160 protein-coding genes, 1 tRNA gene and 1 pseudogene are annotated in these 183,330 nt (G+C 61.9%); 98 read left to right on the top strand and 64 right to left on the bottom strand.

The features are described 5' to 3' along the window. Together LAN70_06350 and LAN70_06345 are read left to right on the top strand one after the other, a co-directional pair. The coding region (locus LAN70_06350) for an electron transfer flavoprotein subunit beta (GenBank protein ID MBZ5510778.1) at positions 1–235 on the top strand (235 nt) is incomplete at its 5' end. A gap of 74 nt (positions 236–309) precedes the next feature. Then, positions 310–1,356, top strand: a complete 1,047-nt coding sequence (locus LAN70_06345) for an electron transfer flavoprotein subunit alpha (protein ID MBZ5510777.1) — start codon at positions 310–312, stop codon at positions 1,354–1,356. A 60-nt stretch (positions 1,357–1,416) separates the two neighbouring features. Here the strand turns inward: LAN70_06345 and LAN70_06340 are convergent, their stop codons facing one another. The 5 genes from LAN70_06340 to LAN70_06320 all read right to left on the bottom strand — a co-directional run bounded on the left by LAN70_06340 (position 1,417) and on the right by LAN70_06320 (position 8,906). Beyond that, the gene (locus LAN70_06340) at positions 1,417–3,093 is read right to left on the bottom strand and encodes a 30S ribosomal protein S1 (GenBank protein MBZ5510776.1); all 1,677 of its coding nucleotides are present in this window, start codon (positions 3,091–3,093) and stop codon (positions 1,417–1,419) included. A gap of 147 nt (positions 3,094–3,240) precedes the next feature. After that, a complete protein-coding gene (locus LAN70_06335) occupies positions 3,241–4,224 on the bottom strand; it encodes an NAD(P)-dependent alcohol dehydrogenase (protein ID MBZ5510775.1) in 984 nt (327 codons plus the stop codon). Positions 4,225–4,535: 311 nt separating this feature from the next. Continuing rightward, positions 4,536–6,992: an HD domain-containing protein gene (locus LAN70_06330; GenBank protein ID MBZ5510774.1), complete on the bottom strand. Its 2,457-nt coding sequence runs from the start codon at positions 6,990–6,992 to the stop codon at positions 4,536–4,538. A 24-nt stretch (positions 6,993–7,016) separates the two neighbouring features. Continuing rightward, on the bottom strand, positions 7,017–7,355 hold the full coding sequence (locus tag LAN70_06325) for a P-II family nitrogen regulator (protein MBZ5510773.1): 339 nt from the start codon (positions 7,353–7,355) through the stop codon (positions 7,017–7,019). A 102-nt stretch (positions 7,356–7,457) separates the two neighbouring features. Beyond that, the gene (locus LAN70_06320; GenBank protein ID MBZ5510772.1) at positions 7,458–8,906 is read right to left on the bottom strand and encodes an ammonium transporter; all 1,449 of its coding nucleotides are present in this window, start codon (positions 8,904–8,906) and stop codon (positions 7,458–7,460) included. Positions 8,907–9,437: 531 nt separating this feature from the next. Here LAN70_06320 and LAN70_06315 point away from each other — a divergent pair. The 3 genes from LAN70_06315 (at position 9,438) to LAN70_06305 (ending at position 11,067) form a co-directional block, all read left to right on the top strand. Then, positions 9,438–9,794 (top strand): STAS domain-containing protein, encoded by a 357-nt coding sequence (locus LAN70_06315; protein MBZ5510771.1) that lies wholly within the window; start codon positions 9,438–9,440, stop codon positions 9,792–9,794. A gap of 142 nt (positions 9,795–9,936) precedes the next feature. Continuing rightward, positions 9,937–10,224, top strand: a complete 288-nt coding sequence (locus LAN70_06310) for an arsenate reductase (glutaredoxin) (protein ID MBZ5510770.1) — start codon at positions 9,937–9,939, stop codon at positions 10,222–10,224. Positions 10,225–10,269: 45 nt separating this feature from the next. Further along, positions 10,270–11,067: an SDR family NAD(P)-dependent oxidoreductase gene (locus LAN70_06305; protein ID MBZ5510769.1), complete on the top strand. Its 798-nt coding sequence runs from the start codon at positions 10,270–10,272 to the stop codon at positions 11,065–11,067. A 123-nt stretch (positions 11,068–11,190) separates the two neighbouring features. Here LAN70_06305 and LAN70_06300 read toward each other — a convergent pair whose 3' ends face one another. Continuing rightward, on the bottom strand, positions 11,191–11,505 hold the full coding sequence (locus tag LAN70_06300) for a tetratricopeptide repeat protein (GenBank protein MBZ5510768.1): 315 nt from the start codon (positions 11,503–11,505) through the stop codon (positions 11,191–11,193). Positions 11,506–11,688: 183 nt separating this feature from the next. Between LAN70_06300 and LAN70_06295 the strand changes: the two genes are divergently transcribed. From LAN70_06295 to LAN70_06265, 7 genes are all read left to right on the top strand, one after another. After that, on the top strand, positions 11,689–12,180 hold the full coding sequence (locus LAN70_06295; protein MBZ5510767.1) for a hypothetical protein: 492 nt from the start codon (positions 11,689–11,691) through the stop codon (positions 12,178–12,180). Between the two features lie 22 nt (positions 12,181–12,202). After that, on the top strand, positions 12,203–12,703 hold the full coding sequence (locus tag LAN70_06290) for an acyl-CoA thioesterase (protein ID MBZ5510766.1): 501 nt from the start codon (positions 12,203–12,205) through the stop codon (positions 12,701–12,703). 288 nt (positions 12,704–12,991) lie between these two features. Beyond that, the gene (locus LAN70_06285; protein MBZ5510765.1) at positions 12,992–14,368 is read left to right on the top strand and encodes a cytochrome ubiquinol oxidase subunit I; all 1,377 of its coding nucleotides are present in this window, start codon (positions 12,992–12,994) and stop codon (positions 14,366–14,368) included. Further along, complete coding sequence (gene cydB / locus LAN70_06280; GenBank protein MBZ5510764.1) at positions 14,368–15,411, top strand: cytochrome d ubiquinol oxidase subunit II; 1,044 nt, start codon at positions 14,368–14,370, stop codon at positions 15,409–15,411. The genes LAN70_06285 and cydB overlap by 1 nt, the downstream gene beginning before the upstream one ends. A 241-nt stretch (positions 15,412–15,652) precedes the next feature. Continuing rightward, positions 15,653–17,338 (top strand): GMC family oxidoreductase, encoded by a 1,686-nt coding sequence (locus tag LAN70_06275; GenBank protein ID MBZ5510763.1) that lies wholly within the window; start codon positions 15,653–15,655, stop codon positions 17,336–17,338. Positions 17,339–17,490: 152 nt separating this feature from the next. Then, positions 17,491–20,160, top strand: a complete 2,670-nt coding sequence (adhE, locus tag LAN70_06270) for a bifunctional acetaldehyde-CoA/alcohol dehydrogenase (protein MBZ5510762.1) — start codon at positions 17,491–17,493, stop codon at positions 20,158–20,160. A gap of 267 nt (positions 20,161–20,427) precedes the next feature. After that, positions 20,428–22,014: a wax ester/triacylglycerol synthase family O-acyltransferase gene (locus tag LAN70_06265; GenBank protein MBZ5510761.1), complete on the top strand. Its 1,587-nt coding sequence runs from the start codon at positions 20,428–20,430 to the stop codon at positions 22,012–22,014. On the opposite strand, the gene LAN70_06260 is transcribed toward LAN70_06265, so the two are convergent. Further along, positions 22,011–22,508: a polyhydroxyalkanoate synthesis regulator DNA-binding domain-containing protein gene (locus tag LAN70_06260; GenBank protein MBZ5510760.1), complete on the bottom strand. Its 498-nt coding sequence runs from the start codon at positions 22,506–22,508 to the stop codon at positions 22,011–22,013. The genes LAN70_06265 and LAN70_06260 overlap by 4 nt on opposite strands. Positions 22,509–22,619: 111 nt before the next feature. Between LAN70_06260 and LAN70_06255 the strand changes: the two genes are divergently transcribed. Both LAN70_06255 and LAN70_06250 read left to right on the top strand, forming a co-directional pair. Continuing rightward, positions 22,620–23,549: a hypothetical protein gene (locus LAN70_06255; GenBank protein MBZ5510759.1), complete on the top strand. Its 930-nt coding sequence runs from the start codon at positions 22,620–22,622 to the stop codon at positions 23,547–23,549. Between the two features lie 193 nt (positions 23,550–23,742). Beyond that, the gene (locus tag LAN70_06250; GenBank protein ID MBZ5510758.1) at positions 23,743–24,618 is read left to right on the top strand and encodes an alpha/beta fold hydrolase; all 876 of its coding nucleotides are present in this window, start codon (positions 23,743–23,745) and stop codon (positions 24,616–24,618) included. Between the two features lies 1 nt (position 24,619). Here the strand turns inward: LAN70_06250 and LAN70_06245 are convergent, their stop codons facing one another. Then, on the bottom strand, positions 24,620–26,323 hold the full coding sequence (locus LAN70_06245; GenBank protein MBZ5510757.1) for a hypothetical protein: 1,704 nt from the start codon (positions 26,321–26,323) through the stop codon (positions 24,620–24,622). Between the two features lie 474 nt (positions 26,324–26,797). On the opposite strand from LAN70_06245, the gene LAN70_06240 reads away from it, so the two are divergent. Both LAN70_06240 and LAN70_06235 read left to right on the top strand, forming a co-directional pair. Continuing rightward, positions 26,798–28,381, top strand: coding sequence for a hypothetical protein (locus LAN70_06240; protein ID MBZ5510756.1), 1,584 nt, complete (start codon positions 26,798–26,800; stop codon positions 28,379–28,381). Between the two features lie 107 nt (positions 28,382–28,488). Then, the gene (locus tag LAN70_06235; GenBank protein ID MBZ5510755.1) at positions 28,489–29,082 is read left to right on the top strand and encodes a hypothetical protein; all 594 of its coding nucleotides are present in this window, start codon (positions 28,489–28,491) and stop codon (positions 29,080–29,082) included. A 23-nt stretch (positions 29,083–29,105) separates the two neighbouring features. Here LAN70_06235 and LAN70_06230 read toward each other — a convergent pair whose 3' ends face one another. From LAN70_06230 to thiM, 3 genes are read right to left on the bottom strand one after another with little or no spacing between them, the layout of a single operon-like run. Then, positions 29,106–29,444 (bottom strand): STAS domain-containing protein, encoded by a 339-nt coding sequence (locus LAN70_06230; protein ID MBZ5510754.1) that lies wholly within the window; start codon positions 29,442–29,444, stop codon positions 29,106–29,108. A 22-nt stretch (positions 29,445–29,466) separates the two neighbouring features. After that, positions 29,467–30,120, bottom strand: a complete 654-nt coding sequence (thiE, locus tag LAN70_06225) for a thiamine phosphate synthase (protein ID MBZ5510753.1) — start codon at positions 30,118–30,120, stop codon at positions 29,467–29,469. Beyond that, positions 30,117–30,926, bottom strand: coding sequence for a hydroxyethylthiazole kinase (gene thiM / locus LAN70_06220; protein MBZ5510752.1), 810 nt, complete (start codon positions 30,924–30,926; stop codon positions 30,117–30,119). The genes thiE (LAN70_06225) and thiM overlap by 4 nt, the downstream gene beginning before the upstream one ends. Positions 30,927–31,038: 112 nt before the next feature. Here thiM and tenA point away from each other — a divergent pair, with 112 nt between their 5' ends. From tenA to LAN70_06170, 10 genes are all read left to right on the top strand, one after another. Further along, positions 31,039–31,710 (top strand): thiaminase II, encoded by a 672-nt coding sequence (gene tenA / locus LAN70_06215; GenBank protein ID MBZ5510751.1) that lies wholly within the window; start codon positions 31,039–31,041, stop codon positions 31,708–31,710. 2 nt (positions 31,711–31,712) lie between these two features. Continuing rightward, positions 31,713–32,516: a bifunctional hydroxymethylpyrimidine kinase/phosphomethylpyrimidine kinase gene (gene thiD, locus LAN70_06210; GenBank protein ID MBZ5510750.1), complete on the top strand. Its 804-nt coding sequence runs from the start codon at positions 31,713–31,715 to the stop codon at positions 32,514–32,516. A 147-nt stretch (positions 32,517–32,663) separates the two neighbouring features. Then, complete coding sequence (locus LAN70_06205) at positions 32,664–34,268, top strand: ATP-binding protein (GenBank protein MBZ5510749.1); 1,605 nt, start codon at positions 32,664–32,666, stop codon at positions 34,266–34,268. A 128-nt stretch (positions 34,269–34,396) separates the two neighbouring features. After that, positions 34,397–35,101, top strand: a complete 705-nt coding sequence (locus LAN70_06200) for a FadR family transcriptional regulator (GenBank protein MBZ5510748.1) — start codon at positions 34,397–34,399, stop codon at positions 35,099–35,101. 18 nt (positions 35,102–35,119) lie between these two features. Beyond that, positions 35,120–36,295 (top strand): (4Fe-4S)-binding protein, encoded by a 1,176-nt coding sequence (locus LAN70_06195; protein MBZ5510747.1) that lies wholly within the window; start codon positions 35,120–35,122, stop codon positions 36,293–36,295. Between the two features lie 26 nt (positions 36,296–36,321). After that, entirely contained in the window at positions 36,322–37,539 is a 1,218-nt protein-coding gene (locus LAN70_06190) for a pyruvate ferredoxin oxidoreductase (GenBank protein MBZ5510746.1), read from the top strand. Between the two features lie 44 nt (positions 37,540–37,583). Further along, on the top strand, positions 37,584–38,594 hold the full coding sequence (locus LAN70_06185; protein MBZ5510745.1) for a pyruvate synthase: 1,011 nt from the start codon (positions 37,584–37,586) through the stop codon (positions 38,592–38,594). 89 nt (positions 38,595–38,683) lie between these two features. After that, entirely contained in the window at positions 38,684–40,048 is a 1,365-nt protein-coding gene (gene oxlT, locus LAN70_06180) for an oxalate/formate MFS antiporter (protein ID MBZ5510744.1), read from the top strand. 223 nt (positions 40,049–40,271) lie between these two features. Beyond that, positions 40,272–42,623, top strand: coding sequence for a malate synthase (locus LAN70_06175; protein MBZ5510743.1), 2,352 nt, complete (start codon positions 40,272–40,274; stop codon positions 42,621–42,623). Positions 42,624–42,932: 309 nt separating this feature from the next. Continuing rightward, on the top strand, positions 42,933–43,802 hold the full coding sequence (locus LAN70_06170) for a class I SAM-dependent methyltransferase (protein ID MBZ5510742.1): 870 nt from the start codon (positions 42,933–42,935) through the stop codon (positions 43,800–43,802). A 73-nt stretch (positions 43,803–43,875) separates the two neighbouring features. On the opposite strand, the gene LAN70_06165 is transcribed toward LAN70_06170, so the two are convergent. Further along, complete coding sequence (locus tag LAN70_06165) at positions 43,876–44,658, bottom strand: IclR family transcriptional regulator (GenBank protein ID MBZ5510741.1); 783 nt, start codon at positions 44,656–44,658, stop codon at positions 43,876–43,878. Between the two features lie 270 nt (positions 44,659–44,928). Here LAN70_06165 and aceA point away from each other — a divergent pair, with 270 nt between their 5' ends. Further along, positions 44,929–46,314: an isocitrate lyase gene (gene aceA, locus LAN70_06160; protein MBZ5510740.1), complete on the top strand. Its 1,386-nt coding sequence runs from the start codon at positions 44,929–44,931 to the stop codon at positions 46,312–46,314. Between the two features lie 153 nt (positions 46,315–46,467). Further along, the gene (locus tag LAN70_06155) at positions 46,468–46,800 is read left to right on the top strand and encodes an oxidative damage protection protein (GenBank protein MBZ5510739.1); all 333 of its coding nucleotides are present in this window, start codon (positions 46,468–46,470) and stop codon (positions 46,798–46,800) included. Between the two features lie 202 nt (positions 46,801–47,002). Here LAN70_06155 and LAN70_06150 read toward each other — a convergent pair whose 3' ends face one another. The 4 genes from LAN70_06150 to LAN70_06135 all read right to left on the bottom strand — a co-directional run bounded on the left by LAN70_06150 (position 47,003) and on the right by LAN70_06135 (position 50,488). Then, the gene (locus tag LAN70_06150) at positions 47,003–48,307 is read right to left on the bottom strand and encodes an ATP-grasp domain-containing protein (GenBank protein MBZ5510738.1); all 1,305 of its coding nucleotides are present in this window, start codon (positions 48,305–48,307) and stop codon (positions 47,003–47,005) included. A gap of 199 nt (positions 48,308–48,506) precedes the next feature. Further along, on the bottom strand, positions 48,507–48,878 hold the full coding sequence (locus LAN70_06145) for a hypothetical protein (protein ID MBZ5510737.1): 372 nt from the start codon (positions 48,876–48,878) through the stop codon (positions 48,507–48,509). Between the two features lie 49 nt (positions 48,879–48,927). Further along, the gene (locus tag LAN70_06140; GenBank protein MBZ5510736.1) at positions 48,928–49,167 is read right to left on the bottom strand and encodes an exodeoxyribonuclease VII small subunit; all 240 of its coding nucleotides are present in this window, start codon (positions 49,165–49,167) and stop codon (positions 48,928–48,930) included. 211 nt (positions 49,168–49,378) lie between these two features. Beyond that, a complete protein-coding gene (locus tag LAN70_06135) occupies positions 49,379–50,488 on the bottom strand; it encodes a transglutaminase-like domain-containing protein (GenBank protein MBZ5510735.1) in 1,110 nt (369 codons plus the stop codon). Positions 50,489–50,694: 206 nt separating this feature from the next. Between LAN70_06135 and LAN70_06130 the strand changes: the two genes are divergently transcribed. Continuing rightward, complete coding sequence (locus LAN70_06130; protein ID MBZ5510734.1) at positions 50,695–51,189, top strand: rhodanese-like domain-containing protein; 495 nt, start codon at positions 50,695–50,697, stop codon at positions 51,187–51,189. A 6-nt stretch (positions 51,190–51,195) separates the two neighbouring features. Continuing rightward, complete coding sequence (locus LAN70_06125) at positions 51,196–51,726, top strand: TlpA family protein disulfide reductase (GenBank protein MBZ5510733.1); 531 nt, start codon at positions 51,196–51,198, stop codon at positions 51,724–51,726. Between the two features lie 102 nt (positions 51,727–51,828). Here LAN70_06125 and LAN70_06120 read toward each other — a convergent pair whose 3' ends face one another. Then, the gene (locus tag LAN70_06120; protein MBZ5510732.1) at positions 51,829–53,697 is read right to left on the bottom strand and encodes a bifunctional homocysteine S-methyltransferase/methylenetetrahydrofolate reductase; all 1,869 of its coding nucleotides are present in this window, start codon (positions 53,695–53,697) and stop codon (positions 51,829–51,831) included. Between the two features lie 140 nt (positions 53,698–53,837). Between LAN70_06120 and LAN70_06115 the strand changes: the two genes are divergently transcribed. After that, a complete protein-coding gene (locus tag LAN70_06115; protein ID MBZ5510731.1) occupies positions 53,838–55,052 on the top strand; it encodes a hypothetical protein in 1,215 nt (404 codons plus the stop codon). Between the two features lie 273 nt (positions 55,053–55,325). Here LAN70_06115 and LAN70_06110 read toward each other — a convergent pair whose 3' ends face one another. After that, on the bottom strand, positions 55,326–57,794 hold the full coding sequence (locus LAN70_06110) for a penicillin acylase family protein (GenBank protein MBZ5510730.1): 2,469 nt from the start codon (positions 57,792–57,794) through the stop codon (positions 55,326–55,328). A gap of 25 nt (positions 57,795–57,819) precedes the next feature. Here LAN70_06110 and LAN70_06105 point away from each other — a divergent pair, with 25 nt between their 5' ends. Continuing rightward, positions 57,820–58,398: a transcriptional repressor gene (locus LAN70_06105; GenBank protein ID MBZ5510729.1), complete on the top strand. Its 579-nt coding sequence runs from the start codon at positions 57,820–57,822 to the stop codon at positions 58,396–58,398. A gap of 202 nt (positions 58,399–58,600) precedes the next feature. Then, entirely contained in the window at positions 58,601–59,026 is a 426-nt protein-coding gene (locus LAN70_06100; protein ID MBZ5510728.1) for a DUF4870 domain-containing protein, read from the top strand. An 18-nt stretch (positions 59,027–59,044) separates the two neighbouring features. Here the strand turns inward: LAN70_06100 and LAN70_06095 are convergent, their stop codons facing one another. The 3 genes from LAN70_06095 to LAN70_06085 all read right to left on the bottom strand — a co-directional run bounded on the left by LAN70_06095 (position 59,045) and on the right by LAN70_06085 (position 62,005). Beyond that, entirely contained in the window at positions 59,045–60,154 is a 1,110-nt protein-coding gene (locus LAN70_06095; GenBank protein ID MBZ5510727.1) for a PAS domain S-box protein, read from the bottom strand. A gap of 55 nt (positions 60,155–60,209) precedes the next feature. Continuing rightward, the gene (locus LAN70_06090; GenBank protein MBZ5510726.1) at positions 60,210–61,202 is read right to left on the bottom strand and encodes a phosphoesterase; all 993 of its coding nucleotides are present in this window, start codon (positions 61,200–61,202) and stop codon (positions 60,210–60,212) included. Between the two features lie 95 nt (positions 61,203–61,297). Beyond that, positions 61,298–62,005: an SOS response-associated peptidase gene (locus tag LAN70_06085; GenBank protein MBZ5510725.1), complete on the bottom strand. Its 708-nt coding sequence runs from the start codon at positions 62,003–62,005 to the stop codon at positions 61,298–61,300. A gap of 683 nt (positions 62,006–62,688) precedes the next feature. On the opposite strand from LAN70_06085, the gene LAN70_06080 reads away from it, so the two are divergent. From LAN70_06080 to LAN70_06070, 3 genes are all read left to right on the top strand, one after another. Continuing rightward, on the top strand, positions 62,689–63,174 hold the full coding sequence (locus tag LAN70_06080; protein MBZ5510724.1) for a hypothetical protein: 486 nt from the start codon (positions 62,689–62,691) through the stop codon (positions 63,172–63,174). Between the two features lie 242 nt (positions 63,175–63,416). Then, positions 63,417–63,611: a hypothetical protein gene (locus LAN70_06075; GenBank protein MBZ5510723.1), complete on the top strand. Its 195-nt coding sequence runs from the start codon at positions 63,417–63,419 to the stop codon at positions 63,609–63,611. Continuing rightward, positions 63,608–64,081: a hypothetical protein gene (locus tag LAN70_06070; GenBank protein MBZ5510722.1), complete on the top strand. Its 474-nt coding sequence runs from the start codon at positions 63,608–63,610 to the stop codon at positions 64,079–64,081. The genes LAN70_06075 and LAN70_06070 overlap by 4 nt, the downstream gene beginning before the upstream one ends. A 34-nt stretch (positions 64,082–64,115) precedes the next feature. Here the strand turns inward: LAN70_06070 and LAN70_06065 are convergent. The 3 genes from LAN70_06065 to LAN70_06055 form a co-directional block, all read right to left on the bottom strand. Then, positions 64,116–64,192: transfer RNA gene (locus LAN70_06065), tRNA-Arg, on the bottom strand. Between the two features lie 254 nt (positions 64,193–64,446). Then, positions 64,447–65,619 (bottom strand): N-acetylglucosamine-6-phosphate deacetylase, encoded by a 1,173-nt coding sequence (gene nagA / locus LAN70_06060; protein ID MBZ5510721.1) that lies wholly within the window; start codon positions 65,617–65,619, stop codon positions 64,447–64,449. Between the two features lie 492 nt (positions 65,620–66,111). Continuing rightward, positions 66,112–66,831 carry a PilZ domain-containing protein gene (locus LAN70_06055; protein MBZ5510720.1) on the bottom strand — a complete coding sequence of 240 codons (720 nt, stop codon included), beginning with the start codon at positions 66,829–66,831 and terminating at the stop codon, positions 66,112–66,114. A gap of 161 nt (positions 66,832–66,992) precedes the next feature. Here LAN70_06055 and LAN70_06050 point away from each other — a divergent pair, with 161 nt between their 5' ends. The 4 genes from LAN70_06050 (at position 66,993) to LAN70_06035 (ending at position 72,772) form a co-directional block, all read left to right on the top strand. Beyond that, positions 66,993–68,666, top strand: a complete 1,674-nt coding sequence (locus tag LAN70_06050; GenBank protein ID MBZ5510719.1) for a TldD/PmbA family protein — start codon at positions 66,993–66,995, stop codon at positions 68,664–68,666. Between the two features lie 23 nt (positions 68,667–68,689). After that, a complete protein-coding gene (locus LAN70_06045) occupies positions 68,690–70,465 on the top strand; it encodes a hypothetical protein (GenBank protein ID MBZ5510718.1) in 1,776 nt (591 codons plus the stop codon). A 93-nt stretch (positions 70,466–70,558) separates the two neighbouring features. Then, a complete protein-coding gene (locus LAN70_06040; protein MBZ5510717.1) occupies positions 70,559–71,320 on the top strand; it encodes a hypothetical protein in 762 nt (253 codons plus the stop codon). A gap of 882 nt (positions 71,321–72,202) precedes the next feature. Continuing rightward, on the top strand, positions 72,203–72,772 hold the full coding sequence (locus LAN70_06035; GenBank protein ID MBZ5510716.1) for a ribonuclease HI family protein: 570 nt from the start codon (positions 72,203–72,205) through the stop codon (positions 72,770–72,772). A 3-nt stretch (positions 72,773–72,775) separates the two neighbouring features. Here LAN70_06035 and LAN70_06030 read toward each other — a convergent pair whose 3' ends face one another. Next, complete coding sequence (locus LAN70_06030; protein ID MBZ5510715.1) at positions 72,776–74,248, bottom strand: tetratricopeptide repeat protein; 1,473 nt, start codon at positions 74,246–74,248, stop codon at positions 72,776–72,778. Between the two features lie 173 nt (positions 74,249–74,421). Between LAN70_06030 and LAN70_06025 the strand changes: the two genes are divergently transcribed. From LAN70_06025 to LAN70_06000, 6 genes are all read left to right on the top strand, one after another. Continuing rightward, positions 74,422–74,856, top strand: a complete 435-nt coding sequence (locus tag LAN70_06025) for a hypothetical protein (protein MBZ5510714.1) — start codon at positions 74,422–74,424, stop codon at positions 74,854–74,856. A 196-nt stretch (positions 74,857–75,052) separates the two neighbouring features. Then, complete coding sequence (locus tag LAN70_06020; GenBank protein ID MBZ5510713.1) at positions 75,053–76,024, top strand: glycosyltransferase family 2 protein; 972 nt, start codon at positions 75,053–75,055, stop codon at positions 76,022–76,024. 465 nt (positions 76,025–76,489) lie between these two features. Next, entirely contained in the window at positions 76,490–78,022 is a 1,533-nt protein-coding gene (locus tag LAN70_06015; GenBank protein MBZ5510712.1) for a hypothetical protein, read from the top strand. A gap of 258 nt (positions 78,023–78,280) precedes the next feature. Further along, positions 78,281–79,477 carry a pyridoxal phosphate-dependent aminotransferase gene (locus LAN70_06010; protein ID MBZ5510711.1) on the top strand — a complete coding sequence of 399 codons (1,197 nt, stop codon included), beginning with the start codon at positions 78,281–78,283 and terminating at the stop codon, positions 79,475–79,477. A 272-nt stretch (positions 79,478–79,749) separates the two neighbouring features. Further along, positions 79,750–81,819 carry a transketolase gene (locus tag LAN70_06005; protein MBZ5510710.1) on the top strand — a complete coding sequence of 690 codons (2,070 nt, stop codon included), beginning with the start codon at positions 79,750–79,752 and terminating at the stop codon, positions 81,817–81,819. A 356-nt stretch (positions 81,820–82,175) separates the two neighbouring features. Then, a complete protein-coding gene (locus LAN70_06000) occupies positions 82,176–83,102 on the top strand; it encodes a DMT family transporter (GenBank protein ID MBZ5510709.1) in 927 nt (308 codons plus the stop codon). 33 nt (positions 83,103–83,135) lie between these two features. Here the strand turns inward: LAN70_06000 and LAN70_05995 are convergent, their stop codons facing one another. Together LAN70_05995 and LAN70_05990 are read right to left on the bottom strand one after the other, a co-directional pair. Beyond that, a complete protein-coding gene (locus tag LAN70_05995) occupies positions 83,136–84,446 on the bottom strand; it encodes an FHA domain-containing protein (GenBank protein ID MBZ5510708.1) in 1,311 nt (436 codons plus the stop codon). 12 nt (positions 84,447–84,458) lie between these two features. After that, complete coding sequence (locus tag LAN70_05990) at positions 84,459–86,069, bottom strand: serine/threonine protein kinase (protein MBZ5510707.1); 1,611 nt, start codon at positions 86,067–86,069, stop codon at positions 84,459–84,461. A gap of 309 nt (positions 86,070–86,378) precedes the next feature. Between LAN70_05990 and LAN70_05985 the strand changes: the two genes are divergently transcribed. Both LAN70_05985 and LAN70_05980 read left to right on the top strand, forming a co-directional pair. Further along, the gene (locus tag LAN70_05985; protein ID MBZ5510706.1) at positions 86,379–87,980 is read left to right on the top strand and encodes a Do family serine endopeptidase; all 1,602 of its coding nucleotides are present in this window, start codon (positions 86,379–86,381) and stop codon (positions 87,978–87,980) included. Positions 87,981–88,355: 375 nt separating this feature from the next. Then, positions 88,356–88,739 carry a peptidoglycan-binding protein gene (locus tag LAN70_05980; GenBank protein MBZ5510705.1) on the top strand — a complete coding sequence of 128 codons (384 nt, stop codon included), beginning with the start codon at positions 88,356–88,358 and terminating at the stop codon, positions 88,737–88,739. A gap of 30 nt (positions 88,740–88,769) precedes the next feature. On the opposite strand, the gene LAN70_05975 is transcribed toward LAN70_05980, so the two are convergent. Next, complete coding sequence (locus tag LAN70_05975; GenBank protein ID MBZ5510704.1) at positions 88,770–89,495, bottom strand: exopolysaccharide biosynthesis protein; 726 nt, start codon at positions 89,493–89,495, stop codon at positions 88,770–88,772. A gap of 332 nt (positions 89,496–89,827) precedes the next feature. Between LAN70_05975 and LAN70_05970 the strand changes: the two genes are divergently transcribed. The 3 genes from LAN70_05970 to LAN70_05960 all read left to right on the top strand — a co-directional run bounded on the left by LAN70_05970 (position 89,828) and on the right by LAN70_05960 (position 95,637). Then, complete coding sequence (locus LAN70_05970; protein ID MBZ5510703.1) at positions 89,828–91,711, top strand: DUF4382 domain-containing protein; 1,884 nt, start codon at positions 89,828–89,830, stop codon at positions 91,709–91,711. Positions 91,712–91,857: 146 nt separating this feature from the next. Further along, positions 91,858–94,278, top strand: a complete 2,421-nt coding sequence (locus LAN70_05965; protein ID MBZ5510702.1) for a protein kinase — start codon at positions 91,858–91,860, stop codon at positions 94,276–94,278. A gap of 708 nt (positions 94,279–94,986) precedes the next feature. Then, positions 94,987–95,637, top strand: a complete 651-nt coding sequence (locus LAN70_05960) for an RES family NAD+ phosphorylase (GenBank protein ID MBZ5510701.1) — start codon at positions 94,987–94,989, stop codon at positions 95,635–95,637. 224 nt (positions 95,638–95,861) lie between these two features. Here LAN70_05960 and LAN70_05955 read toward each other — a convergent pair whose 3' ends face one another. Then, positions 95,862–97,076, bottom strand: coding sequence for an aminotransferase class I/II-fold pyridoxal phosphate-dependent enzyme (locus LAN70_05955; GenBank protein ID MBZ5510700.1), 1,215 nt, complete (start codon positions 97,074–97,076; stop codon positions 95,862–95,864). A 230-nt stretch (positions 97,077–97,306) separates the two neighbouring features. Here LAN70_05955 and LAN70_05950 point away from each other — a divergent pair, with 230 nt between their 5' ends. Together LAN70_05950 and LAN70_05945 are read left to right on the top strand one after the other, a co-directional pair. After that, the gene (locus tag LAN70_05950) at positions 97,307–98,263 is read left to right on the top strand and encodes a rubrerythrin (protein ID MBZ5510699.1); all 957 of its coding nucleotides are present in this window, start codon (positions 97,307–97,309) and stop codon (positions 98,261–98,263) included. A gap of 81 nt (positions 98,264–98,344) precedes the next feature. After that, positions 98,345–98,854: a DinB family protein gene (locus tag LAN70_05945; GenBank protein MBZ5510698.1), complete on the top strand. Its 510-nt coding sequence runs from the start codon at positions 98,345–98,347 to the stop codon at positions 98,852–98,854. 61 nt (positions 98,855–98,915) lie between these two features. On the opposite strand, the gene LAN70_05940 is transcribed toward LAN70_05945, so the two are convergent. Further along, positions 98,916–100,442, bottom strand: a complete 1,527-nt coding sequence (locus LAN70_05940; GenBank protein MBZ5510697.1) for an aldehyde dehydrogenase family protein — start codon at positions 100,440–100,442, stop codon at positions 98,916–98,918. A gap of 300 nt (positions 100,443–100,742) precedes the next feature. Here LAN70_05940 and LAN70_05935 point away from each other — a divergent pair, with 300 nt between their 5' ends. The 24 genes from LAN70_05935 (at position 100,743) to tsaE (ending at position 131,538) form a co-directional block, all read left to right on the top strand. Further along, positions 100,743–102,014, top strand: a complete 1,272-nt coding sequence (locus tag LAN70_05935) for a hypothetical protein (protein MBZ5510696.1) — start codon at positions 100,743–100,745, stop codon at positions 102,012–102,014. A gap of 254 nt (positions 102,015–102,268) precedes the next feature. Then, the gene (locus LAN70_05930) at positions 102,269–103,270 is read left to right on the top strand and encodes a rod shape-determining protein (protein MBZ5510695.1); all 1,002 of its coding nucleotides are present in this window, start codon (positions 102,269–102,271) and stop codon (positions 103,268–103,270) included. A gap of 188 nt (positions 103,271–103,458) precedes the next feature. Next, complete coding sequence (mreC, locus tag LAN70_05925; GenBank protein MBZ5510694.1) at positions 103,459–104,607, top strand: rod shape-determining protein MreC; 1,149 nt, start codon at positions 103,459–103,461, stop codon at positions 104,605–104,607. After that, entirely contained in the window at positions 104,607–105,125 is a 519-nt protein-coding gene (gene mreD, locus LAN70_05920; protein MBZ5510693.1) for a rod shape-determining protein MreD, read from the top strand. Before mreC ends, mreD begins: the two co-directional genes overlap by 1 nt. Before the next feature lie 187 nt (positions 105,126–105,312). Next, positions 105,313–107,283 carry a penicillin-binding protein 2 gene (mrdA, locus tag LAN70_05915; protein MBZ5510692.1) on the top strand — a complete coding sequence of 657 codons (1,971 nt, stop codon included), beginning with the start codon at positions 105,313–105,315 and terminating at the stop codon, positions 107,281–107,283. Positions 107,284–107,318: 35 nt separating this feature from the next. After that, positions 107,319–108,410 carry a rod shape-determining protein RodA gene (gene rodA / locus LAN70_05910; GenBank protein ID MBZ5510691.1) on the top strand — a complete coding sequence of 364 codons (1,092 nt, stop codon included), beginning with the start codon at positions 107,319–107,321 and terminating at the stop codon, positions 108,408–108,410. A 514-nt stretch (positions 108,411–108,924) separates the two neighbouring features. Then, entirely contained in the window at positions 108,925–111,873 is a 2,949-nt protein-coding gene (locus LAN70_05905; GenBank protein ID MBZ5510690.1) for an Rne/Rng family ribonuclease, read from the top strand. 387 nt (positions 111,874–112,260) lie between these two features. Next, the gene (locus LAN70_05900) at positions 112,261–113,967 is read left to right on the top strand and encodes a phospholipase (protein ID MBZ5510689.1); all 1,707 of its coding nucleotides are present in this window, start codon (positions 112,261–112,263) and stop codon (positions 113,965–113,967) included. A gap of 203 nt (positions 113,968–114,170) precedes the next feature. Then, the gene (locus tag LAN70_05895; protein ID MBZ5510688.1) at positions 114,171–114,443 is read left to right on the top strand and encodes a DUF4242 domain-containing protein; all 273 of its coding nucleotides are present in this window, start codon (positions 114,171–114,173) and stop codon (positions 114,441–114,443) included. Between the two features lie 534 nt (positions 114,444–114,977). Continuing rightward, positions 114,978–115,190, top strand: coding sequence for a helix-turn-helix domain-containing protein (locus LAN70_05890; protein MBZ5510687.1), 213 nt, complete (start codon positions 114,978–114,980; stop codon positions 115,188–115,190). Positions 115,191–115,201: 11 nt separating this feature from the next. After that, positions 115,202–116,260: a pilus assembly protein PilM gene (locus LAN70_05885; protein ID MBZ5510686.1), complete on the top strand. Its 1,059-nt coding sequence runs from the start codon at positions 115,202–115,204 to the stop codon at positions 116,258–116,260. Beyond that, on the top strand, positions 116,257–116,850 hold the full coding sequence (locus LAN70_05880) for a PilN domain-containing protein (protein ID MBZ5510685.1): 594 nt from the start codon (positions 116,257–116,259) through the stop codon (positions 116,848–116,850). Before LAN70_05885 ends, LAN70_05880 begins: the two co-directional genes overlap by 4 nt. A gap of 10 nt (positions 116,851–116,860) precedes the next feature. Beyond that, entirely contained in the window at positions 116,861–117,490 is a 630-nt protein-coding gene (locus LAN70_05875) for a type 4a pilus biogenesis protein PilO (protein ID MBZ5510684.1), read from the top strand. Positions 117,491–117,498: 8 nt separating this feature from the next. Further along, on the top strand, positions 117,499–118,116 hold the full coding sequence (locus LAN70_05870; protein MBZ5510683.1) for a hypothetical protein: 618 nt from the start codon (positions 117,499–117,501) through the stop codon (positions 118,114–118,116). 188 nt (positions 118,117–118,304) lie between these two features. After that, positions 118,305–120,701, top strand: coding sequence for a type IV pilus secretin PilQ (gene pilQ, locus LAN70_05865; protein ID MBZ5510682.1), 2,397 nt, complete (start codon positions 118,305–118,307; stop codon positions 120,699–120,701). 202 nt (positions 120,702–120,903) lie between these two features. Continuing rightward, complete coding sequence (locus LAN70_05860) at positions 120,904–121,980, top strand: Xaa-Pro peptidase family protein (GenBank protein ID MBZ5510681.1); 1,077 nt, start codon at positions 120,904–120,906, stop codon at positions 121,978–121,980. A gap of 28 nt (positions 121,981–122,008) precedes the next feature. After that, positions 122,009–122,518, top strand: a complete 510-nt coding sequence (gene accB, locus LAN70_05855) for an acetyl-CoA carboxylase biotin carboxyl carrier protein (protein MBZ5510680.1) — start codon at positions 122,009–122,011, stop codon at positions 122,516–122,518. 91 nt (positions 122,519–122,609) lie between these two features. Beyond that, positions 122,610–123,968 carry an acetyl-CoA carboxylase biotin carboxylase subunit gene (accC, locus tag LAN70_05850; GenBank protein MBZ5510679.1) on the top strand — a complete coding sequence of 453 codons (1,359 nt, stop codon included), beginning with the start codon at positions 122,610–122,612 and terminating at the stop codon, positions 123,966–123,968. Positions 123,969–123,984: 16 nt separating this feature from the next. Beyond that, positions 123,985–124,653: a thiamine phosphate synthase gene (thiE, locus tag LAN70_05845; GenBank protein MBZ5510678.1), complete on the top strand. Its 669-nt coding sequence runs from the start codon at positions 123,985–123,987 to the stop codon at positions 124,651–124,653. A gap of 321 nt (positions 124,654–124,974) precedes the next feature. After that, entirely contained in the window at positions 124,975–126,435 is a 1,461-nt protein-coding gene (locus tag LAN70_05840; protein MBZ5510677.1) for an amino acid permease, read from the top strand. A gap of 37 nt (positions 126,436–126,472) precedes the next feature. Next, complete coding sequence (locus tag LAN70_05835) at positions 126,473–128,035, top strand: amino acid permease (GenBank protein MBZ5510676.1); 1,563 nt, start codon at positions 126,473–126,475, stop codon at positions 128,033–128,035. A 190-nt stretch (positions 128,036–128,225) separates the two neighbouring features. Beyond that, positions 128,226–129,218, top strand: coding sequence for a potassium channel protein (locus tag LAN70_05830; GenBank protein ID MBZ5510675.1), 993 nt, complete (start codon positions 128,226–128,228; stop codon positions 129,216–129,218). A gap of 72 nt (positions 129,219–129,290) precedes the next feature. Beyond that, positions 129,291–130,937, top strand: a complete 1,647-nt coding sequence (locus tag LAN70_05825; protein ID MBZ5510674.1) for an NAD(P)H-hydrate dehydratase — start codon at positions 129,291–129,293, stop codon at positions 130,935–130,937. Between the two features lie 169 nt (positions 130,938–131,106). After that, positions 131,107–131,538, top strand: coding sequence for a tRNA (adenosine(37)-N6)-threonylcarbamoyltransferase complex ATPase subunit type 1 TsaE (gene tsaE / locus LAN70_05820; GenBank protein MBZ5510673.1), 432 nt, complete (start codon positions 131,107–131,109; stop codon positions 131,536–131,538). A gap of 82 nt (positions 131,539–131,620) precedes the next feature. Here tsaE and LAN70_05815 read toward each other — a convergent pair whose 3' ends face one another. Next, the gene (locus LAN70_05815) at positions 131,621–132,391 is read right to left on the bottom strand and encodes an enoyl-ACP reductase (protein ID MBZ5510672.1); all 771 of its coding nucleotides are present in this window, start codon (positions 132,389–132,391) and stop codon (positions 131,621–131,623) included. Between the two features lie 138 nt (positions 132,392–132,529). After that, the gene (locus LAN70_05810) at positions 132,530–133,786 is read right to left on the bottom strand and encodes an MFS transporter (GenBank protein MBZ5510671.1); all 1,257 of its coding nucleotides are present in this window, start codon (positions 133,784–133,786) and stop codon (positions 132,530–132,532) included. 244 nt (positions 133,787–134,030) lie between these two features. On the opposite strand from LAN70_05810, the gene secA reads away from it, so the two are divergent. Next, positions 134,031–136,949, top strand: a complete 2,919-nt coding sequence (secA, locus tag LAN70_05805; GenBank protein MBZ5510670.1) for a preprotein translocase subunit SecA — start codon at positions 134,031–134,033, stop codon at positions 136,947–136,949. 48 nt (positions 136,950–136,997) lie between these two features. Here the strand turns inward: secA and LAN70_05800 are convergent, their stop codons facing one another. Together LAN70_05800 and LAN70_05795 are read right to left on the bottom strand one after the other, a co-directional pair. Further along, a complete protein-coding gene (locus LAN70_05800; protein MBZ5510669.1) occupies positions 136,998–137,570 on the bottom strand; it encodes a hypothetical protein in 573 nt (190 codons plus the stop codon). Continuing rightward, positions 137,557–138,246 (bottom strand): helix-turn-helix domain-containing protein, encoded by a 690-nt coding sequence (locus tag LAN70_05795; protein ID MBZ5510668.1) that lies wholly within the window; start codon positions 138,244–138,246, stop codon positions 137,557–137,559. The genes LAN70_05800 and LAN70_05795 overlap by 14 nt, the downstream gene beginning before the upstream one ends. Positions 138,247–138,441: 195 nt before the next feature. On the opposite strand from LAN70_05795, the pseudogene LAN70_05790 reads away from it, so the two are divergent. Continuing rightward, positions 138,442–138,522, top strand: a pseudogene (locus LAN70_05790) (SEC-C domain-containing protein). Between the two features lie 235 nt (positions 138,523–138,757). On the opposite strand, the gene LAN70_05785 reads toward LAN70_05790, so the two are convergent. The 7 genes from LAN70_05785 to LAN70_05755 all read right to left on the bottom strand — a co-directional run bounded on the left by LAN70_05785 (position 138,758) and on the right by LAN70_05755 (position 142,560). After that, entirely contained in the window at positions 138,758–139,261 is a 504-nt protein-coding gene (locus tag LAN70_05785) for a type II toxin-antitoxin system VapC family toxin (protein MBZ5510667.1), read from the bottom strand. Positions 139,262–139,263: 2 nt separating this feature from the next. Further along, positions 139,264–139,620: a hypothetical protein gene (locus LAN70_05780; GenBank protein ID MBZ5510666.1), complete on the bottom strand. Its 357-nt coding sequence runs from the start codon at positions 139,618–139,620 to the stop codon at positions 139,264–139,266. Further along, complete coding sequence (locus LAN70_05775; protein MBZ5510665.1) at positions 139,617–140,282, bottom strand: hypothetical protein; 666 nt, start codon at positions 140,280–140,282, stop codon at positions 139,617–139,619. Before LAN70_05775 ends, LAN70_05780 begins: the two co-directional genes overlap by 4 nt. A 192-nt stretch (positions 140,283–140,474) precedes the next feature. Then, positions 140,475–140,801: a transcriptional regulator gene (locus LAN70_05770; GenBank protein ID MBZ5510664.1), complete on the bottom strand. Its 327-nt coding sequence runs from the start codon at positions 140,799–140,801 to the stop codon at positions 140,475–140,477. A gap of 230 nt (positions 140,802–141,031) precedes the next feature. Then, entirely contained in the window at positions 141,032–141,583 is a 552-nt protein-coding gene (locus LAN70_05765) for an SgcJ/EcaC family oxidoreductase (GenBank protein ID MBZ5510663.1), read from the bottom strand. Positions 141,584–141,826: 243 nt separating this feature from the next. Then, positions 141,827–142,249, bottom strand: a complete 423-nt coding sequence (locus tag LAN70_05760) for a type II toxin-antitoxin system VapC family toxin (GenBank protein ID MBZ5510662.1) — start codon at positions 142,247–142,249, stop codon at positions 141,827–141,829. Further along, positions 142,246–142,560, bottom strand: a complete 315-nt coding sequence (locus LAN70_05755) for a type II toxin-antitoxin system Phd/YefM family antitoxin (GenBank protein ID MBZ5510661.1) — start codon at positions 142,558–142,560, stop codon at positions 142,246–142,248. Before LAN70_05755 ends, LAN70_05760 begins: the two co-directional genes overlap by 4 nt. Before the next feature lie 532 nt (positions 142,561–143,092). Here LAN70_05755 and pilB point away from each other — a divergent pair. From pilB to LAN70_05725, 6 genes are all read left to right on the top strand, one after another. Continuing rightward, the gene (gene pilB, locus LAN70_05750) at positions 143,093–144,808 is read left to right on the top strand and encodes a type IV-A pilus assembly ATPase PilB (protein MBZ5510660.1); all 1,716 of its coding nucleotides are present in this window, start codon (positions 143,093–143,095) and stop codon (positions 144,806–144,808) included. A gap of 103 nt (positions 144,809–144,911) precedes the next feature. After that, positions 144,912–146,024, top strand: coding sequence for a type IV pilus twitching motility protein PilT (locus LAN70_05745; GenBank protein ID MBZ5510659.1), 1,113 nt, complete (start codon positions 144,912–144,914; stop codon positions 146,022–146,024). A gap of 72 nt (positions 146,025–146,096) precedes the next feature. Beyond that, positions 146,097–147,308 (top strand): type II secretion system F family protein, encoded by a 1,212-nt coding sequence (locus LAN70_05740; protein MBZ5510658.1) that lies wholly within the window; start codon positions 146,097–146,099, stop codon positions 147,306–147,308. Positions 147,309–147,464: 156 nt separating this feature from the next. Continuing rightward, positions 147,465–149,135 (top strand): hypothetical protein, encoded by a 1,671-nt coding sequence (locus LAN70_05735; protein MBZ5510657.1) that lies wholly within the window; start codon positions 147,465–147,467, stop codon positions 149,133–149,135. Continuing rightward, positions 149,128–150,510 carry a sigma-54 dependent transcriptional regulator gene (locus LAN70_05730; GenBank protein MBZ5510656.1) on the top strand — a complete coding sequence of 461 codons (1,383 nt, stop codon included), beginning with the start codon at positions 149,128–149,130 and terminating at the stop codon, positions 150,508–150,510. Before LAN70_05735 ends, LAN70_05730 begins: the two co-directional genes overlap by 8 nt. A gap of 56 nt (positions 150,511–150,566) precedes the next feature. Continuing rightward, the gene (locus tag LAN70_05725) at positions 150,567–150,938 is read left to right on the top strand and encodes a four helix bundle protein (protein ID MBZ5510655.1); all 372 of its coding nucleotides are present in this window, start codon (positions 150,567–150,569) and stop codon (positions 150,936–150,938) included. A 140-nt stretch (positions 150,939–151,078) separates the two neighbouring features. On the opposite strand, the gene LAN70_05720 is transcribed toward LAN70_05725, so the two are convergent. Beyond that, positions 151,079–151,432 carry a tetratricopeptide repeat protein gene (locus LAN70_05720; protein MBZ5510654.1) on the bottom strand — a complete coding sequence of 118 codons (354 nt, stop codon included), beginning with the start codon at positions 151,430–151,432 and terminating at the stop codon, positions 151,079–151,081. Between the two features lie 112 nt (positions 151,433–151,544). Here LAN70_05720 and LAN70_05715 point away from each other — a divergent pair, with 112 nt between their 5' ends. After that, positions 151,545–151,778: a hypothetical protein gene (locus LAN70_05715; GenBank protein MBZ5510653.1), complete on the top strand. Its 234-nt coding sequence runs from the start codon at positions 151,545–151,547 to the stop codon at positions 151,776–151,778. Between the two features lie 70 nt (positions 151,779–151,848). Here the strand turns inward: LAN70_05715 and LAN70_05710 are convergent, their stop codons facing one another. The 3 genes from LAN70_05710 to LAN70_05700 all read right to left on the bottom strand — a co-directional run bounded on the left by LAN70_05710 (position 151,849) and on the right by LAN70_05700 (position 155,262). Next, positions 151,849–152,676: an SAM-dependent chlorinase/fluorinase gene (locus LAN70_05710; protein ID MBZ5510652.1), complete on the bottom strand. Its 828-nt coding sequence runs from the start codon at positions 152,674–152,676 to the stop codon at positions 151,849–151,851. 174 nt (positions 152,677–152,850) lie between these two features. After that, positions 152,851–153,888, bottom strand: coding sequence for a DUF4097 domain-containing protein (locus LAN70_05705; protein ID MBZ5510651.1), 1,038 nt, complete (start codon positions 153,886–153,888; stop codon positions 152,851–152,853). A 165-nt stretch (positions 153,889–154,053) separates the two neighbouring features. Beyond that, a complete protein-coding gene (locus LAN70_05700) occupies positions 154,054–155,262 on the bottom strand; it encodes an efflux RND transporter periplasmic adaptor subunit (protein MBZ5510650.1) in 1,209 nt (402 codons plus the stop codon). A 75-nt stretch (positions 155,263–155,337) separates the two neighbouring features. Here LAN70_05700 and LAN70_05695 point away from each other — a divergent pair, with 75 nt between their 5' ends. From LAN70_05695 to LAN70_05680, 4 genes are all read left to right on the top strand, one after another. Further along, positions 155,338–155,589, top strand: coding sequence for a hypothetical protein (locus LAN70_05695; protein ID MBZ5510649.1), 252 nt, complete (start codon positions 155,338–155,340; stop codon positions 155,587–155,589). A gap of 11 nt (positions 155,590–155,600) precedes the next feature. Next, on the top strand, positions 155,601–156,965 hold the full coding sequence (locus tag LAN70_05690; protein MBZ5510648.1) for a hemolysin family protein: 1,365 nt from the start codon (positions 155,601–155,603) through the stop codon (positions 156,963–156,965). A 166-nt stretch (positions 156,966–157,131) separates the two neighbouring features. Beyond that, positions 157,132–158,049 (top strand): ABC transporter permease, encoded by a 918-nt coding sequence (locus LAN70_05685; GenBank protein MBZ5510647.1) that lies wholly within the window; start codon positions 157,132–157,134, stop codon positions 158,047–158,049. Positions 158,050–158,194: 145 nt separating this feature from the next. Continuing rightward, positions 158,195–159,226, top strand: a complete 1,032-nt coding sequence (locus LAN70_05680) for a right-handed parallel beta-helix repeat-containing protein (GenBank protein MBZ5510646.1) — start codon at positions 158,195–158,197, stop codon at positions 159,224–159,226. A gap of 57 nt (positions 159,227–159,283) precedes the next feature. Here LAN70_05680 and LAN70_05675 read toward each other — a convergent pair whose 3' ends face one another. Then, positions 159,284–160,057 carry a DUF4412 domain-containing protein gene (locus tag LAN70_05675; GenBank protein MBZ5510645.1) on the bottom strand — a complete coding sequence of 258 codons (774 nt, stop codon included), beginning with the start codon at positions 160,055–160,057 and terminating at the stop codon, positions 159,284–159,286. A 335-nt stretch (positions 160,058–160,392) separates the two neighbouring features. On the opposite strand from LAN70_05675, the gene LAN70_05670 reads away from it, so the two are divergent. Further along, positions 160,393–161,289, top strand: a complete 897-nt coding sequence (locus LAN70_05670; protein ID MBZ5510644.1) for an ABC transporter permease — start codon at positions 160,393–160,395, stop codon at positions 161,287–161,289. Positions 161,290–161,358: 69 nt separating this feature from the next. Here LAN70_05670 and LAN70_05665 read toward each other — a convergent pair whose 3' ends face one another. The 6 genes from LAN70_05665 to LAN70_05640 form a co-directional block, all read right to left on the bottom strand. Further along, positions 161,359–162,600 (bottom strand): DUF1501 domain-containing protein, encoded by a 1,242-nt coding sequence (locus tag LAN70_05665; GenBank protein ID MBZ5510643.1) that lies wholly within the window; start codon positions 162,598–162,600, stop codon positions 161,359–161,361. An 81-nt stretch (positions 162,601–162,681) separates the two neighbouring features. Continuing rightward, positions 162,682–164,730 (bottom strand): DUF1800 family protein, encoded by a 2,049-nt coding sequence (locus LAN70_05660; GenBank protein ID MBZ5510642.1) that lies wholly within the window; start codon positions 164,728–164,730, stop codon positions 162,682–162,684. 163 nt (positions 164,731–164,893) lie between these two features. After that, on the bottom strand, positions 164,894–165,799 hold the full coding sequence (locus LAN70_05655; protein MBZ5510641.1) for a hypothetical protein: 906 nt from the start codon (positions 165,797–165,799) through the stop codon (positions 164,894–164,896). 191 nt (positions 165,800–165,990) lie between these two features. After that, positions 165,991–167,244 (bottom strand): HD domain-containing protein, encoded by a 1,254-nt coding sequence (locus LAN70_05650; protein MBZ5510640.1) that lies wholly within the window; start codon positions 167,242–167,244, stop codon positions 165,991–165,993. A gap of 119 nt (positions 167,245–167,363) precedes the next feature. Then, positions 167,364–167,531, bottom strand: a complete 168-nt coding sequence (locus LAN70_05645) for a hypothetical protein (protein MBZ5510639.1) — start codon at positions 167,529–167,531, stop codon at positions 167,364–167,366. Positions 167,532–167,544: 13 nt separating this feature from the next. Then, positions 167,545–168,270 carry an HAD family hydrolase gene (locus LAN70_05640; protein MBZ5510638.1) on the bottom strand — a complete coding sequence of 242 codons (726 nt, stop codon included), beginning with the start codon at positions 168,268–168,270 and terminating at the stop codon, positions 167,545–167,547. 76 nt (positions 168,271–168,346) lie between these two features. Between LAN70_05640 and LAN70_05635 the strand changes: the two genes are divergently transcribed. Continuing rightward, on the top strand, positions 168,347–170,077 hold the full coding sequence (locus tag LAN70_05635; protein MBZ5510637.1) for a Zn-dependent hydrolase: 1,731 nt from the start codon (positions 168,347–168,349) through the stop codon (positions 170,075–170,077). Continuing rightward, entirely contained in the window at positions 170,077–170,424 is a 348-nt protein-coding gene (locus LAN70_05630; protein MBZ5510636.1) for a PilZ domain-containing protein, read from the top strand. Before LAN70_05635 ends, LAN70_05630 begins: the two co-directional genes overlap by 1 nt. 98 nt (positions 170,425–170,522) lie before the next feature. On the opposite strand, the gene LAN70_05625 is transcribed toward LAN70_05630, so the two are convergent. From LAN70_05625 to LAN70_05610, 4 genes are all read right to left on the bottom strand, one after another. Further along, entirely contained in the window at positions 170,523–171,374 is an 852-nt protein-coding gene (locus LAN70_05625) for an ABC transporter substrate-binding protein (protein ID MBZ5510635.1), read from the bottom strand. Positions 171,375–171,482: 108 nt separating this feature from the next. Beyond that, positions 171,483–172,040 carry a biotin transporter BioY gene (locus LAN70_05620; GenBank protein MBZ5510634.1) on the bottom strand — a complete coding sequence of 186 codons (558 nt, stop codon included), beginning with the start codon at positions 172,038–172,040 and terminating at the stop codon, positions 171,483–171,485. A gap of 36 nt (positions 172,041–172,076) precedes the next feature. Next, complete coding sequence (locus LAN70_05615) at positions 172,077–172,226, bottom strand: hypothetical protein (protein ID MBZ5510633.1); 150 nt, start codon at positions 172,224–172,226, stop codon at positions 172,077–172,079. A gap of 183 nt (positions 172,227–172,409) precedes the next feature. Beyond that, positions 172,410–173,759, bottom strand: a complete 1,350-nt coding sequence (locus LAN70_05610) for an aminopeptidase P N-terminal domain-containing protein (GenBank protein MBZ5510632.1) — start codon at positions 173,757–173,759, stop codon at positions 172,410–172,412. A 147-nt stretch (positions 173,760–173,906) separates the two neighbouring features. On the opposite strand from LAN70_05610, the gene LAN70_05605 reads away from it, so the two are divergent. Together LAN70_05605 and LAN70_05600 are read left to right on the top strand one after the other, a co-directional pair. Further along, positions 173,907–174,296: a type II toxin-antitoxin system RelE/ParE family toxin gene (locus LAN70_05605; protein MBZ5510631.1), complete on the top strand. Its 390-nt coding sequence runs from the start codon at positions 173,907–173,909 to the stop codon at positions 174,294–174,296. Between the two features lie 4 nt (positions 174,297–174,300). Then, complete coding sequence (locus tag LAN70_05600; protein MBZ5510630.1) at positions 174,301–174,630, top strand: helix-turn-helix domain-containing protein; 330 nt, start codon at positions 174,301–174,303, stop codon at positions 174,628–174,630. Between the two features lie 33 nt (positions 174,631–174,663). Here the strand turns inward: LAN70_05600 and LAN70_05595 are convergent, their stop codons facing one another. From LAN70_05595 to LAN70_05560, 8 genes are all read right to left on the bottom strand, one after another. Then, entirely contained in the window at positions 174,664–175,407 is a 744-nt protein-coding gene (locus LAN70_05595) for a hypothetical protein (GenBank protein ID MBZ5510629.1), read from the bottom strand. Positions 175,408–175,454: 47 nt separating this feature from the next. After that, positions 175,455–175,592 (bottom strand): hypothetical protein, encoded by a 138-nt coding sequence (locus tag LAN70_05590; GenBank protein ID MBZ5510628.1) that lies wholly within the window; start codon positions 175,590–175,592, stop codon positions 175,455–175,457. Further along, a complete protein-coding gene (locus LAN70_05585) occupies positions 175,585–176,100 on the bottom strand; it encodes a hypothetical protein (GenBank protein MBZ5510627.1) in 516 nt (171 codons plus the stop codon). The genes LAN70_05590 and LAN70_05585 overlap by 8 nt, the downstream gene beginning before the upstream one ends. A 208-nt stretch (positions 176,101–176,308) precedes the next feature. Beyond that, a complete protein-coding gene (locus LAN70_05580; protein ID MBZ5510626.1) occupies positions 176,309–177,928 on the bottom strand; it encodes a glycosyltransferase family 2 protein in 1,620 nt (539 codons plus the stop codon). A 146-nt stretch (positions 177,929–178,074) separates the two neighbouring features. After that, positions 178,075–178,278, bottom strand: a complete 204-nt coding sequence (locus LAN70_05575; GenBank protein ID MBZ5510625.1) for a hypothetical protein — start codon at positions 178,276–178,278, stop codon at positions 178,075–178,077. Between the two features lie 11 nt (positions 178,279–178,289). Continuing rightward, positions 178,290–179,333: a dehypoxanthine futalosine cyclase gene (gene mqnC, locus LAN70_05570; protein ID MBZ5510624.1), complete on the bottom strand. Its 1,044-nt coding sequence runs from the start codon at positions 179,331–179,333 to the stop codon at positions 178,290–178,292. 69 nt (positions 179,334–179,402) lie between these two features. After that, entirely contained in the window at positions 179,403–180,221 is an 819-nt protein-coding gene (locus LAN70_05565) for a Zn-dependent exopeptidase M28 (protein ID MBZ5510623.1), read from the bottom strand. A gap of 65 nt (positions 180,222–180,286) precedes the next feature. Then, positions 180,287–181,165: a menaquinone biosynthesis protein gene (locus LAN70_05560; protein MBZ5510622.1), complete on the bottom strand. Its 879-nt coding sequence runs from the start codon at positions 181,163–181,165 to the stop codon at positions 180,287–180,289. 137 nt (positions 181,166–181,302) lie between these two features. Between LAN70_05560 and dprA the strand changes: the two genes are divergently transcribed. The 3 genes from dprA to LAN70_05545 all read left to right on the top strand — a co-directional run. Continuing rightward, positions 181,303–182,460 (top strand): DNA-processing protein DprA, encoded by a 1,158-nt coding sequence (dprA, locus tag LAN70_05555; protein ID MBZ5510621.1) that lies wholly within the window; start codon positions 181,303–181,305, stop codon positions 182,458–182,460. Between the two features lie 120 nt (positions 182,461–182,580). Next, on the top strand, positions 182,581–182,946 hold the full coding sequence (locus LAN70_05550) for a four helix bundle protein (protein MBZ5510620.1): 366 nt from the start codon (positions 182,581–182,583) through the stop codon (positions 182,944–182,946). 103 nt (positions 182,947–183,049) lie between these two features. After that, the coding region (locus tag LAN70_05545) for a type I DNA topoisomerase (GenBank protein ID MBZ5510619.1) at positions 183,050–183,330 on the top strand (281 nt) is incomplete at its 3' end.

Raw genomic sequence — 183,330 nt, 5'->3', positions numbered from 1 at the left:
CGGCTGGGCCACCGGCAATCTGCCCGAGCCGCGCAACAACCCGCAGGTCGGCATGGCCAACATGCGCACCGTGATGCCCGCGCTGCAACGCGCCAAAGCCGCGCCCATCGCCAGTGACGGCCTGCGATACATCAGCGTGGCACTGCCCAAGCAGCAGCGCGAAACGCGTGTCGTAAAAGACATGTCTCCCGACGCCATCGCCGCCGAAATCGTCGAGTGGATCGGAAAGGAATAGGAACGTGTGGCACACGCGCCCTCGCGTGTGCTGAAGCTAAAGCTAAAACTGAAACTGAAACTGAAACTGAAACTATGGAAACCATTCTCTTTCTCGCCCACACCGACGACGCCAGCGCGCTCCCAAGAACCGCGCTCGAATCGCTGACCACCGCCATCGAACTCTCCGCCTCACTCGCCGCGCCGCTCAGCGTCGCGCTCCTCGGCGCTGATGTCCAGACTGCGGCAAGCTCCATCGCCGCCTGCGGCGCCACGCGTTTTCTCGGCGTCTCCGGCGCGGAGTTCGCGCAACCGCGTTATGCGACCGACGCCGCCGCTTGCGAGTCTCTCTGCCGCGCTGCCAATGCCACCATCGTCGTCGCCCCTGCGACCTTGCGCTTGGCGCGCGTTTTTCCCGGCGTGGCGCATCGGCTCAACGGCCGCGTGGACACACACATCACTGGCATCGCTATTGCCGAGTCCGCACCGGTCGTGACGCGCTGGTTCTACCGCCAGCGCATCGAAGCTTCGCTCCAGCGCACGGCGCGCCCGTGGCTGATGCTGGTCGAGAGCGGCTCGCGTCCCGCGTGGCAAGGCCAGGTCGCAATCGCCAACGTCGAAACCGTCCCGGTCACGCTTCCGCCGATTCGCACCGTCGTGACTGGCATCCGCGCGCCCCAGGCCGGCGAGCAGACCATCCGTCCGGATGCCAAGCTGCTGTTTGTCGCCGGTGCGGGCTGGACGAAGAAACAATCCGACGGCCAGGTGCACGCGGCCGAAGCCGAGCAGTTGATCCTCGGGTTCCTGCGTGAATCGCAGGCGTCGCTCGGCGGCAGCAAGTCGTTGGTGGAGCAGAGCGGCGAAAACCAGGCGACGCTGCTCTTTATGACCCACTTGAACCAGGTCGGACAGACGGGAGCAACGCCGCGCCATCCCAAGGGGCTCTCCACCTGCTGCCACGGCGAAGAGCCGCACGTGGTTGGCTGGCGCTTCATCACCGAGCGCCGGGCGATCAACCTCGACCCCAACTGCGGCTGGGCGCGCGGCAAGGCCGACGTGGTCTATGTCGCCGACGCCTTTGCCGTCATCAGCAAGGTGAATGCGCTGCTGGCAAAAAAATCCGCTGCCGTTGCCGGAGATTGATCAAGACTTGCTGCAATCGTGCTCGGCCGGTTGGAGCAACCACCGCAGAACCTTGGCCCATCAGGCCAATTCCAGTTGAATTTTCTTGGCGGCGGGGTCGAGCTTGGCGATGCGGAAGCTGCGAATCTGCCCGGCGCTGGCGGCTTCCGCTTTGGACGCAGCCTTACTCGGAGCCGAAGTGCCTTTCCAGCGCGCGTTCAGCATGGAAGTGAGCGAGGTCAGGTCCGGCTTGGCCTGATCTGAAACCTCTCCGCTCTCTGCTTCCGTTTGCTTCTCCGCCTGCGCGGCGACGGGGATGCGGCAAATGGCATGGATGCCTTCGCCGAGTTCGACGCGCGCGTCGGATCCGGAAATCTCCATGATGCGGCCGCTGACCAGGTCACCGGGCTTGTGCTCGGCGAGGTATTCGTCGAGGCCGGTGGGGACGAGTTGTTTCATGCCGAGCGAGATGCGGCGCTTGTCGCGATCGAATTCCAGCACCTGCGCGCGGACCGTCTGACCGACGCGCAGCACGTCGTGGGGATGGTCAATGCGTTTTTCGGCGCTGATGTTGCCGACGTGGATCATGCCCTCTACCCCTTCGGCAAGCTGCACAAAAGCGCCGAAGTTGGTGAGGTTGGTGACCGGGCCTTCGATCACCGACCCGACAGGATAATTCTGCGCCGCCAGCGCCCAGGGATCGCCCAGCGCCTGCTTCAGGCCGAGCGAGATACGACGGTCAGCAAGGTTGACGCCGAGGATGACGGCTTCCACGGATTCGCCCTGCTTGACCACGTCGCTGGCTTTCTTGATTCTTTTTGCCCACGACATTTCGGAGATGTGAATCAACCCCTCTACGCCGGGCTCCAGTTCCACGAAGGCGCCGAAATCCACGATGCGGGTGACGGTGCCGCGCACGCGCTCGCCGGCCTTGTATTTTTCCGCGGCGGAATCCCAGGGATGCGGCTGCAGCTGCTTGAGTCCGAGAGAAATGCGGCGCTTGCCGGGATCGATCTTCAGCACGCGCGCTTCGATCTGCTGGCCGACGGAGAGCACGTCGGCGGGCTTGTTGACACGGCTCCAGGCGAGGTCGCCAACGTGCAGCAAGGCGTCCACGCCGCCGATGTCCACGAAGGCGCCGTAATCGGTGAGGCTGCGGACCGTGCCGGTAATGAGATCGCCTTCCTTGAGTTCGGAGTAGCGGCGCTGGTTGGAAGCACGCGCTTCGTCTTGCAGGACGGCGCGGCGGTCCACCACCACATCTTCGTCGGTGACGTCGAGCTTGGTGATGCGGCAGTGGATCTGCTGGCCGACCAGTTTTTCCAACTCGGCGGCGTCGCGGGTGCCGCTGCGCGAGGCCGGCATGAAGGCGCGCACGCCGACATCCACGCTGACCCCGCCCTTACACACAGCAGTGACCGTGCCCATGATGGCCGCCTGCTCGGTGAAGGCCTGCTGCAGGGAAGACCAGTCGGTGGGACGCTCCACGCGCGAACGGGAAAGCTGGTAGTAGCCCTCGGGGTCGCGGCCGGTGACCGAGACCGGGAACTTGTCGCCGGGCTTGACGGTTTCAGCGGCATCCTGGAATGCGGCCAGCGGCAGAATGCCTTCGGTCTTGAATCCGATGTCGAGCAGTACCGAGTCACCGGTGACGGCAATCACGGTGCCTTCCAGTTGCCGGCGGCCCTCGGCGGGCTTGTGGGCGTGGGCCTGCTCGAACTGCGAGAGGACATCGTTGAAAGATTCTGGTTCGGACATCGTCACTACGATAGCACCGCGGAGGGATCTGGGGATTTACCGATTGGGTAATTCGCCGTTTGGAAGGCGGCGAGGCGATTGTTTCCGAGTTGCCCGTGACTCGACCGCGGCGAAGCGCAGCGGAGCAAAGTCGGGCGCAGCGCGTTGTCAGGTCTTGTTGTTATATTCCAAAGTTATTACTACTTTTCCTCGAGCGTGTCCTTCTGCCAGATACCGGATGGCCTCAGGGACCTCACTCAACCTGTAACGCCTGTCGATGACCGGTGTTACTTTTCCGGCCTCCATGAGCTCGCGCATGATGGTCAGGTCCTCTTTGCTCGATCTCGCCATCAACACGACGAACTTCTGGCTCACGAAAAGTGACAATACAGGCGCTGTGATCAAACGAGCCAGAAGACCGATCATCGACACGCCCAGTACTCCGGCCGCGATGTATATCCCCTTGGGATTTAAGACGCGCCTGCATGCCAACAACGAATGGTTCGCCACGAGGTCGAAAATCAGGTCGTAATGTTGCCCACTTTTGGTGAAATCCTCCTGGGTGTAATCAATGACCCAATCCGCGCCGATGGATCGGACCATGTCCACATTCCTCGTACTGCATACGCCGGTTACATCTGCGCCGAAGGACTTGGCGATCTGCACAGCGAGCGTACCCACGCCTCCCGCCGCACCGTTAATCAAGACCTTCTGCCCCGGCTGAATCCGTCCCTTGTGGCGAAGACCCTGCAATGCGGTGAATGCTGCCACAGGGACAGAAGCCGCCTGTTCAAACGTCACGTTATCGGGCTTCATGGCCAATTTCGACTCGGAAGTGCACGCATACTCGGCAAAGGCCCCACGGCACGAGCCGAACACCTCGTCGCCTGGCTTGAACTGCGTTACGTTTCTGCCCACCGCTTCAACCTGGCCGGCCACATCAACGCCGGGTCGTGTGATCTTCGGTTTGCGCAGGCCGATCATTAAGCGACCGATGTACGGCGTGCCTCTCATGAGGTGCCAGTCAAGTGGATTGACGGAGGCCGCCCGGACTTTTATCAAAACTTCATCGTCCCCAGCGGTCGGCTTTTCAATCTCTTCACACTTGAGAACATCGGGCGAACCGTAGTTGTAGTAGACGATTGCTTTCATATGGATGTTTCTGAGCGACGGCAGAACAGACCGTGAGGAGGGTTATTCCACCCGAATGGGGCGCGCTTCGTCATGGAGACACATACGAGAACCGGAGCCCGAGAGTTCCACTTTGCTTTGTAGGTGAAATTTCGACAAAGAGCTCTCGTGGCCAGTTGGCGCAAACAGGCCATTTCACTTGATGGGAGTTCAGGCCTACCCGCCCGGCAAACGGCCAAATCCTGGGTAGTCGCCAACCCGCCCACAATTGTGACGCGGGTCCACAAACGGGCTTGTGGAACGTTGAGATAGTCGGGGAGGGACTTTGGCAATCAGCCGAGTTCTTCGAGCAGTTGCGAGGCGAGGCGTTCCTGGTGGGCAGTGTCGAGCTTGCGGCCCTCGGAGGTGAGATAGAAAACGTCCACCGCCATGTGGCCCTGGGTATCAATCAGGGCGACCTCGATATTGCACTTCTCGGCGGCGAACAGGGAACTGACGTCGTAGAGCAGGCCGGGGCGGTCCTGGGCGATGAGTTCCAGCACCGTGCTGTGGGAAGAGCACTGGTCGTCAAAATCCACGCGCGGCTTGACCTTCAGGGCAGGGGCAGAAGGCCGCTCGCTCTTCAACCGGTTGTAAACCAGCTTGTCGAGGTTGGCCTCGCCGGAGAGGACTTCCTCCAGGTTGCGCTTGAAACGTTCGCGCTCAGGCGGATTCATCACCAGCGTGCCGAAGCGGTCGGAAAAATGAAAAGTGTCGAGGATGATGCCGGCGCTATGACCGAAGGCGTCGGCTTTTACAATGCTCATGCCCCACGCAAAAAGAAAACCGGCGATGGTGGCGAACAGTCCGGGCCGGTCGGCGGTGACGACGGTGAGCTCGAAGAGATCGCGATTGAGGTTGAGTGACAACTGGACGTCGCCGGTGCGGAGCTGCGCGGCAAGCTGAAAGTGGAAGGCGGCCTTCTCGGCGTAGGTGCGCAAGTAGCGCTGCGGTAGGCCGCTGAGAAATTCGCGGATTTGCTGCGCGCGGTCGGGAAAAATCGAGATGACTCGGGCCACGTCGGCATCGTCGGCGTGCACCGTCTCCTGCTCCACGCTGCGGTTGAGGTGGCGCACGGTGGCGATGTAAAGCTGCCACAGCATCTCGGCTTTCCAGGGGGTGAGGGCGGCCGGATTCACCGACTTGATGTCGGACCAGGTCAGCAGGCAGAGCATCTGGAGGCGCTCGGGAGTGCCGATTTTCTCGGCCAGACTGCGGATGGTTTCCGAGTCGAAGATGTCGCGGCGAAGCGCGGCCGACATCTCCAGATGACTGGCGATGAGGAAGAGCACGGTATCGCGCTCATGCGGATTCAGTCCGAGGCGGGCGAGGATGCCTTCGGCGATGCCCACGCTTGCCTTCACGTGCTGCTCCCCGGGGGCGCCCTTGCCGAGATCGTGCAGCAGAGTGGCGAGGTACAGCAGGTCGGCTTCCTTGACTTCACTGAGCATGTGGGCGAAACGGCCATCGCCATTGTCGCCGGCGGCGGGGAGGCGTTGCAGATTTTCGATGACCAGGAAGGTGTGCTCGTCCACGGTGTAACGGTGGTAGAAGTCGCGCAGGACCAGCGAGTCCACCAGCTTGAATTCCGGGAGTAGATGCGTCAGCAGGCCGAGCGAATGCATGGCTCGCAAGGTTTGCGCGGCATGCGGCGCCAGCAGGATCTCGCGCAAGGGCGCCCACAGCGCGGGGCCGCGCGGCATGCGCTCCGCCAGCGCGGGCAGCGCCTGCTCGGTGCGGCGCTCGGTGTCGGCGCTAAGGCGCAAGCCGTGGCGGGCGATGAAGGCGAAGAGGCGGAGCACCATGTCGGGTTCGGAGACGGCGCTGGCCTGCTGCAGGAAAACGCGCCCGCCGACTACGGAAAAGTCCTGGTTGGAAACCCGCGAGCGCCATTGCTGAAACTGCTGGAACAGCGAAGAGCGCGCGGGAGGGATGTCCTCCAGCACCTGCATCATGAAGCGATGAATGGCGCGAGCGTGCTGGAAGTAGGCCCGCATCCATGACGCCGGGTCGGCGGGAGCGCGGGTGGGCGAACCGATGCCGCGCGCCGCGGCCTGCTCCTGCGCGTCCCAGGTGAGCTTGTTGTCGTCGCGGCCGTGGCGGTAATGAAGAAAACAGCGCACCGCGTAGAGGATGTGCTGATCGCGCAGCCCCCCGGGGCACTCTTTCACGTTTGGTTCCAGATGAAAGATCGTGTTGCCGAACTTGTCTTGCCGTGTGCGGGCGAGTTCGGCAACGCCCTGCACCAGGGATTGCCACTCGCGGCGCACCAACCTGGGCAGCAGCTCGTCGTGGAGCTGGCGGAAGAGCGCGGCATCGCCGGCCAGGAAGCGTGAGTCGAGCAGGGAGAGCGCGCCTTCGATGTTGTTGGCGTCGAGCCGGTCACACTCGTTCGGGGTGCGCGTGGCCGGACTGACGCGCAGCCCGGCATCCCACAACTCGCGGCACAGGGCGCCGATCTTCTGCTTGACCTCGGCATCCGGCGGCTGGGCACAGAGAAAGAGCAGGTCAATATCGGAGTGAGGGAAAAGTTCGGCGCGCCCGAAACCCCCGATGGCGCCCAGGGCGAAGCCGGGAGCTTCGTCGCCGAACAGGTTGCGCCACAGGCCGACAACCATGTTGACGACGAGTTCGCTGCGCTGGCCGACGGCGACGCGCCCGTCGCCGGTGAGCTCGAAGGCGCGAGCGATGCGGGCGGACTCGCCGGCGTAATAGTTATCGAGCGCGCCGATCGGCGCCGCGGTGGACATGGGAAACCTCGTGGGCGGGTACGGTCATAAGGCGGTGACGCCCCGCTCTTCGTTGCGAATGCGAATAGCTTCGTCGACGCGGGAGAGAAAGATCTTGCCGTCGCCGATTTTTCCGGTGCGGGCGGCGGTGACGATGGCCTGCACGGCGCGGTCCACGAGCTCGTCATTGAGCACGATCTCGAGTTTGACCTTGGGGAGCAGGTCCACGGTGTATTCGCGGCCGCGGTAGAACTCGGTGTGGCCTTTCTGGCGGCCGTGGCCGCGGGCTTCGAGCACGGTCATGCCGTCCACCCCGATTTCCAGCAGCGCTTCCTTGACCTGGTCGAGGCGGGCCGGCTGAATGATGGCTTCGATTTTTGTCATAGCAGAGGTTCTCGGTTTTCGGGTTACGGTTGTCGGTTATCCGTTTGCGGTTGTGGGTTCACGGCGTTTGACCGAAAACCGAGAACCGAAAACCGATAACCCCTACGGCGCGGAGGCTTCCCAGTAATAGCCTTCTTCGCCGTGCTGCGTGAGATCCAGGCCCTGGGCTTCGTCTTCGGCGGAAACGCGCAGGCCGACGACCAGGTCCACCACTTTCAGAATCGCGAGCGTGCCGACCAGCGCGATGGTCCAGGCGATGGCGACTCCCACCAACTGGTTGCCCACCTGGCGCCAGTTGCCCTCCATCAATCCGACGGCGGTGGCATTGCCCTGCGCGTCGTGAAAGACGGGATTGACCAGGCGCGAAGCAAAAATTCCGGTGAGAATGGCGCCGATGGTGCCGCCGGCGCCGTGTACCCCGAAAGCGTCGAGCGAGTCGTCGTAGCCGAAAATGCTTTTGACCTTGGCCACCATGGCGTAGCAAACCACACCCGCAATCAGGCCGATGAGCAGCGCCGACAGGGGAGAAACGAAACCGGCGGCGGGAGTGATGGCAACCAGGCCCGCCACCGCCCCGGAAATCGCTCCCAGCGCGCTGGGCTTGCCGTTGCGAATCCATTCGGCGGCGCCCCATCCGAGCGCGGCGGCGGCGGCAGCAAAATGAGTGGCAACAAAAGCGCTGGTGGCCAGGCTGCCGGAGCTGAGCGCGCTGCCGGCGTTGAAGCCGAACCATCCCACCCACAGCAGGCAGGCGCCGATGAAGCTGAGCACGACGCTGTGCGGCGGCATCATCTCCCGCGGGTAACCGAGGCGGCGGCCGAGGTAGGTGGCGCAGACCAGCGCGGAGACGCCGGAGGTGACGTGCACCACCGTTCCGCCGGCGAAATCGAGCGTGGGAAAGCGGCCGCCCAGCGCCGCGTTCAGAATGCCTCCCTTACCCCACACCATGTGCGCCATCGGGCAGTACACCAACAGCGACCACAAAACCATGAACAGCGCCATGGCGCTGAACTTCATGCGTTCGGCAAAGGCGCCGGTGATCAATGCCGGAGTAATGATGGCGAACATTAACTGGTAAATCATGAAGGTCTGCTGCGGGATGGTGGCGGCGTAGTCCGCGTCAGGCTGCGCCCCGACGCCGTGCAGAAAAGCGCGGCTCAGGTTGCCGATGAAGGAACTGCCGGGCGCGAAGGCGAGGCTGTAGCCGACGATGGCCCAGAGCACGGTCACGATGGCCATCATGGCGAAGCTCTGCATCATGGTGCCCAGCACGTTCTTCTTGCGCACCAGGCCGCCATAGAAAAGAGCCAGGCCGGGGCCGGTCATCATCAGGACGAGGGCGGCGCACATCAGCATCCAGGCATTGTCGGCGGAGCCCTTGGCGTCGGCGACCTGCTGTTCCAGTTTGGCGATGCGGTCGGCGGAGACGTCGGCGGCTGCCAGGATAGTGGAAGTGCGGGCGGCGCGGAGAATCGGGGCAACCGCGAAGGCCGGGGCCGCCGTACCGAGTAGGAGAAGAACCAGAACTGCCTTGACGCATGCACGTCGCATCACGAACCACTCCTGTATAAGTGCGACCTCTCGTGGGCGGAGGAGCCATGCCAATGCAAATTGCCGACGAGAGCCGGGCGAGATGCTCCCACATTGGAGCCTAACCCGGTCCGAGCCGGTGGGTCGAATTCATAAAATGAATCGGACAGATAAATCGTTCTTATGGGAGGAACAAGTATTTCAGTTGGTCAGTTTTTCAGTAGGTCAGAGAATGTGGGAGCATCTCGCCCGGCTCTCGTCTGTGTGAGAACTCACTTTCGGGAAGCGCAGTGGTCCAAACGCACCCATAACCAGCCGCGGAGCGGCGGAATTCGTTCGCCCAGCGCGGCAGCGCTGGGGAAAGTGGAAAAGAATTATCGAGCGCCAGCGGCGCGGCACAGTTCTCACACAGACTCGCCAGTGCTGCGCTATGCTTGCGATGCCGAATGGCGAGGTGCGGTCGAGGCGGCGTTTGGGATTTGCAAAAATTGTTGCTTCTTGCTGATTCCTATCGCCGCCGGATAGTAGTAAGTTACTGCGATTGGGGGAACGATGTTGCTCAAGACCAGCAGCCGCATCTATGGCGATGCCTTGATTTTGGATTGCAACGGCAGGATCACGTTTGGGGAAGAAACTGCTCTCCTGCGACAGCAGGTTTACGACCTGTTGCAGCAGTCGCGCAACGTGGTTTTGAACCTCTCGAATGTCACGTTCATTGACAGCTCGGGGGTAGGAGAGCTGGTTCGCATGCTGACCACGGCGAGTCGCGATCAGAAGACGATCGTGCTGGCGGGCCTGACGGGGCGGGTGCGCGACGTGCTGCAAATCACCAAGTTGGCGACCGTGTTCGTCACTTATTCGACTGCGGTCGAGGCGGCGCAGGCGCTCAGCGGGGGAGAAGAGGAGTGATTCGTGATTGGTAATTGGTAATTTGCACCCACCACCAACTACCAATTGCCAACCACGAACAAGCATCCACGCCATGGCCCGCGAAAAAATCACGATCTACGAAAAACCCACCTGAAGCACCTGCCGCGAGGTCAAGAGGATCTTGACCGCGAAAGGCGTCGAGTTTGAGGCGGTGGACTACACCAGGCAGCCGCTCACCGCCGATGCGCTGCAGAAGTTGCTGCACAGCGCCGGCCTGAAGCCGACGGACGCGATGCGGACCAAGGAAGCGGCGTACAAGCAGTTCGTGGCCGGAAAAAATCTGAAGGACGATGAACTGGTCAGCCTGATGATCAAGCATCCGGAACTCATCCAGCGTCCGCTGGTGGTGCGCGGGAAGAAAGTTGTGCTGGCGCGGCCCGTGGAACGCCTTTCCGGCCTCGGTGTTTAGTTCACGCCGCTTGACTTCGCTTGCGCTACCCGATAGAAGCGAAGCATGCCTGCGCAGCTCAACGGAAAAGTTGCGGTCATCACTGGCGCGTCCATGGGAATCGGCGAGGCGCTGGCGAAGCTGTTCGTCGAAGAAGGAGCGTTGGTCGTTCTCACCGCGCGCGACCAGGCGCGCTTGGAGGCGGCGCGCGCCCGCATCGGCCACCCGGAGCAAACTCCGGTGCTCACCTGCGACGTGCGCAACCGCGAAGAGATTGACCGCGTGCTCTCCCTCACCCTGCACAATTTCGGGCGCGTGGACATCTGGGTCAACAACGCCGGCCATGGCATGAACGACTCGGTCGAGATGATGGACCGCGATGCCTACCGCCGGATGTTCGACACCAACCTGTTCGGCGCCATTGATGGCATGCAGGCAGTCATTCCGGCGATGAAGCGCCAGGGCGGCGGCGTCATCATTAATATTTCCAGCGTTGCCGGGCACATCCCGCTGCCGTTCGCAGCGGCCTACAGCGCCACCAAGTTTGCCATCAACGCCATCGGCAAGGCGGCGCGCGTGGAGTTGCAGGGAACCGGCGTGCACGTGCTGACTGTCTGCCCCGGATACATTGCGACCAACTTCGAGGTCAATAAAACCCTGGGCCGCGAGCCGCGCCGGTTGAATTCCGCGAACCAGAAAGGCGTCAGCGCCGAATTGGTGGCCCGCGATATCTTCAACGGTTACTTGAAGGGTAAGCGCGAAGTCTATACGCCCTGGTACTACTGGATGGTCGCCAAGCTCTACCAGCTCTTCCCGGCGCTGGTCGAGTGGGGAATGGGGCGGAGGCTGAAAGGCCGCCATTAGCGATTAGCCATTACGGGTTTTCGGTTGTCGGTTTACGGTTTTCGGTAATCGATCCAGATAAAAGGTAGGCTTCGGAGCTAAGGGCTAAAGGCTGGCTAAAAGCTAAGAGCTAAGAGCTAAAAGCTATTCGCTCGGCATCGTGTCCAGCATGCCCTGCATTTCCGAGGCAGCGTGCTGGTTGCCGCAGCGGCGCGCCGCCGCAATGCCATCCTCCAACATCTTGCGCGCCTCCTCGATCCGTCCCGCCGACATGAGCATCTGTCCCGCCATCTGGTAGGCAGGCACGTAATCCGGATTGTGCTGAAGGATGGTCTTGAACTCGGCGAGCGCGCCCGCGACGTCGCCCGCTTTCGAATACTCCATGGCCAGGCCGTAATGCGCGAAGGCGTCGGTGGGATTGGCGGCGAGCAGTTCCTTGAGCGCGGCGATGCGGTCCATAAAAAGTGGTCAGTGGCTGATGGCCAGTGGCCAGTGTAGCAAGTTTCAGTTTCGAGTTTCAGTTTCGGGTTTCCAGTTTGCAGCAACGTCTGACCAGGCAACGCTCGCGCAGCCGCAGCCACCGAGCCCTGAGAACTGACCACTGGCCACTGGCCACTGACCACTGAGTTACAATGCCGCTTCATGGCCTGCCCCTACTTCCTCCCGCAGAAGCGAATTGAGAATCCTCCCTGGCCGCATCCGGCGCGGCTGCCTCTGGGCGATGCATGGACCGGCCACTGCACCGCGCCCGGCCACGAGGGCGCCCGGCCCAGCGATGACGAACTGCGGGAGGGCTGCAATCTGGGATACGCGCGGGCGTGTCCGCGGCTGCCGCGCCAGCGGCCGTCCGACGCGGTGCGGTTTTCCCTGGCGCGCGACCGCGATCAAATTTTGAGCGTGCAGTTCGTCTGCGAGATCGCGCATGCGCCCGGCGAGCATGGCATGCTGGAATTCGATGCCGCCGCCGGCCGCTGGTCTTCCTCGCACGCCGACGCGCGCATCCAGAAGATGGCCGAGTGCTATGTGGACTCCTATCTGCACCGCTCAGGTGTGGCGGCTGGTCTTCAGTCTTCAGACGTTAGTCTTCAGGAAAACCTGACGACTGAAGACTGGCGACTGAAGACTGGCGATTGAAGACTCGCCAGAAAGGTCAGTGATGTCACAGGAACGAACGGCCCAGGAGAACCTGAAGCTGGAGCCGCGCCCGGTGCGCGAATCGCAATCGGAGATGACGGAAATCGTTCTGCCCAACGATGCCAACCCGCTCGGCTCGTTGCTCGGCGGCAGGCTGATGCACTGGATTGACCTGGCGGGAGCGATGGCGGCGCACCGCCATTCACGAAATTATGTCGTCACCGCCTCCATGGACCACGTGGATTTTCTCACTCCGGTGCGTGTCGGCGATTTCGTGATCCTGCAATCATCCGTCAATCGCGCGTTCCATTCTTCCATGGAAGTCGGCGTCAAGGTCCTGGTGGAGAACTACATCAAGGGAGCGCATTCGCAGGTCGCCTCGGCGCTGCTGACCTTTGTCGCCGTGGACCGCGACGGGCGCCACCTCCCCGTCCCGCCGGTCATTCCCGAAACCGAGGACGAAAAACGCCGCTACGAGGATGCTGGGCGCAGACGCGAAGTCCGCCAGCGAACGAAAAAATAGTTTCAGTTTCAGTTTCAGTTCTGAGACTGCTCTTGGCTGTGAATGACGGCGCGAATCCCGCTTGCTCGATCAGCTAAGAACCGACAACCGCAAACCGATAACCGGCAACCACCGAAAGTGAAACTGCAACTTCCTCCTCCCATGTGACTGCCATCACAGCCAAACTGGAAGCCGGTTGCGAGACTGTACTCGGATTATTACGTTCGCGGCATTGCTGTGGGGCTTCGTCGCTGAATTAATTCCGTTGGCCCGGCAGCCAAGCAGTTTCCAACAACATCGAGATCATTTATGGACAGCGCACTCATCATTCATCGCCTGCACTTCGCCTTCACCGTGACCTATCACTATCTGTTTCCGCAACTGACCATGGGCCTGGCGCCGCTGATCGTCGTCTTGCAGTCGCTGGCATTGTGGAAGAACGACGAGCGCTACCGCCGCGCGGCGCGCTTCTGGGCGAAGATTTTTGGTATCAACTTTGTGCTCGGCGTGGTTACCGGCATCCCCATGGAATTTCAGTTCGGCACCAACTGGGCGCACTTCTCGCAGTGGGCCGGTGGGGTCATCGGCCAGACGCTCGCCATGGAAGGCATGTTCGCCTTCTTTCTGGAATCCACGTTCCTGGGCCTGTTCCTTTACGGCGAGAAGCGGCTGGGTCCCAGGCTGCACTGGTTCAGCGGGTTCATGGTTTTTGCCGGATCGTGGCTGTCGGGCTACTTCATCGTCGCCACCGACGCCTGGATGCAGCATCCCACCGGCTATGTGCGCATGCCTAACGGCAGCGTGCAGCTCCAGAGTTTCTGGGCGCTGGTGCTGAATCCGTGGGCGGGCTGGCAGTACGCCCACAACATGAGCGGCGCCGTGATCACCGGCTCGTTCGTCATGGCCGCGGTCGGCGCCTTCTACCTGCTCAGCCACCAGCACAAAGATCAGGCGCAGATCTACATCCGCACTGGCGTGATTGCGGGCGTTATCTTCACCATCCTGCAAGTATTTCCCACCGGCGACGGCCAGGGGCGCATGGTCGCACGCCATCAGCCGGCGACGCTGGCGGGAATGGAAGCGCTGTTCACCACGCAGCCCGGCGCGCCGCTGGTCATCATCGGGCAACCTGACACCGTGCAGCAGAAAATCGACAACCCGCTGTTCGTGCCCAAGATGCTGAGCTTCCTCACCTATAAGCGCTGGAACGCCGAGGTGAAGGGCCTGGACGCATTTCCCAAGCGGGACCAGCCGGAGAACGTCGCGCTGCTCTACTACAGCTACCACATCATGGTGGGGCTGGGGACGATCTTCATCGCCGTCATGATCCTGTCGGCCGGGCTGCTGTGGCGCAAGAAACTGTTTGACGCGCGCTGGGCGCTGTGGATCCTGATGCTCAGCTTCCCCTTCCCCTACATCGCCAACACCGCCGGCTGGATGACCGCCGAAGTCGGCCGCCAGCCGTGGCTGGTGTACGGCTTGCTGCGCACGGCAGACGGCTACTCCACGATGGTCTCGGCGGGCAACGGGTTATTCACGCTGCTGGGCTTCATGGGCATGTACACCGTGCTCTCGTTCCTGTTCCTCTTCCTGATTTATCGCGAAATCGAGCGCGGGCCGGAGGAGGCCGCGCCGGCCAAACTAAAACCGCCGGTGTACGAACCTGAATTGGCGGAGGTGCGGTGATGGAAACGCTCTGGTTCGTGATTGTCGCCCTGATGCTGGTCGCATACGTGGTGCTCGACGGTTTCGATATCGGCGCCGGCATCATTCACCTCATCGCCGCCCGCACCGACGAGGAGCGCCGCACCATCCTGCGCGCCATCGGCCCGGTGTGGGACGGAAACGAAGTCTGGCTGCTGGCCGCCGGCGGCACTCTCTACTTCGCCTTTCCGCTGCTCTATGCCTCCAGTTTCAGCGGCTTTTATCTTCCGCTGATGATGGTGCTGTGGCTGCTCATGCTGCGCGCCATCGGCATCGAATTTCGCACTCACCTGGAAAGCCACGTTTGGCGCGGCTTCTTCGACGTGATCTTTTCCGTTTCCAGCATCCTGCTGGCAATTTTCTTCGGCGCGGCGCTGGGCAACGTGGTGCGCGGCGTGCCGCTGAACAGCGACGGCTACTTCTTCGAGCCGCTGTGGACGAACTGGCGCGTCGGGCCGCATCCGGGAATCCTGGATTGGTTCACCGTGATGGCGGGCGTGATGGCGCTGGCCACGCTGACCATGCATGGCGCGCTCTACATCGCGCACAAGACCTATGGCGCGGTCAACGAACGCGCCCGCCGCATTGCGCTGGCGACCTGGCCCGTGGTCCTGGCGCTTACTTTCATCAGCTTGATGCTCACCATCCGCGTGCATTTGGACGTGGTGGACAACTACAAGCGCTGGCCCATCGGCCTGGCGATCCCGTTGATCGTCTTCGCCAGCCTGGCGGGCGTGCTGTACTTCGCCACCGAGTACCGGGAGAAGGCGGCGTTCCTGTGCTCGTCCGCCTACGTTGCGGGAATGTTGGGCGGCGCCGCGTTCGGAATTTATCCCGACGTTCTGCCGGCGGCGATGAATCAGACCAACAGCCTGACCATCTACAACACCGCCGCCGCGCGCCATGGCCTATCCGTGGGCCTGGTGTGGTGGTCGATCGGCATCGTGATCGCGATCGGCTACTTCGTGTTCGTGTACCGGATGTTCAAAGGCAAGGTGACGCTGGAGGCGGGGGAAGGGCACTAGAGGAAACTTAACCGCGGATTCCCACGGATTCACGCGGATCAGAACAACAAGACATTCGATCCGTGAAGATCCGCGGCGATCCGCGGTTGCCGTCCCGCGGCGGCATTGGTCGATGCCGGCAGCAACTCGTCGCAGGCGGCCGTTAACTCGGTGCTCGACGAGCGCTTGATCGCTTGTTCCAGCCCGCTCGTGCAATAAGCTCCGGCGAACCGACGCCGGCCAGAGTATATTGCGGGCTGAGATGGCCGGCGGCAATCAGCAATTCGACTTCGACTTCATTGTGATCGGCTCCGGGTTCGGCGGCAGTGTGAGCGCGCACCGCTTGGTGGACAAGGGCTATCGCGTCGCGGTCATGGAGATGGGCCGGCGCTGGACCGCCGACGATTACCCGCGCACCAGTTGGTCGATTCACCGCTGGTTCTGGCGTCCGAAGCTGGCGCTGCGCGGGTTCTTCAACATGCGGTACTTCCGCCATGTCACCATCCTGCATGGCTGCGCCGTCGGTGGCGGCTCGATTACCTACGCTGCCACCTTGCTGCGCCCGCCGGACAAGATTTGGTCTTCGGGCTCATGGAACGGCCTGGCGGACTGGCAAAGCGAGATGCCGCGGCACTATGAAGCCGCGTCCACCATGCTCGGCGTCACCGAGAACAGGATTCTCGGTCCGGCGGATCATCTGCTGAAACAAGCGGCCGAAGCCGTGGGAGTTGGACAGAGTTTTTATCGCACCAGCGTCGCGATTTTCCAGGCGGCGGAAGGAGAGCAGGGCGGCACGACCTTTCCCGATCCCTACCTCGGGGGAGAAGGTCCGGAGCGGACTACCTGCCGCGCCTGCGGTGGCTGCATGATGGGCTGCCGCCACGGCGCGAAAAATTCCCTCGACATGAATTATCTCTATCTGGCGGAAAAGCACGGCGCGCGAGTTTTTCCGGAAACGCAAGTTGTGGACGTGAAACCGCTCGGCGGCGCCTCCGACGGCAGCGCCGGTTACGAGGTGCGTACCGAGAAGTCCACCGCGTGGATACGCCGCCGCCCGCAACGCTTCACCTGCCGCGGCGTGGTGTTCGCGGCATCGTCGCTCGGCACCATGGAGCTGATGTTTCACCTGAAGGAATGCGGCTCGTTGCCGGCGATCAGCGACAAGCTGGGCAAGCACGTGCGCACCAATTCCGAATCGCTGATCGGCGTGCGCGTTCCGGACTGCAAAGAAGATTTGTCGACGGGCGTGGCCATCGGGTCGGGGATTTACATTGACGAGCACACCCACATCGAAGCGGTGCGGTACCCCAGCGGCTCCGACACCATGAGCCTAATGTCCACCATCCTGACCGGCGGCCGCCCGGGACCGAGAAGGATTCTGCTGTGGCTGGCGAACATGGCGCGCGCGCTGCTGCGCCACCCCTTCAAAACTCTGCGCCTGTTTCGACCCTGGGGATGGGCGCGGGAGTCGGTGATTCTGCTCTGCATGCAGGCGCTGGATGGACACATCGAAATGCGCTGGAAGCGCCCGTGGTTCTGGCCGTTTCGCAAGTTTCTGGTCAGCCGCGGCGACAAGGTCCCGGCTTACATTCCCGCGGCCAACGATTTTGCGGAAAAGTTCGCGCGCCTCACCGGGGGCACGCCCATGAGCATGCTCCCGGAGATCCTGTTCAACGTTCCCGGAACGGCGCACTGCATCGGGGGTTGCGTGATTGCGGAGTCGCCCGAGCGCGGCGTGGTCGACCATCGCCACCGCGTCTTCGGATACAAGAACATGTACGTGTGCGATGGGTCGGTGGTGGCGACGAATCTCGGAGTCAATCCCAGCCTGACCATCACCGCCCTGGCGGAACGGGCGATGTCGTTCATCGTGCCCGCGGCGGAAACAACTTGGAATGACGCTGCCGAGTCAGCTCCCACCGGCGCCTCTCCTTCGGTGACCAGGTAACCCAGGCGATGTGACCCACGGCACACCCTGGCGCGCCCCTCTCATGTTCCAATTTGGCATCGGCCCAACACATTCGTCGTTCTAATTTGCTCCCGCGGCTCCGAGCCCGGGTAGCATGGCATGTTGGCTCGCCAAATGCGGGAGAAGGCACCATGACCACCCTTGCCCGTGCCCAAGATTTACTCCGCCCCCCTCGCCCGTTCGATGCCGACACAAGGAAAATCCCGGTTCTGGGCGAAGAAAGAATTGCCTGCCTGGAAGGGCTCGTCAGCCAGGCCAGGACCGCCGCCGCCGCCTTCAAGCAGTACACGCAAGAGGACGTAGACCGGATCGTCAAACCCATGGTGCTGGCCGGTCTGGAACACGCTCATGATCTGGCGCGGCTGGCGATTGAGGAAACCAGGCTGGGCGTGCTGGAAGACAAGTTCCTCAAGAACATGGTGGCCACCGAGTTTGTCTACAACTACGTCAAAGACAAGCGTACGGTGGGCGCCATTCGCGAGTTTCCGGAGCGCGGGCTGGTGGAAGTGGCCGAGCCCATCGGGGTCATCCTGTCCATGACACCGATCACCAACCCCACTTCGACGGTGCTCTTCAAGTGCATCATGGCGATCAAGACGCGGAACGCGGTCATCTTCAGCCCGCATCCGAACGCCTGGCGCTGTTGCTCCGACGCCGTCAGGATCATGTACGACGCCGCGCTGAAACACGGCGCGCCGGAAGGCGTCTTCACCTGCTTGGAATCCCACACTTTGCAGGACAACGACTACCTGATGCACCACAAGGATGTCGGACTGATTGACGCGACCGGCGGGCCGTCGGTGGTTAAGGCCGCCTACAGTTCGGGAAAACCAGCCTTGGGCGTTGGGCCGGGCAATACGCCGGTCTACCTGGAAAAATCCGCGGACCTGGACATGGCCGTGGTGGACATCATCACTTCCAAGACATTCGACAACGGAACCATCTGCGCCTCCGAGCAGACGGTGGTGATGGACGACGAAATTTATGACGTCGTGCTGAAGAAATTCGAGGAGTTGGGCGCGCACATCTGCAATCAGGCGGAGACGGAACTGCTGGGGCGCACCGTCATTGACCCCGAAACCGGATGCATGCAGCCGATGGCCGTCGGCCAGAGAGCCTCCGATATCGCGCGTCTGGTCGGCCTCAAGGTGAAGCCCAGGACCAAGCTCTTGATTGCGCCGATTACGGGTGTCGGTCGCGAGCATCCCCTCTCGGTGGAGAAATTGTTTCCCGTGCTCGCGGTCTATCGGGCGCATTCGGTGGAGGAGGCGCTCAAGGTGTGCGTGGCCGTGAACCACGCCGGCGGCCTCGGACATACGGCGGTAATTTTCTCCAAAAACGAGGACATCATCCGCCAGTTCGGCGAGGTGATCAATGCCGGGCGGATCATCGTCAATTCCCCGGGATCCATCGGAGCGCTGGGCGGCGTGTACAACGACATGGTGCCGACGTTTTCCTTCGGCTGCGGCACCGGCGGCGGCAACAGCACCATGGACAACGTCAATGTCTATCACTACCTCAACATCAAACGCGTGGCTCGGAGGACACCGGCGCACATGTGGCTCCGCATTCCCAATCAGATTTATTTCAACATGAACGCGGTGGAAAACCTGCGCCAGTTCGCGTCGCGCTCCACCATCATCGTCACCAACGCTGCGCTGGAGCAGATCGGGCACGTGGACGTTGTCCGTCGCCACCTGCCGCCCGGGACGCGCGTCCATGTCACGGTGATTCCCGATGCCGAGCCCGAGGTCAAGGTCATCACCCAAGGCGTCGCCGAGTTCAACCTGTACCAACCGGACCAGATCGTCGCGCTCGGCGGCGGGGCGGTGATTGACGCCGCCAAGATCATGAAGCTGAAGTATGAATCGCCACAGGCCGACCTGGAAGAGCTGGGCGCGCCGTTTCTCGACATCCGCAAGCGGGTGGTGCAGTACCCGACAGAAAAGATCAACCACACGCGCTTGATTGCCATTTCCACCACCAGCGGCACGGGCAGCGAAGTGACCCCGTTTGCCGTCCTGACCGACAAAGAACGCGGGCGCAAGGTCACCCTCGCCGACTACTCGCTGACTCCCGATGTTGCCATCGTGGACCCGCAGTTCGTGATGTCCATGCCCAAAGGCCTGACCGCGGACACAGGCATTGATTGCCTGACTCACGCGCTGGAAGCGGCGGTTTCCATTTATGCCTCACCCTATACCGACGCCAACGCGATGCAGGCCCTTCAACTGGCATTCAAGTACCTGCCGGTTTCCTATGAGCATCCGCGCGACGAAGAAGCGCGCACCATGATGCACAACGCCGCCTGCATTGCGGCGATCGCCTTCGCCAACGCGTCGGTGGGTGTGAACCATGCGCTGGCGCATGCTTTCGGCGCGCGCTTCCACGTCGCCCACGGCCGGGCCAATGCGCTGATGTTGCCGCATGTGATCGCGTTTAACGCATCGGTGCCCACTAAGTTCATGCCGTCGCCCAACCAGCGGGCCTATAGCGCTCACAAGAAATATGCGGCGATGGCGGACCTGCTCGGGTTGGGCGGAGAGACGGTGGAGGAAAAGGTCGCCCACCTCGTGCTGGCGATCGAACAGTTGCTCGACCGGCTGGCGTTTCCGCGTTCCATCGCGGAGTTGGGAATCTCGCAGGAGGAATTCGAGCGTGCGCTGCCCGACCTGGCCAGGATTGCGTTTGACGATCCTTCCTGGCGGTCGAACCCGCGCATGCCGCTGATGAGCGAATTGGTGGAGCTGTTGTGGAGCGCGTATCACGGGCGCGGCGCGGCCAAACCAACCGGCGCCTGAGATCGGTGTCCCACATCTGCCCGCCGTTGGCGGATGTGGGTGTTTTCGGTCGTGCAGGAAGGTGTCTGTGTCATAGCTCGATTTCGCGCGTTGCAGTGGTCCAAAAGCGAACCGAAACCAGCCGCGGAGCGGCGAAATTCGTTAGCCCAGCGCGGCAGCGGTGGGAAAAGTGGAACAGAACTCGTGAGCGCCAGCGGCGCGGTACGGCTATGACGCAGACACAGGACGGCACTGCGAGCAATGGCGGTCAGTTCTACGGAAGGCACCATGACGACAGATGCTCACGATCGTGAATCGCTCTCCCTTGGAGACTCTCTCTTCCTCTACCTGGAACGCGAGGGCATGCCGCTGAACGTGGCCTCGGTCAGCGTATTTGAGGGCGTGATTCCGTTCACCGCGTTTAGCCGATTCATCGCCTCCAAGTTGCCGATCGTGCCGCGCTACCGCCAACGGATCGCCGTGCCGCCGTTCAATATCGGGCTGCCGGCATGGGAAAACGATCCCCATTTCAACCTGCGCAATCACCTCCGGCAGGTGACGCTCAAGCGCGGCACCGACGCCGAGTTCAAGGCCGCCGCCGCCCACATCCTGAGCGCCAACATGGACCGCAGCCGCCCGCTCTGGGACCTTACGCTGGTGCGCGGCTTGCAAGGCAATCGCACCGGCTTCATCATCCGCATCCACCACTGCATGGCGGATGGCATCTCCGGCATTGGGCTGATGAACGCGCTCATGGACCAGAGTCCGGTTGCGCCGCGCCTGTCCAAGAGTCCGCCGCTTCCTGCGCTGCCGCCGTCGGCGCCGCCGGCGCTGCTCGATAGCTTCCTGGACGCATGCTTCTCCGGCGTGCAGCGGGTGCTGACGGCGCAATCGGAGCTGTTAAGCATCGCCGAGCGCCTCATCGCCAGCGCCGGAGCCAAGCCCGCGCCAGCGAATGGGGAGGCGCAGGGCGCGGATGTTTCCGATGCAGCCGTTCCGCTGATGGACCAGTTGAGCCGCCTGATCCCCGAGGTCGGGGCGCCGGCGGAGCGCCTGCCGTTCAACACCATCTGCCGCGGCCCGCAGAAGTTCTGTTGGACGGAAATTTCCATGGCCGAGTTCAAGGCGGTCAAGCAGGCATGCGGCGCTACTTTCAATGACGTCGCCCTGGCGGCCATGGTTTCCGCGGTGCGGCGCTATGCCGAACTGCACGGCGTGCGGGTCAAGGGACGCGCCCTGCGGATCGTGGTCCCGGTCAACGTGCGCGGCAACGACGACGCCAGCGAGCTGGGCAATCGCATCACCTTTCTGCCGGTCACGTTGCCGCTCGATATCAAGAGTCCGCGGAAGCTGCTGCTGGCCGTCCGCGAGCAGATGACGCTGCTGAAAAACGCGCGCCTGGCGGAGCTGGTCGGCGTTGCCGGTACTATGCTGGGCACGATTCCGAGCCCGCTGCAGGCGCTGCTCGGGCCGCTGATCAGCCAGTTGCCGATCAGCCTGTGCAATCTGATTTGCACCAACGTGCGCGGCCCGGCGGCGCCGCTCTACCTGCTCGGCCACCAGATGCTGGCCTGCTATCCCTACGTGCCGATCGGCGGGGAAATGGGCATGAACTGCGCCGTGCTCACCTACAACGGCACCGCGTTTTTCGGCTTTACCGGCGACGTGCACGCCATCCCGGACCTGGAGCAGTTCGAAAAGTTGCTGAACCAGAGCTTTGCGGAGTTGCGCAAGCGGTTGGCTGGTCCCGCGCCGCGGCAGAAACGCGCACCGGCGGGGAACCAAGTTGCCGCAGAAGCGCCAACGCCGCCTCCCGCCGAGGCCCCGCCGGTTCAGCCGCGAGCCGCCGCCACCCCAGTAGCCGCCGTCGCTTAACGCTTCGACTTGCGGCGGCGGGCGCGTGGCTTTGGTTTTTTCACGCGCGCTTCCAATTCCGCCACACGCCGGCGGAGTTCCTGTACGTCGCCCGCTTCACCGCGGTTGCCCTGCACCAGGCCGCTGACCGTCTCCAGCGGCGAGAGCGCGGCGGAGCGCACACTGGTAAATCCGGACTGCACCGCGTCCTGCAGTTTCGAATAAGCGTCGAAGGCCGACTTCACGAATTCGCGGCGCACCACATCGGAGGTCATGATCAGCTTCCGCAGCAGATCCAGCGGCAGGCCGGCGGGCTCGTCGCGCGCGTCCTCCAGAATGATCTGGGTCAGGGTGACGCGGGTCAGGTCCTGGCCCGTCTTGGCATCCACTACCTGGACGTCAGTCCCATTTCGGATCAGGGCCGCGATGTCCTCCAGGTTGACATAGCGGCTGGCGGAGGTGTCGTAGAGTCTGCGGTTTGCGTATTTCCTGATTACGACCTTGGCCGTTTTCACCTTTCCGCCTCCCCGGTGCACTGCAACAAATTCTACGGAATATATTGACACAATCCTGCGAAAAGACTAGCTTTTACTCAAATGCTGCAATGCAGCAAATCGGAGGCTATCATGCCAAGAGAGACCAAGCCCCGTCCCGCCGCCCATCCCCGGCCCTCGTCCGTACTTTCCTTGCTGACCGGATGGGTGCAACAGGGCGTGGAAAGCTTTTTTGCCACGCAGCGCGTGCTGGTGGATGTCGCCATGCGCCAGAACGCGGTTGCCATGAAGACCCTGCGGGAAGGAATGTCGGACCCGGAGAATTCGCCGGTGGCGATCCTGGCCGAGCTGGCTGTCGAAGGAACATCCAGCTTCGTGGAAGCGCAGAGAATCCTTCTCAACATGGCGCAGCAGGAGAGCGAGATCATCATGAACGGCGTCAAGGAGCGTGTCGCCGGGAACATGCCGATGACGGCGATGAGCGATCTGCTGCGGCGCAGTATCGGTACCTTCATCAAGATGCACGAGGACTTCCTGAAGATCACCAGCAAGCAGACCATCGGTTGGCTGGAAGACGTCAAAGTCGGAAAGGGATTCCAGGGCGCGCATCTGGTGGAGTTCGCCCGCGAAGGCATGGACAACTTCGTCCAGGCGCAGAAGAAGTTCCTCGACGTGGTTGCCCAGGAAACCGCCAAGGTGACGTCCGCGAAGCCGGAAGTCATGAAGCACGTGAAGCCGACGGAAATGTCGAAGCTCGCGCGGGAAGCCACCGATGCGTTCATCGAGGCGCAGAAGCGGCTGCTCGACGTTGTCGGCCAGCAGATGAACGTCAACCTGAAAGCGGCGACCAAGACGTTCAAGATGCTGGCGCCCTCGCGGCTTTTGCCCATCGCCAATCTGACGGGCGAAGGCGTCAAGAGCTTCGTCAATGCCGAGAAGTCGTTGATCGAGTCGATGATCAAGCCGCGCAACGGCGCCAAGGTGGTGAGCATGGGCGAGCGCCGCAAGCGGCCCGCCCGGCACAAGGCTGAAAAGGTCCAGGTGGCTCGTGTCGGCGCTTAGCCCGAGCCCTTAGAACGGGTGGATGCTTGCGCTCCTCGAGTGACGTGCCGTTGCCCGGCAGCGGCACGTCGTTTCGAAAAGCTTGCACATTTGCGGCTCGTGCGTTATATCTCGTCACGTGCGAACGTGGAATCGCGCATCCCCCATTCATAGCAACGTCCAGGATTGAACTGCGTCCATTCACCTGCCGTGCATGCTTAAGCTGTTCCGGCTTGCGGGCGCGGGCGCAGTTGTCGGTCGAGCGAAAACGGGTTACGTGACCAAGAGACTAGAAGTTACGCGACGCTGCGCCATCAAACCGGCGCCTCCGGCTCAGGTGCACAAGCATGTGGATGACGCCCATCTTCCCATTTGGAACGAGGCGCTCTTCGGAGCCGAACTCCTTCTCTTGCACGCCTCCCCCGTTTACTACGGCTTGGGAGTGCCGCATGGTGATGGCTCCGCCGTGGTGGTCATCCCCGGTTTTCTCGGCACCGACGTGTATGTTACCCACCTGAATTCCTGGCTGCGGCGCATCGGCTATCGCGCCCACTTTTCCGGCATCGGGATCAATGCCGATTGTCCCAACCTGTTGATCCAATACCGCGTGACCAAGACGATCGACCTGGCCAGGGCAGAGTCGGGCCGCAAGGTCCACTTGATCGGGCACAGCCTGGGTGGATTGATCGCCCGTTCGGTGGCGGCACAAAGGCCCAACGATATCGCGTCCGTTACCACTCTGGCCGCGCCCTTCCGCAAGTCGATTGTGCATCATTCGGTTTTCCACGCCGCCAAGGAAGTCCGCCGGAACATCCTGAGCGAGCACGGCCCGCGGGTGTCGGCCCATTGCTACACGTCGCGCTGCACCTGCGATTTCGTGAACTACCTGCGCTGCCGGCTGCCGAAATCCATCATCCAGACTTCCATCTACACCCGCCACGACGGCATTGTGGACTGGCGTTACTGCCGCAGCGGCCACCCCAATACTGATTTCGAAGTTTCCGGCACCCACATCGGGCTGGTCTTCAATCCTTCGGTTTACTCCATCATCGCCGAGCGGCTCGCCTGGATTGATTCGCAACACGCGTGATTCACGCCGGCGCGGCCGTGGCACCCGCCCGATCCGGCAGCAACCGGTCCAGCAGCGCTTGTTCGCAACGCACCCACATGCGGCTGCCGTAGAGCAGGGCACTGCACTGTAGCGTCAGCCAATCCATGGTCCGGAAGGGGGACCGGAAGGCGGCGGGATTGGCCAGCCATCGCTGCGCCAGATGCCGCACGATCGCGAACCCGGTCCCGCCGGTGGACCCGCCGATGTCCGCCACAATGCCATCCAGCGTGAACAGCACCTTCGACAGCATGATCAAAGGAGCAGGGAAGCGGATGCCCTGCACCGCCAGTTGTTCCAGCAGGCGCATGATGTCGGCGCCGCCGGGCAACCGCGTCGCCGGCATCTCCTCCAGGTAGCGAGCGACGGAACAGCGAATCATCCCCGCCTGCGGCGAGCGGCTGCGGATCGGGTGTTGGCTGAGTTCCCGCACCGCATTGGCCGCGCCCACCGGATCGCGCAAGGTCATCGTCAGGAACAGCAGCGCGAGATGGCGGCGCTGGCGATGCGTGAGTCGTTCGCGCAGCGCCCAATCGATGATGATCAGTTCTCCGCTTTCGCTGTTGTACAGCAGGTTGCCGGCATGGGGATCGGCGTGAAACACGGTCTGCTCGTCGGCCGCGAATAGAGGCGCCGCGACCAGTGCTTCCACCAACTGCTCGGCGATCCGGCGGCGCCGCCAATCCGGCAAGTGCGCAGCGGCGTTCGTCACCTTCGCGCCGAATTCTTCCGTCAGGGCGGTGATGGTGGATGTGCACAGCGGCTGCAAGACTCGGGGCACGCGCACACCCGGCATGGATTCATACTGCTTCCACGCTTCCAGCAGGGTTTTCTGCTCGCGCGGGAAATCCACTTCGTGCTGCAGCAGGCGCCGGACTTTGTTGAAGGTGTCAGGAATCACATGGCGGGGAAAGCCATACTCGCGGTGGCGTGTCCCGAACCATTGCGCCAGGTCATGGAGGAACTCCATGTCCTCGGCGAAGCAATCGGGAATATGCGGTTTCAAGACTTTGAAAACGCCGCGTTCCAGCTTGCCGGTTGCCGGGTCGCGCCAGGTAAAACGCACCACCGCGCTGACGCTGGCTTCCGACAGGATGCCGGGCCTGATTTGGACCTCGAACTCCGTCAGCCGCGCTCCCAATTCCCGGCGGATGAGGGTCGCCATGTCTTCCGGGCGGACGTCGCGAATCCCGTTCTCCAGCTTCGCCAGCGCGTTCCTCAACGCGGGACCCAAGTGCCGGTTGCGCGCAATCACCTGCCCCAGCTTTTGCAGCCCCGGCACTTTCGCGATCAGGCGCAGCAAGCGTGCTTCCGGCGTGCTTTTCGGCGGGAGTTCCAGTTGCTCCAGGAGTTTGGGGGCAAGCCGGCCGGCGGAGAGATGGGTCACCACGAACATCATGGCGTCGCGGACCGGCGCGCGCCAGGCGGCATAGGTCTCTGGAACCAGCGCCTCCACCGGCACGATGTCGTGGACGATCCATCGCGCCATGGCTTCGCGCAATTGCGGGCCTGCCGGGCTGCGCAGCGCGGATTCAATCAATCGGATCCGCTCGGCGCTGTCGGCCTCGGCCGGCAGGTATGCCGCGACCGCCGCGCGCAATTGCTCCGGCGTCATCCGGCGTAACTGATCTTCGATCAGCGACGAATTCACGAGCGACTCCGTGGCGTATCCACACCGCGCCGCCATGATCCTAATCCTTGCTCGCTGCGCGCGCAGTGACGGCGCGTCGCTGCGGAAACTTTCCACGCCTGACGTTCCAATTTGGTAAACGCGCGGGGATGAATCGCGAGTACGCAATCGATTTTGTGCCGGATTTCGGCGTTACGTCGCTTACAAAAATTTACGCTTCATGGCGGTTGACAGCGCTTGACAGAGTCTCGCGCCGGGCTTAAATTGCCGCTCGCGTTTTTTTTGTCACCTGCGGCAACCAGTGGGGGTTGGCGCAGGACTGGTTGTCTGCCGCGTTCGTCCATTCCAATAAAGTAAGCCGGCCCAAAGTCCCTACGGTCAACAGCTAGCTCAAAGGAGAGGGCAGCGATGCGACTTTCTTCGTTCCAACCATCCACCACCCAACCAACAACCGAGCGCAGCGCGATATGTCTTTCGCCTCTTGCGACTACCGGGCCAATACAACTTTTTCTCGAGAAAGGAAAATCCGTTATGACGCAGCAGCGCAGCAGGAGAAGTGTTACACGCCACCTCGCAGGGGCTATCGTGGCGCTCGGATTGTTTACTTTCAGCTTGGCCGCACTCGCGACTCAGCCGAACGACGCTTTTCCGGTCAGCTACAACATGCGGCGCATCGGACATGCTGATTTGCAGGGCCGCACGGCGTATCAGCCGACGCTCCACACCATCAACGGGCGCGTGTATCTCTTCGTCGGTCACTTCGGCGGCACCACCAAGGCCGGGTTGCCGAATGGCGGCACCACGATCGTTGACGTCACCGATCCGGACGAACCGCAGCAAGTGAACTTCATCCCGTCCAACGGGTCGCAGATGGTTCGCGTCTGTGACGGCGGTGTCATCGGTTCGGCTAGCTCCTATTACATGCTGCGCAATACCAGCAACACTCACGAGGTCTGGGACGTCACCAATCCCGCCAGCGCGACGCGGCTTTCCGTCATCCAGCAAAGTTCCACCGCCTTGTTCACCAACACCCACAAGAACTGGTGGGAGTGCGATACCGGGCTCGCGTTTATTGTTGCGGGTGCCGGCGCGGCATCCGCCAGCCCCGACGGCTGGACCACCAATCAGCACATCAAGATCTACGATCTCAGAGACCCCTCCAATCCCGTCTACATCCGCGATATCGGCTTGGTCGGCCAGAATCCCGGTTCGTCGGTCACGACCGCGACCTCCGGCGTTCACGGGCCGATCTCGATCAAGAACAATCCGATCACCGGCGAGGCGGTAAACCGGATTTACATCCCCTACGGCACGTCATCCAATGGCGTGTTCCAGATCGTCGACCGGCTGAAGGTTCTTCCTCCCACCTTTGGTGGCACCTGGAATGGATTACGGCCGACAAATCCGACCGACGACGATCTGCGTTCGCTCGTCGTTGGCTCGATGGATATGACGCCCAGCGAGGGTGCCCACACCTCGTTCCCCATCTTTGGCATGAAGTTGAAGCATTACCAGGGATTCACCAGCAGTTCGACTCGTGATTTGGTTGCGCTCATCTCGGAGGAAGTCGACAACCACTGCATAGGAGCGCCTCACTTCGGTTACCTGGTCGACGCAACCAGGGCGGTCGGAGCGGGGGGAGCCTCGGCGGGAGAAAATCACCCCATGGTGATCTCGACCATGCAGGTTCATGACGACTCGGCTCGCCCTGACTTCTGCACCCGCGGCACGCGCTTTGGCACGCACTCGACCAACGAGTCGTTCTACGCGCCGTACTACGGCAAACTGCTGTTCATCGCGTACTTTGATGGTGGTTTGCGGGTCTTTGATATCCGCAATCCGTATCGCCCGAAGAACGTGGCGTACTTCATTCCGAATGTCACGCCAAATACGATCCCAACGGCCGTGACCATCAATGGCGTACCCCAGAGTTTCTTGGACGTTTCCACCGACAATGCGGAGGTCGACGACCGGGGTCTGATCTATATCGTCGACCGCGTGGGCGGTGGAGCGGACATCTTGAAACTCACCGGCGACGCCCGCGACATCGTGGAAGGCGATGATGACGACGGCCACCACGACGGCCACCACGACGGTGGTGATCACGATCACTGATTGCGGTTAATGTTCGATGGGCGGAATCCTGCGGCAACGCATGGATTCCGCCCTTTTTCCCCGATACAATAGCAATTGGTGTGAAAATCGGGAGCAGAGCGCTCGCGGTGTTCGTTCTCTTGGCCTGCGCCAGTACGACGGCGGTGGCTCTGGCGCCGCGGGCTGTCTCGCATGACCCTCCCCGCAGCCACCAGGTGCGAAAGGCAAAGCCCAAGCCCGTTGCGGCTGTGCCCGCTCCGCCGCCGGCCGCACCGCTCCACGTTACCTATGAAGACGGTTTGCTATCCATCTCGGCCCAGAACGCGCCGCTGAGTGACATTCTGGCCCAGTTGCACCAGCGCACCGGCGCCACCATTGACGCTCCCGCCGATATGAACGAGCGCATTGTCGTGGAGCTTGGCCCCGGGCCCGCGGTGCAGGTGGTCGCCGCGCTGCTGGAGGCAACCCATTTCAATTACGTGATTGCCGGCGCCGCCAACAAGCCAGGCGCGGTGCAGAGCATTCAGTTGACGGTGAAACCTTCCTTGGATACGGAGGCCGTGGCGCCCGCTCCTGCGCCAGAGGGGGATCGCCCGTCGGCGCCGCAAGCCAGCACGAAGGCCAACCTCACCGGGGGCGACGAAGGGGTTTGGGACGATGTCGAAGTGCCCGCCGCCACGCCTGCTCCGCCGGCCGATACTGCCGCGCGTCCTCCGCAGTAGCGCCGCGTTCCTTGCGTCAATTCCTACGACTGCGCGCCCGCCGCAGAGTTTTCAAACATGTCGTGCAACTTCGTGATCTCGACCACGTCCTGAACGCGCTTGTTCGGGTTGATGAATTTCAGGTCGCCGCCGCCGCCCTTCGCCGATGCCCATACGCTGACAAATGCGCCGATGCCGGTGCTGTCCACCTGGAGCACATTGGCCAGGTCCACCCGGATCGGTTTGTGTTCGGCAAGCAAGCCGCGCACCGTCCTCGAGAATTGCGTCCAGGACTGCAGGTTCACTTTTCCGGTGCAATGCACAATGATTTTGTCGGGTTGGCGTTCGGTTTCCATCAGCAGTACTGGGCTTGCATTGGCCACGGCATCACCCCCGTCCAGCGAATCAGGATTTTACACTGCTGGGAATCATAAACAACGCGTCCCACGCGATTCTAAGTTCCGCGGTTGCAGCCGCGACATCGGCAGCTTCGGCGACCGCGGCGATCACCGCCGCCCCCGCCGCACCCGCTTCCACGATGCTCCTCAAGTTTCCAACATGGATGCCGCCAATGGCGACCACGGGCAGCTTCACGTCGCCGCAGATACGGGCCAGTTCGCCCAGGCCCAGGGGCGGCGCGGCGTCGGCTTTGCTGGCGGTGGAGAAGATGGGGCCGACTCCCAGGTAGTCGGCGCCGGCCTCGCAGGCGGCGAGAGCCTCGTCGTAGCAGGTGGCGGAAGCCCCGACAATCATGCCCCGCGGCAGCGAACGCCGGATGTCGCGCACCGCGGCATCGCCGCGGCCGACGTGCACACCGTCGGCGCCGATGGCAGCGGCGATTTCAACCCGGTCATTCACTATCAGCGGAACGCCGCTTTTTCGGGCGATGGACAGGAGGCGCGAGGCGGTGGCGGCAAACTCGGCGTCGGGCATCGTTTTGTCGCGGAACTGCAGGACGGTGGCGCCGCCGCGCACCACAGCTTCGGCAATCGCGAGGTGATCGCGGCCCAGGTGCGGCAGCGTCGTGGTGATGACGTACACCCGCAGATCCACCTTCATGCCGCGACCTCGATGCGCGCCCCCGCGCGCAGTGCCTCCGGGGTCAATTGCGCCAGGGCATCGTAAAGCCGGACGTGGAACGTGCCGGGGCCGGGCGACCCCTGGGCGGCGATTTCACCGGCCAGTCCGAAGGCGCTGAGCGCCGAAGCCGCCGCCAGCAGCCAATCTCCCTCGACCGCCGCATAGGCCGCCGTCACCGCCGTGGACATACAGCCCGTGCCGGTCACCCGGCTCATCAGCTCGTGGCCGTTCGAGACGCGTGCCACGCGGGTGCCGTCACTCACCATGTCGGTGCCTCCGGTAATGGCGGCGACGCAACCGAATTTGCGCGCGCAGGCGGCGGCGACCTCGGCGCGATCGCCCGCGGCGCCCACCGACTCAACTCCGCTGATGCTGGCCTGGTCTCCCGCCAGCGTGGCGACCTCCGCCAGGTTGCCGCGAACGATGGAAACGGAAAGCTGTTCCAGCAGGCGGAGCGCGCTCTCGGTGCGAAAGCGCGTCGCACCGGCGCCCACCGGGTCGAGCACGATGGGGATGCCGCGCAGATTCGCGCGCCGGCCCGCCAGCAGCATGGAATCCACCTGCTCCGCCCACAGTGTCCCCAGGTTGAGCACCAGCGCGTGCGCCGCGCCCGCCATTTCGTCCACCTCCTGGCGGGCATGCGCCATCACCGGCAATGCGCCGGCGCACAGCGTAATGTTGGCGGTTTCGTTCATCACCACCAGATTCGTGATTTGGTGGACCAGGGGCTTGTGGGAGCGCACCCTGGTCATGATGTCCGCAGCTCGGTTTGCGAGGTCGTTCATGGTTGTCATTGGGCGAGGACGATTGTAGTCCCGCACTGGAACCGTTCAACACGTCTGGGCTGCGCCCGCCGTTGCAGCCACATTTCCAGAGTGGTACAAGTCAGAGAAGGACATGGCGGAAAAACTTACCGAGCGCTTGCGCCGAACGGTCGCGCCCCTGTGGGACGCACAGCACCGGCATCCGTTCGTGCGCGGCATCGGCGAGGGCACGCTCGACCTGGAGCGTTTCAAGTTCTGGGTGCGCCAGGATTATGTTTTTCTGATCGAGTACGCGCGCGTGGTGGCGCTGGCGGCGGCGCGCAGTCCGGAGCTGAGAACGATCGCGAAATTCGCCACGCTGCTGAGCGAGACCGTCAACACCGAGATGCGCCTGCACCGTGCCTACGCCGCCGAGTTCGGCATCAGCACCACCGAACTCGAGCACGAGATTCCAGCGCCCTCCACGCGCGCCTACGCGGATTTCCTGCTGCGCGTTGCCTCCACCGGCGACTACGCCGAACTGGTCGCAGCCCTAGTGCCGTGCATGTGGGGCTTCAGCGAGATCGGATTGCGGCTGGCGAAGCTGCCCACGCCCGCCGACCAGCGCTACGCGAAGTGGATCGCGATGTACGCGTCGCCGGAGTTTGCCGAGCTGGCGCGCTGGTGTCGCGAGCTGCTCGACGAGGTGGCCGCCGGCTTGCCCGAGCGCCAATGGGCTCACTTGGAAGAGATTTTCCTGACCAGCAGCCGCTACGAGTGGCAGTTTTGGGAGATGGCATGGAAACAAGAGCGATGGCCCGTGTAAGCATCCCGCGCGTGTTGATCATTGCCGGTTCGGATTCCAGCGGCGGCGCCGGCATCCAGGCGGATCTGAAGACCGTGTCCGCGCTCGGCGCCTTCGGCATGACCGCCATCACCGCACTGACCGCGCAGAACACCACCGGCGTGCTCGGGATCGTGGAGGTTGCGCCGGAATTCGTTGCCTTGCAGATTGATGCCTGCGTCAACGACGTCGGCTGCGATGCGGTGAAAACCGGCATGCTGGCGAATGTGCCCATCATTGAGGCGGTGGCCGCCGGCATCGCGCGCCACAAGCTGCGCCGCGTGGTGGTGGATCCGGTGATGATCGCGAAGAGCGGGGCGCATTTGCTGAAGCCGGAAGCGGTGGCGGCGTTAAAGGCGAAAATGTTGCCGCTCGCGATGGTGGCCACGCCCAACCTCCATGAGGCGGGGGCGATCGTAGGGCGTCAGATTCACGACCTGGCCGGAATGAAGGAAGCGGCGCGCGCCATTCGCGACCTGGGGCCGGAGAACGTAGTGGTCAAGGGGGGGCACCTAGCGGGTGTCGCCGCCGACGTGCTCTATGACGGCAAGGAGTTCACCGAATTCCGCGCCGACCGCTTCCCCAGCAAGCACACCCACGGCACAGGCTGTATTTTCGCGTCGGCGATCGCGGCCAACCTGGCGCACGGGCGAGGCGTGCGCGAAAGCGTCGCCGCGGCGAAGGAGTTCATCACCTCCGCGATCCGCAACGGGCTGGCCATCGGCAAGGGCTGTGGCCCGGCCAATCCGATGGCGGGCATCACGCGCGACGCCACCGAGGTGCCCTGATGCAGCACGTCCACGCTGGAAGAATTGCCGGAATTTGGTATCTGCAATTCCGCAGTTCCCCAATTCCGCCATTGGCAGCCGCCTTGACACAGGGCCCAGAAGCACGCGTCACAGACAATCGCAGCGAAGTGCGATAGAGGGAGGTTCATGGCTCGAATCCCGCGATCTGAAGCCGCTGGGACGGCCGGCTCCGGCAACATCTTCTTTACCCGCGACCGCTACGAGCGCGCGCTGGAAGCGATCCGGGTCCGGTTGCGGCGCCGCGCCGTCGCCGATTATTCCTGGCTGCCCGACCTGGTGGAAGTCGGCGGATTCCACTACGAGTCGGGAGAGCGATTGTTCGAGCCATGGACGGCCTCGCTCAAGGCCCTTCTCGGCGACGCCATCCAGCCGCTGCTCCAGGAAACCTGGGGTTACATTGCGCGCGCGGCGGCCGAGAAATTTGCCGCCCTCGTCAACGGCGTGCTTTCGGAACGCGATCGCATTCGCATCGAGCAGGCCTACACGCGCCTCAAGTTCCCGGTGGCCAGCGTGAATCCGGACGGCATATCGGCCGGCACGGCGGGGGGAAGCTCCGACGCTTCAGTGCACCAGCACACCTGCTCGAAATGCGGCATGCCGTTCCGGCACGATGCGTGGGAATGTGAGCCGCCCAACGACACGTTCTGCAACCTGTGCGCGGAAGAAGTGATGGGCCCGATGCCGATCTTTGCCCAGCGCTGGTCCGCACGTGAGGATATTCAACCCGACGAACTCGCCGCCCGTGCTCGTGCCGGAGCGTCCCCTGACGAGACGGAGCACGAAACCACGCCGCCAACGCAACACAGCGCGCCGAAACCGGACGTCGTTCCCGATCCCACCCAGCGCGGCCTCGCCAAGGTGGCGGGCATGGACGATCTCAAGGCGCTGCTCTACGACGAAGTCGTCTCCGCGCTGCGCGAACCCGAAGACCTGCAAGCCTACGGCCTCACCATTCCCAACGGCATTCTCCTGTTCGGTCCGCCGGGCTGCGGCAAGACCTACATCGCGCGCCAGCTTGCCGAGGAACTCAACTTTTTCTTCAAGGAAGTCTTTCCCTCCGAGATCGGCAGCACTTTCATTCACGAGACCACCCTGAAGATCCGCGAAACCTTCGATACCGCCTCCGATCACGCTCCTGCCCTGCTGTTTGTCGACGAGTTCGAATCCATGGTGCCGGCGCGGCGCTCGCTGGGCGCCCATCAGCACCATACCTCGGAAGAAGTCAGCGAGTTTCTCAAGCAACTGGAATCGTGCGCGCAACGCCGCATCGTCCTGATCGCGGCCACCAACGAGCCGTGGAAGATCGACCCCGCCGTCATCCGCACCGGCCGTCTCGACAAGCTCATCTATGTGCCCGCGCCCGACGCCCCCGCGCGCGCCGCCATGTTGCGCTTCCATCTTTATGGCCGCCGGCAATGCGAGGGCATTGATGTCGTGGCGCTGGCCGATACCTTGCCCGGGTATTCCGCCAGCGATCTCAAGCTGCTGGTGGACGAAGCCGCGCGCCGCGCCCGCAAAGCCCGCCGGCCGATTTCCGAGGACGATCTGCGCCACGCCGCCCGCGAGCTGGTGCCCGCCTCGGTCACGCCCCGCGACGAATTGCGCTTTCTCGCCTTCGGACAGCGCGGCGTCAAGTTGTCCAGCTATAAGGTTGCCAACGACATTGCCTCCGCCTTGCGTACCGTCAGCGCCGCGGCCGCGCGGCGCCGCGTGCAACTGGTTATGGGCTGATTCCGCGCCCGTTTCGCTTCCCGTTTCCGTACTGGTCACAGTGCTAGGTGATGGCAGTCACTGCGCGATTTTCCGGCGTGCGTAGACTTTGCAAGTGGTCGGGTTATCAGACCACTTGCCTAAACCCTTTGGCCAGCACCCTCAAACCGCCCTTCGAGGTCCGCAAGGACAAGGTCTACGACCAGGTCGCGCGGAAGCTCGAACAGTTCATCCGCCAGGAACTGAAGCCCGGTGACAAGCTCCCTTCGGAAAGGGATCTGGCGCAATCGTGCAAAGTCAGCCGCAGTTCCATCCGGGATGCCATGCGCAGGTTGGAATTGATGGGGCTGGTGGAGCCGCGTCAGGGCGCCGGCACCATCGTTCGTGATGCATCCCCGGATGCGATGGTCAACCCCCTGTTCTCCGCCCTGATGAGCAAACGCAAGCACATTGTCGAGCTGCTCGAGGTCCGTACGATCATCGAGCCGCCCATCGCGGCGCGCGCCGCCCGGCACATCACCCCCGAACAGTTGGCTCGCATGGAAGAGATCCTGCGCCGCCACGGCGAGAAGGTGACGCGGGGCGAGCCGGCCATGGAAGAAGACTCGGAGTTCCATTACACCATCGCCATGGCGGCCAACAACTCCGTGTTGTTGCACGTGATCGACGTTTTGATGGATCTGCTCCGGGAAAGCCGGGAACGCAACATGCAGGTCGAAGGCCGTCCGCAAAAGTCCTTCGAGGGCCACCAACGCATTTTTACGGCACTGTCCCGGGGAGACGCCAAGGCGGCCGAAGCCGCCATGCGCCGGCACCTGGAAGCAGTCACGCAACTCGTACTCAAACAGCAATAAACGAATGGAGGTCGCCAGATGGGCCAGCTATTTGCGATCGAAATTATCTACCGTGGGGTCTTCCAAAAGACTCTGGCGAAGAACATCTGCCGTGGAATCGTCCTGGCCGCCCACAACGAGGGCAAACCAGGGCTTTCCTTTGGCCGTTACGGGGACAGCCCGGAGCGGAACGGCATTCCCGCCAAGAGCTTTGCCATCGTCGCCACCGACGATGAGACCCTGGAAAAGGGAATGGCTCAGTACGAGCCCAAACAAACCGACGTCACCGTTGTCCTGGACGACACGCTCTGCAAAGGGCTCGAGTCCTGGGGCTGGTACGGTGTGCAGACCGTGACCGAGCACCTGAAGCCGGGCGCGACCCTGATCGTCACCTCCCTGGAGCAGCCCACTACGCTGCTCAAGGCGCTCCACACCACCGATAACCCCTACAAGCTTGGCGTCGTCCGCGGCGTTACCAGCTTCTCCGGCATGTGGGTCTTCAAGGACGATCACACGGACGTTCGCATCCTGGGCGCCATCGCCAAGGCGCAGCCGGAACTGATGAAGTTCTCGTCGCTGGAGAAATTCATCAGCGAGAAGCTCAAGAACACGTTGAAGGTCACCTCGGCCCGCACCGCGTTCGACAAGTTCTCCACCGTTCAGGTCAAGCCGGGAACCGGCAGTAAGGAAAAATTGCAGCACTTCGATCTGATCGGTTCTTCCGCTATGCGCCTAGGCGTCTCCATCCCGGGCCAGGGGCAGGGTGGTCCCTATCCCGATCCGGTCACCCAGCAGGCGGGCGGCTTCCGGCCAGTCCGCAATGACAAGCTGAAGAAGGCGACCACCCGCACCCTGCGCCCGGTCGTCAACTTCGAGACCTGCACCAAGTGCACGTTGTGCTGGCTGAACTGCCCGGATGGGTCGTTCGATGTCACGCCCGACGGCACCTACGACGCGAACCTCGACGCATGCTGCGGTTGCGGCATTTGCGAAGCGGTTTGCCCGGTGCCCGACTGCATCCGCATGGTTCCGGAAACCGCGTTCGCCGATAGCGCCAGCCAGTGGGAAGCCTTCCGCAAGGACAAGGCCGCCTACAAAGCTTCGTTGCACAAGCTGGTGGCTGCTCCGCCGGCCCAGCGTACGCATGGTTACCGTTTCAAGGGACAGTACAAGGACCAGGCAGCCAAGGCCCTGGAAATCGCCCAGCAAAGCTAGCTCAGAAGGAGATTCGTATGGCAACAATGGCAGTGGCAGAACAAAAACAAGTCGAACAGGAAGCCCTGATTACGGGTTCCGAAGCCATGGCGATCGCCTGCAAGCTGGCTGACGTGGACGTAGTCACGGCTTATCCGATTCGCCCCTACGACACGGTCATGCAGTTCATCACCCAGCTCAACGCTGACGGCGAGATGGACTGCGAGTTCATCGTGGCGGAAGGCGAACACTCACAATTTGAAATCGTCAAACATGCCTCCATTTGCGGCGCCCGCGTTTTCTGCGGCAGCAGCGGTGTGGGCTGGATGTATGCCATGGAAGCCCTCACGGTCACCCCGGCGCTGCGCGTGCCGATGATCGCCATGGTGGGCAACCGCGCGCTGGATGACCCCGGCGCTTTCGGTACCGAACACAATGACGCTCTTGCCGTCCGCGACCTGGGTTGGCTTTTGACCTGGGTGGACAGCGGCCAGGAGTGCCTCGACACCACCCTCATCGCTTATCGCGTGGCCGAAGACAAGCGCATGATGGTGCCCTGCGCCATCAGTTGCGACGGCGCCTTCCTCACCCACTCGCAGTCGCTGATCAAGATTCCCTCGAGCGAGCAGGTCAAGAAGTTCCTGCCCCGCTACGATCGCGGCGATCTGCTCATGCACCCGGACAACATCATCTCCATCGCTCCTCAGGTCAACGAGGACTGGGTGATGGAAGTCCGCAAGCAGAACTACGCCGTCACCGAGCGCTCCATGGACGTCATTCGCGAAGCCTATACCGACTTCGAGAAGATCTTTGGCCGCAAGTACGGCAACCCGTTCTTCGAGGAATTCATGACCGAGGATGCGGACGTCGTTCTGCTCGGCATGGGCACCATGTCGATGCCGATGCACGTCGCCATCCGCGATCTGCGCAAGAAAGGCATCAAGGTCGGCTTTGTTCGCCTGCGCTGGTTCCGGCCCTTCCCGGCCGAGGAACTGGCCAAGTGCCTCAGCCGTTTCAAGGCCGTGGGCGTTGTCGATCGCGACTTCTCCTTCGGTTCGCCCTACCTGAGCGGCGTGGTCGCCACCGAAGTCAGGACCGCGCTGTATCCGGGCAAGGGACCCAAGCCGCCGGTGCTGGGCTTTATCTGCGGGCTGGGTGGTCGCGAGGTCACGTTGCAAGACGTCAAGACGATGACCGACAAGACGCTCGAGGCTGCGGCAGGCAAGACCGTACCGCTGACGCAATGGATCGGGCTGCGGGACTAGCACGTCGCTGACGTGTTCCTGGCGCCGGAAAGGATTAGGACAACATGGCTATCTTTGTAGACGAAAAACCGACCCAAAACCTGGAGGGCTTCAAGGGTGTCAAGAAAGTCCCCCACAACGAATATTACACATCCGGCCACCGCACCTGCCAAGGCTGCGAGTCGGCTCAGATGATGCGGCTGTTGGCCAAGGCCGCCGGCCCGAGGACCATCGTCCTGGGGAGCACCGGCTGCATGTACGTGGCCAACACCTCGTACTACACCACGCCCTGGGGCGTGCCCTGGATGCATACCCAACTGGGCAGCTCCGGCTCCGCCGTCCTGGGCGCCGCTGCTGCTTTCAAGGCGCAGATGCGCAAGGGCAAAATGAAGGATGAGCCCATCAACGTCATCGCCTTCTGCGGCGACGGTGGTGGTGCGGATATGGGCCTGGCCGCCATCTCGGCGACTCTGACCCATCCGGATTACAACCTCCTCATCCTCATGTACGACAACGAGTCGTACGCCAACACCGACATTCAGATTTCCGGCACTTCACCCTACGGCGCGAACACCTCGTTCAGCTTCCCGGGGAAGAAGCGGCGCATCATGAACCACCGCTGGAAAAAGAATGTCGCGCCCCTGTTGGCCATCGGGCATCCCACCTGCCGCTACGTAGCGACCATTTCCACGTCCTACGCGCTGCAGGCCATGAACATCGTCCGCCGCGCCCTCAGCATCGGTGGACCGACGTTCGTGCATTGCCTCAACCCGTGCCCCAAGGGATGGGATTTCGATCCCCTCCAGGCGCACGAACTCGGCGAGCTGGCCGTCAACACCGGCATCTGGCCCTTGTACGAGATCGAGAAAGGCGTCGTGAAGCTGTACGGCAAATCCAAACAGATTGCCGACGGCAAATTCAAGCGCCTCCCGGTCAGGGATTACCTGGAAAAGCAAGGCCGTTTCAACCACTTCATCGACGAAGACTACGAGTTCTTCCAGAGCAAAGTGGACGAGATGTGGACCAAGTGGCTTGTACCCGGAATCATTCCGCTCGGGAACGAGCTCACTCAGTAAGAATCAAGGGCCACCCGCTTCGGCGGGTGGCCTTGTCTTAAACGGGACCGTCGGGGACCGCGCAGTTAATGCCTTCGGAGGTGTACGGTATGGCCACTGCAGTGGCAACCACTCCCACCGAACCCCGCGTCGTCAATCGCTGGGTTCAATTGATCGCAGGCGTGGTCGCGATGATGGCTATCGCGAATCTTCAGTACGCCTGGACCTTGTTCACCAAACCTCTTACAACCAGTCTGAACGCAACCCTGGCCGCCGTCCAGGTGGCATTCGCAGCATTCATCATCGCCGAAACCTGGCTGGTACCCTTCGAAGGCTATCTCATCGATCGCCTCGGACCGCGCCGGGTCATCGCCATCGGCGGCATCCTGGTCGGCCTTGGGTGGATCGGCTCAGGGTATGCGCACAGCCTGCATCAGCTCTATTTCTGGTACGTGGCGGGCGGCGTCGGCGCCGGCGCCGTATACGGCGGAACCATCGGCAACTCGCTGAAGTGGTTCCCTGATCACCGCGGCCTCTGCGCTGGCTTCACCTCCGGCGCGTACGGCATCGGGACCGCGCTCACCGTGGCGCCGATCGCAGCCATGATTAAGAACTCCGGCTATCAGAAGACGTTCATCACCTGGGGCTTCATCCAGGGCGCCGTGGTCATTATCGCCGCCATGTTCATTGTTGCCCCGCCGAAGGGCTGGGTACCGAAGGGCTGGTCGGTCGCGGAGGCACTCGCCAAAGTCAAGGTGCGTACCTCCACCTACGACATGACCCACTGGCAAATGCTGAAAACCCCGGCGTTCTACGTGATCTACATCATGATGACGCTGGTCGCTTTCGGCGGCCTGGTGGTCACCGCCCAGATCGCTCCCATCGCACGGCATTACGGCGTTGACAAGGTCATCCTCTGGTGGGGCATGTCGGCGCTGGTGATCGCCATCGAAGTGGACCGCATCCTGAACGGCATCACCCGGCCGTTCTGGGGCTGGGTGTCCGACCACATTGGACGTGAGAACACCATGTTCATCGCGTTCATGTGCGAAGCGGCCGCAGTCTTCGCCCTGCTGCATACCATCAGCAGGCCGGTGTGGTTCATCCTGCTGTCGGGCTTGTGCTTCTTCGCCTGGGGCGAGATCTTCTCGCTCTTCCCCTCCATCACCGGTGACCTGTTCGGCAAGAAATGGGCCACAACCAACTATGGCATTGTCTACACGTCCAAAGGTCTGGCCTCCATCTTTGCCGGACCGGTGGCCGCGATGGCCAGTGTCAAGACCGGGTCGTGGATCCAGGTTTTCTACGCCATGGTCTGCTGCGACGTACTGGCAGCTTTGCTGGCGCTGTTCTGGCTGAAACCGGTCGCCAAAAAGACCTTCCTCAAAGGACAGGAGCTGCAACGTTTGGAGGAAGCTGACGCGGCAAGCGCAGCCGCTCGTGCAGGGAAAAAACCGTTAGGAGCGACGATCTAGAGTTCCTTGCATTGCAAACTTGGGGCACGCCGGCGGTCGCGCCGGCTGCCCTTTTTTTTCGACGACTGCTTCTTTTCGGATTCATGCTTCGCCGGCGGTGTGTTCCTGGCCCGCCATGAATTTTTTCCGTCTGCGCACTCCCGTGGCGCATCTGTACGATTGTTCTATTCTCCCCTGCGTGCCCCGCGCGCGATCCTAGGAAAATCTGAGGAGGTTCCAGTCCATGGTCCAACGGGACGTATTGCAAAATTTTCCTGACCTGTTCGGCAACAAGAAGGTGAACGGCCGCGACCTCAATGTCGAACAAACCATCGCCGCCCTCACCCGCGAACTGCGTCCCGACATCGCCGCCGTCCTCACCGCGCGCCGCCAGCTTCTCCAGTCCCCCGCGCCGGTGCGCCAGCGATATGCCTGGCCGAATTGGGATGACAAGTTCGACGATCCCGTTACCGGCAAGCCATGGACATTCCGCCAGATCGTGCAGGGCATGATTGACAATTTCCTCGGCCGCGACACCCCGTGGCGCTGGCGGCTGAACGATGAAACGCCCATCCCGGCGGACGCGCACCCGCTCACCAATCCCGGACTCGAACTCACCGGTCCGTGGTATCCGCTGGACATGGCCTTCAACGCCCTCAACAGCCCCGCGCCGGTGAACATGCCCGACTGGGAAGACGCCTCGCCGCCGCACTTCCGTCCCGACGGCTCGCCCAAGGACCAGCCCATCGGCGTCTACGCCGCCCTGCAGAACGCCCGGGAAATCCTTGAGGGCCGCTGGAACGACCGCCCCTACGAGGTCGAAAAGAAAGGCAAGAAGCGCAGCTACAAGATCTCCAGGCCACCGTCGCAGTGGCCGACGCGTTTCAACCGGCCTCCCGGCATGCACGTCCTTTGGGACCATATCGAGGTAGACGGCAGCCCCGCGCCCGGCATGATCGCCGTCACCGTCCTTTGGACCCTCAACAATTACGACGCCCTCAAGCGCGGCGGCGCCGGCGTGTACTTCTACATCCCGAAACTGCAGACGCCACGCGAAGCCTTCGTCCTGGAAAAACTCCTGTCGCGGATCGAAGGCCTGATCGGCGTTCCCGCCGGCGCCTTCAAAATCAAGGTCCTCTACGAAGAGGGAAATGCGGGCCGCATCCTGCCGGCGATCACCTGGGTCTTGCGCCGCCGCTTGCTCGGCACCAACGTCGGCCGCTGGGACTACCTGGGCAGCATCATCGAGATGTGGAAGGACGATCCCAACGGAGTCTTTCCCGACCCGCAGACCGTCGGCATGGCCTCGCCCACCATGATCGCCTACCAGCGCTACAACGCGCTCTTGATGCTCATGGCCGGCATGAAAAATGGCGAACTCACGCAGGCGGCGCCCATCGGCGGTATGGCCGCGGTCATGATCTATCAGGCCGGCGACCCCTACGGCCGCTCACGCTACAACCCGCTTGCGTTGCGCGCCATGGTCGTTGACAAGACGCGCGAGCGCCTGCTCGGGCTGATGTTTGTGCCCGATCAACCGCTATCGAACCCGCAGCCGACGTTGGACGAGATCATCGCCGGAAAAGTGAAGGGCAAACTCTACGACGCCTATCGCCAGAGCTGGGTCGCCAGCCCCGAGCCCGCGTATGTCGCCGCCGGCAATGAACCGCTTCGCGTTCCTGTCGCGCAGCTCGAGGCTCGGCTCAACGCGCCGCTGGAGACGACCGACGTGAAAGGAAAGCCCGTGCCTACGGTCGCCAGCGGCCTCAGCGATGCCGAGCGCTCGGTGCTGCAATCGCGGGGACTGATCGACGCGCAGCGCAAGATCACGCCCTTGGTCATCGCCAGGGAAGCGGTCGATACCCCGGAGAAAATTTTCACCCAGGAACTTTGGGACGACATGTACTGCGTGCCCCAGGGCGACGTCACCATCGAGCACATCCAGCACGCCTTCTACATGGCCGCCAACTATGGATTTCAAATCCTCAACGGCAACTTCGCCGCCGCCATTGACGATTACGAGCTCAAGCTGCGCTTCATGAACGACCTTGCCACCTATCGCATTGACGTGTCGTGGCTGTGGACGGTGGCGCATCGCCAGGCGGTCATCACCAGGGACGGGTATTTCAAGCGGCAGGCGCTCACCGAAGACGGCGTCGAACTGGCGGCCAATGCCGAGCCGGTGAAGGCGGGCACGCGCTTCACCCGCGAGATGTTCGACAAAGTCTGGAACTACCACAATGAGTGGACGGCGGAATTCTTCGCCGAACTCGACCGCCGCGGCGATCCCGGCCGCTTCGACCGTTCCAAGGCGCCCGTGATCATGGACCTGCTGAAGCGCCAGTTGCTGTCGCCGCGCTACATCCAGCACAGCGCCCGCGTGCTCTTCGAGCTGGGCAAGGCGAATGAGCAGGAGCGCGCGCAGATTCTCGACGCCCTCTTCGAGCTCTCGCGGGACGAGGTCGTCCGCCGCGTCCACGCCGGCAAGATGGACAAGATCGCCCTCCAAGCCCACGACTACATTTTTGATATTTTTCCCGCCGCCCAGGAGGTGCAGCGCCCGGTGGCTGCCTCGGGAGGCCAACGTTCCGCCTGAGGTGACTCGACAGTAGCTCGGTTGCCCACCCATGTCGCTCCCGGTGGAGCCTGCCCCGGGCGCAGTCGAGGGGGAGCGACAGGGCGGGGTTTTCCTCGCGTTTTTCCAGTTCCTGTGCGCCCGTCTGTTCCGTCCTGCAGGCCCCGGCGCCCTCGGCCGCGCCTACTTGAGCCGCACTTTCCTCGTCCCGGCCCCATGACAAGCGAACTTTTTTGACGTACCATAGCGGGCGCGCATCACGTGGGGTGAGCGCTCAACGATCCTCAGGTCCCCGACTTCTCCGCTCCGGCATTTACCGGGAGGTGCAGCATGTCCTCTCCTGTCCCGATTCCGCAGTTTGATCCCATCAAGTACAAGGGCACAACGCGTGAACAGTGGAACAACGCCGCCCAGGCATGGCACGACTGGACGCCCTGCCTGCAACAGTGGCTCGGTCCGGCGACCCAGATCATGCTGGACATGGCCGGCGTGCAACCAGGCAGCCGCGTGCTCGACATCGCCGCCGGCGCCGGCGATCAGACTCTCGAAACGGCGCGGCGCGTCGGCCCGCAGGGATTCGTCCTCGCTACCGATCTCTCGCCTACCATCCTTCAGTTCGCTGACTCCAATGCCAAGCGCCATGGTCTCGACAACGTCGCCACCCACGTCATGGATGGCGAGCATGTGGACGTCGAACCGGCGAGCTTTGACGCGGTCATTTCCCGTGTCGGGCTGATTTATTTTCCCGACCAGCAAGCCGCTCTGGCCGGCATGAAACATGCTCTGCGGCCCGGGGGGCATTTCGCTGCCATCGTTTACACCACGGCGGACCGCAATGCGTTCTTCTCCATCCCCGTGTCCATCGTTCGCCGGCGCGCCAATCTGCCGCCGCCCGCGCCCGGGCAGCCCGGCCCGTTCAGCCTCGGCTCCCCCGGCGTGCTGCGCGACGCCTTGCAACGTGCCGGCTTCCGCGATGTCGAGGAGGACGTGGTTCCCGCGCCGCTGCGGATGAAGTCCGCAGCCGAATGCCTGCGCTTCGAGAAGGAATCTTTTGGCGCATTGCACACCATGCTCGCCTCCCTCAGCGATGCCGAGAAGAATGCGGCATGGCAGGAAATCGAGGATGAACTTCGCAGGTTTGAAGGTGCCAACGGTTTTGTCGGCCCCTGCGAACTGCTGGTCGTCTCTGGAGCCAGGTAAGCGCTTGTGGCGCGGGCGCCTAAGCCTGCCCTCAGCGAAGTCGAGGGCCCGCGACTCCTGGAGTGCCGAGAGTTTATTTTCTTGCCGCGCGATATCCCAGTTGGGTGGAGATCCGCCGCGCCGTTTCCTTCACCAGGTCAATGATCCGCGGCAGGGTTTCGCGGTTCACCTGCTGCGTCGTTCCGGTGATGTTCAGCGCCGCCTCCACCTGGCCCGCGGCGTTGAAGACAGGCGCGGCCACGCAGCGCACTCCGGGGCTGTTTTCCTCGTCGTCGAAGGCATAGCCGCGCTCGCGTACCGTCTCCAGTTCGCGCAGGAAGCGCGTCGGGTTGGTGATCGTCGTCGGGGTGCGCTTCTTCATCCCGCGGTCGCGCAGGATCGCCTGCACTTGCGCCTCGGGCAGGTGCGACACCAGCACCTTGCCGACGCTGGTGGAGTAAACCTCCATGCGCCGTCCCACCCAGGTGTCCATCTTGACGAACCCGGGCGATTCCACCCGCTCGACGTAAACGCCCTGCGTGCCGTCCAGGATCGCCAGGTGGGAGGTGATGTGCACGTGCTCCACCAGGCTGCGCATCATGGGCAGCGCCACCTCGCGCACGTCCACGGCGCTGAGCGCGCCGCGTCCCAGGTTCAGCACCTTCAGCCCCAGCCGGTATTTGCCGTCGTCGCCGTTGCGGCGCAGGTAGCCGTGCTTCTCCAGCGTGCGCAGGATGTAGCTGGCGGAGCTTTTGGGGATGTCCAGCTTGCGGCTGATCTCGGCGTTGTTCATGCCGGAGGAGCGCGCCGCCACCGCTTCCAGGATGGCGATGGTGCGGTCAACCGCGGTGGACGGAGATTCTGTGGTTCCGGGCATCGTAAGGGTGCGCTACCGCTGATTTTTGCAACACTCATCGTACCGCAGGTCGAACCATTGTTCAACAGGTTGAACGGTTACCTTGGGCACACCATCGAAAACTTGCGTGTACACGATCATGAATTTATGTTCAGCATATTGAACAGCTAAATTGACGCCCCGGGGCGATCACCGCTACTCTTTGTACACCATCTTGAACGGTGTTCGTAATGCTGAACACCGGAACAACCCCAGGCTCCGGGCTCCCAACCAACGCTAAGGAGAACCATCATGTCGGTGAACGGCCAATCGAAGGAAAAGAACATCTGGACCGATAGCCCCCGCTGGAAGGGCATCAGCCGCCCCTATTCCATGGACGACGTCGAGCGCCTCCGCGGCAGCATCCGCATCGAGTACACCCTCGCCCGCTTGGGCGCGGAGCGCCTGTGGGACCTGCTGCACAGCGACACCTACGTCCCCGCGCTGGGCGCGGTCACCGGCAACCAGGCAGTGCAGATGGTGAAGGCGGGCCTCAAGGCCATCTACGTCAGCGGCTGGCAGGTCGCCGCCGACGCCAACGACGCCGGCCAGACCTATCCCGACCAGAGCCTCTACCCGGCCGACAGCGTTCCCAACCTCTGCCGCAAAATCAACAACGCGCTGCTGCGTGCCGACCAGATTGACCACTCCGAAGGCAAGAACGGCACTCATTGGTTCGCCCCGCTGATTGCCGACGCGGAAGCCGGCTTCGGCGGCCCGCTCAACGCCTACGAACTGATGAAGGCGATGATCGAGGGCGGCGCCGCCTGCGTCCACTTCGAGGACCAGCTCTCTTCCGCCAAAAAGTGCGGCCACCTCGGCGGCAAAGTCCTAATCCCGACGCAAGAAGCAATCCAGAAGCTGATTGCCGCGCGCCTGGCGGCTGACGTCATGGGCGTACCTACGCTGCTGCTGTCGCGCACGGATGCGAATTCGGCCAAGCTGATTACCAGCGACATCGATCCCGTGGACCGCGCTTTCATCCACAAAGAGCGCACCAATGAAGGCTTCTTCCGCGTACAAGGCGGGCTCGATTACGCCATCGCGCGCAGCCTCGCTTACGCGCCCTACGTGGACATGATCTGGTGCGAGACCTCCGAGCCCAACATCGAAGAGGCGCAGCGCTTCGCCGAGGGCGTGCACGCCAAATTCCCGGGCAAAATTCTCGCCTACAACTGCTCGCCGTCCTTCAACTGGAAGAAGAAGTTGAACGACGCCGATATCGCCCGCTTCCAGCCGGCGCTGGCCGAGATGGGCTACAAGTTCCAGTTCGTCACCCTCGCCGGTTTCCACTCGCTCAACCTCAGCATGTTCGAACTGGCGCGCGGTTATCGCGACAAGGGCATGACCGCTTACTCGCGCCTCCAGGAAAAGGAATTCAGCCGCGAGTTCGAATACGGCTACCAGGCGGTGAAGCACCAGAAGTTCGTCGGTACCGGCTACTTCGACGCCGTCAACGAAGTCATCACCCAGGGCATCACCTCCACCGGGGCGCTGGAAGGCTCCACCGAGGCGGAGCAGTTCCAGTTGAAGCCGACGCCCACCGTGATTCAAATCGGTCACGATCCGGCGTGCCAGCCCATCCTGGGCGACTGTCCCGCGGTCGAGCCCACGCGCGAACGCATGGCCGGCGACTAACCTCATCGGGTGATCGGGCGATCTGGTGATCTGAAATTCACCATTGACCCGTCACCCGATCACCCGATCTTCAGATCACCCGATCACCAGATCATCCGATCACCCGATATCCGCGCCATGCGCTAAAATCGTATTGCATTCCAAGGAGCGCACATGAGCTGCGGTAATCCCTTCGCCGGCGGACCGGCACCCCAGGAAGCTGATCCCAACGCGCGCAAGGTTATGTGCGTCAAGTTTCAGAAAGAAATGCCGGGGCTCGACGAGCCGCCGTTCGACAGCCCGCTCGGCCAGCGCATCTACGAAAACGTCTCCGCCGAGGCGTGGAAGCTCTGGGGCGAGTACTGCAAGATGGTTCTCAACGAGTATCGCTTGAATCCCGCCAACCGACAGGACCAGGAGCTGATCCTGAAGCACATGGAAGAATATTTCTTCGGCGAGAGCTCCGCTTTCCCGCCGGGCTACGTGCCACCCAGAAGCAAGGGGTAGTCTTCAGTCGTCAGTCTTCCGTCGTCAGCCTTCCGGAAGAAGCGAAACAAGGATGGAGCGCGCTCGCCCGCGAGCGCGTTTTGTTTTCTGTCGCGCGCTCTTCCCGTTTCGGGAACGCGCTCGTTAAATTTTCCCGTCGCCCCTGTCTTTTTCCACAGAAAACCGTGCCAATCCACAGATGTTCTACGTAGAACATTTTCCTCTACACGACCGGAATAGCCTTTGAAATCATGAACTTAAGCCGCGCGTGCGATTCCCGCAGCGCGTTTTCAACCACTTGCGGGTCTGCGCCACGCGCGAAGATGAAGCCCAGGTAGCTGGCGCCCTCCGGCAGCGGCACCAGCTTCTGGCGGAGCTTGGCCGTGATCTCTACGCGCTCGACGCCCGCGACCTGCTGCGCCTCCTCGACGTTTTCGACGCCTTCGTAAAAGCCCTCGTGCGGGATGGGGATCATCATCACGCCTGAGGCGCAGCTCTCGCGCGCCACCTTGTCCACCGGCTCGCCCAGCGCGTGCCGCAGGAGCAGCTCTTCCAGCGAGAGCAACCGGCCGCCGGCCTCCCACCCCGTCGCGCGCAAAACCGGCGCGCGTCGGGGACCCCGGTGAAAGCGGAGCGCGCCGGCGCACAAGCCGCCGATGGGCCGGGCCGCGACCTCCAGCATCCACGGGCCGTCGTGGTTCACGCGAAGCTCGCCGTGAATGGGACCGTCGCTCAGCCCGAGCGCGCTGACCGCCTGCTGCGTGCAGGCGGCGATCGCCTGCTGCGCCGCATCGTCGAGGCGCGAGGGGGTGACGTAAATCGTCTCTTCGAAGAAGGGGCCGTCGAGCGGATCAGGCTTGTCGAATATGGCGAGCACGCGCAGGCGGCCGCGGGTCACCAGGCCCTCCACTGCGACCTCGCGCCCGGGAATGAAGCTCTCCACCTGGATCCATCCGGCGCTCTCGTCGCGCATGATCTTCACATCTTTCTGCGACAGCAGCGCGGCGATGCGCTTGAAGGCGGCGATGAATTCCTTTTCGTTGTCGGCGCGGATGACGCCGCGGCTGGCGGACAGTCCAAGCGGCTTCAGCACGCAGGGATAGGGCACGGCGCGGGCGGCTGGCCCGGGAGCGGAGGCGGCCTTGAAGCGCGTGTACCAGGGCACGCGCATGCCCGCCTGCTGGTAGCGCTCGCGGGCGAGGAACTTATTGCGGCAGAGCTCAACCGCTTCCGGCGAATGAAAGCGCAACCCCAGGTCGCGGGCGACGAGCGCGGCGGTCGCGGTGGGCGCGTCACCGATGGCGGCGACGCCGTGGATGGGCTGGTGCAGGGCGTATTCGCGGATTTTTCCGGCGGACTCGCGCGGTTTCTGAAAGCGGACGGAGATGGCGCCGTCGCCCCAGGGATCGTCCATGGCGTGACAGGTATCGGAGGCGAGCACGAGGGGAATCTCCATGCGCTCGGCGGCGGCGCGGAATTGTTGCGCCTGGTAGCCGGTCGTGGTGGAGAGGAGGAGAAGGCGTTTCATGCGGACAGATTGATTGTAGCGGGTCGCGCCGGTTGTCGGTCGTCGGTGATCGGTCATCGGTTATCAAAACCATTGCCGATTGTCGATTGTCGATTGTCGATTTGGCAAAGCTTGTGGCTTTCGGTATGACAAGCGCAAAAAACCCGCTTGCGGAAGCGGGTCGAAAGTTGTCGGTTTTGTGCGTGCGCGTGCGGCGGAGCTAGGCGGCGTTGGCGCGCGCCTGCTTCACGTAACGGTCTACCGCCTGAACAATGGCGGCGATATCGGCGTTCTGGCAGCAATCAATGGCGCCGGCGGCGAGGGCGGAGGCCCACATCTCGTCGTCCGGGATGCGATGCGTGCATACGATGCTGGTATGGTCGAATTCGCGGGCGAGTTGCTTAACATCTGCGACGGAGGCCAGTTCCAGGTCGAGGATGGCGAGTTGAGCGCGGTGTTTGGGAATCGCGGTGCGGACTTCATCGAGCGAACGCACCACGGAAACGTTCCGGAAATAAGCGTTCAACGAAGCGGCGAGCTGCGACGCGGCCTGGGTATCACGGTTGGCGATGACCACGCTGAGAGACTGCATGTAGGGTCCCTTTCGAATCGGAAACTGCGGCGAACCGCAGGTGGGGAAGCTATGGTTTGGCCTCGGCGCGTTCCGCCGAGGTCTCGAAAGGTTCAGCTTGGAGTCTGCCGTTCTGCTTGAGGAGGATTTCGACCTTGCCCTCGGCCGCCTCCAGTTCCTGACGGCAGGAATTGGAGAGCTTGACACCCTCTTCGAAGAGCTTGATCGCCTGTTCCAGGGGCACGTTCCCCTTTTCCAGTTCATCCACGATTTTTTCCAGCCTTTGCAGGCACTCTTCGAACTTCGGCAAGGTAACTCCTCAACCACAAAGTTTAATGCAATTGCCGACTCGGAGAGCGGATTTTTTGGGACGTGCAGGTGGGCGCAATTGACCGAAATTGGTGCTGTACTTTAGTGCATGGTTTCTTGTGCAAGGGACCTTGACACACTCCCGGTCGAGAGCATGGCCGTTGTTGCTGGCTTGCTCAAGCCGGGAGTTGGTAGGTTGGTGTCCGTCTCCGTCAGCCGTTCGCAGGCGAAATCTCCCGCGTGATGATTTCGTACTTGAAGCTGTCCGGGTCGAGGCTGTCGAGCCGGCCGTCGGCGGTTTCCGCCTGCGGATACATGAGGAAGCCAACCGGCGCACCGCTCGATCCGGGCAGAGCGACATCGTGGGAGAAGTTGTACGCCATCCAGTTCATCTCCCAGGACCCGAAGAGCCGCGCGCGCGCCTTCTTCACCATGTCGTCGTCCAGCGGACGATTTCCCGGCGGTTCCTCGAGCACGACCTTGCGCACGTCGGCGGGATCGACCGGCACCCAGCCGTAGCCGCCGAGGTAGACCTCGGCACGGCAGTGCTGCGCTTTCGTCACCTTCTCCGACGCGGCCCCGAGGCTCTTGTATCCCAATTCCGACTTGGCGACGCGGATGCCGTACACGTCGCGCGCCGGAAGGCCCACCGCGCGGGCGAGGCCAACGTAGAGCGCGTTGAGATCGGCGCACTTGCCGCCCAGGTCGCGGGACTCCAGCATGAAGCGGATGTCACCCAGGCCGCAGCCACGTGTTTTGGGATTCCGGAAGGTGTTGTCGACGATCCACTCGTAGATGGCGCGCGCCTTCTCGACATCCGTTTTGGCGCCGCCGGTGATCTGCATGGCTGTCGCTTTCACGATGCCGTCGGTCGGGATGAGCTTGGTCGGCTGCAGGAAGTACTGCAACTCCGCGCGGTCCGCTTTCGGCGGGTGGCCGGGCGCGGAGAGATCGACCGCATAGTTCCTGAGCGCAATCCGGCTGGTGAGTGTCAGGACTGGTTTCACGCCGGCGGGAAACGTGGCCGCGACGATGCCCAGCGCCTCCGCTTTGCTCTCGACCATCTTCGCGGCGCCGCCTTCGGCGCTGAACTGATTCGAGAACGTCTTCTGGAAAGGGGTATTCCTGATGAGCGCTGCCGGCAGCCAAACGCGCGTGGCTCCGGAAGGCTTCAGAACTTCCACGCGCGTCGTCACTTCAAACGTGCGCCAACTTTCGGACGTGGAGGATGGTGCGAGCTCGGCAAACAGGCGGCCCGCCTTGGGGAGCGCGAGACTTGCGCACACAATGCCGGTAGATCGCAAAAAATCACGACGCTTCATAGCCTTGCTCCTTCGGCCAGGATGTTTTCCTGCGCGTTTTTCGAGGGTGGAATTGGGGACTGAAACGACCGACGGGCGTTTTAGGCGAGGCGGGTTCAAGTAAAGCCGCGGAGCTGTCCCCACATGGCGCCGTATAGGATGCATGCCCGCCGCGCAGGTTTCAAGCGTTTTTTCGGGCCATCGTGGTGGTCGTATAATAGGCCCCTATGAAACGCACCAACGATCAGCAGCGCATCTACCATGCTTGGATACTGATTGCTGTGTTCGTAACCGTGGTTGCCGCCGCCCAGAGTGGGGGCTATGCACCGGCCGCTTCGGAGTTGCGGCCCGGAAGCGCGGAGTTGATTCAGCCGCAGGAGTTGCTGAAGGCGCTCCAGTCCGCTGCGGCGAAGCCCACCGTGCTCTACGTCGGTCCGCATTTCCTGTACGCGCAAGCCCACATTCGAACTGCCGAGTTCATCGGAGCGGCATCGGATCCGAAGTCGCTCGATAACCTGCGGAAGCGCGTGGCAGCTCTGCCCAGGAATTCGCGGATCGTTCTCTACTGCGGATGTTGCCCGTGGGAGCACTGTCCCAATATTCGACCGGCGTATAAAGAACTCAAGCAGACCGGATTCACCGGCGTGAAGGTGCTGTATCTCGCGAACAGCTTCGGAACCGACTGGGCGGACAAGGGCTATCCCGTCGAGAAAGGCCAGTAGCGGGCGATGAGGAGAATCGCGGTCGTCATTGCCGCCATCGGACTGGCCGTTGCCGTGTATTACGGCACCCACAATCGCACCGCAAAACCGACGCGCGAGCCGGACACGAGATCATCCGCGTCGCCGGCCCCGGCGCTTATCTTGGTTGACCTCAGCGGCAACAAGATCGACACGCAGAGCTACGCGGGCAAGGTGGTGCTCATCAATTTCTGGGCGGCCTGGTGTACACCGTGCGCGGAGGAGGTTCCACAACTGGTAGCCTTGCAGGACAAGTACCGTGACCAGGGCTTTCAGGTGATTGGCATCTCCATGGAAGATAGTGACAGCACCCTGCGCGACTTCTACCGAAAATACAAGATGAATTACCCGGTGGCCGCCGGCAGCGCGAAAATTGCGGAGTCCTACGGCGGCATTCTCGGATTGCCGACCACGTTTCTGATCGGCCGCGATGGCCGCATTCGCGCAAAGTATCCTGGCCTGGCCGATTTCGCCAAGCTGGAGCAGGAGATCGTTGTCCTGTTGCGGACGAATCAGTAGCCGGCTGTGCTTAAGGGTTAACGGTCGTCGGTTATCGGTTGTCGGTTCTTGAACATCGCACCTGAGAACCGGCAACCGAGAACTGAAAACCGACGACCTGCTTCACGCGCCGGCAGTGTCGCCGGACTTGGTTCCCAAGGCTTCCAGGACGTCCACCGCGGCGGCGTAGCGGCCGAGCGGGGCGCTGATCTGCACCCCCTCGACCATCTGGCGGACGGCAATCAGCATCTCGCGGGCGATGGCGACGCCTTCGGCACGGCCGGCCTCGGCGGTGGTCGTGCGGGCCATACGCTGCATGATGTCGGCGGGCACGGCGACGCCGAGTTCGCTCTGCATGAATTCGGCATTGCGCACGCTGACCAGCGGCCAGATGCCGGCGAAGACGGGAATGCGGCAATGCTCGATCTTGCGCAGAAATTGCTCCAGCAGCGCGAGGTCGAACACGGGTTGGGTGACGGCGTACTCGGCGCCGGCCTCGACCTTGTATTCGAAGCGGCGGATTTCCTCGTCAATGTTGGGCACGCCGGGATTGGCGCCGACCCCGATGACGAACGCGGTGGCCGCACCGATGGGATTGCCGCCGAGGTCGTGGCCTCGATTCAGATTGGCGACGATGTTGACCAGCCCGATGGCATCCACGTCGAAGACGGCGGTGGCGTCGGGATAGTTGCCCATCTTCGGAGGATCGCCGGTGATGCAGATGAGGTTGCGAATGTTCAGGGCTTCGGCGCCGAGCAGGTCGGATTGGATGCCGAGGACATTGCGGTCGCGGCAGGTGTAGTGCAGGACAGGCTCGATGCCGACCTGCTGCTGCATTAGCGTGGCCAGCGCCTGGTTGCTCATGCGGGCGGAGGCGCGCGGGCTGTCGGGGATGTTGATGGCGTCAATGCCCACGGATTTCAAGAATCTCGCCGCTTCGATTTCCTTGACCGGCTGGGTGCCGCGCGGAGGAAGGATTTCGATGAGGGTGGCGAATTCGCGGCGCGCGATCTTGCCGCCGAGGCGAGTGCGTTCGGCCAGCGGGAGCGTAGGGGCGACCGGCGCCTCGGTCTTTTTCTTCACCAGGGTGGGTGAGGCGGCGCTCTTGGCGGCATCGGCGCGCACGAACGACTTCATGAACTTGATGTGCTCGGGCGTGGTGCCGCAACAGCCGCCGATCAGGCGCACGCCGGCGGCCACGTATTGCGGAACGTAATTCGCCATGTACTCGGGCGAGCAGAGATAAATATTGCGTCCCTCGACGGCGCGGGGCATGCCGGCGTTGGGTTGCGCCGAGAGCGGGATGCCGTCGGTGACCTGGTGCACGCGCTCGATGGCGCTGAGCATGGCGCCGGGCCCGACACTGCAATTGCAGCCGATGACGTCGGCGCCCCAGTCGGCGAGCTTGGCACCGAAGGTCTCGGGGGTGGCGCCGTCGAGGCAGTTGCCGTCTTCATCGATGGTGACCTGGGCGACGACGGGAAGGTCGGGATTGACGTCGCGCGCCGCCCGGATCGCCTGGCGAATCTCGTCGAGATAGCCGAAGGTCTCGAGGATGATGAGGTCAATTCCGCCTTCGACCAGCGCGGCGATCTGCTCCAGAAAAGCGGCGTGGGCTTCGTCGAGCGAAGTCTTGCCCAGGGGCTCGATGCGCACGCCGAGCGGGCCGACGGAGCCGGCCACCAGGCCGCTGAACGCCTTGGCGGCTTCGCGGGCGAGCTTGGCGCCGGCGACATTGATGGCCTGGGTTTTTTCCGCGCAGCCGTGGCGCGCGAGCCGGAACGAGTTGGCGCCGAAGGTGTTGGTTTCGACGATCTCCGCCCCCGCCTGGTAGTAATCGTGATGGATCTCGCGGATCAGGTCGGGCATGGCGAGATTGAGCTCGTCATAACAGCGGTTGATGAAGATGCCCTTGGAGTAGAGCAGCGTGCCCATGGCTCCGTCGCAGAGCATGGGGCGTTGCTTGAGGCGCGCTAGCAGATCTATGGACATGGGAAACAAGCTACCCGGTATCTCAGCAATGTACTACGAAGAGCGCCATGCGGAAAGCGCCCCGCTAGGGGCGCGCCCCTTTGTTATAATTAGCAATTCCAGGAAGTCCAATCCAAGGCAGTTGGGCGGAGTCCGAGCGTTTGAAGCGAGCGATCAACCTGGGTTTGTGCGCGGCGGCCATCGCCTTGCTGCTGTCGTGCGGCAACTACAACAATCCCTCCACCGCCAGCACCGGCACCACCAGCGGGATCAAGAAACGCGCCTTCGTCAGCAACAATTTCCAGAACCAGGTTGACATCGTCAACGCGGCGAATGACACCGTCAACACCATCCTGACGACCCTCCCGAACGGGACAACGCAAACCACGCTGGCGAACACGATCAACACCGGGACCGGGCCGGCGCAGATGGTGCTGACCGCGGACAAGAAACTAACGCTGGTGTTCGACCAGGGGTCCAACACCCTCGCCGTGATCGTCAATGCGACGGAGGCGAGCGCCGGGCAGATTCCGCTGCCGGATTTTACCGAAAGCTTCGTGGTGGCGCCCGACAGCGCGACCGTGTACGTAGCCGTGCCCAACGCGCCGCTGGCCGGGCAGACGTCGGGCGCGGTGGAGGTGTTGAGCGCCACCAACGGGACGCTGTCGAACACGATTCCGGTGCCCCGCGCGCGGCGCGTGGTACTGAGCCATAACGGAAACAAGCTGCTGGTCTTCGCGGACGCCACCGACCAGATGTGGGTGGTGGATACGACGGCGAAAACGGCCACGGCGGTGACCGGCTTCGACCGGCCGGTGTCGGGCGTGTTCAGCAGCGACGACAGCAAGGCTTACATCCTGAATTGCGGCCCGGAATGCGGCGGCACGGCGGCGAAAGTGACCGTGCTCGACCTGGCGACGAACACTCCGGGAGCCAGCGTCGCGGTGTCGGCGGCGACGGTGGGACTGCTCGACAGCTCCGGGAACTTGTACGTGGCGGGAACGGCAGCAGGCGGCGGCAAGCTGGACGTGGTGAACGCGAGCAGCCTGGCGGTGAGCAAGTCGGGCGTGGCGATCAGCGATGGGACGCATACCATCATGAAGCTGGGCGCCAACAGCAAGCTGTTTGTCGCCTCGCGGACGTGCAGCAACGCCATCCAGGGGTGCCTCTCGATTTTCGATACCGCGGCGGGATCGGCGGTGCTCTCGGCGGCGGGTGGCGGTGACGTAACCGGAATCGAGCCGGTGGCGGCACGCAACGTCGTGTACGTGATCGAGGGAGGAGAACTGATTATCTACGACACCACCACGAGCAAGCCGCAAAGCACGCAGATTGATGTTGTCGGGAAAGCGCTGGATGTGCGGGTGGTGGATTAGCTTTTAGCTGTTAGCTATTAGCTTTTAGCGGGAGCAGCTTGGGCGCGCACCTCGGTTTCAAACATTGGCATTTTTCTTCTGTCGCCCGCTGAAGCGGGCTTGACCCCCTTCATTTGAGTCTCTACCCACGGCTTACGCCCTTCGACTTCGCTCAGGGCGGGCTACATTCTGTCGCACGCTTCGCGTGCTGGGTGCTTACCACTGAGAGCGGACAGCCGACAGCGGACAGCCGAAAGCTTAAAGCCTGAAGCCTGAAGCCTGAAGCCTTCCTCCCTACCTCGGTTCCAATTTCAATTCATGAGCCCGCGCCTTCCGGACGGCCTCCGGCGAGAAGGGAAGCGCGAAGGTTGCGCCCTGATACCACGCCTGCCACTGATCCATGTAATGCGGGCTGAGGACATTGCCGGACTGGCCGGTGACGATGTTCAGGGTTGAAGCATTGAGATCCGCAAAGTCCACCGTGAGGCGCTCCGAAGGGCCGAATCCCACTCCTACCTGCTTAACGGTGTTGCCGTCACCGGACTGCGGCTGGAGGCCTGGGCCGGTCCAGCGGTTGAGCAGCGGCACGCGCCCGAAGATGGGATGTTGCAGGTAAACCGGATGTGCCTGGCCCCAATGCCAGGAGGCGAGATCGCGCGGCGCGTTCTTGGCGGTTACCGCCTGCTCGACGGCGGCGGTTAATAGATCGTCCCACGATCTATAGTCTTTCGGCAGCCAGCGCTGCGGCCGCTGCGTCACCAGGTTTTCCAGCCAGACAATCGAGTTCATCCAGGTGTACTGGCGCCAGCCGGTGGCGACTTTGCTGTTAGGGTCGGCGGGGCCGAGCAGCGGTTCCAGCAGCAGGCGCTGAAGCTGGCGGCGGGCGGCGACGGCGACGGTGGGCGCCACGGAATCGATGGTGATGCGGCCATCCCAGTTGCGCATCAGGAGGGCAGCCTGGCGCGCGCGCGGCGAGGCGCTGGCGCTGTGATCAATGGCGGAAACAAAGCGCCCGGCGAAGAAGCGGTCAATATCGGAGTAGATATCGGTTTGCAGCGCGAGCATGTCTGGCGCGGAAAATTTCTTGCCCGATTCAAGAACCTGGTAGATGCGCTCCGCGCGATGCGGCGGCATCCACTCGGAACTGATCAGATACGGATAGCCATTCGGCGTGGCGCGGCCATTGGCGGTGCCGATGATTCCTGACGCGGGATCGAAGACGCTGGGCATCTTGTCGAATGGCAGGTAGCCGGTCCATTCAAAGGCGTCCACGTTGCCGGGCACGGGGCGGGTGCCGTCGCCGGCGGCGCGCAGCGGAATCCAGCCCGTGGCCTGGTATCCGATGTGGCCGTCGACGTCGGCGTAAACGACGTTCTGGCCGGGACCGCCGAAATGCGAAGCGGCGCGGCGAAACTGATCCCAGTTCTGCGCCTCGTCAACTTCGCGGATGCACTGCAAGGTGCCGGTCAGGAGTTGGGGATCCCAGAGCGTCCATTGGAGCGCGAGCGGCCGGGTCTCGCCGGGGATGAGGCTGGTAATGATGGGGCCGTGACGCGTGATGGTGACATCCACAGCGACGTCGGGCTTGCCTTTGACGTGGATGAGTTCGCGGCGGTACTGGGGAAGTCGCCAGCCGTCGGGAGTCTGATACTCGGCGCGCGCATTGAAGGTCTCGATGTAGAGGTCGGTGACGGCGGGGCCGAGGTTGGTGAAGCCCCAGGCGATGCGGCGGTTGTGCCCGACCAAAACCAGCGGTAGGCCGGGCGCGGTCACGCCGGCGACGTCGAGCTCAGGGTTGGTGAGGTGCACCTCATACCAGACGTCCGGGATGTGGTGCTGGAGGTGCATATCGTTCGACAAAAGCGGCTTGCCGGAGACGGTGTGGGCGCCGGAGACGACCCAGTTGTTGGAGCCGGGGGAAAAATCGTCGACGGCTGACGGTCGATGGTCGATGGCAAAGGGGTCGATGGCTGACAGTTGATGGTCGATGGCAGGCACATCGCTGACACCTCGTGATTGGAGGTTTGATTGGCCGTCGACCGTCGACTGTCGACTATCGACCGCGCCTGGTGGATGGTCGCGCCACGATGTATTGGGAAACAGGTCGGCGGCGAGGTCGGGCGGGATGCGGGCGAGGATGCGCTCGCGCGCCAGCATGTCGTCCATGAGAAAAAGGTTGAGCATCTCGTTGAACATGCAGGCGATGAGGAATGTGTCCTCGGGCGACCAGGGGCGGGGCACGTAGCCGAGGACGCGGAACTCGACGGGCAGGGACTGGCGATGCGAATCGAGATAGGCGTTGACGCCGCGGGCGTAGGCGTCGAGCAGGCGGCGGTCGGTGTCCGACATGGTAGCGGCGGCGCGCTGCGCCACCTGCCGCATGCCGAGCGTGCGCTGGTAGCGGTCGCTCTTGACGTAGTCGGGGCCGAGGACCTCGGAGAGTTCGCCGGCGATATAGCGGCGGGTCATGTCCATCTGCCAAAGGCGGTCCTGGGCGGTGACGTACCCCTGCCCGACCAGGAGGTCTTCCATGTTCGCGGCCGTGATGTGCGGAACTCCGTGGGCATCGCGGATGACGGTGGCGGGTGCGGTGATCGCGACGCGCACGCTGCCGTCGAGTTGTGGCAGGGAAGCCCACGCGGCCGAATAGAACCAGCACGAGGCGGCGGCCGCCGCCATCAGAAGCAGAACCAGCACCACGGCGAGGCCGCGAAGAATCAGGCGCGCGCGCCGGCGTGGAGCAGCGAGAACAGGCGTGGCCATGGCGTCCGATTTTAGCAGCGCGGGTATGAAGGCTGCAGGCTACAGGCTTCGGGCTTCGGGCTTCAGGAAAGCGGTGATATCCTCATCACACAAGGCTACGGGTGTGCCCACACTGCAAAAACGCGTCGATGATCATGCCACGATTTCGCGGGAGAATATCCGCGCAGCGGAAAGCATTTTTCACAATCATCTGAAACGCGTCGGGCTGAAGCACACCGAGCAGCGGGACACCATTCTGCGCGCGTTCCTGGAAACGCACGAGCACCTTTCCACCGACGAACTGCACCGCGTGGTCAAGAAAGAAGACCCGCGCATCGGATTCACTACCGTGTACCGGACGTTGAAGCTGCTGGCCGAATGCGGGCTGGCGAGCGAGGTCGCGTTTCACGACGGCATCACGCGTTACGAACACCAGTACAACCGGCGCAATCACCACCACATGGTGTGCACGGAGTGCGGCGGGTCGGTGGAGTTCTTTTCGCCCGAGGTGGGCAAGCTGGAGCAGGAGATCGGGCGGAAACATCACTACCTGACGACGCGGCATACCTTCCAGATCTACGGGGTGTGCGAGCAGTGCCGGCGCAAGCGCGGGCGCGCGCTTTAGTTCCAAACCCGCGCTGCCGGCCTTGTCCACAGGCTTTCAGGTTGGCATGGCGTTGCGCGGGGGGCAGCGTTCTGATACTGTGCCCGCGTTCATAAAAGCGGCGCGGGGAGCGGCTTTTCGCGCCGTACGGCGGGTTCCACCATCCAGCACGAGAATTGCCCGGGAGGCGATTGACATGGCGCGATTCTGTTCCAGCTGTGGCATGCAACTACCCGATAACGCGAACCACTGCACCGGTTGCGGCAAGCCGGCACAATCGGCCGGCGGAGGCGCCGCGGGCGCTCCCACGCAATCCGGTGCTGGCGGGCTCACCGACAACGTGGCCGGGTTGCTGGCATACGTCACCATCATTCCCGCCATCATTTTCCTGGTCATCGAGCCGTATAACCGGAACCGGTTCATCCGGTTTCATGCGTTTCAATCGATCTTCTTCTTCGTCGCGGTGATAATCGTGTCCGTTGTGATGCCTTTTATCGCCGTGATTCCTTTCTTCGGCGTGTTGCTGTGGGCGCTCGTGTGCCTGGCCGAACTCATTCTCTGGCTGCTCTTGCTGTTTAAAGCCTACAGCGGAGAGATGTGGAAGCTGCCGGTGGTGGGCGACATCGCGGAGAAGCAAGCCAACGCGTAATGCCGCGGCGCGCGGCGGTCACGCAACCGAGGATTCCAGTTCCTGGTTCGCCGTGCGGCTGGGAAGAAAAATCATGAACACGGTGCCGGAGCGGCCCGGGCTGGTATAGCTGCGGACGCGGATGGAGCCGCCGTGTCTCATGACGATGTCGCGGGCGATCCATAATCCCAAGCCGGTGCCGCTGGACCCCTTGGTGGTAAAAAACGGGTCGAAGATCCGGGCGCGGGCGGCGGCGGGAATGCCGGTTCCATGGTCGGCAATGGCGAGGCGGAAACCATGATGGCCGGCGGCGGTCAGGGTGACCCGCAGTTTGCCGCCGTTGGGCAGCGCGTCGAGGGCGTTGCCGATGAGGTTGGCGATCACCTGCCGGATTTCGCCGGCCCGGGCCACGATGCGGCCATCGGCACGGTAGCGCTTTTCCACGCTGACCTGCCGCGTCCGAATCTGCCCGGAGTGCACCAGCAAAACATTGTCGAGGATGTCGCGCAAGCTGGTCTCGGCCGGCTGGGCGACGGAGCGCGAGTAGCGCAGCGTGGCATTGGTGATGTCGGAGATGCACTTCACCTCGGCTTCACCCTCCTGGATCAGCACGCGCGCGGTCTCGGACTGCGGCTCCTGTTGCAGCAGATAAAAGACGTTGGTGAGGACCTCGAGCGGATTGTTGATTTCGTGAGCGACGGTGGCGGCGAGCCGCCCCAGAGTGGCCAGCCGCTCGGCACTGCGGCTGTGCTCCTGGCGGCGCTTCTCCTCGGTGAGATCGCGGTTGATTTCGAAGGTGCCGGTCAGGTGACCGGAAGCATCGGTGCGGGGAGTCCAGCGGCTGGCAACTTCGACCGTGCGGCCGTCCTTGTTGGTGTGAACCAACTCGCCACGCCATTCCCCGGCCGCGCGGACGGTAGCCAGAATCTCCGGCAAAGGAGCGGGGAATTCGGTTCGCAGAAGCTGATGACCGTTGTGGCCGAGAGCTTCCTCGCGCGTCCAGCCATAGAGCCGCTCGGCGCCGCGGTTCCAGAATTGAACGTTGCCGTTGAGGTCCATCACCAGGATGGCATCGTTGGCGAGGTCGAGAATGGAGGCGTACTCCCGCGCTTCGTCATCAGACCAGGCGGGGCGGGCGCGGAAAGGCATGCGCTACAGGATAATCCCGTTGCGGGCGGGCGGCAATGTTGTAGCGCTTAACCGACTAGGTGCTCGGTTGCGACGAGGATTGGGCGGCGCGATAGCTGGCGCGTAACTCCTCCACGATCTCGCGGGCGGCCTTGCGGGCGACCTCGAACTTGTCAGGCTCGAACGAAATCGCGCCCACGCGCGCGTGTCCGCCGCCGCCGTAACGCTCGCAGATCTTGGCCAGGTTCACCACGGTATCGGCGCGCGCCCAGGGATTGGAGCCGACCGCGACCTTGGTGCGGAAGCTGCTCTTGCTCAGCCCCACGCTGTAGGTGCAGGCGGGATGCAGGTAGTAGGGGATGAACTTGTTGTAGCCCTCCAGGTCCTGGTCGGTGACGTCGAAGAAGACCGTGCCATCCTTGCACTCGGCGCGCTCGCGCAGCAGGCGGATGGATTCCTGGTGGCGCTTCAGCAGGGGCGGCAGCAGGCCGGTGACGAAGGGCTGGCGCAGGATTTCCTCCAGCGGCATGGAGGCCAGCAGGGGAATCAGCCGTGGAATGAAGTTCGGGTCCTGGTTGGATTCGATCACCATGGTCAGCTTCATCGCCGGCTGCTGCATTTCGACCGCGGTCTGGGCGTCGGCATAGGAAGCGCCGTCAATCGTGTCGGCCCACTCAATGACCTCCGCCACCGGCGCCGGATCGAAGCCGAAGCGCGTCTCGGCGATGGTGGCGATGAACTTGGTGCACGACTTGAACCCGGGATCGTAGAATTTCTTGGTGCTGGTGTCGGCCTCGTAGTGGGCGGCGTCCTCGGGGGTGAGGAAGGCGCTGAGGTGATGATCGAACCACCAGGTGATCTTGGGCGAGGTGGAGTACTTGAAATCCACGATGGCGTTTTCGTCGCCGTCGAAGTGGCGCTCGTCGAACAGCGCGCCGGCACGGTGCACCAGGCCGCTGTAGTGGAACTGCACGTCCTCGCGGATACGCTCCCGGTAGAAGCGGCTGAACAACGCGGCCGAGCAGGCGCCGTCGAAACACTTGTCGTGGTAAAAGACCCGCACTCTCACTAAAGCCCCTTCCGCCGAAAACGGCACACCCAAAAGCGTATAGGAATCTCATCTTGGCGGGGTAATGTCAAGGCGGTGGCGCGATTCCACTCGGGCTAAGAACGCAAAGCCAAAGTGTGCTGGCCGCCGGGGATGTCGAGCGGCTCGGCGCATTGCGGGTCATCGTTCTTCACCGTGTTCACCCGCGTGCTGACCGCGTACGCCTTCATCAGCGCCGCGCCATAGGGCTTCAGCATGTCGGAAATTTCCTTGGTGTCCTTGAAACCGGGATCGAGCCAGAGGTCGTAATTGTCCGGCGGCAAGATGACCGGCATGCGATCGTGCACGGCGGCGGCCAGCTCGTTGGCCGAGGTGGTCAGGATGGAACAGGTCTCCAGAGTGTTGCCGTCGGGATCTTTCCAGCGGTCCCAGAGGCCGGCAAAAGCGAAGATGGATTCATCGCGCAGGGTGAAGCAATAAGGCTGTTTCGCCTTGGGCAATTTTTTCCATTCATAAAAGCCGTCGGCGGGGATGAGGCAGCGGCGGAGCTTGAGGGCGTCGCGGAAGGCAGGCTTGGTGGCGGCGGTCTCGGAGCGCGCGTTGATCATCTTGTAGCCGATGGAGGCGTCTTTCGCCCAGAAGGGAATCAGGCCCCAGCGCATCAGCGCCAGCTCGCGAATCGGCCTGGTGGCGTTCTGCCGGACGGTGGGAATGCGATCCGTGGGCGCGATGTTGTAGCGCGGCGACCAGTCCAGATCAACCTCGGCGCCGAAGTACTCCTTCAGTGCCTCACGCCCTTTGCCCAACCGGAATCGCCCGCACATACCTCATGATTGTAAAGCACGGCAGGTGGGCGGAGGCGCGGGGCGAGTTCGACGATTGTGGGGGAATCTGGAGGGGCCGGGCGGATTCGAACCGGCGCTGCGGTTTTCGCTTTTACTTTCGTGGCCATTTTGCTGCCCCTCCTTGGGCTGACCGAAGTCTGGGGGAGCAGGCGCGGAACGAAGCAACCTCGCGAAAGTTACGGGAGTAGCCGCCGAAAAATCGCGCGACGTTGGCCTGAGCGCGGGTGCTGGCAATGCGGCAGGCGTGCAGATCGTGGCAAACGGCGGCAAGTATTGAAAATGCTGCATTGTTGAGACACAATGGCCGCAGCAAATCCGCAAAGCATGGCACGGCACTACTACCGGACGAATGTTCCGCTCCCCATCATGATTTTGTGGTGGGTATTTCTAGGAATCTGCGTGCTGATTTACGGCGCGTATGATTCGTGCGTGCGCGGTCCAACACGGCAAGCGCAAGCGCAGTGGGAGAGAGACCATTTCACAGGATGGCGATTGCAGGAAACGTACGACACCGAGCACGGAATGTTCGACGACAGGCTAAGAAATGAAAGGTGTACGACCAAAGGCTATCCCGGTTATCCGGCATGTCCCCCGCAGCAGTATTACGCAGATGGCAAGCCACAACCAGCAGCGCTGGTACCAGCCGAAAGAAGCCGTAAACCTTGATTGATGCGATAGCGAGATTCCTTTCAGTACCCGGAGTGCGAGGCTGCCTAACAGGAATCGGCATATTCGGCCTGCTGTACTTGGCCGCATGGCGGCTCATCAAAGCACTGCCGAATGGTTATACTTTTGAACCACAGGGCCGACCCGGAAGCTTTGAACCGATTCTGGCTCGATACAGCAAACTAGCAGAACTCATCATTGGTCTAGCAACCAGCTCGATTGTGCTGCTGGCCGGTTCGTCCGTTTTCCGTTCCGCTGGAAAGCTGCCGAAAGCCTACGGCTCGCCGCTCGTACTGCTGGCCGTTAGCGTAATTTGGGGTGTCGTGTGGCTTGCATGGACGAACTATCACTACGAGTCATGGCAGCATCAGGAAACGTACTCACACCACAGATACCGGCTTAGTGTCGCCTTTGGATTTTCTGGCCTCCTGTGTTTCGCAGTCGGTTACGTATGGCTCGGATTCGCCTTAGTTGGTGACTAAATTTGTGCGCCGGGGCGGGGCTAGAATACGTGCATGGAATCGCGTGACCGTGTGACCACTGTTTCGTGCCCGCACTGCAAAGAATATGCTGTTCGCGTGCGCATCCGTCTTGGCGGCCCGCGTCAAGCAGAGCCACCACAATCCGTTCGCTGCCCAAAGTGCGGGCGGAATTTCGATGTGCCCGGCGAGATTGTTGACGGGTCTTAATATGGAATCCACGAAGAAAGCCAAGAACACTTGCCGTGGTGCTGTTTGTTGTTGCGCTGGCGTTGTGGGGCGCGACGATTAGCCACGATACGCTTGGTTTCGTTCCGCTGAATGGTGCGCAGGCCGTGGGGTACGATTTCTGGACGGCGCTGATGTGGCTGCTATTCATTTATGCGGCGCGCCGGTTGTATCTCGCATTTCGCAAGAAAAAGAAGGCGGTAGAGCAATGACAAAGCAGCCCGCCAAGAAGCGCTTCGCTGTCGGCGCTAAAGTGCGTGTAATAACGCCGGGAGTTAACGGGGTTGTTATCCAAGTAGATGATGAACCCCGCGCGATGGGGGAATACTGGCACAGAATAAAAACGGAACGCGGGGAACGCAGAGACCCCGGCTCGAATCTCGAACTTATTCCAAAGCCGATTGGTGGCGAAGCGGCCCCAACCAACACGGTCACGAAGAGCCAACTGGTAGAGTATTTCCGTAATTTGGAAAAAGCGTTAGACGAACACAAGCAGAAAGGCACGCCCAGCGGCGACCCGGTTTACCAGAAAATCTATGAGCAGCTAACCGGCGACCTTGCAGCAATTGGCATTGGACAAGACCAGATTGAAGCCTTAGCGGCACAGTGCGGGCATGGCAGCACTTTGGCCCGACTGGATAAGCTGCGCAAGAAACCAATTGGATTTTCCAGCGGCGAATAAGCTCCAGCGCGGCGCTGGCCGGTAAGTGAAACGCTGGAGGGGCCGGGCGGATTCGAACCGCCGACCTAGAGTTTAGGAAACTCTTGCTCTATCCAACTGAGCTACGGCCCCAGCAGAATCAGGTTAGCACGTAGCCAGCCGAGCGGAAAACCGCGGGGTCAATCGGGAACGAGATCGGGCTTTCAGCTTGTTCGCTCTGTCGCCCGCTGAAGCGGGCTTGACCTTCCTTTGATCCCTCCCCACGGCTTACCAGGCTGCGGAAAAAAAGGAGAAAAGCAGCTCCCTCGCGGACTAAAGTCCGCTCGGGATGACACAAGTAAAGGACTTCTGCGGCACGACTAAAGTCGTGCCCTGATACACGCCTGTCAGGCCACCGCCACGCCGGCTACGAAGGTATGCATCGGTTGCCCATCGGGCGTCAAGACAACAATGTCGGCGTCGGCGCCTTCCACGAGCTGTCCCTTGCGTCCCGCGAAACCGGCGACTCGCGCGGGATTCAGCGTGGCCATCCGGACCGCATGCCGCAATTCGCAGCCGGTGAATTGCATGGCGTTTCGCACCGCGCGATCGAGCGTGAGCACGCTACCCGCCAGGCGCCCGTCGTGTTCGGCGCGCTCGCCGCGCACTTCGAACTCGAATCCGCCGAGACGATAACGGCCATCGCCCATGCCGGTGGCGCTGAGGGCGTCGGTAATCAGCACGGCGCGTTCGACGCCCTTGGCGCGCAGGAACAGGCGCACGACATCGGGATGGACGTGAATTCCGTCGGCAATGATGTCGGCGGTGAGCCGGTCGTCCGCCAGCACCGCGCCCAGGATGCCCGGCTCGCGATGGTCTAAGGCGCGCATGGCGTTGAAGGTGTGGGTGGCGTGGCGTGCGCCTGCGGCAATCGCCGCTGCGACCGGGGCGAGCAAACTGTCGCTGTGGCCCAGGCTGACGCACACCCCGCGACGCGCCGCCTCGCCGATCAGGTACTCCGCCTTGGGCAATTCCGGCGCAACCGTCATCAGCGAAACTTTTCCCCGCGCCGCCTGCCACAACCGGTCGAACACTTCCAGAGACGGCGCCAGCAGATGTTCGGTGGGGTGCACGCCGCGCTTGGCATGGCTGAGGAATGGGCCCTCCAGGTGGATACCGAGCGGCTGGGCGCGCAGGCTGCCGTTTCGCTTGCGGGCGGAGGTGGTTTCGATCGCCGCCGCCAGCCTGTCCAGGGCAACGTAGGTATCGTCCAGCGGCGCCGTCACCGTCGTCGGGAAATAGGCAGTCACGCCGTGCTTGACCAGGAAACGCTCGATCTCCTCGAGCGCGGCGGCATTGGCGGCCATGACGTCATGTCCGGCGCCTCCGTGAATGTGGATGTCAATGAACCCGGGCGCCAGGATTGCGCCCGGGAAATCGCGCACCTGCGCGCCGGCGGGAATCTCTGAGTGGTCGCGCGCAGTGACCTGCGCGATGACTCCATCCTCGATGACCAGCACCGGGCGGGAGATCTGCTCCAGCGGTGTCAGCAGCGCCGATGCGGTTAAGACCGTTCTCACAAGCCAGGGTGTCCTCGGAGCATCTTATATGCGTATGCGGCGGGAATGGAAACCGAAGCCGCGGAGCAGCGGATCTGAATTCACCACGGAGGCACGGAGACACGGAGGAATGAAGGACTCAAGATCAAGAAGTCAGAATACGCAGGAACACGGCACCGAGGCGGTGCACCGCGTTGTTCGACAGAAGCTGCCTTGCACCGCTGGTGTCGAAATCACTGCGTCGGGAATTTGGCGCGGCGCCGGCCGTTGGTGCCGCCGCCGATGATGACGACGATGGCTGTCAGGAATATGGCGAAAAAGACGGCCAGGCTGAGCGTCATGGCGAAATTGTTGGACATCGCTCCGACCTCCTGTGCCCAGTGCCAGCCGCGGTACTTTGCCCGGCACGAGCGAAAGTAATTTTTTAACGGCCACAGTCGCCGCAAGCGGATCGGGTTGAACGGTTGTGGCAGTGGCGCTTCCATTCTTGTTCGCATGGCCCGTGTACTGCCGTTACGCGGAGGCGGCGTCGCACTTGAGGCGGACGCGCCATTTGCCCGCTTCGCGCTGGCCGGCGACGGCCAGGACGTACCCTTTGGTGATGCGGTGAGCAAAAGTGATCCGCAACGTCGCGCCGGGTTCCACGATGTTCTGCAGCAGCGCCGTACCCTCCTGCGGGCGAGTGAACACCAACTCCACTTTTTCGGCGAACGGCAGACGGATGGCCGAGAGGCCCGCGATCATAGCCGGGATACGGCCGATTTCGGCCGGCGGTGTGAGCGCCGGCTGCTCCTCGACGGCAAGCTGGCCGGCAGCCTGAGGCTGTCCGGCAGCCGGGGTCGAGGCCTCGGCCACGGGAGCGGGCGCCTCTTTTTTGTCTGCGCTGCGCGACCCCCCGTCTTTGCTGGGGAAATACACGCCCCAGAAGTTGCCGAGAGCTTCGTCAAATTCGATGCCGTAGTGCGAGGCGGAGCGTTTGTCGAGCCACACCACCCGCGCCGCTTGCGGGTTCTGGCCGTGGTGTATGGCGACTTGCAAGCGCTCGCCCTGGGCCAATCTTGCGGGCGTGCTGGTGACGCGGATGCGCGCACCATGCTTGCTTACCGAGGTGGTTTCAGCGTGGAGAACACGGTCGTCGCCGCTCACGACAGAAATCAGGATCTTCAGTTGAACGCGTGCGCTGCGCCGTTTGAACGCCCTGGAGAGGGCGTTGGGGATCGGTGCGGATTGCATCCTTGGATGATCGCCTGTACGCCTCGGCATCACAAGTAACCAACGACCAGCGATTTTCGTCATGCGGAAATGGCAGCAAAGTGCAGATGTTGTGATGTAAGTTACCGCAAGTACTGGGCGCTTCCGTTATATAGTGCACCCACCCAATACTTGAGGTGTCCTTGCGCACGCGCATTGCGGTCTTCCTTCTGCTGCTATGGTCCGGGGTTGCCTGCGGCCAGTCCGACGCGCTCCTCAGCACGATGAAACAGGAGCTGAACCGCTCCTTCGAGGCGCTGAAGAAGACTGCGACGCCGCCCTACTTCATCTCGTACCAGCTCACCGATAATCGCGCGATCTCGGTCCAATCGTCGTTCGGCGCGCTGACTGCCAGCAGCGATGCCCGCACACGCTTGCTGGATATTGACCTGCGGGTCGGGGATTACAAGCTCGACAACACGCATTCCGGCGGCGAAGGTTTCGACCCCCGGACCGGCTCCCAGGCGGCGGTCAGTATTCCGATAGAGGATGACGCGCAAGCGGTGAAAGTCGCCCTGTGGCTGGAAACCGATCGGCATTACAAATCCGCGGTGCAGCGGCTGGAGGCGATCAAAACCAACGCCCAGACCCGGCCGCCCAAGGAAGACCGTTCGCCCGATTTCTCGACGGCACCGCCGGAGAGCTCCCTGGAAGCGCTGGCGCCTTTCTCCTTCGACCAGCGAGCGTGGGAGGCGAAGGTTCGCAAGTACGGTCGTGTCTTCCGCCAAGATCCCAATATTTTGAGCGCGCATGTCAACGCCAGCGGGGAGATCGAAACCCGCCGCTACGTCAATACCGACGGCAGTGAACTCCGCATCTCCATGCCGTTATACCGGCTCGATATTTCCGCAACCATCAAGGCTACCGACGGAGAAATCCTGCCGCTGCACCGGCAGTTCATGTCATTCACGCCCGAAGGCATGCCGGGCGAGGAAGCCGTCATGCAAGCGGTGTCCGAGATGGTGGCGGGTCTGGTTGCACTGCGCAATGCTCCGGTGGGAGATGCGTATACCGGGCCGGCCATCCTTTCCGGCCGCGCCAGCGCCGTGTTTTTTCACGAGGTCTTCGGGCACCGCATCGAGGGCGACCGGCTCAAGGGGGACGACGATGCCCAGACATTCAAGAAAAAGCTGAACCAGCAGATCTTGCCGAAATTCCTGTCCGTGTATTCGGATCCCACGCTCAACCACTACCACGGCGCAGACCTGGTCGGTTATTACTCGTACGATGACGAGGGCGTCAAGGCGCGGCGCGTGCAAGTGGTGCAGAACGGCGTGTTCAGGAGCTTCTTGACTTCGCGCTCGCCGATGGCAGGATTCGAACACTCCAACGGCCATGGCCGCCGCCAGCAGGGCTACCCGACGATGTCGCGGCAATCGAACCTGGTGGTGGAAGCTTCGCAGTCGGTTTCGCGTTCCGCGCTGAAAAAGTTGCTCATCGAGCGCGTCAAGGCCGCCAAGAAGCCCTATGGACTCCTGTTTGACGATATCGAGGGGGGCTTCACCTTTACCGGGCGGAACGTGCCGAACGCGTTCAGCGTAATGCCGACGGTGGTTTACCGGGTGTATCCCGACGGACGCGAGGAGAGGGTTCGGGGGCTCAACCTGGTGGGCACGCCCCTGATCGCATTCAGCAAAATCAGCGCCGCCGATGACGCGCCCGACGTCTTTAATGGCGTGTGCGGCGCCGAATCGGGATGGGTGCCGGTGTCGGCCGTAGCGCCGGGCTTGCTGGTGGACCAAATCGAGGTCCAGCGCAAGCCGAAAGCGCAGGATCGTGATCCGATTCTGCCCGCGCCCAACGCGGAAGCCAAGTAAGTCATGACTCGGGGAGGACGCGCGTGAAATTGTCTGCCTGCCGCTGGTTGCTGGTGCTGATCGCCCTGCTGCCATCCGCTTTCGCCCAGGAAGACGTCGTCATGAAGGCCATGGGCGACGAACTGGACCGTTCCGTCGCCAAGCTGAGCCTGCCCAGCCTCGACAAACCTTACTTCATCGCCTATCGCGTCGACGACGCGAATGATGTAGCCATCTCGGCGACGCTGGGTGCGCTGACGGGGAGTGTGAGCAACCGTTCCCGGGTGCTGACCCTGGAGGTGCGGGTCGGCAGTTACGCGCTGGACAACACGAATTTTCTGACCGCGAGTTCCATGCAGTTTGGCGGAGGCCGCCTGTTAAGCCGCCAGATCCTCCCGCTGGACGACGATTACGACCAGATTCGCCGCTCCATATGGCTGGCGACCGACCGCGCTTATAAGGCCGCGGCCGAGGAACTGGCGCGCAAGCGGTCCGTGCTCGAACAGCGCAGAAGCAGCGCCATGTTGCCCGATTTCACGCAGCAGCCCGCGGTGACGCTTCGCGAAAATCCCGTTCCGATCTCCGTGAACACCGCGGACCTGGAGAAGTTGGCGCGCGATCTATCGGCTGTGTTTCGCGATTCACCCGATATCCTGGGCTCGTCCGCCGCCATTTCCGTGCGCAATGTCTTCACCCGCTATGTCAACAGCGAGAAGACCTCGTTCACGCGCGCGGAACCGTTTGTCAGCGTGACCGTGAAAGCCGAAGGAAAGTTTGCCGACGGCCTGCCGCTCCAGGATTCCTACGAAACTTATGCCCGCAGCCCGGAGGCGCTGAACGCCGCCGAACTGACCAGGAACGCGCGCGCCATGGCGGCCCGCATGAAGGAGGCTCGCTCCGCCGCCATCCTGGACCGCTACACCGGACCGGTGTTGTTTGAAGGGGAAGCGGCGTGCCAGGTGGTCGCGGATGTGTTCGCGCCGGGCCTGGCCGCCGGCCGCTTCCCGATCTTCGATCAGCCGCAGATGGAATCGGGTATGCAGCAGTTCTTCGCACAGTTCGGCGGCGTGGACCTCGCCGACCGTATCGGGGGACGTGTGGTTCCGGATTCCATCGACGTTGTCGACAGCCCTTCGCTGGAATCCTTCCGCGGAATTCCCCTGCTCGGCTCGCGCCGCATTGACGACGAAGGCGTACCCAGCCGCGAGGTCAAACTGGTGGAGGGAGGAATTCTCAAGACGTTGCTGGTCACCCGCGATCCTACGGCTGACTTCAAGGCCAGCACCGGCAGCCGCCGTGGACTGGGCGCCATGCCCAGCAACCTCTTTTTTTCCGCGCGCAAGGGAATCAAGGAACAGGAGCTGCGGAGCCAACTCCTGAAATTGGCCAAGCAGCGGGGCAGCGAGTATGGCATTGTCGTCCGCCGCTTGCCCATTGCCGGTCTTCACCCCCTGATTCGCCTGGTCGCTAACATGGGAATGCCTGGAACGGGCTTAAGTTCCGGCATTGATATCGTCATGCTGTATCAAGATGGCCATGAAGAGCGGATTCGCAGCGTGGAGCTTCCCCAGGTGAACATTCCGGCTTTCAAGGACATCATTGCCGCCGGCGACACCCCCACGGTGTACAACGGCCCCTTCATTCCGCTGCTGAATTCGATTTTTTCCGGCATGGGGAGTAGCGGGCTGGATCCGCAGTCGTACCAGGTGGTTTCGTACATTGCGCCGTCACTGCTGTTTGAGGAACTGACGCTGAAGAAAATCAGCGCGCCGGCGCCCAACGCGCCGGTTGCCTCGTCCCCGGTACTGGCAGGCAAATAGGGCCGGCGGCGCCGGGCCGGCGCAGCCGAATTTTTCATGGTCCCGTAATCTGCCGTTCATCACCGTTTCACACCCCCGGGATTGAATGGCGGCATGGAAACCGCGGAAAAAGCGTCATCAGCCACTCCAATTTATGTCGAGCTGCTCCAACTGACGCTGACCGCCTGCGAGCTGGCGCGGCAATCGGCGGCTGCCACCGCCGACGCGCTGGCCAGCAAATCGCCGGAGGCGTTGGCCGAGATTGCCGACTGCGAGCGCAAGCTCGACCTCATTGACCGCGAGCTCGACGAGCGCGTCGCCTATGCGGTCACCCTGGTGGAAGCCGCCGACGCCCGCGAGCTGCTGGTTTGCATGAAGTTTCTGATCGACCTGGAGCGCATCGGAGACCTGCTGTGTTCGGCCGCCTCCTGCGTCCAGGTGCTGGACCATACGGTGGACATGGCCGACATCAAGGACCTGATCGAGATGGCGACCGCGCTGGAAGCGATGCTGCGGGACGCGCACGATGGACTGGCGCGGCGCAATGTGGAGATTGCCGTCGGCATCGTTCGCGCCGACGCCGAAATCGACCGCCGCCGCAACCTGCTCCTCTTCCGCATCCTCAATGGCCTGACCTCGGCGACGCGCAACGCCGTGCACGTGCTGTTCATCGCCAATGCGCTGGAACGCTCCGGCGATCACGCCGTCAACCTCGGCGAGGAAATCTGCCACATGGTGACCGGGCACAGCATCCGGCACGTCCGGCGGGAAACCGACAAGTCGTACGAGCAGCGTTATCTCGACTGGTTGCGGGGCCACGAGGGCAGCGTGAATCCGGCTGCGGTGGGGCAGGAGGGAAGTACGAGGGAAAATTAAAAGGGCCGTGACATTGGTTATGGTCTAGCCGCCGACTCCTGCGAGGGAGTTGACAACGTGGACGCATGTACCGTCACAGCCCCTAGTGCAATCGCTGCTTTCGCAGTGCCGAACCCCAACGGAACCTCGCAGAACCGTCGGTTTTTTCGGGTCCGGCCGCTCAACGAGTTGCCTCGCCTTGCGGATCACCCAGTCTACTTTGGACTGGCGACCGATGATTGACGCCAACCCTTTCGACCGTCGACGTGTTGGAGATTAGCAGGTTCGAAATTAGAGTCAATGCCCGTTTCTGGTGCAATTGTGGAAAAGCCTGCGGAAAAGGGGCGGAAAACGTGGATTAAATTCAAACTTTCGATTTTTTTCGTAAATGATGGCTGCGGCGCAGCTTCGGCGACCAGGCTACGACCGGGGCGGATCCTGTGACAGCAACTCGGCATCATGTTTGGGGAGGACTGCAGCCGTCGCTAGAGAGTCTGTGTAGTAAGTGCGCCGCGCCGCTGGCGCTCTGCGGAGAGAAACCAGGCGGCAAAAATTAAAAGGGCCGTGACATTGGTTATGGTCTAGCCGCCGACTCCTGCGAGGGAGTCAACAACGTGGACGCATGTACCGTCACAGCCCCTAGTGCAATCGCTGCTTTCGCAGTGCCGAACCCCAACGGAACCTCGCAGAACCGTCGGTTTTTTCGGGTCCGGCCGCTGAACGAGTCGCCTCGCCTCGCGGATCACCCAGTCTACTTTGGACTGGCGACCGATGATTGACGCCAACCCTTTCGACCGTCGACGCGCGGAATACTACTCCGGGAATTGCAATTGTCAACGCTCATGATTGGTGCAATCAGAATTTTTGTAGAGGTCATTCACAGATTTGTAATGTGCACAAAAAATGGGCGTTGACGATGATCAAAATCACAAGCAGCGGTTATCCACAGATTTTTCCACAAAACGCGCTAAATCGCGCGGTTTTCAACAGATGCACCAAATGAATGTCTTGACCGAGAAAACCTCGATAGTTCATTGTGTCTCAAACAGGGCAGGGATGTCAGATCTGGTCGCTTATGTCGACGGCGGTTCGCACGGGAATCCGGGGCCGGCAGGTATTGGCATCGTGCTGGAGACCCCCGGGGGCGCAACCATCAGAGTTTCCAAGTGGATAGGCCACCAGGACAACAACGTGGCCGAATATGCCGCGGTGCTGGAGGCGCTGCAACTGGCCGTCGCCCGCAAAGCCAAGCGGCTGCAAGTTTATTGTGATTCGGAAGTGGTCGTTCGGCAAATGAACGGTGAGTATGCCTGCCGCAGCCCCCGCCTGTACTCCCTGAACTGGACCTGCCGGAAGCTTGCCCGGGCGATGGAATTCACCATCAGCCACATCCCGCGTGAGGCGAATCTGGAGGCCAACCACCTTGCCAATGCCGCCGTGCGCTGTCGCGGAGAGGCGTTCGGCTTCGTGTAGCGCTCAATGCGCCGCTTCCGCAGAGCGGAATGCCGGAACCACCATCGCAGTTTCCACGGTGGGCAGATTGAAATGGGCGAGTGCGGCCCGTTGCGCCGCGGCCATTTGCTTGTCGGCGGTAAGCTCGTAAGCCTTCACCAGCAATGCCAGCGAGCATGCGTCCTTGAAGTCCTCGCGCAGGTAGGGAATCGCCTGCAAGGGCTTGCTCTCGGCCATGAGCTGGGCTCCGAGCGCCGCGTTTAAGGCGCGCTGAACGATTTCGCTGGGACCGTGGTCGGCAATGGTTCGGAGCTGCTGCATGGCGTGCTCGGCGGTGTTTTTGTCGCCGGCGTGCAGGGCGCGCGTAACGCGCCAGCGCAGGATACGCGCCGTCTCATCCTGATGGTCGGACCTGGAAACGCTGGCGTGTTCGTTCAAAGCTGCGGCCGCGCGCTCGAGATGCTTCAGCGCCACGCTGTCGTCCTCCTGGTACATGGCCATCATGCGATACGCCTGCGCTTCGGCGAAGCCGAGATCGTGCACGTGGGCCCACTGAGCCGCGCTCTCAAACGCCTGGTCGGCAGCGCGGTAGTCTTTCTCCCACACATAGGTGATCGGGTATTGCAGCCGGCAGAGAATCCGGTCTTCCGACATCTCCGCATGCTGGTTGCAACGCCGGTATTCGGCGCGGGCGCGCTCTTCATCGCCCTTGAGCGCGTAGGTATCGGCGAGTCCCATGATGGAGAAGCCGGGCGCGATCTTCAGCGCTGCCTGGTAGTGTCCCACGGCGGCATCGAACTGGCCTGCCTGGCGCAGGATCTCGGCATACGAATCCTGGGCATTGGGTTCATTGGGCAGCACCTCGGCATAGTGCTCCATCGTCTGGATCGCTTTGGCGAAGTCGCCCATGCCGGCGTAGGCGTAGGCCGCCGAATTCAAGGCCGGCGGGTAATCGGGGTCGACCGCCAGGGCTCGGTTCAACAATTCCGCGGCGCGATCGTAGCTGTAGCGCCCCATGAGCCAGTTTCCGGCCAGCGACAGCAGTTGCTTGTCGAACGGATAGCGGGCGATCAGGTCGTTCATGGCGGCGATTCCGGACAAGAAATTTCCTTCACGGATGCCGGTGATCCAACGCACGAACAGGCGCTCGCCGTAGCTGCCCCTGCGGACCGCTGTATTGGCCCGCTGCAGCGCGGCCCTGGCCTCTTTCGGGTGCTGCGAGCGGAAGGCGATCATCAGGTGGGCCAACGCGAAGTTGGGGTCCAGTTTCACCGCTGCCCGCCACTGGCCGAGAGCGCGGTCCAGGTGGAAATTCATGGAGTCGGTCATCGCCTGCTGGTACAGGGCGCGGGCCTGGGCGGAGGTGGTGGTGACCGGCAGCATGGCAGTCGTGCCGGCCTGCGGGCGCGCGGCCGGCCGTGAGAAGTGTGCGGGCGCGTTCTGCGCAACTCCCGCCGGCGACAGGCATAGAAATGCGATCAGCAATGAGCGTTGCATCGGCTGTGATGTAGCGCGGATTTCACTGGAATGCAATCCGTTGCCGCAGCTTTCTGCAGCAACGTACCCGCGAAGGTACGTGTTGGCGATTGCGTTCCACACCGGTTCTGCGCTTAAATCGCGGCGCAGGAGGGAGGGGAATTATCCTGCCACGGGTTTGTATTCTTCGTTGGTTGGCAGTCGGCGTGTTGCTGCTGGGCGCCTCCCTCGCTTGCGCCGCGCGCGACCTGGCGGTGATCGTCAACAAGTCCAGCCAGGTCAGGAGCCTGACCTCCGCCGAACTCGGCAAGCTGGCGAACGCGTCGTTGGCGACGTGGCCGGGCGGCGGCAAGGTGACCCTGATCCTTCGCGATCCCGGCGCGCCCGCGATGAAGATTGCGATGGAAAAATTCTTCGGCACGACAGCGGAAAGAATCAAGGCGGTGATGGCCGCCAACCCCGGGTACTTCGTGGTCGTGGATTCCGACGCCGAGGTCATCCGCATGGTCGAGAGCCTGTCCGGAGCGGTCGGGCTGATTGATATTTATTCCATCACCAGCAGCGTCAACGTGGTCAAGGTCAATGGCAAGCTGCCGCTGGAAGCCGGCTATGCGCTGCACGGAAATTAGTTGTCGGTTCTCGGTTCGCGGTTTGCGGTTTTCGGTGTGCAGTAATCGGTAACCGAGATATTGGTCTGCTTACCAACCGTACTCACATCCGACAACCCGTATCCAGAACTGACAACCGATAACCGACAACCGATGACCGACAACCGAAAACCGAGAACCTGACGACTCTTAGCCCGCAGACCGTTATAATCGTCCCGTGCTGAAGTACTCCATCGTCATCCCCCTGCACAACGAGCAGGAAAACGTCACCGAACTCTATGACCGCCTGAAAGCGGTGATGGAAGCGCAGCCGGACCCGTTCGAGCTGGTGTTCGTGGACGACGGCAGCACCGACCGCACCTTTCACCTGCTGCGGGAAATCCAGGCCGTGGACAGCCGCGTGGTGGTGATCAAGCTGCGGCGCAATTTCGGGCAGACGCCCGCGCTGGCGGCCGGCTTCGATCATGCCGGCGGCGAATACGTCATCGCCATGGATGGCGACCTGCAGCACGACCCCGCCGACATCCCGCTCTTTCTGGAAAAGCTGGCCGAGGGCTACGACATCGTCAGCGGCTGGCGCAAGCAGCGCATTGACAACCTGTGGCTGCGCCGCATCCCTTCACGCTGTGCCAATTGGCTGATGGCCAAGCTCAGCGGGGTGGACATTCACGACTTCGGCACCACCTTCAAAGCCTATCGTCGCGATCTGCTTGCGCAGGTGCCGCTGTACGGCGAACTGCACCGCTTCATTCCCGCGCTGGCGTCGTGGCATGGCGCCACCATCTGCGAGATTCCGATCAAGAACACGGTGCGCGAGCGCGGCGAGTCCCACTACGGGCTGGGCCGCACCTTCCGCGTCTTTTTCGACCTGATCACCATCCGCTTCCTGTTGCGCTACCTGTCGCGCCCGCTGCATTTTTTCGGCACCATCGGCATGCTCAGCAACCTGGCCGGTCTTGCCATCGCAGCATTCCTTTTGCTCGACAAGCTGCTGACCGGCGACCACATCATGGCGACGCACGGTCCGCTGATGATCTTCGGCGCCGTGCTCATCATCGCCGGCGTGCAGATGCTGGCGCTCGGTCTGCTCGGCGAATTACAGGTCCACCACTATCACGGCTCGCAGGCCGCGCCCTATTCCGTGGACCGCGTCTTCCGCGCCAGCGACCAATCCGCGGTCACGGAGTAAGAGTTGTGGCGCACAGCCTCCCCGGAGAGAAGTCGATGGGGACGGCACGATTGCATAGGGAGTAGGCCCGCGTAACTTGTGATAAGGCGATTTCACGACAGTTATCCAAACAAAGCCCATAGCAAAGCCGCCCACGTCGCACATCACGCTTAGGCCTCCGCGCCGAAGTGGATTGAGGAAGCCCAAAATGGCACGGCATCGCTCCGCTTTTCGTTCGGAAATGCAGTTCTGGCCTTGCGAAATCGCTCACGAGAATTAAACATCGGGCTATTCAGGGCTAAACAAAGGAAATTCCAAGGTAATTCGCTTCGCCTCCTCGAAGAGTAGTTCCCACCGGCGGGACGCATCACCCCCTGAGGCGAAGGGCCCAATCTCGTCAGACCCAAGCGCGGGAGAGCCGGAGGCAAACATATGACGCCTCCAATCGGCCTCGCGGTCCTAACCCAGATCAAGAGGAGAAATACCATGAAACGTATCGCAATTGTTGCAATTGTCCTGGGCATGTTAGTGCTGGCGGTACCGAGTGTCATGGCCAATGGTGACAACGGTCCCACCGTCGTGCTCGGAGCGGACAACCCCCTTATCGATGTTCCCGCTGTTCAATCCGCCGTGAACCAGGGCGGGAAGGTCATACTGAGGGGGACATTCGACTTCGGAGTCGATGCCGGAAACCACATCATCGTTCCCGGAAGACCCGATCCCGATCAGGACGTGAAGGGCAAGAGCACAGTGTTTATCTACCAGAAGGACGTCACGATCATAGGGGAGACTGGTAAGCATGGAGACCTGCTCACGGTCGTCAAGAATGGCATGCCGCCTTTCTGGATTGGCTGGGACGGCGAGACTTACCGAAATCCGCCGTCTGGCACAGAGAACGTGGATTTCGGCAGTGAGACATTCCCACAGGATAGCCAAGGGAGAATCTCCTATCGCGACACCGGCCCCGAGATTGGATACTTAGGACACCGAACCAGATACGCTCGCGCTTTCCAAAACGTAAGCGCTACGATCAAGAACATCTACTTCGATTCCCCTAAGCACTACGGCGTAAAGGCCACTGCCGGACGCGACGTCATTCTCGTAGGCAATGTCTTCAGCAAGGTTCAGTTCGGTGGTCTCGTTCACCTTAACAATCCCTTCGGGCCCGGGACTGGGACTGCCGGCGCCACGCACATTGCGGCCGGTTTTTTGGGGATCAGTCTGTACTATGCCCCATTCGTGTATCCGGCGATCACCGGCAAGATCGATGCTGAGCAGAACTTGGTTGACGACGTGGGCACCGACCCTACCGTTAATACGCATTTCGGCGAATGTTTCGGGCTGGGAGCGCTCTTCACAAACGCCGCCGTCACGATTCAGCAGAACGAGATACGGAATATTGGCAGGCAGATGAATGGCTTGGGTCCAATTGTCTTTGCGTCCTCCATCGTGCTAGTTGACAACTATACGGCGTCGCCCCTCGTGGCCCAGAACATCGTCTACAACAGCTCGTTCATCGGGATTTGGGATCTTGCCGCGCTGCCTCCCCCGCCTCCCGGTCCTCCCCTGTCTCCCGGTCCAACGATCGAGGGAAACACCGTGAGCGACTGCGCTCTTACGGGCATCTGGTCCGACAGTTCCATTCTCGCTTCTATTGTCGGGCCGAGGGAGGGTGGCCTCATCGACAAGAACTCGATCTCCCAGGATAGCCTGCTAGGCAGTGGCCAGTCCTGCATTAAGGCAGATTTCTTGAGCGCGTGCTCGATCACCAAGAACTCGTTCTCAGGCACTTTCAGTGGGGGCTTGGTCCAACTCGGGAGTTCCAACAATTGCACGCTGCTCATGAACAAGGATCAGAGAAAGTCTATTCCGTCGGGTTCCCCGACATACATTCTGGATAGGTACTCTCCCGACAGTCCGTACTCTTCCGGCAACCTGATCAAGGGATCGTCCGGGACCGCCGTCGACAACGGCACCAACAACACAATCTCCCTCCCGCCCCGGGGTGGGATGCAGTGACGGCGCTAAGACGTGGGCCGAACTAGTTCGGCCCGCAGCCTCTCTGCACAGGTTTTCGGGTACATGGAGGATTTGTCGCTTTTCGACAGAACAGGACGTAACTGTTGATAACAGCGCTTCACACAAGTTACCTTTTTGCCGTCGACCATCGACCGTCAGCCCCGTGATGCCCATCACTGCACCCCCGCCCGCTTCGGCGGAACATTACGGGTTTCCACGAATGCCGCCGAAGGGGGCTATATAATGGCTACTCCCGTTATGGAAAAAACCGCTCGTGTCACTCCTGCACTGCGTCTGGCCCAGCGGATGTCGCGGCTGGGCACCGAGACCGCCTTCGAAGTGCTGGTCCGGGCGCGTGCCCTGGAAGCGCAGGGCAAAAGCATTATTCACTTGGAAATCGGCGAACCCGATTTCGACACGCCCGCCAACATCATCGAAGCCGGCAGCAACGCCCTGCACAAGGGCTGGACGCACTACGGCCCGTCGCCGGGCCTGCCCGAACTCCGCCAGACGATCGCCGATTACGTCTCGCGTACCCGCAACGTCAAGGTGGCGCCGGAAGAGGTGGTCGTCGTTCCCGGCGGCAAGCCGATCATGTTCTACGCCATCACCGCGCTGGCCGAGGAAGGCGACGAGGTCATCTACCCCAATCCCGGCTTCCCGATCTACGAGTCCATGATCAACTTCGTGGGCGCCAAGGCGGTGCCCATTCAGTTGCGCGAAGAACTGGATTTCCGCCTCGACGTCAAGGAACTGGCCTCGAAGATCACCATCAACACGCGGCTCATCATCCTCAATTCGCCGCACAATCCCACCGGCGGCGTGCTGACCAAACAAGACGTGCTCGAAATCGCCGCCGCCATCGGCGACCGCGACATCATGGTGCTCTCCGACGAGATCTACAGCCGCCTGCTGTTCGAAGGCGAGCCCTTCTCCATCATGTCGGTGGACGGTTTCAAGGACCGCACCATCCTGCTCGACGGCTTCTCCAAGACCTACGCCATGACCGGCTGGCGCATGGGCTATGGCGTCATGCGCGCCGATCTCGCCACCCACCTGGCGCGCCTGCAAACCAACGCCGTCTCCTGCACCGCCAGTTTCACGCAGCAGGCCGGAGTCGAGGCGCTCAAGGGCGACCAGACAGCGGTGACCAAAATGTGCGCCGAGTTCAAGCGCCGCCGCGACTACATGGTCGAGCGCCTGAACCGCATCCAGGGCTTTTCCTGCCGCCTGCCCAAGGGCGCGTTCTACGTTTTCCCCAACGTCACCAAGACCGGCTGGCCGTCGAAGAAGCTCGCCGACGCGCTGCTGGAGCAGGCAGGCGTTGCCGGGCTCAGCGGCACTTCGTTCGGCGCCTTCGGCGAAGGCTATGTCCGTTTCAGCGTCGCCAATTCCATGGAGAACATCCAGAAGGCGCTGGACCGGATCGAGGAGTGGACGAAGAAGAATTTGTAATTTGCAATTTGTAATTTGCAATTTTGAGGGCCGCTCCTGCGGCCCTTTCCATTTTGTCTGGTATTCCATGCCGTCACAAGCAGGCCAGTAGTCTTCAATTGCAAATTACAAATTACAAATTACAAATCACAAATCACTAACCCCAAACCGGTGCACACGTCACTTGCCCCTGTGACTACTCTCACTGACCCCTGCGTCTCCAGGCTCTACTCTCGCCAGTTAACAGTCCGAGGGCACTCGTGCGTTCAGGTGCCTTACCGGGGGGAGCTTCCATGGCAATCACGGATTCCAAGACCGGCGCGGTGGTGCGCGATTACTCCATTGAACAACTGAAGGAAGCCGCCAACCTGATGCGCGGCTACGACCTGGCCGTGCTGTGCGCCGCCGCCAGCGGCCATGCCGGTGGGACGCTCTCCATCATGGACATTGCCGCCGCGCTCTACCTCAAGGTCGCCAATCTGGATCCGAAAAACGCCGAATGGCCCGACCGCGACCGCATCATCTTCTCCACCGGGCACAAGGCGCCCAGCCTGTATCTCGGCTTGGCGTTCGCGGGCTTTTACCCGCCCGAGGAAGTGGTCACGCTGCGCAAGCTCTACTCTCCCTACCAGGGCCATCCGCACTGGCTGAAGCTGCCGGGCGTGGAAGCCTCCACCGGTTCGCTGGGGCAGGGCCTCAGCATCGCCGTCGGCATCGCGCTCGCCGGACGCCTGAACAACAAGACCTACACCACGTTTTGCCTCATGGGCGACGGCGAACAGCAGGAGGGCCAGATCTGGGAAGCCGCCATGGAAGCCGGCCACTACAAGCTGGATAACCTGGTCGGCATCGTGGACTGCAACCGGCTGCAGATTGACGGCCGCGTCTCCGACGTCATGAACATCGATCCCATTGAGGAAAAATACCGCAGCTTCGGATGGGACGTGATTCGCATTGACGGCCACGACATGGACCAGGTGGTGTGTGCGCTGCGGCAAGCCAAGGCGCGCATCGGCACGGGCAAGCCGCTGGCCATCATCGCCGACACCATCAAGGGAAAGGGTGTCAGCTTCTGCGAAAACGTTGCCGGATGGCACGGCAAGGCCCCCAACCTGGAAGAGACCAGGAAAGCCCTCGCCGAACTCGGACTGAGCGAACAAATTCCGCTCGACGCGCTGCTGGCGAAAGCCAAGGCGTACCAGGCCACGGTTGATTCCAAGCTCTTCGACAAGATGCCGCGCTTCAAGCGCGATTACTGGTGGAACGGTTCGGTGGACATGCAGGCGAAGATGAGACCCACGCGCATGGGCTTCGGCGAGTCGCTGGCCAAGAACGGCGCCGACGAGCGCGTGGTTGCCCTCGGCCTCGACATTTCCGGTTCCATCACCATCAGCGAGTTCTACAACGGCAAGCCGGAGCGCAAGCCGCGCTGGCTGAGCATGGGCATCGCCGAACAGTCCGCCACGGCGGTGGCGGCGGGACTGGCGCGGGAAGGGAAGCTGCCGGTGTTTGGCACTTATGCGACCTTCGCTGCGGCGCGCAACCTCGACCAGATTCGCACTTCCATCTGCTACGGCAATTTCAACGTCTTGATCGCAGGCGCGCACGGCGGCGTTTCCGTCGGTCCCGACGGCGCGACCCACCAGGCGCTGGAAGATCTATTCGCCATCTGCGGCCTGCCCAACATGGTTGCCGTGGTGCCCTGCGACAGCGTCGAGACCCGCAAGGCCACCGACTACCTGCTGATGCAGCACGTCGGCCCCAAGTACATCCGCTTCGCGCGCGAGGCTACGCCGGTGGTCACCCGGGAAGACACGCCCTTCGTTTTCGGCAAGGCCAACGTGATTCGCTTGCGGCGCGAGTCGAAGGAATTTATCGACGCCTTCGATACCGTGCTGGCCTCGCAGTACCGCGATGAAGAGGAAGACCTTTCCATCATTGCCTGCGGCCCGATGGTGCCGGAAGCCATGCGCGCCGCTTATATCCTCAAAACGGATTTCGGCTACGAAACGCGCGTCATCAATCTGCACACCATGAAGCCGGTGGACGAGGCAGCCATCATCCGCGCCGCCAAGGAGACCGGCATCGTCATCACCGCCGAAGAACACCAGATCGGCGCGCTGGCGTGGCGCGTCAGCGGCGCGATTACCGCCAGCCCCGAACTCTATGGCCGGCCGATTATCACCGGAGCGATTGGGGTCCAGGACCGCTTCGGCGACTCCGGCGCGCCCTGGGAGCTGATTAAGGAATTTGAGGTCTCGGCCGAGCACATCGCGCAGAAGGCCGCCGAGCTGATGAAGATCAAGCAACAAAGAATCTCGGCGCGCATGGATATCGGGGTGCTGACCGGCAGCCGCAACTAGAACTGCTTGAAGCGAAAAGACAAGGCAAAAGAAATTGCCGACGAGCTTCGCGCGTGGCCGCGCTGGAAGGCTATTTTGGCCGCTGGGGACGCGCACCTAAATCCTTGACCACCGCCTTGCGGAACCCGGCCACTCGCTTGTTCTTCTTCTCTTCTGACCAGCCCTCGGATTGCATGTGGTCTTCCAAGAGAGTTGCGATTTTGCGGGCTGCTTCCGTCCGCGAAATCCGCTGTTTCTGAGGGGCAGCGCCCATACCGGACAATCCTCGTTTCTTGGTGACCCGCTGCACATATTAAACACGATTTCGCGAATGAAAGCGCTCCTTTTTCTGTTGCACCCACTGTTAAGCTAGCTGCGTGTCGCGATCCCTGAAGGCGCACATCCTGCTGGTGCTGGTCACGCTGGTGTGGGGGGTGACGTTCGTCCAGATCAAGGATGCGCTGCGGGATATCTCGCCGCTGCTGTTCAACGCAGTGCGGATCACCTTCGCGTCGGCGGCGCTGGCGCTGTTTTACCGGCGTGAGTTACGGACGCTGAGCCGCAGCGCGCTGTACGCCGGCGTGCTGGTCGGAATCCCGCTGTGGCTGGGATTCTCCTTCCAGACGACCGGGCTGCGGCTGACTACGCCGTCGAAATCAGCCTTCCTGACCGGGTTCTCGGTCATCCTGGTTCCCGTATTTCTGGCCATCGGCTGGCGGAAGAAAGTGAACGCCTGGACGGTTGCGGGAGTCTTCATCGCGTTTGTCGGACTGTACTGGATGACCGTCCCGGCGGGAAACGGGAGCGGGCTGAATCTGGAGAGCATCAACCGCGGCGACCTGCTGACCCTGGGCTGCGCGGTGATGTTTGCCTTTCAGATCATCCTCATGGGACGCGCCATGCAGAAGCACCGCTTTGAAGGTGTCGCGACGGTGGAGGCGATCACCTGCGCGGTGCTGATGTTCATGAGCGTTCCGGTGCTGGAGCACGCGCACGCGGTGTGGTCGTCACGGGTAATCTGGGCAATCCTGGTGACCGGCCTGCTGGGAACGGGTGCGGCGTTCACCATCCAGGCATGGGCGCAGCAATTCACGCCGCCAACCCACACCGCGCTGATCTTCCTTTTGGAGCCGGTGTTTGCGTGGATGACGTCGTACATCGTGCTCCACGAGCGGCTGGGGAGGAGAGCAGGAATGGGAGCGCTGCTGATCCTGGGCGGCATCGTGGTATCGGAATTGAAGGGCAGCCAGGCGGAGTTGCAGGCCGAAGTGGGCGACGCGGAAACGGCGAAGTCGGAGATCTAATCAACTCCGTTGAAGCAGACTGGCCCGCGGGTGTCAGCCCACGCGGACGGATTTGGCGGCGCCTTCTTCGCGCGAGACCCTCAGGCGCTGGCCGCCGATGGAGAGGACGGCGCCGGCGGGAATAGGAGTTTTTCCGCGCGCCATCACGAAGGTGCCGTTGGTGGAGCCGACGTCTTCGATGAAGAAGTCTTCGCCGCGGTGGTAGACCTTGGCGTGCGAGCGGCTCATGGCGGTGTCGGTGGGGAAGGTGTAGGTGGCCTTGGTGCGGCCCCAGGTGGTTTGCTGTTCGCGAATCGGGTAGCGCTTGCCGTCGGGATTCAGGGAAACGAACTCCGCCACCGCGCCGTGCAGCATGGCGGTGAGTTCGCCTAGTCCGGTGCCGGTGCGCGAGGCTTCGGCGAGCGCGGCTTCGTCCACGTGGAACTCCAGCACCTGGGCGCCGAAGCTGACCACATCGCCGTGCTGCAGACGGTAGGTGCCGACCAGGCTGAAGAAGGAGTCGGCGTCCGCCACCGGCTCCAGAAAGAGCTGTCCTGATTCCACGAGCAGGCGGGCGTGCACCGGCTGCATGTATTCGTCGTTGGGGAAAGTGATCTCGCCCAGGGTGCGGCCGATGACCGCCCTCTGGGAAATATCGAACTCGCGGCCCGCCCGGCCGTCGCTACGAAGCTGCACCAGTTTGTACTTGATCTGCGGCGCGACCACGGCGGCCACCACCATGCTGTGCGAACTGACAACGCCGGCATCAGCCTGCTCGCGCCAGACAACTTCGAACAGGTCGCTAACTTCGGCTTTGCCCTTGAGGGAAAACTTTCCCGCATGGCGGAAGCGAAACCGCCCGCTCGGCGCCACCGCCTGGTGCAGCGTGTCGGAGATGAGAATCTGCTCCGGGCTGGCGGCGCCCTCGACCCGCGAGGCCACATTGACCACGTCGCCGAAAACATCGTTGGATTTAACGAAGCCCAGGCCGTAGTTGATTCCGATGCGCACCGTGACGCGGTGCGTTTCGGGTCGGGGCGAATTGTCGGCGGTGATGGCTTCCTGCATTTCGATACTGGCGGCGACGGCTTCGCAGTGGTCCTCGAAGGAGGCCATGACGGCGTCGCCGATGGTCTTGATGACGCGCCCGCCATGGCGCTCGACGCACTTGGACAGCAGGTTGTTGCACTGGAAGACCATGAGCAGCCCGGCGGAGTCGCCGAACTTTTCAAAGTAGGCGGTGGAGCCCTTGATGTCGGTGAACAGGACGGTGATGTTGCGGCGGAGCTTTTCCAGCTCGGCAGCACGGTCAAGTTGTTGGGCGTCGAGGTTCAAGATGCGGGTGACGCCGTCGTTTGGGCTCATTGCCTTCCTGCGCTACCGGTTCAGGAATTTTTCCAGGGCCTCGACATCGCGGTCGGCCAAGCCCGTGTACCGCTTGGCGCGTTCGACGTCGCCGGCGCCGATCGCGTCCTGCGCCTTGGCGAGGTTCACTTTCATGCTCGCCAGGTGAGAGGCGACATCCCCGCGCAGACCGACCCCCATTGCCTCCTGCTGCCGCTGAATACCCTCGACGCTGCTGCTGACCGAGGCGGCGCGGGCGGTGAGTTGATCAATCTCGTGCTCGATGCGATCCAGTTCCGCGGCCTTCGCTCTTGCCGCGGCTGCCGCTTCCGCCGCCGCTTGGGCATCTGCCGCCGACAACCGGTCACCTTTCTTCGCCGCCTCTTTTTTCGCGCCCTTGCTGGGCTCAGGCGGCAGGACGACCTCGGCTGGTTTGGTCTCCTCCGTCTTCGGCGCGACAACCTGCTGCTGCTTCGTGTCGTCGGCGGCGGAAGCTTTTTTGCCCCGGGGAATGTAGAGCCCGGCGGCAACCAGCACCACCAGCACGACAACCGCGCCCAGGCTGATCAACAGCCCACGATTGCTCGCCGGTTGCGCCGGCGCGGGCGGAGGTGGAGCAGCTACCGTAGACTGCGCCGGCTTGCTGGCGGTAGCGGCAGTGACAGCGGAGGAAGCAGTCGGCGCCGCAGGCGCCGCGACGGGCACGGGCGTCTGCGTCCTGGGCCGCGTGATCGGGCCGGTGCGCACGTGCGGCAGGGGAGTACGCGAGCCGGCGGCGGTGGCGTCCTGCGAGCCCTGCACCAGAGTCTTGGACTCCTGCAGATCGCGGAGCACGATCTTCACCGCGTTGCGGAAAGCGTCCGCCGACTGGAAGCGCTCCGCGGGAGACTTGGCGATCGAGGTCAGAATGATCTGGTTCAGGCCGGCGGGCATTTCGGGCTGCAATTCCACCGGCGGCGTCGGCGCCTGGTTAATGTGTGCGGCCATCAGGGAAAAACTGCTGTCGCCGTGGAAGGGGCGCTCGCCCGTCACCATCTCGTAGAGCGAGATGCCGAGTGAGTACAGGTCGGAACGATCGTCGGTGCGCTCGCCCTTCACCTGCTCCGGAGACATGTAATTCATGGAGCCGAGCGTGGAGCCAGGCGCGGTAAGCAGCGTGGGCTCGTTCTCGGCGCGGGCGATGCCGAAATCCATGAGCTTCACGGTGCCGTCCGGCGTCAACATCATGTTGGCCGGCTTGATGTCGCGATGGATCACGTGCTGCTGGTGCGCGTAACTGAGCGCGTCCAGGATCTGGTCAATGTAGGTGAGCGCGTCGGGGACCGGGATTGGTCCCCCGGCCAGACGCGCGGAGATTGCCTGGCCCTCGACAAACTCCATGATCATGACCAGTTGATTGTCAATGGTGAGGGCGGTGTGCAGCCGGGCGATGTGGGGATGATTGAGCGCCGCCAGCACCTTGATCTCGCGGAGAAAGCGCGCCGCCACCTCTTCCTGGCCGCCGATTTCGGGCAGCAGGACCTTCATCGCCTCCACCCGGTCGGTGATCACGTTGCGGACCTGGTAGACGCGGCCCATTCCGCCCGCGCCCAAGACTTTCAGGATTTCATAATCGCCAAGACGCTGGGGAGTATCGCTGGTCATCTTGCACTCCTGCTGGTGCTCTGAGAAGCTGACGAACGAGTGGAGCGAACGCCGCTGACGCGGACAATAACCCCTGGGGAAGTGGAGAAATTATGAGGTCAAGCCCGCCGGGGGTCAAGGGCTGATAGGCTGCGATTTGGGCGGCGACGTAACGACGAAGCCGCAACCCCGGCAAATGTTTTCATGATTTATAGCAACGAATTGATTAAGAGCGCGTCTAAACTGATTGAGAGTTCATTGAGCCTCGCTTGCAATAACCTTCCCTCTCGTGTATCGAATGGGTTGTACAGCCGGAGGAAATAAGAAGATATGAATCTGCGCGCCAGCGCTTTTCGGGAACGATTCAAAGCGCACCGCTGGGCATCGACCTTCGTGGTCTTGCTGACCTTGGCGGTGGGCATCCTGATCGGAACGGTGATCTCGTTTGGTGTGAAGGGGCAGGACAAGGCCGGCTTTTCGTCCGACGCCACGCCCCTGACCATCCCTTCACCCAAGCAGTTGTCCAACCAGTTCAGCCAGATCGCGAAGCAATTGGAGCCCGCGGTCGTCAACATCAATACCGAATCCACGGTGCAGAACCCGCACCGCAGGCGGACGCCAACCCCGAATACGCCCCAAGGCCAGGGGCCGGGGCAGGGGCCGGGCGATGAAGATAATCCGTTCCAGGATTTCTTCGACCGCTTCTTCGGCCAGGGGCAGGGACCGGGCGGTCCGGTCCGGCAACGGTCGCTGGGATCGGGCATCGTCGTCGACCCCAAGGGTTACATCGTCACCAACCGCCACGTCGTCGAAAAAGCCGACCGCATTCGCGTGAAATTTCAGGACGATCCGCAAGGCTCCCCTGGACATGACGCCAAGGTTGTCGGCACCGACCAGGAAACCGACCTGGCGGTCATCAAAGTGGAGATGAACAAGCCGCTGCCCTACGCCAAGATTGGGAATTCCGACAGCATGCAGGTGGGCGACTGGGTGCTGGCCATCGGCAGCCCCTTTGGGCTGAATGCGACGGTGACCGCCGGCATCGTTTCGTATGTCGGCCGCAACATTGTTCCCGGGCGGCAGTTCCAGTCGTTTATCCAGACCGACGCGGCGATCAATCCCGGCAACTCGGGCGGACCGCTGGTCAACATGGATGGACAGGTCATTGGCATCAATACCGCCATCATCACCGGCGGTGAAGGCTACGAGGGCGTGGGGTTCGCGCTGCCGTCGAACACGGTGGCGCGGGTGTACAACCAGCTCATCGGGCCGGAGCACCGGGTTACGCGCGGCTCCATCGGCGTGGAGTTTGCCGCCGAGGCGAACCCGGCCGTGGCGCGCGTCTACGGCGTCAAGTCGGGCGTCACCATCGCCAACGTAGTCTCCGGCAGTCCGGCGGACCAGGCCGGACTAAAAGTCGGCGATACGATCGTCTCGGTGGACGGGAAAACGGTAAAGAACGGCGACGAGCTGGTAAGCGATATTTCCAGCCGGAAGCCGTCCAGCACGGCGAAGATCGGGTACGTCCGCAACGGCAAGGACGGGACCACCACCGTGACCATCGCCAACCGGGCCAAGCTCTTCGCCAGCCGGTTGGGCGAGGAAGAAGAAGGCAGTGAAGAGACCGCGCCGGCGCCCAGCAAGTTGGGGCTTTCGGTGCAAAACGTCACCCGCGAAATCGCCGAACGGCTGTCAATTCCACCGGGTAAGGGAGTCATCGTCACCGACGTCAAGGCGGGATCCTTTGCCGACGACGTGGGGCTGGGCCGCGGCGACGTGATTCTGGAAATTAACAAGGAAGCGGTGAACAGCGACGACGACTTCCGCAAGATTTCGCAGAACCTGAAGAGCGGACAGGATGTCGTGTTCCTGGTGCGCCAGGGCCGGGGACGGAACCAGGGAACCATTTTCCTGGGCGGGACGCTGCCGTAAGAATGGGCCTTGCGAATTAGGCGTTAAGCTTTAAGCCGATTTTTTCGGTCGCCGGTTTTAAGTCGCAGAAAAGGGGCAGCCGCCAGTGGCTGCCCCACTTTTTTGGCCTGTATTCGCACCCGGAACGGGTGGGCCACGAGTGTGCAGGCTTTCGTGCGGCCTTGGCTGGCTTGTCTCTTAGGCTGTTCTGAATCAATCACTTACAACCAGGCAGCCCAAGTGCTGCGGAAACATTCCAGGTACATGGCCGTCGGTGCCTGGGCCTCGGCGGCGGTTTGTGCTTGAATGACGGTGACTTCGGCGCATACAATTCCCGGCTCCGGCCGAGATTCGAGAGGTGATGTTGTGAGCAGCAACCGGAACTGTCTTCTTAGTATGTTTCTGTGCCTGTTGATGTTGACAGGCATGGCATGCGCGAAGACACCACCCAAATCGAAGAAGCATGCCACCACCGCCAAGTCGGGCAAGGTGCGCAAGCGCGGGCAGAAGGCCATGGACACGGCGCGCGTGCGCGAGATCCAGGCGGCTCTGATCCGGGAGAAATTTCTGGACGGGCGGCCCAACGGCGTCTGGGACCAGCGTTCCAAGGACGCCATGCAGAAGTTCCAGGGCGCGAATGGATGGCAGACCAAGATGGTGCCCGATTCGCGCGCGCTCATCAAGCTGGGTTTGGGGCCGGACCACGCCGATCTGATCAATCCGGAGACGGCGGCCACGGCGTTCATGCCCGGCGGCGGTGGCGGTTCAGCGCAAAGATAATTCCCCCCTCCCCTATCCCCTTAGCGCCAATCAGATTCTCGGAAAATAAGCCAGAGGCTGTCCCGTGACCACGGCGCGTGGGTTGCCGTCGGTGAGCGCCTGGGCGACGGCGGCGCCGTAACTGCGCTTGATGGCGTCGCGGGCGGCGGACAGGATCGGCGGCCGGCCTTCAATGCTGTGGGCGTCGGTGGCCAGGATGTGGACGGCCTCGCGCTGGAACAGCCATTGCGCGGTTTTCTTCGGCCTTTCACCCCAACCCCCGGTAATGGCCGATGCCGTCACCTGCACCGCGCATCCCAGGTGCGCCCAGTGGAGCACGCGCTCCGGCGTGCGCTGCAGCAGCGGGTTGCGCTCGGGATGGGTAATGATGGGCACCAGGCCGCGGAGCAGCAGATGTTCCAGTTCGTCGTTAATCGAGGGCGGTATGGAGAAGTCGCTGAATTCCACCAGCAGGTAAGGGGTGTCCTCGATGGTGTAGCGGTGCGGATTCTTGGCGAGGCTCTCCAGGTTCTCGTAGGAAAGATGGAAATCGCAACCCAGGCTGAGCTTGGGCTTGCCGCCGGTGCGCTGGCGCAATTCGTTGAGCACGCCGCGCAGCCACTCACGGTCGTAGGAATACTCGCCGTTGGCATGAGGGGTGGCGACCATGTGCTCGATGCCGTCCTGCGCCGCCATTTGACACATGTGCTCGGCCATCTCCCAGGATTGGGCGCCGTCGTCAACTTCGGGAAGAATGTGACTGTGGATGTCAACCATGGCGTGAGGAGCATTAAAACAGATTGAGCGCGCAAGCGACAAACGGGTCGTTGGCCGTTGGGACGGGGTTGCTGACTGGGCCGAAGAATTTTCCTGGCTGAGTTTCAAATTGGGAAGCGACGGAACGGCGGCAAACCCGCATCCGTCCTAAGGAAATACCGTCGAAGGGCCCGGCCAGCGTCTAAGGTAATCAGCACCGGAACTGCCTCCGCCCGCATAACCAGCAACTCTGGAATGCGAACCGTGTTCTTGGACAAAGACGCAACTGCCGCACTCGCGGCGCAGGGTTCGGAGGAGCAACGAATATGAGGCGGAAGTTTTTTTTCCTGCACATGGCAGGACTCGCACTGATTCTCGGCCTGCTGCTCGGGTGCAGCGGCTCGACAACCACGATCAAAGCGACAACCGGCAATCCGCAGGTAACGACCGGCATGGTGGACGTGATCCTGAGCGATGACTCGACCGAGGACTGGGCCACCATCGGCGTAAAAGTCTTGAGCATTTCGCTGACGCCGCAGGGTGGCGGTGCGCCGGTCGTGGTGTTCACCGCGCCCAACCCGGTTCCGGTGATCAACCTGGTGCAACTCGACCAACTGGGAGAACTGATCGGCAACGCGCAAATTCCAGCCGGCACCTACACCAGCGCCACCATCACCATCAGCGCCAATCCCGGCGACGTGATGTTGACCGCGGCCGCCGATCCGGAGGCGGGATTTGCGGGCGCCGCGGGCGCGACCGTTCCTTCCAGCCAAGTCCAGATTCAGGGGACAACCGGCGCGGCCGGCAGCCTGACCACGACGGTCAGCGTGAACCTGGTTTCGCCGCTGGTGGTGACTGCCGGAGGGAGCAATCAGCTCGATCTGGAATTCGACCTCTCGCATCCCGCGTTTATCGTGGACCACACGCCGGCTGGCGCCGGCTCGACCTTCTGGGCGGTCAACTTTAAAGGCCCGGTGCGCCATCATCCCATCGCCAACATCGCGTCCTTCCTGCTGCGTGACACCTACGGCATGGTGACGGCAGTGGCGGCCAACAACACTTCCATCACCATTACGCGGGTATTTGCCGTCAGGCCGGTAGCCGTTCCCGAGACCGCGATTACCAGCTCGTTTTCGCGCACCATCCTGGCCGACGCGGTCAACGGCACCATCTTTTACGACGTAGACGCGAAATCGCGCAGCGTGATCAAGGACTTTTCCTCCGTGGCCGGCAGCCTGACCGGCAAGTACGTGCGGATCGCCGCGCGCTACCAGGTGGACGGCTCGCTGGTGGCGGTGCGCGTGTGGGCGAGCACGACCTTCAACAGCCTGTGGGTGAGCCCGGAAGGTCACGTGCTGCGCGTCAACAAGACGACCAACGTGATCACGGTGGAAAATGAGGCTGGCGTGGGCGTACCGCTAACGGTGGACAGCAATACCCAATTCTTCTTCCGCGCGCCGTCGAGCGCCACCGCGGATGCCACGCCCATCGCGACCGGCACCAGCTTCGTCGCCAACGGCAACATCGTGCGCGGATTCAAAGTCCACGTGAGCGTGGTGGATCCGCTGGCGGTCCCGCTGGTGGCGCAGTCGGTGGACATCGAGCTGGCCAAGTACGGCGGGACCATCTCCTCCGCCAACTCAACCAGCTTTATGTATACCGGCAAGTTCAACACGCTTGCCGACAACTACACCTTTACCGAGGCCTACGCGAGCAACTTCAAGTGGTGGTACTTCACCTTCCCCACGCAGGCCACCACCGGCGCGACGACTTTCGTGGCGACGGTCGGAGGCGCAGCAAACTTCGGCGGGACGGTGGGCACGCTGCCGGTCTGGGGAACCAGCGGAAACACCTGGGGTGATTCCGCCAATCCCACTGGCTGGGCTGCGGTTTGGACGATTCTGCAACCCACACCGGTGCCGCGCGGAACGGTTTCGACGGCATGGGCGGCGAACAGCACTGGCGGAACCTTCGCCATGACGGTCCCCGGCGGAACCAATGCCGTGACCGTGAGCCTGTCCAGCGTCTCGGGATCGGCCACCCTGGTCTACCAGGTGGACCGCACGAACAACGTCATCACCGTGAGCCCGGTGGATCTGACCACCCCAGCAGGCCAGGCGACGATCGCCAGCAATCTGGTGGTGGGAACACCGGTGAAGGCCGCAGGCGTGCCGCAGTCCGACGGCAGCATCAAGGCGTACGTGCTGTTCTACTACACGGGGTTGATGCCGAAGTAAGCTGCGATCAAAGGACAGAAAATCCCCACCCTGTCGCTCCAAACCCGGGAGCGACAAGGGTGGGGCCATTTGACGGTGAGATCGCGCCGCGCTTGCGCCCGGACAGGCGAACAACTTAGTATCCGGTCAACTGGGGTGCAGCCCTGTTGATCGACACTACCGTTACCCACTATCGAATTGTCGCCAAACTCGGCGGCGGCGGCATGGGCGTGGTCTACGACGCCGAGGACCTGAAACTGCCGCGCCACGTCGCCTTGAAATTCCTGCCCGAGGACATGGCCAAGGATGCCTCGGCGCTGGAGCGTTTCCGGCGGGAGGCGTTTGCGGCCTCGGCGCTGAATCATCCCAACATCTGCACCATTTACGAGATTGACGAGGCCGAAGGCCGCCCGTTCATCGTCATGGAGTATCTGGACGGCGCCACACTGAAGCACCTCATCAACGCCGGCAAGCCGATGGCCATCGAACAGGTGCTGGAGCTGGGAATCCAGATCGCCGACGCACTGGACGCGGCACACGCGCAGGGCATCATCCATCGCGACATCAAGCCGGCCAACATTTTGGTCACCAAGCGCGGACACGCCAAGGTGCTCGACTTCGGACTGGCCAAGGTGACCGGAACGCAGCGCCAATCCATCCTGGCGTCGGCGGGCGCCACCGCGACGGCGGCGCTGGCCGTATCCGAGGAGCACCTGACCAGCCCGGGCACGGCGATGGGCACCGCCGCCTACATGTCACCCGAGCAGGCACTGGGGAAAGAACTGGACCCGCGCACCGACCTGTTCTCCTTTGGCGCAGTGTTGTACGAGATGCTGACCGGCACGCTGCCGTTTCGCGGCGACACCAGCGCGGCGGTGTTCGACGCGATCCTCAACAAAGCGCCGACTTCGCCGGTGCGCCTCAACCCGGAAGTTTCGCCCAAGCTGGAAGACCTGATCAACAAGGCGCTGGAGAAAGACCCGCGCTTGCGTTACCAGACCGCGTCTGACCTGCGGGCGGATCTGCAGCGGCTGAAGCGCGACACCGATTCGGGGCGCAGTGCGGTCATGGCGGCCGCGACGCTTGAGGAGCAGGGCAAACCGCCGTCGGGCAGCAGCACGGTCGCCATGCCGGCGGCAACAAGTTCGAAGAAGTATTGGATCCCAGCGGTGGCTACCGTCCTGGTGGTCGCCGCGGCCGTGGCGGCATTTCTGTGGCGTGGATCGTCGGCGAAGAGTATCGGCTCGATGGCGGTGCTGCCGTTCGTCAATGCCACCTCGGACCCGAACAACGAATTCCTCAGCGACGGGCTGGCCGAGGACCTGATCAGCACGCTTTCACAGTTGCCCAACATGAAGGTGATGGCTCGCGCCACCGTGTTTCGCTTCAAGGGCAAGGAGGACGATCCGGCGAACGTTGGGAAATTGCTGAAGGTGGATGCCGTGCTGACCGGGCGGATCACGAAACGCGGCGACAACCTCAGCATTGCGACCGATCTGGTCAACACCGCCGATGGAACGGAGATCTGGGGAGCTCAGTACACCCGCAAGCCGACGGATATTTCCAGCTTGCAGGATGAGATCACGCGCGACGTCGCGGCCCGCCTGCGCTCCAAGCTGACCGGCGACCAGCAGAAACAGATCGCGCGCGGTACAACGGCGAACTCGGAGGCGTACCAGCTTTACCTCAAGGGCCGCTATTACTGGAACAAGCGCGGCGCCGACAACATTAATAAAAGCATTGATCTTTTCACACAGGCGATTGCGAACGATCCTTCCTACGCTCTTGCCTATGCGGGACTGGCCGATGCCTACTCGGTCTCTCCTCCGTATACAGGAATGGCGGCGGAACAGGCCAATGCGTTGGCGATGCCGGCCGCGCGTAAGGCGATCGAACTGGATCCACAACTCGCCGAAGCGCATGGTGCATTGGCAGCCGGGCTGGTCAGCGAATACAAGTGGGCCGAGGCGGAAAAAGAATTTCTTCGCGCCCTGGAACTCGCGCCCAATAATGCGCATTTCCACTACTTTCACGCTTTCCTCTACCTGCTGCCGATGGGACAAACCGACGCTGCCCTGGGTGAGTTCCGCACCGCTTTGCTGCTGGACCCGCTTTCTCCCATCATCAACGCGAATTACGCGTACACGTTGTATGCAGCGCACCACTATGACGAGGCGCAGCAACAGTTTCGGAAGGCGCTCGAAATCGATCCCAATTTCCGTCCCTCACACGGAAAATTCGCCTATCTTTACGCCGCCATAGGCAAATGGGCCGAGGCCGTGCAGCAATACCGCGCCTGGGCGGGCGACATGAACTTGCCGGACGCGAGTCCGACCGCGAAGGGGTATTCGGAACTGGTGCAGGCCTATTCGGCGCAGTTGAATCAGCGAGGTCATGCTCCGGAAATGTATCGGGCTTTAGCTTTCGCAGCGGAGGGAGATCGCGAACGTGCCATCGCGTGGATGCAGAAAGCAGTTGCGACTCACGACAGTGAATTTCCCTACACGGTCAGAGATCCGCTGTTCGATTTTGTGCGTTCCGATGCGCGCTACGTCGAGCTGATGGGCGGAGTCGGGTTGCCACCGTAAGACGGTCGATGGCCGGTGGCACAAGTCAGGCCGACGATGAACCCACATCTGCCAAAAGCGGGCAGATGTGGGGCACCGACCCCGCCCTTCGCCAAACCCTGCCTAGATGTTGGTCAAAGACTAGCTTATCGTATTATCAGTCGTTTACAAGACATAAGACTGTGGCTTGTTAGCATCACGCACTATTTCAGTGGTAATATGGCGTTATTTAGTAGCGTTTAATTAACAAATTTCTTGCATTTGGTACGTTGTTTGAAGTACCATCAACCATGTCCGGAGGAGAGGAGGCGACCTTGGTGACATCTGCAGTCCCGACACGTACGCTCCCGCGCCCAGATCTAGAAGCGCACAGAGAATCTCTTTCTAAGTCTTTCCCGGAATTGGTCTCGTGGCTTGCCGGCGCAATCGGTCGCAAACTGACGGCTTACGTTGCTAACGTCAAGGACGTGCGAACCGTGGATCGATGGACAAAAGGCATTGGCACGCCGTATGGCGATGCGGAACCGCGTCTCCGGTTTACGTTTCAGGTTGTACGCACTCTCACGGAATATGATTCACCCCAAGTCGTTCAGGCCTGGCTTATGGGAGTGAACCCGGAACTCGGGGATCGCGTTCCGGTTCGTCTGCTTCGCGAGGGCGACTTAAACATCATTGCTCCGGAGGTACTCGGAGCAGTGCGTGCCTTCATAGCAGGGGGTTAGACTACAAGTGCTTGAAAGTCGGAGATCCCCCAGGGAACTTTTCCGAGTCGGCCGCAAACCGGACCCATGGCAGCCACCGGACTGGTCTCGGGCAAACCCGGACGGAACATTCGGAAATCGTTTTGATGATCCCCAAGGGAGTTACCGCGTTCTTTATGCATCCAGCCAAAGAATATCCTGCTTTGTCGAGACGCTTGCGCGGTTCCGTCCGGATCTAACGCTTCTTGCTGAGCTCGAACAAATTGATGGAGAAGATGATTTCTTCCCCATGGGGAAGGTACCACGCGACTGGTGTGACCGGCGGTTGCTCGGGGTAGCGTCCGCAGATGGGGACTACGCCGACATATATGCGAGCGGATGGATAGCGCTTTTGCGAACAAAGCTGGCTGATGAATGCTTGCGTCTGGGCTTAGCAGATCTTGATGCTGGTGTCCTACAGGTTGCGCCGCGGCGGATTACTCAACTCGCTTCACGACAGGCTTTTGAACGCAGCTATCCGGGCATTTACTACCGCTCTCGATATGGCCATGATTTAGACAATTGGGCCATCTTCGAGCCTTTTCCAATCATCTTTGTTTCTTCCGCAGCCATCGCCAGCGGTGATGCGGATCTCACAGAGGCTCTCAAGATTCTAAGAGTGGAACTGAGCGGAACCTGATATTTTCAAGGGTGCAAACGCCGACAGCTCCAAGGAGCACGTCGGTGATGGTACCGACATCTGCTCTTGCGCCGCCCTTCTCAGGCGGTAAATCTCCGTGTACCAAGAAACGATTCCGAACAGGGCGCATTGGACACCAAAACTCGCAAGCGGGATCCAATCGATCACTTTGCGAGCAGATCTGGGGCACAGTCGAGATTCTTTTCGTCCAAGACTACTTCAGATTATTTGTAGTGTTCGCGCAGGTAATCCGCCATCCCGGCGTAAGCTTTCGCCAGTGTCTGCTCGTCGGGTAGGAAGACGATGCGGAAGTGCTTCGTGCCGGGCTTCTGGCCGAAGCCGCTGCCATGCACGACCAGCACCTGCTTCTCCGTCAGCACGCCTTTGACGAAATCGAGATCGTCGCCGGGAATATCGAGCTTGGGAAACGCATAGAACGTGCCCTTGGGCGAGACGCAGCTTACGCGCGGCGTGGAGTTCGCCCACTGCACGGTGAGGTCGCGGCGGCGGCGCAGCTTGTCGTTCATTTCCTTCAAATGATCCTGCGGGCCTTCCAGCGCCGGCTTGATGGCGTACTGCATCGGCGCGTTGCAGCAAAGACGGGCGCGCAACAGCTTGTGGACGCCTTCGATGTAGGGCTTGAGCGCGTCTTTTGGGCCGCTGCAAATCGCCCAGCCGATGCGCCATCCGGGCGCGAGGTACGGCTTCGACAGTCCGCTGAAGGTGATGACGGGAACGTCGGGCGCCAGCGACGCCAGCGAGATGTGCTCGACGCCATCGTCGAGGATGAGCTTGTCGTAAATCTCGTCGGCGAAGATGACCAGGTTGCGCCGGCGCGCCAGTTCGCAGATCGCTTCCAGTGTCTGGCGTGAGTACACCGCGCCGGTCGGGTTGTTGGGATTGATCACGACAATGCCGCGCGTCATGGGCGTGATCCTGCTCGCCATCTCCTCGACGTTCGGCTCCCAATTTTTCTCCTCGTCGAGGTAGTAGGCGTTGATCGGACTCTCGATCTTGGCCAGCACCGCGGAGTAGAGCGGATATTCGGGCGCGGGCGTGAGCACGTCTTCGCCGGGATTGCACAGCGAGGTGAGGCAGAGCTCGACGCCTTCGCTGACCCCCGCCGTAACAAAGATGCTCTGCACGTTGCGGATGCCGCGGCGCTCGGCCTCGCCGGCGATGGCCCGGATGGCTTCGTCCACGCCGAGCGAGGGCGCGTAGCCGTTATGGCCGTCGCGCATGGCCTTATGCGTGGCCTCGATCATGTGCGGCGGCGTCGCGAAATCGAACTTCAGCGGGTCGCCGATGTTGAGCGGCAGGATCTTCTTGCCGGTCTTGGCCACTTCGTCGGCCAGAACGGCGAGGTCGCGGATGGCGTAGCGGACGTTCTCCAGCCGCAGCGCGGCCAGGATTTCGCGGGCTTGCGTAGTGGTGGGCATGGCGGTTTTCCGGCTTTGATTGTAGCCGAAGGGCGGTCGTTGGTCGTTGGCGGTTTGCCGCAGGCGGTTCGATGGGTCAGGAACAGCCCCACCCTGTCTCGCGAAACCCGCGCGAGACAAGGGTGGGGCAACCACCCAGTGATCGGAACTCACGAGCTCCTGTGACGGGCATGTGTTTGCGTCCGGCAGCGTATCGCGTACACTCTTCCGGATTTTCGCGGAGCGCACGCATGCGAAGCTTCGACAGTCTGGACGAGAAAGAAATTCTCGCGCTGGCCATTTCGCTCGAGGAAGAAGATGAACGCATTTATGCCGATTTTGCCGAGGGATTGCGGGAGAATTTCGCCGCTTCGGCGGCCATCTTCGACGGCATGCGGCAGGAAGAGGCGGGACACCGCCGCCGGCTGATCGAGCTGTTCCGGGAAAAATTCGGCGACCACATTCCGCTCATCCGCCGGCAGGACGTGAAGGGCTTCGTCAACCGGCGTCCGGTCTGGCTGGTGCGCCCGCTGGGGCTGGACAAGGTGCGCAACCAGGCGGAAGCGATGGAGGTCGAGACCCGCCAGTTCTACCTGCGCTCGGCGGCGCGTACCCGGGATGCGCGCATCCGGCAATTGCTCGACGATCTGGCGGAAGAAGAGCTCTCGCACGAACACCGCGCCGTAGAACTGGAGCGCGCCCAGCTCACCGTCGACACGCGCCACAAGGAAGAAGAGGCGCGCCGGCGTTTGTTCGTGCTGCAGATCGTGCAGCCCGGGCTGGCGGGCCTGATGGACGGATCGGTGTCAACCCTGGCGCCGGTGTTTGCCGCCGCCTTTGCCACCAAGAGCACGCACGACGCGTTTGCCGTCGGACTGGCAGCCTCCATCGGCGCCGGCATCAGCATGGGGTTCGCCGAAGCGCTGTCGGATGATGGCAGCCTGACCGGCCGGGGCCATCCCTGGTTGCGCGGCCTGGTCTGCGGATTGATGACCGCGCTGGGCGGGATCGGGCACACCCTGCCGTTCCTGATCCCTTCCTTCCACGCGGCGTTCATCGCCGCCACGGTGGTGGTGATTGTAGAGCTGGGGACGATCACCTGGGTGCGGCACCGCTACATGGAGAGTCAGTGGTTTTCGGCGGCGCTGCAGGTGGCCATGGGAGGCGCGCTGGTGTTTGCCGCGGGCGTGTTGATTGGGAGCAGTTAGTCCCGAGTTGCGAGTCCTGAGTTGCGAGTTGTATCCATGACTAGGGTAGAGACATCTCATACTTGGTCACAGGAGGCCGAAATGGCGATCTCGCATTCGTTGCTGCCGGAATTTGATATGGAGATGGCGAGCACGCGCAAGACGCTGGAGCGCGTGCCCGACGAAAAGTTCGAGTTCAAGCCGCACCCGAAATCCGGATCCATGGGATGGCTGGCGGGTCATTTGGCCAACCTGCCGCTGTGGGCGGTGATGACCTTGAAGGACGATGCGCTGGACATCGCGCCCGCCGGTGGTCAGCCGTTTCAGTTGCCGGCGCCGAAGAACAAGCAAGAGGTGCTGGCGCTTTTCGATCAGCACGTGGCCGACGCGCGCAAGGGAATTGCCACCGCCAGCGACGAGCAGTTAATGAGGCCGTGGTCGCTGCTGAGGACCGGGAAGACCATCATGACCATGCCCAAGATCGCGGTGCTGCGCTCGTTCGTGCTGAACCACATGATTCATCACCGCGCGCAGATGGGCGTGTATTTGCGGCTCAACGATATCCCGGTGCCGTCCATCTACGGCCCGAGCGCGGATGAGGGAAGCTTCTGAGAAGTTTCAGTTTCAGTTTCAGTTTCGGTTAGGCTGAAACTGAAACTGAAACTCGAAACTCTTACTCCGGCCTATCGATCTGCGCGCGCTGCAGCCGGTCGGAGTAGTCCACGTAAATCGATTTCCACTCGGTGTAGAACTCGATGGCGCCCAAGCCGCCTTCGCGGTGCCCGTTGCCGGTGGCCTTGGTGCCGCCGAAGGGCAGATGAACTTCCGCGCCGATGGTCGGGGCATTGATGTAGGTGATGCCGGCAAACAGGTCGCGCATGGCCTGGAAGGCGCGGTTCACGTCCCGGGTGTAGATGGCGCTGGAGAGCCCGTACTCGACGCCATTGGCGATCTCGATGGCGTCTTCGCAATTGTCGCAGGGAATAATCGAGACCACCGGACCGAAGATTTCTTCCTGCGCAATGCGCATCTTGGGATCGACGTCGCCGAACACCGTGGGCTCGAGGAACCAGCCGTACTTATAAATGCCGCTGTCGAGGCGATGACCGCCGCAGAGCAGCCTGGCGCCTTCCGACTTGCCGATCTCGATGTAACTGAGGTCGGTTTCCAGTTGCGCCTTGTTCACCGCCGGTCCCATGTCCACGGTTTCATCGAGGCCGTTGCCGACCTTGAGCTGTTGCGCGCGTTCCACGAAGCGGCTGACGAACTCGCCGTACACGCCCTTCTGCACGATGATGCGGCTGGTCGCCGTGCAGCGCTGGCCGGTGGTGCCAAAGCCGCCCCAGAGGCCGCCTTCCAGGGCGAGATCGAGATTGGCGTCGTCCAGCACGATCATCGGGTTCTTGCCGCCGAGTTCCAGCGAGCAGCGCTTGAAGCTGCGGGCACAGGATTGGCCGACGATGCGGCCGACATCGCTGGAGCCGGTGAGGGAGACGGCGCGAATTTCGGGATGCTCGGTGAGCGGGCCGCCGATCTTGGAGCCGAAGCCGCTGACGATGTTGACCACGCCATGGGGCACGCCGGCGTCCACCAGCGTCTGCACGAAGTTGAAGACGGAGAGCGGCGTGTCCTGGGCCGGCTTGATAATGCAGGTATTGCCGGCAACCAGGGCCGGGAAGAGCTTCCACGACGGGATCGCCATGGGGAAGTTCCAGGGAGTGATCATGGCGCACACGCCGACCGGATGGCGCGCCGCCATGGCGAACTTGTTGGGCAATTCGGAGGGCACGGTAGCGCCGAACATGCGGCGGCCTTCGCCCGCCATGTAGAAGCCGGTGTCAATCGCCTCCTGCACGTCGCCGCGGGTTTCCTTGATGACCTTGCCCATCTCCCGGGTCATGTCGCGGGCGTAGTCTTCCTTGCGCTCGGTGAGCATCTGGGAGGCGCGGTAGAGGATCTCGGCGCGGCGGGGAGCGGGAACAAGCCGCCACTTTTTGAACGCCTGACTGGCGGCGTCCACGGCGGCGTCCACGTCGGCCTTGCCGGACTTCTGAAATACGCCGACCACGTCGCGGGTGTCGGCGGGATTGATGTCCTCGAAGGTCTCGCCGGTCGAGGCTTCCACCCACTCGCCGGCAATGAAGTTCTTGTAGATTCTGGATTTCGAAACCTTGCTGATCGCGTCAACCTCGGTGGCCATGGCGCAGCGCCTCCAGCGGAATAGGTGCAAACCGATCATCGTATCCGGGGTGCGCAGGGCACGCAAGTGCGCCCCGCCCACCAGAACCGGTGACAAAAGAGAGCGTGATGGTCCCACGATCTGCCCGCCCCGGGCCGGTCTGGGGCGCCTCGATCAGGGTGTATCCCGGAGGCTGGGACAGGTTAATTCTGGAGTTATTCACCTATTTGCGACGGTTGGCGCTTGTGGTACTCTCGCCGCCTTGTGCAAAGTTTTACACTTTAGTCATACAATTCTGTGTCCTGTTATCGTTCTTAACTCGTGCCACAAAAACACAGACCGGGCATCCAGATCTCGTGGACCACAGTCACCTACCGCAGCGTGCTGCTGGCGATCCTGGGCGTCGTGATCGTGGTTTCCTTCGTCCTCTCCATCCTCTTCCCTGAGCAAACCAAGAGTTTTGCGGAGAAGTCCGGCGTCGCGATCACCGACTGGCTGGGAAAGAAAGGCGGCCAGCCGACCGGAAAAATGGGGCAGCAGTCCGCGAGTTTCACCGCCATTGACGGCACGGTACGGGTGAAGAAGTCGAACAGCAACACGTGGATCAACGCCGACTTCAACGTTCCCCTGGAAAAGGGAGACGTGGTGCAGACCAGCAACGAAGGCATCGCCAAGGTCGTCTTCGCCGACAACACGAATTACACCATCAAGCAGGATTCCCTGATCGTCATCCAGGAGAACTCCACCAACATCGGGCAGCCGACGCAGGTGGCGGTGGAGTTGACGACGGGCACGGTGGACCTGTCCACCTCGTCGTACGCGCAGGGCTCGAAGAGCCAGGTGATTTTGGCCGGGGCAACGGCCTCGATCGCGGCCGACAGTTCGGCGCTGGTGCGCAACGATCCGCGCGCCGACCAGCATCAGGTGCTGCTGAAGAAAGGTTCCGCCCAGGTGGCGCGCGGCGCGGAAGTGGTGAAGCTGGGCGAGTACGAGAGCGTGAGCTTCCAGGCAGCTTCGAGAACCATGACCAAGCTGAAGGAACTGGCGCCGCCGACGCTGATCGCGCCCGCCAACGTGGCCCCGATCTTCGTGAACCTGCAGAGCGGAAGCGTGGTGGACTTCAGCTGGTCGCCGGTCGCCGACGCGCTGCTCTACCACATGCGCATCTCGCGCAACCCGTACTTCTCATCCACCGTGTTCGACAAGAAGGTGCCGGTTCCGCAAATGAAGGTGCCGGGCCTGGCGGAAGGCGCCTACTACTGGACGGTGCAATCGGTGGATGCGGGCGGCCAGGAATCGGTGGAGAGCGAAAAGAACCGCTTTACCGTGATCGCCAAAGGGGCCGACACCGCCGAGATCGCACTGGAGCTTTCGCCGTTCGTGCAGCACGGGCACGTGATCGAGGTGAAAGGCAAGACCGCGCGCAATGCGCGGGTGATGGTGAATGGCACGGAAGTGCCCGGCGTTCGCGACGACGGCACGTTTTTCTTCTTCACTGCCCCCCTGCCCAACGGGGAGAACATCATCACGGTCACGGCGCAAGACGCCAAGGGCGGCGTGAAGACCAAGCAGCAGAAAATCGTGATTCAGTAAACGCCGGGCGCTCGCCGCCGCCCGCGTTGCTGCCGGCCGGCTTTCCCGGGGCCGGGTCGGGAGGCATACAGAGAATCACTGGAGGAGTGCGACTTTAGTTCCACCGAAGCTGTGGCACATCGAATAAAATCAGGTTAGACGGCCAGGAAAATTTCGGACAGGCAAGAGACGCTCACAGGTTAGAGAGACGAAGTATGTCACAAAACGGTTTCCATCCCACCACCCGCTTCCACAACCTTCGGTCGCTGTTCAGCATGTTTTCCAGCGACCTCGCCATCGACCTGGGCACGGCGAACACGCTGGTGTACGCGCGCGGCAAAGGCATCGTGGTCAACGAGCCGTCGATCGTGGCGATCAACAAGAACACCGGGGAAGTGGAGGCAGTGGGCAAGGAAGCCAAGGAGATGCTGGGCCGAACGCCGGGCAACATCGTGGCCATCAAGCCGATGAAGGATGGCGTGATCGCGGACTTCAAAGTCACCGAGAAGATGCTGAACTACTTCATCCAGAAAGCGCACAACCGCAAGATGCTGGTGCATCCGCGGATCGTGATCGGGGTGCCCAGCGAGATCACGCAGGTGGAAAAGCGCGCCGTGATGGATTCGGCGTATCGCGCCAAGGCCAGCGAGGTCCACCTGGTGGAGCAGGCGATGGTGGCGGCCATCGGCGCCGGCTTGCCGATCACCGAACCGAGCGGCAACATGATCGTGGACATCGGCGGCGGCACCACCGACATTGCCGTGATTTCCCTCAGCGGCATCGTGTACTCGCGCTCGGTGCGCATGGCCGGCAACCAGATGGACGAAGCGGTCATGAACTTCCTGAAGCGCAAGTACAACCTGCTGATCGGGGAGCGCACCGCGGAGCAGATCAAGATCGAGATCGGCAGCGCCTATCCGCTGGACAAGCCGCTGACCATGGAAATCAAGGGCCGGAACCTGATTGAGGGCGTGCCCAAAACCATTACGGTGGACGACAGCGAGGTCCGCGAGGCGCTGAGCGAGTGCGTCGCGACCATCATGAACGCCATCCGCGTGGCGCTGGAGCGCACCCCGCCCGAGTTGAGCGCCGATATCAGCGATCGCGGCATCGTGCTGACCGGCGGCGGCGCGCTGCTGAAGAACCTGGACAAGCGCATCCGCGAAGAAACCGGGCTGCCGGTTTCCATTGCCGACGATCCGCTGTGCAGCGTAGTGCTGGGCACGGGGAAGATGCTCAGCGACTTCAAGCTGCTGAGGAAGATCTCTTTGGAGTAGGTTTAGCCACAGAGGACACAGAGGAAAACGAAGCAAAGAAGCTCTGCCGCAGATTTGCGCAGATGAACGCAGATGGAAGCGTAGCTGCTTGTGTTCTTTGGCGTGAGATCGAAGCGCGAGACCTGATGGCCGACAGCCGATCGCCGACGGCCACTGACTACTGGCCACTGGCCACTGGGCACTGAGAAGTGGAAAACATCATCAACCGCCACCGCAACCTGACCATCCTGGCGGCGGTGTTGTTTGCGCAGATCCTCGGGCTGGCGGTGCAGGTCAAACGAGGCACCGACCAAGGCACATCGCGGCTGATCCGCATTTGGGCCGTTTCGGCCATTACCCCGATTGAAAAAGGCGTGGGGCACACCAGCCGGTGGTTTGCCGACACCTGGCACAACTACCTCTACCTGCGCGGCGTGCGCGCCCAGAACCGGGCACTGCGCGAGGAAATCGAGCACATGCGGCTGGAGCAGGTGCGCACGGCGGAAGATGCCGCGCAGGCGCGCCGCCTGCAATCGCTGCTCGGGTTCAAGGAGGAATTCATCTCGCAGACCATGCCGGCGCAGGTGATCAGCACCACCGGCAGCGAGTTTTCGCGCGGCGTCTTTATCGACAAAGGATCGCGCGACGGGATCAAGGCGGACATGCCGGTGATCACGCCCGATGGCATCGTGGGCAAAGTCTATCGCGTCTATCCGACTTCGTCGCTGGTGCTGGAGATCAACGATTCGTCCAGCGGCGCGGGCGTGATTATGGAGAAGTCGCGGCTGCAGGGAATTTTGAAAGGCTCGCCGACCGGCCAGACCTTCGTGGCCAACATCATGGCCGACGAAAAGATCGAGCCCGGCGAGCGCATCCTGACCAGCGGAGGCGATCGCGTCTATCCCAAGGGCATGGCGGTGGGCACGGTGTCGCGGGTGAATCCGGCGGGAACCTTCCTCAACGTGGAAGTGAGACCCTCGGCGCAACTGAACCGTCTGGAAGAGGTCCTGGTCATTACCAAAATCGTGGAGAAGGCGCCGGAGGTGAACGACGCGAGCGCGCCCGTCCGGGCGATTGACATCCTGGCGCAGCGGCTGCCTTCGGTGCCGCCGCCGAAACCGGTGGATGCGAAAAAACCGGATGCGACGAAGCCATCGGCAACGGCGCAGGCCAAACCGACGACAGGGACGAATCCGAACCAGGAAGCGGCGGCGCCAGCGCCCGTTCCGCCCGAGACGGCGGGACAACCGTCCACCGCAGCCAAGCCGGCGCCTTCCGCCGAGAAGAATGAAGCCAGCGCCAAGGCGGTGGTGGAAGCAGCCAAGCCGGAAACCACAGTAAAGGACACACCCCGCTAGTGCCTGCCCAGAGTGCTTCCCGAGAACAGATTGAGGTTTACCGCTTCCCGGTGGCGGCGGCGGTGGGGGTGCCGCTGGCGGCGCTGCTGCTGCAACGCTTTCTGCCGCTGCATGTTCCCGCGGCGGCAATCTTCGACCTGCCGTTGCTGGTCACGATTTATTTCGGAGTCGCGCGGCGCAACCAAATCAGCGGGCTGCTGACCGGCGGGGTGATCGGGCTGGTGCAGGACAGCCTCACGCATCAGCCGCTCGGGCTGTACGGCATCGCGAAAACGGTGGTGGGCTACGCCGCCTCGTCGCTGGGAGTGAAACTGGATGTGGACAACCCCGGTTCGCGGCTGCTGATGCTGTTTGGCTTTTACCTGCTGCACCAGATCATGTATCTGGCGGTGGCGCGCGGCTTGGCGGGCGAGATGCTGACTTGGCGCTGGGGACACGAGGCGATCGCAGCGCTGGCGAATGCGCTGCTCGGCCTGGTGCTGTACACCGCGCTGGACCGGCTGCGGCAACGAACGTAACGCAGTTTCGAGTTTCAGTTTCAGAAACTGAAGCGCTGAGTGAGATTGAAACTCGGAACTGATTTTCAGGGTATTGTCATGTCCTTGCATTTCGCTTGGTCACAGGACAAACATAGATCGTTCGCTGGGCTCAGGATGACAGGACGGGCCGCCTGAAACTGAAACTGAAACTCGAAACTGACTGATTATGCCGTTAGGGCGCGACGAAAAAGTACCGCAACTCCGGCTCACCGCCGTGCAATACGGCATTCTCGGCATTTTTCTGATCCTGGTGTTCGGGCTGTGGCGGCTGCAGGTGGTGGGCAGCGATTATTATTCGCAGCTCGCGGAAAAAAACCGCATCCGCAATGTTCCCATCCTGGCGCCGCGCGGCAAGATCCTGGACCGCGAAGGGCGCATCATCGTGGACAACTACCCGTCGTTTTCCGCGCTGCTGCTGCGGGATGCCAGCAAGAATGTCCTGAACGACGTCAACATCATCGCGGCCGGGCTGCACATGGACCCCGACGAGGTTCGCGACCGGGTGAAGAAGTTCGCGTTCACGCCGCAATACCAGCCCATCTTCCTCAAGGACGACATCACGCCCGACGAGCTGGCGTTTATCGAGTCGCACCGCAACGAGCTGCCGGAGCTGGAGACGATCATGGCGCACCGGCGGCTGTACCCGAAGGGCGGGTTCATGGCGCACCTGATCGGGTACGTGGGCGAGGTGAGCGAGGACATGCTCAACTCGCCGCAGTGGGAGTTCTACAGCCCCGGCGACGTGGTGGGGAAGTCGGGCGTCGAATTGTCGTACAACGACATATTGATGGGCAAGAACGGTTTCCGCCGGGCGCTGGTGAACAGCCGCGGCAAGGAAGTCGGCCGCTTGGACGAGACGCCGGCGGTGCCCGGCAAGCAGCTCAAGCTGACGGTTGACATTGACCTGCAAATCGCCGCCGAGGAGGCGCTGGGCGACAAGAACGGCGCCATTGTAGCCATGGACCCGCGCAACGGGGAGATCTTGGCGATGGTCAGCCGCCCGGTGTTCGATCCCAACGCGTTTGCGGTGCGCATCAAGAAAGCGGACTGGAACCGGCTGGTGACCGACGACGATCATCCCCTGCTGAACAAGGCCATTCAGGCGCAGCTCGCGCCCGGTTCGACGTTCAAGATCATCATGGCGACCGCGGGCATGCAGGAGGGCGTTGCGCAGACGTTGCAGGTGAATTGCACCGGTGGCGGGACCTTCTACGGCCGCTACTTCAAGTGCTGGATCGCGGCGCAGCACCGCACCCATGGGGTGGTGGGCATCTACAAGGCGATTTACCAGTCCTGCGACACCTTCTTTTATACGCTCGCGGAAAAGCTGGGCATCGACCGCATCGCAAAATACGCCACCGCGTTCGGCTTCGGCCAGAAAACGGGGATTGACCTGCCCAACGAAGTGGCGGGCGTAATGCCGTCGGAAGAGTGGAAGATCAAGAACTTCAAGCAGAAATGGTATGTGGGCGAAACGATTTCGGTGGGCATCGGGCAGGGGGCGGTGGCGGCCACTCCGATGCAACTGGCGCGCGCCATCGGGGCCATCACCAGCGGTGGCGTGTTGCGCCGGCCGCACACCGTGTTCCCGGATGAAATGCCGGCGCAACTCAAGCCGGCAGCCTTTCGGGAAAGCACCACGGTCCCGATCGATCCCGCCAACTGGGAGTTGATTACCGACGCCATGGCGCTGGTCCCCACCGGCGAGGGAACCGCGGGCAGCGCGCACCTGGAGGGCATCGACTTCGCGGGCAAGACGGGCAGCGCCCAGACCATGAGCAATGCGCTGGCGCAGCGGCTGGGCCATAGCCACTCGATGAAGGACAATGCGTGGTTCGTGGGGGTGACGCCGCGCCGCAATCCCGAATTGGTGGTGGCGGTGCTGTTTGAAGGCGGTGAGCACGGCCAGTTCGCAGCCCGCATGGCGGCGCAGGTGGTGAAGGCGTACGTGATGAAGCAGCGCAGCAAAGAAACCAAGATGGCGGCGGCGCCGGACCCTGGGCCGCAGAACGTTGAGCTGGCCGGGTTCTGGGGCATTCCCGACCCTGACGGCGATGGCGGCGATGGCATGCAAGGAGCGCGGATCCGGATTGACCTGGATGCGCGCAAGGCTCCGATCGCTGCCGCGGTGCACTAACTGAAACCGAAACTGAAAGTGAAACTGAAACTGTTTTGAAGCGCTACATTTCATTCCGCGATTTTGACTGGATCCTACTTGGGTTCGTGCTGGCAATTTGCGCCGCCGGGGTGCTGGAGATCTACAGTGCGACGGTGGGCACCAAGTTCGCCGGCGCGCACATCCGCCAGGTGTATTGGGTGCTGGGCGGGTGTTTTGTCATGTTCGTTGTCAGCCGCGTCAATTACCACGTGCTGATCGACCAAGTGCCCTGGATGTACGTGGTGTCGGTGGTGTCGCTGATGTCGGTGCTGGTGTTCGGGCAGAAGTACCTGGGGGCGCGCCGCTGGATCAAGATCGGCGGCGGCATCCATTTTCAGCCGTCGGAGTGGGTGAAGCTGATCCTGATCCTGGCAGTCGCCAAGTATTTCGCCGACGCTCGGCAGCGGGAATTGACGGTGGGTGACATCATCAAGGCCGGCATGCTGGTGGGCATCCCCATGCTGCTGGTGCTGGCGCAACCGGACCTGGGGACGGCGCTCACCTATATGCCGATCGCCCTGATGGGGCTGTTCCTGGGCGGGCTGCGATTCAAGCACGCCATGGTCATCCTGCTGCTCGGAGCGATGATGGCGCCGGTCGCATGGCACGTGCTAAAGCCCTACCAGCGCGACCGGCTCACCAGCTTCCTGCAGCCGGAAGCGGACTATCACGGGTCCGGATACCAGGTAATCCAATCGCTGATAGCGGTCGGCTCCGGGGGCATTTGGGGCAAAGGGACGGGTCATGGGACGCAAATCCAGGGGTCGTTTCTGCCGGTGCCGCAGACCGACTTCATCTTTGCGGCCTACGCCGAAGAACACGGATTTATCGGTGCGCTGGCCATCCTGCTGCTATACTTTGTGGTGCTGATGCGATTGGTCCAGAATGCCCAAACGGCGCCGGACCGGTCGGGTACTTTTGTGGTGATGGGTGTGGTCGCGGTCGTGACCTTCCACATCCTGGTTAACGTCGGCATGGTGGTCGGATTTATGCCGGTCACCGGAATACCGTTGCCGCTGATGAGTTATGGCGGCTCCTCCGTCTTGTTTACATTCCTGGCGCTCGGCATCGTGATGAACATACGCATGCGCCGGTTCGTGAACTGAGCGGAAAGCAGGAAAGGCGCGTTTCGCGGCATCCCTGGGATGCGGGAACGCGAACAGATTTGAAATACGATCGCCCCCTCGAAACGGGGGCTCGCACCGGCCGCATGAGGGGCCGGTACAGGATTGAGCTAAGCAGGGGTCCCGTCCAGCCGCCATCCGGGCAGCGACCACGCGCCGGAGCAGCCGCGGGAACCCTGAACCAGCGCCACGGGGCGGGTAACGGCCCCCCTTCGGACGCCCTGCGGTACGGATCGAGGGCAGCGCAGTCCGGAAGAGCGGTCACAGACCCCGTGTTGGTGCGCGCCACAGGTGCAAAAAGATTCCGAGTTCTGCACAACGAATCCAGCTCACGTGCGGTTGCGGTGAGCGCCGTAGGGAAGAAACCAGTTCCGCGTCCCGGAAGGGCGCGCAGGACCGTGGACTGCCCGAAAGCTGCATCCTGAAGCTCCATCCCTAGTTTGCCCCTCACTGGTTCGCCCGGTGCTGTTTCCGCGCAAGCGGAACCGGAGCAAGCATGTCGAAAGAACTCTTTGTCTCCCTCACGCCGCACGAGACCAAAGTCGCGGTGAGCGAGGAAGACCAACTCACTGAAATCTATTTCGAGCGGGAAAACGAATACACGTTGGCCGGCTCCATCTACAAAGGCCGGGTTACACGCGTGCTTCCCGGCATGCAGTCCGCATTTGTGGAAATCGGCCTGGAGCGCGACGCCTTCCTCTACGTCTCCGATTTCTTCGAAATGGAAGGCGAGCAGGACGAGTTCGAGCCGGTCAAGGTCGGCGGAGCGCGTCCCGAATTCCGTCAGCCCGACCGCGAAGACCAGCAGGTGCAGCCGCACCTGATCGAACCGGAAGCGGCGCCGCAGCCGCGCGCAACCTCGCCGATTGTTTTTGAAGGTCCGGAAGAACCGCCTGCCGGCGGCGCAGCCGAGGAGGCGGGCCCGGCCGGCGAACGAGAAGACAGCGCCGGTTTCCGCGGACGGGGCGGACGCCGGCGCCGCGGACGCCGTGGGCGCGCTTTCCCGGAATCGAAGTTCGCGCGTGGCGAGCAGGATGAACAGCCGCGCGAGAGCAATCGCGACGAGTCCTACGGTTCGCCGCCGGGCTATCAGCCGATGGTGCTGCCGGGCGAATCCATTTCCAAGTTCTCCCAGGGCGCGCAGGCGCAGCCTCCGCAAGTGCTGCCGGGTGAATCCATTTCCAGGTTTTCGCCGTCGCAGCCGCCGCCGGAAGAGCCGCCGCGAGCGCCGGAACGGGCGGAACGCGAGCGGCGTCCGGAGCGCGGTTTTGATCGCGGCCGCGGACGGGACCGCGACCGGGGCGCGCAGTCGTACGGTCCGCCGCCGGGATTTCAGCCCATCGTCCTGCCGGGTGAGTCCATCTCCAAGTACTCGCGGATGAAGCCATCACCGGTGGCGCCCCCGGCCGCGGCAGAACCCGTCGAGTCCGCTTCCGGGGAATCCTCCGGAGCGCTGGACCTGGCGGCTGCGTCCGACTTGGGCAGCAAGTCCGGGCAGTACGAACCGCCGCGCGCCGAGGCGCATGCAGCCACCGAACCACCGGTGATCGAGGCGCCGTCGTTGCCGCAGGCGCACGCGGAAACGCCGGTCACCGAGGCCGCCGGGGAGCGGGCCGAACCCAGCGAAGACGAGCAGCGCTTCGAGAGCATGAATGTCGCCGCGGTATTTGGCGGCGTGGAAGCAACCAAGGACGAAACGCCGCGCGAAGATTCTCCCTCCGTGGACCTAGGCAAAGTCGAAGCTGCCCACGACGAGGAGCATCATCGGTACGGCGACGCGCGCGCGGAGCTCGCCACGCCCTCGCAAACCGTCGAGCACGAAGAAATCGAGGAAGAAGAGGCGGACCTGCCCGTGGCCGCCGAACACCTGGAGGACGCCGACGATTTCGAGGAACTGGAAGAAGAGACTCTGGAGGCGCACCCGGCGCACGCCGAACGCAACGGCGATCTGGCCGCAATCGGGGAAGAGCTGACCGAAGCGGTGGAGCAATCGGAGGCGATCGAGGAGTACGACGAAGACGAGGAGAACGGCGAGGAAGTCGAATACGAGGCGGCCGAAGGCGGCGAAGGCGTGGAAGGCGGCGAAAGCCAGGAAGACACCGCCGCGCGAGCCGAACTGCGGGCGCCCGCCGGGACCGCAGGGTATCAGCAACGGACGCAGCGCCCGCCCTACGAGCGGCGCGGGCGGGGACGCCGTGGGGGCCGCCGCAGCATGCGCCAGGCGCGGCCGATGCAGCGCCAGCAGGTGATGATCTCCGACATGCTCAAGGAAGGGCAGGAGATCGTCGTCCAGATCGCCAAGGAACCGATTGGCAAGAAGGGCGCGCGCATCACCAGCCACATCGCGCTGCCCGGACGTTTCCTGGTGTACATGCCGACGGTGAATCACATCGGCGTATCGCGCAAGATTTCTTCCGACGACGAGCGCCAGCGGCTGAAGCGCATCGTGATGGACGAGCGCGACGTCCCCGGCCACGGCGGGTTCATCGTGCGCACGGCGGCGGAGAATGTCGCCGAAGACGAGCTGCGCGCCGACATCCGCTTCCTGAAGAATCTGTGGAACGAGATCAAGACCCGGGCCGACGAAAGCAAGGCGCCGGCGCTGATCTATCACGACCTGAACCTGGTGGAACGCACCCTGCGTGACCAGCTCACCGAGGACTTCACCCACGTGTGGGTGGACAACGAGCAGGAATACGAGCGCGTGCTGCGCTTCGTCAACCGTTTCCAGCCCAACCTGGTGCGCCGCGTCCGCCTGTACACCAAGGAGACGCCGCTGTTCGAGCAGTTCGGCCTCCACGAGGAAATCAACAAGGCGCTGAAGTCCAAGGTGTGGCTGAAGAGCGGCGGCTACATCGTTATCAACCAGACCGAGGCGCTGGTGGCGATTGACGTGAACACCGGCAAGTACGTCGGCAAGACCTCGCGCCTGGAAGACACCATCGTGAAGACCAACGTGGATGCCATCAAGGAAATCGTGCGCCAGATTCGGCTGCGCGACCTGGGCGGCATCATCATCATCGATTTCATCGACATGGATGAGCGCAGGAACCGTCAGAAGGTGATGCAGGCGCTGGAGGAAGCCCTCCGGGGCGACCGCGCGCCCTCCAAGGTTCTCCAGTTTAACGACTTCGGGCTGGTGGCCATCACCCGCAAGCGGGTGAAACATTCGCTGGAACGGACCCTGGGAACTCCCTGTCCGTATTGCACCGGAACCGGGCTGGTGAAGTCGGTGGAGACCGTCTGCAACGAGATCTATATCGAGATGAAGAAGTTGCGGCGGCAATTGGAAGGCTCCGAGATCCTGCTGCGCGTGAACCCCGAAGTGGCCAAGGAGTTGAAGGCGAACAATGCGCGCTGGCTGAACGATCTGGAGGAGCTATCCGGCAAGAGCATTATCATCAAGCCGGATGCCAGCCTGCACCAAGAGCAGTTCGATATGTAGCTTTCAGCTATCAGCTTTCAGCGATCAGCTTTCAGCAAGAGCGCGCTCGAAACCGGGCGCGCTTTTGCTGTTGCTAGGTCAGTTTCCGGATTGGCGACAACCCCCCAAGCCCCCTTTCGCTTCCCAGAAGCCGGTTCTGAATAGCAACCCGCACATATCCGTGATGGACGGCCACACGTCAGGCGGTCTCTCCACTATCCGAGCGTGCTTATCGGAAGGGACATTCAGCGATGGGGAGATAGGACTATCCTGTCTGATCGATCGGGATGAAACAGGAAACAATTGGATATAGACGAACTGGTTCGATAGAATGGCGTTGCCGACTACCCTACCTACGACGGTGGGTTGGGCTTCCACTTTACTCACTTATGAAGCTCGGGAGCTAACATGGCCGATGAATTCCAGGTCAAAGGTCAAAATGCGGCTGCGCTATTCACACTGACAATTCATCGTGGCGATGGTATGTCCCTGGTCGCGATGAATTGGAAAACCGGAAAGCCACCCGCCAACCTAGTCGGCTTCGCAATCGAATACAAGGAGCCCGGCGGTGACAAGTTTTTCGCCCTTAAGAACCGCCTGAGTTTCCCGAGTGCAGACAGCGGGGTTGAGCCGAACCGGCTCTCGACCTTGCGGTCCCCGATTCAGAAATTCCGCTGGGTGCATTTTCCCCGCAATGCCAACCTCCCCGGCGAGTTCACTTACAGGGTTACTCCGGTCTTCATGAACGACCAGGACGAACTCAGCTACGGTGAGGCGCAAGAGGCCAAGATAGAACTGCGCCGGGAAACATATCCTGGGCAGCTCAACGTCGCTTACACACGCGGATTCGTCTCGTCCCAGGCTTTCGTCGACCGGTACAAGTCGGTCTCCCAGCTGCTTCCAGCAAAGGCGCAAGACGGCCTGAAGTTCGTCCCCAAACATCCCCAGGCTACCGAGGCCCTTGAGTGGATGGGATTCGAAGCGCGGGAAGCGATCCTGGAGGTGCTCGACAAGGCCATCACTGACACCCAGGCCCAGGTACGCGTTGTGGCTTACGACTTGAATGTACCCGAAGTAGTTACAAGGCTGGAGAAACTCGGTTCGCGGCTCAAAGTTATCATCGACGATTCGGGCGACCATGGTAAGACGGGCTCAGCCGAGAACGATGCGGCGAAGCGCCTCATAGACTCAGCCGGCTCGCAAAACGTAAAACGGCAGCACATGGGAGACCTCCAACACAACAAGTTTATTGCGGTGGACAGTCCGAACGTGCAACTGGCGGTGTGCGGCTCAACCAATTTCTCCTGGAGGGCATTCTTTGTCCAGAACAACAATGCCGTGGTGCTGCAGGGCAGCAACGCGGTCAAGCCGTTTCTCACTGCGTTCGACAACTACTGGAACAACAACACTGTGGCCGGCTTTGCCGACACCGCCTCCGTGGATTGGACCACTCTCGGACTGAATGGGATTGATGCGAATGTGGCGTTTTCGCCACACTCGCAGTCGAACGCACTCCTGCAGTCGGTCGCTAATGACGTCCAAGACTCAACCACTTCCTCGTTGTTTTATTCGCTAGCGTTTCTCTATCAGACCCCGGGAGTTATTAAAGACGCGATCGTCAAGGTTACGAAAAACAAACAGCTCTTCGTTTATGGTATTTCCGACAGAGAGGTCGGGGGCATCGTCCTGCAGAAGCCCGACGGCAACCTCGCCCCCGTCTTTCCCGCGGCACTCTCGAAAAACCTTCCCGAACCCTTTAAGTCCGAACCGAGCGGAGGCGGCGGCATCCGCATGCACCACAAGTTCATGGTGATCGATTTCGACAAGCCGACCGCTCGCGTCTATCTCGGCTCTTACAACTTCTCAGTACCGGCCGACGTTAAGAACGGAGAGAACCTTCTGCTCATTCGCGATCGCCGGATCGCGGTTTCCTATCTCGTCGAGGCACTGAGCATGTTCGACCACTATCATTTTAGGGTGGCCCAGCAAGAAGCGAAAAAGGCCAAGAAAAAGCTGCAGCTCGCCAAGCCTCCCCGTAAGCCGAAGGAGAAGGCTTGGTGGGCAGAGTACTACACCGATGCGCGAAAGATCCGCGATCGTGAACTCTTTGCGTAAGGTCACGAAAGAGCTGCTCAAAATGGATTCATCCCGTATGACGGGCTACTCGGAAGTAAGCCACACGAAGGTAACCTGCGATACTTGGAATGGATGCCCGACAGATAACTGTTGAGTGGAACGAGCTTCTTAATCTTGTTGCGTGATTTGACCAGCGGCTCTGCTTCGCCCTAATATCCAAGCCGCAGGAGGGGTGAGCATCCATGCCCAAATACGTCATCGAGCGAGAGATACCCGGGGCCGGCAAGCTGACCCGGGACCAGCTGCATGCCATTTCGCAGAAGTCCTGCGGGGTGCTGCGCAACCTGGGGCCGCAGATCCAATGGGTGGAGAGTTTCGTCACCCCCGACAAGATCTACTGCGTCTATATTGCGCCCGACGAGAATGCCATCCGCGAGCACGCCCGCCAGGGCGGATTTCCTGCCAACCGCATCTCCGAGGTCAAGACCATGATCGATCCGACCACCTCCGAATAAGCGACCACGAGCCGGGGTGTTGGGCGCGCTTCCGGGGGGAATCGGCTGTCGGCTCCCGGGTAAAACCGGCCGCCGCCGAGGACCGACAGCCGATAGCCGCAGGAACCACTATGTCATGCACGGAGGCGGCTACCGCCGGGGCTACTACTCTGGTAACCGGTCGGGCGCCTTTTTCGTACCCTTTGCATTAACACCACCATATGTTGGGTCTATAGGCGAGTATGGCCACAGCATCTGGGCCTTTCCTTTCCGGGAACTGTCCCGGATTTTCCGGCAAACAGGGAAAATAACGGGTCAAAACCAAAGTACATCTTGACACTCACCCGCATAACACTGATATAACGTGCAGCGCTCAAGATTTTCCCCCGAGATAGCCGAGGATATTCCTCGACCCGTTCGGATCACTGCCGCCGCCGGTGCGCATCGGCAGTGGGGTCCTGGTTTGGCGTATTTGCCCGGCGGGGCAGGCGCAACCGAGAGGCTGTCACATCAGTGGAAAGGGCTTAGCGTTTTATGGCCGATTCGCGTGAAGTCATGAATATCCGCCAGGCCTCCCAGTACCTGGGCGTGAGTCCCGACACGCTCTACAAGTACGTCTATGAGGAAAAGATTCCGGCGTTTAAACTGGGCAACCGCTGGCGGTTCAAGAAGTCGAAACTGGACCAGTGGATGGAAGAGAAGAGCACGATGCGGGAGACCCGGGAAAAGAAGAAGCCCAAGGCTGCGCGCATCGCGGCAGGGCAATAGGGGCGGACGCAATGTTTGGATTGGGTGGCAGCAAAACGATCATCGGGCTCGACATCGGCTCCAGCTGCATCAAGGCGGTCGAGCTTAAGCGGTCCCGTGCCGGGATCGAGGTTGCTCATCTCGGAGTCGAGCCGCTGGCCTCCGACGTGGTGGTGGATTCCATGATCATGGATTCGCCCTCCGTTTCCAGCGCCATTACCAAGCTGTTCACCGAGAACGGCATCAAGGTGCGCGCGGTGGCGACCAGCGTCAGCGGTCACTCCGTGATCGTGAAGCCGATCTCGATTCCGACGCGCTCGGAAAGCGAACTGGAAAGCGACATCAAGACCGAGGCAGCCCAGCACATTCCCTTCGACATTGACGTGGTCAACATTGACTACCAGGTGCTGTCGGAGGACCTCAGCGGCCCGCAGATGGACATCATCCTGGTGGCGGTGAAGAAGGACAAGATCCTGAACTACACCAACGTCCTGAACATGGCGGGCAAAACCCCGGCGGTGGTGGACATTGACGCGTTCGCGCTGCAGAACTGCTATGAGTACAACTACGAGCCCGCGCCGGGCACCACGGTGGCGCTGCTCAACATCGGCGCCAGCGTGATGAACATCAACATCGTCAAGGGCAGCAAGCCGCTGTTCACCCGCGACGTCAGCGTGGGCGGGCACCAGTACACCGATTCGCTGCAAAAAGAGCTCGACCTCAGCTTCGACGATGCCGAGTCGCTCAAGCTGGGGCAGAAGGTGGGCACGGTCAGCGAAGACGCCAAGCTTCCCATCCTCCAGCAGGTGACCGAGATCATCGTGCTGGAAATCCAGAAAACTTTCGATTTCTTCCGCGCCACCGCCGCCGGCGAGCATATCGAGCGCATTTACCTGGCCGGCGGTTCGTCCAAGGTGACGGGGCTGATGGAGGCGCTCCGCCAGGAGTTTTCGCTCCCGGTGGAGGTCCTCAATCCGTTCGCCCGCATCAACTACGCGGAGGGCACGCCCGCCGCCGAGTTGATCGGTCAGAATGCGGGACAACTCGCGGTTGCCGTGGGGTTGGCCCTGAGGAGTTTTGACGACCTATGATCCGCATAAACCTGCTGGGCGTCTCCCATCCGAAGAAGGGCAAGCGCGCTGCCATCACCACCGCCGGGGTGGAAGGCGGCGGCCCCAACATGCTGGTGGTGCTGCTGATCATCGTGGCGATCGCCGCCGGCGGGAATTATTACTACTACTGGATGCTGCAGCGCGACGCCGCCAGCCTCAAGGTCAAGATGGAAGAGGCGAGGCGCGAAAACCAGCGTCTCTCCGACATCAAGGCCAAGTACATCGAGCTGGAGAGGCAGAAGGAATTCTACGAGCACCGGGTCAACATCATTCACCAGCTCCAGGCCAACCAGTCCGGTCCCGCCACCCTGCTGACCACGATCAGCGACACCGTTAACAAGTCCGACGCCGTGTGGCTCAACAGCATGAAAGACGACGGGAGCAATATCAACCTGGACGGCGTGGCCCTGAGCGTGGACGCGGTGGCGCAGTTCATGCTGAACCTGAAGGCGACCGGCTACTTCAAGAACGTCGAGATCAAGGAGTCGTTCCAGGATGACGTGGTCAAGGATGTGACCGCGTTCACCTTCACCCTGGTCTGCGAAAAGCAGCCTCAACAGAAGAGTTAGGGCGGCGGATATGGCGAAATTTTCGGAGTTATCGTCGGGTGTTCAGTTGGCCGCGGTGGTGGGCCTGGCCGTGGTGCTCAGCGGTGCGGCGTATTGGTTCGTCTACAAAGACATGGACAACAGCAACCGCGCGCTCCAAGCCCAGCTCAAGGCCAAGCAGGATGAGAACGCGGCCCTGCGTCCGTATGCCGACCGGAAAGCCGACATGGAGCGCAAGCTCGCGACTCTCAAGGACCAACTGGAGCAAATGAAGCGCATTGTTCCGGACGAAAAGGAAGCGCCGCAGTTCATGGAGATGTTGCAGGCGGAGGCGCGCAAGGCCGGGATCGAGGTGCGCCGCTACGCGGCGAAGGCGACCGCGCAGCGTGAGTTTTTCTCCGAAGTTCCCTTCGATATCGAGCTGGATGGTTCGTACTTCTCGCTGCTTCGTTTCTTCGAAAGCGTAGCGCATCTGGACCGCATCATTAACGTCTCCGGGCTGAAGATGGCTACCCTGCGCAAGGCCAGCGAGGCCGGGGTGAAGAAGCAGTACCAGTACGCGCCGACCGAGACGGTGGCGGTGACCTGCGTTGCGACCACTTTCTTCAGCCGTGAAATCTCGCCCGGGACGGCCGCACCGGCCCCGGCCAAGAAGAAGTAGAGGAAGCCATGAAGGCTAGGACGATTGCTCTGTTGTGGGTAATGGCGAGCGGCATGGCCCTGGCGCAAACGGCGCCGCCGAGCCAGAAGGTCGCGCCCAGTTCCAAGCCGGCTGCCGCCAAGCCTGCCAAGACGCAGGCAAAGCCGGCGGCGGCTCCAGCCAGGCCGGCGGCGGCTCCGATGAAGCCCGCGGCGGCTTCGCCCATGGCGCGCAAGCCCGCGAAGGCCCCAGCCAAGGCCAAGGCCAAAGCGGCGGCAGGCGCGGTGAAGAAGGCGGCGACGCCAACCACCACCGCCAAAGCGGCGCCCGCCAAACGCGATCCCTTCATCAGCCCGATCCGGGAGCAGGGCGCAGCCGGGCCCGCTTGCTCCACGGGCAAGAAGTGTCTGGCGATCAACACCATCGTGCTGCGCGGGATCGTCAAGTCGCAGGCCGGCATGATCGCCGTCGTCGAAAGTTCGGTGCGCAGGATCAGCTACTTCCTGCGGGAGAACGATCCCGTGTTCAACGGCTACGTGGTCAAAATCACCGGCGACACGGTGGTCTTCCGCGAGAACGTGATGGACCGCCTGGGCAAGCAGAGCACGCATGACGTTGTGATGAAGGTAGTTGCGCCCGTGGTGTAGCGCGGGCGAAGAAACGGTTTCGGTATGGCGCAGTCGCCGTACCTGAGTTCGGCCGAACCCTGGGAGCAGGAACCGCCATGGTTCACGCCGCAGCCAGTTGCGGCGGTGGCGAAGGGCGGGGGCTAACCTTGAAGCGGCGCGAGCGCCGCACACGCATCAGGCATGTCCTGCGCGTGGGGAGAATCGTGATGAGGCTGAAGCAACTGCTGAGTGTTCTCTTCCTGGTGCTCATTCTGAGCATGATGGCGGCCGCCGCCGGTCCGCAACTGACCAGCGTCCATGTGACGGGCCAGGCGCAGACGTCCACCATTGTCCTCCACGCGAGCGGTGCGTTCACCCACACCGAGTATCGTCCGGTGGACAACATGCTGCTGGTCGACCTCTCGGGTGTGGCGCCCGGGGCTCTGAAGCAGACGAGCAAACCCGTGAACCTGCCGGGCGTCGTTTCCTACCGCGTGCTGGGATACTCCAGCAATGGCGGCGCCGAGGTCACGCGCGTCGAGATTACGCTGCAGTCGGGTTCGGTGGTGAACGTCTCGGAGATCGCGGGCGGGCTCCGGGTGCAAGTGGCGGCCGGCGCCGGCGCCGCGGCATCGCAGCCCCGGCTTGTTCCCGCCGCGTTGAAGACGCCGGAGCCGGCCAAGGCCGCGCCGACGGCGCACCCTGCCGGGCATCCGGTGCTGGTGCGCAACGTGGCCGTTGTGCGCGGACGAGGCGGCATGCAGGTGGAAATTTCCGCCAGCGGTCCGATCACCCCGAAGCTGATGAAACTCACCGGCCCCGACCGCCTCGTGGTGGACCTGCCGAACGCGATTCCCGCAGGCCATCCGCGCCCGATCATGTCCAACGGCGGCGATATCAAGTCGGTGCGCATGGGACGCTTCCAACTGGACCCGCCGGTCACGCGCGTGGTCGTCGACCTGGCAGCCGCGCGTGATGGCGAGATCGTCACTGCCGGCAACAAACTGGTTCTCAAGCTGCGTGCCGAGCGCGCGGCCGCAGCGCCCAGCGCACCGCCCGCGGTGGAGATGCCGAAGCCGGTGGCGGCGGCCGTGGTACCGGCTGCCGTGAAGACGCCGGAACCGCCGAAGCCGCAGGTCGCTGCCGACATCGTGGCGGTGGAGCCGAAATTCGTAACCCGGCCGGCCGAGCCTGCGCCGGACCCGAAAGCCGTCGCCGTGAGCGCCGCGCAGGTGATGGCGAAGAGCGCGCCGGCGCGCTCCGATCCCAGCCTGTTGCCCGTTCCCAGCGCTTCGCTGGGTGCACCCGCCGCCAACCTGGCGGCGCAACAGCAGCAGCAGATGCAGCGCGCCGCGCAAACGCCCGCCCCCGCCGGGCAGCGCTATACCGGCGAGCCCATCTCGGTCAATCTGAAGGATGTTGACCTGAAAGATTTCTTCCGCCTGGTGCACGAGATCAGCGGCCTCAATATCGTGCTGGATCCCAACGTCAAGGGCAGCCTGACGCTGGTGCTGGATGACGTACCGTGGGACCAGGCGCTCGACATCGTTCTGCAGAACAACGGACTCGACCGCCGGCTCGAAGGCAACGTGCTGCGCATCGCAACCCGCGAAACCTTTACCCACGAAGCCGAAGCGCGACGCGCCCAGGCCGAAGCGCTGGCCCTGGCCGTGGACAAGGTCCAGGTCACACACTTCCTCAGCTATGCTCAAGCTGTCAACGTCATGCCGATCGTAAAGAAGTTCCTGTCGCAGCGCGGCGATGTGATTGCCGATCCGCGCACCAATGCCCTGATCATCACCGACATTCCGAGCACGCTTCCTGAAATCCAACGCCTGCTCGGACAACTGGACCGCAAGACCCAGGAAGTCGAAATCGAAGCGCGGGTGGTTTCCGCCACGCGCAACTTCGCGCGCGACATCGGCGTGCAGCTCGGGTTTGGCTGGGGCAACACCCCAACTGCTGTCGGCGGTGCGGGTGTGGTCGGGACCAGCCCGCTGTTGGTCGGCATTGCCAATCCGACGTATTTCACCACTGCCAACGCCATTCCGCTGTTCTCAAACCTGGGAGCAGTCGGAGCGACCTCGGGGATCAGCTTCTCCAATGCGACCCAGAACTACCGCGTGGACGCGATCCTCACCATGGCCGAAAGCCGCGGCCTGCTGAAGATCCTGTCGCGGCCGCGCGTGGTGACCCAGAACAACATTGGGGCGACGGTCAAGCAGGGTGTCAAGCTCCCGGTGGTGACCGCCGCGCAATTGGGCGGCCCTCCCACCACCACCTACATCGACGCCGAACTGCGTTTGCAGGTGACGCCGCAGATTACGGTGGAGAACACCATCTTCCTGAACGTGGACGTGGAGAATACCGCGCCTGACTTCAGCCGCCAGGTCTCCGGCAACCCGACCCTGCTGACGCAGCAGGCCACCACCCAGGTGCTGGTCACCGACGGCGGCACCGTGGTCATTGGCGGCGTCATCCAGACCACCAACTCGGTCTCGGTGTTCCAGGTTCCGCTGCTGGGCGACATTCCGATCCTGGGCAACCTGTTCAAGCGCCGCAGCGTTTCCACGACGACGCAGGAGTTGATCTTCTTCATCACTCCCAAGATCGTGCAGACATAGTCGGCAACCAATCACCTAACCAAAAGCCCCCGGCAGGTTCGGGGGCTTTGCTTTTGTGGTGGACGGCTGTCGGTTTTCGGTTCTCGGTGCGGCTTGCCAGCGAGCAACCGCCTTCAACCGATAACCGACAACCGATAACCGACAACCGATAACCGACAACCGATAACCGACAACCGACAACCACTCTGTTACTCTTCTCGCGATGGATTACGCGCGCCGGCAATCCGCCATGCAAGCCCAAGTCGAGAAGCTCCACCTCGATGCGCTGCTGGTGACGCATCTCCCCAACATCCGCTACCTGTGCGGGTTTACCGGCAGCGCGGGAGTGCTGTCGCTGGGCCTGGGGCGGGCGGCATTTTTCACCGACGGGCGCTACACCGCGCAGGCGCGCGAGCAAGTTGCCGGCGCGCGCGTGGTCATTTGCCATGGATCGCCGCTGCTGGCGGCGGCGCAGTTTGCCCGGAAGAGCAGGCTGCGGAGCATGGGCATTGAAGCCGCGCACATGACCGTCGCGTCCCGCGCTGCGCTCCACCGCGCCCTCGGCGGCCAAGCTCGGCTGCGCGACGTCGGGCCGGTGGTGGAAGAGCTGCGGATGATCAAGGACGCCGGCGAGATCGCGCTGATTCGGGAGGCGGTCAACCTCGGCGCCAGGCTGCTGGACGCCGCGCTGCCGGTGATTCGAACTGGCGTCACGGAAGCGGAGGTGGCGGCGGAATTGGAGTATGCCGCGCGGCGCGCTGGAGCAGAAGCCATGTCGTTCGAAACCATCGTGGCCGCCGGGCCGCGCTCGGCCATGCCGCACGGCGTCGCCTCGGCCGCTCTCATCCCGCGACGCGGGTTCGTCATCCTCGACTTCGGTGTTATACTCCACGGTTATTGTTCGGACATGACCCGCACTGTGCACGTCGGCAAGATTTCCGCCGGCGACCGCAGCATGTACAACGCAGTGCGTGAGGCGCAGCAAGCGGCGGTGGATGCGGTGCGCGCCGGAGCCGCCTGCGGCCAGGTGGACCGCGCCGCCCGTAACGCGCTGCGTCGCGCCGGGGTGGCGCGGTATTTCACGCATTCCACCGGCCACGGCGTGGGCTTGGAGATCCATGAACCGCCGCGGCTTGGCCGAGGCCAGGCGGAACTGCTTCGCCCCGGCATGGTGGTCACCGTCGAGCCCGGTGTTTACCTTCCCGGCCGAGGCGGCGTTCGCATCGAGGACATGCTCCTGGTCACCGGCGGTGCTTGCGAGGTTCTCACGCCGGCCCCGAAAGACTTGATCGAGCTGTGAAGCCGGGACCCCGATAACTCGACACCCCATGAATCAAAAGGAACTCAAGGAACTCATCGAATTCCTCATCGAGAAGGACATCGCTGAGTTTGAACTCGAGCGTGGCGACGTCAAGGTGCGCATCAAACGCGCCGGCGCCGATTCCCCGGCGGCGGCCGAGCCGCGCTATTTCGCGGTTCCGCAGGCGCCTCCCGCCCCGGCGTTCACGCCGCCTGCCGTCGCGGTCGCGCACCCCGCTCCGGCTTCGCCCACGGCTGCTCCTCCGGCAGGGACCGTGGAAAGCGAGGAAGAAGCCGGGCTGCACGTCATCCGCTCGCCCATCGTGGGCACATTCTACGAGGCGCCGTCGCCGGGCGCGCCGCCCTTCGTCAAGGTGGGCGACAACGTCGGCGTCGGCCAGGTCCTGTGCATTATCGAAGCCATGAAGCTGATGAACGAGATCGAATCCGACTACGCCGGCGAGCTGGTGAAGACCTACGTCACCAACGCGCAGCCGGTGGAGTACGGCCAGCCGCTGTTTGCTATCCGGACGAAATGACCGTCTGTCGGTCCATCGGTCCATCGGTCTGTCATCACCTCCTTCCGCCGACCGACCGGTCGACCGACCGACCGATAGACCAAGTGAAACCGTGTTCAATAAAGTTCTGATCGCCAACCGCGGGGAGATCGCACTCCGCGTCATCTGCGCCTGCAAGGAACTGGGCATCCGCACCGTCGCCATTTACAGCGACGTGGATCGCAACTCGCTGCACGTGCGTTTCGCCGATGAAGCCATCTGCATCGGCCCGCCGCGCCTGAGCGAAAGCTACCTCAACATCCCCTCCGTCATCAGCGCCGCCGAGATTGCCAACGTGGACGCCATCCACCCCGGCTACGGCCTGCTCAGCGAGAACGCCAACTTCGCCGAAGTGTGCGAGACCTGCGGCATCAAGTTCATCGGGCCGCCGCCGGATGTCACGCGCCTGATGGGGGAAAAGGAAAAGGCGCGGCAGGCCATGAAGCAAGCCGGCGTGCCCATCCTCCCCGGCTCCGAAGGCGTGGTGCAGTCGGCGGGGGAAGCGGCCGAGTGGGCGCGCCAGGTGGGGTTCCCGGTGATCGTGAAAGCGTCGGCCGGCGGCGGCGGACGCGGCATGAGGGTCATCCGCAGCGAGCAGGAACTTCCCAACCTGTTTCAGGCGGCGCAATCGGAAGCGGCGGCGGCCTTCGGCAACGGCGACCTCTACATGGAAAGGTTCATCGAACAGCCGCGCCACATCGAGTTCCAGGTGCTGGGCGATCAGTACGGCAAGGTGGTCACGCTCGGCGAGCGCGAGTGCTCCATCCAGCGCCGCCACCAGAAGCTGCTGGAGGAATCGCCCTCGGTTGCGCTCACCCCCGAACTCCGTGCCCGCATGGGGAAGATGGTGGCCGAAACCCTGGCCGTCATCGGCTACGTGAATGCCGGCACCGTTGAGTTCCTCATGGACGAGGACGGCAGCCTGTATTTCATCGAAATGAACACCCGCATCCAGGTGGAACATCCGGTGACGGAGATGGTCACCGATGTGGATTTGGTCAAGAGCCAGATCCGGCTGGCGATGGGAGAGCCGCTGGAGAAAGTCTTGCAAGGGCCGGTGGTCACCCGCGGCCACGCCATTGAGTGCCGCATCAATGCCGAGCATCCGGAGAAGTTCACACCGTCGGCGGGAACGATCACGACCTTTCATCCGCCGGGCGGGACCGGCGTGCGGGTTGACACCGCCGCTTACACCGAAGCGGTGGTGCCGCCCTACTATGATTCGCTGATCGCCAAGTTGATCGTGCGCGGCAAGGACCGCGACGAGGCCATCTCGCGGATGTCGCGGGCGCTGGAAATGTTCATCATCGAGGGCATCCACACCTCGATTCCCTTGCAGCGCCGCATCCTCGCCCATCCCGACTTCCGCGCCGGCCGCACCGATACCAAGTTCATGGAGCGCTTGCTGAACGCGGCCAAGGCCGCTGTCTAGCAGCACGGACTGCGAAATGGCCATCGAACATCGACCAGAACCTGTCGCGAGCGTAGTCGAGGGAGCCATCGACCTCCCCCGCCTGTACGCGATCGTGGATGCGTCTTGTTTTCCGGACGACCGCGCTTTGTTTCAATTCGCGGAGGAGTTACTCTCCGCGGGCGCGACCCTTCTGCAATACCGGAATAAAGTCGGCAGCGCGCGCCAGATGCTTTCCCATGCCCGCGAATTGCGTCGGATTGCCGGCGACCGCGCGCGGCTGATCATGAACGACCGCGCCGACCTCTGCCTCGCCGCCGGCTTCGACGGCGTCCACCTGGGCCAGGACGATCTCCCGCCGGAAGCCGTACGGCGCATCGTCGGAAAGCCGCTCTGGATGGGCGTTTCCACGCATAATCCTGAACAGCTCCGGCGCGCCGATCAGAGCGACGCCGACTATCTCGCCATCGGTCCGGTGTTCGCCACCGGCAGCAAGGCGAAGCCCGATCCCGTGGTCGGACTCGAGGGCGTGCGCGCCGCCCGCGCCCTCACCCGCAAGCCGCTGGTCGCGATCGGGGGCATCACGCGCTCCAATGCACGCTCGGTGATCGAAGCCGGCGCTGACGCGGTCGCCGTCATCTCCGACCTGCTAGACGATCCGCGGCGCGCGGTCGAGGAATTTGATCGCTGTCTCGCAGGTGCCTAAAGAAGTACACCCCAACCTGCAACCGAAACTCGATCGTTGATACCCGGCGCTTCGATGTATTATTCCGCAATCTTTCACGATTACGATCCGGAAGAGCCCGTGCGTAAACCAGGTTGGGCAGAAGCGCCCTAGAACCAGCGTCAATAGGCATTTTGGCGGCTTCTCGCAATTTGCAGAACGCCGCGGATCAGGTGTAAATTCTTGCGCAGTTTGCGCCCAAGGAGCTTCGTGAGCACTCATCCCGCGAGCCGCCCCTCCGCTCCCGCCCAGGACCAGGAACTCGTCAAGGGACTCGGCCTGACCAGCGCCACCACCCTGGTGATGGGCTCGATGATCGGCTCGGGAATTTTTATCGTTTCCGCCGACATCGCCCGCCTGGTGAATTCGCCCGCGCTGCTGATCGCCGCCTGGGCCGTAACCGGATTCATGACCATTGTCGGCGCTCTCTGCTACGGCGAACTGGCGGCGATGATGCCCAAGGCCGGCGGCCAGTATGTGTTTTTGCGCGACTCCCTGGGACCGCTGTGGGGCTTCCTGTACGGGTGGACGTTTTTCCTGGTCATCCAGTGCGGCACGATCGCCGCGGTAGGCGTGGCGTTTGGAAAATTTCTCGGCGTATTTTTTCCCTCGGTCTCTTCCACCCATTGGGTCCTCCACTTCTGGAAAGCGCCGCCGATTCACATCGGCCCCATGGTGCTGGGCAACATGGACGTCGGCCTGAACACCGCCAATCTGGCTGGCATCATCATCATCGTGCTGCTCTCCATCGTGAACGTGTACGGCGTGCGTACCGGCGCCATGGTGCAGAACGTATTCACCTTCGCCAAGGCCGCGGCGCTGATCGGACTCGTCATCGCCGGAATAGTGGTCGGGCGCAACGCCGTCGCCGAAACCGCCAATTTCGGCGCTGCGTTCTGGCGTCACATGAGCTGGGGCGCGCGTTTCCCGGTGGAAGTCGGCGTCGGCGGCCCGATCGCGATGGTCAGCTTGCTGACCATACTCGCCGTGGCGCAGGTCGGATCGCTGTTCGCGGCCGACGCGTGGAACAACGTCACCTTCACCGCCGCCGAGGTCAAGAATCCCAGCCGCAACCTGCCCTTGTCCCTGGCGATGGGCACCGGCTTCGTGATCCTGCTCTACATTGCGGCGAACTTTGCCTACCTGTCGGTGCTGCCGTTGCAGGGCGAGCCGCAGGGCGCCACGGTGATTGCGCGCGGCATCCAGTATGCCGCTGAAGACCGCGTCGGGACGGCCATGATGCAGGGCGTGTACGCCCAGTTTGGCGCCCTGCTGATGGCGGCGGCGATCCTGGTTTCCACGTTCGGCTGCAACAACGGGCTCATCCTGGCCGGCGCGCGCGTGTATTACGCCATGGCCAAGGATGGCTTGTTTTTCCGCAGCGTCGCCCGCCTGCATCCCAAGTACAAGACGCCGGCGGTCTCGCTGATGGTGCAGATGGTCTGGTGCTCCATCCTCTGCCTTTCGGGAACCTACGGGCAGTTGCTGGATTACATCATCTTTGCCGTGCTGGTGTTTTACATCCTGACCATTCTCGGACTCTTTGTCCTGCGGGTGAAGCAGCCCAACGCGCCCCGGCCGTATCGCGCCATCGGCTACCCGGTCTTGCCGGCCATTTACATCTTGCTGGCGCTCTTTATTGATATAGTGCTGCTGCGTTACAAGCCCCAGTACACCTGGCCGGGCTTGATCATCGTTCTGGTGGGGATTCCGGTGTTTTACCTCTGGCGGCGCTCCGCCGGCGGCGCGCCCGTCACGGAATAAGCGACGACGTTTCCTTAGAAGGAGATCGTAGAACCGCATGTCTGACCTGCTGGCAACCAAACCTCTCGACACCATCCTGTCCGAGGCAGCGGAAACGGGTGAGCACGCCCTGAAACGCGCGCTCGGCCCGGTGAACCTGATCACCCTCGGCATCGGCGCCATCATCGGCGCGGGAATTTTCGTCCTCACCGGCGCCGCCGCCGCGCAGTATGCCGGCCCGGCGATCGTCCTGTCGTTCATCCTGGCGGGAATCGCGTGCGCCTTCGCCGGACTGTGCTATTCGGAATTCGCCTCCTTAATTCCGATCGCCGGTTCCGCGTACACCTACGGTTACGCCACGCTGGGCGAAATTTTTGCCTGGATCATCGGCTGGGACCTGATCCTGGAATACGCTTTCGGCGCGGCCACGGTGGCTTCCGGCTGGAGCGGCTACGTCAACAGCCTGCTGCAGGATTGGGGCATCCACATCCCGCCGTCGCTGACGGCCACGCCGGGCACGGAATTGGTGCTGTACCACGGCCGCTGGGAGCGGCTGGCGACCATCCAGGGCACGCTGGATAAAGTGGGCGTCGCGCCCGGTTCCTTGCCGCATATCACCGGGACATTCAACCTGGTGGCGTTCGTCGCCATCTGCCTGGTAACGGTGATCCTGGTGATTGGCATCCAGGAATCGGCGAATTTCAACTCCGCGGTCGTGATCATCAAGGTTTCGATCGTGCTGGTGTTCATCGGCATCGCGGCTGCGTTCGTGACGAAGAACCCGTCGCTGGCTACCACGAACTGGCATCCGTTCATTCCTCCCAACACAGGGCAATTCGGGCACTACGGCTGGTCGGGGGTGGCGCGCGGCGCCGCCGTGATCTTCTTCGCCTACATTGGCTTTGACGCCGTCTCCACCGCCGCACAGGAGGCCAAGCAACCGAAGCGCGATATGCCCATCGGCATTCTCGGCTCGCTGGTGATCTGCACCATCCTCTACATCCTGGTTTCCGGGCTGCTGACGGGCGTGGTTTCCTACAAGGCGCTCAACGTTCCGGATCCGGTGGCGGTGGGCATCGATGCCACCGGCGTGCGCTGGGGATCGCTGCTGGTGAAGCTGGGCGCCATCGCGGGCCTCGGCTCGGTGATGCTGGTGATGTTGCTCGGCCAGTCGCGCGTGTTCTTCTCCATGTCGCGCGACGGGCTGCTGCCACAGTGGGCGGGCCGCGTGCACCCGCGCTTCCGCACGCCCTACATCTCGTCCATCACGGTGGGAATCTTCGTCGCCATTTTTGCCTCGCTGATTCCCATCGGGATTCTCGGAGAGCTGGTTTCCATCGGCACCCTGCTGGCGTTTGTGATCGTTTGCGCCGGTGTGTGGGTGATGCGCCGCAAACGGCCCGAGATCCATCGGCCATTCAAGACGCCGTGGGTACCGTTCACGCCGATCATGGGAATTCTCGTTTCCGGCCTGATGATGGTCAGCCTGCCCGGGGACACCTGGCTGCGGCTGGTGATCTGGCTGGTCATCGGCATGGCGGTGTATTTCTTTTACGGCCGCTACCACAGCAAGGTGCAGATGGCTCGGAACGAATCCAGGGGAACGGCGATGGCCGACTAACTTCTTTCACCCGTTGGGTGCAACCGGCCCCTTGTGCCAACGAGGGGCTGTTGTTGATTGCCGAATTGCCGAATTGAAAATTGCCGAATTGCCGAAAACCCGGAATTCCGCAATTCGGCAGTTCGGCAATTCCGCACTTTGTTTTACACTCATCCCGAATTTCCTGGAGCCTGCAGCCCGGAGCCTGCTTTTGAAAGCTATTCGCAATCTCAAGCTTGTTGCGATCGCGCTGCTCGTGCTCTTCGCCCTGGGCACCGCCGGCTTCCACCTGGTCGAGGGCTGGTCCTGGTTCGACAGCTTCTACATGGTGCTGATCACGGTCACCACCATCGGCTACACCGAAGTGCACACGCTGTCGCAACCGGGCCGCATCTTTAACGTGTTCGTCATCATCGCCGGCGTCGGCCTGGTTTTCCTGGCGATCGGGGTCGTAGCCCAGGCTTTGCTAGAATTCGAGCTCACTCAATTCTTTGGAAGGCGGCGCATGGAACGCGAGATCGAGCGCCTGAGCGGTCACTTCATTATCTGCGGCGCCGGACGCGTGGGGCGCAGCACCGCGCGCGAATTGGCGCTCAAGCCGGTGCCGTTCGTCATCATCGAAAATGCCGCCGTCAAGATGGAACCGCTGCCGCCGGAGTGGCTGGCCATCCGGGGCGACGCCACCCAGGAGCCGACGCTGCGCCAGGCGCACATTGAGCGCGCCCGCGGCCTGGTGGCCGCCACCACCACCGACGCCACCAACATCTACATCGTGCTCACCGCACGCGGGCTGAACCCCAAGCTCAAGATCATTGCCCGCGCCAGCGAGGAAGACGCGGAGAAGCACCTCAAGACCGCAGGCGCCGATTCCGTGATCTCGCCGTATCACTTCGCCGGGCACAGGATTGCGCAGTCGTTCCTGCGGCCGCACGTGCTCGATTTCATCGATTCCGCCACGGTGCGGCTGGGCGTTGACCTGGAAATCGCCGAAGTCGAGGTGGCTGCGGGATCGCGCTATGTCGGACAGACGTTCCGCACCTCGAAGATGCGCCACGATACCGGCATCATCGTGCTCGCCATCAAGCGCGAGGGCGCCATGCGCTTCAATCCCGAGCCCGACGACCAGATCGCGGCCGGCGATACCCTGATTGCCATGGGCGAGGCCGCGGGCATGCGTAAGCTGGAGGAGGCCGCGCAAAGATAGTTTCAGTTTCAGTTTCGGTTTCAGCAAGGAACAAAAGACGCGACCGAAACTGAAACTGAAACTCAAACTCTCATGAAGATCACCACCGCTGAAGAGATGCGCCAGATCGACCGCGTGACCGGCGAGCGCCACGGCGTGCCGTCGCTCACCCTGATGGAAAACGCGGGCACGCACGTCTCCGACTACGTGCTGCGGCGCTACCCGCGCGCGCAACGAATCTGCGTGGTCTGCGGAAAAGGGAACAACGGCGGCGATGGTTTCGTGGCCGCGCGCAAGCTGCATGAAGCGGGGAAGAAGGTCGACGTCCTGCTGCTGGGCGATCCGGCGGAGGTCAAGGGCGATGCGGCGGCGATGCTGGCGAAATTGCCCCTCGCGCCGCTCGTCATCCGAAGCGAAGAGGAATTGAAGGACGGTGGAGCGCGCTCGCCCTTGACCGCAATGGACGCTAGAGCGCGCTCGCCCTCGAGCGCGATGAAGGAAGCTGATCTGATCCTCGACGCCATCCTCGGTACCGGTTTCAAACCTCCGGTCACGGGCCTCTTCGCAGCCGCCATTGAGCTGATCAATGCGTTGCCCGTCCCAGCGTTTGCGGTGGACATTCCTTCCGGCGCCAGCGCCGATGCGTTTGCTCCCGAGCCGCACCTGCGCTGCCGTGCCGACGCGATCGTCACCTTCACCGCGCCGCGTCCGGCGCATGTCTTCGCCGATCTTACCCGCGGCGAAATTGTGGTAGGCCAGATCGGCTCACCTCCGGAGGCAATTCAGTCGCAACTCAACCTCGATGTGATTGCGTGGCCTGACATCAAGTCCTGCTTCGCGCCGCGCGCACCTGACGCGAACAAAGGCAACTTCGGGCACGTGCTCACCATCGGCGGTTCGCTGGGAAAATCCGGCGCGGCTGCCATGGCAGGAATGGCGGCACTGCGCGCCGGCGCCGGACTGTCCACGGTGGCGACACCGCGCTGCGTGCTGCCGATGGTCGCCGGATTTGCCGCCGAACTCATGACCGAACCGCTGGCGGAAACCGAGGCGGGCACCATCTCGCTCGCCGCCATCGAATATGGGCGGTTGGATGCAATCGTCGCCGGCAAAACCGTGCTCGCACTTGGGCCGGGCATTTCGCGCCACCCCGACACGGTGCAGTTCATCCGCGCTATTGTTGGCACGTACCCGCAGCCGCTGGTGATCGATGCCGATGGGTTAAACGCATTTGCGGGCTTGACCGAGCGGCTGGAGGGAAGCACGCGTCCCTTGGTCGTGACCCCGCATCCCGGCGAAATGGCGCGCCTGGCGGGCATTTCGACGAAACAGGTACAGCAGGACCGCATCGGCGTCGCGCGTAGTTTCGCCCGCGATCACCACTGTATTGTCGTGCTCAAGGGACATCGCACGCTGGTCGCCGAACCCGATGGTCACGTGTGGGTCAACATGACCGGCAATCCCGGCATGGCCACCGGCGGCACCGGCGACGTGCTCACCGGCCTGATTGCGGGCATGATCGCGCAATTTCCCAACGATCTGGTCCAGGCGGTGTGCGCGGCAGTGTGGCTCCACGGGTATGCAGGGGATCGGGCGGCGACGTTGGGCGAGCAATACATGGCCGCTACCGATTTGCTTTTCCATTGCTGGATAGATTCGACAGCGAGGCGGAAGTTTGCCAAAGATCCGTTCGTCAGCATCCACGACATCGGCAATATTCGCCGAAGCCTGGAATATTGAACGCTGCGAAATGCTCCACGCAGGCACGGAGCCGTTGGAAATTGGTAATTTGCAATTTGTAATTTGTAATTTGCAGTGACGAGAAAACGATTTTTGCTTTTCAAATTGCAAATTGCAAATTCTGCTCGGTGTCTCCGTGCCTCCGTGGTTATTCGCTACACTAGCCACGATGGCCACCGGCGAATTCACTACCCACTCGACCGAAGAGACAATCCAGTTGGGGCGGCAGCTCGCGCGCGAGTTGAAGCCGCCGCAGGTCGTCGTGCTGCGCGGCGACCTGGGCTCGGGCAAGACCACGCTGGTGAAGGGAATTGCCGAAGGATTCCAGGCGGCGGCGCAGGAGGACGTCACCAGCCCGACGTTTACTTTGATCCACGAATACCGCGGCCCGGCCATCAACGTCTTTCACATTGATCTCTACCGCATTGACACCGAGCGCGAGCTGGAGACGCTGGGGATTGATGACCTGTATGGCAATTCCAACATCCTGCTGATCGAGTGGGGCGACAAATTTCCGCGCTTCGAACGCGAGCGGCATGTCGAAATTCGCTTCAAGCGCTTGGGCGAAAACGAAAGGCGAATCAGGGTCAGCGGGCTGTGAGAAGGATAGTCGGGTAATCGGCCAAAGGAAAAGCAGCGGGACAAATTACTTTTCCCGATTACGCAATTACCCGATTACCCGATCAAAACCCCATGATGTTGTAGCCGCAGTCCACGTACAGCACTTCGCCGGTCACGCCGGTGGAGAGGTCGGAGGCAAGATAGAGCGCCGTCTTGCCCACTTCTTCCGCTTCCACATTGCGCCCGAGCGGGGCGCGTTCGACATGGCCCTTGAGCATGTCGCCGAAGCCGGCAATGCCGCGCGCGGCCAGCGTCTTGATCGGCCCGGCGGAGATGGCGTTCACCCGCACCTTCTGTTTTCCGAGATCGGCGGCGAGGTAGCGGACGGTGGCTTCCAGCGCGGCTTTCGCCACTCCCATGACGTTGTAATTGGGGACGACTTTTTCCGCGCCGTAATAGGTAAGGGTCATGATGCTGCCGCCCTCGGTCATCAGCGGGGCGGCGCCGCGGGCGAGCGCGATCAGTGAGTAGACGCTGACGTCGTGCGCGATGCGGAAGCCCTCGCGCGAGGTCTCGACGAACGGCCGGCTGAGCTCGGCGGCGGGCGCGAAAGCAATGCTGTGCACCAGCACGTCAAGCTTGCCGTAGCGTTCTTTCAGTTGCTCGAACAGGCGCTGCACTTCGGCATCGTTGGAGACGTCGCACTGGAAGCCCTCGGTGCCGGGCAGGGAGTCGACCAGGTCCTTGGCCTCCAGCGCCAGCCGCTCGTTCTGGTAGGTGAGGGCCAGGCGCGCACCCGCCCCGTGCAACTGCTGCGCGATTGCCCAGGCGATGCTGCGCTTGTTGGCGACTCCGAAGACAACCGCGGTGCGTCCTTCAAGTAGAGCTTTCATAGAACCGTCGATGGTCGTTGGTCGATGGCCGGCTGATCGTCAGCAGGAATTGCCAACGACTAACGACCAACGACTAACGACGCTGTAGCCTGAAACCGATGAGAATAACAGGTGAGTACATCGGCGGTCGATGGCAGGCTATTCCGCGGCAGCAGCGGCGACAGATTCGGTTTCGTTGCTGACCGCCGGCGCCGGCCAGACGGAGCTGATGAACGCCAGCGCGTACACGATCCCGAGCAAAAAGAATGCTGCGGTCAGCGACACTCGCTGCGCAATCATTCCGGCGGAGAAGGCGAGAGCGACCTGCAGCCCGGTGCCCGCGAAATAAAACGTATTCTGCACCCGTCCCATGAAGTGTTTGGGAACCAGATGCATCATGCTGCTGGAGATGGCAATGCCGCCGACGCCACGCGCCGAACCCATGGTCATGAAGATGAGAACCGTAATGGCAAGCAGGCGCGAAAACGGAATGGCGGCCATGCCGATCATGAGCGTGGCCATGGCGATCTGCAGTGCGCGCCGCGGTCCGAAGCCGCGGATCAATACAGGCACGTAGAGCGCGCTCAGGAATGCCCCCATGCCCCACCCGCCGTAGATCCATCCGAACCCGATGGCGCCGGCGTGCAGGATGCGGTCGCTCAGCGGCGCCATGACGACTACGGACGACATCATCGCTCCCAGGTACAACGACCAGCTATACCCCAGCAGCCGCACGTCGCGCCGAGGCCGCAAGTAGCGAATGCCCGCGCGCATTTCGTGCAGGTAACGCGCCAGCGGTCCTTCGGCGTCCGGTGGCGCCGCATCAGCCGGGCGGACCACATGCCGTCCCTTGCGCACCGCGAGATAGCACGCCAGGGAAACGGCGTAGGTGCAAACGTCAATCAGCAGCACGCCGCCAAGGTGGATGTGGTTGTACACGAAGCCGACCACCGCGCCGGAGAGCAAGAATCCGCCCTGGATTCCGGCCATCAGGAAGGTGTTCGAATGGATGTAGTGCTCCGGCGGCGTCAGCTCCTGGATGAGCGCATTGATGGTCGGCCAGAACATCCAGAAACCGAGCTGGACCAGCGTGTTCATCAGGTACAGGTGCCAGACCTGCACCCGGCCCGCGAGCGCCAGGACCGCTACCGTGAGGATGATCAGGGCACGCGCGGCGTCCAGCAGCATGACCAGGTGCCGGCGGTCTTCCCGGTCGATGATGACGCCGCTGAAAGGAAGCATCAGCATCGAGGGGATGGTTTGCAGGACCACGAGCATTCCCAGCGCCACCTCGGAGTGCGTCGCCTGCAGCACGAACCACATCACCGCGGCGGAATTCATCCCGCTGCCCATCATGGAAATGACATTGGCGGTAAAAACGAGGCGCAGCGGCCGGATTCGGAGGATGGAGCGCATCGGAGAAGAAGCTTGAGCTTAGCGCAGAACGCGGCAGGCGGCCATCAGTTCTCGGGGTTCATTCCGCAGCTCTCTGCAGAGTGTCATTCCGAGCGCAGCGAGGAACCTGCTTGTCCCGAAAGCCGACGGCCGATTGCCAATAGCCGAGAGCCCTCGTGGAAGTTGCCGCATCTAACTATGTTAGCCTGTATAGAAATCGCGCACCGGCCTAGCTTGTGGTGGGCGCCCATGGATCCGGACAACATTGCTTAATACCTTAGCAGCCAAGATTTTCGGCACCAGAAACGAGCGCGAAGTTAAGCGCCTGATGCCCTCGGTCGAGCAGATCAATGCGCTCGAACCGCAGATGCACGGCCTCACCGACGCCCAACTGCGCGCCAAGACCGAAGAATTCCGCAAGCGCCTGGCCGAACGCCTCGAGGGCATCGAGGAAGACGACGAGCGGCGCACGGCGGAAAATCAGTTTCTGCAAGACATCCTGCCGGAAGCGTTTGCCGTGGTCCGCGAGGCGGGCCTCCGCACCCTCAACATGCGCCATTTCGACGTGCAGTTGATCGGCGGCATGGTGCTGCACGCCGGCACGATTTCGGAAATGAAGACGGGCGAAGGAAAAACCCTGGTCGCCACCCTGCCGGTGTACCTGAATGCGCTGCCCGGGCGCGGCGTGCACGTGGTTACCGTCAATGACTACCTGGCCAAGCGCGACTCGGAGTGGATGGGGAAGATCTACAACTTCCTCGGGCTGTCGGTCGGCGTGATCGTACACGACCTGGACGACGACGAGCGCCGCCAAGCTTACGCCGCCGATGTCACCTACGGGACGAACAACGAGTTCGGTTTCGATTACCTGCGCGACAACATGAAGTTCGAGGTGCGCGAATGCGTGCAGCGCGGGCACAACTACGCCATCGTCGACGAAGTGGATTCCATCCTGATTGACGAAGCGCGTACCCCGCTCATCATCAGCGGCGCCAGCGAGGAATCCACCGACAAGTATTACAAGGTCAACAAGATCATTCCCAAGCTGGAAAAGGGCGAGGAGATCGAAACCGCGCCCGGCGAGCCCAAGCAGCTCACCGGCGACTACGTGGTGGACGAGAAGCACAAAACCATCACCGTCACCGACGAAGGCTGGGAAAAAGTCGAGAAGATGCTGGGGATCACCAACATCGCCGACCCGGAAAACTGGGACCTCAAGCATCACGTCGACACCGCGGTCAAGGCGCACGCGTTGTACAAGCGCGATGTTGAATACGTCGTCAAAGATGGCGAGGTGCTTATCGTTGACGAATTCACCGGGCGGCTGATGCCCGGCCGGCGCTGGAGCGATGGCCTGCACCAGGCGGTCGAGGCCAAGGAAAACGTCAAAGTCGAACGCGAAAACCAGACGCTGGCCACCATCACCTTCCAGAACTATTTCCGCATGTACAAGAAACTGGCCGGCATGACCGGTACAGCGGAAACGGAAGCGCCTGAGTTCGACAAAATCTACAAGCTGGAAGTGCTGGTCATTCCCACCAACAAGCCGCTGCGCCGGCTGGAGAATGCCGACGTGGTGTACCGCACCGAGCCGGAGAAGTACAAGGCGGTCGCCGACCACATCGAGGAATTGCACGAGAAAGGCCAACCGGTGCTGGTGGGCACCACCTCGATTGAAAAATCCGAGCGGCTAGCGGAGATTCTCAAGAAGCGCACCGTGAAGCACGTGGTGCTGAACGCCAAGTACCACGAACGCGAAGCCGAGATCGTGGCGCAGGCGGGCCGTTTCGGCATGGTGACCATTGCCACCAACATGGCCGGCCGCGGCACCGACATTCTGCTCGGCGGCAATCCCGAGTTCATGTCCAAGCAGGAATTGGTCAAGAAGGGAATCGCGCGCCCCTTGCACGAAGTCGGCGGCGAGGTGGAAGCCGCACCCAGCAGCGAGGAGACGACCAAGTTCTACTACCAGGGCACGGAGTTCGAAGCGCCCCTCGATCAGTGGCACGAAGCCTTCACGCGCTACAAGGTGGAAACCGACAAGGAGCACGACCAGGTCGTCGATGTCGGAGGTTTATTCATTCTCGGCACCGAGCGGCACGAGGCGCGGCGCATCGACCACCAGTTGCGCGGCCGCGCCGGACGCCAGGGCGACCCCGGCGAATCGCGCTTCTTCCTCTCGCTGCAAGACGACCTGATGCGTATCTTCGCCAAGGAATGGGTGTCCACGCTGCTGCAGCGGCTGGGCATGGAAGAAGGCGTCCCCATCGAGTCGCGCATGATTACCCGGCGGATCGAAGCGGCGCAGAAGGCGGTGGAAGCCCAGAACTTCGAAGCCCGCAAACACCTGCTGGAATACGACGACGTCATGAACAAGCAGCGCGAGGCGGTGTACAGCCTCCGCCGGCAGTTGCTGGAGGGATTGGACCAGAAGGACCTGATCCTCGAAGACTACGTTGCCGGCATTCTCAGCGAGCTGCTCGACAAGTACGCCGCGAAAGACGTCCACCCCGAGGATTGGGACATCAAGGGCCTGAAGAACGAGATTTTCACCCGCTTTGGCGTGGACATTCTCAAAGAAGGTGTGAAGCCGGAATCGTTGAATCGCCAGGAGCTGGGCGACGCCGTCTTCGAAAAACTCAAGCAGCGTTACGAAGCCAAGGAAGAGCTGATCAAGCCTGAGCAGATGCGCTACCACGAGCGCATGATCATGTTGAGCGTGCTTGACCAGCAGTGGAAAGACCACCTGCTCAACATGGACCACCTGAAGGAAGGCATCGGGCTGCGCGGCTACGGCCAGCACGATCCCCTGGTGGAGTACAAGCGCGAATCCTTCGACATGTTCGAATTGATGATGGCGCGCTTCGAGGAAGAGACGGTCCGGTATCTGTACCTGATGCAGGTGATCGAGCCTACTGCACCGGCCGTGACTATCGAAGCAGGCGGCGATGGCGGCGACGGTGCGGGACGACGCCGGCGCGCAGCAGCCACCTCGGTGGACGAACTCGAAGAAGCATTCCAGCGGCGCAAGCGCAAGGAGCTGGAACAGGCGCGCATGGCAGGTTCGGGAGAGTACCAGCCGGTGCAGCAGCGGGTGCGCTCCGGCGCCAAGGTCGGCCGCAACGATCCCTGCCCCTGCGGCTCAGGCAAGAAATATAAGAAGTGCTGCGGGGTGAGCGCGTAATTTCAGGTTCGGTTCCTGCGCGTCCAAAGCAAGCAGGGGTAGCGAACTTCAGGGTCCAGCTTTGCCTGCGCCTTCGAAGAAAGCTTCAAGCCACAACTTCAAAGTCAGGTCTTCGCGCTCGACATTCGCGAGATTGGGGCGCATCTCCTTCTCGTATCGCTGTCGCAGAATCGCGGGATCGAGCGGCACTGCTTTTGCAAGATGTTTTATGTCGTCTCTGTCCACAGCTGCATTGCGCTCTAACTTGGAGAGAGCAAGATCGTATGGATCCAATGCGAAGAGCCGCAGTTTCTTGTAGTGGTTGGGAAACATTTCCTGAAGGCGACTCTCATAGTCTTCAGGAACATTCGCGACGCCGACATGCTGGAGATAGAGGCCGTACTTCTTGTGTAATGGCGAACCTTGCCCAGCCAGTCCTATTACAATCTCGAACTGGTCTCTCGGAGCAACAGACAAGAAGTCGATATCTGAAGTCGGGCGGGGAAGTCCGTACAAAGCGGAGATGACGAATCCGCCCAAGCATTCCAATGACACCCGGCCGGGCAATTGCTCATCTAGCTCGCGAAGGAATTTATCCCAAAACGTCGGAACCGCAGTGTCCTTCGGCTTAGACTTGGGCATAGCGGATGGTCTCGGGTGTCCAGTCGGTCAGCAGATTCCAATGCCTGGCGTCATGAGACCTCTGCTCCCTCAGCCAGTGGCGTTCAGGTTCGGACAGCGATTCCTGGCAAAAGGTATCCTCACGAGCGAGGCGGGATTGCTCCAACTCTTGTTGAAGCTGCGCCAGTGCATGCAAACTCTTGCTGTCGGAAGTTCGCTCCGACAATCTCCGAGCTAACGATACGACAAATCCCAATCGATTTTGCAGGTTGTGCAGTTTCGCTTCACGCGCGAGCCAACGGTTGTCTACATCAGGGAAGCGGAGCAGAAGCCAAGGCAGCGCCTCTGCCAGCCGCGACTCCAAATTCTTCTGTGCTAGAGCTGCGAGCAGCACTTCTGCAGGGTTCACTTTCCGGCGTGACCGCATGTAGGAGAACCCTGGATAACCGAGTGAGGCAAGGCTCTCAGCCAATTCCCGGGGATCTACTTTACTGAGCCGGTCTGTACGGTGCACGGGCAAAGCAGTAGGAGGCAGGCGATACACGCTTGCTAACTTCTTCATGAAGGATGAAGAAGGCGTACGCCGGCCCGTTTCACAGAGGGAAACGTACCCCTGCGAGACCCCTAAGCGCTTCGCAACCTGTTGCTGAGTTAGCCGCGCTTGTTCGCGGAATGTCCTTAGCTGCGCTACCGACATGACACAATTCACCCGACAATTACATGCCTATTATATTACAAATCTTGTAATAATTCTTTCACTATAACTCATTTACTTACAGTGATTTGGAGATTCTCGCCGAACTATCCTGTCGTAACCACGAAGTCTCGATGGAGCAGACGTGCATGGCCGGTTCTGGAGAATATCAGCCGGTGCAGCAGCGGGTGCGCTCCGGGCGCCAAGGTCGGCCGCAACGATCCCTGCCCCTGCGGCTCAGGGAAGAAGTACAAGAAGTGCTGCGGCGTGAACGCGTAGAAGAGTTTCGAGTTTCAGTTTCAGAAATTCCCACTCTCCGCCCCTTCGACTTCGCTCAGGTCAGGCTCCAGCTTGCGCAAGGGTGGCCCAGCCGGCCACCCGCCAAGTGCTTGCCTTTCTTGAAATCGCGCGACCTGTCCTGGATTATTGGGATCCGACGCACAGCAATGAGAAAGTAAATGAAGTCATACTGAACAGAGTTCTGCGTGCAATGGGTTTGCAGGCGCATTTTTCTCTAGGGAAGGTCATTCGGTGAAAAGACAGTTATTCCTGCAACGGTATCGAACTGTCGGTCGCTGGTTGCAATGCGGGTAATCCCGTACCCCCTCATGGCAGCGACGATTACGGAGTCATTTGTCAGCAATCCAGCATTCTGTCTTTCAGTTTGTGCGCTTGTCACAATGTCCCGTTCGACCGGCAAGAATAGCAGATTCAAAGCTAGAAGCCTTTGAGTGTTGGCCCAGTAGTCTGTGAGCACTTTCACTTGTTCCGGATGTTCAGACAAGTATTTCATAGGCTGCCGCTCACAGAATCCCTTCTGCAACGCTTCGCCTTTCATGAATTGGTGCGTCGCGTTATTTACCACTTCGAAAAGAGTTATTCCCGTGACTTCTTCCCTTGAGCAGCGCCCAAGCAATCTCTTGCACTGTTCGGATTTGGCGGTTAGACCATAAACGAACAAATTGGCATCAACGAGCACATCACTTCCGTTTGGAAGACTGTCCAAAAGCTCGGCCACCGTTAGTCCTCATCTTCGATTTCGTCTAATATCTCTTTCCACTGAGCAGCAGTAAGTTCCGTTGGTTGTGGCGCGTTCACCGCCCCAAGAGACATTTCAATCCGTTGTTGCCTGCCTTCGCGGGTAAATCTCTGCCGTTTCAGAATTACCAACTTAGATGAAGGCTGCACACCGCGAAGAAACTCGCGGTAGATTTCCATCAAAGTATTTGTATCGAAAGAGGACACGCGAGTTTGGTTGGAGGTGTTCCCGAGCAATCCTGTCTCTGTGACGGGAGGTGGCGTAAAGTCACCAAACGGTGGAACAGTCTGCGCCAGCGCGGAATGCGCCGATTGTGCGAGTTGTCCTTGCAGAGTCATTGCAGTTTCAGACCCAAGCGGCGAAGTACAGTTGCTTCGTCTTCATAGAGAGTTGCTGCCATTTGCTCGAACCGCGTTTCAGCGGAAAAGTTCCGAAGCAATTTGATGAAAACGCCACCCGGAATGACTACCGAACCGTCTATTACAAATGAATAATCACTTGAGTAGACGGATACACCATACATGGCGGCGTCCTCCGCGCCCAGTGCCCTTGTGTTCACAAACTGACTAAGAATTTGCTTGAAAGAGTTCTCCCCTACTGGCTTGACATGGAACGCCAACGTCACGAACTGGGACTGGAGCTCCTGTGCAGTGCTTTCCTTCAAAGCTTCCAGCCCAGCCTGAAAAAAAGACACCAACTCCGCGGCACGCGCCCAGTATGGATTAGTTGCAGTAATCGTCACACCGCCAATGCCCACCTGCATGCTGGCAAGCAGTGACGGGATGCCAAATGTAAACTGAATTTCATTGGCGTTTTTAGCTCCCTGATTCCAAGTGATGTTTTGTAATCCGACATGCCACGGGGCAAGAGCCTTGTAGAGCGCGCCCAGAATCTCTCCGTGCCGTCTTTCAAACCAAAATGCGAGGATTGGCTCTTTGAAATCTGCACGGTATTCGAAAAACGACTGTTGAATGTCGGCAATGGCTAGTTGGTCTTCCATGATTGGGCTCTTCAACGGTGACAGTGTATTACAAACGCGCATTACGCTACAGGTGTTCTGCACTTAACTTAACCGCCGTTCCAAATCGCCCGGACCGCAGTTGGCGCACCCTATGGCCCGGGGGACCCTGTCCTGAGCGCAGCGACGGGGCGAAGGTTGGGGGCACTCCAATCATCGCGACTACCTAAACCGTTAAGCCGCTGCCGAGCTGGACTGGACCTTGAGACGGACCCGTTCGTGCCGCTGAAGGAATGCGACCATAGCAAACAAGTTCTTGGCGTGCGGATTCCCCTTCGGACCAAGCATGCGCATCAGGCTCTTAGGCGAACGGTGCATCGCCTGTCCGAGTTTGGTAAACCCCACCGCGGCGTTGATGAAATCCCGTAGTACGGTCTTGCCGGTTTCGACGTCGCCGGAGAGAAAACCTTCAATCGCTTCCCGGAGAAGCGCCTTGCGGAAGGCGGAATCGCGCTTGACCCGCACTTGCACGGTTTGCTTGAAATCTCGCGTCAGAGCCATAACAGATGGTACCACATCTGTTACCATTGTCAATCAGCCTTCTCGTCGAACTCAACAAAGACCCACATCTGCCAACTGCGGGCAGATATGGGCCGCCGGCGTAGAACAGTTTCGAGTTTCAGGTTCAGTTTCAGGAAATCCCCACCCAGTCGCTCCAAAACCGGGATCGACAAGGGTGGGGCAACCTCAAGGTTTGTTTTTGTCGGAAAGGGCGGGCCAGCCGCCGGGCCTCACTTCGCTGCCGGGACGAGGGGCGAAGAATGGTGATGGGCAATGCGCCATTCCCCACCGCGCTTCGTGACCAGCATGGTAAAGCGCGAGGGTCCCGGTACCGGCTTCCCCTCTTGCATCCGGGTGAACTCGTAAAATCCGGTCACCAGCACGGCGTGGTCGTCGATCGGAATCGTGTGCCTTTCCTGGATCACGTTCTTGTTGCCGCTCCCTTTCAGCTTCAGGTCCGTGAAGTATTTCTCGATTGCTTCCGTGCCGGTGGAAATGACCGGACTCTTGGTGCCGAGCAGAATTGCGTCGGGCCAATAGTTATTCGCCACTGCTGCCGGGTCATTGGTGTTATACGACGCCGACCAGCGGTCGATCGCCGCGTTGGCCTCTTCTGCGGGGCCAGCCAGAGCCAGGGCCGGCGACATCAACAGCAGTCCGACCAACAGCAGTCGACTAAATCGCGCGATTTTCATGAAGCTCGGAATTTGAGTTTTTTTCGGTTGGAAAACAGCCGCCGTGGCGGCCTCCATTTTTGCCAGCCGACGCATGTCTCGTTTCACTATTTATCCTCTATTCCAGAATCAGAGCGGCTAAGGTGGATTGCCCGCAGCGGGCGAGCAAAGCCGTGGCGCGCGATGATAGCAGGTGAAGATCACCTGGTGAAGGTGTCGGTGAAAATAATAGCTGAGCTGGGCGGGTTTGGGTTTGCGCCACCAGCGTGGGTTGCGGGCTTCGTGGATAAGCAGGTCCCAGGATTCGCACGGCGGTACTTATTGCGGCGGAAGCGTGGGTTGAACCCTTGCCTAAGCCACCCACGGATTGAACACCGGGACACCCGTCGCGGCGACATCCTTGGTGTTGCGGGTCACCAGCGTCAGGTTATGGTGCAAAGCCGTGGCCGCCAGCAGTCCATCAATGACGGGCAGGGGCGATTTTGGCCCGGCCTGCGCGGCGAGGCGCCCCCAGCGATCCGCGACCGCCTGATCCACCGGCAGGATGCGTCCTGCAAAGCGCAAGACCAGATCGCTGTCGAGCCACGTTTCCAACCTGACGCGGCGGGAAGCATCTTTGAGTGAGGCGATTCCTTTGCGAATCTCTCCCAATGTGAGGACGCTCAGATAGAGCAAGTCCTCGTCGGTGGCTGCCACCCACGCTTTGACCGTAGGCTCGGGCTTGGGCCGCACCAGTTCGGAGATGATGCTGGTATCGAGCAGGAACCCACTCACAGCTCGACCGTCCGCCCGTAGTCCGGCTTGCGCTCAAGATCAATCGCGACCTTGGCGAGCGGAGACTCGGCAAAGAACTGCACCAGGCTTTGGGGCTGCCGTGAGCGCGCCTGGAGGCGTTCAAATTCTTCCGCCGGCAGGACAACCACCGCCTCCTTGTCCTGACGGGTGACCCACTGCGGACCTTCCGATCGTGCGCGGCGGAAAAGCTCGCTGAACTGAGCTTTGGCGGTCTGAAGCTGCCAACGTTTCTTTGGAACCGCTCTTGCGGAAGGGCTCGTCGTCCGTTTTCTTGCAGTCGCTTTGGACATTTCATCCTCTGACTAGACTGACTAGTTTACTGAAATGGCCAGCAGGAGGTCAAGGGTGTAATCGTGCCGTCCCCTTCGACTTCGGCCCGGGGCAGGCTCGACGGGATTGGACTAAGGTCCCCACCCCTTCGGCTTCGCTCAGGGCCAGGCCTCAGTTTTGCCGAAGCCAGAGCTTAAAGCCCGTATTTCGGGGGTCCAATTCACCGGCCTCCCTCGCTGCGCTCGGGACAGGTTCCGGCCGGTGCTTCTGCCACTATGAATCCGGTGCTTCCACCATGACGCTTGGGTCGTCAATCAGGCAGAAGCGCGGCAGATTTTGACCGCCGAACACCCGTAAGGTCTTGTCCTAACGTGACCTAGAGAGCCTGTTTTGTTAACCTTTCTGCCACCGTTCTCAATTGACAATTTGTGTCACTCAACATACGATTCGCCCTACCCAGAGGTGAACATTTTTCCCCCGAGTTGATGCTGCGATCCGGTATTGCGGGCGCGGTTCCGAGTCAGGCTGGAGCGTAGGAAGATAGGGAGGGGTATGTCTCAGCGGTTGGGCGACCTGCTGGTTAAAGAGAAGGTAATCACGCAGGAGCAACTGGATCAGGCGCTCAAGGTCCAGAAGGAATCCGGCACCCGCCTGGGGTCCATCCTGGTCAAGCTGGGGTATCTCTCCGACGAGGACGTCACCAACTTTCTCTCCCGCCAGTACGGTGTGCCCGCCATCAATCTTGCCTACTTCGAGATTGATCCGACGGTGGTCAAGCTCATCCCCTACGAGACCGCCAAACGTTACCAGATCCTGCCGCTCAGCCGGGTCGGCGCCTCGCTCACCATCGCCATGGTGGACCCCACCAATGTGTTCGCCATGGACGATATCAAGTTCATGACCGGGTTCAACATCGAGCCGGTGGTGGCGTCGGAAAGCTCGATCCTGGACGGCATCGAGAAGGCGTATGGCGCCAGCCACGAGGAAGACCTGGAAAAGGTGATGGCGTCGATGACCGAGGGCGGCGACGCCGATGTCGAACTGCAGGCCGAAGAAGAGGAGATGGGCCTGTCGGAGCTGGAGAAGGCAGCCGACGAAGCGCCCATCGTCAAGCTGGTGAACCTGATCCTGACCGATGCGGTGAAGAAGGGCGCCAGCGACATCCACGTCGAGCCCTACGAGAAGGAATATCGCGTCCGCTTCCGGGTGGACGGCATCCTGCAGACCATGATGTCGCCGCCGATGAAGCTGAAAGATGCCATCACCTCGCGCATCAAGATCATGGCGAAGCTGGACATCAGCGAGAAGCGTCTGCCGCAGGACGGGCGCATCATGCTGAAGGTGAACCTGGGCGGCCGGAAGAAGCAGCTCGATTACCGGGTCAGCACGCTGCCCACGCTGTGGGGCGAAAAGATCGTGATGCGGCTGCTCGACAAGGAAAACCTGCGGCTGGACATGACCAAGCTGGGCTTCGAGCCGGAATCGCTGGTGAAATTCGAGAAGGCCATCCTGAAGCCCTACGGCATGGTGCTGGTCACCGGCCCCACCGGCTCCGGCAAGACCAACACGCTGTACTCGGCGATTTCGCGGCTCAACGTGCCGGACACCAACATCATGACCGCGGAGGACCCGGTGGAGTTTCAGTTGGCCGGCGTCAACCAGGTGCAGATGAAGGAATCGATCGGGCTGAATTTCGCCGCCGCACTGCGCGCGTTCTTGCGGCAAGACCCCAACATCATCCTGGTGGGCGAGATCCGCGACTTCGAGACGGCGGAAATCGCCATCAAGGCCGCGCTCACCGGTCACTTGGTGCTCTCCACCCTGCACACCAACGGCGCGCCGGAGACGATCAGCCGCCTGATGAACATGGGCATCGAGCCGTTCCTGGTTGCGACCTCGGTGCACATGATCGTGGCGCAGCGCCTGGTGCGGCGCGTGTGCGGCGAGTGCAAGGCCGAGGTGGAGCTGCCACCGCAGGCGTTAGTCGAGGCCGGCTTCACGCCCGCAGAAGCCAAGACCGTGAAGGTCTCCAAGGGCAAAGGCTGCGGGGTGTGCAACAACACCGGCTACAAGGGCCGCTGCGGCCTGTATGAAGTCATGGAAATCGATGATGAGATCCGCGAACTGATCCTGGTGGGCGCTTCCGCCGTGGAACTGAAGAAAAAAGCGGTGGAGCGCGGCATGATTACCTTGCGCCGCAGCGGCCTGATCAAGGCCATGGCGGGCGCGACCACGCTGGAAGAAGTGGCGCGCGAAACCGTGCACTGAGGCAATTTCGAGTTTCCGGTTTCCAGTTTCCAGGATTTGGAAACGGGCGACCGGAAACTCGAGCAAGCAACGCAACTCGAAACTAGAAACGGGAAGCTGGACTATGGCCGCATCACTTAGCGATCTTCTGAAAAAGCTGCTCGAATTGAGCGGCAGCGACCTGCACATCACCACCAACTCGCCGCCGCAAATCCGCGTTCACGGTCACTTGCAGCCGCTGGACATGCCGCCGCTGACGCCCGCCGAAACCAAGTCGCTGGCCTACAGCGTCATGACCGACGCGCAAAAGCACCGCTTCGAGGAAGATCTGGAGCTCGACTTCTCCTTCGGCATGAAAGGGCTGGCGCGGTTCCGCGCCAACATCTTCAACCAGCGCGGCGCGGCCGGAGCGGTGTTCCGCGTCATTCCGTTCGAGATCAAGAGTTTTCAGCAGTTGAACCTTCCGCCGGTGGTCGCCAGGATGTGCGACAAGCCGCGCGGCTTGATCCTGGTCACCGGCCCGACGGGATCCGGGAAATCCACCACGCTGGCGGCGATGATCGACAAGATCAACACCGACCGCCACGATCACATCATCACCATCGAGGACCCGATTGAATTCGTCCACCAGCACAAGAATTGCCTGGTGAACCAGCGCGAGGTGCATTCCGACACCAAGTCGTTCACCAACGCGCTGCGCGCCGCCCTGCGGGAAGACCCGGACGTGGTGCTGATCGGCGAAATGCGCGACCTGGAGACGATCGAATCGGCGTTGCGCATTGCCGAGACCGGCCACCTCACTTTCGGCACCTTGCACACCAATTCGGCCGCCTCCACGATTAACCGTGTGATCGACGTCTTCCCGTCGCACCAGCAATCGCAGATCCGCGCCCAGCTTTCCCTGGTGCTGGAAGGAATCATGTGCCAAGCGTTGCTGCCCAAGATCGGCGGCCAGGGCCGCGCCATGGCGATGGAAATCCTGATCCCCAACTCGGCGGTGCGCAACCTGATCCGGGAAGACAAGATTCACCAGATTTACTCCTCCATGCAGGCGGGCCAGGACAAGTTCGGCATGCAGACGTTCAACCAGTCCCTGGCGACGCTGGCCATGACCAAGCAGATCACGCTGGAGACGGCGTTGCAGCGTTCCTCCATGCCGGACGAGTTGCAGGAAATGATTAACCGTGGCGCCGGAATCTCCAAGCCGGGAGTCGGGGCGGCGGCGGTCAGGAAGTAGACAGTATTTCAGCGGGCAGAACATCAGCCGCTGAATACGGAAGAACCGACAATCTGTTTTTGCGAGGTTCACATGCCAGTTTTCACGTTCACGGGCAAGAACCCCGCCGGCGAGAAAGTAGCCGGCGAGCGGGTCAGCGAGAACAAGCAGGTGTTGAAGGCGGCGCTCACCCGCGAGCGCATCACCGACACCACCATCAAGGAGAAGGGCAAGGAATTCGTGATGCCCACCTTCGGTTCGGGCAAGGTGGCGACCAAGGACATCGCCATCTTCTTCCGCCAGTTCTCGGTGATGATTGATGCCGGCCTGCCGCTGGTGCAGTGCCTGGAGATCCTGGCCGCCAACCAGGAGAACCCGGTGTTCCAGAAGGCGCTGACCGGCATCCGGCAGACGGTGGAAGGCGGCGCCACGCTGTCCAATGCCATGCGCGGCTACCCGAAGATTTTCGACGACCTCACCACCAACATGATCGAGGCGGGCGAAACCGGCGGCATTCTCGACGTCATTCTGCAGCGCCTCTCGACCTACGTGGAAAAGGCCGTGAAACTGCGCTCGGCGGTGAAGTCGGCGCTGATCTATCCCGTATCCGTCATCAGCATCGCGGTGCTCATCGTGGGCGCGCTGCTGAAATTCGTGGTCCCGATCTTCGCCAACCTGTTCGCCGGCCTGGGCGTCGAACTGCCCGCCCCCACGCGCTTTGTCATGAACCTGAGCTACCTGGTGAGCACCTTCTGGTGGTTGTTCTTCGTGCTGCTGATTGCGCTGGTCATCGGCATCAGGCAGGTCCGCAAGCACCCCAAGGGCCGCTACATGTGGGACAACATGATGCTGCACCTGCCGGTGTTCGGCATGGTGCTGCGCAAGATCGCGGTGGCGCGTTTCACCCGCACCCTGGGCACCCTGATCACCTCCGGTGTGCCCATCCTGGAGGGCCTCAGCATCACGGCGCGCACCTCGGGCAACGCGGTGCTGGAACAAGCGCTGATGAAGGTGCGCAAGGCGATCGAAGAAGGCCGGACGATTGTGGACCCGCTCAAGGAAAGTGGCGTGTTCCCTAACATGGTGACGCAGATGATCGGCGTCGGCGAAGCCACCGGCGCCATGGACGCCATGTTGCAGAAGATCGCCGATTTCTACGAAGACGAAGTGGACTCGGCCACCAAGAACATGCTGACGCTGCTGGAGCCGGTGATGATCTCGTTTCTGGGCGTGGCGGTCGGCGGCATCGTGATCTCGCTGTACATGCCGCTGTTCTCCATGATCTCCAAGCTCTCGGGGGGCTAGGCAGACGCGATTCTGAAAACTGGAGCTCACCACGGAGACACAGAGGCACGGAGGAAACCGCGGCCAACGAATCTCCGTGTCTCCGTGCCTCCGTGGTGCAATTCATCGTCAGTACCTCGGACTTGCTGAATACGTGACGTCCAGGTTGGCGGCCGGGTGATAGCAAAAGGCGTGATGGGCGAGCAGTTCAACGAGCGAAGCTGGCTGATTTGGCTGGGCAAGGTGAGGATCATCATCATCACCTTTGTCTTCGGCATCGAGTTGGCCGTTGCCGTCCTGACGCCCACCTACCTTCCCAAAAGGCTCTTTGTCGTCGCCATCCTGCTGTGGTACACGCTGTCGGTTTTCTACCTCCTGCTGCTTTCCTTATGGCGAGATGCGCGCTTCCAGGCGCGTTTACAGGTCCTCACCGACCTGTGCATGGCCGCCACCATCGTCTATCTGACCGGGGGCATCGACAGCTCCTTCAACTTCCTGTATCCGCTGATCATCCTCGTTGCCGCCATCCTGTTCTCGCGGGCGTGGACGTTCCTGGTTGCCGCGCTGGCGTTCATCCTCTCCGGCGCCATCCTGGAGCTGTCGTACTTCGACATGCTGCACTCGTATTCGGTGAGCCGGCCCGACCTGCGCAGCCTGCAAGCCAGCATCCTCATCAACCTGTTCGCCTACGCGGCCATCGCCTACCTGGCCAGCCAGTTGAGCACGAAGTTGCGCCAGGCCGACGTCCGGCTGCAGGAGCAGAGCGGCGCGCTGGAAAACCTGCAGGCGCTCCATGAGAACATCGTCAACTCCATCAGCGGCGGCCTGATCACCACCGGCATGGACGGCCGGGTGCGCCTGATCAATGCCGCCGGGCAAAAACTGCTGGAACGCGGCGAGAACACCGTGGTGGGCCGCGGCGTGGAGCACCTCTTCCTCGACCAGTTGCCGGAGCCGGGTGCGGTTGCGGTGCGTTGCGAGGTGCGTTCCGCCACGCCGAACGGGGGCACCAAGACCTTCGGCATGAGCCGCTCGGTGCTGGAAGTGCCCGACCGCGGCGCCATGGGCTACGTCTACACCTTCGACGACCTCACCGAGATACGCCGCCTGGAGCGCGAGGTGCGGCTGCGCGACCGCATGGCGGCCGTGGGGCGCATGGCGGCCGCGATTGCGCACGAAATCCGCAATCCGCTCTCCTCCATCGCCGGCTCGGCCAAGGTGCTCGCCGACGTCTCCGTGCTCAACCAGGAGCAGCGCACGCTGGTGGACATCGTGACTCGCGAGTCGGAGCGTCTCAACAGCATCGTCTCCGACTTCCTCACCTACTCGCGCGAGAAGAAGTACGAGTTCACCACTCTCGACCTGGTGCCGTTGCTTGAGGACACGCTGATCCTGCTGCAAAACCGCGCCGAGCCGGGTGCGGCGGCGGTGCAGATCGTCCGCCAATTCGAGGCGGCGCATGCTCCGGCGCAGGTTGACGGCGACCGCATCAAGCAGGTGTTCTGGAACATCTGCGATAACGCTATTCGCGCCATGCCGGGAGGTGGAACGTTGACGGTTACGCTGCGGGCGCAGGAGGCGAACTGGCTGATCAGCTTCACCGACACCGGACACGGCATGCGCGGGCTGGAGATGGAAAAGATTTTCGAGCCGTTCCAATCGGGTTTCGATGGAGGAACCGGGCTGGGGCTGGCGATCGTGTACCAGGTCGTGCAGGCGCATGAGGGCAAGATTTCCGTGCGCTCCAAGATCGGGCAGGGAACCGAGTTTACGGTGCAGTTGCGACAGGCCGCGGCGGCCGGTTCCGAGCCCGCCCCGGCGGCCGCGGCAAGGGGGGCGCGTGGGTAATGTCCTGGTGGTTGACGACGAGCGCTCCATTTGCGAGTTGCTGGAAATCGCCCTGCGCAAGGAAGGGCATAAAGTCGAGACCGTCCAATCCGGGGATCATGCCAAGAAGAAGGTCAATTCCGCCCTCTTCGACGTGATTGTCACCGACATCAAGATGCCGAACACCAACGGCATCGAGGTGCTGCGCTACGCGCACAGCGTCTCGCCCGATACGGCCGTGGTGCTGATCACCGCCGTCGACGACCTGGAGTCGGCGGTGCAGGCGGTCAAGGCGGGAGGCGCGTTCGATTACATCCGCAAGGGACCGGCCCTGGTGGAGGACGTGAAGTTCGCCATCGGCAAGGCGATGGACAAGCTCTCTCTGCGGCGGCAGAACCTGGCCTTCAAGCGCGACGCCGCCAGCCGCAACTCGCTCGACAACCTGGTCGGAGTGAGTCCGACCATCGAAAAGCTCAAGCAGACCATCCGCACCGTCGCGCCCACCCACAGCACCGTGCTGATTCATGGCGAGAGCGGCACCGGCAAGGAACTGGTGGCGCGCGCGGTCCATGCCTGCTCCACCCGTGCCGGCCTGCCCTTCTTGCCCGCCAACTGCGGCGCCTTTACCGAAACCTTGCTGGAAAGCGAGCTGTTCGGATATTTGAAAGGCTCGTTCACCGGCGCCAACCAGAACCGGCGCGGGCTGTTCGAGGAAGCCACGGGTGGCACCGTCTTCCTGGATGAGATCAGCGAGATGAGCATCGGCATGCAGGTCAAGCTGCTGCGCGTGCTCCAGGAAAATGCGGTGCGGCCGCTGGGGTCGGCCGCCGAGACGCCGGTGGACGTGCGCGTCATTGCCGCCACCAACCGCGACCTGGAACGTACCACCGCGGAAGGCAATTTCCGCGAAGACCTCTACTATCGCTTGAGCGTCATTCCCATCTACGTTCCGCCGTTGCGCGAGCGGCCGGAAGACATTCCCATGCTGGCGAATCATTTTCTGAAGAAATACGCGCCGGCGGCGGGCAAGAGCATCCTGCGTGTTGTCCCGGATTCGTTGCGTGCCCTGGCGGGTTACGAATGGCCGGGCAACGTGCGGCAATTGGAGAACACCATCGAGCGCGCCGTCGCCCTCTGCACCGGGAACGAACTTGAGGTGGAACTGCCGGTGGAGCGCGGACGCGCCTGCGCCGTCGCCGCCGGAGCCGGTGGCGCCGCCGCCACTGTCCCCATTCCGCCGGATGGAATGGATATGGAAGGCTACGTCGCCGACCTGGAGCGGGCGCTGATCCAGTCGGCGCTGCGGCAGTGCAACGGGGTCCAGACTCGGGCCGCCGAGATGCTGAAGCTCTCCTATAGGTCTTTCCGGCATCTGCTGAAAAAGTATGACCTTTAAGAGTTTCAGTTTCAGTTTCAGTTTCGGTTTCAGCCTGAAGCGCGCGAGGAATTCTTATGTCGCACACATACAAGGACCTCATCGTTTGGCAACGTTCCATCGACCTTATTGAAAAGATATACCGTATGACGAAATGTTTTCCCCGCGATGAGGCGTATGGATTGACAGCCCAACTCCGACGCGCAGCAGTGTCCATCGCCAGCAACATCGCAGAAGGGCAGGGGCGCATGACCACCGGCGAATTTCGACATTTCGTTGGCCAAGCGCGAGGATCGGCTCTGGAAGTGGAAACACAGCTGATAATTGCGGAGCGCTTGGGCTACGTTGATAAGGCGGCGGTCGCACCGGCGTTTCAGGATTGCGACGAAATCAAGCGCAGGCTCCACGGGCTGGCGGAGTCACTCACCGAAATGTCGGCCAAGAACTAGCGTCCTGCAGCCAGAGTTTCAGTTTCAGTTTCTGTTTCAGCCAGAATCACGGGAGCTATTTTTATGTCGCACACATACAGTGACCTGATCGTTTGGCAACGTTCCTGCAATCACGACTGAAACTGAAACTGAAACTGAAACTACTTCTTTCCCTCTTTCAATTGCTGCTTCCAGCCGAGGATGCGCGCCTTGTTGCCCTCCGCTTCCGCCTCCGGAACCATGCCCTTTTTCTGGTAGAGGATGGAAAGTGAAGTGTGCGCGAGCACGTCGTTGGGATCGAGTTGCGCGATGCGGTTCGCGATTTCGATGGCATCATCCAGCCGGTTCATGTCCTGGTAGGCGCGCGAGAGGCCGTGCATCGCTTCGGTGAAGGTGGGATCGGCTGCGAGAGATTGCTGGTAGGCTGCCACCGCTTCCTCGTGCCGCCCTTCGGCGTAGAGGTCGAGCGCGTTGTAGTAGTGGTCTTCGGCTATCTCGCGACTGCCATCACTCATGCATCAAGTCTTTCAGTCTATCGGTCTATCAGTCAATCGGTTCGGATCGACAGTCCGACAGACCGACACACTGATAGACCGATGGACCGGCAGACCGATAGACTGACAGACGATGTGGTACCTCCTCCGATTCCTGTGGAACGCCACCCGCGGCCATCACCTGGCCCCGTGGCGCAGTCCGTATCTGCGGTGGCGGATCGAGACCTACACCGGCGTCAAGATGACGGACATCGGATTCCTGGAATTTTTCGAATTCATGTGGAAGGAGCGGGCGGAGCTGTTTCGCTTCCTGCAGTGGACGGCGGAGATGGACCGCTACGCGCGCCCAAAGCCAAAAAATCCCTAGCCACAGAGGCCACAGAGGAAGCGGAAAACAAAGCCTCTACTTAATGGCTCTGTGTCCTCTGTGGCTGAAATCAGGGCGCGACAGTTCCCACCTGCGCGGTCTCGAACAACACCCCGCAATCGGACCCTTTGCCCGCTCCCACGATATGCGACGCGGAACCGCGATGGCACGCGATCTCCAGGAAGCCACCGGAATTCAGCACCACGAACACCTCACCCGGCGTGCCTTCCGAGTACGATTGCGTCATCTTGGTAATTTCATGTTTTGCGATCAGCACCTTGAACGGCGGCGGCTCGGGGGCAAACAGTTGCGGCAAATCGTGGGGCGTGATGTTGGTGACCAGGTTGCCGAACTTGTCCACCTTCAGGATCACGCCCTTGAGCAGCTTGTCGTTCACCGGCTTGGGTCTGGGCGCCGCGAAGCGGATGTAGTCGGTGATTTCATCGCCAAACTTCGCCACCTCGACGCCTTTGCTCAGCCATCCCGCCACCGCGGCGAACACGTCCCGGCCGTGGAACGTGCTGCTCACCGGCTGCAAGAAATAATGGGAGGCGGAGATGTGCCGCACCGAAATCCGTTCCTCGCGGTCGTACACGAACGACAGCACTCCATTGTCGGGGGCGATGAACATTTGCTTGCCGGTGGTCACCAGCAGCGGACGCCGGGTCGAGCCCACGCCCGGGTCCACCACCACCAGGTGCACCGTGTCGACAGGGAAGTACTGGTACGCCTGCACGATGGTCAATGCCCCGTCCAGGATGTCGAATGACTGCACCGCGTTGCAGATGTCCACGATCTGGGCCGCCGGATTGATGTTCAGGATGACACCTTTCATGGTGCCGACGTAATGGTCGTTCAGTCCGAAATCGGTGGTAAAGGTGATCACACGCTGGGCCACGGGAGCCTCGTTTCGCTGGATGGTCTCAAAGGCAGGGCGACGTTAGCGCGGCCAATGGAAGGAAGTCAAGAAAAGCAGTCGATGGTCGATGGCAGTGCGGATTTGCTTTGATGACCGGCCAAGAAACACTGAGTGAGGCGATGCGATGCACGGCCATCGACCGCCGACCATCGACTACTCAATCCGTATGTTTCCCGACCCGGTGTGCAGGTCGAGATGAAATCCGCCGCCGTTCACGGTTCCGCGCAGGTCACGTTTCCCGATCGTGCCTTGAACCGTGACTTGGCGGTCGGTGTGGATGGATCCTGAGCTGGTGTGCGCGCTCAAATAGAAGGCCGCTTGTGCGGGCAGGCGCACGATGATGCTGCCCGACCCGGTGCTCATGCTCCAGTCGCCGGTAGGCTGGCCCTGGAGCTCGATGCTGCCGCTGCCGGTGTGGGCGCGCACGGCGCCGCGCACGTCGTCCACGCGGATGCTGCCTGATCCTGTCTGGAAATCGATCTCCGCGCCCGACGAACCCGCCGTGGAGCTATCGATATAGCTGATGCCGGAATGAATCCGCGAGCCTGAAGCCAGCGGCACTTCCTTACCCTGGTCCTGGGCGCGACTTTCGACGGGCTTATCACTTCCCACGCCCTCGCCCCGAATCGAGCCGCTGCCCGTGTGGGCGCGCACCGAACCGCGCAGTTTGCTCACCGTGATGCCGCCCGACCCGGTATGCGCGCGCACCGGGCCCGCAATGTCCGATAGGCGGAGGCTGCCGGATCCGCTGTTGACCTCCGCCGGCCCAGCGACGCCGGAAATTTCCTGGCTTCCAGAACCGGTTTTCGAAAGCAGCTTTGTCTCCGCCGGCACTACCAACTCGTAGCTGATCGAAATATTTTCGTGCCGCAGGGTCTCGCCCAGGTGTCCGATGCGCACCGTGTTGCCGCTCTGCTCGATCGGCGGATTGGCCACGATCGCCTTCATGGCCGCCTCGGGATCGCCACCGCCGCAAATGCCGAAGCAGAAGCCGGCACGAATCGTGCCATGAACGCGAATCGTTCCCGCGGCGCCGCTGCGCACCGTGATGCTGCCCGAACCGGTTACGACTTCCAGGTCCACCGCTCCGCTGACGTTCAAGGTGCGATCGAACGTAGCCTCTTCCGCCAGCAACGGCAGGGCGCACAACGCTACCGCCAGGACCAGACCGATACGCGCCAGTTTTTTCATGGTGACCTCGTTCAAGGCTTCAGGCTGCAGGCTCCAGGCTTCAGGCTACCACTTGCGTGCCTGTGTGCTTGCGCCTGAAGCCTGCAGCCTTGAGCCTGAAGCCTGATTGTTGGGGATCTCCCAACTGGAGGGGTCTTGGGGGATCCCCGTAGTGCCGCACCCAAGTTATTGCAGCACGATCTGGTCGCCTTCCTTGAGACCTTCCAGCACTTCCGCTTTGGCGCCGTTGGAGATCCCAAGTTTCACTGCGACCTTTTTCTTGCCGTCCTTGGCGCTCGGGTCAGGGACTTCCACCGACGCCTTCTTGTCCTTGTCGTACAGCACCGCGCCTTCCGGAACGCGCAGCACGTTCTTGTGTTCGTCCAGGATGATTTCCGCGTTCGCGGTCATGGCCGCTTTCAACTCGCCGCCAGGATTGGTAATCGACACCCGCACCTCGAAAGTGGTGACGTTGTCCTTTTCCACGCCCATCGGCGAAATCTTGGTGACCTTGCCGGTGAAGCTCTTGTCCTTGAACGACTCCACCTTGATGCGCGCCGGCTGCCCGAGATACACCTTGCCGATATCACTCTCGTCCACCTTGCCCTTGACGTACACCTCGCTGGTGTCGCCTTCGGTCATGACCAGGGTTGACGCCGAGCCCATCACCAAAATTGAGCTGACCGCGTTTCCGATTTCCACGTCCCGCGACAGGATGATCCCGTCAATCGGCGCCACGATGGTGTAATAGGTGTATTGCTCCTGCAACTGGGCCAGGGTCGCGCTGGCCTGCGCCACTTGCGCCTGCGCCTGTTTTTCTCTCGCCTTCAGGACGCCGAGCTGCGCCTGCGCCACCTGTTGCTTGTTGATGGCCAGCTCGTAGGCCTTCTGCGCGTCGTCCAATTGCGACTCCGAAACCACCCCGTCCTTGGCCATGCTGATGGCGCGATCGTAGGCACGCTTGAGCATCGGGATATCGGGGCTGATGGCGTCCACCTTGGCGCGCTCGTAGTCGGCGGTGGCGGCGCGCTCGCTGGCTTCGGCGGCCTCGAACTGCGCCTTCGCCTGCCGCACCTGCGCTTCGATCTCAATCTTGTCGAGCTCGACCAGCACCGTCCCGGCCTTCACCGACTGCCCGGCGTCAATGTTCCATTTCTTGACGATGCCGCTGGCCTTGGACTTGATTTCCACCTTGGTGATCGGCTCGATCTTCCCGGTTGCGACCACGCTCTTGGCCAGATCGCCGCGGTCCACCTTGGCCAACTTCGACGCGTCAATCTTGGTTCCGCCCCGGGTGGCAGCCACAACGGCGGTTACGATGACCAGCACGCCGACAATCGATCCGCCGATATACAGCCAGCGCCTCTTCTTTTTCTTACCATTGCCGTTTGCCATTACGCCCTCCTCGCCTTACCCGCCGGCCTTGCCGGCTGCCACGGTGCTGGCGTCGCGCAGGGAAATACGGCCCCTATGATCATCATTACGCACCGGGTGCTGATTTGGTTCCCGGATATCGGCGCAATTCATGCCTGGGACCAATTTGGTACGAGCCGCGACCGGCTGCAAGGATTTAGACACCGCCGGTGGGAAAAGGAAAGCAAAGAAACAGGCTTTAGGCTTGATGCCAGTCATCAGTCTCCAGTCGCCAGTCTCCAGGCGGAAAACCCCGGCGACCGGCGACTGGCGACTGGAGACTCATGCCTGCAGGCCGAAGCCTGCTAGAATTTCGGCCAATGGCCGGATACGTGCTCCTGCGGGTATTTGCGGTCTTGCTGCTGGTGGCGGCCAATGCCTTCTTTGTGGCGGCGGAATTTGCCCTGGTCAGCGTGCGCGACACCCGCATCCAGCAACTGATCGAGGCCGGCCGCGTCGGCGCCCGCACCGTCCGCAAGCTGCACGAGCGCATGGACGAGCTGCTCAGCGCCGTTCAGCTCGGTGTCACCCTGGCCAGCCTCGGACTGGGCTGGGTTGGCGAGCCCACCCTGGCCGCTTTACTCCAAATGGCGATGGGCGGCGGCGATCACCCCACGGTCCTGGCCCATACCTTCGCTGTCGCGGTGGCGTTCATCCTCATTACCTACTTCCACGTTGTTCTCGGTGAAGTGGTGCCGAAATCCGTGGCCTTGCAGCGCGCCGATCGCGTCGCCCTCGCTGTCGCCGCTCCCATGGATTTCTTCATGACCGTGGCGCGACCGTTTCTGCGCGTGATCAGCGCTTCGGCACGTTTTGTGCTGCGCCGCTTCGGGGCCCATGAGGTGCGTTCTTCGGTGATCCATTCGCCAGAGGAGCTGAAGCTGGTTGTGACCGCCTCCCGCCGCTTCGGCATCGTTCCCCAGCTCGAACAAGAGATGATGCTGCACGCGCTCGAACTGGGCGAAATCACCGTGCGCCAGGTGATGGTCCCGCGTCCCGGGATTTTCTCCCTGCCTGCCGACATGCCGTTGGAACAGGCGCTGGCGCGCGTCGTCGAGGAACAGCATTCGCGCGTTCCCGTGTACGACCCGCAGCGCGGCTCCGAACACATTATCGGCCTGCTTTACAGCAAGGACCTCACGCGGTGGATGCGCCTGCGCTACACCATGCCGGCGTCCGATCCCGCGGCCGCGCGCCTCGCGAATATGGTGGTGCGCGACGTCATGCACGACGTGCTGGTCGTGCCTGAAACCAAGCCGCTCACCGACCTGCTGGCCGAATTGCGCCACCGCAAGCGCCACCTGGCGGTGGTGGTGGACGAGTTCGGCTCCACCTCGGGCGTGGTGACCGTCGAAGACGTGCTCGAGCAACTGGTGGGCGAGATCGAAGACGAGTTCGACATCGCGCCGCAGCCGCTTCCCGCCGGCGCCACCAGCATGGCGCTGGAGGGCGCGGTCAATATTCGCGACCTCGAAACCCAGTACCGCGTCCTGCTGCCCTCGGACCAGGGATTCGAAACCCTCGCCGGCTTCATGCTGGCTCAGTTCCAGCGCATCCCGAAGCCGGGCGACTCGTTCGAGTACGTCGGCCGCCGCTTCACCGTGCTGGAAATGGAGAACCGCCGCATCGCCCGTGTGCTGATCGAGGCGGTGGAGCCGCAATCGGCAGAACGGGCAGGGGACTAGGAATTGGTAATTTGGTAATTTCGTAATTTGGTAATTTGAAGACAAGGGCAACACGGACTAAGGACGCCGACTGCTGCGCGCTGCGGCTTTCCAATTACCAAATTGCCAACTTACGAAATTACCAAATGAGAGACTACCGACTACCGACCACCGATAACCGACAACGATGTTCAGGTTCTTAGCAACCCGCGTTCTCTACACGCTGCCCGTCGTCTGGCTGGTTGTCTCCATCGTGTTTCTGCTCATCCACCTTGTCCCTGGCGATCCCATCCAGCAAATGCTGGGCGAAAGCGCCGCCGCCGCCGACATCCAGGCGGCGCGCCACGCCTACGGTCTCGACCTGCCGATGAGCCGGCAATACCTGAATTATTGGAAGGGAGTGCTGCACGGCGATCTTGGGCAGTCGCTGCGCTTCAACCAGAACGTCGGAAGCCTCATCGCCGAGCGCTACCCGTTCACGCTCAAGCTGACCCTGGCATCGCTTCTGGTCGCCCTGGCGACCTCGATTCCAGCGGGCGTGCGCTCCGCGCGGCGTCGTAACCGCTGGGACGACCGCGCCATCAGCTTTGCCAGCCTGCTGGGGCTTTCGTTCCCGAACTTTGCCCTCGGGCCGGTACTGATCTTGTTTTTCGCCGTGTATCTTGGACTGCTGCCCGTATCCGGCAGCGGGACCTTCGCCCACCTGGTCTTGCCGGCGTTCACCATGGGCGGCGCGCTGGCGGCGATCCTTACTCGCATGGTGCGCACTTCGATGTTGGAAGAATTGGGACAGGACTACATCCGCACCGCGCGCGCCAAGGGCCTGCCGGAGCGCACCGTGGTCTACCGCCACGCGCTGCGCAATGCCATGATTCCGGTGTTGACGGTGATCGGCCTGCAATTCGGCGCGCTGCTGGCCGGAGCGATCGTCACTGAGACCATCTTCTCCTGGCCCGGCATCGGCCGCCTCACCATCCAGGCAATCAACACCCGCGACTACTACCTGGTGCAGGGCTGCATTCTGGCGATTGGGTTGACGTACGTTGCGGTGAATTTTCTGACGGATTTGCTGTACTCGGCGTTCAATCCGCGCATACGGCAGTAAGGTAGGACTTAGCGTGATAAGGGCCGAAGGCATTCATGAGCAAATTAGAGATGTTATCGACAGCTATCATCAAGTATGACAAGATGTATCGAAACACGGCCTTTGGAAGCGCCGTGTTATTCCTTTGTCTACTAAGAGTGCAGAGTTGCGACGCCACTTAATTCTTCTTTCCTGTATTTTGCTACTCATTGTCCACCTTGGCTGTGGTCGGTCTGCTACCAACGGCACCTTTATCCCTGCAGCACAAGCGCAAGGCACGGTCGATTACAAAGCTCTGATCGAAGCTGGAGGGATCGTTATGCTTCCGGCTGGAACTCTGAACCTGGATTGCACCTCGCACATTGTGATCAAGCGGGATGTTGTTGTCCAGGGGCAGGGGTTTGGCACAACCGTTATTCGGGACGCGTGTCCTGACGGCGACACGATTGTAATTCAGTCGGCCGACGCAACAGTGACGTTGGAGAACTTGCGGATAACTCGCGCTGCTCCTGCTACAGCCGGTTCGGGTCTCCACTGGATTGGTAACAGCACATCTTGGTACAACGCGCCAGATGCGGGGCGTCTTTTTCTGAGGAAACTTTGGGTCGACATGTCTTACAACTGCATTGTCGCGGAGGGCCGGAGTGCGATCCTGTTCATCGAGCAGAGCATCGTGGAACATTGCGTGAACGATGGTGGCCAGTTCAGCACGTGGGCATCGACTCTGCATGACAACTGGTTCCAGTTCAATGGCGGGAATGGGGTTTCCTTCCTCGATGGTTTTCCGCAGTCGTCAACGGGGAACGAGTTTTATTTCAACGGAGGACATGGGGTCTATTACAAGAATCCGTCTGGCGGCAACGCGTGGCATGTTGGAGACTATATTGACTCGAATCGCGCGTCGGGACTCTATGCTGAGGGGCTGACGACGTTCGTATTTAACGATGGGTGGATTGGGTCGAATGGAATTGCCAAAGGCACATGGGATGACGGCATCAACAACAGCTTGCCAGGAATAGAAGTTTACGGCGTGTCTTACGCGACGACATTCAACGGCAACATGATTACCAACAATCACGGACCAGGCGTTGTGATGAAGAACATGAACCAGGTGCGTGCAGCGGGCAATAACAGCGCCTACAATCTGGGCGGTTGCGACAGTATCAACGGGTCCTGCTTCAATCTGAACGCCCAATGATTTCCATTTGCTGCTAGGTGAGACATCTATGGCGTGTGAACCTCTCTAGGCCCCTGGCTACTCCTCTATCACTCTCTTCGGCGGCACTTCTTTGTATCCCCGCGGCATGGCAAACACCGCTTCCGGCACCCTGACCTGCTTCACTTCCAGCACATTCATCTCGCTGCGGCTGCTGTGGTCGCCGTTGGCATCGGCGGTGCGCGTCACGGTCACGCGCTTCAGGGGAAAGCCCTCGACCTTCGCCATCTCGGCGCGGATCATCTTGTCCACCTGCTCGTCACCCGTGCTTGGCGGATCCTGTTTCAGCCAGACTTTCAGCGCCGGGTCGGCGAGCTTGTCGGTGGTCCAGATGTCTTCCTCCATCACCGTGGAAACCTTTTTCGCGCCGGTAATGTGCATGCTGACCGTGTAGCTGGTGCGATAGCGATAATGCCGCGTCGGCAGCCCCGCCAGCAGCCCGCCATCTTCCTCCAGCAACTTTTCGATCTTGGGCGATTCGAAGTTCACCTTCATCATGCCGCGCATGCCCTGTACCATGCCGCCCATGCTCGCCATCATCGCCTGCACGTCGTACTTGGTGTAGGTTTTGGTCGCCGGGCTGATCAGGTAGAGCGTCTTGCCTTCGTCGGGCGAAAGCATGTAGTCGCCGATCGCATAATCGTCGGCCTGGCTCTCCACGAATACCACCTTGGCTCGCGCGCCGCTGACGTAGGCGTGCACGGTGACGTCGCCGCCGCCATCGCTGCGCGTCTGCGCCACGAATTCCACCCCGGCGAGGCAATACGCCGCCGCGATAGCCACGAAACCGCAAATGATCAGCGATTTACGCATTTACACCTGTTTCGTCGTGCCGTCCCTACGGTGTCTGCGTCATAGCTGTGCCGCGCCGCTGGCGCTCACGCTTTTTGATGCACTTTACCCAGCGCTGCCGCGCTGGGCTAACGAATTTCGCCGCTCCGCGGCTGGTTTTGGTTTGCCCTTGGACCAATGCAACGCGCGAAATCGAGCTATGACACAGACACCTACGGGACTCCAATCGTTGTAGTCGGTAACCGGTAGCCCGTAGTCCGGAACCGGACTATCGACTACGCACTACCGACTACCTACGATAAACTGAAACTGAAACTGAAACTGAAACTGAAACTCGGGTAATGCAACCCTAACTCATGGCCACAGTTGCGACCACTCCCTCCGGCATTCCGGCCACGGTGCCCGCGGCGCAACGCTTGCGGCGCGCCATCCTGCTGAACCCGCTGGCCGCCGCTGGGATTGTCCTGGTTGTTGTCTTCACCGTGCTGGCCATCTTCGCGCCTTGGATTGCGCCCCACGATCCCGCCGCAATCAATCTCCCGGACCGCCTCTCCGGACCTTCGGCGGCGCACTGGCTGGGTACCGACGAGCTTGGCCGCGACATGCTCTCCCGCATCATCTATGGCGCGCGCATCTCCATGCTGGTCGGCTCCAGCGTAGTTACGGTTGCGCTGATTCTCGGCCTGATCGTTGGCTGCATTGCCGGATACTATGGCGGACGCGTGGACCGCATCGTCAACATCGTGATCATGAACGCCTTCCTCTCGTTTCCCGGCATATTGCTGGCCATCGCCTTCGTCGCCTTTCTCGGCCCCGGGATATTCAACCTGATCCTGGCGCTCTCGATCGGCGGATGGGTGGGCTACGCCCGCTTGGTCCGCGCCCAGGTACTGGCGACGCGCGAGCGCGAATTCATCGAAGCCGCGCGTGCCCTCGGCGCCAGCGACTGGCGCGTCATCACGCGCCACGTCCTTCCCAACATGATTCAGCCGGTCATCGTGCAGGCCGCCATCGGCATGGCCGGAGCGATTCTCGCCGAAGCCACCATGAGCTTCCTTGGTCTTGGGGTTCCGCCTCCGGCCGCAAGTTGGGGATCGATGCTCAACGACGGCCGCGCGCACCTGTTCGACGCGCCTCACCTGGTGCTGTTTCCCGCCATTGCGGTCATGCTCGCGGTGCTTTCCTTCAACTTCATTGGCGACGCCCTGCGCGACTATCTGGATCCCCGCGCCCGCATCGAAGCCGGATTATAGGATTCAGCCACAGAGGACACGGAGGAAGAAAACCCCCGTTCCTCTGTGGCCTCTGTGGCTAAGACTGACCTACGCGAGGAATTTCAGGAATGAGTTGGGACTTGCGTCGAATCCCGGGAAAACCGCGCCCAGGTTACGGTTCCCGAGGTGCCGGTACAACACCTCGCTCAGGACAGTGCGGAAATCCGTGGTCAGCGCCAGGTCGCGGCCTTCATACAAATGTTCCTGCGCCAGCCCCGGCCAGCGTCCGTACACCCGCCGCCCGCGCACCGGCCCGCCCATGATGAACATCACGTTGGCGTGGCCGTGGTCGGTGCCGCGATTTCCGTTCTCGCGCGCGGTGCGTCCGAATTCCGACATCGTTACCACCACCGTGTCTTCCGCCAGGTTTCCCATGTCGGTCCAGAATGCCGACATGGCCCGCGCCAAATCGCCAACCCGATTCGCGATCTGCCCCTGCACCGAACCTTCGTTCACATGGTGGTCCCAACCGCCGACATCGGAGAACGCGATCTCCACGCCCAGGTCCGCCTTCATCAATTGCGCCACCTGGCGCAGCGCGTTGCCCAGCGGCCCGCGCGGATAATTCGCGCCCGGCGCCGGCGTGTACTTCGCCGGGTCCGCCGATTTCAGCATCTTCACCGCGTCAAACGTCTCCTGACCGGTGCCGTGCAACACCGCGTCCACCGACTGGTCGTACATCGCCTCAAAGGTATTCGACAGCGGCTGCGCCCGCGGGTTCCGCCCGCCTACGCCAAATTCATTGACGTTGCTGATCGCCACCGCCGGCGCGCTTCCCGCCAGCATGCGCGGCAGAGCGCTGCCGAGCGCGATCGCGCGGAACGGAGTTGCGTCTTTCTCCGCGGGGGTGCGCAGCGCGCGGTTCAGCCAGCCATCCTCGGTAGCCTTCAGCCCGGGCGTGCCCGACTCCATGTAATCCTGCGCGTCGAAGTGCGAGCGCGTCGGATCGGGCGACCCGGCGGCGTGCACGATCGCCAGGTGCCCCTGGTCCCACAGCGGCTTGAACGACGACATCGCCGGATGCAGCCCGAAAAATCCGTCGAGATCAATCACTTGCTGCCGCGGGATGGCAATCGTCGGCCGCATCGCGTAATACGACGCCTCGCCATGCGGCACCACGATGTTCAGCCCGTCCGCCGCGCCCCGCTGGAAGATGACGACGAATCGCTTCTTGCCCGTCGCCGTCTTCTCCGACGCGAACGCCACCCGTTGCAGGAACGCCGGCACCACCGTCGTCCCCACCACGGCCATCGCTCCGCCCTTGAGAAAGACTCTCCGAGTAATTGACATTGCGGACTCCACTTAGCTCTCAGCTGTCAGCTTTCAGCAAAACCGGTTTCTAGCTGATAGCTGATGGCTGAGAGCTGACAGCTATCTTTTCTGGAACTCCGGCGACCCCAAGATCAATCCTGCCAGCACTCCCACGTTCACCGGCCGTGACGGATCGTCCAGCACGCGCCCGGTGACTTGCGGATCCACGGCATGCTTCAGGATGGTCTCGTGTGTCTGCTTCGACAGGTCGCCGGCCAGCAGCGTGTTTTCCAGTCTGGCCAGCGCCGCATTGGTATCGCCTGGGGCCTCCGTCGACCCCAGCACGCGCTCGGGCGCAAACGTCACTCCCGGCATCCGCCCCGAGGTGAAGCGCAGCGCGAAGTTCATGCGGTTCAACAGCGCCGCCGAATTCACCCAGGTTTCCGCTTTCATCGAGTACCCGGTTGGCGGTTGCGCCCCGTACAGCGGCATGCCCATCTGGTTCAGCGTCTGCACCAGCGGCAGCGCGTTGCTCACATCCGCGCCGCTTGCCCGCACCGCCGATACCACGAACTCCAGCGGCGTCTTCACCTTCGCGCGATACGCCTGCGGCGCCCAGAATTCCGGCGAGTCGAACATGGTGCGCAACACCTGCCGGATATCGCCATCGCTTTTCAGGAACGTGCCCGCCATGCGGTTCACCAGCGCTTCCGGCGGATTGTTGGAGACGAACCGCATCGCCAGCTTCTTCGAGATGAAGTGCGCCGTCGAAGGATGATGCGCCAGGATTGTCAGCATCTCCTTGCCTTCACCCTCGCCATGTTCCTTGATCGTATGTCCGAGCACGAACTTGGCGCCGGGCTCGTGCATGCGCGGGTTGAAATCGAAATCTCCGCCGCGCCGCGGTTCCCTGATCGTCCACCCGGTGAACACGCGCGCCATTTCGGTGACGTCCTTCTGCGTGTATCCGCCGTCCACTCCGAGGGTGTGCAATTCCATCAATTCGCGCGCGTAGTTCTCGTTCAACCCGCGCGGCTGCTTTTTGGCGTTAGCCTGCTGCGGCGGTTGCGGACGCTGCTGCGGCCTGGGGTACGGCAGCCCGAAAGGCCCGCCAAACGGGCGAATCCGGCCCATGCGGGCGGCGTTCCTCGCCCGCGGCGGCCCGCCCAGCCCCACCGGCGACCGCGGCCCCACGCTCTGCCAGTTGTCCAGGTAGAACATCATGGCCGGACTTTTCGCGGTGGCCATCAGCAGGTCCTGGAACTTGCCGAGCGCGTGCGGACGGATCACATCGCGCTCGTACTCGCCGACCAGGTAGCGGTCCGCTCCCTTGCCGATGAATACGTTGAAGTGGTTAAACCAGAAATCGGTCATCACCTCGTCGAGCTGACGCTCGCTGTAGGCCGCCCGCAGGACCTTGCCCTGCATCAACTCGGTGGCGACCACCTGCGGCGGATTGTTCATCGCCATCAACTGCTCGCGCTGCTGCGGCGACAGCGAGTTCATCAACTGCTCGCGCTCTTCCGGCGGAAGCGCCCGTGCCAGCATCTGACGTTGTTGCGGATCCATCGCCAGGATCGCCTGCATGCGCTTGTCCGGCGTCGGCAGCGCGAGGATTTTGTCGAGCTGCTCGCGCGCGTACATGCGGGCCTCGCGACGTTCCGCTTTCTGCTCTTCCGTGAGCATCATTCCCTGATCCTCGCCCGCTTGATCGGCCGGTGCGGCCTTGGCGGCTTTCTTCTCCTGCCTGTCCTGGTACTTCTCCACCTGCGATTCGTAGATCGCGCGCTCCGTCTTGTCCGATGGCATGGACCTGCGCCCGTCCGCCACCTGCTTGATCAACTGCGGAGGAGGGAAGTTCTCCACCAGTTGACGGGCATCCATATGCAGAGTGCGCAGCGGCTCCAGGCGCGCTTCCAGCGCCGAGTCGTCAATCTTTTCGGGATGCAGTTGCTGCTCGATCCACTGGTCCACGCCCATGGCGGCTACGCGGTCCACGTCGCCCGGCCGCGGCCCAAAGGTCAGCCGGTTGAGCGCGTGCAGCGCCCGCTGCCGCTCGTCCAGCTGGGCCGTTGCTTTCTTGTCTTTTTTCTTATTGCCGGCCCAGAGCGAGGCCGAAACCGCACAGGCGAGAATTACCAGCAGGACCGTCAGTTGCTTGCGTCGCATGGTGGGTCTCCGACCGGGTGCCATCCCCATGGCGATTATGAACCCATTGAAGGCAGGGAAGTTGCTGGATTCAACCGCGTATGGAGAGCACTAGGTTATGCTGAAAGGTCCGCCCGAACAGTCGCTTCCAAGATAACGAGAACGAAAAAACAGGCGTCCGTCGTTACGAAAAGATGGCCAATGGCAGTATCTGCATGACTGGCCCCTTGATTTCGACTTCCATTGTAGGCATCGCAAACCCGTGCTGTTGAGTCAGCGTACCAAATGCTTCAGTGATACCGTTCAGTACATTTGGTGGCACGCGACTCATGGCGGTCTTTCGCAGGAGGCTTATCGAATCCTGATCCGTGTCCACTGACCGGATCACTTTTCCGACGACTCGGAACGTGCCGTCCACGAGGTCTGACATCGACGGGTCGTTTAGGTACTGTTTTTCAACAGTAAGAACAGCCCTGCCGCGAGAACCAGTGAGAGTCGCAACGAGGTCCTGTGTGCCGCCGGATTTTAAAGATTTCGATAGCGAGTCGAGTTGTCCCTGTAGGTGTTTCAGGTTCGGCTGATTCTGCTGCAGTTGCTTTCCTCCCTGATGCTTTGATTTTGCCGGCTCATCCATGAAAACCCAGACCATGTCGATGATCTCTACGATGGAATCAAGGCCCTCGATGAGCGGATTGCGGCGCAGAGAAGCGGTGAATTCAACGAATTCGCCGGGCTTGCTGGAGGCGTGACTACCGTCGTTCTGGAGCATACCGCGATCGATCAGCAGATTTCGAAGTGTGAAAAACAGCGAAGCGGGCGTGTGGACTCGGTCTGCGGTGCTGGTGGACTCGACAGACCCTTCCGTTCCCCCTGCCATTTTGCCTGAGAGGTTGACCTTAAGGAGTGATGCGAGGGCCTGACTCAGGCCGAATCCACCGGTCACCTCGCCCGAAACTTCGCTTGTGTCGCGATGCGCCTCCGAGATGCGAGTTACCGTTGCAATCCCGCCCTGCAGCATAGCTACCAAATCAAACACGAGCCGCTGATTTAGATAAACGGGAATTATGAGATCGAGCTTCTGTGTCGCCATTTGTTTGCTACCCGCGGAACTGTTTTCTTAGATAAAGCCGCCACCATATTGGCGGTGAACATGCAACTGACGCATTTCTCAGAGAAGCCATCATCATACGGCACACGACGACGGTTCTTTCGGAAGATCAAGATTATTTTCAATGCGTGGGGAACGACCGCGAGTTGAATTTGGACGGCTCGGGCCTACGACTACGCCGAGTAGATCCGCCCATGCGTAATCTTGTGATTCAGCGCCGAGGCCAGCACGTCAATGTCGGTGGGCGCGATATTGCAGACCGTCCGCTCGGCGAGGAACCGATTCTCCTTGCGCCCGACCGCGTCGCGCCGCACCTGCACCATGAGCGCCTGCACCGCGTTGATGTCGAACTTCAGGGGCGCAATGCGCACGATCTCGCTCAGCGCCTCGCCCACGGTCATGCCGGATCGGTACGGGCGCTCGCTGGTCATCGCGTCAAAGGAGTCGGCCACCGCCGTAATGCGCGCCGGCATGGCGATCTCGTCGGCAGCCAGCCGGTCCGGATACCCGCTGCGGTCCGTCCGCTCGTGATGTGACCGCACCACCTCCGGCACTTTCGGCCACGGAAACTCCACGCCGCGCACGATCTGGTGCCCGACCACGGTGTGGTCCGCCATCTCGCGGAATTCGTCTTCGTTCAGCGCGCTCGGCTTGGCGAACAGCCGCTTGTCCACCGCGACCTTGCCGATATCGTGCAGGTACCCGGCCGCGCGTAAGCCCGCGACCTCGGTCTGCTCCAGTCCCATGGCATCGGCGATCCCCGCGGAATACCGCCCCACGCGCAGCGAATGCCCGCGCACGTTCACGTGCTTGATGTCGATCGCGTTGGCGAAGGTCTCCAGAGCGGTGTCGTAAAAATTGTGCACCGAACCCAGCAACTTGAGGTGCTCGGAGACCCTTTGCGCGAGCGACTCCGAGAGCGTGTGGTTGTGCACCGCCAGCGCCACGTAATGCACCATCATGCCGATCGCCTGCAGGTCGTCTTCTCCATACGGCTCGTCCTCGCCGCGGCGTCCCAGCGCGACCATGCCCACCAGCTTTCCGCCCACGCGGAGAGGAGCGATGCACTTGAACAGCTCCGGCGCCACGTTGCCGTTGGAGCTTAGGTACTGCTCCCAGGCGGCGCGCGAGATCAGCAACGGCGCGCGCACGTTGTTCAAGGCATGCACATGCTTGGGTAGCAGCGGGATGACGCCCTGCCCGGGAAAGGAAGTGTAGCCGCGCACGGCCACTGTCGCCAGCACCGCGGGCTTGTCGCGAAAAACAAATAACGCGCCTTCGCGCACGTCCGCCGCTTCCATGACGCAGGAAAGGATGGACTGCGCACGTTGCCCAAAGTCGGTGTCCGCCGTCATCTCCGAGCCCAGTTCGCTGAGGGCCTGGAAGGTCAGCAGGAGCCGCCGAAAATTGTCGTTCGTTACTCCCATCGTGGCGCGCGGGAGCAAGAATCGCCGAGCAGAGCAAGTTGAGAGTACCACGCCGGAACATCTCGCGAGGCCGCGCGCGTGTTAGCTAAGTAGGTTCAAACTCGTGTGCTGGCAATCAGTTACAGAAGTAACCGGAAAGTCGATGGCCGATAGTCGATGGTCGATGGCAACCGGTCGATGGCGCCGACGGTCGCCAATCGGCGGCGGATGATCGATAAAGCTCGAACCGCCCAGAGCCCTTTAGAAATCGTCAATCGACAATCAACAATGCTTTTGCCGTCGACCATCGACCATCGACTCCTAGAAATGCTCTCTCAGCCCGGCGAACTTCTCCACCACCAGCAGCCGCTGCCCCGGCGGCGCTTCCGCCACTTCCTCATGTTCCAGAATCCAGGTCTGGTCGTGCGGCACGAACACGGCATTCAAGCCCGCCGCCAGCGCCGGATTGATGTCCGATTTCGGACTGTTCCCGATCATCCACGTCGCATCGTGCGCCAAGCCGTATTTCGCGACCACCTCGCCATAGATCGCCGCGTTCTTCTCCGCCACGATCTCCACCGCCGCAAAAAATTCCTTCAGCCCCGACCGCTCCACCTTCCCCGACTGCTCCGTGAAGTCGCCCTTGGTCATCAGGATCAGGTGGTGCCGCGCCGCCAGGTACTCCAGCGTTTCCGGCACGCCCGCCAGGATCTCCACCGGATGCTCCGCGATGGCATGCGCGAAGCTGCGGATGCGTTCGTGCTGCTCCGGCGCGACCGGCTCCACCGCCAGTTGCTCGAAGGTCCGCATCAGCGCGTGCGCAAAGCTGTGCAGCCCGTACCCGTGCGAGATGATGCACTCGCGCTCCACCTCGTTCAGCGCCGCCCGGACCTGTTCCGGCGAGTATTCGCGATGGTTCAGATAGGAAATAAATCCGGCGATGGCCCGCTCGAAGTAGATGTTGTTCTCCCAAAGCGTGTCGTCGGCATCGATGAGCAGCGCCTGCGCGCCGTTGCCTTGGGGAAAACCGGACATGCCCTTAATCATAGCTGCGAGTTTTTCAGTATGTCAGCAGGTCAGTTTGTCAGTAATGAGATACTGATGAACTGCTAGAATCTGCGGCATGCCAAACGTTGGCGTCAGCTTCTTTCTGGCCCTGCTGGTCCTCCTCATGACTCCACTTACTGATGCTCAGACGAAACGTAAAACGTCGCCGCCAAGCACCGCCACAGCCCTCAAGGTCGTTCCCGATCTCGCCCAGCGCGTCGCCAAATTCAAGCCCGTCGAAATGCCCTTCAAAGCGGACGGTCTCAGCCCGCGCGAGCGCCAACTGGTGGACAAACTGGTAGAAGCCTGCGGCTACATCGAGGAGATTTACTGGCGCCAGAGCGATCCCGAGGCCCTGACCCTCCACCAGCAACTTGCCGGCAGCAAGGAGCAGCGCGACCAGGACCTGCGCCGCTATTTGTTCATCAACGCCAGCCGCTTTGACCTGCTGGAGGACAATCAGTCCTTCGTCTGCACGCAATCGGAAGCCTCGGCCAGCGGCGTCTGCCCGCCCATGAATCCCGGCCGCGGTTTTTATCCGCATGGCCTGACGCGCGAGCAGGTGGAGCAATTCATCAAGCAACATCCCGACAAGAAATCCGCCATCTACGACCCGCACACCGTCGTGCGCTGGAAAGGGAACCAGCTCGACGGCGTGCCTTACCACGTTGCCTACCGCTCCTTCCTGGAGCCGGCGGCCGGAGCCCTGAACGCCGCCGCCGCGCTCTCCGACGAGCCGCAGTTCGCCAATTTCCTTCGCCTTCGCGCCGACGCCCTTCTCTCCGACGACTACTACCGGAGCGACATCGCCTGGCTCGACCTGAAATCCCCCAAGTTCGACATCATCTACGCTCCCTATGAAACCTATGACGACGGCCTTCTCGGCATCAAGACCAGCTACGGCGCCGCGGTTCTGATCCGCAACGAAACCGAGAGCCGCAAGCTGGCGCTCTATGAAAAGTACGTTCCCGACATCCAGGAGGCGCTGCCGCTGCCGGCGGAAGATCGTCCCTCCAAGCGCGGCCAGCAGACCCCGATGGAGGTCATGGACACGCCCTTCCGCGCCGGCGACCTCAACCACGGCTACCAGGCAGTCGCCGACAACCTGCCCAACGACGCCCGCATTCATCAGGAGAAGGGCACCAAGAAAATTTTCTTCAAGAATTTCATGGACGCGCGCGTCAACGTGGTGATTCTGCCGATCGCGAGAAAACTCATGCGCGCCGACCAGGCGGCGCAAGCTTCCGGCGAAGGCTATCTCGCCGGCACGCTGCTGCACGAAATGTCGCACGGGCTGGGCCCGGCCTTCGCGCGCAAAAACGGCAAGCAGGTGGACATACGCGAGGCCATCGGGCCGGCCTTCAATGGCCTGGAGGAAGCCAAGGCCGACGTGGTCGGAATGTTCGGCCTCAAGTGGCTGGTGGACCACGGCGCCATCCCCAAGGAACGCCTGCCGGAGTTCTACTCTTCCTATCTCGCGGGCCTGTTCCGCACCATCCGCTTTGGCACCGCCGAGGCCCACGGCAAGGCCGAGATGATGGAGTTCAACTACCTCACCGAGCAAAAGGCAATCCAGCGCGACGCCGGCGGCAAGTACGTGATTGATTACGCGCGCACCGCGACTGCCATTGCCGCGCTCGCCCGGGAGTTGCTGGAAATCGAGGCCACCGGCGACCGCACCCGCGCTGAAAACTGGTTTGCCAAATACAGCGCGCTGCCGGCGGAGTTGAAGGCCGCGCTCAGCACGGTTGCCGATGTCCCGGTGGACATCACGCCCAACTTTTCCTTTCCGCAACGGGTGGAATGATGGCTTGGGACTTAAAAGAGCGGCGCTTCTTCGATCGCATCGTCATTCCCGCGACCGCCAACCTGTTTCTCGAGGATGAGCAGGGCAACCGCTTCGGGCGGATTCGCATGCTGGGCCGGGGCGGCTTTTTGCTGGAAACCAACCGCCGATTTCCCGCCGCCGAAACTCTGGCTTTCACCATCGTCGGCGAAGACGACGCTGTCCACCGCCAGGTCCAAGCCGTGCAGCGCTATACCAATCCCAACGGCGATGTCGGCTTTGAGTTCCAGGAGCTGGAGCCCGACGCCGCAGTGGAAATCGGCGTCTTGATCGACAAGTATCTCAACGCTGTCCGCGCCGCCAAGTAGATTGCGGAACTGCGGAATTGCAGAATTGCGGAATTGAAAGAGAATGCCGTAATTTGTTCAATTACCCGATTCCGCAGTTCGGCAATTCTGCAATTCAGTTAGACGAACTCCACCTTCGGATCGTTCGGGATCACTCCCGCCTTGTGGCCCAGGTCGAGCAGCAACGCCACCGCGGCGCGGCCGTCCTCGCCGTAATCCAGCGTGCGCTCGTTGACGTACATGCCGACGAACTTGTCCGCCGACTGCGGATCCAGGTCGCGCGCGAACTGCATGGCATAATTCAGCGCCTGCTCGCGGTGGTCGAGCGCGTACTGGATGCTGCGTTTCAGCGCGCCGGAGATGCCGGCAATCGTTTCCCGGCCCAGCTCGCGACGGATCGCGTTTCCGCCCAGCGGCAGCGGCAGGCCTTCCTTGTCGCGCCACCACTTGCCGAGATCGAGGATGCGGTGCAGCCCCGACTTGGCATACGTAAGCTGGCCTTCGTGGATGATGAGGCCGGCGTCGTGCTTGCCCTGGAGCACCTGCGGGATGATCTGGTCGAACGGAACCACCACGGTCTCGATCTGGGGCGCAAACAGCTTCAATGCCAGGTAGGCGGTGGTCAATTTTCCCGGCACGGCGATGCGCCGCGTCTTGACTTCGGCGATCGAGAGCGCCTTGGCGGCGACGATCATCGGGCCGTACCCGTCGCCCACGCTGCCGCCGCACGACATCAGCGCGTACTGCTCCTGGATGTACGGGTAGGCGTGGAAGGAGATGGCGGTCACGTCGTACACGGCTTCCATCGCCTTGCGGTTCAGCGTTTCGATGTCGCAAAGGGTGTGCGTGAACTTCAGGCCGGGCACGCGCACCTTGTTCGTCGCCAGGCCGTAAAACATGAACGCATCGTCGGAATCGGGACTGTGCGCGATGCTGATGGTGCGCGTTTTCGTGGAGGCTGATGTGGGCATGGCTGATCTGAATGAAGAGGTTGGCTGACCTCGTTAGTCGTCGGGCAGTGCCAATCGTTTAGCGCTTCTTAACTCGGTACTCGGTACTCAGTACTCGCAAATCGCAACTCACAACTTGATCTTGGTTCCAATTCCCGCCGCGGCCGTGATCTTGATGACTTCGGCAAAGACAAACGGATACAGCCCGAAGCTCATCGCCTGGGTGGCGCCGTGCGTCAACACCATCAGCCACGCCAGACCGCCGGCGAAAATGACAACTTCCGCCGCCAGCGCCGCCACCAGGAATCGTCCGAACTTGCCCGCGCCGCGCTCCGCGATCCACCCGGCGATGAACGCCGCCAGGGGATACGCCAGCAGGTAGCCGCCGGTGGGGCCCAGCAATTGCGCGATTCCGCCCGGACCCGCCGGGCTGAACACCGGCAATCCCGCCGCGCCCTGCGCCAGGTAAAGGGCGAGCGCCGCGAATCCGCGCTTGCTGCCCAGCAGCAGGCCGACTACCAGGACGCCGAAGTTGGCCAGCGTCAAGGGCACGGGCGTAAACGGCAGCGGCAACGACAGCCGCGCGCACAGCGCCACAAACAGGCTCGCGCCGACCACTATCGCCACCTGCCGGGCCGCGGTCATGGCCGCGACCTGGTCCCGGACAATCGCTGTATCTCTCGCCATCATTCCGCTCCGCAATCCGTACTGACAACTCGCAAATCAACCCCCGCGCGCCGCTTGCCGCGGCCGGTGTTCCTCCGCCTCATGCTTGGCGGCCAGGTGCCGGCGGACACGCACATAACACGCCGCGGCCGCCCACAGCAGCGCCACCGTGGAAAGCACCAGGACCACGTACAGAATCTTGATCAACACCGTGCTTAGGATACAGGTCGGCTGGTCGTTCGGTCTATCGGTGTTTCGGTCAATCGGTTTCTCAGTATCTCAGTACTTCAGTATTTCAGTTGGTTAATCTTCCAAGGTGTCGTGCAACACTGACAAACTGACAAACTGAAAAACTGACGAACCGACAACCGAAGACCACAAACCGAAAACCTACTTCGCCATGCTCTTCTCAACCTCCTCGGCCGTCTTCGGCAGCTTGCAGCTCAGGCAGTCGAGCTTTCCATTCGCGTCCACCAGGAACGTGTCTTCGATGCGCGCGCCGAGGCTCTCTTCCGGAATATAAATTCCCGGCTCGATGGTGAACACCATGCCCGGTCCCAGCGGCGCGCCGGTATCGCCGGGATCATGCACGTTGAGCCCGACCATGTGGCTGAGGCCGTGGATGAAGTACTGTCCCAGCGGCTGCCCGTGCAGGTCCTTGCCGTGCGAGTTGATGTAGTCGTAGGCGACCAGGAACAGGGAATTCTGGTCGCGCCCGGTCAGCTTGGACTTGCCCGACTTGAACGCCCGGATGGCGGCTTGCTGCGCGCCCAGCACGATGTCATAAATCTCGCGCTGGCGCGGCGTGAAGTGGCCGTTGGCCGGCACGGTGCGGGTAATGTCGGTGGCGTACATCGAGTACTCGCCGCCCACATCCATCACGATCACGTCGCCGTCCTTGATCGGCCCGGAGTCCTCGTCGTAGTGCAGCACGGTGGAGTGGAAGCCCGAGCCGACGATGGGGCCGTACGCCGGGCGCTCGCAGCCGCGGCGCTCGAATTCGTACACCATGAGAGAGGCGATCTGGCGCTCCCCGGTGCCGGGCTTGATCGCCTTCCAGGCCGCCAGGTGCGCCTCGACCGAGGCGTCGGTCGCCTTGCGGATGAATTCGATCTCGCCCGCATCCTTCACCACGCGGAGGGAAGCGATCAGCGGCTTCACGTCGCGCGAATACACCGACAGGTTGCCGTGCTTCAGCCATTCGAGCGCGAGCTTGGAATCCTTTCCTTCGTTGACCAGCACCACGCCGCCCAGCGGGGAAATGACGTTGGCGATCTCGTCGCGCAGCGCGTCCAGCGGCACGACGCGGGCAAAGCCGGTGCTCTTTGCCTCCGGATCATCGGGCCCAAGCTTCGGCCCGGTCCAGCGCTCCGCGGCACGGTTGCGCTGCGGCAGCAGCAGAACCTCGGAGTAGGGGCGCGGCTTCAGCGTCGCCGGACGTCCGGGCGGCAACTGCGCGTTCATGGTCTTCACCGCCGCTTCGTCGAGCGCGGGCACGATCAGCACCGCCGCGCCGGGCTCGTTCACTCCGGTGAGGTACCAGAAATCCTCGTCCTGGCGGAAGCCGGTGAGCGCTTCGGTGAGGTCGCTCTCGGTGGTGGCAAAAACGACGATGGGCGCGCCATTGGCTTTCTTCGCCAAGGCCTCACGGCGGGCGCGATAGACCAGGTTCGGGTGCCGCTCCAGGGCAAAGGCGGCGGTGGCGATGAGCAGCAGCAGGGCGACTACGAATCGTTTCATGGTCGAGGATTATATCCATGGAGAAGCTGGCGCAAGTGTCGGTGAACCATCTGGAGGGGAGGCATTCACGCAAACGGTCGGGAGTAACGGCCCTTCCATCGCAATAATGTACTTGACAGCATATGTATTATAACACATAATATGCCTGTGGCTTGGGAAGTCCTCTTTCATCAGGAGTTCGAACCCGAATTTGACGCCCTGCCGGAAGACGTGCAGGACGAGATGCTGGCTCTTGCTAGGTTGCTGCAGCAGTTCGGGCCGCAGCTGGGCCGTCCCCGTGCTGATACCCTGAACGGCTCCCGTCACGCGAACATGAAGGAATTGAGGTTCGATGCCGCCGACGGGGTCTGGAGGGTAGCATTCGCCTTCGACCCGAACAGAAACGCGATTCTCCTGGTCTGTGGAGACAAGTCAGGCGGGAGCGAAAAGCGTTTTTACCGACAGCTAATCGAAAAGGCCGATTTTCGCTTTGATGCCCATCTGGCCCGCGTCAAGAAGGAAAAGGGAGAGAAGCAGAAGCAAAAGGGGGAGAAGTAACAACATGAAGACTCTGGACCAAAAAATTAAGGAAGTGAGCCCCGCCCGGCGCAAGAAGATCGAGGACCGCGCGGCCCAACTCCTCGCGGAGGAAATGTCACTCCGCGAACTGCGCCGTGCACACAAGCTCACGCAGGAGCGCATCGCGGAGACTCTCGGGATTGGCCAGGACCAAGTCTCCCGCCTCGAACAGCGCAGTGACCTTCTGATTTCCACGCTACGCAGCTACGTGGAAGCCATGGGAGGCCGGCTCACTCTCGTCGCTGAATTTCCCGACCACAAGCCCGTGGTGCTATCAGGGATTGCCGCACTCGACACGGACTCCACCGTCTAAGCGCGAGCCGGTGCCCCACACGGTTGGCCGAAATTACGTAATGTGAGGTTTCCTCGAACTAGCTGCGAGAGCCTGAAGCTGGATTAACATCAGCCACGTGCTCAGCCAGCTCAAGAACCCGGGGGTCGCCACGACGGCACCATGGTCGTCACGGAATACGATACCGGCGATGCACGCTGTGAAGGAGCCGTGTGACAGCGCATTTCGGATTCGGCGAACATATTCAGAATTCAACAACTTTTTCACGCAACCCGAGCACGGCCCTCCAGCTCGTGCACCCTCAGTGATCAGGTCGTTGAGCACTCCTTCTCGCATGTAGACAAGAGCAATATACAGACGTAGTACGAGCGAGCCGTGTACCGCCATCTGCACTCTGAGCCCCAACGGAAGGTCGATTATCCCGTTCAATGGTGTAGTAGGAAGGCCTTCGTTGCGCGCATCGAGGCTACTCGCGAGGGAGAACCAGAGGACCCCGCTGGAGAGCTGCTGAAAGGCGTGTTCGGATGGGAGAGGGACCCCAAGCAGTTCTCGCAACAACTCTTCGCTGGTGAGCCGGGTTGCAAGATCGTCCAGAATGGTACGACAATCTCGGAACTGTCGACGAAGCGCCTCGTCGTTCACGGCTTCGCTGAGGATACGAAGCTCCGGCGCGAGATCCGACAATCCGCCCATCACCTTCGAAACGTTAAGATTCGCTGGCGGGCCTTCTTTCGGCACACCATACGTATCATAGAAGTACCGCAGCAGATCGCCGAGTTCGTCGTCCGATGTAGGCATTCGTCGCCAGACGAGGCGGTGTAACCCGCGGGGCTCCGCTACGCTCCCTACCCTCCCCGCTTCTCCTCCGCCTTCTTCCGATGGCTGGCCGCAATCGCCAAACTCCGATCGCGCAGTTTCGCCAGCAATTTGAGTTTCTCGCTGACGGGCAGCTTCGCGAGCTTGCGCTCCAATTCCCTACTCATCGAGATATCTCTGCCTGAACTTCTCCCATTTGGGCCGCAGTCCGTGCTTCTCAAGAATCCGATTCAGCTTACCTCGGTTCACCGTGCCCAGTCCGAGGAACTGCAAAATCCGGTTGAAGTCTTTCGGCCGTCCCGTCTTCAGCGCAATCGCCACCAGATGCTCTGCGGTCATCACCCGCGTCGGGACTCCTTCTACATCGAATTCGGCCGCCTCCTCCAATGCCTCCCGCTCCAGCGCGCCGCCGGCACTCAGGAACTGCACCGGCCAATCACCGATCACGATGTGTTCGCCCTCAGCTTTGCAGCCGCGCGCACGCAAGTACTCGTAGATCGGAGAAAGGCTTACCAGCGACGTGCTGGATGAACGGGGAAGTGTCACGAACACGTCCACATCCAGCGTCGCCGCAGGCGCGATATAAAACGTCGCCCCCACCGCTCCGCCAATCGCATAGCTCCCGATGATGCTATCCGCTTGCATGCGGTTCAGCATTTCCAGGGTGTCTTTCATCGCCGCCTCAATGCCAATACTACGCATAGAGAGGTGTCGGGTGAAAGCCCAGCTCAGCGTGCCCCCTGCGGGACTGCACAGGCGAGGGCGCCCTTCGCCCCTCGACTGCGCTCGGGGTCAGGGCAGGCTCTGCTACACACACAGCAGGTCCCTCGCTGCGCTCGGGATGACACCAACTGAAATTAGGTTGAACGAAATGGTTTGAGAGCTACACGCCGACCGGGTACGGTTTCGAGGTCTGCGGTTCCCGCAGTTCGCGGCCGGAGAAGAAGCGCTCGAAGCGGCCCTGCAGCAGCGACATCAATCCCGTGTACCAGTAGCCGAGCACGAACAGGCAGAGGAAGGGCACGGTGATGTAGTTCTCGTTGGTGACGGCGTACCAGACGGTGGCGGCGAAGTAGCAGCCAATGGCCAATTCGAAGTAGGGCACCAGGCCGAGGCGCTTGCGGTACTTGCTGCTGCGGACCTTGTCCTTCTTCGATTCCACCCGGTACTTGGGAGTGCGCGCGAATGCCGTCTGGTGGCCGATCAGCGCTTCCAGCACGACTTTCGTGTTGGTCAGCGTCAGGCCGATGCCCTGCGCCATCAGGAAGGGCAGGAACATCAGGCAGCGCGGCCAGGTTTTCGGGAACAGCTCTTTCTGCGAGACCAGGTAGAAGCTGGAAATCGAGAACGTGGAGGCCATGAACAAGGGCAGGTCAATGTAGAGCATCTGGAACCAGCCCTGGTAGAAGCGGATGATCATCGCCGGCAACAGCAGGGTGGAGAGGATGATCATCAGCGGGTAGCTGATGTTGGCCGTCAGGTGATACCAGGCCTCGATCTTCACCCGCAGCGGAACTTTGCTGCGCATCACCATCGGCAGATCTTTGATCGCGCACTGGATCAGGCCCTTGGCCCAGCGCGCCTGCTGCGTCTTGAAGGCGGTCATCTCCACCGGCAGCTCGGCGGGACATTCCACATCCTGGAGATAGACGAAGCGCCAGCCCTTGATCTGCGCGCGGTAGGAGAGGTCGGTGTCTTCGGTGAGGGTGTCGTGCTGCCAGCCGCCGGCCTCCTCGATGGCGCGGCGCCGCCACATGCCGGCGGTGCCGTTGAAGTTGAAAAACAGCCCATTGCGCGAGCGCCCGCCGTGCTCCAGCACGAAGTGGCCGTCGAGCAGGATGGCCTCGACCTCGGTGAGGAACGAGTAGCTGCGGTTGATGTGCGTCCAGCGCGTCTGCACCATGCCCACGTCGGGCGCGGTGAACTGGTGGATGCAGCGCATCAGGAAATCTTCCGGGGGAACGAAATCGGCGTCGAAGATGGCGATGAACTCGCCGGTCGAGCACTTCATGCCTTCCCGCAGCGCGCCTGCCTTGTAGCCCTCGCGGTTGGTGCGATGGTGATACGTGACCGGATAGCCAAGCGCGGCCCAGCGATCCACGGCATTGCGCGCGACCTCCACGGTTTCGTCGGTGGAATCGTCGAGCACCTGGATTTCCAGCTTCTCGCGCGGGTATTGCAGCTTGCAGACCGACTCCAGCAGGCGCTCGATCACGAACTGCTCGTTGAAGATCGGTAATTGCACGGTCACACGCGGCAACTCGGCGAAGTGTCCAGGCGGATTGTCGCTGCTGGCGCGGTTCTTGCGGTTCTTGTAGTAGAGGTACACCAGGGTGTAGCGGTGCAGGCCGTAGGACGCCAGCCAGATCAGAACGATGAAGTACGGAATCAGCAGCGCCATGTCGAAGGCGTTGGCCTGGTAAAGCCCGCGAAACGTGGTGTCGAGGAAGTGCGAACGAAAGTACTGCCCGAAGCCGCGCGAGGCGGCGAACAGGGCCAACATGGCGATGGCTGGTTGCAGTGTGGTGCTCCGGTACAGCAGACAGTCACGGGCAAGCCGCCCGGGCAAGGTACAAGCAATTGATTGTACCCGAAATTAGATGCCGGCTGTCGGCGAAAGGCTGTCGGCGCAGCTAGCGGTAGCCGCAACTAATCATCGTCGCGTGCCAAGACCTTTCTTGCTGCTTCAGTGAATGCGATGCGTTCAGCTCGCTCCTTCGTGGTCTCAGGTTGACTGAAGAAGCGCTTCGCTTGACGCGCAATCTCGCGTCTCACCTCGTCGCGCAGGCCGCGTTTGCGGAGGTCCGCTATTTCCGCAAGGGTCAGATCGGGTTTGCGTTCACGTTTCTTCACGAATGAATATGTTAGTTCAGGAAATACGTCCGATACAGCGTGTCGCGCTGGACGGGGCGGAAGCCGGCGTCGCGGATCATGTGGCGGAGTTCTTCCTCGGTGGTGCAGTTGGTGACGCCGGCCGAGCGCACCACGTTTTCCTCGATCATCACCGAGCCGACGTCGTTGCCGCCGAAGCGCAGGCCGAGTTGGCAGACTTTCAGGCCCTGCGTCACCCAGCTGGATTGCACGTTGAGGAAATTGGTAAGGAAGAGGCGCGAGATGGCCAGCACCTTGAGATATTCGACCGCGGTCGCCTCGTCCCAGCCGCGCCCGCCGAGCGCGGTGTTGTGCGGCTGAAAGCTCCACGGGATGAACGCGGTGAACCCGCCGGTCTCTTCCTGGAGATCGTAGAGGCGCTGCAGGTGGTTGACGCGGTGCTCGATGGTTTCGCCGACGCCGAACATCATGGTGGCGGTGGTGCGCATGCCGAGCCGATGGGCGGTGCGGTGGACGTTGAGCCAGTCCTCGGTCAGGCACTTGAGGCGGGCGATGCGGTAGCGGACTTCATCGTCCAGAATTTCGGCGCCACCGCCGGGAATGGAATCCAGGCCGGAATCGCGCAGGCGGATGATGGTGTCGCGAATGGTGAGCCCGCTGTACTCGGCGATGGCGATGATTTCCGATGCCGAATAGCAGTGCAGGTGGACACGCGGGAAACGCTGCTTGATGCCGCGCAGCATCTTCTCGTGCCAGTCAATTTTCAAGTCGGGATGCAGGCCGCCCTGCATGAGCACGCCGGTGCCGCCCAGTTCCACCGTCTCGGCAATTTTCTGGTAGATGGTGTCGTAGTCGAGGATGTAGCCTTCGGCGGCCAACTTGCCCTTCAACGGTCGGTAGAAGGCGCAGAAGGTGCAGTACTCGGTGCAGAAATTGGTGTAGTTGATATTGCGGTCAATGATGTAGCTGACGATGCCGTCGGGATGAAGCTTGCGCCGCTGCACGTCGGCTTCGATGCCCAGGCCGATGAGGTCGTCGGAGCGGAACCAGTCGAGGGCTTGGGCTTGGGTCAGCATGCGGTCACAGGCGACGGTGACATTGTAGCGGTGGGCCGGTCCCTTGGTCTATCGGTCTGCCGGTTGCGTTTAACGGGACTTCGGTGACTCTGGGCGGGACCGTGGTACCTGATCGAGTAAGGCGATATACGCCGAAAGAAGCTGATAGGTCTGATAGTAGTCGTCAAAACGCATGGCGGACAGCTTATCCTTCGGCCCATGCAGAATGCGGGCATTCCAAGTCTCCTGCGTCAGAGAGTGGATTGTGATGGTGGGTATCTTGCGAGCCGCGAATTGCTCTGAATCCGCGGAGCCTACCTGCTCAACGTTGACCCCCTGGACCGGCACGTTCAATTTCTGTGCCATGTATGCCAGGGCACTGGTCAAAGCTTTGTCGGAGTGGCTGGACCATACCTTCGTGGGGCCAAGGCCGAGCGTATCGAGATTGACCATCGCGTCCGTTGCTGCCACCTGCTGGTTAGTCATTTGCTTGGCGTAAAACCGCGATCCAATCTCGCCTTTCTCCTCATCGGTGAACCCAATGAAAATATACGTGTGCTTCCGCGGCTCACTTTTGACCGCCTCGTACAACGACGGCAGCAGCGCCGCGCCGCTCCAGTTGTCCACGACACCGTCACCGTCAGCGACATGGTCGAAATGCGCACCTACGATGATCGTCTGGTCGGAAGTCCCTGGAAGTACGCAGATGACATTCGGCAGCTTTGAACCTTTGACCGGCTGCTCCGACAGATGCTCGGCGCAACCTGCATCGGTGAACAGTAATTTGAGCGCCGATTCGCGCTGCTTGTCGCCACCGCCAAACTGCTTGATTCGGTCTTCAATGATCTGCCGTGCGACCAGGTTGTAGCGCACACCTTCGGCCCACACTTGGGTGCTTACGAGCATCAAGAGCAGGAATTGGGAGACTGCGCACCGACGTGTCACTGCTGGTCGCATAGAATCATTCGCGTTGTTCAGCCGACGAACTGGGGTGCGGCCATGCCCAGGAAACGCAGCGACGGCGCCTCCTCGATGACGCCGCACTCGGCCGAGTAGCGGAAGAAGAGCTCCAGACCCTCGAGGTTTTCGGCGTCGAGAAAGAAGTGGATGTTGTCGGTGAGGTAGGCCGTCACCTCCGGCTCGCTCAGGCCGACGCGCGCGCTCCAGCGGCGCGCGATCTGCGCGATGTTGGCCGCCTGGATGCCGTGATCGCGGGAATTGCGGAAGACGGCGGCGACGTCGAGCGAGCGGCGGATTTCGCTCAAGGCCTGCAGCCGCACCGCCCAGAAGGCGAACACGAACGGCTTGCCGGTGAAGCGCCGCCATTCCTCGGCGAGGTCGTAAACGAAATACTTCGAGCGCTCGATGCGCAGTGCGGGATCGCCGATCAGCAGTGCGGCATCGCAGCCCGCCAGCATGGAGTCGAGGTTGGGCGGGAAATTGCGGAACTGGCGCTCGCGTCCCCAGGGTTTCTGGCAGAGAATTCGGGCGAGTGCGACCGAGCTGCGCGAGGAGGTGTCGGCAGCGATGGTGTTCACCTGCTCGATGGGCTTATGGCTCACCAGCAGGATGGAACGCACGGCGGATTTAGCGGCGATGGCGGCGTCGGGCAGGATCACCAGCCCGGGAATGGTCGCGTAGGTGATCGCCGGAATGATGCCGATGTCGGCGTCGCCGCGCTGGAGCGCCTCGGCACAATGCGAGGGCACAGTGTACTCGATGGTGAAATCAGAACGAAGTTCCGGAGGCAGATTGTTGTCGCTGTGCTGCTCGGGCGTGGCGCCGTGGTTGAAGTCCCACATCAGCGGGGCGGTGTTGAGGAACGAGATGGCGGAAACCTTCAGCGGCCGCATCGTAAACCGCGATTGTAACAAAGCACGGTGTCATGTTTCCTTGACGTGCGCGGAGGTGGCGTATAGAGTCGCGCGTCGTTTGAAGATGACCAAGAGTAACTGACAAACTGAAATACTGACAAACTGAGAAACCCACCATGTCCATCGCGAACACCGCTCCCGCCGCTCATCAGCTTCACTGGCTGGCGCTGGCGCTGACGCCATCGTTGGGGCCGAGCCGATGCCGGCGGCTGGTGGAGCATTTCGGCAGTGCGAACGCGGTGTTCCGCGCCACTCTCACGGAACTGGAAGCCGCCGGGCTGCAAGCGGTAGCCGCGCAATCCATCGCGTTGGGCAAGTCGGCGGAGCTGGCGCAGGAAGAGATGGTGCGCGCGGCCAGCGTGGGCGCGCAGATCCTGACGCTCGACGATCCCGCATATCCGCCGCTGCTGAAGCAGATCTACGATCCCCCGGTGGCGCTGTACGTCCGCGGCGATCCGGCCATCCTCTCGATTCCCGCCATTGGAGTCGTCGGTACCAGGCACCCGACGCCGTACGGGTTGGGCATGGCCGAGCGGCTTGCCTGCGACCTTTCGGCCCGTGGCATCATCATTATTAGTGGCATGGCCCGCGGCGTAGACGCGGCCGCGCACCGGGGCGCCCTGGCCGCCAAGGCAAAGACCGCCGCCGTCTTCGGCACCGGCATCGACGTTTACTATCCCCGCGAAAACAGCAGGCTCGCCGACCAGATTCTCGCTCTTGGGGGCGCGCTGGTTACGGAATTTCCGGTGGGCTCGTTTGCCGCGCCGCAGAATTTTCCGATTCGCAACCGCATTATCAGCGGCCTGTCGGTGGGCGTGCTGGTGGTGGAGGCGGGCGAGTACAGCGGGACGCGCATCACCGCGCGCTGTGCGCTGGAGCAGAACCGCGAACTGTTTGCCGTGCCGGGCAATGTCACTAACCGCAATTCGTGGGGCCCGAACACGCTCATCAAGCAGGGCGCGAAATTGACGGCGACGTGGGAGGACATCTGGGAAGACCTGCCGACCGACGTGCGCCTGAAGCTGGAGGCGGACCGGCCTTCGGCAACGGAGCCGGGTGCGACGGCATCCCTGTTCCAGTCCGAAGCCATGCCGCCGCACGAACGCAAAGTGCTGGCCGTACTGAAAGCCGACGAGTCCACGCAGATTGATGACATCGTGGAGAAGCTGGAGGGCGTCATGTCGTCGTCGGAGATTTTTGCCGCGCTCTTTGATTTGGAGTTGGCGGGCAAGATCCGGCAGATGCCGGGAAAGAACTTTGTCAAGACGTTTTGAAGAGGGTTATCGGTTAACGGTTATCGGTTATCGGTTATCGGTTATCGGTTGTTGGTTATCGGTTATCGGTTTTCGGTTGTCGGTTTTCCAGACTTGTGTTTTCGAAGAAGAGGAAGCGTGATGCAGGACTTCACCAAACTGGATGTCTGGCAGAGGGCCCACTCGATGACTTTGGACTTATACCGCAAAACGAAATCATTCCCACGTGAGGAGATATACGGTCTTACCAGCCAGATTCGACGCTCCGCCAGTTCAATTGGAGCGAATATTGCTGAAGGGTGCGGACGGGAAGGAGAAGCCGAATTGAGCCGGTTTCTTCAGATTGCACTCGGCTCTGCCAGCGAACTGCAGTACCACTTGTTACTTGCTCGCGACTTGTCGTACATACCCGCCACAGATTACGAACGTGTTGCTACGGAGGTCACGGGTGTGAAGAAGATGCTGACTTCACTAGTGCAGAAAGTCCGAGCGGCATCAGCAAGTTAGGGCAAGGCAGCGCTTACCGATAACCGATAACCGACAACCGAAAACCGATCTCGGATAGCGCGTTGTTGCACTTCCGTGCTAGCTTGAAAACTAACAAGGGGTAATTTTGTCCAACTTAGTTATTGTCGAATCGCCGACCAAGGCCAAGACCATCGCCAAGTATCTCGGCAAGGGATACGAGGTGGAGGCCTCGCTCGGGCACGTCAAGGACCTGCCCAAGAGCACGCTGGGCGTCGATATCGCCAACGATTTTGCCACCGATTACGTCGTCATCCCCGGCAAGGAAAAAGTGCTGGCCAGGCTGAAGAAGCTGGCCAAGTCGGCGGACGCCGTGTACCTGGCGCCCGACCCGGACCGCGAAGGCGAAGCCATCGCCGCGCACCT

This window comes from Terriglobia bacterium (assembly GCA_020072845.1).
Taxonomy (GTDB): Bacteria; Acidobacteriota; Terriglobia; order Terriglobales; family Acidobacteriaceae; genus JAIQGF01.
Note: the sequence above shows the minus strand (reverse complement) of the source record. Positions and strands in the feature narration are given on the sequence as shown.

Bases quoted from the DNA above. Each gene is read 5' to 3' on its own strand.
- LAN70_05585 (MBZ5510627.1), bottom strand. From the start codon at position 176,100: ATGAAAGACACCCTGGAAATGCTGAACCGCATGCAAGCGGATAGCATC.
- LAN70_06170 (MBZ5510742.1), top strand. From the start codon at position 42,933: ATGTCCTCTCCTGTCCCGATTCCGCAGTTTGATCCCATCAAGTACAAG.
- LAN70_06070 (MBZ5510722.1), top strand. From the start codon at position 63,608: ATGACAAAGCAGCCCGCCAAGAAGCGCTTCGCTGTCGGCGCTAAAGTG.
- LAN70_05635 (MBZ5510637.1), top strand. From the start codon at position 168,347: ATGCCAAACGTTGGCGTCAGCTTCTTTCTGGCCCTGCTGGTCCTCCTC.
- LAN70_06295 (MBZ5510767.1), top strand. From the start codon at position 11,689: ATGGCCTGCCCCTACTTCCTCCCGCAGAAGCGAATTGAGAATCCTCCC.
- LAN70_05755 (MBZ5510661.1), bottom strand. From the start codon at position 142,560: ATGTCCAAAGCGACTGCAAGAAAACGGACGACGAGCCCTTCCGCAAGA.
- LAN70_05970 (MBZ5510703.1), top strand. From the start codon at position 89,828: ATGGCAGGACTCGCACTGATTCTCGGCCTGCTGCTCGGGTGCAGCGGC.
- LAN70_05580 (MBZ5510626.1), bottom strand. From the start codon at position 177,928: ATGTTGGCCCTGTTCGCCGCCTCGCGCGGCTTCGGGCAGTACTTTCGT.
- LAN70_06010 (MBZ5510711.1), top strand. From the start codon at position 78,281: ATGGAAAAAACCGCTCGTGTCACTCCTGCACTGCGTCTGGCCCAGCGG.
- LAN70_06205 (MBZ5510749.1), top strand. From the start codon at position 32,664: ATGGCTCGAATCCCGCGATCTGAAGCCGCTGGGACGGCCGGCTCCGGC.
- LAN70_06015 (MBZ5510712.1), top strand. From the start codon at position 76,490: ATGAAACGTATCGCAATTGTTGCAATTGTCCTGGGCATGTTAGTGCTG.
- LAN70_06120 (MBZ5510732.1), bottom strand. From the start codon at position 53,697: ATGTCCATAGATCTGCTAGCGCGCCTCAAGCAACGCCCCATGCTCTGC.
- LAN70_06105 (MBZ5510729.1), top strand. From the start codon at position 57,820: ATGAAGGCTGCAGGCTACAGGCTTCGGGCTTCGGGCTTCAGGAAAGCG.
- LAN70_06325 (MBZ5510773.1), bottom strand. From the start codon at position 7,355: ATGACAAAAATCGAAGCCATCATTCAGCCGGCCCGCCTCGACCAGGTC.
- LAN70_05685 (MBZ5510647.1), top strand. From the start codon at position 157,132: ATGTTCAGGTTCTTAGCAACCCGCGTTCTCTACACGCTGCCCGTCGTC.
- LAN70_05885 (MBZ5510686.1), top strand. From the start codon at position 115,202: ATGTTTGGATTGGGTGGCAGCAAAACGATCATCGGGCTCGACATCGGC.
- LAN70_05875 (MBZ5510684.1), top strand. From the start codon at position 116,861: ATGGCGAAATTTTCGGAGTTATCGTCGGGTGTTCAGTTGGCCGCGGTG.
- LAN70_06305 (MBZ5510769.1), top strand. From the start codon at position 10,270: ATGCCTGCGCAGCTCAACGGAAAAGTTGCGGTCATCACTGGCGCGTCC.
- LAN70_05670 (MBZ5510644.1), top strand. From the start codon at position 160,393: ATGGCCACAGTTGCGACCACTCCCTCCGGCATTCCGGCCACGGTGCCC.
- mrdA (MBZ5510692.1), top strand. From the start codon at position 105,313: ATGCCGTTAGGGCGCGACGAAAAAGTACCGCAACTCCGGCTCACCGCC.
- accB (MBZ5510680.1), top strand. From the start codon at position 122,009: ATGAATCAAAAGGAACTCAAGGAACTCATCGAATTCCTCATCGAGAAG.
- LAN70_05955 (MBZ5510700.1), bottom strand. From the start codon at position 97,076: ATGCCCACCACTACGCAAGCCCGCGAAATCCTGGCCGCGCTGCGGCTG.
- LAN70_05700 (MBZ5510650.1), bottom strand. From the start codon at position 155,262: ATGGCAAACGGCAATGGTAAGAAAAAGAAGAGGCGCTGGCTGTATATC.
- tsaE (MBZ5510673.1), top strand. From the start codon at position 131,107: ATGGCCACCGGCGAATTCACTACCCACTCGACCGAAGAGACAATCCAG.
- LAN70_05650 (MBZ5510640.1), bottom strand. From the start codon at position 167,244: ATGGGAGTAACGAACGACAATTTTCGGCGGCTCCTGCTGACCTTCCAG.
- LAN70_06055 (MBZ5510720.1), bottom strand. From the start codon at position 66,831: ATGCAATCCGCACCGATCCCCAACGCCCTCTCCAGGGCGTTCAAACGG.
- LAN70_06240 (MBZ5510756.1), top strand. From the start codon at position 26,798: ATGACGCAGCAGCGCAGCAGGAGAAGTGTTACACGCCACCTCGCAGGG.
- LAN70_05690 (MBZ5510648.1), top strand. From the start codon at position 155,601: ATGGCCGGATACGTGCTCCTGCGGGTATTTGCGGTCTTGCTGCTGGTG.
- LAN70_05795 (MBZ5510668.1), bottom strand. From the start codon at position 138,246: ATGTCGGTAGCGCAGCTAAGGACATTCCGCGAACAAGCGCGGCTAACT.
- LAN70_05665 (MBZ5510643.1), bottom strand. From the start codon at position 162,600: ATGTCAATTACTCGGAGAGTCTTTCTCAAGGGCGGAGCGATGGCCGTG.
- LAN70_05715 (MBZ5510653.1), top strand. From the start codon at position 151,545: ATGTGGTACCTCCTCCGATTCCTGTGGAACGCCACCCGCGGCCATCAC.
- LAN70_06190 (MBZ5510746.1), top strand. From the start codon at position 36,322: ATGGCAGTGGCAGAACAAAAACAAGTCGAACAGGAAGCCCTGATTACG.
- LAN70_05675 (MBZ5510645.1), bottom strand. From the start codon at position 160,057: ATGCGTAAATCGCTGATCATTTGCGGTTTCGTGGCTATCGCGGCGGCG.
- LAN70_05825 (MBZ5510674.1), top strand. From the start codon at position 129,291: ATGAAGATCACCACCGCTGAAGAGATGCGCCAGATCGACCGCGTGACC.
- LAN70_06335 (MBZ5510775.1), bottom strand. From the start codon at position 4,224: ATGAAAGCAATCGTCTACTACAACTACGGTTCGCCCGATGTTCTCAAG.
- LAN70_05600 (MBZ5510630.1), top strand. From the start codon at position 174,301: ATGAAGACTCTGGACCAAAAAATTAAGGAAGTGAGCCCCGCCCGGCGC.
- LAN70_06290 (MBZ5510766.1), top strand. From the start codon at position 12,203: ATGTCACAGGAACGAACGGCCCAGGAGAACCTGAAGCTGGAGCCGCGC.
- LAN70_06085 (MBZ5510725.1), bottom strand. From the start codon at position 62,005: ATGTGCGGGCGATTCCGGTTGGGCAAAGGGCGTGAGGCACTGAAGGAG.
- LAN70_05740 (MBZ5510658.1), top strand. From the start codon at position 146,097: ATGCCAGTTTTCACGTTCACGGGCAAGAACCCCGCCGGCGAGAAAGTA.
- LAN70_06320 (MBZ5510772.1), bottom strand. From the start codon at position 8,906: ATGCGACGTGCATGCGTCAAGGCAGTTCTGGTTCTTCTCCTACTCGGT.
- LAN70_06095 (MBZ5510727.1), bottom strand. From the start codon at position 60,154: ATGCCTTTCCGCGCCCGCCCCGCCTGGTCTGATGACGAAGCGCGGGAG.
- LAN70_05595 (MBZ5510629.1), bottom strand. From the start codon at position 175,407: ATGCCTACATCGGACGACGAACTCGGCGATCTGCTGCGGTACTTCTAT.
- thiM (MBZ5510752.1), bottom strand. From the start codon at position 30,926: ATGAACGACCTCGCAAACCGAGCTGCGGACATCATGACCAGGGTGCGC.
- thiE (MBZ5510753.1), bottom strand. From the start codon at position 30,120: ATGAAGGTGGATCTGCGGGTGTACGTCATCACCACGACGCTGCCGCAC.
- LAN70_05725 (MBZ5510655.1), top strand. From the start codon at position 150,567: ATGTCGCACACATACAAGGACCTCATCGTTTGGCAACGTTCCATCGAC.
- LAN70_05950 (MBZ5510699.1), top strand. From the start codon at position 97,307: ATGCGAAGCTTCGACAGTCTGGACGAGAAAGAAATTCTCGCGCTGGCC.
- LAN70_06175 (MBZ5510743.1), top strand. From the start codon at position 40,272: ATGGTCCAACGGGACGTATTGCAAAATTTTCCTGACCTGTTCGGCAAC.
- LAN70_06330 (MBZ5510774.1), bottom strand. From the start codon at position 6,992: ATGTCCACCGCGGCGCCGATCGGCGCGCTCGATAACTATTACGCCGGC.
- LAN70_06110 (MBZ5510730.1), bottom strand. From the start codon at position 57,794: ATGGCCACGCCTGTTCTCGCTGCTCCACGCCGGCGCGCGCGCCTGATT.
- LAN70_05560 (MBZ5510622.1), bottom strand. From the start codon at position 181,165: ATGCGGCCGCTGAAGGTTTCCGCCATCTCGTTCCTCAACACCGCCCCG.
- LAN70_06340 (MBZ5510776.1), bottom strand. From the start codon at position 3,093: ATGTCCGAACCAGAATCTTTCAACGATGTCCTCTCGCAGTTCGAGCAG.
- LAN70_06250 (MBZ5510758.1), top strand. From the start codon at position 23,743: ATGCTTAAGCTGTTCCGGCTTGCGGGCGCGGGCGCAGTTGTCGGTCGA.
- oxlT (MBZ5510744.1), top strand. From the start codon at position 38,684: ATGGCCACTGCAGTGGCAACCACTCCCACCGAACCCCGCGTCGTCAAT.
- LAN70_05940 (MBZ5510697.1), bottom strand. From the start codon at position 100,442: ATGGCCACCGAGGTTGACGCGATCAGCAAGGTTTCGAAATCCAGAATC.
- LAN70_05550 (MBZ5510620.1), top strand. From the start codon at position 182,581: ATGCAGGACTTCACCAAACTGGATGTCTGGCAGAGGGCCCACTCGATG.
- LAN70_05900 (MBZ5510689.1), top strand. From the start codon at position 112,261: ATGGCCGATGAATTCCAGGTCAAAGGTCAAAATGCGGCTGCGCTATTC.
- pilQ (MBZ5510682.1), top strand. From the start codon at position 118,305: ATGAGGCTGAAGCAACTGCTGAGTGTTCTCTTCCTGGTGCTCATTCTG.
- LAN70_06100 (MBZ5510728.1), top strand. From the start codon at position 58,601: ATGCAACTACCCGATAACGCGAACCACTGCACCGGTTGCGGCAAGCCG.
- LAN70_05835 (MBZ5510676.1), top strand. From the start codon at position 126,473: ATGTCTGACCTGCTGGCAACCAAACCTCTCGACACCATCCTGTCCGAG.
- thiE (MBZ5510678.1), top strand. From the start codon at position 123,985: ATGGCCATCGAACATCGACCAGAACCTGTCGCGAGCGTAGTCGAGGGA.
- LAN70_05945 (MBZ5510698.1), top strand. From the start codon at position 98,345: ATGGCGATCTCGCATTCGTTGCTGCCGGAATTTGATATGGAGATGGCG.
- LAN70_06265 (MBZ5510761.1), top strand. From the start codon at position 20,428: ATGACGACAGATGCTCACGATCGTGAATCGCTCTCCCTTGGAGACTCT.
- LAN70_06125 (MBZ5510733.1), top strand. From the start codon at position 51,196: ATGAGGAGAATCGCGGTCGTCATTGCCGCCATCGGACTGGCCGTTGCC.
- aceA (MBZ5510740.1), top strand. From the start codon at position 44,929: ATGTCGGTGAACGGCCAATCGAAGGAAAAGAACATCTGGACCGATAGC.
- LAN70_05640 (MBZ5510638.1), bottom strand. From the start codon at position 168,270: ATGATTAAGGGCATGTCCGGTTTTCCCCAAGGCAACGGCGCGCAGGCG.
- LAN70_06185 (MBZ5510745.1), top strand. From the start codon at position 37,584: ATGGCTATCTTTGTAGACGAAAAACCGACCCAAAACCTGGAGGGCTTC.
- dprA (MBZ5510621.1), top strand. From the start codon at position 181,303: ATGTCCATCGCGAACACCGCTCCCGCCGCTCATCAGCTTCACTGGCTG.
- LAN70_05890 (MBZ5510687.1), top strand. From the start codon at position 114,978: ATGAATATCCGCCAGGCCTCCCAGTACCTGGGCGTGAGTCCCGACACG.
- LAN70_05705 (MBZ5510651.1), bottom strand. From the start codon at position 153,888: ATGAAAAAACTGGCGCGTATCGGTCTGGTCCTGGCGGTAGCGTTGTGC.
- LAN70_05780 (MBZ5510666.1), bottom strand. From the start codon at position 139,620: ATGACTCTGCAAGGACAACTCGCACAATCGGCGCATTCCGCGCTGGCG.
- LAN70_06005 (MBZ5510710.1), top strand. From the start codon at position 79,750: ATGGCAATCACGGATTCCAAGACCGGCGCGGTGGTGCGCGATTACTCC.
- adhE (MBZ5510762.1), top strand. From the start codon at position 17,491: ATGACCACCCTTGCCCGTGCCCAAGATTTACTCCGCCCCCCTCGCCCG.
- LAN70_05815 (MBZ5510672.1), bottom strand. From the start codon at position 132,391: ATGAAAGCTCTACTTGAAGGACGCACCGCGGTTGTCTTCGGAGTCGCC.
- LAN70_06300 (MBZ5510768.1), bottom strand. From the start codon at position 11,505: ATGGACCGCATCGCCGCGCTCAAGGAACTGCTCGCCGCCAATCCCACC.
- LAN70_06135 (MBZ5510735.1), bottom strand. From the start codon at position 50,488: ATGAAGCGTCGTGATTTTTTGCGATCTACCGGCATTGTGTGCGCAAGT.
- LAN70_06150 (MBZ5510738.1), bottom strand. From the start codon at position 48,307: ATGAAACGCCTTCTCCTCCTCTCCACCACGACCGGCTACCAGGCGCAA.
- LAN70_06040 (MBZ5510717.1), top strand. From the start codon at position 70,559: ATGGAAACCGCGGAAAAAGCGTCATCAGCCACTCCAATTTATGTCGAG.
- LAN70_06255 (MBZ5510759.1), top strand. From the start codon at position 22,620: ATGCCAAGAGAGACCAAGCCCCGTCCCGCCGCCCATCCCCGGCCCTCG.
- LAN70_05895 (MBZ5510688.1), top strand. From the start codon at position 114,171: ATGCCCAAATACGTCATCGAGCGAGAGATACCCGGGGCCGGCAAGCTG.
- LAN70_05620 (MBZ5510634.1), bottom strand. From the start codon at position 172,040: ATGGCGAGAGATACAGCGATTGTCCGGGACCAGGTCGCGGCCATGACC.
- LAN70_05880 (MBZ5510685.1), top strand. From the start codon at position 116,257: ATGATCCGCATAAACCTGCTGGGCGTCTCCCATCCGAAGAAGGGCAAG.
- LAN70_05905 (MBZ5510690.1), top strand. From the start codon at position 108,925: ATGTCGAAAGAACTCTTTGTCTCCCTCACGCCGCACGAGACCAAAGTC.
- LAN70_05930 (MBZ5510695.1), top strand. From the start codon at position 102,269: ATGTTTTCCAGCGACCTCGCCATCGACCTGGGCACGGCGAACACGCTG.
- LAN70_06315 (MBZ5510771.1), top strand. From the start codon at position 9,438: ATGTTGCTCAAGACCAGCAGCCGCATCTATGGCGATGCCTTGATTTTG.
- LAN70_05870 (MBZ5510683.1), top strand. From the start codon at position 117,499: ATGAAGGCTAGGACGATTGCTCTGTTGTGGGTAATGGCGAGCGGCATG.
- LAN70_06245 (MBZ5510757.1), bottom strand. From the start codon at position 26,323: ATGGCGGCGCGGTGTGGATACGCCACGGAGTCGCTCGTGAATTCGTCG.
- LAN70_06345 (MBZ5510777.1), top strand. From the start codon at position 310: ATGGAAACCATTCTCTTTCTCGCCCACACCGACGACGCCAGCGCGCTC.
- LAN70_05775 (MBZ5510665.1), bottom strand. From the start codon at position 140,282: ATGGAAGACCAACTAGCCATTGCCGACATTCAACAGTCGTTTTTCGAA.
- LAN70_05625 (MBZ5510635.1), bottom strand. From the start codon at position 171,374: ATGCCCACATCAGCCTCCACGAAAACGCGCACCATCAGCATCGCGCAC.
- LAN70_05630 (MBZ5510636.1), top strand. From the start codon at position 170,077: ATGGCTTGGGACTTAAAAGAGCGGCGCTTCTTCGATCGCATCGTCATT.
- LAN70_05590 (MBZ5510628.1), bottom strand. From the start codon at position 175,592: ATGAGTAGGGAATTGGAGCGCAAGCTCGCGAAGCTGCCCGTCAGCGAG.
- LAN70_06285 (MBZ5510765.1), top strand. From the start codon at position 12,992: ATGGACAGCGCACTCATCATTCATCGCCTGCACTTCGCCTTCACCGTG.
- LAN70_05995 (MBZ5510708.1), bottom strand. From the start codon at position 84,446: ATGAGCCCAAACGACGGCGTCACCCGCATCTTGAACCTCGACGCCCAA.
- LAN70_05990 (MBZ5510707.1), bottom strand. From the start codon at position 86,069: ATGACCAGCGATACTCCCCAGCGTCTTGGCGATTATGAAATCCTGAAA.
- tenA (MBZ5510751.1), top strand. From the start codon at position 31,039: ATGGCGGAAAAACTTACCGAGCGCTTGCGCCGAACGGTCGCGCCCCTG.
- LAN70_06035 (MBZ5510716.1), top strand. From the start codon at position 72,203: ATGGGCGTTGACGATGATCAAAATCACAAGCAGCGGTTATCCACAGAT.
- LAN70_06195 (MBZ5510747.1), top strand. From the start codon at position 35,120: ATGGGCCAGCTATTTGCGATCGAAATTATCTACCGTGGGGTCTTCCAA.
- mqnC (MBZ5510624.1), bottom strand. From the start codon at position 179,333: ATGCTGACCCAAGCCCAAGCCCTCGACTGGTTCCGCTCCGACGACCTC.
- LAN70_05660 (MBZ5510642.1), bottom strand. From the start codon at position 164,730: ATGCGACGCAAGCAACTGACGGTCCTGCTGGTAATTCTCGCCTGTGCG.
- LAN70_05985 (MBZ5510706.1), top strand. From the start codon at position 86,379: ATGAATCTGCGCGCCAGCGCTTTTCGGGAACGATTCAAAGCGCACCGC.
- LAN70_05800 (MBZ5510669.1), bottom strand. From the start codon at position 137,570: ATGCCCAAGTCTAAGCCGAAGGACACTGCGGTTCCGACGTTTTGGGAT.
- LAN70_05695 (MBZ5510649.1), top strand. From the start codon at position 155,338: ATGATCATCATTACGCACCGGGTGCTGATTTGGTTCCCGGATATCGGC.
- pilB (MBZ5510660.1), top strand. From the start codon at position 143,093: ATGTCTCAGCGGTTGGGCGACCTGCTGGTTAAAGAGAAGGTAATCACG.
- LAN70_06165 (MBZ5510741.1), bottom strand. From the start codon at position 44,658: ATGCCCGGAACCACAGAATCTCCGTCCACCGCGGTTGACCGCACCATC.
- LAN70_05745 (MBZ5510659.1), top strand. From the start codon at position 144,912: ATGGCCGCATCACTTAGCGATCTTCTGAAAAAGCTGCTCGAATTGAGC.
- cydB (MBZ5510764.1), top strand. From the start codon at position 14,368: ATGGAAACGCTCTGGTTCGTGATTGTCGCCCTGATGCTGGTCGCATAC.
- LAN70_05610 (MBZ5510632.1), bottom strand. From the start codon at position 173,759: ATGAAACGATTCGTAGTCGCCCTGCTGCTGCTCATCGCCACCGCCGCC.
- LAN70_05840 (MBZ5510677.1), top strand. From the start codon at position 124,975: ATGGGCTCGATGATCGGCTCGGGAATTTTTATCGTTTCCGCCGACATC.
- LAN70_05770 (MBZ5510664.1), bottom strand. From the start codon at position 140,801: ATGGCTCTGACGCGAGATTTCAAGCAAACCGTGCAAGTGCGGGTCAAG.
- LAN70_06030 (MBZ5510715.1), bottom strand. From the start codon at position 74,248: ATGCAACGCTCATTGCTGATCGCATTTCTATGCCTGTCGCCGGCGGGA.
- LAN70_06145 (MBZ5510737.1), bottom strand. From the start codon at position 48,878: ATGCAGTCTCTCAGCGTGGTCATCGCCAACCGTGATACCCAGGCCGCG.
- LAN70_05975 (MBZ5510704.1), bottom strand. From the start codon at position 89,495: ATGGTTGACATCCACAGTCACATTCTTCCCGAAGTTGACGACGGCGCC.
- LAN70_05720 (MBZ5510654.1), bottom strand. From the start codon at position 151,432: ATGAGTGATGGCAGTCGCGAGATAGCCGAAGACCACTACTACAACGCG.
- LAN70_05980 (MBZ5510705.1), top strand. From the start codon at position 88,356: ATGTTTCTGTGCCTGTTGATGTTGACAGGCATGGCATGCGCGAAGACA.
- LAN70_05655 (MBZ5510641.1), bottom strand. From the start codon at position 165,799: ATGGCGACACAGAAGCTCGATCTCATAATTCCCGTTTATCTAAATCAG.
- LAN70_06275 (MBZ5510763.1), top strand. From the start codon at position 15,653: ATGGCCGGCGGCAATCAGCAATTCGACTTCGACTTCATTGTGATCGGC.
- LAN70_06155 (MBZ5510739.1), top strand. From the start codon at position 46,468: ATGAGCTGCGGTAATCCCTTCGCCGGCGGACCGGCACCCCAGGAAGCT.
- LAN70_05645 (MBZ5510639.1), bottom strand. From the start codon at position 167,531: ATGGTCGACGGCAAAAGCATTGTTGATTGTCGATTGACGATTTCTAAA.
- LAN70_05810 (MBZ5510671.1), bottom strand. From the start codon at position 133,786: ATGCGCTCCATCCTCCGAATCCGGCCGCTGCGCCTCGTTTTTACCGCC.
- LAN70_05860 (MBZ5510681.1), top strand. From the start codon at position 120,904: ATGGATTACGCGCGCCGGCAATCCGCCATGCAAGCCCAAGTCGAGAAG.
- LAN70_06130 (MBZ5510734.1), top strand. From the start codon at position 50,695: ATGAAACGCACCAACGATCAGCAGCGCATCTACCATGCTTGGATACTG.